This window comes from Paenibacillus aceris (assembly GCF_017874035.1).
Taxonomy (GTDB): domain Bacteria; phylum Bacillota; class Bacilli; order Paenibacillales; family NBRC-103111; genus Paenibacillus_E; species Paenibacillus_E aceris.
The window spans coordinates 1-230,686 of the sequence record NZ_JAGGKV010000001.1; the positions used below are offsets into that span (position 1 = coordinate 1).

Here is a 230,686-nt window from a genome sequence, read left to right on the forward strand (position 1 = left end):
AATTAAAGGGCTTTTGACCCGTAGCGTACTTCCATCGTACTGAGGCGCTCGTTTTTTTACAAAGCTGAAATTTATCCAACTACAGGAATCTAACGGTGAACGCTAGTTCAATACAACAGATTAAAACCTCTCATTAGAAGAAAACCTAGATCTAATAGGACTAATGGGAGGTTTTATTATGAATATAAGTCAATTGTAGAAGCTGTATGAAGCCGATAAGCGCATCCAGGGATTCAGTATAAACACACTAAAAGCCTACGCCCTGCAGCTAAAAATGCTGGTTAATGAACTTGGCGATATCCATATTTCAGATGTTACCCTACAGCTGTTAAAGGAATACTTAGCGAAACAATCTGATCGACTGAAGCCAAGTAGTTTAGGGCATCGAATCCGCTTTGTTAGATCTTTTTTTCGCTTTGCATATGAAGAAACCTACCTAGCATCAAACCCTTCTCTAAAATTAAGAGAACCTAAGATGGAGAAACGTATTCCGAAGTATTTAATCGAGGAAGATGTGATCCATTTGAAGATCTCTTGTCTATCCATGAGGGAACGAGCTCTTCTAGAGTTCCTGTATACTACCGGTTGCCGAGTTGGAGAAGTACAAAAGATAAACGTTGAAGATTTGAACTGGGAGAATTGCTCTGCAATCGTTAATGGTAAGGGATCTAAGCAGAGAGAAGTTTATTTCACTACCGAATGCAAGGTCTGGTTGAAAAAGTATCTGGCAAGTCGAAAGGATTCCTGTAAAGCTTTGTTTGTAACCGACACTCATCCTACTCGCCGAATGGCCATTCCCACGATCAGGTGGTCATTAAAACGGCTTGCAGATCGGGGAGAAGTCGCAGCCAACGTGTACCCTCATCGGTTTCGCCATACTTATGCGTGTCAGTTGCTGGACAACGGTGCACCTTTGGATTTCATTCAAGGCATGCTAGGGCATGAGAAGGCATCGACCACTCAAATATATGCCCAGCTACGCGGCGAGCGCCGAAGAGAACTTTATCGACGATTCTTTTAGACTTTCTCTGCCCTTCAATAATGATGATTTGGATCAATAATAGCGCCATTACTAAACTAAAGGGCAGATTTGCGGAAATGATTGTCAAATCGGGCCGACTTAAGCATTTATCAAATCATTTTTATTTTATTTCCCTCACAAAAATTTCCTGACTTTCGAAGTTATCTATTGATCAAATATCATTCATAATTGAGGTGCTAAATGGAAAAAGAAGACTGGCTTGAATCATTGGATAAAGACAACAGGGAAAAAGCAGATAATTTAATAATCGCTTTCGAAAAATTAGGGCACCCCAATCCTTTATATGGCACATTCATGGAGATGACTGACAAAAATTCAGCTGAGTTGGCACGATTTAGATTCCTATATGGCCTAAAAAGGAGTTTGAACTCAGATTTTGATGATCCCGAGAAATATGTTAATGATTTAATTAAACATGGATACCCAGATACTAAAGAAGTTATAAAAAAGATGGTTGATGCAGATATAAGCGTCAATGAGATTATTTCAGTTGTTAAGTCATTTTTTTGGGATGGGATGTATTGGACAGTACAGCAGATCGGAGATCCTGATTTTGATAATTTAGACAGAGATAAAAATATAAGATTTCCTAAATGGTCACTTCAAGAAGTTGATGAAAAAGGTAAATTAACAGGTCGAGGAGTTTACAACCTAAATGATGATATGAGCTGGGTTAAAAAATAAACATTTGTATTAAAGTCACTTCCTGATGGAGTGAAAAAGTGAAACACAGGTTAAGAATAATCATCGATTCGTTCATTGTGCTAACGAGGAGCGATAGTACAATGACAGACAGGGAGCAGCTTGCCGCAGCAGCTCCCTGTATTCATTTAACGGGCAGATTAGTGAAATAGCTTGTGTGATAGTTAATAAAATGGAAACTTTTTACTTGTCCCCTTCGTCTGATTGCTTAGAACTAAACAAAGGGAGTGATGAGTTTTGAAAAAGTTTGTTTTAGGTCTAATTTGCGGAATTGGTTTAACCGCGACAACTGCTGTCTATGCCGTAGACACAATCCAAGCGTACTTATTTCCTGCCAAATTCGAATTTAATGGTGTCACCAAAGAAATGAACAATAAGGAATATGTAGTGTTGAATCATAACGGTCATGCATATGTTCCGATTCGTTTCGTAGCTGAAAATATGGGGGCATTGGTCAAATATGAAGATACTACCAAAACAATTTCCATTGAACAAACTAATTTAAGTAAAAAATTACCGTTGGATAAAGATTTTTTTTCGTATGCGTCAGAAGGCAAAATCAAAGGAATTGAGTTTGGAATCGGGTCAAATAAAAATGATATTATTCAAAAATGGGGAGAGCCCCAAAAAACAGGAAGTTGGCAAACGCAATATTTTTCATGGTTTGATTATTATTATTTCTTTGGTAATCCCGATGAAAGTGTCAGCGCAATTCGAGTAGGTGGAGATACAGTCAAATATACAGTTGATGAATTAAAAAAAGTAATCGGTGAGCCAAAAGATGAAGGATTAAACGACGTTGAAAGCGGATGGTATCTGTATTATGAGGCGGGGGATTACCAAGTATTCTTTAATGCGGATACAAAAAATGGCGTAATTAAGTATCTGACATTAAAAAAGAGATGAAACGATAACTTAAAATGCATGTTTAATGCTACCTGCTGCAGTAACGGACACGATAAGTTGAGGGGTTTCCTTCGCGGCAGCTCCTCTTTACTTTTTGGTAAGGCTAACGGGCAGATTAACGTAATTTGCAACTTAAACCTTGTACATTTCGTCTCCTTATAAGAAGAAAGTGATGAGTATAATCTCAGTGATACCGTCTGTTAAAAAAAGACAATTGCGAATATATATAAGAACGCAAAAATGTGGTTTTCAAAACAGCTATCAGGTGCGTAGATTACGGAAATGAAAAGGAGCTTTTAATTAATGGAAATGAAGTTGAAAATTATTTTAACATTGGCGGTAATACTTGTCGCACTTACTGGTTGCTTAAACAAGGAAAGCAAGATTGCTGACCCAACACCACTTCCGACTACAGCTCCAATCTCAACATCTGATTTTAAGTTATCATCCAAAGAACAAGAGGTGTATAACAACTTTCAAAAAGATTTAAATGAACAGCATTTAAAAGGATTAGAACCAATTAGTATAGCTAAGATATACGTTCAAGCCTCACTGGATAATAAAAGAGATGTCATTTATGCTCTGTACACGGATAGAAAAGGGCATGTTCTATGGACAAAAGAAGAGTTTGAAAAATTTCCAGTTTCAGACAGAGGGACAAAAGAAGAGATTCTTAAACCATATAAAAATATTGAAACAGGCAAGTTCATACAAACAAGCGATTTTGAAGGATTTATTGAGTATCAATCAAGAAAAGACGCAGAAGCTAAGTCGGGTTTCCAAATGATTAAAGACGAAGATGGTATTTGGAACGTTGCATTTCAACCTATTCAATAACTAAATCGTTCAACTAACGGCGAACGTTAGCTGAATAAATGTAACAAAAATGAAATCTTATTTTGATATGGTTTTAATGAAGCAAGCCTATAATAAAACTGACCCCCTTTAAAATATAAATTATTATGACGCACAGCCCGTTACTGTGGGTCACTTTTTTGTTCATTGAAGTAACAGGATAATGTCAATGAAATTATTTTTAACACTGACACATTGTTGTCAGTAATCGACCTGTAAGATAAAACTTGCAAACCGTTGCAAGTAAAAATTTATGGGGAGAGGGGTCAGATTTTCATGATTGCTTTTTTGTGGACATTATTAATGGTTATACTAATTGCGGGATCAGTAATCTTGGTTGGCAAATTGAGGGCTACCAGATTAGATGCAAAACGGAAAAAATGGTGGGTAATCTTCCATGTTCTCTTTGTGATTATGTATTTTACAGGGGTGTTAGGTAATTTCGTCTTAACACTATTTACATTCTATTTAAAAGATCGCGAACTTATTTATGCTGCTCATTATTTCATCAAATATTTTGACTATTACTTAATTGTTCCAGGGGCTTTAGGGAGTTTGGCAACTGGTATTTGGCTAGCTGTCGGAGCGTGGGGGATCACCACACATTACTGGATTATCGCGAAGTGGGTCGGCAATTTGATGACGATTTTCTTTGGTAGTATTTTTATTGGTACGTGGATTGAAAAGGCAATAAATGCGCTTTCTCTAAAAGAGCTTGAACCCATATACAATCCCGAATACCTTCATAGTCAAAAAATGATACTGACTGGAAGCGTATTAGTGTTAGCAATATTAGTCTTTTTAACCGCGATCTCATATCTAAAACCGTGGGGGAAGAGAAAGGTAAGTCAACGACGATAATACTGCTTACGAGGGTTTGAAGATTGATATGTAGCTTTTGAATATTGCTCACTAGACAGAGCACGAGAACTCAATTAAATTAAAATTTCTCATTATTATGGAGCATGATCGGAAGAGAGATTAAGCTAAAGGATACGATAGCGTAATAAGCAGGGAGCAACTCGCCACGAGGCAACTGCTCCCTGGTTTCGTTAAAGTAACGGGCAGGTTACTTCCAATATGTGTTAAAATGCGACAACATCATTTAAGGATTCATTTTTTTGATTGAAGGATCTAAAATGCAAAAGTTAAGCCATTCTTTCAGTGGAGCGTTACGAACATTTTCCTTTTGGATAGCAAACGGTACTGTGGGATTGCCATTACTTGAAGGTATTGATTATTCTTGTATATTTGAGGAGCCAAGCGCATTAGAGAGAGCATATGCGATTTTTGCAAATGTGATAGAGATGGACGACAAAGGAAAGGTTCTAAATGCTAAATATGCAGAAAGGAGAGCTGCATCGACTTAAATTATTTCTATTTCCCCTTTCATTGTGATAAATAAAGATAAGAGATATATTTTAGATGAAATGGGTAGTGTAGATATAATGGAATAAATAAAGAAGCCCGAGGATGCTCTCACTCGGGCTTTCTTTCAGTAACCCTCAGGCACTCTCAGAACCGGACGTGAACCTCTCGACTCATCCGGCTCCCATAATCCAGCCGCAGGAAGTATTCCCATTTCCTTCTGCCAAGTGGATGAGCGCTCGTTCATATGGCTATTATGATTACGTCTGGGGAAGCGATCAAAGTATGGCTCCATAGCGTAGGGTTTATTTTCACATAAATTCACTAGGTAAGTAGCCTGAGGAAATCACTGTTCACCATTATTCAACAGCTCTCTGTTGGTCAACAGCCTTTGGTGTGGGTACATGTAACGCTTCAGCATTCCATCGCTGCGTGCAATCCTTATTTATGCTGTGTGTATAGGCATTATTTTGTATTTCTTTGGTATCCTGCTAGCCATTGTTGTCCTACGACGCTCTAATATCCAGGGAATTGCACAGTCGAGAAATTCATAATCTTACCCAAGCAAATGGCTCTTGTTCAGAAAAACTGGAAAAGGGTCTATTCAGGCTAAGCATATTTGGCTGCCATGGAATGAGGCTGTTTGTGTTGACAATTACGTTAAATGGATGTTAAATTTAATAAAACCAAGTAAAAAAGTAGGAATAAAATATAAATGTTGACCGGATCACCGGAGACGTAACTCATGATAACTCATGTTTGGCGTCTCTTTTTTTTGCCGAAATATAGGGGGAGTTAGATGAACCGTATTATTTTGCGTTTTTTAATCCCATATTTGGTCGTATTGGCGATTCCTATTATTTTGGGTGGGGTTATATTTGCCCAATCAATACGTATGTCCGTGCAGGAAGTCACTTCTGCTAACTTGAAATTATTGGATCAGAGTATGCGTATTATCGAAGGCAGATTGTCGGAAATGAAAATGATCAGCCATCAAATCGTTTCAAATTCCAAAATCGTTCATTTTCAACAAATGTACGACCCGTTTTACGGGTCTAATGTAAACCGAATTTTGGAAACGCGTAGTGAACTAAGGTCCTACCCGTTAAACAGTGACTTTTTATTTACGTACTTTGTGTTGTACAAAAATAGCGATCTCATATTGTCTGGGGAATCTACTTATACTTCAAAAGCATTTTACGAGGATGTTATGTCTTTCCACAATATCCCGTACCAGAAATGGTATGATCAGATGCTTGGAAAGTATCACCAATCCGTCTTCTTTCCCGCTCAGGAAGCGACATATCTAGGGAAATCGTATTCGTTTGTGACATTTGCTCAAAGCTTGGGGTACCCTGGTTTCTCGCAAGGGGTCGTCATTGGTGTTATCGATAATAGGAAAATTGAGGAATTTTTAAAGGAATTCGATTTTTCGCAAGGAGGATGGGCCTATATTGCGGATGACAAAGGCAATATTATCAGCTCCTATAATTCTGGGTCCCCAAAAGGGGTGAAGATGCAGAACATTTCCCTTCAGGGTTTGAGAGGAATATCGGAGGAAAGGATCGATTCTAAACGGATGATGGTTACACATACGACTTCCAGGACTAACGGTTGGTCCTATGTTGTTGCGCAGCCTTCGGATATTGTACTTGGCAAGGTAAATTATATTCGAAAGTGGACCGGATACGTTACGGCGGTTATCCTGTTGTTGGGTATATTGTTTGCCTATTTGTTGGCTTATAAAAGCAGTCGACCGATTAAGGCATTGATTGGGACGATTCAAAGGCTTGATTTTGAGATACGCCCAAAAGATGTGTTTAAACTGATTCAGGCGGCTTTTATCCAACTAGCCCGCAAAAATGATGAATTAAAGGATGCTGTCAACACGCAGCTCCCTATACTAAGATCCGTCTATTTAAGCCGGTTGTTCCAAGGCGAGCTTCGCCATGAGAGTGAAATGGATATGCTTTTTTCGGAAAAGAATCTTGTTATAACGGGAAATATATTCACTGTCGGTTTGATTCAGATAGAAGAGCAGAGCGATGCTTCTCCAAGCTTGGCTCCACCCAAAGCGAACTTTAGTAGAGCGAAGGTTCAGAAAACATTGGAAGACCTTATTGCAAGTAACGGCTTTGTGCATGCAATATCTGAAAAGCGGATTGCCGTGCTTTTTGTTTTACCTGAGGCATCCCCCCCTATTATCGCAGAAAGAATCACGGCACTGATTGAGGATATGAAAGCGGAAATGGGCAAGAGCTTGAAATGCAGCTCCTACTGGGGAATTGGCGGCAGCTATACGCGTCTCATTGATGTTACTCGCTCAAATGAAGAAGCAAAGTTTGCATTGCAGCATGCAACCTTTAGCAAGGAGCGGAGGGCAGCCTGGTACGGCGAGCATCCTCAGGATTCCAACATGCACTTTTATCCAGGCGATTGGGAGGTCAGGTTGATCCATGTTACTCAGTCCGGTAGTGCGGATGATGCTAGACGTATTTTGGATCAAATTTATTTGGCGAATTTCGTCGACAGGCAATTGTCTCAAGTAATGCTGAGAGTACTTTACTATGATATGTTGGGGACTGTAGCAAAGTTAAGTGAAACTGATTTACTTGCTGAATCAGGGGTTCGGCAGCAATGGGTTTCGCTGCTTGACTCCGGGCCTCCTGAAAGTTATGACGATTACGAGAAAATGTATGGAGTCCTGCGGGAATTGTTCATTGATTTATGCCTATTTGTTGACCAGCGTAAAAAAAGTCGTAACAACACGCTAAAGCAGGATATCTTGTCTTATGTGGATAAGCATTATAACCAGCCGGATATGTGCTTAAATATGGTTGCTGATGCCTTTGAAATGTCCGAAATGTATGTTTCTCAATTTTTCAAAGAACAATCTGGAAGCAATTTTTCTGATTATTTGGAGGATAAACGGATGGAGGAGACCAGAAAGCTATTAGCTGGTACTGCCTTGTCGATAAATGATATTGCCGCACAGACGGGATATGCTTCATTCAATACATTTTGCCGAGCTTTCAAAAGAATTCACGGATTAAGCGCGACCTCGTACCGTAAAACCGTTAAAGACACGATTGTTCCACATTAGAAGACAAATGCAAATTTAAAAGCGGCAGCTAATGCCGTTTTTTTTGCTCTCATTTTTCTCTAAATGTCGGTTGATTCTAAACTAATGCATATCATTAAGTAAATGAATAATGCGGTTTCTGGGTATATGCATACTCATAAAGCTATTTCCACTATTCGAATGGATGTCTTATTGGTTAATATACAACTAATTCATACAAAACCTATCAGGATAAAAGAAATTTTTCTGATAACAAATCTGATAACAGAAGGAGGGTGTTGCTCTTGAGGACTGAGCCAGGTATATCGGCACAAGCAATTCGTGCGAGGCCGAAGTCGGCATCCCGCCTGCGGAGTCGTTTACTCCGTAACTGGCAGTTATATGTATTGCTTGGATTGCCCATTCTTTATTTAATCTTATTCAAGTACACCCCCATGTACGGCGTTCAGATCGCATTTAAAAATTTTATTGCGACCAAAGGAATTTCAGGTAGTGAGTGGGTGGGAGTCAAACAGTTCGTTCGGTTTTTCAATTCTTATGAGTTTACGCGTTTAATGACGAATACGCTCGTACTGAGTGTATATTCACTGGTAGCCAGCTTCCCGTTTCCAATTATTCTGGCTTTAAGCCTGAACTATGTGAAGGGGAAAAGATTTAAAAGCTTTGCGCAAATGGTAACCTATGCACCGCATTTTATATCCGTAGTCGTTATGGTCGGTTTGATCGTAACCCTGCTCGATTCGAGAACAGGATTGATCGGAAACGGGTTAAGTAAAGTAGTAGGAGAATCCGTCAACATAATGGGAAAACCGGAATGGTTTAAATCAATTTATGTGTGGTCGGGCATTTGGCAAAATGTCGGCTTTTCTTGCATCGTCTATTTAGCGGCTCTATCCGCTATCGATCCTGCTCTCCACGAAGCTGCCGTAGTGGATGGAGCCAGCAAGCTGCGGAGAATATGGCATATTGATCTCCCAGGCATCCTGCCTGTGGCAATCATCATGCTGATCTTGAATACAGGACATGTACTGGACGTAGGTTTTGAGAAAGTGTTGCTGCTGCAAAACCCGCTCAATTTACGCACTTCTGAAGTGATTGATACTTATGTGTATAAGGTCGGTCTTGCCTCTCAGGCGGTAAATTATTCGTATTCCACCGCCATCGGACTTTTCAAATCGGCAATTAATCTAGTTCTTCTTGTAGCTGTCAATCAAATTGCACGAAAAACGAAGCAGGTAAGCTTATGGTAAGGGGGACGACAACATGAATGATACGGTCATTAAAGAATCGAAAGGCGACGTAAGATTTATTTTAGTGAATTATACATTATTAGGTTTGTTTGTCATTACGATTCTTTACCCGTTGATTTATATCATAAGCGCCTCCTTCAGCAGCTACCACGCCTTAATATCAGGCAAAGTGTGGTTGTGGCCGGTTGAACCGAATCTGGAAGGTTATATTGCCGTGTTCAAATATAAACTGATTTGGACTGGATTCCGGAACTCTTTGTTGTATACCATAGCTGGGACTTTGATCAATGTCGTGATGACTTTGCTTGCCGCATACCCGCTCTCCCGAAAAGATTTGGACGGACGGAATGCCTTGATGTTTTTGTTTGTGTTCACGACGATGTTCTCCGGAGGATTGATTCCTACTTATTTGCTGGTTAAAGACATAGGCATATTGAATACGCCGTGGGCGATGCTGCTGCCGGGGGCATTAAATGTATGGAATATGGTAGTCACTCGGACATACTTTCAAACCGCGATACCCGAAGAAATGCTAGAGGCCGCCAAAATTGATGGATGCAGCGACTTCCGGTTTCTTTGGAAGATCGTTTTGCCTCTATCCGGACCGATCATTGCCGTGATTGCGTTATTTTATGCGGTTGGTCACTGGAACCAGTTTTTCAATGCATTGATCTATTTAAAGCAGCAAAGCTTATATCCGCTGCAGATCGTATTGAGAGATATTTTGGTGCAAAACGAGGTAGACGTGTCCATGCTCGATACGGAAGATGCGGCCAAAAGGGAGGGACTGAGGGAACTGCTCAAATACGCATTGATTGTCGTATCCTCGGTTCCTATGCTAGTTGTTTATCCGTTTGTGCAGATGCATTTTGTCAAAGGCGTTATGGTTGGATCCCTTAAGGGATAATTAGATCAGTCTTCAGGTGGAAAATAAAAGATGATAGGGGAACAACAATGAATCAGGTAACTAGAAGAATGAAATTATTGCTGGGCACGACTATTTTAATGGTCGCTCTTGCGGGCTGTACGAGTAACGATAAGCCTGCTGCAGCACCATCGGCCACAGGAAATGAACCGGCACCCATCGTAGAGCCGACGGGCACTTTCCCAATCACTAAGGAAAAAACGACTCTTAAGGTAATGGTAAAGTCAAGTGCCTCCGTGGAGGATTTCACCACCAACGAATTCACGAAATGGTATGAGGATAAAACAAATGTTCATATCGAGTGGGATATTGTGCCTGAAAAATCAGCTCAGGAGAAGCTGAGCTTGATGCTGGCTAGCAAGGACTATCCCGATGTCATTATGGACATGGGCGTGTCTTCAGCCCAGCAAATGATGTACGGCAGCGAAGGCGTTTTTCTTCCGCTGAATAAGCTGATTGATAAGTATGGAGTGGAAACGAAAAAAATGTTCGAGGCAATCCCTCTGGTGAAAGACAGCATTACCGCACCAGACGGCAATATATACGCTCTGCCCCAAGTGGCGGAATGCTCGCACTGCGTGTTGAACCAAAAAATGTGGATCAATCAGACCTGGCTGGATAAGCTTGGGTTAAAAATGCCCGAGACGACGGACGAATTCTACAACGTACTGAAAGCATTCAAGGAGCAGGATCCGAATGGAAACGGCAAAGCAGATGAAATTCCTATGGCCGGCTCCATCGGAGGCTCGAATACAAACGTCGACGGCTTCCTGTTGAATGCTTTCATTATTAATAGCCCCTATAACAACGCGATTTCAATGATGGTCAGTAACGGGAAGGTCGATACAGCCTTTAACAAGCCAGAGTGGAAGGAAGGGCTTGCTTATTTGCATAATCTTTATGCGGAGGGGTTGATCGCTCCTGAATCGTTCACACAGGATACCAGCCAATTGAAAAAGCTTGGCGAAAATCCCGACATAGCCCTTGTAGGTGTGGTTCCTGCCACGTCACTGGGGAATTTCACGAACATTGCTGGCAAAGGCACAAGATGGCTGGAGTATACGGCTGTCCCGCCTTTGAAAGGACCGCAAGGATTGCAACAGACGCCTTATAATCCGTACGATGTGGCAAGAAGCGGAAACTACGTCATTACCAGCGTAAGCAAGCATCCAGATGTCGCATTCCGTTGGGCGGATGCGATGTACAACGAGGAAATTACGATGCGCAAGGGTTACGGTCGACCGGATCAAGAGTGGAGATGGGCCAAACCGGGCGAAATCGGGATCAACGGAAAACCGGCAAAATGGTTTACAACGTTCGACGTTGGCAATTTGCAAAATATATCTTGGGCTACGACAGGCCCCCATTACCGGACAAGCGATTTGCGGGACCTGCGAGCACTTACCCCGCCAAGTAACGAAATCACGCTTTTCAACGAAACCAAGAATAAATACGAGCCTTATAAACAGAATACGGCAACAATAGTACCGCCGCTTTATTTTACAAGTGAGCAGCTTGGCGAATTGAACGATTTGTCGAAAACGATCAACGATTATCTGAAGGAAATGACAGCCCGCTTTATTACCGGTGATGTCAATTTGGATAAGGAATGGAATACCTATTTGCAAAAGCTCAAAGGAATGAACATTGATCGGTACCTGCAAATTTATCAAGACGCTTATAATGCCAAATTGAATAAGAAATAAGAAATAAGCAGGAGGAAACCCATGACAAAGCCGAATATTTTATTTTTATTCCCCGACCAGCATCGAGGCGACTGGCTGCCATTTGGCCAAGAGGTATGGAACGAACCTGGCATTGAATCTTTGCCGATTCAAATGCCAAATCTGCAAAAGCTGATGCAAAGAGGTACGACCTTCACCAAAGCGATCACTCCATCGCCTCTTTGCGCTCCGGCGCGGGCGTGCCTGGCTTCTGGATTACGCTATCATCGGTGCGGCGTAGAGGGAAACCATGACAATTATCCGCTAGAGCAAAGGACATTTTATTCCGTTTTGAAAGAGCAGGGCTATAACGTCGGAGGAGTAGGAAAATTCGACCTTCATAAAGCATCGCATTGGTGGGGGCTAGACGGATGGATCGACGAGCTGGGAACGCTCGGATTTACCCATGGGGTAGATAATGCTGGAAAGATCGATGCTATTGTTTCAGGTCGCGAGGAACCCAAAGATCCTTATATGCAATTTTTGTATGAACGCGGATTGGCGGATATCCATTTGAAGGATATGACAGGAAGGGGGAACAGCACCCTGCAGACAGAACTACCGGACGATGCTTACTGTGACAACTGGCTGTCGCAAAACGGAGTTCGTTTGCTGCGGGAATTTCAGCAAGACCAGCCGTGGTTCATGGTCGTCAATTTTACTGGACCGCACAATCCGTGGGATGTCACTCAGAGCATGAAGGAACGCTGGAAGGATATCCCGTTCCCGCTGCCCGTTGGCAGCGAGCTGGATCCAGCTGAAATAACGGAAATCCGCCAAAACTATGCAGCTATGCTGGAAAATATCGACCGGAATGTCGGTATGCTGTTGGCTGAAGTGGAAGCACGCGGAGAGATCGACCGGACGGTTATCATTTACGCTTCCGATCACGGTGAAATGCTCGGCGATTACAACAAGTTCGGCAAAACACGTCCTGAACGGGCTTCAGTCCATATACCGCTTGTAATCTCCGGACCTGGGATCCTGGAGCATGTGCATTCTGAGGCGCTTGTGGAACTGCAGGATTTAGCGGGCACGATTGTGGAATTAGCTGGGGGCACGATGGAGGAAGCAAAAGATTCGGCTTCCCTGGTTCCGATTTTAATGGGTAAACATGTAGCTCATAGGCCCTATCAAATTTCAGCTTTAAGCAAAATCAAGAATAACGGAAGCACATGGATTTCCATTTCGGATGGGCAATACAAATTGATCGTTTCGGGCGAACAGGATAAAAGACTATACAGTGTGATCTCCGATCCTTGGGAAACTGAAAATATCGCCTCCGTTGAGGAAGAAACGGTTACCCGGCTCGAAAATGCGTTGCGGGACGAAATCCGCTGACAGAAAAGGAGCATGAGACGATGTCAACTAGCAAACCCAATATCTTGTTTTTATTCAGCGATCAGCATAATGCGCGATGCCTGTCTTGTGTAGGACATCCCGATGTCAAGACACCGCATTTGGATAATTTGGCTCGGGAAGGCGTCAGATTCGGGAATGCATACGCCAACAATCCGATTTGCACGCCAAGCCGGGTCAGCTACTTATCCGGGTTGATGCCTTCCACGCATGGTTACTACGGCTTGTACGGCCCGGAACCCGCAGCTCCGATGACCAGCATGTTCGCTTATTTCCGCCAGCATGGATACCGGACTGGTGCTCTAGGCAAGTTGCATACGCCAAGGTACTGGATAGAGCGTGATTGTCAATTTGTATATGACGAATTCCTCGAATACCCGAAATATCTGGAAGGGGCCGGGCTTTACGAGAAGAACGACAACCGTCCGTTTACGGGTAAACGTGACGGAGAGAAGTCGGAGATCCCTTATGAGCATTCCTGTGAGATGGCCGCTTGCAAAACAGACGATCCGATTCGTTAATAACGAAGGGGAGCCCAAAGACCGTGGGAACGATCAGGATCCATGGCTTGCATGGATCAGCTTTTCGCGACCGCACCAGCCTTATACTCCCTCCGAACCCTTTGCAAGCATGTACCCTGCTGAGAGTATTACGCTTCCGCCTGTGAGCGACGGGGAAAAGTCGGCGGTTTTGGAAAAACGCGAAGGGATTTCCGAGTACAAGCTACGGCGGATGGTCAGCGCTTATCTTGGCCTGGTTAGTCAGGTGGATGATGCTGTCGGCAAGATTATCAGCCATCTGGAAAAACAAGGAGTTTTGGAGAATACGATCGTGATATATGCTTCGGATCATGGTGACTATGCCGGGGAGCACGGTTTGTTTGAGAAAAAGGGTGGCATCAGCTACAGAGCGATTACACGGGTTCCCTTGATCGTCCGGCTTCCGCGAGGTTTACCGCAAGCAGATCAAGGATCAGTGTTTGAGGAAATGATTGAATCCGTCGATTTGTTTCCAACACTTTGCGAGCTTGCGGGGATCGAACCTCCGAATACGGTGCAGGGGCGAAGCTTTGCCGGACTTGTAGCAGGAGAAGAGTCATATCGACACGAGCATCAATCGGCCTTAACTGAAAATACTTATAACAAATCACTGGCTACAAATGCCTACCGGTATGTGGCTAATCTCCCTGGTACGCAGGAGGATGAGCTTTATAACCTAGAGGAGGATCCGTGGGAATTAAAAAATCTAATCAACGAACCGGCTTATTCGGAGATCGCGAACCGCATGCTGCGCGAATTGTTGGATAGGGTTGTCAAAGCTAGTAAACCGATCATTTCCACTGGTGGAGGCTGGCACGACCACGCCTACGATCTAGACGGCCGGATCGACTTGACGCGAAGCGGAATAAATCCAAACTAATAAACAACACTGTCCGGTTATTTGCAGATGATACTTGAGGAGGGGAACTTTTTGAAAAAGAAACCGAATATTTTATTTATGATCGCCGATGATCATCGTTTTGACGCTATCCGGTCATTTGGGGATACAACCGTTCAAACGCCCGTGCTCGATGGGCTTGCTGCGCAAGGAGTATCGTTCTCCCGCAATCATATGATGGGCGGACTTTCCGGTGCTGTCTGTGTACCGGCCCGCAGCTGTGTGCATACCGGGGTGAATGTACTCCGTGCGTGCAAAAATCCGGATATGAACGATATGCCCGGTATGATGACGCTGAATCCGGAAGTAGCCCATTTGCCCGAAACTTTCAAACATGCGGGGTATCATACGTATGCCACTGGAAAATGGCACAATGACAAGAAGAGCTTTGCGAATGGCTTCTGCGGTGGCGCCAACATCTTCTTCGGCGGGATGAGCGATCATAACCGCGTTCCGGTGCAAGATTTTGATCCGAACGGAGTTTATCCCAAGGAGGCTGAATATTTTGGTGAATCATTTTCCACCGAGTTATTCAGTAATTCTGCAATCCGTTTTTTGGAAACATATGATCGGGAGGAACCGTTCTTCTTATACCTGGCCTATACCGCACCACATGATCCACGGACGGCGCCGGAAGCTTACGCCGACATGTATCATCCGGCCGATATTCCGCTTCCCGTCAATTACATGGAGCAGCATCCATTCGATAATGGGGAGCTGCATGTACGAGACGAGAAGCTGGAACAATCGCCTCGCACACCGGACGCCATACGACAGCATATCGCCGATTATTACGCTATGATCACCCATTTGGACCACAACATCGGCAAGGTGCTGGAAACCCTGAGCAGCAGCGGATATGCCGAGGATACGATTATCGTATACACGGCGGACCACGGCCTGGCCCTTGGACAGCATGGTTTACTCGGCAAGCAGAATCTGTACGATCACAGCATTCGGATTCCACTTATCATAAGCGGCCCGGGTTTGCCAGCCGGTAAACAAGTGCAGGCGTTGACCTATACGTATGATTTGTTTCCGACCCTATGCAACTTGACGGGGATAGATGTTCCTCTCACGGTGGAAAGCAGGAGTCTCGCGCCCTTAATTTATGGGGAAACAGAAAAACACCGGGAATTTGTTTGTGCCATTTATAAAGATTTGCAGCGAACGGTCAGCAATGGCGAATGGAAGTTGATTCGTTATTACCGTTCGGGGGGAGGCGGAGCAGGGAGCGACAAGATGCAACTGTTCAATTTGACGGAAGATCCGTGGGAACTACGTGATTTATCGGGTCAGTCCGAATACAGCGGAAAAGTCGGCGACCTGAGCCGCGTTCTGAACGAATGGCAGACAAGCATCGGCGATTCGCTTGCCAATGCACTCGACATCAAACCGTAATGGTTAATTGGCGATGGCATCAGCCATTCGATTTGTGAATAACAATTTAGTATTATTGTGTTGTTTACCGGACAGCCGGAGATGCATTTCCTTATTTGATGGGGAAAATGCGTCTCTTTTATTAAAAGACGCCTTTCTAAATGGTAAGATCCACCTGGTCTTTTGGCATCTAAAGTTGAAAAAACAAGGGAGGAAAAGAATCAACAGGGGATTTGAACTGAAGCCTTCTTGCTGCAACGTCAACTCAGAATGGTAAATACCAATTTCGAACAAAACGAACCAAATGAACTTTTCGTTCAAGCGAATAGCGTTGACGCATCCATGCTGACGGATGTGGAGGATGCGGCCAGGAGGGAGGGACTGCGGGAACAGCTTAAATATTCACTAATTGTCGTACCGTACCCGTTCTGATCATCTGTCCTATGACTGGGTCGTTAAAAAGAGTAGACTATAAGATCCTTTGGAGGGATAACATGAACTCAAGAAATCGTATTTTAACTACGCTCGTTGCTTTTTTTTCGTTAGCTGTAGCGGGTTGCTCCGGAACTGAAGTCAGTCCTGGCGATACCAAGAAGTCAGAAAGCACCGACATCTCGACGGCGGGAACGTTTCCTATCGTCAAGGAGCCTATCACCATTAAAGTGATGGTAAAAGCTAATGCGCTTGTGGAGGACTTTGCGACAAATCGGTTCAGTAAGTGGATGGAAGAAAAAACGAATATAAACGTACAATGGGAGGTTATTCCCGAGAAGGCAGCGCAGGAGAAGTTAAACCTGGCATTGGCCAGTGGGGATTACCCTGATGTCATTATGGGCTTTGGCGTGTCCCCAGCGCAGCAGCTCATTTATGGAGATCAGGGCGTGTTTCTGTCGCTTAATAATTACATAGATAAATTTGGAGTCGAAACGAAAAAAATGATCCAGGAAAACCCGTATGTGCGTGACTTAATCAGCACCCCTAACGGGAAAATATATAGTCTCCCCCAGGTCAATCAATGTTTTCATTGTTCATATCCGCAAAAAATGTGGATTTACAAGCCTTGGCTCGACAAGCTTGGACTGAAAATGCCGACGACCACAGAGGAGTTCTACACGGTACTGAAGGCGTTTAAGGAAAACGACCCTAACGGCAATGGTAAACCGGATGAGATTCCGCTTGCAGGAGCCATTAACGCAAAAGTGGATGAATTTCTAATGAATTCATTTCTATATAACGACAAATCTCATCTTTTTTTAAATAATGGCAAGGTGGAGGTGACATTTAATAAACCAGAGTGGAAGGAGGGACTCACATATCTTCAGCGACTGTATGCAGAGAAGCTGTTATCTCCGCAAACGTTCACGCAGGACAACAATCAGTTGAAACAGATGGGCGAGAATCCCGATGTACCGATCCTGGGTGCGGCAACGGCACAGAATATGGGCGTGCTGACGCAGTTTTTTGGAAAAAGCGGTAGATGGCTTGAATACGTCGCAGTGCAGCCTCTTAAGGGACCAGGTGGACGGCAGATCGCCGCTCTCAATCCATGGGGACTTGTCGGGGGCACGTTTATCATAACCAATAAAAGCAAAAACCCGGAGGCGGTGTTCCGCTGGGCTGATACTATGTTTAATCGCGAAGTGACACTTAATTCCGTATTCGGAAGACCTGAACAGGAATGGCGTTGGGCAAATCAGGACGAGATTGGCATTAACGGCAAAACCGCCATTTGGAAACGATTGGCCAATTTCGGGCAAATTCAGAATATTCACTGGGCACAGACCGGACCTTCTTACCGACCGAACGATTTACGGCTTGGGGAAGCGGTAGAAAAAGACATGGTCAGTCAAGAAACCATTCTGTACAAGGAATCCAAGGAGAAATATGAGCCCTACCAAATAAAGGCCGAAAACATCGTTCCCCCATTATTCTTCACAAGCGAGCAGGCTTCCGAAATCGCAGATTTAGAAAAAACGATTGGGGATTACGTGAATGAAATGCTTACCCGTTTCGTAACCGGAGATGCCAATATTTCTACTGAGTGGGACAGCTATTTGAAAACACTGGATGGTATGAATGTCAAACGTTATATTCAGGTTTACCAAGACGCTTACGACGCTAAATACAAGAAGAAGTAGAAGACCGAGGAACTTAAGGAGGAGCCTCATGAATCGAATGACTTTTTATTTACCTACTTTGTGTTGTACAAAAAAAGCGATATAGTACAACTGCCCTGACTAGTTAATTCCTAATTGCCACGAGAAAATCAAGAAGCAACTAAATGATTGTTAACCCTGAGCAAAAAGAGAAAGTTCATAACAGGGAATACATTCCTGATAAAAGTAAATATTCACCTAGATTTTCCGAAAGTAATTCAGATTTGGCTACAACACTATTACACTTAGGTCAAGAAGGTGATAAATTTACAAAAAAGAGTTATCAACCATTCGAACTATTGTATTATTCGGTTGGAGCTGTTACAAAATTTAAGATATCTCTTAAAGACATTTTTAGAGAATTAAAATATTGGAGTCTCTCTATAGAGCAATTTTACTCTACAAATGCTCATCAAAGTTTTACTGAAAGCATAAAACATTATCTCGACAAGCGAGTCGAATTGAAGAATCGAAGATTAGGTGAGTGTCTAGCCCCTTGGGCAAAGCTTGCGGAGAAGGTACATGACAAGACGATTCTGATGCTGATCCGCAAGTTTCTGCAAAGCGGGGTCATGGAGGACGGGCTAGTGAAGCCGACAAAAGAAGGAGTGCCGCAAGGCGGTCCTTCTAAAAGCAGAAAACTTAGACAAGCCAATCAATCGGCAGGGGAGGGGAGGCTGCCTTCCACCAAGCACAAGGTAACTAAGGGGTATTTAAGAGATACATATATCGGTTATGTTTTGTCTGGACCTTTACCCCAAAAAGTTGTAAATGCCATCCACCACTCAATTGCAATCATAGAAAACGGAGATTTGTCTGATGTAAGAACTTTTATCACTGCCGCCGTAATAACTGGATATGTTTTTAATGAAATGCCATTCCTTATAAAAGACATGCGCCCATTAGATGATTACGATATATTAAGATTTTGGTTAATGTTATTAACAATAAACCATTATGGAATTAACATGAAGTCGATTAATACTGTGCGGAGCGACAGAAAGAACCATATTACATTTTGCAACGTTGATTTGTATTTACCGGCTGTTAACGACTTGTCGCTCAATACAGATGAAGTGAAAATGTTGATGCATAAAACGCCGTTATCGCCTCGACCAGCCGTACTATTAGAATTAGTGGATGATTGAATCTTCTTACGTCTTCCACGCTTCGTTCAGTAAGGTTCATTACGCTAACGAGGAACGTTAGTTGAATAAATGTAACAAGAATGAAATCTTATTTTCATATGACTTTAATGAATCAAGCCTATAATAAAACTGACCCCCTTTAAAATATAAATAGTTATGACCCACAGCCCGTTGCTGTGGGTCACTTTTTTGTTCATTAAAGTAACGGGCAGGGTACGCGATAAAACATCAACATAAAGTATGACTAGTTGCTTCCGTCATAAAAATTGACGAATCGAGCTCCGACATTTGACTATGCCAAAACCCTCCTTCTCGGAATAGTAATGAAAATAAGCAAAAGCTCGATAAATCGATTGGGAGGTTATCTTATGGGAATAAGAGGAAAGGTAATAAAGGTGACTATTACCCACAGAGATGAAATTGTAAGACTCGGACCGGATCAACTAGGCCTTTTAAGTGAGGAGACAGTTTTTAAAAGTTTCTCTGAGCACCCGCGTATCGCGCTTTGCGGATTTTTACCAAAAGACAGAACCCTCGTAATTAAAGGTTTAAGTCGAGGAAATACGAGATGCATCCTTTTTGTTTCTGCGCCCCACCGTTTTTCTAGGATTATCGTTGAAGTGACCTCTCTGGCAATTTAAAGGCTTGTGATTCCAATGTCGGCATTTAGAGAACCCCAACGAGTCCAAAAAGAGAAAGTTGACTAAGCTAACGAGGAACGAGAGCTTAAAGAAACATTGAGCAGCCAGAGAAAGGACGATGACATGAGTAACGTTATTCGGTTTATTAACGAAGCCAAGACGCTTTCAAACTGTGAAGTTTATCCTGCTGTATTGACTTTACCAAAACTTCGTTCTTCTCACATATTGCCATCCGATCTTGAAGAGTTTTATAAAGAGTGCGGTGGTATGCAGCTTTTCAATGATTCTGATTTTCCTTATCGTGTGATTCCACCAATAGAGATTAATTTGGCTAATTTAGAGATCCTTGGTGAAGAAGTGGAGGATGACATCACCAAGGATTGGTACACTATCGTTGATTGTGGGAATGGTGATTTTATAACGATCGATTTGCACCCTGAACGCCTTGGAAGGTGTTATGATAGTTTTCATGAAACGCATGGTTTAGTGGGAGAAACACCGATTATTGCGTTGTCATTCGCAGAATTGTTAGACCAGCTTTTTCAATTTAAAGGGAATCGAATTTTTTGGTTAGAAGACAATTTTATTGCTTTAGGAGACGCATACGATAAACAGTGAAGATCATCCGAGCCACATTTCATTGCACTAACGGAGAACGTTAGCTCAGAAATCAAAAAAGTGAGGCTGTCGAGAATTATTTCGGGCAGCCTTATAAGCTAAAGGACACTTTAACATGGTAAAGGTTGTAATTTCCCTATTGTATCAGGGAACATTCGTTTGGTAATATTAAACAAGTGGGAACCTTACTTGGAGGAGAGTGTTAAATGGAAATCGCCATAGAGTTGATTGAAAGCATGTTGGGTAAGTTCACGTCGGAAAAGAAATGGACTCTCCAAGCGATTGAACAATTGTCTGAAGATGATATTATTTCTTCCCCGTCACCAGAAAGTAACAGCATCGCTAACTTAGTTGCTCATATTAGGGGTGCGGTACACTCACGAATAGAAACGATTCTTCTAGATATTCCTGACACAAGAGATAGAAATAAGGAATTTGAAAAAGGACTAAAAATGTCTAAAGAACAAGCGGTTACAAAGACCAGAGATTCTTTTGATATTATCATACAATATCTTGAACATCTCAAATCCACCCCAGAGTTATTAATGTCTCAACCCTTCCTAAATCTTCCTCCCCTTACATACAGCCAGGTAAATAACGAGACGACTGCTTTGAATCTTATGATGGCTATTTTTAGAGAGGTTCATTTCCATACAGGCCAAATCATCTACGCTGCTAAAATAAGAAAAGGGCAGCTAGTTTGGAACTACGATTAAACATTTGCCGTATCCATTAAGCTATCGGTGAACAATAGTTTAACAATAAACCTGCTGCATGAACCGCAAATTTTGTTCGATAACAGATAGGATAAATGTATAGATGAATAGAAATTAAATACGAGGGAGGTGTTAAATGACTGATCAAAAAAACAAATTATACATGGATATTGTTAATTATGTACACTCTAATTCTTTGTCCAACAATATTAAAGTTGATAAAATGGCTAGTGGAAGAGTAGTATACGAGTACATTGGAGAAATGTCAGATATTCATAAGAATGAGTTAAAGAACTTACAAGACATTCACAATTCAATTAAGTAAGGTTAACTTTAAACTAACAGATAACATTTACTCAATATACAACAAAATGGGAGGCTGCCGACATAATCGGCAGCCTTTCGCTCACCTAACGGGCAGTTTAGTTGAACGCAGTATGATATAATCCTTCTGTGGGGAGATGATACTATGTCTAGTACAGAATGGATTACAGAACTTTTGGAGAATGAGAATCCTTCATACATAAAACAAGCAATCAGTCGTATTGAAAACCCAGAATTATTACATGCCATCGCACTGAATTATTATTGGGATAACGGTTTTGAAGTGCCTAATTGGATAGTAGAGAATGGAAACTGCGAGTTTGGAACAGCACTGTTGTTGTTCTACAGGGCTGACGGTTACGTACTCTTAAAGAATAATAAGGATATGACAACAGGACAAACAGAATGGGTTGCATTCGTAAGTAACCTTTTAAATAAATTAATAAAAAATCATTTTAGTATATCGAAAGTTCCTTACGAACCAGAGTTGACTAAAGTACAAAAATACAAATTAAAAAAAGCTAATCCAAACATACCCGAAATCATTTTTGATGGGGTCTAACCCCTGTTAACCATTAAACTAACGAGAGAACAATAGTTGAACATTCAACAAGAACAAGGCTGCCGGCAATGTGCGGCAGCCTTTCGTTCACCTAACGGGAGTTTAGCGTTAGATAGAAACATCTAATATAATGTGCTTATCCACTTGAATGGAGGGTCTAACCTTGGGCATTAGGAATTATCTGATTGGAGGCGTTTCCGGCGCTGGCAAAACTACGGTCTGCAACGAATTGCAGCGGCGCGGCTACCATGCCATTCATGGTGATCGTGAATTGGCTTATCAAGGCGATCCGGAAACTGGTACCCCAACGGATGGCTTTAAACCCGAACACCACATTTGGCATGTAGATAAAGTAAAAGCTTTGGTCGCCAATCAGGATGAGGCGGTAACATTCTTCTGCGGTGGTTCGCGGAATTTCCCCAAATTCATCGATCTCTTCGACGACGTGTTTGTCCTTGAAGTCGACTTGGAAACCAGTCTCCGGCGGATTGATGAGCGAGTAGCACTGGACCCAACTGACTGGGGTGGCAGACCAGAGGAACGGGAAATCAGTGCGCGAATTTATCAAACGAAAGAAGGCGTTCCCAAAAACGGGATTATAATCGACGCCACCGCACCGATCGCGCACGTCGTTGACGAAATCCTCCATCAAATTGAAGCAAATAAACGCCAATGACAGTAACTTATGGTCACTCACGGACAGCACCTGGATACGACCACTGCGCTAACGTGTAACGATAGTTTAACAAAAACATGAAGGCTGCCAGCCAACGATGGCTGCCTTTTGTGCAACTAACAAGCAGGATTCTAAGCAGGTCATCAAATACACAATAAAATAAATGATGGCCAAATTAAAGGAGCTTAAAATGTTTAATGAACAAAGGGTGATAGTTCCAACCATAGAAAGCCTGATGAGTCTTATTAGCAATTTTAAAGAATATAAGATTGATTTAAATTTAGATCCGGAAATAGAATTCGGGGTAGTTAGCAACAACGAACAAAGTGGTTTTCATTGTATGATGACTCAAGACTATTCCCTTTTTAGTATTGATATATTAAATGCTAAAGATGAGATTCTCATTAGAATTTTAGCAGAGATGTTAGACAGATATAACCTCGAAACGGACAGACTGACTGAAGATATTCGCGATTGTTACAATAACAGGATTGCTGAAATGCAAACAGATTACGAAAGATACTGGGTTATTTATAGGTTTGATGAGGAAGATGATATGGTACTAGTTAGATATAGAGCGTTTATTACTGAGTAAATGATTCATTTCGCGCTACAGTTTGACATCCCTGTCAGATCACTAGGTGGTAAAAACCAAGGTTAATAGGGGGAGCTCATTACGCTAACGTAAGAACTATAGTTCAATCACTACATACGGCAGTGGACTCGATTGGCTGCCGTTTTTCGTTGAAGTAAGGTGCAGGATAACGTAGTCCTCGTATGACTACATAAACTCTTACTTATGAATAAAAGTACGGGAGATACCCTATGTGGTTAGAACTTAATAAACAAACTACCAGGAAAATAGGCATAATGCTGAAATCAAGGCTTATCTGGTATAAGCATTATTTTTTGTTCTGTGACGAAATTATTGAGAACATGGATAGACCTCCATACTGGATTATCGAACTTGCCGAAAAAAAATATATCGGAGACGCAGTGAAAATTGTAAACACTTATGCTTTTTCTGAACCGTTCGAAACATACCCTGATTCATTACCTGACCTTTATGTAGGTTGTCTATTTATAAGGTATGAAAGAAAAGAAATATCCTGGGCTTCTTTTTTAAAAGAATCTGGTGACTATGCTGATGGTGAAGGCTACTTTGCTTTAAAACATGATTGTGAATACTTTTATCACATGCTCAATGAGTATGAAGACAACGAATTTTCAATCCAATTGGAACAAAAACAAGCAGAGGACATCAAAGAAGCGTTTAGAAATGAGATTCAAGAGGTACGTATTATATATAATCCATTCGTTGAATATTTTCGAAAGTACGTATCATTACAAAATAGCACACCAAACTAAACATTCTAGTGAGAAGTCATCAAAATCAATGAACTAACTTGAACTATGTTAGTTCAATGAGCCACCGCGGCAGCCGGCCACTCGATTGGCTGCCGCTCGTCGTTAAACTAAAGGGCAAGATAACGTGGCGATTAGGACAATGTGTGGTCTATTTTGTGTAGTGTTTGTAGATAAACCGGTTTAGGATAGGTGTGTTATATACATGAAAAGGTTGGAGTTAATACAGAAGACACAATATGATTTTGATGCAGCCTTAGAGGATAGGGAAATAGAAGCACTTAAAATCTGGAATTGCAAAATTAAAGATTACTCAAAACTTAATTCTTTAACGAAATTAACCGAGCTAGAAATCTTTAGCTTTGATGGAACGTTAGATGATATGTGCAATCTTAGGAACCTATCAAGGTTGAGGTTGATACATATGCCAAAAGTAAATAAATTGGATAAATTGGAGCTATTAACCAACTTGCAGGAGTTATCTCTAGAATCTTTACCAAGTTGGGATTCCTCAGGGAAAACGTTGGTTTTTGATAATCTGAATCCAATAGGTAAGCTATCGAACCTTAAGAATTTAGTAATAATGAAAGGCATAGCAGAGGAATTCGGATTAAAGCCATTAGGTCACTTGAAACAATTGCAAAAGTTTGAAACAGAGAATACATTTTCGACCTATGACTTTGCATGGTTATCGGCTCAATTAAGAAATACAGAATGTGTTTATTTTAAACCTTATCATGAAGTGAGATACTCCCAATGTAAGAAATGTGGTTCTAACAAAGTTAAACTAACTGGTATCAAACGAAATAACTTGCTCTGCCCGAATTGCAATAAAAACAAAATAAACGAACATGAAAATATCTTTTATAAGATTGTTACTGAGAGTAGTGGAACTTCTTGAAAACCTTTAAAACCATTACGATAACGGGGAACGTTAGTGGTACGTCACAGGAGCAGAGCAGACTCATGGTTTTAAAGGGGAGATTTATGTGGAATTCAAACTAATCGCTGCCATGGACAAAAACAGGGTAATAGGAAAAAACAACGACATTCCTTGGAGGATACCTAATGATTGGCGGCACGTTAACAAAACGACAAAAGGGCATACAATCGTGATGGGGAGAAGAAATTATGAATCTATTGGAAGGGCTCTTCCTGATCGTCGTAATATTATCCTAAGCCGTGAAAAAGAACTGAGGATAGAAGACTGCGAAATTGCCCATTCCATTAATGACGTTTTTAATATTTGTCAAAGTGAGGAAGAAGTCTTCATTTTTGGAGGAGAACAGATCTATAAGATGTTTATGCCATATGTTACAAAGATGTATATTACAAAGATATACCATGAATTTGAAGGGGATACCTATTTTCCGGATATCGATTTTGGTGAATGGAAAGAAGTATCTGTTACAGCAGGGATTACTGATTTGAAAAATCCATACACTTATTACTTTCAAAGTCATTGAAGTAACGAATAACGTTAGTGAAATAGTGGTTGCTTCGGCAGCCGTTTTTGTTTTCTCAGCTAACGGGCTGAATAACGCAATACGTGTTCGTAAAAGTATGGTAAAATTTTACTAAGAAAACATCGATTTTTAGGAGGGACATGCTGTAAAAAGGCTATTAGAGTTGTTTGTTGCTCCATTGATTCATAGTATTTTTTCTGTAATTTTCATAAGTATTTTAGTCAAAGGGACTTTTATTTCGGGAGTAATTACTACTGTCTTTATTACTTTAGTCGTTACTCTTATAACTACATTTGCGGCTAACGGCAAGTGGTATGTGCTGTTTACAAATGTGTTATTCTTTTTTATATTCTTTGTGTTGCTTAATATTATTTTGAATCTTGGCAATCAGAGAGCTTCAGATGACGATAATAATGGGGTTGGCATATTGATTCTTGGAGTCGGAATCCCTGCTATATTGTTCTCTCTGCTGATAGGAACAATTATCGGTATAGTATGCTCGATATTATTACATGGGCAAGTGCAAACAATTAAGAAAAAAATATATAGGTCGTTAAACTAACGGAGAACGATAGCGTGGCGTTAGAAATCCCTCACTCGTGGATTGTATCTTACATTGTTAGTTGAGCGTTAATTGAAAACGAGGTACAGGATACGGAACAAGTCCAAATGCCTAGCGATAAGCAAATGATACAAGGGCTCCGTAGTATCTTGGAAGAGATTTCTGAGGGGAACCTTACGAAGTGCCGTACAGATATAATTAACGCCTATTTAAGCGAACACCTCGGAATAATGTAAAGGAGATACAGAATTATGCCAGTAAAACCTAAATTCGAAATCGAAGATCTACGCAAGCGAACTTTCACTGACAGAAGAACTCCGGTCAACTTATTTTTAAAAGCTCTTGATGATAAAAAGTTAGACCTTAATAAGCAAATAGTCTTAAACTTCTATGGTGTTGGTGGTATGGGTAAAACTAGTCTAAATAAACATTTACGCGACTTAATGAAAAACTTGTACGAAAAATCAATAATTGCCTCATTAAACTTTGAGCATAAGGATCCTTGGGATCCTATAGCGGCTCTCGACAAGCTAAGATGGGACTTTTCTCAAACATATGGAATGAACACATTTCACTATGACACAGCAAGGCATATCTACGAACGAGCTTTCTCCCCACATAGACCGATGAAGGTGGAGGATCTCCCTTTTTTCGAGGAAAATTCAGTAATTGCAACTATTTTCGAGTATGGTTCAATATTACCTGATGCTGAAAAGTACCTTAAGTTTATTCAGGAAGCTATAAAAAGAGGTAAACAGATTGGGGATAGGCTATCTCGTAAAAATCTATCATATTTAGAAGATTACTCAAAACTGGACGCAAGAAAAATGATTAGTTATTTACCTCAGTTTTTTGCTATGGATGTTCATAATTTACTTAGTAAAAATCAGATCCCTGTAACTATATTTATTGATACTCATGAAGCCATTTGGTCTTCTAATAGAACACAAGGGAATATGCTTATAAAAGATGATTGGCTGCAAGAATTAGTAACGCATTTACCTGAAGCCACATACATAATTTGTGGTCGAGATCCTCTTAGGTGGATGGAGTTGGATAAGGGATGGAACGATGTGATCATACCATTCAAACTTGAGGCATTTAAGGATCGTGATTCAAAGGAATTTTTGAGATATTGCGACATTCAAGACGAAAATATAAATGAGTTTATTTTAAATATTTGCGATGGTTTACCATATTTATTAGATAAGTACGTCATTGAGTACGAAAAATTGTCTAAATCGAGAAATGTAACCATCGAAGCGTTTACTGATCGTTTATCCAAAATTGATCTTAAAGCGAAGGCAATTGATCGATTTTATTTATACTTAAATGACGAAGAAAAACACGCATTTAACATTCTCTCGATTCCTGACCAGTGGGATCAGGAATTATTCGCTGAGCTAATGAAAAGGTTTAATCATGGATTCCCTACGGCTCAATACGATAATCTAAATCGTTATTCAATTGTAATGAATGGAGAGATGCCAGGTTACTATTCAATCGATCGAGTAATGAGATCCTTTATCCTAGAAAAATTAAATCAATCAAAGCCAGGACTAATTACAGAGATAAGACAATTCTTATTCCAATATTATGAAAAAAGGATTATGAATCCTAGTGGAGATATTCAAGACAAGACACCAATTTTAAGAGAAATATCCAACATCTTAACCACTTATGAATATCAACAATGGATTAATAAAATTAACACTTTACAAACGCCCTTTGTTGGAAGAATACAGGAACTTTCGGTTATTGATCACTACCTTGGATTGCCTATATATAAAGGAATCTATGTTAAAGGAGTACCTGGAGTAGGAAAGACAACTCTCCTTCATATGGTAATGAATCAGATCAAACAAAAAGAGATTAATTGGATTCCCATTTTTATTCATGCTCACGATATACAAGGCCCGGAGCATCTCCTGCGTTGGATTACCAAAATAGTTATTCACGAAGTGAAGGATGAATTTGACTCACTATTAGAAATAAAAAGCATAGGTTATTGGGTTTCGAAATTGAGCGAAATTTTGAATGACTCTGAAATAACATTTGTATTTATTATAGATGGATTAGATGAAATCGACCCTAAATCCAATCAAGCGATCCTTCAGTTATTAAGCGAACTCTTCTCACTCACCGAATCACATCAAGTTAGATGGGTGATTTCAGCAAGAGAATTCAGCTCTCATTGGTCTCCTCAAGATTTTAAAATCATGAACCTTGATGTTTTGAATAATGATGAATTGGTATTATTGATTACAAATCAACTTAAATCTTCAGGTATATACCTATCTAAAGACGAAATCGAAGAAGTGGTAATGCGTAGCGGCGGTTCACCATTTGCAGCAAGAATGGCTGCTTATTATGAGTGGAATAGACAGTCTAAAATCTACACGGACGAATACCTTTGAGACAATGAATATACATACTGAACGAATTATAAGAAATTATGCTTATCATTGAGATGTATGCAATATTATGTACCCAATAAAACATCTAGCTTCTAAAAAGCACAACGAGAATAATTCAGTAAAATAGTTTGTTCGCTCGCGCATCTCGTTGAACTAACGGAGACGTTAGTTCAATAAGGAGGGAGCAGATCGCCAGATGGCGGCTGCTCCCTCGTTTCGAAGATGTAAAAGGCAGGAAAATTGAATCAATTCACGAATAGCTCAGTTAGAAATAATTAGTAATTCTGAGGTGTTATATGAAATTAATGTGGTGCTGGAGATGTAAACAGGAAATGCCAATGCTCGATGAAGTTGAATACCAACGGATAAACCAACTTTATTTGGAATGCATTAAAAGTGCACAAAAATTTAGAATAAGAAATAATGTTTCATCGCCAGTGAATGAATTATTCAAACCATTAGTGCAAGAATACGAGAGGATTACTGGGTTTAAAGATTTGCATCACAACGCTATTATGCATCATAGAATTTCTCAATACGGAGATCCATGTAAGAAATATGGAAAGCCACTAAGAACACCACAAGCCAAAATGTGTGGTGCATGTGGGGAAAAGGTTATAAAAAAGGTGAATTGATAAGTTGACCATTCCGCTAATGGATAACGTTAGTGAAGAAGTGGAGCGCGTGTACGCTAGTAATTGATATAAAACAAACAGAGGTGCGTAATGGAACCAATTGACTGGATCCCATTAATTAATATAAGCGATGATGAGAAAATATGGGCAGGTACAAAATTAAGACTTTATAATATTGGATTAAATGTGAGAAATAAGCAGAATGACTACTATGACTATCTTGTATCTTTTATCTATGATAATGAAGAATATTTGCAATTAACTAATCTGTCTATTGGCAAAGCAGGGAATATTCTCTGTGTAATAAGAAAAGATATTCCCAATCACTACTCACTCGGGAAATCATTGAAAGAAATGGTAGGACTAGAAAATACTTGCGTGAAATTTGAGTAGATTAGTGAGCTAAGAGGATTGAACTAACGGATAACGATAGCGCGGCGATGGAACCGATCTATCGCTTTTTTTAGTTTATTTGCACCTCACTTAACTAAAGGGCAGGATTCATTCAGCATCGCGGGAATTAGGTAGAAGACGAAATTGGAGTTGAAAGAGGAAAAATAGGAGAAACTCGCCCGCCGACTTGGACTATCGATGGAGAACAGGGACTTAACGTTCAATCGTCAGTACCCTGTTCTTTGTCTATGTCAAAATTTCTCTTGAATCATGGAACTCAGACAAGTACTTTGGTGTCCTTGAACGAACCACGAAGCTCTTGAATATCCAACATCGGTGGTCGGCCATACATACGTGCATATTCCCGACTGAACTGGGACGGACTCTCGTAGCCGACGCGGAATGCCGCATCAGAGGCTTGCATGGATTCCGTCAACATTAACCGCCGGGCTTCTTGCAAACGCACCGTTTTCTGGTATTGCAACGGACTCATTGCCGTGACGCGTTTGAAATGCTTATGAAATGCCGATATGCTCATGTTCACTGACTTTGCGAGATGCTCAACAGTAAGCGGACGTTCATATTGCCGATTTATCAACCGGATTGCTTGAGCGATGTTGTAAGCATGGCTGCCGCTGATCACAAATTGATAAAGGTGCTCGGCTTGTTCACCCTTAAGCATTCGATACAGAACTTCACGGATGACAAGCGGCGCCAGAACTGGAATATCCTCAGGCACGTCGAGTAGCTGCATGAGCCGCACGATGGCTTGAAGCAAAGCGGGAGACGTTTGGTTCACAGATATACCTCTGCCGGCTTCCGGGTGGACGGAAGCAGGGCGATTCGTTTTTTCCACAATCTCCAGGATGACGTCGGTGTCGAAGCTCAGTTTCAAACTTAAATAGGGAATCTCGGGTGAAGCTTCGACAATTCTGCCCATGATCGGCAATTCGACGGAAGTGACCAAGAAAGTAGAAGGGTCGTATCGATAGGTTTCATTAGCCAGCGTGGCTATCTTAGCTCCTTGCGCCACGACGCAAATGGACGGCTTGTAGACGGATTCCAGCGGTTCCGACAAGTGAGTGGCATGCATTAGCGATAAAGAAGGAACGGCCGTCTGATGCGTTCCGCTAGCCGAGGCATGGCGACGTATTAAAAATGCCAATTGCAGCAAGGCTTGTTCCATGCGCTGCGATTCATCCATTATATCCACGTAGGGCTCCTTTCCAGGAAGGATGTCTTTTTACTTTTATTATATGGAGATGGAAGAGAATTAGGCAAGGATTGGACAGTAATGGTCTAACGGCACGATGCTAGTAATTACTATAATGAATTTGTAAGGTCGAACTTGGCGAATGACCGATAGGCCCACAACATGATATGAAGGGGAGGAAAGGAAATGAATTTGAATGGTAAAGTCACAATCGTCACCGGGGCGTCGCAGGGTATTGGACGGCAAGTGGCTATCCAATTAGCGCAATCCGGAGCGATGGTAGCTGTTAATTATTCCTCGAGTAAGGGGAAAGCGGACGCGGTTGTAAAGACGATTGAGCAATTAGGCGGCCAAGCGGTGGCAATCCAAGCCGACGTGAGCAAGGTGAGCGAAGTCGAAGCACTGTTCTCGGAGACGCTCCAGCGATTCGGCCATGTGGACATTCTAGTTAATAATGCCAGCATCATGGAAAACAATGCAATCGCGGACGTGACGGAAGAAATATTCGATCGGCATTTCGCGATCAACGTGAAAGGGATGTATTTTGCTTGCCAACAAGCAATGAAGCATATGGAAAAAGGCGGGACAATCGTTAACTTGTCGACCTCCGTTTCTGGTGCGATGCTCCCAACGTACAGCGTTTACGCCGCAACGAAAGGTGCGGTCGAGCAACTGACACGCCAATTGGCCAAAGAATTCGGTCCCAAGGACATCGTCATCAATTGCATCGCGCCCGGGCAAGTGGCTACCGAGTTGTTCCTGAAGGGCAAATCGCCGGAGTTGGTCGATTCATTTCGTCGAATGAATGCATTCGGACGGCTTGGCGAACCGGAGGACATCGCGAATGCTCTCGAGTTGCTCGTCAGCGACAAAGCCCGTTGGATAACGGGTCAAACAATTCGAGTAAACGGCGGGTTTAATTGAATATTGTGGAAAGCGGTTCCTAGTAAGGAGAAGGGAAGTTTGTGTCATTAATGTAGGGAGATTTGTGTCATTAGACAACAATTGAATTGTCGAGTGACAAGAATATAGTCCGATTAATATCCGCCAAAACGGCGGCTTTTTTATTTTATCGGAACATATTCTTGTCATTTCTCAATGTCAAGAATATGTTCCGATTGCCGATCTAGGCCAAGAATATCGTCCGATTGCCGATAAGACCAAAATAAGTATCCTTTTGGCATTCAGCTAACGGGAGGATAGTTTGGTGACTTCCTTGAATAAAGAAAGGTAAAGTTAATTAATAAATTGGCCGTATCCGCTTTTGGTTCGGCAACTTCAGAAAGTAGGCCGGGTATGAAGCTCAAAGGGACAATGACCGAACAGGCATATAGGAAAACATTAATAGCCTCGAAATTTCATTTGTTCAATGATATATCCATGCGAAGGTTCTTAAACATTATTAAAAAGACATTTCCCGCAATGAAGACAGCACACGTTTTATCTTGGACACCCGAACAAGGTGAGGATATAATTAGCTTTCTTGTGGATACCCAGACAGTTATTAAGATTGAACTGGACCGTTATGATGATACTATTGCTCCGATAGTTGATGTGTATCCAATTGAAAAGTGGATGAAGGGACTCAGTAAAATGTATCAGATTAAAATCGCAGTAGCATTGGATCTAGCTAAGAGCGATATATCACAAGGCAGTTAAATTAGGGTAGAGCATTCCGCTAACGAAGAACTATAGCTTAAGAAAGACACCGCGGCAGCCGGTCATGATCGGCTGCTGTTTATCATTGAAGTAACATGCAGGTTAGTCCAATCATTTACCATATTGAAAATGTTATAAAATATAGAGTTGGATCACGTCCACTGTGAATATTTGTTCCGTAGAAGTTGGACAATAATGGGAACTATTCCACAATGCAGGGGTGTTTGGCGTGAGCTCTAATTCGTATTGGTATTTAGGTCTGAGCTTCATTTGTATCATTTTGCAGGTCATTGTGTTTTATAGAAAACGAAGCGTCCACACCTATATGCAATTCTTTATTGGAGTTGAACTCTTATATATCGTCGAGGCCGTCATCTATATCTTCAACGGGAGCTACGAGTACCACCCCAAACTGCTTAGCAATCGTTATTACGACAGCCATCTCGGAGCTTTAACATCTAATTTAATCTAGCTAACTGGCTTACTTTGGAGTTTTGGAGTCAGGAAAGTGATTACTTTAAGTTACGCACACATGTTTGTTGTCGCGAAAGCACACATGTTTGTGTCGCCGAACACCAGAAACGGTAACCGACCATTGTGCGGTTGCGAAAATAGCCGACATATGTATAAAATACAATGTAATATTAATTTATAAGAAATGTTGATGAACCCGCGATTTTACTGTATTTTCATTTAGTGTCACACACCATATATGGACATCCGTTATCTAGAAACGGTATGTCCATTATTTTTTGTTTTTAAAGGTAGGGAGGAGAGGAAATGTCTACGTTTTTCCATGTATTTCGTCCGGAAGGAGTGAACAGCAAATACCAACTTATTGTTTTCGACGATTCGAAGGAGGCATTTATTCCACTTACAGAGTTTTACCACGACCAGGTTAACAGGATCAGTGAAAGCTCCGTACTCGCTTATTTAAATACCCTTGAACCGTTCTTTTATTGGTTAAAGTACAAAAGTCACTATAAGGCTAGCAAGGTCTGTTGGGATAATGAGCCGGAAGCCGTTAAGGAAGCAGTCAGGCAGTACTTGTTAGATAAAATGCATTGTAAGATCCGAGGAAGAGACGGGCATGAAGGCGTGTATTTGACGAGTAAAAGCTCCAAAACGATTCAACTGTTCCTGTCCGCCATAAAAGGGTTCTATAAGACCATGATTCGCTTAAAGAAGTATTCCCATGCCAATCCTCTCATCGATTTGGAATTCAAAGATAGTCTTTCTGAGCAGCCGGGGGAAAGGGGAAACCGACCAAGAATGCCAAAGGCAGCCGGTACTGAGGAACCGATCTCTTTTAGAAAGCAAACGGATTCTTACTTTAAGATCATTAACGAAGAATGGGTTCCTGAGATCATAGGTGATTGGGATCTGCCTTATCGTATTTATCAAGCTGGTGACACCCAAGGATGGCGATTACGAGATGAAGTGATAACCCGTTTTATGTTCGAAACAGGGGCGAGAATATCCGAGATATTAGAACTTACTGTTGGAGACTACCGAAAGCGATCAGATATCCATGAATTAGCCGCAACGAACAAAGGCAGCTATAAACGGCGAATCAAGTTCATTCGAATTTCTCCGGAGACATTGAAGCTCTTAATTAAGTATGTAAACTCTGAGCGGCGTCAATCTGCAAACACACAAGTAAAGTTCAACGACTTACCTGACCAAGAATCATTGTTCTTATCAACTAGGGGTACTCCATACACATACTCAGCGTTTTACTCAAATTGGGCCACGATCACCAAGCACGCTGGAATTAAACTAAATCCGCATAAAGCAAGGCACTGGTTTGTGACCTCTATGCTGCGCGGCATTTATGAACAATCGGAAACAACTGCCCAAATTGATGACAAGAAAAAGCAGCTTATTGAGTATATGAAGTGGCGAGACCCAGATACATTAACCGTGTATGAGCATTATTACGATGAGGAGAAGTTCCGAGACCTACATGAAAGGCTCCAGGAGAGCTATATGAAGCGTGAAAAGGAATACTTCAAATCGGCCAAGTCGCGGTCACAGATCGCAAAGCCGGTACTTCATATCGCATTTGAGTTGGAGAACTCCGAGGACAAACAAGACTGGTTAAATGAGTTTTATGAGGGGATGGAATTGTAGTGTCAACAGCTGTGCATTTACTTGAAGAATTACAAGACAAACCATGGGGATCCCTTCTTTATGGTAAAATACCGGAGGAACTTTTACTGCTTACTGATCCGAACGGAGATTATTACTGGGAAAAAGTTGAAGAAAAGAATATTAAGTATTTTGTCCGACAATGTGCACGACATCCGTGGGCAAACCACTTTGCGTTAGCGTTGCTTTGCTTATCTGACCGAAATTTGACACCGCAATCGATCATGAATATCACCAGTGTGTTGAATGCTCGATTTCGGGATTTGTTTAACCATTTTAACCTCACGGCCATGGGGGAGTTCTTACCATCGCACGTGGAACAATATGTAACGGGACAAATTCTTCCCGATCATTCTGACAGACAACGGCAATCAATTTTGACTGGCTACAACACCTTTATGTTTAACTTGAAAAAATGGTTAGGTACTAAGTTTAGTGATGAGAAACAGTCTGCACTCTCCGCATATATGCTCCCTAGTATTCCTTACGACAATCGAGATTTTAATGCTCGCACAAAGGCTATCACAAATGCAAAAACAAAACGAAAAGAAGACACTTCGGCTGTAACGCCTTTATTGCCTGAAATTAGGGCAGAAGGGCATCTGAGATGGAATCAAGTTAGCCGGCTGCGCGAGGCTTTCCGTAAGGCATTAGCAGACGTTAGAGAGCTGCGACGGTCACTTCCAATAGAATTTCATTATGATGAATCCGAATATGTAGGTGAACGATGGCATTTCATCCTAAGAGACCTAAAAAGTTTCAGACAGCTACAAGAAGAAAAGAAGAGTTACAGAGACTTCAAAGATGAAGAATGCGTTCTCGAGTTCATCAGAGCAGAAAAGTTGGAGGACGGATCGGAAGGAGACGGACCTTGGTTTCTAGATCTTCTAAGGCTGAGATTGCTGGGTCATTGGGCAACTGATTATATCTCAGAAGAGCATCGAGAAAAAGCAATGAAATATCTTAATCATTGGGGCTATGAGATAGATGACGGAGGAAAGAATGCACCTTTTTTTCCCCGCAATCCTGGCTTATTAATACAGGGTTTTGAAACCACACGAACGGCCAGGTTAACGAACAAACTCTTGATCAACATCGAACCAATTTACACGGCATGCATGTTCGCAAGATTTGCACTTGATGTAATCTCATCATCTGGCGCTAGAATAAATGAACTGCTGCAGATTAGTTACGATAAAGACTGCTGTGTGGTGACGGTTGATAAGAGTGTTTGTCCGCCGAGAAAAAATTACATTTTCCGTCTGATCCCTAAAGGTAGAGAAGATGCGGAGAACTATTATATGCCGGAAGAAGTATTTAAGTTTATGATGGAAATACTGAGGTTCCTAAAAGATTCCTATAAGTCTGATGTGATCCCAGAGGTACAATACGATGTGGAAAGCAGAAAACATTTGATGCCGAAAAAGAGATACATCTTTCAATATCAGTCAAGACACATCAATGTGTTTTCAATTAATGCGATTCTCCGCTTTCTTTTGCATGGGATTGTGATTCAATCTGCGGAAGGCAATCCAGTTGTTTTAAAAGCTCATCTTTTGAGACATGCTTTTGCTACACATGCTGTTCAGACCGAGAAGCTTCCGATCGACATTGTAAAGACATTGCTTCATCAGAAGGATATAGAAATAACATCTTACTATTCCGCTCCAACTGCAAAACAAGTGTCCGAGTCAATAAACTCTCTGCATGAAAATTGGATTTCTTATGTCGATATTCAAAAAGGTATTCTGAGGGGCCCAGAAGAGCTTAAGGAGCTTTATGATGACTACCGTAAAACGGTCGGTACTATGTCAAAGGTAGTGGGGGGGATATGTACAATTGACTCAATATGCCCGACTAGAATGGCCTGTGTTGGATGTGGGGCGAAAGTCCCTCAGCCGGAGTTTAAAGAAGAAATTACAGCCTATTATAAATGGGCTGATGAAAGTGAAAAACGATTTGAGCAACTCGGATTACTCCTTGAAGCAAAGAAGATGAAGATTGCAAAAAACAGAGCCAAAAACGAACTCAAGGAGATTCAGTTGATTGAGAAATCTCAAAAGGATGAGACATATGCGCCAAAAATCCGTATTTCCTCAGACAAATGAAGTGGAATGGCTTCAGGAGTCATATGAAAAGAGAAAGGCTCGTTCGCTTGAACTTGGAATAAGAGCAATCAATGAGCTAAATAAAGAAGAAAAGCAAATTTCGTATCGGACAGTTTCCGACAAATCAAAAGAAATTGATCCATACGGAATGGGCATTCATCAAAATACCATTCGGAAGAACCAAGAGCTTCTTAAATATTTTCGCAGTCACAGTACTACAAAAGCAAAAACTTCTGAGACTCGCAAAAAGTCCCAAAAGCCATTAAATGATGAGTTAGATGCATTCAGGCACATAAAGCAAGATCGTGATGTAGATAGAGTTAGACAACGATATATGCAGCTTACAAAACAAGAACTAATCGATTTGCTAATCCGAATGGAACAATATGTTGCGCATCAGAATCAGCACTGGTTGAAAAATGAATTTGAGAAATTTCAGTAAAAACAATCTGCCGCCAAATGGCGGCGCTTTTTTCAATATATTTAGTGTATGACACTAAATACAGAACCCTGACACGTAAAACAAAAAGGCGCAAACTTATTAAACTTATTAATTTTTGTAAAAAATTAATGGAGTATAGTGTGTGACACTAAATACAAAACCTTGGTACATAAGGGATTTTTCAACTTTATAGACATATGTATAAAATACGGGTTTTGTGAATATGTAACCGACAAGCTCCGCCGCATATTTTCGTTATTTACAATTTTCTTTACATTTGACCGAATAACCCTCACCATTTTGGTAAGGGCTTTTGTTTATGCTCGCTCTGTTTTTTTCAGAAAACGCTTCTTCTAAACATGCAAACCTCCAACTAATCGAGGGCAATGACGATATGGCCCAACCGGGACCTGGATCAGGCTGGTTACACCTTCCATCTTGTAGATCTCATCACACAATCTGGCATCAAATCCAAGGAGCGGATGTCCCCCCATCCCGATAGCGGATGCCGCCAACAGTAAACGCTGCACGAGCATCCCCGCTTCCATCTGTTGAATGCGATATCCCCTATACCCCAAGGCTGTTGCGAGATGACCTTTGTCTCCTGCCACATGAAAGCATAGCGGAACTTGGGACAGATTCACGTTGTTGGAAGGCATTCCCTGCTGCAGTTTGAGTCGATGATCCCCCTGACGTACCCGCCGCAATGTATGAGCAGCGCTGTCATAATGGTAAGCGCCGTCCGGAATGCCTTCAACGTTATACAAACAGCCGTACAGTGAGACGCGAGAAACGGGATTCTCATGGGCTCCATCCAAATCATTCCGATACCTGAAGGAGGCCGTTGCCTCCTGCAACAGATAAGCCAACTGCTCTTGGCTTATCTTGACCATAACAAAATCACCATCCGGCGAAAATCTCTTTCGGCTTATTGTCGCCAGATCATACGACAACCGTTTCACTCGGGGCAGAGCCACTGCTTGATCCTCGCAGTCTACGATCTTCTCTTCGCCAATTTGCCGTATTATCGGCCGAAGCCACTCCAACAGGGATGCTTCATTCATCTTGATTAGCAGAGGAAACTCCTTGACTCTCCGGGACCGGATGTAGTAATCATGCTTAACCGTTGGCAACTCCCGGCATAATTCGGTGGCGGAGCACTCCCGCTCTCCCTCATTCCTATCCGCAAACCATTGAATCGCAGGCTCCGTTGTCAGCGGAATCACCGCATACACACTCTCCTCTCGTTCCGATATCCCAAGGAGATCATTCACTGCCCGATCAAGGAACTGGAAATATACGCCAGACGCGAAGCCGAACCGTTTCGCAACTTCCAAGAGCTGCCCGATTAACGTACCCGCATCCAGTCCTTGCAGGCGATAGGAAAAGTTATTGTATTTAAAAAAGTTTTTCCAAAACAGGGTCGATACAAAAACAGCACCAAAACAAGCCGACACGTCACAGCGATTGCCAAGAGCCCGGGCTACATATGCATCGAAGTTACCTTTGCGCAGTAGCACCAAACGGTGGTGTGCCACATCATAATGATATACCCCCTCGGGCAAATCCTCCAGCTTCAGATACACATATAATTCATTAGGATATAACGCTCCCCCGGAGGGAACAAACCGCCGGTACAACTGCAGTAAACCCATGTTCTGTACCATGGAATTCGAAGCAGGGACGGACTGGGAAAATTGAGTGAGCCCGAATATGTACCAGAGAAAATGACCCATATGGCGAAGGTCAGGCTTCACTAGCGCTTCACCGCCATCGAGTGTCAGCGGTACTTCCGAAGATAACGGAACCACTTGCAATCCGCGGTAGAGCTTATATGCAAGCGGTCCGTCTTCCCAATCCACCACCAAGTCCGGCGGTTTGGTTTTGTCAATGTCATAATGCAGATTGTGCAGAAATGCCTCCAGATCCATGCTTCTCCCTCCTGCTTTGAACGAGGATGTGAACTGCTCCACGTTTCACTGCTCGATACCGCCTATGGAAAAGGATGCGGGTATGGATTGAGAAGTTCAATCCTCAGCGGCTGCTTCGCATACCCGAGTTCCACCGGTACGTTCAATACCCGCTCCAACCCTGCAACGCGGGTAAAGTGATGACCGAATGTCATCGGCAGCATCCCCGGGATCAGCACTTTCACGCAATGTAGTCCATTTCGAATGATTTCCGGCGCTGACTGATCAACCACGATCACATCAAGATTCAATCGGCGGAACGCCTGAAGAACATCTTTCAGATCGTCCGTTAAATCAGCATGCCTGGCCTCACGCTTGAATTCCTCTTCGAACGTTCGCATCGGGCGATTTTCATCCAGCAGAAATTGCAGGCGCTCCTCCGCTTGCGGCAAACCGTATAACAATGAGTGATCCTCCATCTGCCGCACCTGGGAGGAATCGTGAAGCATCCGAACATACGCCTCGCGGTTCTCCTCAAATTTCTTATCAAGATTTAGTACCATGCCGGCCAACTCGTGAACCGCACCTTTCACCGCCCGTACCGGATCAGGATGAGCTCCGGCCGCACAGATGAGATTCACTCCTTTTTGTTTCCTGTTTTTTGCTATCCCCCAAACGCTTGGAATCCCGTTCTCCATCGTAGAGTTGTAGAAATATACATCAAACCCCGCCACAGCTTGTAAACGATCGATCATCAACTGCAATTCGCGGTCGTTTGCGGAATAGGGGTCAATGCGTGAGAGAGGCAACTGCGCATACCAAGTCATCAAAAACGAATCTCGCTCCACAATTTCCAGTATTCCGTAAAAAATAGCCTCCTCCAGGCTTCCTCCTAATGCGCATCCGTTGGAAGATTCGGACACGAAACCATGCCCGCAGCCCATGCCGTAATAAGCGAGCTGTTCTGGAACCAGAATCGGACGCTCTTGCAAAAACGAATAGCCCCACACCCAATCGATGTGGCGGTCAGGATCGAACGTGGTGAACGGAAATCCCGGCTGTGCATACTGTTCCTTCGCGTGCACCCCTACCTTGACTGGGTCGAGCGCTTGATCTTCCAGTTCGCGGAAGCTGCCATGGACTACCGTCCGTTTGCCTCGAGGTGCCAGACCGCAGTACCGCTCCAATCCCTCCAAAATGGCGGTCAACTCGCTCACCGCATAGGAATGAGTTCGACCTGCCGTCCCCACGTCCTCAGCGATCAACGGTAGATTTACGCTTACATCGGCAAATGGCGATGCAAGGTCAGTCATTTTCTCATTCATAAAGCCGGTCCTGTTGTCCAAATAGTCTTTGGTCAGGACTTTTTTCAAATCATCCATCGGGCGGGAACGGTAACTATCCAAGCTGATCTTAGGACTTGGCTGCAACGAAATGCGGGCTGATGCCGATGAATCTTCAGGCAATCGACTGCAAGCCGGGCATAGCGGGTCAGGGAGAAAGAAGTGAAGTGTACTCTCCAGCGTTTTCAAGTTGATCATAAGCACTCTCTCTGCCAAGTGAACCGGTTTGTCTTGCAACACCCTCCGTGCCTCCGCCACCAGAAGATGAGCTACTTGGAAGAGTCCCGTACGCGAAGCCCATGCATCACGATGTATTCCCCCGTGCGCCGTAAGCCTCCGCTGCAGCGCCCTCATCTCCCTGCGATCGCGCCCCGCCATGAGCCGTCGCGTATCCGCACACTGGGAACACCCTTGTGAACCCGGAGTAACCAGTGGTCCGATCACACCCTCGCCAAATGAAACGAAGCCGCGCAACCAAGGGATGCCGGCTGGCTGCAACAGCTCTTCAGCCTTTTGATGAACATTAGGATGCCAAGCATCGTGCAGCACCAGAGCTAAATCCACCGCTTCCGGCACTCCTGCTTCGAAATCAATTTGACGAACGATCTTGAATTGGGCTGATAGTTCTTCGTACACGCAGTCCGCCAACACCCCGTCTCCCACAATCATAACGATGGTGCTCACCGGGATCCCTCCTTTCGCAGCAACACGCCAAACACTCCTGCCATTTCCTCTTTCAAAAATGGTTCTACTGCCAGATCGAAGACCAAGAGCCGCTTATGGTTCCGTTTCAAGACCTGCAAGGCGGACTGCAGAACATCCGCTTCTACCGTCGCTTCACAGGATGGGATCTCAAGGCTTAGCGGCAACTGTTCTGCCAGATGCACGGACGAAACCTCCAACACTTGCGATGTGAAACTAGCCGGTTGGTTTTGTGCCTTCAACAGAGCCTGTTGCAAAGCATCCCGCAACGCAAAAGTTACATTCAAGCCTACACCGCCATACCAACGGTCATCCGTACCGACCCACACCACAGGGAATCCGGAAACTGCCTCTCCCAAGCCAATCATCGGCTCTCCCTTCATCGTCGTCAAAGCTTGGAAATAAAACTGGCAGCGTTTATCCTCTATGGCAGACAAATGTACTCGAGAGACAGACGGCAGCTGACACGCCAGTTGCTTGCCCATCTCCTCAGCCAAACACCTTAGCAACCCCCGACCCAGGCCTTCAGCAACCGTTTCTCCCGCTCCGATGCCGATAAATTCCTGCGGTTCTATCCTGCTGCCCTCTACTTCCTGATGGGAGGAAAGCGTTGAGACGAGAAGGCCTGCCATTCGCGACACATACGTTTCAATTCCGGCCAACCCTGCTTCCCGCCGAGCTCCCTCATGCGTCAGATCAATACATACAATGTCCGACAGCAGCGTAGCTGGCCCTTCCGATAATGGATCGATTGCCTGAACTCGACACTGAGAGAGCGGCAGTTGCTTTAAGTCCCCCTCCTCCCAAACATGAAAAATTCCTGATTCCGCCGATGTCAACCGGCCAAAGTAAGGAAGCAATCCGCTCTCACTTTTGCTTGATCTCCGCTCGAGCTGCAGTTCGAAATCGTGAATCCGTTCAACAGCGGTACGCCCGGTCACAAGCGGATGGGGTACGAACGAATGCCATTTTCCTTCCAAAGTCTCTAGATTAAGCAGATAGAACGGATAACTTTGTTCCGAATCGTTCACTCCCGTAATCTTTTTTAATAATTCAAACACGATCACGTTCGCTAACAGCGCTCCCGCTGTGGAAGAAAAGGTGTGCAGCTCCGGGTCTTTACAAATCGCAGATTCGTGTATGCTTCGCCACGCTGACTCCCAGCAGCTCTCAGAGTCCGGATGAACTAAAGGTCCCGCCATACCCACCTGCTTCAGACAAACAGCGGGAAGAAACACCTTCTTCTCCTCCCTGCACACCGCATGAAGAACCCGCAGTGCCTCGATATCTCCCTCCTGTGACACAAATAAAATCGAATCAAACAGCCTTACAGCTTCCCGCCATTTACGATTCCCCTCCTTTTGCAGAGTAACCTCCTCGATGACTACCTCGGGGTCCGTTTTACGGGCATGTTCCGCCAGTTCTAGAATCCGTTGCCGATCGGTCGGTTCAGAGCCCGTGACCACCACGTGTAAATTGGGCAATCCGGATTCAAGCAGCGCGGAAATGACCGAGATCAAAAATGGGCCAGAACCGACTGTCAATACTTTGGACTGCCGATAGGACTGAAACCGGTACGCACCCGAATCACCGAAATGGTCCAAAAATTCAATTTGAGAAGCATACTTTTGGAGTATCTCTTCAGACAATTGATGTGGAGTGTCTTGGCTCGCATCCCGAACAAACCCATTACGATACAACATTTCTGCAATTCCATATACCTGTTTCCGGTGTTGGTCCGGCAATCCGTCTGTCAAATCCTTCAACCTATGCTCCCCATTGAATATCGGTATCAATTTCTCAATCCACCGATCTATCCCTACGCCTTCCAAGCGGAACGAGCTTACGTTGTTTCGAAAATACACACTACCATTCGGATCAGGGAGAAAAAACGTATCCCTTTTCATCTTAAGTCGCATCGAAGGGTTCAAATTTGCCATGCTACTCCTCCTCCGGAAGCTGTTCTCAATCTGCCCAAACTCTTCACATGTAATCTTATGTACAGCTAATTGTCCCTCATGTCTTATTCTTCAAGAAAGCCCCTACAGCAATGAAGTGGCCTCGTTTGCTGGAGGGGCTTTTCTCTATTGGCAAGAACCAATTCAATATCCTTAACGGTGGCAGTTATGACAGTTGTGGCAGTTGTGGCATCGGAAACAGCTGGAGCAATTGGAGCAATTGAAGCAATTGGTACAGTTAAAACAATTGGTACAGTTAAAGCAATTGGAACAGTTAAAGCAATTGGTGCAGTTAGTGCAAAAGAAGAAGCATAATCGAGCATCTTGCTGGCTTTGTGCGTTCCAAGGTGTCACCTCGCTCGCCGTGAACTCGGAAACCGTCAAATTCTGTAGATCATTTGTGAATTCATTCATTTTCGAAAACCTCCGTTTAATAAATAGTTGTGCCGGCATCATACTCTGGCACTGGTAAGAAGAAAACAAACAAGATAATCAGGAAACAACTTCTCTTTTGTGAATTCCGACAAATATTCGACTACTCCATGACAACATATGAACTCAGCTCCGCACTTGTTACTGATCAAAATGCCTATTTAATTGTTCTTCCTAACCTAACTTTCGGCAACGCATTTTCAGGCAGCCTCCATGTCTTGCATCACCCTAAAATACAAAAAGGAGCCTAGCCAAGTTCAATTGGGCTGAGCTCCTTTTTGCTTTTCGTTTTTGTTGATTGAACTTCGGTTACTGTTTAGTTTCATTGGTTCTGCTTTTGCAGCCTCAAAAACAAAGACTGCAAAAATAGTGTAACCTCATGGAACAAGTTATTGTCTCGTACTAGTTGTTAATACATACATTCCGTACTAAATGCTATCACTGGCAATAATTTGATTTACAGCTCGTAACGCAGAAGAAATCGCACCTTCAATCCAACCGGGAAAAAGACTTGTATTATCGCCAGCAAAGTATATTCTACCTTGTTTGGCAGACAGTGTTGGGAGCATTCGAATCATCTGTTTCGGCTTATACCAAGCATATGCACCTCGGGAGAAAGGATTATGATCCCAAGAAAAGACCGTCCCACCTTCATAGTTATACGACAATTCAGGAAGCACCTGTTTGATTTCTGATACAGCTGAATTAAGGTTACCATCTCTAAATATTTCTCGCGCCGATTCACCCGAGGAATACGAACAAATTAACCCCCTCCTTGATGTCGTTTGAGTGAATGTAGCATCAAGCAACCATCCAATTTTCAGATCCGTATTTACTGTAGTAAAGGAACTTAAGTTGTTCCAAAATCTAGTTTTGCTTTGTATGACGGTACGCGTAACGGAAGTAGAAAGTTGGTTTTGAATGACATCATTTTTTTCTTTGCTAAGTGGCGGGGAAAAATGAATTGTACGCAGGACAGTAGAGGGAATAGCCACAATGACCCGATCACAGCAGATAGTGAAAACTTCGCCGGAATTATTAAATTGGATAGATACTCCTTTATTACTATGTTCAATATGCGTCACAACACATCCATAACTGATATTAGAGCCGATTGTAAGGGCAAGCTTTTTCGGCAATTGATCCATTCCACCTACTATAGTCTGTGTACTTCTTTCGGAACTGGCCATTTTTAGGTCAAGCAGTCGCTGTAATGCAGATACTTTGCGAATACCATCACCTAACAACTGCATATATCCGATTTCAAACAGCTTAATCGCACCTGAAGATGCTCCTTGACCTTTAAGATATTCTTCCATTGTCATTGAATCGAGCTGTGCTGCTTGTTTTGTAGGCCAGCCCGGAAAAAAAGGATTACCCGTCGCTTTAAGCCCCGGCGTGAGATACTTTTCGAGCATTCCCGCATATCCTAAAATTCTTTCTTCGGCTGTGAGTGAAACAGGCCATTGTGCAGGTTCAGTCGGAGAATCTATTATTAATCTCCCATCGATATATGACAAACTTCTATTGGAGACTGGTAAATTTATCAATTGAACCCCGGCTTGCTGGGCATAACTTAATGTGAGAAAATGATGCGCTCCAATGAAGGCAGCCCCGATTTCGCAAAACAAACCGTCGGCAAATTGATCCCGCATCGTGTATATGCGACCACCCGGTTGACTATTTGCCTCTAATAAACGCACGTCATATCCTTTTTTCATAAGCTCCAAAGTGCATACCAAACCCGCCATCCCTGCCCCAATAACTACAATACGCTCAGGAAAACGACCTATCACCATAAAATCCGACTCCTCCAAATATTACTTATATATATCATGTGTGTTTATAATCCTTTAGTTCCTAGATACTTTTTAATATTCTATGCTGTCCGTTACTTCAATAAAACAATAGAGGAGCTGCCTGAAGCAAGCTCCCCCACTATCGATTCCAGTTAGCGTAATCCATCAATGTTAAACGAAGAAAAGAACCAAGAATTAGTTATCTTCTCGGCCCTTAATTGTGGAGTAAATTCTTGGCTGTAAATTTCATTTTACTCATTATAATAAGAAGTATTCTATAGTTGCCCGGTCAACGTGTTTAACCCTGTTAGTAGATTAACTATTAATAAATATCTATAAAGTACGTAGGAGTTTTATTTTTTAAGTTAGAGGGTTGATGCATAATCCATATAGAATGAGCTTCCGTCAAAATCCATATACGCTTGATAACGAGTTTGTATATCTGGAGCTTTGACCATATCAAGCACTTTATCTTTTTCAAGCCAGAGACTAAATGATGTTTCCTCAGAAGATAACATTTCTCCACCCACAGGCGTACACATAAAGTTGAAAGTTACTTTGGTTGAAATTGCGGTTAAATTGTAATGGGAATTATGAATTCCTGTATTCGAATAAACTCCAATCAAGTAAGAAACAATTACGTCTATTCCACTTTCTTCTTTTATTCCTCTAATTAAAACATCCATTACGTTTTCACCTTCTGCTACTTGCCCTCCAGGCAATACCCAACCGCCATGTTGTGTCTTTACTAACAGGATATGTCCATTTTTGTCCTCTACGATACCGCTTACTTCTACAATTTGGGTTAGCATTCTCCTCATCCTGATTACCTCCAAGTGATTAGAGCATCGTTGCTAAAACAGAGTCTGCACACTCCTTTTACAAGTGCCAATGATACTCTTCACCATTTGAGAGTGCTCTTAATGCAGTATTGTACATAGTTGCTGAGCTATTTTCTGGTCGAACTACATTACCTAAGTAATATCATCAAAATGTTAATTTCATCTGTAACCGACCTTAAAATTAGATAAAGAATTTGACTCCCCCGTCCCTTAGATGACTCGCTGGATGCGAGTTTCAGTTTTCGGATACCGAGCTGCTGCAGAGACTATCCGAATTGTTTTTTACGAATGCCGGTCATTCTAACACTCAATTTAGTTCATACGTCCAATCAATCACTAATCAACGAACATATTTTATACCGTAGTGACAAATCACCAGAGGGGAATGAGTAAACATGGGCGCAGTAGGTTATGGTGGAAGTTGTGCAGGTTACGGCACAAGCGCAGCAGCTATTTTGGTTCTTTTTATTCTTTTGGTTATCATCACATCAGCTTTTGTATGGTAATTCCTTAATCTAACACAAAGATACAACGAAAAAAAACGGCCGCGAATTAAAATACGGGCCGTTTTTTTCGTTGTTCTTATCATAAAAAATCAAGGTAAAACTAATTCTCAGTTTCTGTTCGATTTAATTGCTCGGCTATTTTGAAAAATGCAGAACGAATGCCGGCTATTCCAACACTCAATTTAGTTCATACGTCCAATCAATCACTTTTCAAAAAACATACTTTATACCGTAGTGACAAAACACCAGAAGGGAATGAGTAAACATGGGCGCAGTAGGTTATGGTGCAAGTTGTGCAGGTTACGGTTCAAGTGCAGCAGCTATTTTGGTTCTTTTTATTCTTTTGGTTATCATCACATCAGCTTTTGTATGGTAATTCCTTAATCCAACACAACGAACGAAGAGAAAGAGTCACCCTTAATCTCAGGGTGACTTTTTTTGTTAAATGAAGGGTGAAATATGAGATGATTCAACATATTCATGCTGGTACTAACGCTCACTGGGAATCCCCTTTCGCAACAACACGCCAAACACTCCTGCCATTTCCTCTTTCAAAAACGGTTCTACTGCTAGATCCAAGACCAAAAGTCGGTTACGGTTCCGTTATTGAAAAATTTTAAGACCTTGTCCAATACGTGCATATACTAGTCATCACTAATATATAATGAAATCATCTTATAAGAAGGTTGATATTAGGATAAATATGATAGCAATTATAAGGGCTGCCGACCGGCAGTTCCTTCTCTTCTGTCTCGGGGGGATAAGCAGAGAAACCCGCCGAAATGAGCGGGGCAAATTGCTGCGAGATGAGGTGAACTGCGTGAATGCTATCATATCAGTTGTCGGAGATGGTTTATTGGCCGACTACGTATGCGGAGAGCTATTGGTCCATTATCAAGTCGTTCGACAGACAGATTTCACTTCAGACATACCGAAAGCGGCGAAATTGGTTGTGGTGCTGCACGATGACTGCCCTTCCTCCGGATACTTCGATGCTGAAGAAACTCTGCAGCAGGCCGGCATCCCGTGGTTGCGGGGATTTATTTCAATGGATGAGGGCATAATCGGGCCTTTGGTTCGTCCGGGCACGCCGGGATGCTCCCAATGTGCGGATAACAGGCGTTTCACGGCGTCGCCAGGGGACATAGAAAGCGGAAGATCTTCGCCTTTAGGACTTTGGCATGTAGCGCACTTGCTGATTGCCGAGACGCAGCGAGTGTTGCAGGGCATCCGAGCTCATACGGAGGAGCATATGTATATCGTTAATATGAACACTCTGAATAGCTCGCTCCATTTCATTCTGCCGGACCCTCTCTGTCAGGTGTGTGGCCGTTTGCCCGAGGATTCATCAGGGGCAGCCAACATTTCGCTCAAGCCGAGACCGAAGATAAGCGCCGACAGTTACCGCTACCGTCCGATAGACGACCTGAAACATCATTTGGCCAAAGACTATATGGATTCACGGACCGGTGTTTTTAATGCCAAGATGCTTGACCTCGTATCGCCGTTTGCCGGAGTGGGGGTCAACCTGCCGTTGTTTCTGATGGGAGCTGAGGTAACGGGAGGCCACAGCCTTTCTTATGCGGAAAGCGAATTGACCGCGATCTTGGAAGGATTGGAGCGTCACTGCGGTGTAACCCCCCGTGGCAAACGGACCGTAATTTATGACAGTTTCAACCGTGTTGCGAATCAAGCGCTCGACCCCTCCAAGGTTGGATTATATTCAAAGAAACAGTACGCGCAGCCTGATTTCTCCTACGAACCGTTTGATCCAGACCTCCCGATCGATTGGATATGGGGCTATTCGCTAGTCCAAGAGAGTCCGATCCTTGTTCCGGAGAGTCTCGCTTATTACAGTTCGGGATTCGGTGGCGGGTTTGTTCAGGAAGGCTCCAACGGGTGTGCGTTAGGCGGAAGCTTGGAGGAAGCCATCTTGTATGGGATTTTAGAAGTGGCGGAGCGTGACTCGTTCCTGATGACTTGGTACGCGCAGTTGCCTATTCCGCGCCTGGACCACAATTCCGCTAACGATCAGGAATTGCGGCTCATGGTCGAAAGGCTGCGCGCAGTTGCTGGATATGATGTACATTTGTTTAACATGACGATGGAGAATGGAATTCCGAGCATTTGGGCCCTCGCGAAAAGTATCAATCCCGGGAAGATGAATCTAATCTGTGCGGCGGGAGCTCATTTGGATCCGGTACGGGCCGCGAAAAGCGCTATTCACGAATTGGCCGGCAGGTTGATTTTCCTGCAAGAGAAATTTGAGGCAGGCCTTGAACATTTTAAGCAAATGCTCGATGATCCGTTTCTCGTATTGCAAATGGAGGATCATGCCATGCCTTACGGTTTGCCGCAAGCAGAGAAACGGCTGCAATTTTTGCTGGATGGACAGAATCCGCTCAGAACGTTTGACGAGGAGTTCAAACGTAAGGCAAGTCATGCGGATCTGACCGATGATCTGAAGGACACGATCGAGGTGTTTCGCCGCTTGAACCTCGATGTGATCGTGGTGGATCAGTCGTCACTGGAAACACTGCGAAACGGGCTGCATTGCGTAAAAGTTCTGATTCCGGGAATGCTGCCGATGACGTTCGGACATCATTTGCAACGCTTGACGGGGCTGAAGAGAGTGTTTCGAGTGCCTGTGGAGCTTGGATATGCGAAAAAGCCGCTGACGGCCGGGCAACTTAATCCGCATCCACATCCGTTTCTATAAGACTCGATGGGTCTCAACACAACGCGAATTTCGCAGGCTAAGCCATTTTTTACACAAATAAATCAGATTCTTGTACCTCAAAAACAAACAAGCAAGACGCTTCGCGCTTGCTTGTTTGTTTTTTTGAAACTATCGGTAACAATAAGTGAGCAACTGATGTGATCTCTAGCTTAGTACACTAGAAATAGAAAACTCTATCATATTGCAAATGTCATAGTAATAATAACCAATAAAATAAATAGAACCAATACCGCTGCTGAACTAGTACCAATCCCTGCTGCATATCCCATATTTGTCACTCCTTTAGTTAGAAACTCACCCCTTTTTTAAAAGAAAAACGGGTTCCTTTGGAAGAAAAATGGGGACTCCTCAATGGCCAACAAATCAAAAAGAACAAGTGGAGTAAATGGGTTGAAGAATGGACTGAATGGTGTAAATGCACTTGTGCTCACGGGTTTGGCATTTGAACGAAGATAGATTTTGTCATGAGTGCTCTTATGCAAAATGCCATCTAAAACTTGCCCTTGTTGTGTCATCACGTAAACATGTTTACCCATGAGGGATTTTAGTCGATTCTTGTCGATGGACATACCTATCACCCCTTAGTGTTGTATTATCTTACAAAACTTGAGATGAGTTATTAATTACCATACAAATGCACTAGTAATTATAACCAAAAGGATAAAGAGAACCAAGACAACAGCCGTACTTGTACCCACACCACCACTATAACAGCCTCCTGCAGTATAACCCATTCTGATTTGCTCCCTTCTTTATCAGATAGACTATTGTATTTCAATGGTATTTAAATGTATTGGACAAATGTAGGTTATCAAATGCCTGTTTTGCGATTAGGATCAAACATCATCCAGTAAATTAAGTCAGTAATTGATTTTCATTTCTGTAGGATGAAACCATATTGGTGTCTAAATCAGAATATTTATCGATATTTGTCTGTCAAATCAATTTTGAATCTTTCAATATCTAACGCACCTATTCTTTCCAAAGCTTTGAAATAAAAAATCCCCGAATGACGGGGATCTAAACGCACTCATGTTTGTGTTGCCGGAATGCAAATGCACTTTTGAGGATGTTTGCATACTCACCTTCTTTAAGATATCGTTCTACTAACATCGTAATACGATTTAAACCTTGATCCTAATGTTGAATATCTTCTGTTTATCTATTGAAAGTCTTAGCAATGATAGAAATTTATGCTACTCTCACGACTTTTAAAAGTTGTATTGATCCTCACTCACTTGTTCCATCCACTCGACGGCCTTTCCGTCAAGCCGTTCTTGAATGGCTGTATGCGTCATTGCTGTGGTAGGCGAAGCGCCATGCCAGTGTTTCTCACCGGGCGGAAACCAAACCACGTCACCGGGACTAACTTCCTCGATTTGGCCTCCCCAGCGTTGAACTCGCCCTTTGCCCGCCGTTACGATTAGCGTTTGCCCTAGTGGATGCGTATGCCATGCTGTCCGTGCACCTGGCTCGAAAGTTACGCTGGCTCCAGCTACGCGTGCAGGATCGGCTGCTTCAAACAGTGGATCGATGCGAACAGTACCTGTAAAATAGTCCGATGGTCCTTTGCCTGAAGGTTGAGACCCGACTCTTCTGATTTCCATTTTCTAAATCCCTCCATTAGTTATGCATTTGTTTTAGCTTTTTTGATGCCTTCGCTTTGAGTCCCTATCTTCCTAATAAGGACGATATAGGAAACGATGGCCAGTAAACTGGTTGTAAAAATAACGATTCCGAATGGGACGGCTGAATGCTCTCCCGCAATTCCCACAAGTGGGGATGTAACTGCGCCTAACGCATATTTAAAGGTGCCGAGCACGGCAGACGCGCTTCCCGCAATCTTTCCATGCGATTCCATCGCTAAGGTAAAAGAAACTGGTCCTATTATACCAATGGATACAGCAAATAAGAAGGTTGATACAAATATCGCCGACAATGACCCCTTCGAGAGAACTGCAATAAGGATAGCGGAACTAGAAACGAAAGATAGACATAATCCAAACCGAAATATACTGCCTTCCGTTAACCGACCTGTGACTCGTTTGACAACTTGCGATCCAATCATAATAGCAAGACCATTCATGGCAAACAGGATCGAGAACATTTGCGGTGACAAGTCAAAAATGTTTTGATAGATAAACGGAGTACCAGCAACAAAGGCAAATACACCGGCGAACAAAATACCATTTACTAGGGCATATCCCATAAATATTCGATCCCGAAACAGACGATTGTAATTTTTCATGAATGTTATGAAATTGCCAGTGACCCGATGTTTCACAGGTAAGCTTTCTTCTAATCCCCATGTTATGATCCCCGTTAATAGTATTCCTAAAAGCCCCAGAAAAACAAACACGCCAACCCAGGAACTGAACGAAGTGACTGCACTTCCGGCATTTGGGGAAACTAATGGAGCGACATTGCTGATCATCGTAAGCAGAGAGATAAATTTCGTCATTTCGAGTCCGCTATATTTGTCGCGAGCAATCGCACACGAAATCACGATTCCTGCTGACGCGGCAACCCCCTGGATAAATCGTAAAACGATGAAAGATTCAACATTTGGTACAAAAGCACAAGCGATTGATGAAACGATATAAAGGATCATGGAGATCAGTAATGGCGTCCGTCTTCCATATTTATCGCTTAAAGGCCCCATGACCATCTGGCCTAAGCCTAATCCTAATAAGCTGGCAGTTAAACTCGCTTGAATCATAGATGCATTGCTTTTGAAAACAACCATTATCTGAGGAAGCGATGCAAGATACATATCGACCGTAAATGGACCCAATGCGGAAAACGCAGCTAGAATTAGGGCTAATCGAAGAGAATGATTTTTAAGTTTATCGTTCATTCGTCTATAAAGTGGAGATGTCGATAACGAATCGGTAACGTACGTCACTCCGTAGGATTCGTTCGTACGCTTCGTCAACCTGATCGGCACGAATGACCTCAATTTGAGGCTTAATGTCATGCGCGGCAGCATAATCAAGCATCTCTTGCGTTTCCAGAAGTCCGCCAACTAAGGAACCCGCTATACTACGGCGGCTCATGATTAGCGAGAAAACGTTATATTGACTTGGTTCCGCCGGTGCTCCGACATTAATGAGTGTACCATCTACTCGAAGCAGCGATAAGTACGCATCGACGTCAATTGGTGCGGATACGGTGTTTAGAATCAGGTCAAAACGGCCTGCTAACATGTTAAAAGTTTCAGGGGCAATTGTTGAAAAATAATGATCAGCGCCAAAACTGAGCGCTTCATTCTCCTTTTCTATTGCCCGGCTTAAGACGGTAACTTCCGCGCCCATCGCATGCGCAAACTGAATCGCAACGTGGCCAAGGCCGCCCATCCCTAGGATAGCTACCTTTTTTCCCGGACCTGCTTTCCAGCGCTTTAAAGGGGAATACGTCGTAATGCCGGCACATAATAGCGGACTGGCTACATCTAACTCCATACGATCCGGAATATGCACAACGAATCTTTCTGTAACAACAATGTTTTGGCCGTAACCACCATAGGTTGGATTCCCGTCATAGTCCAAGGAGTTGTATGTGGCTACAAAACCTTTTGAACAATGCTGCTCTTCTCCTCGGAGGCAGTACTCACACTCACCGCAAGAGTCCACATAGCAGCCTACGCCAACGCGGTCACCTACAGCAAATTTTGTTACCTTCTCCCCTACTGCCTTTACAATCCCGGCAATTTCATGACCAGGCACCATTGGAAAAATTCCGCCTGCCCAGTCCCCGTGGGCACTATGAATATCGGAATGGCAAATGCCGCTAAACTTAATATCGATCGACACGTCATCCGGTCGTAATTGCCGTCTTTCAATCGTAGTCTTTTCAAATGGCGCTTTGGCTGCTGAAACACTTAATACGTTAGTTTTGCACATGGGCGTTGTCTCCTTTTCCATTAATCAAAATATGTTAACTAATCAAAATAATTTGATTAGTCAACTCCTGTCTATTATTATATAAATAAGTAAGTAAATTCAATGGTTAAAAAAACGTGATCTGTTGAGATCTCAACAGATCAGCTGAAGTTGTTAAGTATCTTAGAAAGTTTGGTGGGTGTACGATGGCTAAAGTGGATCGTAGAATTCTTAAAACACAGGAAGCTTTGAAAAATGCGGTTATTGGACTGATGACTGAAAAAAATTTCGATGATATCACCATTCAGGATATTGCAGACCGAGCAAACTTAAATCGCGGAACCATTTATCTTCATTATCAAGACAAATTTGATTTATTGGATAAACTCATAGAAACTCATCTTAATGAATTAGGAGAAATGGATGAATGGGCCTGTAAGATGGATTGGAACGAGGCTCTTGTCCCTTATTTTGAATATTTTGAGAAAAACTATTTGTTTTTTTCAACGATGTTAGCCAGTACAGGGGTTCCGTCAGCTTTTAGAACTCGACTTCTTGCTTCTTTTATTGAAGGCTTCAAAGGTGAGATTGACAGAGAAAGCGGAAGAAATACAGATTTAATCGACGATGTCATGCTGCAATATTCAGGTACTGCTTATGTAGGTGTAATTGAATGGTGGATCAGAAACGGGATGCCCTATCCACCTCAAGTAATGGCTAAACAAGTTGGTACCTTGTTAGGAAGGAGCCTGTAGTACTTACATCGAGCCATTATTCTCATAACAAGCCGCTTGTTAAAAATAAGGAAAATGCTTCATGTACTCGTTGAAGCGTAAATAGGAAAAAGCCCTAAACCAGCTTGGCCAAAGCGGTTTAGGGCTTTTCAACATTAGTTTGCAGGTGCCGACGTTGCCTGTCCGGCCGATTCACTTCCCTGCTCCGTCGCAGTTTGGTTGCCGCCATTCATCCCGTTCGGGAATCGACCTTGCCCGTCTCCGAAGCCGTCTTTGTCGAGGCCACCCTTGCCCATCCCGTTGCCCAGCTTAGACAGATCCACTAGACCCAGTTCCTAAAAGGTACAAGGTCTAGTTTTTTTTTGGACAACTGCAACCTATTCGAACTGACCTCCGTCTGATGGATTGTCAACAAGATTGACGCAATTTTAAATATTGGAAGGAGTTTTATGATATGAAGAAAAAACTAACTGTACTATTAACTTTGGCTGGGATACTCGGCACAACGGCCGCAGTCGGAGCTGAGGATTTGGTAGAAAAAGTTACAGGTTACTTACAAAAAGATGTAAAGGTTCTTGTTAACGGACAAGACAGCACGCTTACGCCTGTCTACATAGATGGAAAAGCATACATCCCAGTACGCGACGCTGCGACTAAGCTTGGATATACGGTAAAATACGATGAAGCGAACAAAGAGATAGAGCTGGACGAAGCGGCTGACCTGATGCGTGCATCCGGTGTGATCGTAAGCGTACAGACCAAGGAAGACGGTAATACTCGCATCGAGTTGCTCGGTAGCACATGGGTCATTTTGAACGTAGACAAATCGACTGCCATCAAGAACTTAGACGGTAAAACGTTAACTGCAGCCGACCTGAAGGCTGGTACTCAAATCGACGCCGAGTTCGGACCAGCCATGGCGATGAGCTACCCTGGCCAAGCGCAAGCTGTAAGCATTAACGTTCACGCTGACCGCTCGGTCAAAGAAGATACAATCAAAGAAGTGAAACATACGGATGATGGCTGGCAAGTTCAATTAGGCGACAATTTGGTACTTAACGGCGGTAAAGAAACTCGTGTGATGACGTCTCAAGGCGAATCCGTGAACTGGGAGGATCTGAAAGCCGGCACGAAAGTAAAAGCCTACTACGGTCCATTTGAAACGAAAAGCCTACCTCCGCAAAGCCCTGTGTTCCTCCTCGTTGTTCAGGCTCAAGCGCCTGTAACAGGCACACCGAAAATGTCGCCAGAGACAGCGCAGGAATACCGCAACTTGGCATGGGCGCAAGTGAAAGAGCAAACGTCCCATATTACAACTAAGCAAGACGAAGCAGCCGTTCAAATCGTCTCCTCTAAAGAAGTAGGCGTATTGGCTTCCACAGACGAGCAGAAGAAGTTGCTCGCAGACGTTCAAGCTGCGAACGGCAATTTCGTAACGGTCACTTACAACACAGACCAGGATCAGCTGCTTGGACCGTTAACAGTCGTGTTCGATTTCAACACAAAAGCTTTTATCGGCTTCAACGCTAGAAGATAAACAAATTCAAAAAAGCCATGAAATTCAAGCTCCATTGAATTTTCATGGCTTTTTTTATTTTTTAGGTTACACGTGGTTCAAGTTCATTCATCTTTCTTCAAAATTTCACGTTATTATTCAAGTAAATGCAATAACAAACTTTTTTGAACATGCATCCTATTCTCAGCTTGTTGATAGATAATGGAGTTCTCTGATTCAATCAAGTCCTCCTCTATCTCATAGTCAGGATGAATTGGCATATCGTGCATGATGTATGGGCCATATCCATCCAGATTTTTCTTGTTAATCTGAAAAGGCATCATGACTTGAATCCTTCTATTTTTCTCCTCGTTATACTCAACATTTTGGAAATATTCCATATCAACCCAAGTGTCCGTATAAATAAAATCAGTCCTCCTAACAGCATCGGACAAACTTTCCAGAATTTCAATATGTCCAGTTTGATAAGCATTCTGCATAAGTTCTTCATCCCAAGAAGCTTGATTAATTATCGGGGTTACCAACAATAGCGTAATGCCCAATGTGATACACCCTGCTATTAGTGAATTTGCAACATTATCATGAATTCCTACATACGTTACTGTCACACCTGAGAAAGTTCCTTTTACTTCATATATTGTCATCAAATCAGCTAGTGCTTGACATGGGTGGTACTTATCACAACATCCATTTATGACTGGTACACTGGCGTTATTTGCTAATTCAAGTAAATCAGTATGCTTTTTTAGCCTAGCCATAATAACATCGCAGTTTCTTGATGCGTAACGAACTTCATACTTGATTGGTGAGAGACTAAAATTACTTGAATCCCAATCCATGGTTACTGCATAACCGCCCATTTGATTAATGCCAGACTGAAAAGACAAATTGGTTCTGGTCGAAGTTTTTTGGAAAAGCATGAATAAACCTTTTCTCTCACATGCTTGGTAAAAATCTTTAGGATTGTTTTTTATCTCAATTCCTTTTTTAATTATTGACATCAAGGTATCCTTGTCGAGTTCTTTTAAAGATAACAAATGATGAGTCAATGTTTTCACCACTCTCGTATTTTTATTCACTATATTGCATATAAATACATTCTATTGCGAAGGCAACCTTATGTCAACGGTTATGGTCACCTGCCCTTTGCTTGAAAAGAGGCAGCCGATCATTGACCGGCTGCCTCCTGTATTTCGATGATATTGTATTACTTTTTCTCTGTAGCATAATAAATCATCGCAATGACGGGTAAAGCTATTCCAATCAACAATGCTGCATGCCAACCGCCCATGGCGTATGCCCATCCTCCTGTCGCTGAGCCTATAGCCCCGCCAACAAAAAAAATTGCCATGTATAAACCATTAAGCCGGCTTCGAAACTCTGCTTCCAATGAGAAGATAGCACGTTGCCCAAGGACCAAATTTGCCGAAACTCCCATGTCCAAAAGAATGGCCGCAACTACCAGAGAAACCAATGCGAACGTCGAACCTGTTTGGAACATGAGGGGCAGACATACAGACACGATAACTAATGCTAGTGCTAATCCCGTGGCAGGACGAATCATCCCTTTATCCGCAAGACGGCCTGCCACTGGCGCAGCAACCGCTCCGGATACCCCTACCAATGCAAACAGGGCAACTTCTTTTTGGGAAAAATGAAACGTCGGACTGGTCAATAACAAAGGAACCGTTGTCCAAAACAAACTAAAAGTCCCGAACACACAGGCATGATAGATTGCCCTACGCCGCAAGATTGGGGTCGTTCTGAGTAGATGTAACATTGAAGCCAGAAGTTTTGGATATTGAACGGTTGTCAACGGCTGTCTTACTGGAAGCGCCTTGGCTAATACAAGAGCCAACACAAAGATCGTTGCACCTGATAGAACAAATACGGCACGCCACCCCATATACTCCGCCACAATACTTGAAATGGGACGTGCAAGCATGATCCCCAACAGCAAACCCCTCATAACATTACCCACATTCCGGCCACGTGTGGCATCTGGCGAAAGATGAGCTGCGTACGGTACTAGTACCTGTGCTGCGACTGAGCCTAACCCGATAAACAGGGAAGCTGTGAGAAATAGGGAGGCGGTTTTGACAACTGCAGCAATCGTCAAAACTATAGCAGTGAATAGTAATGACGCAACGACAAGTTTGCGGTTTTCAAGTATATCTCCCATGGGTACGATAAATAACAACCCGATTCCGTATCCAATTTGAGTCAGTGTGACGATAAGGCCAGCTGCCCCAGGAGATAATCCAAGCGCTGAACTAATTGGTCCTACTAAAGGCTGAGCATAATAGAGATTAGCGACGATAACTCCACAAGCGGCAGCCAAAATGAGAATGATCCATGCCGAAATAGGTTTTTCAACACTTTGATGTTCGATTGAACTCATAGTAAACTCTCCTTTACATGACTTTACTGGAACGTTCGTTCCGATAATATTAAAAAAATATGTTTATAACATCTCAATTACTGTGTTCATCATGTTATAAAGAATGTTTTTGTCGCTTTTCACCTTTGAAACTACATTAATACTATGATTAAGGTTAAGCAACAGGTGCGCTAGTACCTTGATATCTTTGTTGGGGTCGATTTCTCCATTCTGTTGTCCCTTGTTTAAAAGCTCAAAGAAAGACTGTTCCAATTCTTCAAAACCGTCTCGTATCAACTTATGAAGTTGTGTATCAGGCGAATCTAAGCCAATGGTTGCGTTTGTTATCAAGCATCCTTTTGGCAATTCTTCATCAAATGCAGAAGCAATATGCTGATCAAAATACTGCCGGATCCCAACTTTCGCAGACGGCGCATTTATCAAGAGATTTCGTTTATAGTGCCGATTTTTTTTGTAATAATGTATGGCCTCAACATAAAGCGTCTGTTTATCTACAAATGTTTCGTACAAACTTGATCTGCTTAATCCCATTGCTTCTAACAACTCCGGTATGCTTGCCGCTTCATAACCTTTTTCCCAGAAAACTAACATTGCTTTATGAAGTACGCGCTCCTTGTCAAACTCTTTAGAACGTCCCATGTTAAACACTCCTTTTCTGTAGGAACAGTATACTATTTCTGGAATGATTGGTCCAGTATTTCATTAAAGAAATTTCACTTGAGATGCCATGGATTACGTGAACAGAATCGGCTATGGTAACCGCGACATATCCGGAGGAATCGATGACGAACAGGACGAGTATACGATTAATGGGAAAACCGGTACGAGGCTGTCGGACATGGGACTTGGTTGGTATGTCGGTTATGTTGAAACGGAGAAGGAAACCTGGGTCGAACAAAATTTCGGTGGGACCTTCTCGGCCAATGTGTGAAGGCGCAGTTCGGTTTTCTTCAACGAAAAAGCGGCAGCCTGGACCATAAGTGATAAGTCTAGACTGCCGTTTTTTATTGAACGAATGTTTTCATCGTAAAAACTGAATAGCACCACCATTTCGGCTTGCTTACTCCTTATGCTCAAATGTAGGGCTTCGTTTATTCCTCAATTTCCAATGCACTTGGATAATCCAGGGTAAAATACCCTTTCCCAATTCGTTCAATATCGTCGCTAGTTGCCGGCCTTACCACAAAAGCTCTGTCCTTAATCCAAATAACCTCTTCATCATTAGTATCAAGTAAATAGTCCTCAAATGGAACATGAACGATTTTCATAAACTCAACTCCTAATACCAAATTGGCTTGGAACCTCATTATAATCCACGCTCCTTAATTCCAGATGAATTAATAATAATGTTTTATTAAAAGCGTCAGTGGATGTAACCATTTAGGGGGTAATCGCACGCTCTTTGGTCGGACCGATCGTTCTGATAATGATGTCAGGAATGACCAGCAGCAGCAAAATAGAGCCGTAAACGCCAATCGTATAGCTGGCAACGTAAATGAGACCGAATCCATGATGAAAAAGGACGGTGATGAGACGAATCAACATATTCGTAAAGCAAGAGGCTTAACTTCGGATCATCCAGTTTCGGTGCCTGTCGATCCGTTTCTTTTTGATTTGTACGAGCGCCATAATGGTTATAAGTCAGCCCCGCCACCATGGCGATGCAGGCAAATGCAACATGAACGTGCATAACGTTTAACCAGACCAAGAGATTAAGCTCTCGCTTGAGTCCGATTTTATGGTTTGAAAATCCTTCGGCTCTGGGATCGATAAAATAATTATCTACCAAGGCGTAAAGAACAAATAGAATACTGACACAGGCCAATAATCCAGATAATGCTTTCCTTTTCTTCATTTGATCACAAACCCCCATGGCTCCATATTTATTACCCATACACAAATTCTGAGTTAGCCAACCCGCATGCCTGTAGCAATGATAAACGACTTCGCCGTCCTTTTAGGACGAGCGCGTTTTTCAAGGTAGATGCGAAGTACAAGTATAAAATTTATACTTTCATATCTACTAAAAAAGACTGTAGTCACCTCCTCGGTGATTGACAGTCTTTTTTCATTTCTGCATTAACTTGTTGCTCTTAGCACGTCGAAGGTTGCAACGGAAAGACTCGGTCGTTATTTGCATGCGGATTGGGCAAGCAGAGCTCCAATCCGTTCTATTCCTCTCGCAATATCCTCCTCGTTTACGTTAGTTGCGTTTAGTTTCAATATATTTTCCCTCTCGAAATTCATCAAATAATTTCTGTCCAAAGATTCCAGAAGGATCGATTCCTTCTTTAACTTTGCGATAAGCCGCGGAGCGGAAATTGCTTTGTCCAGCAAAATATGTGTATGAATGAACGGATTCTTCGAGGGCTCATACATGAAGGCACCGCCGCTGCGGGCAGCCCCCTTCGCAAGCGCTGCATCGAGCAGCTTCGCCCTAGCCGCATATCTGCTGCGGATTTTGGCAAGGTGGCGGTCGAACATGCCGCTTCGCAAATAGATTTCAAGAGCAGCCTGCGACAGCATGGAGCTATCGATATCGTTTTGCTTCTTATACAGCCGGAACGCTTCCGCAAGTGGAACGGGAATGACCGCAATGCCGATGCGCAAGCCGGGAAAAATAATTTTGGAATAGCTTTTTAAATAAATCACATGTGACGAGTCGTCATGTGCGAATATCGGATCGGCCTTGCTGTCCTGCTCGAAATCGGCGAGGTAATCATCCTCAACAATGTAGACATCATATTTGGCGGCAAGCCTGGCCAGCCTCTTCTTTTCTCTGCTCGTATAGGAGCAGCCCAGCGGATTGTGGAAACGCGGCATCGTATAAAAAAACTTGATGTCCTCCGTACGAAAGATTTCCTCCAGCCTGTTAAAATCAATACCCGCAAAGTTGCGCTCAATGCCGATGACTGGCATACGGCGTGTTTCCAAATATTCGATAAACAGATGGTAGCCAGGCTGTTCAATCAGCACCTTCTGCTTGCCATTTGGGAAAGGCATTACGGCAAGCAGCGACAGCGCCTGCTGAACCCCGGATACTACAAATATATTCCGCTCCTCAGTAAATACCTGATAGCCCATTAATTGTTTCCGTACGATCTCGATCAGGGATGCCATTCCTTTGGCAGTGCCGTAAACAAATAAATCCTTCTGGTAAGTGTCAATCGCTTTATTGATACAATGCTGAAAATCCAAATAAGGAAACACATCTGGATCAGGAGCAGCATCCGAAAAATTCAAAATAGTTGACGTTTCACCTTGAGCGGAATTTGTTCCTTTGACAACATAATAACCGCTCTTTGGCATCGCATAGATGAGATGGCGTTTCACCAGCTCATCCAAAGCTTTAATGATCGTACTCTTGCTGCAGCCGTACTGCTCCGAAAGCGTGCGGATTGAAGGAAGCTTCTGTCCATCCTTATACGGCTGCTTCAGAATCAGTTCCTCCAGCTCATTCATCAGCTTCAAATACATGTACATCGGACAAGCTCCTTGCTTGCGATCTGTAACGGTACAGATGGCATTTTTCCTTATTGTAGCATGCATGGCTGAGAGATACGATATACCTAACAAGAACAGTCACTAGGAGGAACATTATGACACCAGCACAAATCGATTTCAAGACAAAGCGCTTCGCATACTCAGCCATCATTATTTACTCAACCATTGTAGGCCTCTCTTTTCTTTTCGGAAAATTTGCTTTAACGGTTGCAACACCGCTTGATAGTCTCGCTCACCGCTTTACCGTCTCTCTTATCGCTGCGACCATTCCTGTTTTATTTGGATGGATGAAGCTTCAGATTAAACCGCGGGATGTGTTGGCTATTCTACCGCTTGCCGTTTTATATCCGTCAATGTTTTTTGCTTTTCAAGCGTTTGGCTTGCAATTCACATCCTCCGCAGAAGCGGGAATTATTCACGCGACGGTGCCGATCTTCACGATGGTTGCGGCATCTTATTTTCTAAAGGAACGTACCACGAGGCTGCAGCAGCTTTCAACGCTTCTTTCCGTAGCTGGTGTCATCTTCATCTTTGTCATGAAAGGTACGACGATTGATCTAACTAATATGAAAGGCACGCTACTCATTCTCTTGTCAGCACTCGCAATAGCCGGATATAGCGTGCTTGCAAGGAAGCTTACTTTGCGCATGGAGGTTATTGCCATGACCTATGTAATGACAGTGATTGGCTTCTTAGTCTTCAACCTGATGGCGGTAGGCCAGCACTTGGCAGAAGGAACGCTATCCCATTATTTTGAGCCTTTTGCAAGCCCGGTGTTCCTGATGGCGATTCTCTATTTAGGCGTACTCTCCTCGCTCATTTCCAGCTTGCTTAGCAATTACGCTTTATCGAAGTTGGAGGCATCGAAGGTGAGCGTATTCAATCATCTTGCTACATTGGTTTCAATTGTTGGGGGCTTTGTTTTCTTGAATGAGCAGCTTGCGTACTATCACATGATCGGCGCAGCTGTCATCATCGTGGGAGTATTGGGTGCGAATGCCGAGACATGGGGAGCGAGAAAAACAGCGCTTCCTCCCAAGGTATCAAATCATGGTTAGGAATCAGCTTGTTGCTTTATTGGATGGCGGAAAATGGTCAAGCTTAAATTCAAGTGGTCCCTCCCTTAATTCAAAATAACCAATAGGTTCAACAACACCTACTTGACAAGCTGGGCAAATCTTACTGCTCATACTGACTTCATCCCTTTCTGTTCTGTATTGTTCAAACGCCAGATACCTGGCGTTGACTTAAACACCCAGTAAAGCGTGGTGAACTTCTTCAACAATAGACAGACGATATTTCGAGCACAAAAAAAGCCGCAATTGCGCGGATTTTTTTGTGGTCAGGGTTACATTGCGTGGGCATCGGCCGCACGTTTGGCCGCCGTTCTGCCGAGACCAAAGCCAAACAAAGAAGCCATAATTTGCTGAAAAAGCATGCCAGCAATGACCGGAAGCACGACCGGCGGCGGAAAGAACGTGATCGCAAGTACCGCTCCCGCGCTCAAATTGCGCATTCCGGAGTTGAACGTCAAGGCAACGGTGTCGCGGTGATCCCAGTGCAGCAGCAATGTCGCAGCCCAGCCAAGCGCGTAGCCGAAGGTCACGGCTACGATTACGGCGAAGACGAGCGCAATTAAACTGCTACCTGCGTCTTTTATATACGGCGCCACGACTGAAGCGTTAATCGCGACAACTACAAACAGGCCCAACTTGGAAAACGGTGAAAGCTTCGGTCCCCAGACCGTCTTTACCCGTCCTTTCGTAGATTGATTAAGCGCCATTCCCAATATCGAAGGGATAACGACCATCCACAAAAGCCCTTTCATCATGCCCCAAATATCCATATTCACATGCGCACCCACAAAAAGAGATAATGTATACGGCACGACAAACGGTGAAATGATTGTATCGAGCAAAATCAGCGCCAGTGTAAGCGCCACGTTGCCTTTATAGATCGTAACCCATACAAGGCTGACAACTCCTGTCGGAATGGCGAACAATAAAATAAAACCGATTTCGGTCATTAAATCGCCCGGAAATACAAGTTTCGCCGTAATCCACCCTACGAGCGGCATAATCACATGCAGAATGATAAGATTGACTAAAATCGGCTGCGGATGCTGTAAAATTTTTTTCAAATCGGCGAAGCTGGAGCCGAGGCTTCCGGCGAACGTCATTCCTGCAAAAATCCAAGCGACCAAAAACCGGTAGTCATGAAGCCACGCGGAAAACAATAAGCCAGTCACCACCGCAGCTGGTGTTAAGACTGGCATTAATTTTTCCAACGACTTGTTCAAGCGGGTTAGCATCGTATAGTCCCCCCAATATGTAGAACGCCATGTTCTTGCACACGTTAACATTTTCAACACCATTATACAACAGATGAATCCGGTTTGTAACTGATTTCCGTTTAGGTATGCCCCCCTATCCTCAAGAATGCATGACTTATCCATATGTTACCACACGAATTTTAAAAACGGCTATCTCCGGGTAAGAAGTTTGCAGCAAGAGCTGTGACGCTTTCAAAAAGCCTTGCTTTTTCCCCTTGTTTGTTATTGCATCAATGGTAAAATTCATGCTACTGTGAGAAAGGTTCCATCAAAATTATGATTTTGACACAGAACAATCCCACTACACGATTACGATAAGGTATATTGAAATGAATGAACTTTTCATGGACTTCTTAACGATTCTACTCCCTACTTATTTCTTTTTCTACATGGCAATAACCTTAATTTATCGAAATATGAAGAGTATGTTGAATCTAATTGCTGCTCTTCTCATGCTTGCTTTTCAGTTTTATTTTTTAGGGGAATACATTAAAACGTCTTTGCTCCCCCAGTATCAAATGCAGATTGTTCTATATGGTAATAGCCCGATGCTTCTGCTAGTCATATGCTGCTTGGTTCATCTTAGCATACTCATCGGAAGCCCTACTACTTCATCTTTAAAGCAATTTTTGCCTTTCATTTATGCAGCACCGTATGTGTTGTGGATTGTATTTTTAATTACCAAAGATCATCGGGTATTGTTCAATGCTGCTGTGACGGATGGACGAAGTCCTCTTGATCCACAATTTCTGCTTATTACCGTTCTCTTTATAGCAGGGTATATCCTGCTTTCGGTTGTTATTCTCGCTGTTTCCTGGTATCGCGCTCGGGAAGTCAAACATCGACAGGTTCTAAGTTCCCTGCTGCTCAGTTTATTTCTGTTGTTTGCCTGGTTTGTTTTTGTCACTTCACTTTTACAATTAAAGTTTTTAACGTCGCGAAATGCAATGATTCTATTTTTTATCGGCTATTTGCTATGGGCTGTTGCACTTCGTCATTTGATTGGTAAATATGATATTATGCCGGATTATCGCAAGCTATTTCATATTCTGTTCAAATCCGCGCCGACAGCCATTCTGCTTCTGGACCAAAAGGGAGCAATTAAAGAAATGAATCCCAGAGCGAAGCAATGGTTCGAAGGAATGCCTATTCATGAGATTATGAGCTATTTCCAGTTTGAAGATAAACTGCGTTTAGCCGAGATGTTGGCTTTGGTTCAGCAAGAAAATGAAGCCCAGTGGGAGGCTCGACTGCATAATCCGAATAAAAGCGATTTGGATTTGGTTATGGCCTTTGAATTGATCGAAGAAACCGATGAGAAGCTGTTTGTGATGCACCTTACTGACGTTACTTCTCTAAAGGTTACGGAACGTAAATTATTGGAATCAGAGCAAAATTACAAGTATATAGCGTATCATGATTCACTAACGAATTTATATAATCGTGCGGCCCTCCACGAGCAATTGCTAGAAAAGATCGCCCGTCGTGAACGCTTTGCCCTAACATTAATCGACCTTGATAATTTCAAACCGATTAACGATATATACGGGCATTTCGTTGGAGATCTTTATCTGAAGCATATGGCATATATTTTGCAAAACGGCTCCCAACCTGGTGATATGATAGGACGGATCGGAGGAGACGAATTCGTTTGGATCATTTCCTCAATGGATGAAAATAGCGAATTAGACAATCTAGTCAATATTCGGTTGTCTCTCTTACAGAAGACCCCTTTTGAGTATAAGGGGATTGAAATTCCGATTTCGTTTAGTGCCGGAGTCAGTCTGTACCCTAGAGATGCGGCAGATGTCACCACATTAATGAAGAACGCAGATGAAGCCATGTATACAATGAAACGTAAAAGGAAACAAGATTTTGCCACCTTGAAGTAGATGGCGAGTAACATCAAGTTCTTGTAACCCGGCATGAAGACTCCTGGTATATGAACAGCGGCAGCCTTGGACTGGAAAAAATAGTCCTAGGCTGCCGCTGTTTATTTAGTTATCGGTTCGCGTTAAAACAATGAATTACACCGTTTTAGACAGCCTTGTCAACTTGTTTATAAACCGATTTCGGCAGCTTGCAGACTACGCTGTAAGCGGGGTTAAACATGTTGGCAATTTCATATTCCACTGCTTGTCCCAGCAACAAGCTGGCTTCCGATGCCGTTAAGCCGAGATCTTCCTGTAGCAGTCGAAACATTTCGGTCGTTGCATGTTGAAGCGCCTGGTCAAGCGGCCGTGCATTGCCAATACAAAACCAATGCGTGTCGGTTTCCCCCCGCGGCCAACTTATCTTTTTGCCTTTTTGAACGCTAACTGTAAACCTAACATCCATCGATATCTCGAGACCTGTACCGATAATTTCTCCATCACCTTGCAAGGCGTGACCATCACCCAAATAGAACAGTGCACCTTCAGCCGACACCGGAAAATAGACTGTAGTGCCTTCGACCAGCCCTTTATAGTCCATGTTGCCGCCGTACTCGCCGCTCGTTGCAGTTGAGATGAACTGCCCGTTGGAAGGCGCAACACCAAAACAACCTAGAAAAGGTCGCAAAGGCAGCATTAATTCAGCCAGTCCCGGCGTTGGCTCCTTAAGAAAAGCGACCCCCTGTTGTATATCCACCGTCCAGTGTACAATGTCCGATGCCGGCAATGAAGCGGCAACAGATGGATCGATGACGGTTGGGGCAAGCATGTTGGTTGTCCAAGCCCAATCGCGGTTCGGAGTTATTGATTCGAATCTAACTGCTAGCGTATCACCGGGCATCGACCCTTCTACATAGAAAGGTCCTGTCATCGGATTCCCGCGAGCAGCTGCACTTTCGCCGTTTTTGTCCCAGCCTCTCGCATCGACTGTTGTCGTAATGACCGTATCCCCATCTTGAACCTTCATAATAGGTGGATGCTTGCCTATCGTATTAAAATAAAACTGAGGGATGAACTGATGAATCATCGTTACTCCTCCTTGTCGATTGGATATTCTATAGATTTCGACAACTGTTATATATTTCCTACCAGGTTTATGTGAACAAAAGATTGATTCAGCCTAATAACTTGATTGAAAGCGCTTATATTTCTTTTGCAGATATAACTATAATCGTTATCGTAAGCTTGTATGTATCATGAGAAAGGGGCGGATAGGATACTGCACTAAGAACGACATGGTTAAGTTGATCGTTATGCAATCGAATTGAAAATAAGGGATAAGAAGGTGTGCGTGAATGAAGTGGCTGTCATCATTATTGTCTTTAGTCCTCATTGGCTTAACTTTAATCCCGGTTGTTCATGCGGAGAATGCTGCCGTTCATGTAAACCGAAGTTCAATGGTACAACAGTCAGAGAAATTTAATGATTTGATCGATTTGCCGCAGGATGTAAAGGACAAATTTGACTCACTGATTCAGGATGGTGTGTTCGATGGAGTCTCGGACCAACTGTTCGGACTGAACGACAAAATGAATCGCGCTCAATTTGCCAAGGTAGCCGCGATTATCTTTGCACTGCCAATTCAAACATCGGCTATCAAGTCGTCGTTTGCCGATGTGCACGCCGATGACCCGGCTAACGGCTATGCCCTCCCTTATATCGAGGCGTTAAAAGCGGCCGGTCTTACGAACGGCATCGACGCGGATGGCACACTGTACAACCCGTCAGGTCAGGTCACCCGGCAAGAACTTGCTGCGTTCTTGATCCGCGGGCTGAAGTGGAAAGAAACCGGAGTTACCCCCACTTTAGACAGCACGGTTGACGACTGGGCGAAAGGCTATGTCACGTTGGCTCTTCAGAATAAGCTCATGACGGACGTAGCCGTCGGAAGCTTTGGTGGCAAAGCCCCCTCCAACCGTAAGGTGCTGGCCCTTGCCAGCTTTGAAGCGAGACACTCTTTCCAGACCCATGCGACCCCTGCCTCCGGTCAATCCACTGTAGAGAGCTTACCTGCCGGGATAACCGTACTGCCCACAAGTATTGAACTCGATGAATCCGTTAAGCTAAGCGTCGGGGATAAATATTATGATACCGATGGAAGAATTTCGACAACGGGGCAGCCGCCAGTGATTGGCCTGAAAGTGATGGGGCCGGACAAATACGAGTTTACCCTGAGTCAAATTGAAACCCTTTACAGCAGCGGTTATTTGGATATATCCGCTTCAGGTGGCATTGTACTCGATAACCCGGCCGTCGGTCAAAGCTATGCCGGACTAGGCAAAATTGTGATCAAGGAGGTCACGTCTGAAGGAGACGCTTCAATCACTGCCAGCCTTACTCATGTGGGCGATGCAGTTGCGAGTTCGACATTTAAAGTCGCACCAATGCGCATTCCCACGAGCATTGATGTCAATACCAAAGAAATGGTTGTACTCGCGGAGAACGAACAGCCTCAAGGTTTCGTTTTTACAGTTAAAGACCAATATGGTAAAGCATTTAATGCTGCGTCTTCTCTAGATTCCAATCATTACATGATCGAGTATAAGCTTGAAAGAATTGCAGGTGATCCCAGTCTGCAGAGCGCCGGAGGGATTTTTGAAACTCCATGGGATGAGACTAGTTCCGACGACTCGGATAAACACATCCTAACTTGGCAGCTACCTGTAGACAAAAGCGGAGATCTGAATAAATTTATGTTCAAGCCAAGCCAGAAAGCGGTATTACCGGAAGGCTCGCATTATAAAATTACAGCTTCCGTGGTCAATACAGACACCGCTGAATCGATCACCTCAGTCACGTCTACCTTAGATATTTACAACTGGAAGGATTACGATTCCTTCATGAAGTACGAGTTGGATATGCTTGATGATCATTTTGCCTCAGGTAAATATTTGTTCGAACGCAATTTACTCGGCGCTCCGGATGATATCGCCACGTTGAATACGAAATATTCTTACTATGGGAAAGAAATCAACATTATCGCTTCTGATGACAAGAATAGAAGAATCGATATAACAAAGGTGTTCAAAGATGATACAGGCAAGCCGATTTCAGTCGTTCAGCAAGTTACAGCAGATACAAACAATTCGATCCTGGCAGCCCCAAGCGTTAATACATCCGGAATTCCCGTGTATAGGGCGTATGGCATCCAACCGACGGAGTTATTCAATGTTAACGTAACGTATTACACGCCAAGCGGACTAAAAACATTAACCAAACATCAAGTGACAGTTGACTTTGGCGAGCCGGTAGCGAAAGCGGTAGCATTGAAAAGCACGACACTTAATTTCAACTTAAATACCGTTTATACAATTCTTAAGTCGGGCGGAAAATCGATGCAAATAAAAGGCTCCGACTATCTCGAAAGCACCCCGTATGTTTGGGAGTTTCTAAAATTCAGCGACAATAATGGTCAGAATGTGAAAAACGAAAGTGGCTTCTTTAAATACTTTGTCCAGTCAACCGACCAATTCGGCTACAAATATCAGAACACCAGCGATGGCCAAATCACGGATTTCATGGATAATCTCGATATGCTGAAAGTTCAAGTTACCATTGATAAGGATAACAAATATCCGCCTAAGTGGAGCGTGGAAGACGAGTCATTAAAGGATAAAATCTGGATTGATGACCAGTTTAGGCTTCATTATGAGCCTGCTGCCCGAAAGGCCGATGGCTCCTTCGATTATTCGAAGAAAAATCTGCAAAGTTTCAGCATCGAGCTCATTACACCTTCCATGCAGCGGGCATGGTGCAACGTTACATTAAGTTATTAAAGGATACTCGAATGATGAAAGACGCCCTCTCCAATCGCGGAAGGGCGTCTTGACTTCATTTGTCATGAAAACCTGTGGAAGGGTTTGTTATGAAGAAACCTTCATCAGACACATAAAAATATTGAATCCAAACCCCATCTAAAAGGGTTTCGCGTTTATCTAATACAATTTCTATATCTTTGTCTGTTTTGACAATTTCATCATGTTCAGTAGGTATATCCAGCTTGATATCATAATGAGCATGGTCTCCATGATTCTGCGTAATAAAAACCCGAATCATCTTCCCCTCTGCTTCTTTACTATTCAACATATTTTTCAAAACGTTTGCTGCATTTCGATTGATTTTACATTTCATATGATGTGTCCTCTATTCTTTTTTATATACTGTAATAATATTAGTTACAGTATGATTTGTCAAGAGGACGCTCTAACTATGAATTTTCTGAACCGTGACAAACTTTCTGGATTTCAACTATTAACTAAGAACCTCGACGGTAAATCCACCGGGGGCTTTGACATAGAACGTCCAAGCATGTGACCTTTGTGGTAGCTCCACCTCAAACCCATCATCCTTCAAACGTTGATTGATCTCGTTAACCCGCTCCTCGCTTTCCTGAATGAAGCCGATATGAAACGTGTTGGGATAAGTGACTTGACTACCTTTCATCAAGGTTAGCACTAACCCGCTGTCATCAATGAGTACAGCGAATGAATTTCCACGCGTATTCCGAACTTGTAAATCGAAATATTTCTCCAAGAACTCGCTAGACGCTTTAACATCGTCGACCGTGAGATTGAGATGGTTTAGTTTCATAAGCGACACATCCTCTTCTTAGTGATTTTGATTTTAATATCCATATTTTAACACAAAGTTATTTGACATTTGACAAATTAAAAACCACTCCTGTACTCATGAAATTTGAATCTCCACGAGCATCCACAGGAGTGGCTTCATTATAGTTCGATGAGTTCGGCTTTTTGCGCTTCAAATGACTCTCCTTTTGTTGCATCGTTAATCGATACGTTTTTGGCATCGAACCACCAATGGAATCCGTCTATTTCAAGCAATTTATCGGATTCACTGGGTCCATAGGTGCCTGCTGGGTAGATATGAAGCGGGAGAAGATTTTCTCGATAAGCGTCTAATATAGGTTGTACCCATTCCCACGACAGTTCCACTTCATCCCAATGTGCAAAATAAGTTTTATCACCTATTAAAGCATCGTGGATGAGTATCTCATAAGCATCTTTTACAACTTCTTTCATGAAGCTATGTTGGCTCCTAATGGGAATCTCGACATCTGAATTCTCCATACCCGACTGGCTTCTTTGAAAGAAAATTCTTTCGTTGGGACCAATCTCTATGATCAAGAGATCCTTTAGAGGACCCTCAGAATTAAATTCGATAACGATTCTCGTCGCTTTCTCTTTCAATCTCTTTCCTGTTCGAATGTAAATGGGTGTGTCCTTCCAGAATGGATCATTGATTTGCAGTCTTGCTGCAATAAAAGTATCATTGTGAGAGCCCAACTCTATTCCCGGTTCATCTGTATAGCCGACAACCTGCTCCCCTTGTATCTCCCCTGCACCATATTGACCACGAATAATATGGTGAGTAACATCCGTTTTGTTAAGTGGCTTTAACGCCTTCATTACGTTCCTTTTAAGCTTCCCAACCTCTTCTACCGAACTTCGATTCGGCAACTCGATCGTTAACATCATAAGTAATTGCAGCATATGATTCTGAAACATATCGCGGATGGCACCTGCATGATCGTAGTATCCAGCTCTTTCCTCGACACCCAATACTTCATTTGCCGTTATTTGAACGCTAGCAATTTTTCGTGTCCTATACTCTTGCTCCGAAAGAGCTGAGTGAAGAAGATGACCTATTTGCTGTACCATTGGTTTGCCTAAGTAGTGATCAATTCGATAAATTTCAGTCTCATTGAATGCCTGGTTTAACTTAGTATTCAATTGTCTCGCAGACGACAAATCGTGGCCGAATGGCTTCTCGATCACTAGACGCTTCCAGCCGTTCGCTGAATCAAGTCCGCTTTCATGAATGTTTGCTGCGATCGTTTCAAAAAATTCAGGCCCAACAGACAAATAAAACATGCGATTCGGTGTTATGTTAAGCTCATTCTCACGCTCTTCAACCAACCGCAGTAGCTTCGTGTAATCTTCTTTGCGGTCAATATCCAGAACATGATAACGGAATGCGCGCAAGAATTTTTTCATTACATCAGCATCTTTCACTTCACTTCGGGAAAAAGTAATAAGAGATTGCTCTACATTTGCCTGAAATGATTCATGAGATAGTCCTCTTCTTCCAAGCCCAATCAAGGAGAAAGATGGAGGTAGTTTCTGATCGACGAACAATTGAAATAAGGCTGGGTAAATCTTTCTTTTGGCTAAATCACCTGTAGCTCCAAACAATACAAAAGTTGCTGGCTCCAATTTACTCACTCCTTCACTGGTTTCTTTTTCGTAGCTCTACTATAATGGTTCATATATCCATTAAATCAATCTAGGAGCTAGCCCAAATTTTATGAACAATAATTACGAATTGTACAAAGTCTTTTATTGGGCTGCGAAGACCGGCAGCTTAACACAAGCTGCTAAAGTCTTGTATCTCACCCAACCGAGCGTTAGCCACGCCATCAAACAACTGGAAGACAGCTTTGGTATTACATTGTTCTACCGTAATTCCAAAGGCGTTATACTCACTCAAGAGGGTGAAGTCCTGTATTCCTATATAGAGAAGTCTCAGATCTTAATATCACTGGCTGAAAAACAAATGGCCGCACTTAAAAATCTAGACAGTGGCGAGCTGCGGATCGGAGGAAGCGATTCGCTGTTCAAGCATTACATACTGCAACACTTGGAAAACTTTCATAAGCAGTATCCCGGCATCAGACTTCATCTTAACCACGGAACAACCCCGGAGATCATTGCTCTTTTAAAAGAAGGGGAAATTGATCTGGGCGTCGTTCGTATGCCGATTTCCGATCCTCAGCTTGAAGTAAGGGAAAGTTTCCAGCTTCAGGATTGCTTTGTAGCAGGACCACTTTATTCCGAGCTTCAAGATGTGGTTCTATCTCTGGATATGTTGCTCCAATACCCAATCATCCTATTCTCGCGAAATAGCCGGGCTCGAATGGCCATTACGGAATTATTCCAAAGCTATGGTCATCACCTCAAACCTGAAATCGAGGTTGGAAGTGTAGATCTTCTCATTGAGCTAGCGCGGAAAGGACTCGGAATCTCTTACGTGACCAGAGAATTCGTATCGAAAGAACTGGAAGAGGGAACTCTCTTCGAGATTCAATTAGATGTGCTCATCCCACCCTCACACGTAGGGATTATGATTATGCGCAACATGCCGATTTCCAACGCAGTAAACAAGTTCATTGAGCTGGTTCAATAGATGGATTAACACATTAGGCGGATATTCCAGATAACCAACCCACTGCATTGTGTATATCTTCGAAATCATGATAGCGTAATTTAGTTGTATCTTTTCCGACAGCCGCTCTCATGTCGATATTAGCCATTGTATTCTCTGGAGTAACGGTAGCCGTATATTGAATGCCCGCATTTAGGAGTTTAGGAAGCCACTCTTCGGATAACCATTTAGCGTCTTCTGCTAAAACCAAACTAGGACTTTTATCCAACAAGGCTTTTTTTGCTTTTTTTATAACGGCCAGTTCAATTAATTTATTTAGTGGCACTCGGAAATCTTCCTCCTGAGCCAAAGAATTCCAACGAATCACAACGGCTTCAATCACATCATCCCAAAAAATATGAGCTTTATCCGAGAAGTAATAGTGCATCATGTTCGATTCCTCCTAGATTTTCTTTTCTTAGTTTCACTATAATATGAATATCATCTATACATGTAATTAATATATTTCAGAGTTGACATAGACCACATATATGGGTGACACCCGCAGCACAAGATCTTTATTTATAAAATAATGTTCGTTTTTCTCGTGCTAAAACGAAAAAACCGCCAATGTCAATGGCGGCAGTTCAGTGTTCAATGTATTTAAGTTCACCGTTAACTCAACTCAATATCAAAATCCATCAATTGGTTGTTCCTTATGTATGTAATTATTTTTTTGCACTCTCCCCTGGCTCTTGCCGTTCCTCTTTCATTCATAAACCAAGTGTCTCTTCTTGTAACGCCATCATTGACTGGACAAAATGTATAAGAAATTGAATCGGGCAGTAATGTCATCAAAGTTAGATGGCAACGCCGCATATGATAAGCAGTTGTAACAATCAATATTCTTTGAACATTAGCTAATCCGATACTGCTCTCCAGTACTTTTGAGGAAAATAAAACATTTTGTTTTGTATATTTAGATAATGGTTCGATCAAAATGTCCTCTTTACGAACGCCTTGTTTTAATGCTTCTTCTCTCATCAAATTTGCCTCAACATCATTTTGGCCCTCCCACTGCACCCCACCGGACAACAAGATTCTTGGAGCACGTTTCTGTTTGTACAACTTAATTGCTTCAGGAGCTCGATACATGTAAGATTTTTGGCTTCCAAACACAAAAATAACATCGCCTTTAGAACCATCGTCGACCAGGTTATTAAATAATATCGAGTCGATATGATTTTGAAGAAGGTTCTCAGGATCGAACTGCGAGATCAGCAATTTAATCCCTCCCTTCATATTTTTCTTTTATTGTAACAAAGACTAGCACCTGATTCACGCTGCGTTTCTTCAAGATATGCTTCAAAGTCGTATGTAATTCGCGACGATTGGATTGAAAAGTGTTGCTGAGCTGCGTATATTTCCTTCTAAGAAAATGGAGTACGAGATCAGCCCCATTTATTAAAACCTTGCGAGCATCGTAATATTTTCTTTTATACGAGTCATTTTTGATACTTACAATTGGAGTCAATATAAGCAATCATTTGCCCAAATTTTGCAAAGAAAACGGTTTCACCTTACCCCAAGATAAAGAGGAGGTCCATATCGAGTAGTATTGAAGGAGTTCTTACCCATGACGAATCCTAAGAAACTAGGTCTGTTTGCCATTACATGGCCTTTATTTATTGAATCCTCACTGCAGGTGTTTATGCGAACCTCGGATACGTTCATCGTGAGTCATGTGTCGGATGAAGCCGTTGCAGCGGTGGGCGTCAGCAATCAGCTCATTATTTTTCTATTCTTGCTGTTGCAGGTGATTTCAACCGGTTCGGCCATCGTCATTTCCCAATACTTAGGTGCGAATAAAATCAGAGATGTCAAGAAGTTTGCTGCTGGAGCAATCTCGCTTAATTGCTTATTCGGCGTATTGATAAGCATGTGTATCGTGTGCTTCAGCAAACAGCTACTACAGCCCTTCGGCTTAGAACCTGGGACACTGGAGCAGGCGCGCCTATTCCTAACTATCGTTGGCGGCTCTTTATTTATTCAAGCAGTCAATTTGACCATTGGGGCCATAACGCAGGTGCATGGTTATACTAGATATACAATGACGGTCAGCATGGGAATCAATCTCGTAAATTTGACCGGCAGTATTTTATGTATTTTCGGTCCTCTCGGCTTTCCAAAGCTCGGCGTTCCGGGAGTCGCCATATCGGCAGTATTCAGTCAATTACTTGGACTGGTTGTCTATAGCTTGATTTTAAGAAAAATCGTTCGATTGAACTTATCCTTCAGCGACTTTTACAAAGCGAGATTCGCAGATCTGAAAAAAATATTAACAATCGGTATTCCGACAGCCGGGAGCTCGCTGGTATATTCGGTAAGCCAACTGATGACGACTTATTTTATCACTCAGCTGGGCGCTGAAATGCTTTCCACCCGGATTTATACACAAAATATCATGACGTTCATTATCGTGCTGGCCGTTTCCTTGGGACGGGGGACTCAAATCATCATTGGTCGACTGGTGGGCGCTGGCGAAAAGGAGGAGGCTTACAGGCAGTTGTTTCGCAGTTTGCTACTTAGCTTATTGCTCTCACTTGCCGCGGTCACTTTGACCGTTTTGTTTAGAAAACAATTGATCGGTATGTTTACGGACAACGCCGAGATCATTACATTGGGGGCTTTATTACTGACATTTGGATTCCTTCTAGAGCCAGTTCGCTGTTTGAACATTGTTATAGGAGAAGCGCTTCGAGCAGCGGGTGACGCGCGTTTTATTCTACTTGTTGGCGTGTGTTTCATATTGGGTCTTTGCGTCCCCCTGACTTACTGGCTAGGAGTCCATATGGGGTACGGGTTAGTAGGTATGTGGGGCGTGTTCATCATGGATGAGGGGTTGAGGGGGCTTCTACTACTATTCCGTTGGAGAAGCAGAGCATGGGAGAAAAAAGTATTGGTGAGCAGTGAGGAAATGTCCTAGTTTTGCTGGCTGATTCTCACAATATCAAAAAGTAAGTTATCCTCCGCCTCAAGACGGAGCTTCATTTCATCCGTCAGATGGTTCAGACACACTGATCGATCACATATAATGAAATCGATATGATGCCGAAAGAATAGATTTCATTTTAAAGGAGATATATTTGATGAAAAACATACGAAAAAAAAAGGATGTCGGTATTTATGGCTTAACTGCAAGGTGGTATGATAAGAATTCTCGCAAAAGTCGAATGACTCAAATGCAAGAATATGCGAATGAAGTTGCATCCTTGGTCAGCACAAGTGCAAATATTTTGGAAGTTGCACCTGGGCCGGGTTATTTGTCGATAGAACTTGCAAAGAAAGGGTTTAACGTTACTGGAGTCGAGATAAGCCCGGACTTTGTGGAAATTGAAACATATAATGCAAAAGAATCAAATGTTACGGTCGACTTTAAAGAAGGTAACGCTTCCAACCTGCCATGTGAAGATAACGTTTTTGATTTTATAATATGCAGTGCTGCATTCAAGAACTTTAAGGATCCTGTAAAGGCTTTGTGTGAAATGTATCGAGTATTGAAAGAAGGCGGAACATCCCTAATCATCGACATGAATTATGAGGCAACATCTGAAGAAATTAACAATGAGATTAGACAGACAGGAATGCAGGGGTTTGACAAGCATTTTGTGAAATTTGCATTTAAAACCTTCCTAAAACAAGGTGCTTATACCAAAAAAGATTTTGAGTCACTTTTAGAAGAAACTCCTTTTAAAAACTACAATATCAAAAAAGAAGGTATTAGTCTATTTGTCTATCTTTATAAATAGTAGGTTCCATCTTAAGGACAAATACCCTCTCTGAAGTAAAATCAAAAAGAAAAAAGACAACTATTGAACTGATGGTTGTCTTTTCGCTTTTATTGATTCAACATGATAACTTTTGCACTATCCTCCAGTTAACGGAGAAGATTTTCTATTTAATATCGACGGAGCCTACTCGCCGCGGACATAAGGGATTGTAAGCGGACCCAATGGTAATACGGCAACCGTCATCTTTTCACCGTATTTCGATTTCAACTGCTCCAATGTCGCCTGAATGTCCCGTACCGGTTTGAGCATAGCTTGTTCGATTAGCGAATCGGGTAGCGATGAATAAACGCAGACGTCCGCCCACACCTGAATTACAGCTTGCTTCTGCACCTGCCACTGGTCGAAATGTGAGAAAGCGGGATCGTTGATAAGCTCCAAAATCTCTTGTGGCGTCTTGCGCATCTGCAAAATGCTCGCATAATTGCCATGATTCGGTATGCCATCCGAGCACTCAGAGGCACATATAATCGTGCCCCCCTCCCGTACAATCTTATGTGCGGCACTCATGCCTTTGACGGCCTGGTACAAATTCTGGTCAAGCGGATAACCGGAATTGGACGTAATTACAACATCGAACCGCTTCTCAACCGGGATCATCGCGTGCACCTTGACGAATTCGCAGCCTTGTTTATGAGCTTCAAACAATTCGCCTGCGAAAACCTGTGTAATTTCCTTGTCTTTATTCAATGTGACGTTCAGCATGAAATCTGGCTTGCACATCCGATTAATTTCCCCGGCCATTTCCTGCAGTGGATTGTGTTCCATCTGGCCCCAAGTGGCAAGTGGGTCGCCAATCATTTTGGCATTATGAAACGTCAATATCGTCTCTATGCCGGCGATTCCAGGCATAATTCCTTTCGGACCGCCCGAAAATCCGGCAAAAAAATGAGGCTCGATAAAGCCCGTAACGATCTTGAAATCAGCTTCGACATACTCTTTATTCAAATATGCATCGCAACCAAACGAGCTTCGGCCCACCTTCACTAGTTCATCCATGCGATGGCAGTGATGATTTATGATCCGAACACGATCGACGACATCTTTACCCAACATTTGCTCGAACTCTTCTCTCGTCTGATCACGGTGGGTCCCTGTCCCGTTAATGATGACAAAACGCTCCGGCGGCACGTGTTTCAGCTCTTCAAGCAGCCACGGTATCAGCTTATGGTTTGGCGTCGGTCGCGTAATGTCGCTAATCACGATAGCGATTTTATCCGTTGATTTCACCATACTACGAAGCGGAGGCAGGCCGATTGGATGCTGCAAAGCTGCCAAAACAGCATTTTTTTCATCCGCTAAGCCTTCATGATGAGCAGGCTCAATGACCGTCGAATGATCCGGCACTGTGATGTTCAATACATCTTTCCCATATTGCAAGAACGTCTCCATTCAATCACATCCATTCTCATTTCTTCAACTTTTTCCCCTAGCTGCTAGTAGAGCAATAATGGCCGATAAAAGCTACCAGCTTATTCTTCCTATTCCATATACTATAGGATTTCTTAGCTTAAGAAAACAGCCACTTTTTATTCCTTCAATCCACTGGATATACTGTGAGTGTAAAATTTCAATTTTTCCTGGAGCCGCAAAAGCTCTTTATGTTTCCCCTGGAGAGTATGTTAAAATAAGGATAGGCAGATTAATACTCTGCGAATGCTAGCGCATAGAGTTTCCAAAATTTTAATTTGGGAGGTTATTCAATGGATGATTATTTTTTGGTTAAGGACGGTAGGATTGTACGTTGGGACGGCCTAACACTAGGGGGAAGCAAAATCCGAGCCGATGAGCTAATTGAGTCGTTTGGACGTAAAGCACTTGATGAAATCGAACAATTTGGGTTTTATGCCATAAAGAAATCTTAACGAACCTATCCATTAATGTAATGGAGGCTGCCGTTTATGCCGGCTGCCTCGTTTCGTTCGTAAATAAGAAGCCGGTATTCTTAGTTACCGGCTTCTTATTTACGTATACAATTGGATTAGCCTGTTATCCAGACACACGACTTACAATTTTTAAAACCGCGTCTCTCGTTAATTTGTTTCCACCAACAGCGATGAGATTTACCGTAGCATGAGCTAACGCTAACGGTATCTTACAAAATTTCAATGCAGGACCTTCCTTCAGGTCTGCGATATAAGAATCGGCGAGTTGTAAATTGCGACGCGTGTACTGTTGCATTTCCTTGAATCCCCAACCGTCAGGAAAGAAGTCAACGCCACGTTTAAGATCTTCCTCTCTATTTCGTAGGATATTTACCGCCTGCAGTCCTCTCCCGAAGGCCACCGCCTTTGTTAGATCAGATTGCGTCCCGTCATGCCACATCCATAGTTCTGATAGCATTTCACCAACCATACCAGCCACACTATAGGTATAGCGATCCAAATCCTCTTCCGTATGGATGCTCCACCCGTTCTGGACCCAGTCAGCCATTTGCAACGACATCTTTGCTATGTAATGATATACGATTGAAGTGGCGGAGGATGGACAAAGAAGTGCCCACTCATCAAGTTGCATGCTAACTTCCGGTAAAACTCCCCCATACGGTGATAATAATTTTTGTGTTGCTTCAATAATATGCGGGGATTGAAATGCCTCGTGTACTCCGAGCAATAATTCCACTTTCAATTGATTTGTTAGTTCATCATGATCCTCAATTTCATCTATAGCTCGCATACACAAATAGGCTGATGTTACAGCCTCCCTCAATCCTAAATCCAAGCTACTTATTGGTATATAAAAAGTACGGCTTGTTTTCTTCAACATGGTCATAGCATCATTCAGGACGACGTTAATAATGGATTCTCCTTCCAACTAATAGCTTAGCTTTTAACTTATTCATAGCTTGTTACCATAATAACATATATTGATATTGTCAAGCCAAATATTAAAAACGTTTTCTCCCTAATATAAGTACATCAGTAACCGTTATGGACGAGCAGCATGTGATCAACTGACTTATTTATCCGCTTAGGCATATGTACAGTCAAATAGTTATTAACCCACATAGCATGCAATACGATTTAATCTCTTTAAAAGGAAGTGGAATTCAATGTTTTATATCCCACAAGTGCAGGTGTACATGAGACAACCGCAGCCGCAATTACCTCCACCTGCATTCATCCCCCAGAAACCTGAGGTATCCTATGTAGTTGACTGTTTATATGAGTACACATATATCTGGCTGCTGAATGGTGACAATTTCTGGTTTTATCCGACTCGTGTAGAGTACGGTGAAGTTTCAGGGTACAGGTGGAATGGAGCATTTTGGATGTTTTATGGCATTGATCCAAGAATAATTGATGCCGTTGCGTGCCCTCCCATTCCTACCCTTTACTGAAAAATGATTCATAACTCCCTGCCTGATCGCAGGAAAAGGCAGCCGTTCAATCTGCGTCGGCTGCCTTGACACTAACCGTTTTGGTCTTGTTCAATCAGATATATAAACGTTCTGGCCAACATGAATTTGCCCTGGCTTTGTAACAGAGGCATATACGCCAAAGCATAAATTCATGTGCTCATTGACTTTCTTCAACAGAGAAGTGTCCCGTTCAAGTGTATCAGGGTCAATCGTAATCATAGAACAACGCTCACAGTTAGATTCAATTATTAATTCTACATCTCCAACTGATAAATGTTTTCCTATCCAATCGTTTTCGTTGAATGTGTTTTCGACTATTGAAACAATTATGTTTGCTCTAAACCGTTGTTTATCTAAGCTCTTTCCCCATAGGGCCTCAAGCTTGCGTAACGAAGAATTTGTAATTATAAGGACACTAGCTTGGTCAACAGACATAAGGTCAGGGTTCTCAGGGTTCGGCGCTTTATAGTCCGTCATTGAGATTTTCCTTTTGGAGTATCTTTGAATTTCTTCTAATAGTTCTTCATTCCAGCTAAAGGTTACTCCATGAGGTGATGTAACACTTACTCCCTTATCGACGAGTTTAGCCTTATAAGCGAGCATGTCAGGGATAACTCTAGCAGTGATAAAGCTATTCCAACCTTTCTTTGTTTCATCGACAAAGGCGCAAAAACGATCGCCATATAACCCATATGTATGAATTGTGCAAGTCTCCAAACTCTCTCCTGCAAACGATTTTACAGGATATCGGTTTATTTCACTGATATGACCAACAAGTGTTGTCAAAGTTACTACCCCTCCGAAACATAAAAATATGACCTTATTATAGTTCATATTACCACTATTGAACATTCCTCTCACTAGCTTAATAAAGCTGCCCAAACAATTTTTATCGATCTGACAAAGGACTACAGGCACTAGATAGGCATATGACAAGCCAGCAATCAAATAGTGTAAAACAAGAATGTGATGCCACTCAAAAGGGAGCAGTAGAACATGACGAAAATGGGCTTTGAGGACGGCGCGCTCTTTGAGCTCCGTTTTTGGCTGCCAGTCTTGGGTGATCATGCAAGGTTTATCAAGGATGGGATGGCGCCTGGAGAGGTTGCGGAAATTTCCAGAGCGGAGCAATTCATTCAAGCCTTTGATAAATTCTCGGACTCAGTGAAGGTGAACTTGGACGCTGGGAGCATCGCTGCCTTGCTTCAAACTGTCAATCCTTGGACCTCACAATTGCGTGGCTTTAAACTTCATTTGCTGCAACGGTCCTTAATTGGGAATATCGTCATTCACTTGTATCCGACGTTTTTAAATCATATGGTTGATGAGCTCGAAGAAGGGATGCGCGTTTTTTCGGCACTGACAAGCGGGCAATTGCCTCCAGCAGGACCGGCTATTCACCAGCACTTAGTATGGCTTCTAGATGCAGTCGGCCACTGTAACATCTTGTCAGACCAATTTGATCTGGTAGAGAGGAACTTAAGAAACAAAAGTGGGGAATTTGAGCATTATTTTCAGACCTATTATCTCAAAGCGATCGAGCTTGCGGGTTATATGCGTACTGGATTACCGGACTTCCCTGCTTTGCGCCGGTTTAATCAAGAAGCTAATACCGTCATGCTCCTCTTCATGAAATTTCTGTCCGAAGTGCAGGAGCTTACGGCCGGCAAAGAATTGCTGAGCACGTTAACAGAGCTAATGCCCGATCATATGTACCGGGAAGAGTGCTATTATTTGTATAAACTCTCTCAAGCGGCCTCAGGCGTGCCCTGCCCTGATTGCGATCCTGCCAAGCAGAGAGCCGGGAACTAATGCTCCTTTTTATTCTTCTGAATTATGTAAAAACCTGGAGAAAGCCTTTGATCAAGATTCCCATACAAAATAAGCAGGCTGCCGCAGCACCTGCTCATTGATAAATGGAAGTAAGTAACAGGTCGAAAGCCCTTTAATTCCATCATTCAGTATGAAGTACATCCGATTTTCTTGATAGGCCGATCACTTTAGGACGTAAACCACTTGGCTTGGCAGCTCTAAACAATTCAATTGTCCTCCGTAAACGGCGCCACCATCGATGCCGATAATGCGATTCACACCAAAGTAGACATTGTAGTTGTCGGAGTCGCCATGCAACGTATCCGTGGAAGAGTGGCCGAAGACCACGATCTTTTTACCGGTATATCCTGAATGAAAATCGCCCCGAATCCACATCAGCGTATAAGGATCTGTTTCGGAAACAGGAATTCCTGGCTGTACACCGGCATGAACAAATATATAGTCATCCGTTTCGATGTAGTGCTCCAGATTCGATATAAATGCCAAGTGCTGCATTAAGATATCCGACTGCAGTTCTGGTTTAATGAACGTTTCCGCGCTCTCATCAACTGCAAAATCAGCTTCGGTAAACCCATAGCTTTTTAAAGTCATATCGCCGCCGTTAATTTGCGCCCAGCGTTTCCAAGCGCGTTCTTCCTGCGTCGTCAATGCTTTAATCATTAAGTCCTCGTGGTTACCCTTTAATACGAGCGCTCCGGCTTCTTTTAAAGCTATGACCCTTTCAATGACACCCTTGGCATTCGGGCCGCGATCCACGTAATCGCCAAGTAAGATCAATTGATCCCGCTCGGGATTGTATTGAGCAGCTGCTAGTAAGCCTTCAAACTTCTCAAGTTCGCCGTGAATATCGCTAATTACAAGCATCCTTTTCATCTAAATTCCCCTTTGTTAATTTGATCCAATAAAACAAAAAAGCCGCCAACTAGGCGGATATTTTTCGGACTATTTTGTTGTCACCCGACGAAACCCGATCCATTAATTCGCTCTTCGAATAAACCTACTAATCATTTAATCCCTTTCCATTGAGAATTTGCGGCATATATTTTTCAACCCTTGACTCTCGCGTTTTGGATTGCTTAGGTTCGGAAAAATAAAGAAGGTATGCTCTTTGCCGTCCCGGCGTCAACGCTTCAAAAGCAGTTTTCAAAGCAGGGATTTCATCGAGCTTATTTTGAAATTCTTCAGGGATGGTGTATTCTGTATTCTTTTTAAAATTCACTTCCAAGCCTGCTTTTTCAACTTCGATGGCTTCATAAATATAGGCTTTCAAGATGGTCTCCATGGCAGTTATCTCTTGAACATTGGTGAACCGAATCTGCCGCGCCGCCTGTACATTCTCCGTTTGTTGGATTAGGATACCATGGGCATCTTGTAACAAAGCACCTTTGTGAAACAGAAGCGCACAGTATTCTTTAAATCCATGTATTAATACAATGTTTTTATTCTGGAACGTGTAACAAGGATGCATCCACTTAAATTCTTCGGTCAATTCACAGTCAAGAACGATACTTCTCAGCTTCTCAGATTCTTCCTTCCACTTTTTGGCTTTACTTAAATATTCATCAACCTTAGGATTCATTACACTATTTAGCACCAAGGTACACTCCTTTGCATTTTTTCGGTCAGCAATCTATGTCATTTTAACTTTATTCACTAGCCTTGTCTAATGCTGGACGAGGGTAAAGACGAATTTACCCCCGTCTACTGACTTAGTCACTTTACCTGCTCCATGCTTTTTCCTTCGTAATCAATCCGCGTTGTTTATCCTAATTTCCGTCGCATAACCCTGGACATCCGATTGCAACTCCACAACGTAAATTCCGGTACTGGCGGCCTTGAAGGAAATAGTTCCCGTCAGCTTCTCGTCCACTAGCACCTCTTTGCCATCAGGCCCGAACACCGTCATTTTTCTTTTGGCATCAGCGGGGATAACAGCATCAGCAATCGTTTGGGGTGGATGAACGAACATTGTTTCTTTCAATTCTTCTTGGGTCCAGCTTATTTTTTCTTTCAACTTCAATTGTTTTTTCGATAGTTCTGTCAATTGTTCGTTTAATACAAACGTATAGTCTTTCCCTTTCTCCAACGTCAATTGATAGAAAACTCCCACAACCGAGTTACTCTTATATCCAGTCTTCCATTCTCTTCTCACCCATTCGATTGCATAAGCATTTTCTTTGGAACTTCCATCCATTACGTTTAACGATAGGTTCGAGCTCGCTGGGGCCGATAATTTTACCACACATGTACAGTTGAGTGTATAAGGCTCCCCATTTAGCGTGGATGTGGAGGAATCGATATTCGTCACATAGTGTCCCGGCACCGGTACATCCTTTGTAAGACCTCCATAACTATCAAGATAGTAGCCAATTGATTCCTTCGGAGGAACCCACTCGTTGCTCACCTTCACAAGTTGATAGCTAACCGCCCCTTTGGCTTGAACCATTAAAGGATTGTCCGGGCTCGCCGCGGCTTTATAGTAGAGGCTTCCTTCATTAGGGGATATTTGATCGGAGTGACCTACCCTTAGGTTGATCGGATGCTCCATATCCAACCCAACCTCAAGTAAGCTGAGCGTAATCGCTCCCCCCTGCCGATCCGGTCGTACCTTTCCATAAAAGATCCCATCTGATTCTGTCGTTACTTGCATTGTACTGACATGTCCTTGATTCAAGACAATTCCTTCCGAATTCAACATCTCCATGTCAAACACGGCCTGATTTTCTCCATGCGCCTTCAGTTCATATGTCTTGTGCTTCTTCAACTCTGCCTGGACAAACAGGGTCTCACCTGCATTAACATTGACTGTGACTTCTTTCGTATGAGCCGGGTCAAGACTTAGGGCGTGCTCTTGCAAGCTACCATTGGAACCCGTCAAGATGGCTCCGGGTTGAAGATCGGTTACATGAACGACATAACGGCCTGCATCTTTTGCCTTAAATACAGCCGAGTTTCCTTTCTGTACGGGAACGGGAGAACCATTAGGACTTTGAATGTCGACAATAATACCATGATTCATCTGTAACTGAACATATTGCTCCTGTTTTAGCTCAAGGGAAAACCAATTGTCCTTATGGTACGAAACTGCTTGCCCCGGGAACGGCATTGGCTTCGGCTTGGCCGATGAGCTCCCTTGTTCCCTAGCCTGCAAGGTAAGACTAAGCAATGCGGCTGCCTCCCCTCGACTTAGAGGAGCCTGCACGTCAACCAACATCGACTGCAACGGGACGGGGAGTACTTCATTGCGAATGAGGGTCAGCGCCCCTCCGGCCCAATCCTGTTCATTCTTCTGTACAGCGTCTGTCGGAAACAACCTGCTTAGCATAACTGCTGCTTCCTGCTTTCTCACATACTGCTTTGGCGAGAAACTTTCCTCACTCGTCCCTTGGATAATTCCAGCTTTGTATGCTGACAAAATATAAGGCATCGACCAAGCCTCCGTACAGTCCTGAAAAGGGATACCACCGTCTACGGTAGGCAAACCAAATACCATCACGACCAGCTTGGCGAATTGCTCCCTGGTCAGTGGCGAATCGGGGGAAAATTGTCCGTCTGCTGTTCCTTCGACCAACTTCTGAGCAGACAACTCCTCGATGTATTTTTTATACACATATCCATCTGGTACGTCCTGATACTTACCGGTATCTGCCAATACCGAATTTCCAAACAGCAGCCCGCAACAAACAACCATACCTACCATTCCAATGAGCCTTTGTTTTCGGATCATTTTTCATTCTCCTTATTCCAATAAGTAAAATTCTCGCTCAGCCAACTTATGAAGCTTAATAGATTTTGCGAACTTCATTTTTCCATAGATGATCTATTCGTTGAAATGTTTGATCTATCCTGCACATTAATGTAAAAAAGTGACCGATCGTCTAGCGGGCTGATCCTAAAGTAAATGCGCTTGATTTGCAAAGTCAACTAATTTGAATTTGCCTTTACATCGATTCCACAAATCAACAAACTCCTCAAATGTCTGTCCAGGTATATCCCCCCAGTTGGCACGCTCTCGCAACCGAATATCCTCTGTAATAGTTATCTTGGTTTCGTTAGCAATGACTTGAGCTGTTTGTTTAGCCCTTTTTAGCGGACTACTGATGATTTTTTGTATTGGCATTTTACTACAATGTCTTGCTGTGGCCTGAGCTTGCATCATGCCTACGGACGAAATAGAGACATCTTCAATTCCCTTAACCTTTTTAGCATGTCTGACAAGGTAAAAATTTGTGCTCATAGCACCAACTCCTTCTTTGTAATCATTCAGATTCGATTACAATTATTTGACATCCATCTAATTTAATAAACATCTAATTAGAAGTATATACTCTTTCCTTGTCGCAAGTAAATACATTCAAAAAACCAAAAAAGCCGCGATTTTCGCGGCTTTTACTGAGACCATAATGATACTCTTTACACCGACATGCGTACATCGATTACAATTCCATCAATGTTGGCCTTTTCGTCTACCTCAGAAGGCAAGGACGTTTGTGATCAAATTTCCAATTTGGAATATAAAATTGCATGGCGATCGCATCATCGCGTGATCCCAAACCTTCCACATTATAAAGCTGATGCGCCTTTTCAATTGCATCCATGTCAATTTCTATTCCCAGACCCGGCTTGCTCGGAACATCCACCATGCCTCCGACAATCCGAAACGGCTCTTTGGTCAACTGTTGACCATCCTGCCATATCCAGTGCGTATCAATAGCAGTTATATGACCTGGCGCTGCCGCTGCTACATGGGTAAACATAGCAAGCGAGATATCAAAATGGTTGTTCGAGTGAGATCCCCACGTCAGCCCCCATTCATGACACATCTGCGCGACTCTGACGGAGCCTTGCATCGTCCAGAAGTGTGGATCGGCAAGCGGGATATCGACAGATTGCAGTTGAATCGTATGTCCCATCTGGCGCCAATCGGTTGCGATCATGTTTGTTGCCGTAGGAAGACCAGTCTCACGACGGAATTCGGCCATTACTTCTCGGCCTGAATATCCGTTCTCAGCTCCGCATGGGTCTTCTGCATAGGCCAGTACATGATGCTGATCACGACATAAGCGAATCGCCTCAGCTAAAGACCACGCCCCATTAGGGTCAAGTGTAATTCTTGCTTGAGGGAAACGTTCCGCCAGCGCAGTGACGGCTTCAATCTCCTCCTCACCGTGCAGGACGCCTCCTTTTAACTTAAAATCATTAAAGCCATATCGTTTGTGAGCCGCTTCGGCGAGCTTAACAATCGACTTTGTAGAAAGCGCTTCCTCGTGACGAAGTCGCAACCAATCATCGTCGGCATCCGGAACGCCCAGGTACGGAAGATTTGTTCTATTACGATCGCCAATATAGAACAAGTAGCCCAACATCTCTACTTTATCGCGCTGTTGGCCTTCTCCTAACAGTGCAGCAACAGGAACACCGAGGAATTTACCTAATAGATCAAGCAGTGCAGCTTCCAAAGCCGTAACGGCGTGTATCGTGATGCGAAGATCGAAAGTCTGCAAACCGCGCCCCCCTGTATCCCGATCAGCGAATTGCTTGCGCACCTTATTAAGAATGTTATTGTATTGACCGATTGATTGACCAATAACCAAATGGCTTGCGTCTTCCAGCGTTTGGCGGATTTTCTCGCCACCAGGTACTTCACCCACGCCTGTATGACCTGCATTATCTTTGAGAATGACAATGTTACGTGTAAAGAAAGGAGCATGGGCTCCACTGAGATTGAAGAGCATACTATCGAACCCTGCAACTGGAATAACTTGCAATTCTGTAATGATTGGCGTACCGGAATTCAATTCTTGATTCATGGGCGGCTTTCTCCCTTTCTTTTTATTGAAGAACTTCTGCCAGTCCAACATTATATATGAACGTGCCGTTCTTTTCATGCTTACTTATTTCTTCATTTTTGCATCATAAGCCGCTTGATAAATGTCCAAATATTTTTTCAGATTCATATCATTCAGCTTCTTCACATAACTGTCCCATTCTTTATCCAAATTCGCGTCTCCCGTTGTGAAACGAGCGATCATCTGATTGATATAGTCCGTCAATGTCTTCTCCAGATCAGCAAGCTCTGTAGCTTGTTCATTCGAGAAGAACAACGCTGGAAGCACAGACTCTGGTTTTTGTTTGTATGGCTCATAGTTATTTTTCGTCTCAGTAAATAGCTTAACTTCCAAAGGATTCTTCGGATCTGCCATCTGCCCAAGCCGGAAATCATTGGAACGAAGAGACGGTGCGGATTGTCCACTCCAATTGATATTATTCACTGCATTCGTCGGAACCGCATTCGGCAAGCTTTTCCAAATGGCTTGTTTTCCATTGATTCCTATTTCTCCATTTGCCGCATAGTCCCATTCAGTTCCAGGACGTCCAATCGTCTGACGCAAAGTCATCTCGGTATTATAAAGCAGATCACCTAGCCGGAATGCTGCATCTGGGTTTTTGGCTGTACGTGTTACGACATAATATCCTTGAAGCACACTTGACTTCCATGGTGTTGTTTGTACACCTGCCGGCCCTTTTAACGAAGGAACTGATTGAACTTGCAGCCATCTGCCGCTTGGACCGCTGAATGTCGTGAATATGCCATTGTGTTGCGAAACTTCGGAACCTAGAATGTTGATATCCGGGTTCTCCCCCATCGCTTTCGCTTGATCCCGATCTTGTGTAAACGATTGCGGAGCAATCAGGCCTTCGGCGTATAGTTTATGAAGATAGGCCAGACCCTCTTTCCAGCCTTGTGTATTGACTGATGTCGTGATCTTACCATTGTCAACATATAACCGCGTTGTAATTCCGGAGTCAAGAACAAATGAGTTCATGATAAATGAATCAATATTAACGGCTGGACCAACAGCTGCTCCCGCCAATGGAATCTCATCTGCTTTTCCGTTTCCATTCGGATCCTTCGTCTTAAAAGCTTTCAATACGTTATACAAATCATCTGTTGTTTTGGGCATCTGAAGACCTAATTTATCGAGCCATGGCTGGTAAATCCACATCTTTTGGGACATTGAGCAGTGATAGCACTCGTTCACTTGAGGCAAAGCATAAATTTTGCCTCCGGGTGCTGTTATCTCGTCCTTCACACCTTGAACGATATCGAACATTTTCTTCGTTTCAACGCCGTATTTATTGATATATGGCGCTAGATCTAAGAAATCGCCTTGCGTGCCATAGATCAGCTGTTGTGTTGGTGAAATCCCGAAACCCATAATGACGTCGGGAAGATCGCCACTTCCAAGAACAAGATTCAATTTTTCTACAGCTGACTTTTCAGGAGCAACGGTCCATTCAATATGTATGTTTGTTTTCTCTTCCAAATATTTCGTGAATTCATTGTTTGCATAATCGCTTACACCAGGGAAACCTTTGACTAATACTTTCAAAGTCGTTTTCTCTTTAGTTATCGGCAGTTCACCTGCTGCTGTGACATTACTTGCTGTCACCGCTTCCTTCGCCGTTTCCGCAGGTGCGTCTGCCTGTTTATCTCCGCAACCCCCAAGAACAACCCCACTTGCTACAAGCATACTTAGTCCCATACCCCATATTTTTTTCATTTCTGAAATAACCTCCCTTTTTTATCCTTTTAAAGAGCCAATCATAACACCTTTAATGAAGTACTTTTGGACAAATGGATAAACGAGCAGTAAGGGTAGTGATGAAACGACAATTAGCGAATATTTCAAAAGTGAACGCAATCCTTCTTGAGCTGCTATTTCTTTCATGTCAAGCATGGAAGCATCTACTTCGTTCTGTACGAGTATCTCCCTTAAGACTAATTGCAGTGGATATAACTTCTGATTATCGAGGTACAATAGACCATTAAAATATTGATTCCAATAGCCTACCGCGGAGTAAAGCGCAACAACGGCGATTATGGGACCCGACAGCTGCAGCACGATAGAAAAAACATATCGAAAATCGTTACAGCCATCGATCTGTGCTGCTTCAAGCATTTCATCCGGTAGCGTCGTTTTGAAGTAAGTTCGTGTGATAATAATGTTAAAAACACTCATAGCACTTGGAATAATCATGGCCCAAGCTGTGTTCAGCATGCCAAGATCTTTTACCAATAGATAAGAAGGAATTAGCCCTCCAGAGAACATCGTCGTGAAAACAAAAAGCAGCATAATCCAATTTTTACCGAATAGATCCCGTCTAGAAAGCGGATAAGCGGCAGCGATCGTTAGAACTACACTGAAACACGTACCAGCAACCGTATAAATGACAGAATTTCGAAATGAACTCCAAATCAACTTGTGCTTAAAAACAGCTGCATATCCTTCCAAAGTTGGATGTACGGGCCATAGCCAAACTTTACCCGAGATTACAGCGTCTGGCGAGCTGATGGAAGCGCTAACAACAAAGATCAATGGGTACAAGATAACTACTAGAAATAGTGATATCAGTAACACATTGGTCCAATTAAACCATTTGTCACCTCGTGATTCGAGAATATGTGATTCTTTCATAAATGCACCTCCCCCGCTACAGCTTTACCATAAGCTTTCTTGCTTTGCACGTTTCGCAATTTGGTTGACAATAATAAGCATGGCAAGACCAACAACCGATTTGAATAAGTTAATTGCTGTTGAGTAAGAGTAATTCATTGCTTGAGAAGCTAGTCCTACTTTATATACATAAGTATCAATGACCTCTGATGACCTAAGGTTCAATTGATTTTGTAAAAGCAATACTTTTTCAAAGCCAGAATCCATAATATGACCTGTGTTCAAAATAAGTAAAATGATCACTACAGGCATAATGCCAGGAATATCGATATGTAAAATCCGCTTAAACTTACTGGCACCATCAATAACCGCAGCTTCATGCTGAGACGGGTCAATCCCTGAAAGCGCTGCCAAGTATATGATGCAAGAGAAACCTACATTTTGCCAAATACCCGACCAGACAAAGACGGAACTGAAATAGCTTGGTTTTGCCATGAAATGAATAGGCTCAACACCAAACACCCCAAGCAGTAGATTGACAATCCCCTTTTCTGGATCCAGAAGTACGAGAACAATCCCAGCCATAACGACAACAGAGATAAAATGTGGAGCATAAGTGATCATCTGCACCGATTTCTTAAACCACTTGTTTTGAATGTTATTGATTGCCAATGCCAAAATGATTGGGAAAGGAATACCTGCGAGCAAGCTGTAGAAATTAAGGACCAATGTGTTTTTTAAAAGGGTACCAAATTCATACGAATTGAAAAATCGGATAAAGTGCTTGAAACCCACCCAATCACTGCCCGTGATCCCTTTAGAAGCAATAAAATTTTTGAATGCTATTTGCGCTCCATACATGGGATAATACTTGAACACTAAAATGTAAAAAACAGGAAGAGCTAGTAGAACGTAAAGCTGCCAACTGCGATGCAGCTTCTTTAAGAAGGGCATTCGTTTAATCTCAGTCTTAGCCTTTGTCAATGTATTTACGCTTGCCACCGTTTTCATTTGGGTAACCTCCCTTCGTCGTTGTATAACCTTAATGTAAGGGCACCCATAGTTGAATGTATATATGAAAACGTGTAACTCCTGTGCAATTCTTAGGATTTGAGCATGTGCAAACGCTTTATTCATGTGCAATTGTTAATTTTCCGCTATACATTTACTTCTACAGACCTTTGATACACCGTTGCACTAACCCCATGCAGCCGCTTGAATGCCCGGCAGAATGTATTGGATGAAGCGTAACCCACTTGGTCCGCAATTTCCTGAATAGCGAAATCCGAATTTTTTAGTAAATGCTTCGCTCGCTCCATGCGCAATTGCTCCAAATAATCGGAAAAATTGATACCTGTTTGATCTTTGAAAAACTGTGACAAGTACACTTTGGATACACGAAGCCGATCCGCTGCATCGTCCAAACATAATGCTTTGTTTGAAAAGTCTTTCTGAAGCATCATTCGAATATGATCGAGCAATTCGATGTTACGGTTTGATCGCTGCTCCATTACATGCTGACAAATTTTCGAATAGGAAAGGCAAATCGCTGCAAAATGCTGTTGCAAGCTCTCATAGGAATGCTCTGCTCCATCTATGCGCTGAATTTGCGTGTAAACATCCTCAGCCTGCATCCCTAACTGTCGAAGAAGCTTGACGTGATTACCCCATAGCTCGCTAATGAATAATCGAATAACAGTTTGTGAAAGGTGCCGTTTTTCAAAGTTTTCAATATATAACGCCTGTAAGATACGAGTGACCTCTTCTTGCTCTCCTGCCATGGCTACATTCATTAATCGGCCTTCAATGTCCTGCGGGTAATGGTAATCATTGAGCGCTGCTGGGAGCTCATCGAACCATTGCAATCCATCCTTCTGAGATCGAACTAAGGCAAACAAGACTTCTCTGGCCTGCTCATAGGAACGTGAGATGGTCGTTACTCGATCACAAAAACCTCCAATGCCACAATCGGATACAATCTGAAACCGCTGGTTAATCGTATGACATACATTTTCCATTAATTTCGATACGTTCTCACGATGTTTATTGGCGTCATGCGAATATACACTCAGTAAAACTGCAATTTGATCCTGAGCCACATCATATGCAAATCCATCGGAGCCAACAAGCTCCCTTATAAGCTCAGCTGATGCGAAGCGAACGCGATCCAAATCTTTGAGTAGCCGATCATTGTAACCGTTGTCATAACCCTGAATTCGAATGAGAGCGACAACATATTTTCTATCTTCGTCCTCCATCCCCAAGCTCAGATGCTTCATCAGAATATCCGCATCCCGCGTAGATAGAAATTGTCCTTGCATAAGCCTTCTGAAATATGATGCCCGTAATAAAGGCACCTGCTGCTCCAATTCGGATTGTAGCTTATGGTTGGAAAGAGCCAGTCCCGACACAGCTTCACTTATAAAACCGTATACATCATGCTGTTTCACTCCGCCTCCAACCAGATCTCTTAGCGACTGAGCAAGGTTGCGAAGCGGCTTACTATTCCGATAAGCAAGAAAATAGGCCATGGAAACACCAATCACCAAAAAAAGAAGGGTTAGAGAGAAAATAATCTTTTGAATATAATGAACTTTACCTAGCAAAGTTTCTTTCGGTTGGCCAACAATGTACGTCCATCCATTACTATTTGATTTCGTATATGTAATAATCATCGATTGATTATTCAGCTTTTGCTCGACAATACCATGCTCTTCCTTCAAATCAGCCAAATGGATTGGAAGTCCGGTATCTTCCCCAGATAAAGTGCTCATGATGCGCCCCTGATCATCCAGAATATACGCCCATCCGCCTTCCGATAAGTTTAGCCCCTTAAATAGCTTACGAATCTCAGCTTGATCAATCATTACCGCGATAACTGCCTGCGGATTACCAGGGAGTCCTAGCGATTGCAAATACGTCATCATCTGGTAGGCGTTATTTCCAATACTCACGTGTTCAGAGGGGAGAAATGAACGGGAATGGTAGGACAGCAACCAATTCTTCCGCATTGACTCCGAATTGCTCCCATCATAAATAGCTATTCGACTAAAAAACTCGTCCGTTGTATAGCTAGAACCCGGTGTTAGAACAAGGTCACTTTTCTTAAAAAGGATATAGTAATTAAAAACGAAGTTATTTGAAAGTTTGAAATCATATAAGCTCTTATTTGTATCGACGACCGAGTACGTATTGGCTCCTTTAAAAGGATCGGTTACTGTCATAAATTGAATGACTTTCGTATTGGCGGCTACTTGACGTCCAATCGATGAAATCTCATCCAATCTTCGTTCAAGAATATCTCTGCTTTGATCCAGTACAACCCTATGATTCTCGGTGGCATTCTTCTCCATAACATTAATCGTCTCTTTATAGACGATGTAGCCAATACCAAGCAGCATACAAATAAATAGAAGGTAAGGGATCAGCATATGAATAAAAACCTTATGTCTGACATTCGTATCCGGTACAAGCCATTTACGCATTGGTATTTTCCTCCTTCATATTAATTGTATAAATTTACTATAAGTATATCAAAGTATTGCGAGTACAAGCATAAAAAAGATTGAAGAAAGTCGCAGCTGAAATCAGCAAGCAAAAAATCCTAACCGTTGTGTTAGGATTCTTCGCTTCGCTCAAATGGCGGTTTAAATGGTGCTATTTGACCTCGCAGTCAATCATGACGTGAATGGTATCTCCTTTATGTTCATTCCTCAATTGGAATGCTCTAGCGACTTCCGCGAGTGGGACGACGTGAGTAATCATTTCCTCGGTGTTAACTAATCCGTCAAGGACCAACCGCAGTCCTTCATCGAAGTAACGACGGTTGTCGATGTCACGCTTAGGTTCCGTTGAAAGGATATCCAACCGTTTTTTGTGTACCTTGAAGAAATCAACCGGCTTGTGACAAGTGCCGATGCACCCGTACATCACAATACGTCCATTTTGCGCTGCTGCGTTAATAGCATCTACCATACCTGCTCCTTCTAGGAGACAAGGGATGACGACATCAAAGCCGTCTGGGAAATCTGCTCCCACGATATCCATTGTATCCGCATGTTCATGAGGAATTTTATACGTATGGGTGGCACCATATTTACGTGCAAGTTCCAGTTTTTCGTCAAACAGATCTGTGACGACCAAATTTCTAGGACTAAACATATTGATAACTTGCGTCATCACGAGACCGCTGACGCCTTGCCCCGTAATCAATACGTTCTTATTCGGGGAAATATCCCCGAGTTCTGCTGCATGGATAATACCCGGAAGCACTTCAATCAGCGAACCCTCGATTAACGGCAGGTCTTTGGGCAACACCTTTAGAGAAAAAGGGGTGCAGCATACATATTCGGCAAACGCTCCCCAAACATACCGCAAAGCAACATGATCGCCAACCTTGACACCAATCACATTAGGGCCGACTTTATCAATTACACCTGCAACTTCATGTCCCAGCCTGGTAGGGTACGAAATAAATTCAGGCTCGCGCGCGCCACGGAATACCTCCACATCACTACCGCATATACCGACCCACTTGACCTTAACCCGTACTTCCCCTTCCTTGGGCTCCGGAATCAAGGCACGTCTAACGCTAATCTCGCCGATGGCGTCCATAACCGCACACAGCTGTGTTCCGGGACCATCATAATCTACCAACTCCATCGGAGGAACGGACATTTTTCTAACCATTTGCTAATTTCTCCTTCCAAAAAAGAATTCTGCTTCTACATCCTGTTAGGCCATAACTTCCCACATTCTCTCATTTACTTCATACGTCGTCTTCTCTTCCCTCAGGCTTCTGATGATGTCTTCGACTACTTCCTCCATCAATGCAAGATGACCCTGTACAGTGGCTCCGGCGATATGAGGTGAAAGAAGTACATTCGGGAGCGACCGAATCGGATGATCGACAGCAAGAGGCTCCTTCTCAAACACATCTAGTGCGGCAATAAATCGTCCGCTTTGAAGCTCCTCCATGAAAGCCAGCTCATCCACCACAGGACCTCTAGAAGAGTTAATGAAGACAGCACCGTCCGGAATTAGCGCAAGCAATTCACGGGTCAACATTCTTTCCGTAGCGGGAAGCTTGGGTGCGTGAACCGAAATTATGGGGCAGCTCATTACTTCCTCTAGGTTAGCCTTCTTCGCGTTTAGCCGTGCTGCCGCTTCTTCCGTCAAATAAGGATCATAAATAAGAACTTTGACTTGAAACGGCGCAAGCAGCTTGATAAAAGCCCGAGCCGTAGAGCTTGCCGAAATGATGCCAACCGTGTTGCCAGTAAGCTCTTTTCCCTTCAATCCTGCAATCTTCCATTTCCCATCCCGTATTGCGGAATCAAAAGCAGGCAAATACCGGAGAGAGGTTAGGAGCGTCGCTAAACAATATTCCCCTACACTTAACGCGATCCTCGGGGCTGCAGAGAAGACTTTGACTCCTTGTGAAAAAATTTGCTTCGGAACAAGGTTCTTCACAGTTCCGGCCGCATGGCCAACGGCACGAAGCTTGACGGCTTTCTCAAGCATTTCGTCTGTCAAGCTGGGGGAACCCCAACTGGAAATGATCACTTCCGCATCGGAAATCAGTGCCAATAGCTCTTCCTGTGTGTAATCGCGTCCTGTTTCATTCCACAGGGGTTCGAAATAGTCATTTATACGCGAACGGCACGCCTCCGAACATACTTCATCCAAACGAGATTGCGGTGAAAGCACCAAAACTTTTAACTTTTGCATAAGTCCTCCTTCGTTTTCCTTCAAGGATTATAGCTGTACAACTTGACCTGTCCTCATCGACTCAAAGCATCCATCAATGACTCTCATCACCTGGATGATTTCCCTTCCTGAAGCCAGAGGTTGACGTCCCTCTTGTATGGCTTGGGCAAACTCCTCAAGCTGCCATTTGAAATTAGAAAATGTGGTTTCACAGGTTTCCAGCTTCTCTCCGTTCAAGCTAAGCTCATATTCGTCTTTCAAATGCAGCATACCATTCGTTCCAATTAAATATCGATCATAAATACTGTTCTGCGTAGACCATATACGCTTTCCTGTAAGACCTGCTTCATCCGTTGGACGGCAGCCAGCGTTAAAGGACATCCACACATTCGCCATTCGGCCTTCGCCAAAATTCATGGAAATGGCAACTTCATCTTCTCCCGTCCAATTCGGGTTGTTGGAATGGCCTTGCGCATAGACCGACTGGGGGGCTCTGCCATATGCCCATTGAATATAGTCAAGAATGTGGCTTCCCCAAAGCGGAATAATAAAACCGCCAATCTTTGATTCGTCCTTCCACCAATCTGCTGCCGGCTTATCCATATGCGCCAAAAGCAGGGCGTTAATGTTGATCAAATCGCCAATAGCTTTCTCTCTCACCTGACGGATCGATTCCATCACCGGTTTATAGAACCGGCGGCTTTGCCCTATCATTAAGGTGACATTATTGGCTTCGGCCGCCTCCGCCATCTCCTCTGCTTCCTGTACATTCATCGCCATAGGCTTCTCAACCAGCACATGCTTGCCGGCGCGAAGCGCCTTCATCGAATATTCCGCGTGAATATCATGCGGCAGGAGCAGCAGGAAAGCGTCGATATTCGGATCTTTGACCGCATCATCATACGAAGTATAGGTCTTCACCCCTTCCCACTTTTCGGCTTCCTGCCGCAGTTTACCTTCATCTCGAGATATAAGGGCAACCAATTCAATTTGATCTGCTAGCTCCCGGATTGCCGGAAGATGGGATTTCGATACGCGTCCCAATCCGACAACGGCCAATCGCATTTTTCGCTGCATGAATTCTCGACTCCTTCCTCTATTTATTTACCTTTTTTTCTATCTTGATAGGCTTGGTTGAACTCGTCGGTCATTTTCATGTAATTGGCATCTGCTTTGAACGACTTTACCATCGCATCCCATGACTCGACCGGTTCTTTACCCATGATCACTTTAACTTTCATATCGTCCATCTTCTTCTTATAGTCCGGTCCCATTTTCAAATCAATATCGGACATGAGACCGATCGATACATCGGATACGCCGTAATTTGAGCGATCATCGACAATTTTCTTGTTACGTTCGAAGGTTGTTTTCGGCATGCCTACGCGGTATGCCCATAAGTACGGATCGAATCTTTCGAAGATTTTACCGAATGAGCTTTGCGATACACTGTCTTTTACAGCTTGCTCTGTAGCCGTTTTGAAGCCGTCTACCACCTTAAAGTGGACATCCTTAAGTCCGTAACAAGCCAATTCGAAACCTTCCTCGGATGCGCCATAATCCATCAAAGCCAAGATTTTCTTCATTTTAGCTTCAGGGACTTTTTTCGGAATCACATATAGTCCGGCAAATCCGGAACCCGTATGAACCATTTTACCGGCTGGGCTTTCCAGATAAGTCATAGCTACAAAATCAGCTTTCGGATCAAGCTTTTGCGCTCCTTCCGTAGCCCGGAAAACACCTTCTGTGGTGTCCACTTGGACACCGACTTTGCCCGCTTTTGCCATATTTTCATAGTCGGTTGTTTTCATAGCAATGAAATCTTCTGGCAATATTTTATCCTTGTACATCTTGTTAAGATAAATAAGTCCGTCTCTAGTTCCCTGTTCCAGATCAGTGTCAACCAGCTTGCCGCCTTCTTCTTTCCATTTCCCATTGCTTTTATTAAAAATATCAATCACTTTTTCCCAGTTCTTTCCGTTATAACCATATGTGTCAGCTTTGCCGTTCTTGTCCGGGTCTTTATCAACGAATGCTTTTAATACGGTGTAGAACTCATCCATGGAATGCGGCATCTTCAGCCCCACGTTCTCGAGCCAATCTTGACGAATATTAAAGAAACTGCTTCCATGAAGCGGACGTACCGACGGAAGGATAAATTGTTTGCCATTTACTTTGACACTGTCCATAATTTCTTTCGGATAAGCCGATAAATTTTTATAATCCTTCAAATAGGGCGTCAGATCCCAAAAAGCGCCTTGTTTGATCATGGTGATCGCCTGCGTTTGCTTCATGTCTTTGATTTTCATCAAATCAGGCATATCGCCTGAAGCCAGCATGACGTTTTGCTTCTCTTCCCATGCATTTGGAGATGCCCAAGTAATATTCAACTTGGTATTCGTGCGTTTCTCGAATTCCTTGGTAACCGGATTATCTGCTGCCGGCGGTTCTGGTGTACTAAACTCCGTAAAAATGCTAATTTCTGTTGGTGGACCGCTGTCAGCAGCAGTTCCTATTCCTGTTGTTGAAGCTGGTGCTGCTCCGCCTGAGCAAGCCGACAGGACCGATGATACCATAATGAATGTTAGAGACACAGGCACCGCTTTCCTCGTAATTGACCTCTCATTTTCTTTCATACTTACCCTCCTCATTCATTTTAAAAAGATTATCCTTTCACCGAACCCAGCATGACGCCTTTGGCAAAATGCTTTTGCAGGAACGGATAAACACACAGGATGGGAAACGTCGCGATAACGACGGCTGCCATTTTTAAAGTTTCGGTAGGGATACTTTGTTCGGCCATCATCTCTGCAGCTGCCGATCCCCCTGCTTGCGTCGATGAGTCGATTAACATATTGCGGAGTACGAGCTGGAGCGGCCACTTGGCATGATCATTGATGTATAATACCGCACTAAAGAAAGTGTTCCAGTAAGCAACTGCGTAAAACAAACCAAATGCGGCAAGTGCGGGAAGGGATAGAGGAAGAACGATCCGGAAGAAAACGCCGATATCGGTTGATCCGTCGATGATAGCGGATTCCTCCAATTCAACCGGAATACTGTCGAAGAAGCTTTTCATTAGGATGACATACCACCCGCTTGTCAGAACAGGTAAAATCAATGACCAGACGCTGTTAATTAACCCCAAATCACGAACCAGCAAGTAAGGCGGGATCAATCCCGGACTAAACAAAAGCGTAATAAGAATTAATAGCATGATCAGTCTTCTGCCTTGCAACCGCTTACGGGATAAACCGTAAGCAAGCGCAGCTGTTACCACCAAGCTGAGTGCTGTACCGACAGTAGCTAGAAAACCACTGATGATTGACGCGTTTTGAAATGCTGACGTAGATAGCAAATATTTGTAAGAATCCAATGTCCATTTGTGCGGAAATAAGATATATCCCTGCTTCTCGATGTACTCCGCCGGATCCGTAAAAGAAACGACAAATACATAATAAAGCGGAAAAAGCGTAATGATTGCAACGATGCTCAGCACAATCATATTCACTGCATCAAACAGGCGGTCGCCTGTGCTTCGTTTCATTATTCTCACCCCGTTTCCGGTATTTGCGGAGATTAATACACGCCTTCTTCGCCAAATCGTTTAGCCAGCTTATTGGCTGCAATAACCAGAATGAATCCGACCACAGATTTGAACAAACCGACAGCGGTACTGAAACTGAATTGTCCCTGCTGAATTCCCAGACGATAAACATATGTTTCAAAAACATCTGCAACATTGGACACGGCACCGTTCATCATCAGAAAGACTTGCTCAAAACCAACGTCCATAATATGTCCGAGCTTTAATATGAACAAAACGACAATGACACTTCGGATTGCGGGCAGCGTTACGTGCCAGGCTTGCCGAACCCGGCCCGCTCCATCCATTTTAGCTGCTTCATAGAGCCCAGGATCGACGCCTGCGATAGCGGCAAGGAAAATGATCGTTCCCCAACCGGCCTCTTTCCAGACGTTCTGAATGGTAAGCAGCACCCAAAAATTGTTTTCATTCGTTAAAAAGTCGTATTTGGCAGCCCCTAAACTGACTAGCATTTTATTGATAATCCCTGACGACTGCGACAACAACAAAAAAGTAATCCCTGCAATAATTACCCACGATAGAAAGTGCGGCATATATACGATCGATTGGATCCATTTTTTGTAGACCTCATTGCGCAGTTCGTTCAATAAAAGTGAAAGTAAGATCGGCAGCGGGAAAAAAAACATCAGATTCAATAAACTGATAGCCATCGTATTTCGAAATAAAAGATAAAAGTCTTGGTTTGAAAAAAAGCGAATAAAATGGTCAAAGCCCACCCACTCACTTCCTGTTACCCCCATGTATGGCGAGTAATCTTGGAAGGCGATGACGACTCCCCACATAGGCACATATTTGAATATCAGAAAAAACAACAAGCCTGGAGTAATCAACAAATACAGAAATTTGTCTCGTCTAAGACCGTGCATCACATGCTTCCATCTGCTTTGCGGTGCGGTTTCTGCTAGATTACCCAAATGCAATTCACTCTGAGCTGCCACTGCACTGCACCTCCTTTTACTTAAAAAGTGACTTCGCATAAGCTAAATCTTCGGCGATGTAACGGTCTTTATTGGCCAGATCCGTGTACTCCGCTGTCAAACAGATAACCCCGGAATAGTTTCGTTCTTTCACATAGTTCGCAATTCTCGGCCAGTGGGCCATTCCGTGCCGTCCGGTCGTAAAATGACGCTTCCACTCAGCTATTTCGGCTTCGGGTCCGTTACTGCGAACAAAATAACCATTTTTCAAGTTCACCATAGCCAGGTGGGACCAGACGATGTCCAATCCGTATTCGGGCTGCTGACCCGCGAATGCATCATGCGCAGCATCCCAGACTACACCGATATCGTCGGGGCTAAGTTTATCCATCAACTGCATAATTCCATTGGAATCGATGATATAGTTTCCGTAATGCTGCTGGATGCCCACCTTTACTCCGTACTTTTCGCATAGCGGTACAAGTTCTTCCAACCTTCGCTTGGTCCGTTCTTCTGTCGCCTTATAGCCATCTTGGTCGATGTCAACCATGATCCGGATCAGCGGCACTCCTGCCTCCGAACAGGCGGCGAAAATGGTTTCATCGGTTGAAGCCGCAACGCTGAATATTTTGACACCTTGTTCGCCTAACTGCCTAGCAAATTCCGGAAGCGTTTTTCCTACACTTTCTGGCTCTACCTGAAACCCCGCACGAACAGGAAGCTCGATGCCGTCAAATCCGATACCACTTACAAAGCTGGCTAGCTCGGGGGCCTTTTTATCTTTCCAATGCTTGACAAAGAGTGAAAATGAATATGGTTTTTCCGGATTTTCCACAGCAGCACTACACTCCCTCAACGATTTATTAAACCTTAACGTTAGACTTTGTGATTTTAAGCAATTGCTGCACATCATTGTAACATTGCTGAGCTAACACGGTATGTACAGGAAGATCGGAGCCAGGCTTGCTAACACTTTCAACAGTGAGGTATCCGCTATACCCGATTTGCTCCAGCCCACGGAACACTTCGTACCAATCTATCCCACCCTGATTAATGAGCCGGTGACAAAAATATTGTTCTTCATGTTTGACCTGCTTAGGTATGACACGGTGGTAACGGCCGATATGCGGCACATAGTCGCTATATTCGAAAGCCCAGGGATATTGGTTTCCTTTCAATGCCACAATGTCTTTGATATGAACATTAAAGAGGTATTGCTTTAAGCGTTTAATGGTTTCTATCCCATAATCGGTCGGTACCTGATACATATTGACCGGGTCCATTATCAGCCCTACATTACTGCGGCCTACCGCTTCAACAAAGGCGATCGACGAATCCGCATGATCACATAGGGTGCCGTGGTGCATCTCAATTACCGCCCGGATATTCCGTTTGTTTGCAGCATCCGCGCATCGTTGAAACCACTTCACTGCTTTCGCATAATCGTCCTTGGAAACCTCATCGGAATGCTGAAATCCTGGATTCAATCTCATCATGCCGCATCCGATCGCAGCCGCAAAATTCAGATAGCGCTCCCATTTAAGAAATTCAGCCTGATTTTCCTCCTCTGTATTACAGGAGAAATTCCCCACAAACAAAGACAAATTAATAGGAGTCAGACGATATCCATCGAGCAAGCCTTTAATTTGTTCCGCCCGTTCCTGCGAAATATGACCGTCTTTCAGCTCCCCAACACCACGAATCTCGACTCCCTCATAGCCAATAGCAGCTGCATCTTTCAAAAAATGCTCAATGGTAGAATCGTCATACATATTACCGCCTAATACGATCATCATTGCATCCCACCTTCTTAGTTATAGCGCTTACATGAATATGGGGATATCATAATTCACACAAGGTACTTATGTCAATATTTAAATTAAGTTTTTGTTTTAAATAAAATAAATGAAAAAATACTGCTATTTTCGCTCTATAAACACTTGAACTTTGTTTTATTTTTTATTAAAGTAAGTTCATTACCACTATAACTTTAGGTTCAGGTATAATCATTTTAATTACATAATGATATAGCGACGGTGAAACTCATGATAAGTCCTAACAAAAGCGACCAAAAGGGCAGCAAAACCAGTATCATTCAGGCCCTGCGCATGCACGGGTCCATGCCTCGGATTAAATTGACCAAAGTTACGGAACTGAGCAGGGCTACAATCTCTTCAACGATTTCTGAGCTGATGGATTGGAATCTTGTAAAAGAAACGGAAAAAGCCCCCTCAACAGGGGGACGTCCTGCTATTTCACTAGAGCTTGTCCCAGGATCCCATGGTATTATGGGCGCCGATTTAGATAATCAAGTATGGACGCTCGGCGTGTTTGATTTGCTTGGCAATGTCATACATCTTAAGAAAATACCTGTAGGCTCTCCCCACCCCGAGACAGCCATTCAAGAGTTGACGGATCAAACCTCCAAGTTTGTTAAGGAATTGGACATAGGGGTGATCAAATTGTTCGGACTGGGTGTGCCCGGTCTTGTCGATACGAGACGAGGTATTATTAAAAGCGCATCAGATTTGGGCTGGTCTAACGTGGACATTGAGGAAATGGTAAGTAAAAAGCTTGGTTGGCCCACAGTAGCCATAAACAGGCACCGCGCACGCGGGCTTGCCGAATGCCGATTCGGTTCAGGAAGCGGCTACAAGCATATGATTTATGTCGGGGTCGGCTCCGGAATCGCTGCTGGAATCTTTCATGATCGGCAGTTGGTGTCAGGTTCGTTCGGCGGGGCTGGTGAACTCGGGCATACGACAGTTGAACCGGACGGCCCTGTATGTCCATGTGGAAATAATGGATGTTTGCACCTCTATGCTACGGCTTCGGCCATCGAACAGGAGGCTCGCAGACAGCTGCGGTCGGGACAAGAGGAAAGTATACTTCATCGTGTATTACCTGGAAACGACCTCCAACTTCTCCAGGCAAAAGACGTTTGCTTAGCCGCTGATCAGGGCGATGAACTTGCGATACGCATCGTTAATCACGCCGCCACTTATCTCGGCATTGCTTTGGCTAATCTCGTCAATTTGCTGAATCCCGAAGCTATCATACTTGGGGGATCCATACCCAGCATGTGCAGTACCTATGTACAAACCGCCACGAAAGTAATGAAACAGCGGTCCATGTCGGCCCTCTCTGCTGGAATAGCGGTAGACACTGCCGTATTGCCCGAAATCGGCGGAGCACTTGGTGCGATCAATTTTGCGCTTGATCAACATTTTTCTTTTACTATGATTCAGTAAAAACTCAGTAAATACAACGAAAAAGCCCCCAGCTCCACTTCTTAAGTGGTGCTGAAGGCTTATTCTAGCTGAACAAATATCCAACTCTTATAATTGCTGCTTCAGTAGATGAATGATTTCTCCATATTCTTCTTCTGTTAGCTGCTTATTGTCGGGCGGATTCATCTCGAACATCTTCCCCCATGTATATCCATCCTTATACTTCGGTACAACATGGAAATGCACATGTGGCATCGTATCCCCAAATGCACCATAATTAATTTTGTCAGGTTTAAAAGCTCGTTCAATCGCAGAAGCTACTTGAGCGATGTCCCGCATGTACGCGTCCTGCATTTCTTGAGATAAATGGAAAAATTCAGAATGATGTTCATTTAACGCGACAATACATCTCCCCTTATACGTCTGTTCTCTAAATAAGAACAATGTCGAAACCCTCAACTGTCCTATTTCAATCATCAAATTGTTCAAAGCCTCGTTCTTGCTGCAATAATTGCATGTTTGACTCATTTGTGATTCTCCTGTTCTGTTGTTTATTGGGGGTCTACTAAAATAGTGTTCTTGTTTTCGCTAATTTCTAATATTTCCTAACTAGTATTCCCTATAATTATTTGAAATCCTTTTTCTATTGAACTACAGCTAGCTCTACTATTACGAAGTTAATTTTTCAGCGGCTTTCACTGTGTGTTTGAGCAATGTTGCAATTGTTACTGGACCGACTCCAGCTGGTACAGGAGTAATCGCCGAGGCATTTGTTATACAAGCATCATAGTCAACGTCCCCAATGTTACCATCGTTGTAACCGGCATCTACTACAATTGCACCTGGCTTAATCCAATCACCCTGAACAAATTTGGGTTTACCAACCGCCGCCACGACAATATCTCCTAAACGAACCACGTCTTCTAAACTCGTTGTTTTGGAATGGCATGTCGTTACAGTTGCATTTCTGTTTAAAAGCATCAGAGATACAGGTTTCCCAAGGATAGGACTTCTCCCAATTACAACAGCGTGCTTCCCTTCAATTGGAATATTGTAATAGTCTAAAATAGTAACTATTGCTGCCGGTGTGCAAGAAGGAAAATCGGCTAAACCAAAAGCATTTTGGGCAAAACCCAGTGTTGTTACGCCATCTACATCCTTATTAATACTTATTGCTTCAAATGCTGCTCTTTCATCTATTTGATGTGGAACAGGGTGTTGTAACAGTATTCCGTGAACATTGGGATCATCATTTAGTTGATTAATAGCTGCAATTAATTCATGCGTCGAGGTATCCTTAGGTAGATGAACACGAATAGATTGGATGCCAAGTCGCTTACATGCATTACCTTTCATCCGTACATAAGTTGCTGATGACGGATCGTCACCAACTAAAATAGTCGCCAAACATGGAACAATACCTTTTTCAGACAGGCGATGAATTTTCCCCACCAATGTTTCCTTAATGTCAGCTGCAACTCGATTTCCATCCAAGATTAACTTTTCTGCTTTCATTGTATCATCCCTTTCTAGTTGGATCGAAACACAAAGAGGTAAGGGGATATCCCCTTACCTCTGCCCAGGCGTACGGCTTGTTATCTATGTGCTCCCTCATGGTTACCCATGTTCCGCCAGTCACACACAGTCAATTTATATCCTAATCATAACAACTAAGCACAAAAAGTTCAATCCATCTACGCAGGTTATACCTTGGTGGAGCGTTGTCTATCCCTACCCCACACTTACATGCCAGTATTGAACTCCTTTTCAAAAGTATGAATACACTTGCCGTCTTTCGAAGTGTCCAATACCGCAAACTGTATTTCCGAAAACAATACGCCTAAACCTTCGTCCTCCAAAAGCTCACGCCACCACCCGGACACCTTCACCGGATCATTCCGGAAAACGCCGCAGCCATAGGCACCCAAGATTAGGTTCTTATCTCCCTTATGGGCGAATATCGCCAAGGCCAGCCGCATTCGGTCTTTCATCACGCATTCCGCTTTCCGGGGGTCCTCTCCCTTAAGATGAACTTGCCCATAGTTCACGGCGGGCAGCGTCAGAACCGAAGCGGTTACCGGACACTCTATAAGGCCGAACCGCGGGTCACGGAAAAACACCACGTCGGGCGAATAGATGGCGTGATCCGTGTACATCATCGATTGGCAAGCCCGATTGTATATCATCGGTATTCCTCCAAATTTCTCCGATACAAACGGGAAGGACGGTGTCCCGCGTTTTCGGTGTACTGATCGGTCTCTGTCACGAGATCGCCAACTTTACGCCGGAAGGCGGCCTTCAGCAGTTCTTTGTCCAAAATGATCTCATAAACTTGTTGCAATTCCGTCAATGTAAAAAATTTCGGCATTAGGTGCAGCGCAATGTCTGTATAGTTGACTTTCCCCCGCAGCCGATCGATGGCGCAGGCTATAAGCTTCGCATGATCGAAAGCCAAGCCTTCATTCCTTACTAACGAATAAACGGTTGACGTCGAGGTCGGCTTTGCCGTCACTGTCCGATTCACGACCGCTGTAAACTCCTTTCCTTCGCTGCTTAGCTTGAGCTCGTATTCCATCGTTTTGACGTATCCGTCCCCGATCAACTCTTTCCGCTCCCGCAGAAGCCGATAGGTTACCTTAAACCAGGCGGCATCGGCAGCGTCGTCTCCCGCCTTCAGCTGAACTTGGTCGCTATTGATCAATGCCATATAGCTGCAGCTCATCACCCAGGTACGCGGGTCCCGCCCAATATCGCTGAAGGTGTACAACTGCTCCAAATAAACGTCATCCACACCGGTTTCCTCGCGTAATTCCCTTGCCGCGGCCTGCTCCGTCGTCTCGTTCGGACGGACGAAGCCGCCTGGAAGCGCCCATTTGCCCAGGAACGGATGTCCTCCACGGCGAATGAGCAGGATTCGCAGCTCCTTTTCCGGCAGCTTGCGGTAGCTGTCCGCTTCCGCATTCGTGACAGTGAAAATGACCATGTCCGCTGCCACCGAAGGCCGCTCATAATCCCCTGCCCGGTACTGCTCCAAAAATTCGCGTTCTGTAAGTCCATCGCGATCCAACAAATCCAAATGTCTCGTCTCCTTGATCATTTAATTTTTTATTCTAGCCGTTCATCTCTCCGAAATAGTTCCGATAGGGCTCGAACTTCGCCAATACATCATCTACCTTGCGCATTCGTTCCTCCAGACTTCCCCGCAGTGTGATAAATTGAATCCGCCGCTCCTTCAAATCCGCAATGATTTGCTTATGGAAAATATGACGCTTCTGAGCTCCGCTTCGGTCCCATGTATCGTCGTAAGGAATATCGTCATCGCAGAGGAAAAACAGATCGTAACGCTGCGCGTTTTCCAGAGCGATCCGGGTTAAAAGCTCCGGAGCACGGCCATGGTAATCCATGGCGAACATATAAGTGGTAATCGCATTGGTATCGACAAAAAGATACCGGTTCGCTTTCAGCAGAGCCTGCTCCTCCCGCTTGATATGCCCATCAGCGATTTCATCGAACGCTTCCAGACCGATTCTGCGGTCCACCTGGTGCTCAGTCCAATAATCACGCCCGAATTCGCTCGCAAAAGTTGTGCGATACCGCTGAGCCAGCGCTTCCGTTATCGTGGATTTGCCGGTCGACATCGCTCCTACAAAAACCACTTTCGTAATTAAATCCCGATATACGATGTCACTTACAAATTCCCGGTACTTGTAAGGATCTGAACGAACCACTGTGGCCGAAATCGGTACCCGTTCGCGGGCTTCATCTACCCGTCGATCCGCCGCGCTTAGAGCAATGCTCATATGCTCGCCGTAAAACTCGCTGGAATAAAAATGCGTCACTTGCTCGCCATTCAGCAGCCCTAAAATATACTGCTCTTCCCGGATCTCATGCTCCCGGTCGTTCGAATAACCATCCGGACCGTCCCAGGCTTCGATCACCCGGACCGTAGAATACAGCTTGCGAATCCAATTCGCCCGGATATGAAGCGGTATCGAAGTGACTGTAGTCTCATAAATCACCACAATCAATTCGTCGACTTCTTGCAGCGCCGTCTCGATCATGAACTGATGCCCTTTATGCAGCGGGGCAAACTTCCCCAGCGTTAATCCAAGCTTTTTCATGCCAACACCTCCTTTGCCCCTTTGTTCCAATTGTAATAACCGTATACTGCGTTAACTAAATACGCGCTCCACATGGCAATCATCAGCGAACCTTCACCGCTACCCTCCATCATGCGGATTACCCACAGCAGCACCGTGAACATATTGAGAACGATATAGATCAACCATTGTTCCTTGAATCTTTTTACCATTAAAAGGGTAGCTACGATGGATAAAACCGTTGTAGTGGCATCGATATAAGGTGAGTTCTGCCCCGGGATGAACGATAGCCCGATCCCTAGAAGCAGGCTACCTAATACGCACACCACCCCCGTGAGTAGCAGACCCTTAAGTTCCATCTGACGCATGGACAGCTTGCCGCCTTGACGGTTATTTCTCCACATATAGAAGCCGACGACATTCATCGGAACAAAGAAAAGCAGATTCAGCATAACCTCTCCGAACAAACCGTTGACATAAGCCAAATATGCGTAGCCTACGGTATTGTACATTCCGAAAACATAGCTCATAAGGTTTCCTTTCGCAGCGAGCACCACACACAGCACTCCAGTAATAAATACGGTAAATCCGAATAAAGAATCATTAGAAATAACCGTAAACCCGACAGCAATTGAAGTAAACAAAACCAGCCAGGCTATTTCAAACAAGTTCCAATAACCCCATGATTTATTCACTTTCATCCCCTCAGCTTTCATCCAATTTCTGCACCGGACAGTCCAGCTTCTACTTAGTATTTGTTTGATATTATCAACTTGTTACTATCAAAGATAACAGAAAATTATGGATGAGGCAAGTAAATTGTAAAGATGAATCCCCATCCATCACTTTACGGAAACTGCTTAATTATAATATCCATAATCAAGCTCATGGTTCACGTTAGTTCAATCAAGAACGCCAAGAATTTGTTTTTTATGATGACCATCATGCTCAATAAATTCTTGAATGATGTACAGTAGTGAGTATGGTTCGCCTGTATTAGGGCAGTGTTTTACACCGTTTGCTGTTGTCTCTAGCAATAATTCTTCAGATTTCATGTTACTTAATAGATGAATCAGTTTCATTCTATCGCTTGTGAATTCTTGAAGTAGTTGATCTTTAGTTACGCCTGAATTTGCATATTCAAATGCTTTGGCATTATAAGAGTTGAAATCGGGAAACTCCATCCCTTCGCCTCTCCTAATCGAAGGTATGACCACATGGATCAAATGTAGATCCCAGTTTCTAAGATGTGCAATAATTTCAGCTATTGATGCCTTTCCTTCTTTCACGGGCCTATACCAATCACTATCATTTAATTGATGTAATATATTTGTCCACTTGCAAAATTGTTCGTACTCACTGATCGTTTTTTGTATATTCATAAGACATCCTCCTATTCATACTGAATAGATCATAGCACAATTTTTTCCGCAAGAACATATGTTTCTATTCTGTATTTTCGTCTGCCTAATTACTTATATTTCACCCTACTATTCTTCAATTAATGATTACATACTTGATATTTTCTATGAGATTTAGGAGCTTGTCTTGAAATTTTCAAATGGAAGCTGAGTTATTCGCAATAGGAAAACTCGGCTCTTTTTCTATGCATGGTAATGAAAAAGAAAGAGTAGGTAATTATATGAGTACCAATAGTGGAAAAATATAGAAATAGGATTATCGGCTAGTCCCCCCTATGTCCTTTATTCATATAATGCAAATGTAACTATAAGACATTTAAAAGGGGAGGAGATATAACTATGAAATCATAACTATCAAACGGTTCCCACAGTTTCTAAAGAAATAATAGAGCTAGTCATTTACTTTATCGAAAAGAGGTTGAATTAAAATGCTGCAAGACTTGATGATTCCAATCACCATTATGTCGTTTTTATTCACCATTACTTTTATATTTTTGCGTCCTAATGTAAATGAAGCTATTCCGGCAACGGTTGGCGCCCTATTTGTCCTCCTTAGCGGCAGTGTTACCTTATCTGATTTGGGTAAAATAACTGAAACGATAGGCGGCGCTGCCATCACGATCATGGCAACCATTGTCATGGCAATCGTTCTAGAAAGCTTTGGTTTTTTTCATTGGGCAGCCGAAATAATCGTAGAAAAAGCAAAAGGATCAGGCATACGCCTTTTCTGGCTCGTTAATCTTTTTTGTTTCCTTATGACTTTGTTCGTCAATAATGATGGAAGTATCTTAATTACCACACCGATCTTGCTAATGTTATTGCATCATATGGGTCTGAAAAATCACCAAAAAATCCCTTATCTGCTATCCGGCGCCTTGATCGCAACCGCCTCTAGCGCACCCATAGGGGTTAGTAATATCGTAAATTTAATTGCTTTAAAAATTGTAAACATGACTCTTTACATGCACACGGCGATGATGTTCGTTCCCGCTACTATAGGACTCCTTCTCATGGTGACGCTATTGTACTTCCACTTTCGCAAAATCTTGCCACACAACGTCCCTATCAACATATCCGGATTATGGAACTATGATACTTCCAAAGGAAACCACCCATTAAAACCCAAACCTTTAACCACCCCATCGGAAAATCGCGGTAAAACGATGCGCAATATCCTGATCTTTGTGTTTGTTGTACGTGTTGGTTTATTCGTCGCTTCTTACTTGGGAATTCCGGTTGCGTTCGCTGCTATTTTCGGTTCCCTTATCCTGCTGGGATGGCGTTGGTATCGGTTAAAAATCTCTCCTTTAGATATGGTAAAAAAAACACCGTGGTATATCATCGTGTTTGCCTTCAGCATGTACGTAATTATCTATGGCTTGCATAACATTGGATTAACTGAGCTGCTAGTCCAGTTCCTCCAACCTATTGCTCACGGAAGTATGTTAAAAGCTAGTTTCATGATGGGGATTCTTGTATCTGTACTTTCTGATATTTTCAACAATCACCCTGCCTTGATGGTCGGAACTATTACTTTAACGAGTATGGGTCTTGATCCACTCACACTTAAAGTCTCCTATCTTGCAAGCATTATCGGCAGCGACATAGGCTCCCTATTCTTACCTATTGGAACGCTGGCTTCCATCATGTGGATGCATATCGTCAAAAAAGGCAAAGTGAAGATCACTTGGGGCGATTATCTTAAAGCAACTTGGTATATTATCCCCATCACGGTTATGTTTACGTTAGTTATTCTAGCATTTTGGGTAACCTGGATTTTTTAATTCAAAATCATTCATCCTAATCTGGAGGTCATTCGTATGCGAGTGCTTCAACCATTTGTTGGTCAACAAGTGATTGTCGAGATTTCAGGAAATAATATTTGTAAAGGTACGTTGATCGATTTAGGTTTGGATATTATGGTCATGGTCAATGAACAACAGTTCTACTATATCCCCTTGGTCCACGTGCAAAATGTAAAGTTGAATTTAGAGTCCAGTACAGGGACAGACACTCTATCTAGTGAAACGCCAATCGATTATCTTGCAGATGGTCTCTCATTTCGGAAAATATTAAATACGGCAAAAGGTCGATTTGTAGAGATTTATGTAACTGGCAATAAAACGATTCACGGCTATTTAACCAGTATTATGAATGATTATTTCGTCTTCTACTCTCCTGTCTATAAAACCATGTATGTGTCTATGAACCACTTAAAATGGTTAATTCCTTACCGCTCAAACGTTACTCCCTATTCGCTTGATAACCATTTTCTTCCTATGAATGCGATCAATATTACTTTATCAAGAACTTTTGAAGAACAGTGCAAAAAACTTGAAGGAAAAATAGTTGTTTTTGATCTTGGAGATCACACGAATAAAATAGGCTTGCTTCAGAAAGCGGATAGTGATTTCATACAACTAATAAATGCCTCTGGAGATAATGTATTATGGCATCTACAGCATCTAAAAACGGTATTTACGCCATGATTATTAAAGGATCTTTCATAAAACAAATAAAAAAACGACCCTCAACATAGAAGGTCGATCGAAAAAAGGTTAATTAATGCATGTTTGCACTACACATTTTATGTGAAAGGTGTTTAAAACGTTTGGGCGACTAACTAATAGCAAAAAAAAGGCGGCTTATGCCTCCTTTTTATTTTGGGTCTAACCGATGCGGCTTCGTTGCCATGCACTATCTAGGAAAACTGCTCCGGTAACGCTTTAATTATCTCTTCATATTTTAGAGCGATAGTAATTTCCAAAATATGAACTGGATTTTGGTGAGCGTAGGCTAGCAGAAGTTCTTTATTAAACTCTTCATCGTTCATTTTCGAGCTTTTTCGGATCAGCTCCATCATTGCTTTTTGGCTTCTCGTATTCAATTGTTCGATTTTTTCTACGGCTAATTCAACTTCATTCTCCATAACTACGCTCCTAAATCAGAATCGTTTGAGTTCTAAAAAAAGCCGCGAATTACGCGACTTTTTTTGTTAGAACTGACTACTCTTAAAGAGTAAAAACATGATTACCAATGGTAATCTTGGCTAATCTTTTTTTGCTCCAAGCTGCCTGTGCAATATCAGGATTATAAAAGTAAAGGGCGCCAGTTGTTGGATCCAAACCATTCAAAGCAGCTTTTGCCGCTCGGTAGGCTGACTCATTTGGTTTAAGGTTAAACTGGCCATCATCAATGGATGAAAATTGACCTGGTTGATGAATAACCTCCGTGATGGAGTCAGGGAATTTTTCGGATTGCACGCGATTAAGAACGACAGCTCCCACGGCAACTTGTCCTAAAAAGGACTCTCCTCGTGCTTCGGCATGAATGATTCGCGCCATTTCGTCCAGCACCGACTGTTTTGGCGAAATCGCACTTTTTAGTTTTGACAGAGTTAAGGAATCGGCTTCACCATCTGCTGACAAACCATAGCTGGTTTGAAATTTCTTTACCGCATTCTTGGTCTGGTTACCGTAATATCCGGTAATTCCTGTGTTAAAGTAACCGAGTGCGTTTAACCGTTCTTGCAAATCCAATACTTGGTCACTTTGTGTGCCCTGAACTAATGATTGAGCGCTGACCGGTGCGGCCATCCCCATTACACCAAGGGAACAGACACAGATAAGTGCTTGTAGTTTCTTCTTCATGTTTCAAGATAACCTCCTCTTCCTTTTACGCGCCGCACATGGCAACCAATGCAGCATTACAAATTTAGGGGCGTTGATCCGATTCAAGATGTCTCCTTACATACTTGAAAATAGGGAACAGCACCAAGCTGTCCCTATAAACTTCGGTTGAAACACGAATTTAAGGTCGCAAACAAGGATAAACGACTTCGTCGCCTTTTAGGACGAGCGCGTTTTTCAAGGTAGATGCGAAGCTAAAGTATAAACTTATACTTACTTATCTACTCGTAAAGAGGAGCTCTGCCGATTTGCAAGCTCCTCTTTATAACCTGCATCACACTTGGTCTGAATGAAATCCGTAAAGCCGCCAAGGCTTGTGTCCCCCATAATATCGTGCTACCTTACCCGCTCCTTCTACAGGGCAGATACGCAAATCCGGTAACCCATCGCCTGGATAGAGAACGACTTCTTCGCCTATATTCATATCAAGTAATATTTCATCGTCTATGTCCTCTTCGCCGTGCACGCGTACCTCGCCGTGGGCGTCGATGATGTTCCAACGGATGCGTCCGCTCCATCCCGTTTTGATCAGACAAGGCTCTCCAGCCAAACTCTTCACTCTGATCCACTGCGTGGCTGTATCTTTGCGGACAGCGCTGACCAGGAAGGCGCCTTCCGCCCGCAGATCATGATACGCCAGCTCCGTCCACGCCTTGGGCACTGCCGGAAACACACGCAGCTTGCCGCCCCAGCTCTGAAGCAGCATATCATGAATCGATTCCGCACCGGCCAGCGGCGTCTCGATCACCGGTCCCGCTTCCTTGTACATCGTATTCGGCTTGATGATAAGCAGAAGCGACTGGAGCAGCCGCAGCGCCTCATCTCCCCAACCGAGAACAGCCGCAATCGAAGCACTACCCGTCATACTAAAACCGCGCAGGTCGCCTTCTTTCGCCAACCAATGACGCAGGGAAGTTGCGATTAATGCCCGCTCCTCCTCCGTTTCTCCGCCAATAAGATGCAGCGGAAAAATCGCCAGCAGGTGACTGAAATGTCGGTGCCCGTAGGCAAGCGGCATATCGCGTCCAATCATAAAGCCCGTCTCGTCGACGGGCAGCGGAGCCAACCTCGCCAGTATGTCTTCCCACTTCGGGATGAGCGGATCGGGAGCCGCCAGTCTTCCGCAAATCGCAAGCAATGTCTCGCATCCCCAGCGCAGCAGAGACAGATCATAATGGCAATCCGGGACTGTAGTCCGCATGAACGAGCCATACTCCGGAGAAATCGTCGGAGGCAGATGCAACAATTCGTCATTTCCCTCTTCCAGGAGATGCATATAATAGCTCACACTCCGCTTTAATATCGGAAACAAAACGTCTCCCAGCATGGCATCGTCCATCGCATATCGGTAATGCCGCCAAACGTTATGACAGATCCACGTTAAATTCCCAACCTCGTCCTCCACTTTGGCCGATAGATCGAAGCTGCAGCTGCGCCCTAATCCGGCAGAATCGTGCCGACAATCTTCGGGTACGTTCAGAATCAGATTATCCCTGTTCTCAGACAACGAACGAACAAGTGATTCGCCAATTTCCAAGCGATTGGCCGTATAAACCGGCGAATAACTCATTTGTACGTTCATATTGAACCAGACACCAGGCCAAGGTGTAGACGTGAGCCAAGGCCCTTGATTATCGATCAGTGGGCTGTCCGCTCTCGTAGCCGATGCCAGTTTGTACATCTGGATCCAGTAAAAGCTTTCCAAACGGCCATCCGGCAGCGAGACGAAGCTTTGACGGTAATACCGATGCCACCATGCTCTGTGAGCTTGCACCCATTCTTCAAAATTCGCAGCCGAAGCTTGAGCTACCGCCTTTACAGCTTCGGCCTTTGCCGATTCACCATGCCCACGGGCAACGGACAGCCAGCAAATTCGGCGATTCGGCGACACTTGCACTTCCTTCCAGGCGGTTACGCAGCCGTCTTCGACCGAATACTTCTGCGTACAAACGCGAATGCCGTCCTCTCCTTCCGTTTGTTCCACATCAGTAACCGGAATATATTGATTCAAATTCAAGCCGTCCGCGTTTTTCAGCACAGGATCGACTTCCGGATAGGCATACCACGCACAGCGGGCTCCGCTTTCACCTGTTGTTGTCTCGATCTCTACGGCTATCACCGGATAGAGACTGTGTACCAGCGAACGAAGCTTGACCTCCCCGCTCGTTGTCGTTAGCGTAGCCTGCAGTTCAGCGTTCCACAAGCTGATTCGCATATGCGTTGGATGATAGATCTTCCCTTCCAATTCCAGATCCAGCTCACCGACCGGAACACGTGGTGGGAATCCGGCTCTGTCCATCCGGCTTGCCGTCACATCGGTGCGCCCGGTCACCATGCGAAGCACATGCCGTTTACTCGCATGTTCCTCCCCGTACACCATCGAACCGAGCAAACCGTTGCCGAGGAATGCCCCTTCATCCCAGCTAACGGGCTTGACTACCCACTCCATATCATTAGCTGCCAAGAAACGTTCCCAATCCATATCAAGACGAACCGCCAAGCTGCTGCTTTCATTCACGCCAATTTTCCTCCCCTATCCTTTGATGGCTCCGATAAGAGCTCCTTTGACAAAATATTTCTGCAAAAATGGATACACGAACAAAATCGGAACCGTAGCGACGATAATCGTTGCATACTTCAACGTAGCGGCAAGCATGGCAGCATCGCCGTCGGAAACGCCAGAATTGGCGTTGGCTTCTCCTTGCAGCAGTATTTCACGCAGTACCAATTGCAGCGGGTAGAGCGAACGTTCCTGCAGAAATATCATCGCATTGAACCAGGAATTCCAATGGCTCACGCCATAATACAGCAGCATTACGGCGATTACAGGCATCGAGAGCGGCAGTACAATGCGGAATAGAATCACGAAATCGTTCGCCCCGTCCATTTTGGCCGACTCCTCCAGCGCATCGGGGATGGCTTCGAATGCCGTCTTCATCAGAATCAAGTTAAACGTATTAATGGCCTGCGGAATAATAAGCGACCATAGGGAGTCAATTAACCCTACCCCTTTGACCGTCAAGTAGAGCGGAATCAACCCTCCGCTAAAGAACATGGTAAAGATGATGAAGAGCATGAGCGGCTTGCGATACTGTAAGCTCTTACGCGAGAGCGCATAAGCTCCGAATGCGGTCAGAGTAATATTAATTGCCAAGCCGATTAGGACGACAAACAGTGTGTTTCCATAGCCTTTTAAAATCATCGGATTGCGAAATACATTCGTATAGGCATCAAGCGAGAAGCCGATGGGCCGCCATAATATGCCTTTATGCCCCATCAAGCTTCCTGCGTCACTGACTGAAGCAAACACCACATAAATTAGAGGATATATGGTAAAGATCATCAACAGGACCATCAGTATCGTATTGATATAATCGAAGCATCTCTCTGAAAAGCTTGCCTTGTTCAGCATGATAACTCTCTCTCTCCTTTACCACAAGCTTGTATCGTTATATTTGCGGCTCAGCCAGTTGGAAGAAATGAGCAGGACAAAATTGATGACCGAGTTAAACAAGCCCACCGCAGAACTGAAGCTATAATTGAAATCTTGCAGACCCACACGATACACATAGGAGGAAATAACGTCAGCCGTTTCAAATGTGCCCGGATTGTAAAGCAAAATGATTTTCTCGAACCCAACATTCATCATCCGCCCGATATCGAGAATAAGCAGAATAACGATAGTTGGCATAAGCCCCGGCAGCGTAACGTGTGTCATCTGTTTCCAACGGCCTGCGCCGTCGATTTTGGCTGCCTCGTACTGCTCTTGATCGATCCCGGTTAAAGCCGCTAGAAAAATGATCGTCCCCCAACCGATATTTTGCCAGATGCCGGATGAGACATAGACGGTGCGGAACAAACTGGGTTCGAGCAGAAAGGTCAACCGCTCCCCGCCGAAGAATGCGATGATGTCGTTAATGACGCCTTCACTGGACGTGAAGTCTTTCAGAATCCCGCAAATGACAATCAACGAAATAAAGTGCGGCATGTAGGTCACGGTCTGCACCGTTCTTTTAAACAAAGCATGCTTCAATTCGTTCAGCAGAAGCGCCAGGACGATAGGCGCCGGGAATCCGAATAACAGCTGGTAGAAGCTGATCAGAACCGTATTCTTAATCGTTCGCCAGAAATAAGGGCCTGTAAAAAATTCGCGAAAATGCTCAAACCCGACCCAATCGCTCCCCCATATACCGAGTCTTGGTGAGAAATCCTTGAATGCAATCACGGCACCGTACATGGGCGCATAGTGAAACACAACATAATACAGCAGAACCGGAAGCAGCATGACGTAAAGCAGTTTATTTTTGCGGATATCCAGCAATATCCCAAAACGGAATTTCCGTTTTTCTCCAAGGGTTGTAATCGACTTCGTTTTGGTAATCATGGTGCTCATAGTATCACCCTCTCCAGCCACGGGGCTCTGCGGAAGGTCGGAACGGATCGTCCTCTCCCCCGCCAGATTCGCCGTAGACTAATTATCGCTTATTGTATCGATCAAGTGCACCCTGATAAATCTGAGTTACTTTGTCGATTCCCATCTCTTTAATCCGTTTCACATAGTCATCGAACTTGTCAATCGGCTCTTTGCCCATCACAAATTTAACGAACATTTCTTCTTTATAGCTGGCAATGGCCGTATTTAATTTGGCCAGTTCTTTGCTTTCTTCGACCGTTGGCGTCAAGAATAGCGGCATAACATGCTTGGCGGCGTCTGTTTGTTCCCAAATTTTGATCGCCTCATCCTGCTCTTTGAACGTATTGAAACTTTTTCGACTATCGCCTAGGAACGGACCGTTAGGTTTCGTATACTGGGAAACCATTTGCTGCAAGTTATACTTCGGATCTTTCGTAATTTTATCGGAAAACTTAGGTACGCCATCAAGCATGGTATAGCTCTCTCCTTCGATACCGAAGTTGAAGAGTAAGCTGCCTTTCTCGCTATACGCATAATCCATCCACTTAACTGCCAGCTCTGCATGCTTGGAATCCCCTGAAACGGCTTTACTAGCAGCCGGGTTGTACTTGAAGTCGCGTTGTCCGATGAAAGCGCGTTCTCCTTTGTTCAAAGTAGGATATGGAGCGGCAACCAACTGGAATTTCGGATTTTTCTTCTTGCCTGTATCCATCCATCTGCCCATACCGCCGCTTAACAAGCCAACTGTCGCACCCGAGGCATCGCTCATTAACTTCGTATCCAGCGACTTGGAATCCGTGTTAAGCGCGAAGTCTTTATCCAGCAAGCCTTCGGCATACCATTTGTGGAGTAAATTCAGTGCATCCTTGAATTGAGGGTCCGTAGGCCCGTATTTTACTTTGCCCTGATCGTCGATATAGAAGCGGTTTGCTGTTTTAAAGGCGCCAATGAAAGCATCTTGGATATTCAATTCATTGCTGTACTGAGCCGAAAATGGCGCGGTTGCCCCTTTCTTCTCCTTGAAAGCCTTTAGGACTGTATACCATTCATCGATCGTTGTAGGCACCTGAAGATTCAATTCATCCAACCAGTCTTTGCGAATCATCGGTCCCCGGAAAACCAAGCCGTTGTCCGGACGAATCATCGGAAAAGCGTAGTAAGTACCGTTGTCCGTTTTGATCATTTTGTCCAGTTCTTTATCCTGCTGCAGCAGTTTCTTTAAATTTGGCGCACTTTTATCGATTAAATCGTTTAAAGGAAGAATGACCTTGTCCGCGATGGCTTTCTCCGGTCCACCCGGATACGCTGCCGATCCGCCGCCGCCCCAGTTGTATTCAATCACATCTGGTAAGTTGTTCGAAGCAATCAGCAGGTTGAATTGATCCTTCGATTGACCGTCGGCAGGGTGCGTATACTTGACCTTAACTCCGGTTTCACTTTCTAAGCGCTTACCGAATGGTGACTCGGCCAGATTAGGAACGAAAGACGCCAGATTCGTGTCGATCTGTTCCCAAGATGTTAATGTTTCTTGCGTACTAATGGGATATTGGCCTGCTGCTGCCATCGGCGTTGCCGTCGTTTTCGCAGCTCCGGTTTCGCTTGGACTTCCCGTAGGAACTTTGGAACATGCAACGATCAGGCTTGATGCCGCCACAACGCTTAGAGCCAGGCTAATCGACTTTCTTTTGGAATGTTTCCTCATGTAAATCCCCCTCATCATGATCTAGTGCAAACTTCTTCGCTACAGCACTATGGCTTTAGTATGGATGGAAAACCACCTTTTTGAATATCGTCAAAACCGCAAATCACTCTTTAAAATCCGAAAAAAGCAATAATCAGAATCCAAAACAGCTATGCAAAAAATGAAAAGCCGCCCAAGCAAGCTTGCACGACTTTAACCAATCCGTAAAGTTCATTTAAGTTCTTTGTATTTCCCTGGCGTAATGCCCTCGAACTTCTTGAAAGTCCGGTTAAACGTATTGATATCCGCATATCCGACCCTTCGCGCAATCTCCATGATGGAGAGAGGTTGTTCGGTCAGCAGCTTTTTTGCCTCCTCCAAACGTGTCCGGCTTATGAAATCAAGCAGTGCGTCACCGGTTTGTGCTTTAAATTGTTTGGATAAATAGGAAGGGGTGATCCCGAATTTCTCACCGATCATCGAGATGTTCAGACTTTCTTCAGCATAGTTGGCTTTAACGTAAGCACTAACCAGCTCGCCAAGCGGACTATACTCCTGTTTGCGGTCAGCTTGAACGGACAGGCAGACCTGTTCGAGAATCGCGAGAATCTCCCTTTTCATTTCTTTTATCGTTTCACATCCAGATAACCGTTCTACAGGTTTAAATTGTTCCATGAAGGACTTTTTATTGCCTTGCGAGCCGATTTCATTCATTGTTTTCAGCATTGTACTAGCAAGATCGAACATGAGGCATTTGCCCAGCGGCACCGACAAAACGGCATTGGATACGTTGGTATCAATAATTTGCTCAATAATCGAGCTTGATTTCTCATAATCGCCAGTCTTGACGAAATTAATCAATTGCTGCTCCACATGCAAAGGATAATAATAATTTCCAGCTTGGCGGACAGCCTCGGAACTAGGTAATTCGTCGTAACGAATAATAGCTCCGCTCCCCTTGACAAGACGATAAGCCATCGCCGACAGAGCTTCTTGATACGCCTCGGCAATGCCGAACAACTCGGAATGGATACCGCTGAGGGACACCGTCAAATGTACATGGAAATGGTCAAGGAGGAACAATTTCGTCTGCTCGGCAATTCGCCATAGCTCCTCCGGGTCCTGTTCTGCACCAAAATTAAAAATACATGCCTGCATATCGTCAATTTCGGTCGTAAAGCCCTGGTTATGGCTCCCGATCACCTCTTCCACCACATTCATCAGAATGAACTGCATCAACTTCACTTTCTGCGGATCCACGGTGACATCTTCCTGAAATTTACCAAAATGATCGATATGAAACAAAAGTACGGCAAAATGAGGGGAAGCTAGACGTATATCGTGAGCCGAGAGAGATTCGTGCACGGGTATGTCCTGCTCCAGGTTCCCCTTAAGAAGCCCCTGCAGGAAATGCGAGCGGATCGCGTCACGGTGCTGGTGCAGGCGGCGGTCAACCTGCTCTTTCTCAGCGAATGTATTGTTGAGCGCCTCTTGCAAAAAGCCGTACTCATTCGTTCCCTCTGCAAACGAAATCCCTGCTTTCATCGAGAAACTCCGAATGAGCAGATGAATCGGATTGTAGTTTTTGCGAAGGAACAGGAAGGTGACTACCCCTCCCAGAAGAAGGCTAAGCAAAATGCTGGCATACACCAGCCTTTTCATGTATCTCATCTTGTCATCAAAGCGCTCGGCGGGAATCATCGACATGTATTTCCAGCCTGTCCTAGCCGATGTCGTGTACGATACAGCAACTTGCTTGCCCGCCACATCCCCATAAAAAAGCCCGTTTTCGCCAGAGAACTTGTCATAGGTGAGAAAATCGGGACTTTGCCCGAGTCCGCTGGAGGCAACCAGTCGGTTTTCTTTATCAAGCACCGCAACGGATGTCGCTTCGGACGGCGGGATATTGGCGAGCAGCTTGGAATCTTTCATGACAAAGAGGAGCACCGCTCCCGGCTGATCCCGATTCGCCAAAGTAACGGATTTGGCAAACAGAACGGCTTTATACGGATTGCCATCCTCTGTCATCGTCACCGGCGTATACTCCTGAATGTAGCGTTTATCCAAAAACGTCTTCCACGCCTCGTAGCCCTTAAGGTTTTGTCCGTCCAACATCTGAAACAACTGTCGGCTGTCCGTCCGGTTGCGCGTAGATATGACCGTATCGCTATTTTTGTAATACAGATAGATTTGTTCAATAAACTCATTAGCTGTCTGGTAAACCCGCAAGTCATTGGAAATCGTGACTAAATCGTAATAATCGTTATCCGAAAGAGGCAGATCCGTATTGATAAAAGCGTTCACCTGTTTATTAAGGGAGATTTCCAGACTCAACCGCTCAATGCCGCCCAGGCTGTTATCAATCGCCATTTCCATCTGCTTTAATGCGTTATTGTTGGCACGATTCACTTCCGACTCAACCACATGCCAGGAAGCCGCATATAAAATTCCGCTAATGATAATCGGAACGAGCAGCACCGAAATATAGGAGGTGAGCCAAGTTACCATTACGCTGCGTTTGTTGAACAGGATCCGATTAAACTTCATTAGTACTAACCCCTTATCGCCATGTTGTAACTGCTTTCATTTATTATAACGAAAATATAAGAATGCGTCTCGTCTATCCGTCTGCCTTATATCCAGAGCAGCGGTTGCCGGATCGCCATATTCCGCCGGACTTCCGCTTCCTGCGGTTTTTGATCGAGCTTGCGCCACAGGGCAAGGAGCTTTTCAGAACCGTAAGCCAGCCCTGCAAGCAATAAGAAAGACATTCCTGCAGGCCAATGCGCATCATATTCTACATCACGCCCATATGGCCATGTTTGTTTATTTTCCATATATGGCAAAAGAAATTCGATTCCCTTCCTTAGGCCTCTGCCGTCCGAAAGCTGAAATTCCCACAAATTCTCGTTCGGCGTAGAGAGAATATGAGTAAGCGTTACGAGGTTATCCAGGGTGAAAAGCGAATAGGCATACGGCTTCGTACGTGACAATTCCCGGGGAAAACTGCCATCCGTGTCCATCTGTTCTTCAAACAGCCTGCTCTTGTATTGTTCTCTGCACCAATCCAGCAAGGCATGATGACCGGTCAGCCGTGCGAACGCTGCAGCCTGTACGAACCAGCAGATCCCGTGATTGTTTGGTTCGTTTCTTTCTTCCACCCCTTGCGGATGCTCGTTCATCCATTGCAAATACTCCGAGAACCATGATGAAACCTCATGTAGAACTTGAGTATCCGTCATGGTTGCAGGCTCACTTTGCAGAACATGAACGGCTGCCGCCGCATCAATCAGGTGCAGCGTATCGATCACGCCAATCCCCCGTCCGTCGCATACACCTGGAACCGCCTGAGCATAGAGCAAATGCGGATTCATTCGCGTGTTCTCGTTCAGGAAAAAAGCGTCTAACAGCTGCACGGCCTTCGCTGCGTACTGCTTCTCTCCTGTTATGCGATAGGCAGCAGCCAGACAGGCGACCCGGGACCGCATCCGTCTGAGTAGGATCCGATGCGCATGGAAATTATCCGGATTGCTCTCTCCGTCTCGGCGAACGTATGGCAGTCCATCCGGCGTATTCGGATTCGGCCACCAATAATCTCCGTTTGAATAATAATCATGCACGCTTCCGGGGCTTTGCGGGGCGCTAGCATCGGTAATATGTACATTTGGAGCCGTTAGGGTGGCATCTGCCTGTCGGATAATCGCATTCAGATCCAGATACCTCCCCCAACTTTCTCTATTTTCTTGGCAAATACTTTGCATCATTACAAACTCCTTTCATCTATACGAATAAAGCACTAAATGCAGCAGGTCTGCCCCCGAACGCCGGGAAGCCAAACCTACTGCATAACATATGCCTTTAAATTTACGATTGCGAATTGGATCAGCAAAAAACGCTAAAGATCCAACATACGCATAATGACCGTTACGGCTTCCGCCCTCGTGGCTACAGCGAACGGCTCAAAAACATCTTTCTCCCGGCCGTTTACAAGCCCCAAGGAAACTGCTTGCGAAATTGCCGGCAATGCCCAAGTTGGGATCTGGGGACTATCGCTAAACGAAGCTGTGAATGGCATTCTCTCTTCATGGGAATAGGCCCTTATTAGCATCGTAACCATTTCCGCCCGGTCAATGGGTTTATTAGGCCGCAATGACTGGTCTTCATACCCCTGGAGAATGCCCGCTTCCAGCGCTGCGCCCAGTTCTCCCGCTGCCCATGGGGGAATATCCGCCTCATCGGCGAAATTTTGCGCAGGCGGTTCAGCCTTCAAGCCCAGAGCACGTACTAGCATGGCTGCGAATTGCAATCTCGTCATTGGCTCGTCAGGCTTGAAACTGCCATCCGAGAAGCCGGTTACGATGCCTTTGGCAGCAGCACGGGAAATGGCCTCCGATGCCCAATGATTCGGCACATCTGTAAAGGATTCCTGCACCGGTGCCGATGTTGACGGATCTGCCGGTTTCGAAGGAAGCGGGATGTTCGGTTCCGGATTCGGCTTCGGCGCAGGTATTGGTGCAGGCGCCGGAGTATAACCGGATGAAGAATCCGATGTAGACACACGGCTTGTAGGTGGACGCTGTGCCAGAATGGTATACGTTTGATGCACACCGGAAGGCAGCGATACATCGAGTAGTACAACACTACCGCTTTCGGCAATGGCGAGTGCTCCGCTCTCGCTGCCACTGCGAACAGTTTGCGGCGCAGCTCCGTCTACGCTCAATTGAATGGAAGCTTCCTGACTTACGGAAACAGGCGTAATTTTCAAGCTATTTGTGCCAATGGGGACCATCGCTGTGTAATAGGTGATTTCAGAATTGAAGGCTGGCGAGAGTGCCAGATTCGGGCTGATCTGAAGGCTGCTTAAGAGCGGCTTCGCATCTTCTTCGGAGCTGTTCCGTCCGGCAGCAGGCCCGACATCAGCAGCTGTAAGCGGCCGATGCACCAGATCATTGGCCGGATCGTACTCATCGCTACCTGCGTCGGCGGTATGCGTCCGTCTTTGACCATCCATATCGTCCGAGGGTACGTATGGACCTTGAGCCGCATCGACGGCTGGACTAAGCGGTGATAAACGGATCAGTCCGTCGCTGCCCCGGATCAGCTTCAGATCACCCTTGTACGTGGCGCTCACAACGGTCGCATTAGCGGCCACGGCTGCGAGACCATCGGCCATGTTGCCGACATAGGCCGGCCGCCCGGCGGATGTAATATCTTTCGTTTCATTGAATATTGTCCCTGCGTTGCTGAAAATAACATTATTAGAAATCTGCGTTCCCACCGGCTGGAACGTGCGTTGGGCGATTTTTACCGCAGAGGCTTTATTACTTAAGTTGACGATTGTGTTATTAAAAATCTGCACATCATATTGCCTCCAATGCCCGCGCAGCAGCTCCTGCTGCCTCTCTGCCGAAAGGCTCTTCAGTTCCGCGAAATCATCCGGACCGGTGCCCCAGCGGATAATCGGATTCGTGCCTCCGTCCGGCCCGGCGTCTTCCGTTCCGCCGTCCAACTGAACGGCATCGTCGGTAAGCCCTTCCATGTAATTATTATAAATCTTGTGATCATTTCCATAAATGCGGAAGCCGCTCGTTCCAGGCTTCTTGCCATCCGCGATGATGAAATTGCCGTAAAAGCTGTTGCGATGACCGTGCCGGGCAACCATCCCTCCGTAAGAATTAAGAACGGTGTTGTACCGGATTATATTATCGCTGCTCTTCACCGAAACGATCTCATCCTCGCCGTTTAGTCCGTCGAACAAATTGTATTGAATCGTCACATGGCCAGGCGCCAAAGATAGTCCGGAAAGTCCGAGGCGGATCGCTTCCAATCCATTGCTCACTCGTGGACCGATGTCATGAAAGTGATTGTATTCAATGATATCGTACTGTGAAACCGCGTCCTTGCCGTCATACGTCATCACAGCGCCAAAGCCGGTCTTCGGTCCGATATCATTGTAAGCGATCCGGTTGTGACTGCTGGTGCCCTCTACTTGAATATAATGCCTGTCAGTCCCGCCATCCGTCAGCAGCGTTGAGTTCGGCGTATGTGACGTTTCTCCCGTGTAAACGGCTCCATTAGGGTCATAATTGGCACCATAACGGCAGCTGTTCTCCACACCAATGACACACCAGATTATCTTACTGACGCCGCTTTCTACCTTTGTAAAACGGTATTTCTGACCCGTTTCATCCAAGGCAAATGTATTGCGCATAATGGAGATATTGCTGGAATCGTACAGTTCCACACCCGGATGCAGCCCCTTTAATAAAGCCAGCCTGTCTTCCGGAACCGCTCTGCTCCGCAGTGTATCTTCACCTTGGTCCGATCCTCCGCCCGAGTGGAACGTAAGCCCCTCGACTTCGACGTAGTCGGAGTTGTCAATATGCATGTAGCTGTCGCCAGCGATAACCGCCTTCCCTTGTTCCGCAGCCGCAATCCGAATCGGAAGCGCGTCCGTACCCGTCTTATCCTTGATCACGAACGGGCCCTTTTGCTGGTACGTTCCATTTTGCAGTTCGATCGTCGTTCCTTTAGCGGCATGATCCAGAGCAGCCTGTAATTCACCCGCGGAGCTGACCTTCACCACCTGAACAGGTGGAAGCGGGTCCACCGCTTTATCGCCTGCCTGCGGGGGGCCACTCGGCTCAGCCGGTTCCTCCACTACAGGGGGTGTACCCGTATAAAGCTCAACTTCCGTAATGCTATTCCAGCTGCCCGAGCTGCCCGAAGCTGTGTTTCCATATCCCACCAGCCGTAAATAACGAACAGCTGCTGAACTGCTCATCACATAGGGCTGCATGATGTCATCGCCGGCCTTGAGGACCCGGCTTTTCCGTTTGGGCAGCAGCACCGTCGAATTCTGGAAATCCGCTTGATTCGAACCTACAATTTCAAAGCTGGTTTGACGGTCGACCGCACTTAGAAAAGCAATATTCAAATAGGTAACCTGCTCAGGCTGCCCCAAATCGAACTGCAGCCACTCTCCTTGTCCCGAAGCCGACCAACGGACATCGTTGTTCCATATACCGTCCACCACATTGGCGGGAATATTGGTCGTGTTTGGCTGATAGGAGCTGGCGGTAACGGTCGTTGCGTTCAACGGGATTTGACCGTTCGTTCCTTTGGGCGATAACCGGTAGGCTTGCAGCGTATAGGTATTAGTTGAATCGCCGCTCGATAGCCGGATCATGATTTTATTCATGCCTGGCGCCAGAGTCATCCTGGTAACATCGCTCACCGGTTGATTCAAGCCCTCGTTATTCATCAAGGTCACTGTCGCTGTAATATTGGCGCCTGCCTGCATCTCTAACCGAATAGGACCTGCTTCCTGCGGGACTATCACTTCATACCCGTTTATCTGGGAAGGCGCGAAGGGTGTATTCATCTCCAGTTTTTGACTGCCCACCCAAGCTTCGAGAGCGGATAGTTGGACGGCAGGCATTTTCTCCGCAAAGGTGAAAAAGGATCCGTCTGCCAGCTCAGCATCGGCTGCATAGTAAACTCCCCCATGCAGCTCCACCTTGGTCAAAGGGTGAGGAACCGCATCGCTGAATTCGCCGCTTCTGCTCGTTAACAGCAATCCGCCTAACGGGAGCATCCCCTCCGGGAAAGCGACTTGCACGATCCCGACATTGCCGGTATTCTGGACCTTCCATATCCGTGACAACTGCTTGAAGCCCGCTCCGTAAGGCACTGATGAAGCGGTGCTTCCGTTGTCTCCCCAAAGAAGGTACTGCTTATCGGACAAAGCTTGTTTAGCGCTAATGATGACCTGCGATGATGTTTGTCCTTCACTGCTTCGGCTTGTGTCCTGAGCCAACGCCCCTTCAATATCCCGCACGATTCCCGCTATGTTATTGCTATATGCCGCATTTGCCGCCGCTGGCCATACGATCTGGGAGGATGGGCCAGCCGACATATACTCCTTCCCTTTCAACGGCGTTCCAAACTTGAGGGCCATGTACGTCTGCACTTGATTTTGCTGCATCTCGGTAAGCGCATTGCCGAACACGATCATCTCACCGATTTGTCCATCGTAACCGGATCCCCCGGCGAAGGCCGAACCGAGGGACATCGGACTGCTCCCGTTTCCAGTCATAGCGAGGCGAGTCTGCGTTGATTTGGCTATCGTTTGTCCATCTAACGTAATAGCTTGATACACAGCACTCGAAACTGCCGGCTGCGATTCATATTGAAAACCCCAACTGTTGAATTGAAGTGGAGGAACTTGATACCCTGTCGTGAGTCGCGGATTACCGGATGTGACTGCTCCCGAATCCCATAGAACTTGCGAGGTACTGGAAAAGAACGGGATATACGCCCCGAACTTTCCGGTCCCTTGTAAATTTTCATAAAAAATTTGTGACGTCTGATTCGATACCGATAACCCGCCCGTCATCACATAAACACTCGCACGTTTAACCGATTCATTCTGATCAAACAATCCGTCCTTGTCCAATAAAAGACTACCGTTGCCTGAACGGATGAATTGCACCGTAGGCTGGTAATTAAGCAGCGGATTGGATGGAACATACTTCGGCTTCGTCCTCGGGCTCTTGTCTCCAACCGTGCCGTCATTGATGAAATCATTACCTTGCGGACTGCTGTCTCTCCATGCCGTAACTTCGCCATTCCCGTTAAGGATCACGCTGGTTGGATCCGCTTTCAGCCACAATTTCAGTAAGTTAGCATCCACACCACCTGGCGTCCCGCCCGCCGCACCAACCGCATCTGCTTTGGAGTAACCTGCAGGCAGTCCCGCGAAAGTTAGAGCGGCTGCGAGCATCATGCTGATCATCCGCTTCGAACATACTCTTGACACCTTTTTCAAACAAACATCACCTCTTCTTTATCATGGCGCTCTTCTGCAATTGTGCAGACAAGCGCAAAAGCAATTACGCTCATCATATGAAAACCCTTACAAACATGAAATCATCAAAACCCAAACTCATCATCAAAATCTTGAATTCCACTGATCATTATCTAAAATAAACCTTTAATTTACATAAACGAGCACATAAATGTCCTTTTGTAATGAACATGACCTTTCCAGTACAAATAAAAAACCTAGCCTGCGGCTAGGTCCTTATTTTGTTCGAGCAAATGGGGAGGGAATTGGATATGGGGCTACACACACGGTCGATTCGCTTTTCCACCCCATATCCATTCCCTTTTTGTTCTACTTTGTGCTACCTTCGACTTCTCTTACCCCGATTCGGTTCTCAATCCGGTATTCTCTTATCCCAAACATGGATGCACCGCCATAAATAGGGAAACTCCGTTCCCTTATTCATGCAAATAGTGTAATTTCGTAGGTTGGAGGGGAACTACAGGCTCTTATTCAACCTCCATCGCCCAACTATGTGTCAAAATAGCGAAATAGCAGACCCTAGTTCCCTCTCCCTCACGCAAAGGGATCTTTTTGGCAAAATAGCGGCCTGAAGTTCCCCTATGAACATAGATCAAATAAAAAATGGCTGCCTAAGCAGCCATTCGCGTTTCTAAACAAGTTCCTTTGTTGAATCAGACAAAACCTAATAAACATTAATCCGTCGAAGAATATGGTTCAAGCTGTCATAAATAACAATGTTCCCATTATTATCGATCGTGAATAAGGGAAAGCCCCCTACATTTAATGAGCTGGGACCCTTGACCTGATAGACTACGGATTCTCCGTCTTCGATTTTATTATAAACCGCAGGCTGCTCATATGTTTGTGTTTTGGGATCGAATAAGCCAACGTTATAGGTTAAACCCTCAATACGAACATAATCTTCTAATTTTCCGGAAACGTCGACTCGGTATATTTTTTTAGCGTCGGATACGTAGAAATAGCCATCGCGAGAAGAAGCTCCTGTAATTAGATCCAAATGAACCTTGGCCACCTCACTAACAGTACCATCCAGGTTAATCTTGCTAATGTTTCTGTTCTCTTTATCCAGCACATAGATGCTGCCATCCAAGTTTGTAGAAACATAACTCGCATGCTTATCGGGTATGCTTCCAATTACTTTCGTTTCATTTGGTGCCTGGAAGTCGTACACCCTCCCCTTAAACGTATTGCTGTAGTAAAAATGTCCTTGGTCCATAAACAAGAGAAAGTTATTCTCTTCATTCATGGAGCTGTCTAAATTGTACGTCACCATCTTCACTTCTGGCAGGACCTCATAAATGACTGTTGCTTCTTCGACATAGGTTTGCGCTGCATGCGCCATCAAATACAATTTGTTGTTTGAACTATTGTAAAATAGCTTTTTGGGAGTAATGTTCATAGAAGGTATACGCTGCATAGTGCCCTTTGAATCTTTATATTGGATATCAAATTTACTATCAATAAATGTCATGTGTTTGATATATTTTCCATCCCCGGTGATTTGATCATACGACAAAATTCCATACGGGTTACTCCAGCTTTTCGCATTATAATCTATCATATACACATTGCTATTTGAATCCGAAATGATATCTTTAATTTTAAAATCATTGGTATCTGAACTGGGCAGCTCAAAGGTTAAATTATCTACGGTAGGTTTATCCCGCTTTGTCTGAACTGCTACTGATGGAATGGTTTTACTAGCGATCGTAATGGCAAGCGTGGCATTGTCGAACGAGACCGTCTGATCCATATTTTCAGAAATAAACCGCAGGGGCACCATTGTCGTGTTATTCAGTATGGTTGCAGGCTGCTCCAATGTAGCAGAGACTCCGTTTATCCTCGCATCCTTACTGTCAATCGTCAGTGTTATCGTGGTTTTGGCCGTAGACAATGTAATTGTCCGTGTAAGTTCCTCCCAATTCACCGCAATCCCCAGCGACTCTGCAACAAAGCGAAGCGGCACCATCGTCACGTTGTTCATTAAAGTCGGCGGAACCGGAAGCGTCTGGTTTTGACCATTTACTGTCACTACTTGCTCATTTAATTTTAGCTTCATTTCATGGTGATCCGCAGCAGCTGCAGAAGCTATTGAGCCCGCTGCAAATGCAGGTTGAATGGATAGGATAAAGCAGCTGGCACCAAGCACGATAAGCTTACCGAAGTTATTAAGGGGCACGGGTTTCTTCCTCATTTTCTATCATTATTCGGGCAAATATCAATTCCCAAATTCAGTATATTCTACACCTCATTCCAAATTCCTTTTATCGATATCGCCCATCCATTTAGATCGGTCTTTATTTTCCCGTTCTATTGGCATATTCAGAACCTGCCGGATAGCGATCTCCCAAGACTTCAATGCTAGACAGCGCGTCGTTTAGATCAGTTAGCTCTTTTGCAGTCAACTCGACGTCTACTGCGCCAAGATTTTCTTCCAAACGCTCCAATTTGCGTGTGCCGGGAATCGGCACAATCCAAGGCTTCTGCGCAAGCACCCATGCGAGTGCAATTTGAGCTGGCGTTGCCTTCTTCTCTGCAGCGACCTGCTTGATCAGATCAACTAAAACCTGATTTACTTCAAGATTCTCGGATTGGAAGCGAGGCTGTTTGCTGCGGAAATCGTCGGTTCCGAATGTAGTATTCTTATCAATGGTTCCCGTAAGGAAACCCTTGCCCAGTGGGGCAAATGGAACAAAACCGATTCCCAGTTCTTCAATGGCAGGCAGCAGTTCTTTTTCAGGGCTTCTCCACATCATGGAATATTCACTTTCAATTGCTGTAAGCGGCTGTACCGCGTGTGCGCGACGGATCGTTTCCACCCCTGCTTCAGAAAGCCCCCAATGTCTGATCTTTCCTTCCCTGATTAGATCTTGCATGACCCCGGCCACTTCTTCGATTGGCACATTTGGGTCAACACGATGTTGATAGATGAGGTCGATCGTTTCAATTTTAAGTCGTTTGAGCGAGCCATCAACTGATTGTCTAATAACGTCAGGCTTGCTATCAAGCACCTGCTTGCCCCCTATTACTTTGATTCCAAATTTAGTAGCGATGAGCACCTTTCCCTTGAACGGAGCAAGTGCTTCACCTACTAACTCCTCATTGTGGTGTGATTGCCCATAAACTTCAGCCGTGTCGAAGAAATTAACACCGCGGTCAACGGCCGCATGGATGAAAGAAATGGCATCTTTCTTTTCTGGCAGCGGACCAAAACTTTGGCTCATTCCCATGCAGCCTAAACCAATTGCAGAAACTTCTATTTCACTTTTACCCAATTTACGCTTTTTCATCATTCATCTTCCTCTCCTCTTGCTTATGTCACGATAAGTTTATCCTTATTATGCAACACATTAAAAAAAGACCGATATCCCATTCGTACCATATGATTGCCTAATCCTCTTACAACCACTTTCGAACCGAAGAATGTTGTTTTATAATGGAGCCATATAGGTTGAAGGAACAAGGAGGATCTTATGTCTGAAAGCATATATGAACAGCAGAATGAGCTCAGCCAACTCATTGAGCGACATTCGGGTCAGGACGGAGTTTACGAGTCCGCTATCCCATCTTTATTTTTGATTCGCCGCTCACAAGTAACCGAGCCGGTTTATAGAGTTTACAAGCCCTCTTTATGTTTCATAGCTCAAGGTTTGAAAGAGATATTGCTGGCTCAGGAGCGTTACGAATATGGTCCTGCCGACTACCTGATTTCATCCATGGACTTGCCGGTGATCGGTCAGATCATCAAAGCTTCTCCCAACGCTCCGTATTTGAGTTTAAAACTTGAATTTACGCAGAGTCATATTTTAGAGGTTATCCATGACTCTGATATTCAAATCACCCCGAAAGAAAATACGAAACGAGCAATGTTTGTCGGCCAGATAGAATTATCTATACTGGATGCCATACTTAGATTAGTTCGTTTGCTGGATAACCCCAAAGATATTCCGTTCCTTGCGCCTATCTACACAAAAGAAATTCTATACAGGCTTCTGCAAGGGCAGTATGGAGTTTCACTGGCACAAATCGCAATGGAAGGAAGCAATACCTATCGAATCCGGGAGGCTATTGAACAAATTATTACTAATTGTGATAAGCCCTTGCGAATTGAGGTGCTTGCAGAAATAGCCAGTATGAGTATTTCTTCGTTTCACAGATACTTCAAAGAAGTAACCGCTATGAGCCCTATTCAGTTTCAAAAACAGCTGCGATTGCAGGAAGCACGCCGCCTTTTATTAGCTGAGTCAGCGGATGCCGCTGATGTGGCATTCCGGGTTGGCTACGAAAGTGCATCCCAATTCAGCCGCGAATATTCTCGTATGTTTGGTTCACCTCCCCGGGCAGACATTAAACGCCTGAAGGAAAAATATGTTTAAAGCCTTACATGCAAAGGGCTGCCACACGGCAGCCCTATGGTATGATCTATAATTTTGTAACGCATGATAGTGACGTGGCGCTAAGACAGCTGTTTTTTTATAAATCGTTAAATTGTGCAATCGGTAGACACAACCTATACTCCGAAGTATGATGAGGAGCAGGCTTCTTTGTTGAACATGAATTCGGAGGTACTTAAGGATGAACGTAGCAAATTCTTTTCTAGTCTCATTATTTGTATGGCTAGCCATATTGATAAACGGGTTGGTGGTTTTTCGATTTAAGCCGTTAACTTTTTGGAAAGAGATCTTGATGGTTTCCGTTTTCTGCTCAAGCATCTCTACCCTAATTCAATATTTTGATGTGGTAATATTAATGACATTTGCGCCCCCTGCATTAGCCATTTCATGTTTCGCCTTTCTTACAGGGATACGTTGGGTCTATATGATGATTATGATAACTGTAGGCGTAACGGTCAGCGGACTTTTAGAGTTTGGAACTACCTATGTATTCCATCACTTCGATATTGAACTCACTTTAGATATGCTCGAAAAGGATTATTCCTTGGCATCATGGTATTTTGTTGGAATTCATTTCGTCATCGTCCTTACTCTTTATCAAAAGAGACTTGGATTCACTTCACTGGAAATTTATCGAACCCCGCGACTGAGTGACACATCCGTCATTTTCACCTTGTTATTCCTAGCGGCAAATTCAATGGCTGGGATTTTCATCGTTTTTAAGCAAACATCCATCTTATACCTACTACTATTTGTATTCATTGGATTTATCGTCTTTGTGATTTCTAATTTTATCAGAGAGCTCCGATTGTCATAATTAGAGTTTGAAGTTTAGCGTTCTTAATATTTACATAAGATGAATGCCAAAATGTAATAACAATGCTGCATTATACGCGTCATCTGTCTCCGGTGTGAAGGTTCTTACACCTTCAGAGCTAAAAATGCGGAACTCGCGATCAGCGATTGTATTCCGTCCCTCGGCAGTTCGTATCGCAACAATCGGGTATTTGTTGAAAATCGAATCAGGAGCATTTTCACACCAAAAACTCGCAAATAGGTAGTCTTTCGGCAGCTGTGGTTCCTCTGTGAAGGAGTAAATGCGATTCCATCCTCCGGCTTTCTGCTCACAAAGCGCCCAGCCATAATAAGGATCTTTTTCGAGGCGGTAACACTCTTCACCTTGCTGTTGTGCAAGACCCTCGATGAAAGAGATCGGTCTGCACGGTACGATCCCGCCTACACCGACATCGCACAGGTAGTTAACGCCTTCGGCTTCTACCTTCAGGACGTGATGGCGTCTTTTTGGCGGGAGATTCGGCTCGTCGCGCCAAAAACGGGCAACCAAGTCAGTAACCGTGTAACCAAGCTCACGCAGCAGCCAGCCGAATAAGGCATTTAATTCGAAACAGTACCCACCGCGCTGGCGTATTACAATCTTTTGATACAAGTCCTGCGGATCTAAGGATAAAGCTCTGCGTTCCAGAATATCCAAATTCTCATATGGAACCGTGTGTAGATGTCGCTCCTGCAGGTCAGCCAGCGTCTTTGCGCTGCCATTAAGCGATCCTTTGAAACCGATGCGATCTAGATAGCTCTGAATTTGATTGTTTTTACTTATCAATCTTCAAACACCTTCCTTATCAGAGTTACTTCATCCATTCCAATCCCTAGGCATTTATATCCAGTTTATCACAAATGACGAATAGCCGGATAGGCAGTTCATCTTGATGTTTAGAGGATAAACTATGCTCTCGGTCATTAAAACAAAAATACCGCGATATACGCGGTATCTTAATGAAATGAAGTTCTTATCGACACTGTTTTACTCCGTATTTCCGACCTTACATTGCTTTTCTTGCTTCTTTTAATCGCTCTAGTTCATGCCTTACATCTTCTTTGAAAGCTATATCCGGTGCGCTCAACGTAGAGGAGCTAACGATTTGGTTCACCCTAAGCGTTGCCGCGGCCTTAGCTTCTAACTGCCAGATTTGTTCCTCCATTCTATTGAAGTTATTCCGGATATTCTCGCTATTAACCGAGTAAATCGTATTGTTCACATTTTGAATTGCATGAGCTGTATGGACTCTAGATAAGTAGTATAGCTTTTTGTTTTGCAACTCGTTATAAAGCTCCATCAACTTTTTCAACTGGTCCGCTAAAGCCAAAGTTTGCTGCTTTATAGCCTCATATTGCTCTAGATACGTCTTAAGCTTTCTCTCAGAGGTTAGCTTCTCCTCCACTGCCATCTGCGCAATTTCTTCCTCATTCCGGTCAATCGCGATATTCGCTTGGCGGATGCGCTTCTGTACAGTTTGATCCAGCTCGGTGATTATGCTTTCATACTTCCGCTCGGCAATCAGTTGATTTGATAAGGCAAGCTTCGCTTCGGCGATCGTCCCTTCCAATTCCCGAATATATTGTTTAATCATACTAAGCGGATTCTCCATTTTATCAAGTACCTCGTTGATGCCAGCCATAGCGATATCGTTCACACGTTTAAAGATGCCCATTGATATTGTCCTCCTTAAGTAAGTTTCGTTCCCATTGATCCAAGGCAGCCGCACGCTGCGCGGATTGCGCATCATACATGACGGAATGCTTGTCCGAAATGAAGGCTGGCTGAACCAATTGGTTTATGTCCGTTCTTCTTTTTTTGATTTTCTTCCAAAATACCCATGCAAGGATAATCAGTAGGAGTCCGATTGCAATAAAAAGAATAGGTCCACCATGGAATCCGTGGTGATAATGACCTTCTGCTGAGAACTGGCTGTCAGGGTTAAACCTGCCTATCGGATTTTCATGCCTCATGCTCTCCTCCACCTTTCTTCTCGATTTTTTTCTTACAAGTTGAAGTATAGACCTGGTTTCTTAAGAAACGGTTAAATCCAACTGAGAGTCGGTTGAACATTGACTGAATGTCTACTGAAAACTAACAGGAATTAATTGTTAACACCGGGGCAAATTAACCTTTAGTTTGAATTTGGAGAGGAGTTTACTAGAACAGACATGAACAAATCCGAACGGTACGCCAATATTATTCCAATGGCAGAATTGAACACGAAGGAAAAACGGCTTCTTCCTTTTCCAGTCTTTAACCAACTTCGCCAAACGACACCTGTTCGTTATGATGAAAGCAGAGGTTGCTGGGATGTATTTCGCTATGAGGACATTCACCGTATTCTTAAAGATCCCGTCACCTTCTCTTCCAAGCGCGGATTGGCTGTGAAAGACAGAGAAACCATCCTTACGATGGATCCTCCCCGTCATACCCAACTGAGAGGTTTGGTGAACAAGGCGTTTACACCCAAGGTAATCTCGGATTTGGCATCACGTATCTCCTCCATCACCGACGAATTGCTGGATGATGTGCAAATCAAAGAGACTATGGATATAGTGTCCGATCTGGCTGTTCCCCTGCCGGTGATTATGATTGCGGAACTTCTCGGCGTTCCCCCAGAGGATCGCAACTTGTTCAAGGAATGGTCGGACATTCTTGTCAAGGGACCGGATCAAAACACGGACGAGGCGTTCAAGCAGATCATCGCAGAGAAAGAACAAGCCACCGACGAGCTGAGTGATTATTTCGCCCGGATTGCTGAGCAGCGGCGTGTGGAGCCCAAAGAAGATCTGATTTCCCTTTTGCTGCAAGCCGAAGTTGAAGGAGAAAAGCTGAGCGACAAAGAAATACTTGGCTTTTCAATCCTGCTCCTCGCTGCTGGGAATGAAACGACGACCAACTTAATTACAAACGCTGTCCGCCGCTTGACGGAAGATATAACGCTCCAACAGCAGCTTCGCGATTCGCCAGAACTTATTCCTGGTTTTCTTGAGGAAGTCCTGCGTTTCTATCCCCCCATTCAAGCCATAGGAAGAGTAGCGACACAGGACGTGGAAATCGGAGATTTCCTAATAACAAAAGGTCAGCAAGTTGTCTCTTGGGTGGCATCAGCTAATCGCGATGAGGCAAAATTTGCCGATCCGGATACGTTTATTGTGGACCGCAAACCAAATGCCCACCTTTCGTTTGGCTTCGGCATACATTTCTGCCTAGGTGCACCTTTAGCCCGGCTTGAAGGGCAAATCGTGATGGAGACGCTCCTGAAACGGTTCAGAGATATTCAATTTGTCACCGGTTCAGAGATGACCTATATTCAAAGTCCGTTTGTTTATGGCGTCAAACAGTATAAAGTCAGCTTCGCTAGACTCTGACACAAATAAAAAGACAGCTGCAGTCTAGAACTCGTAGAAATCGTTCTAGACTTGCAGCTGTCTTTTATTTAAGTAGCGTTTCCTGCTAGAAATTTTATAAAGGGATAATAGCAAGTCCGGATGCTGCATTTCCTACAGTTATCGTGTCAATAACCTTATTATCCTTGATTCTTATTACAGAAACTGTATTTTCTCCAAAATTAGCAACATAAGCAAACTTGCTGTCTGGAGTAATGGCTACAATACCCGGTTTGATCCCAACGGGAATGGTAGCTATCACCTTATTATTAGCAATTTTAATGACGGAAACGGTGTTATCGCCTTCATTGCCTACGTAAGCAAATTTGTTGTTAGGGGTTATAGCTACACCAATCGGTATAAGTCCAACTCGAATCTTTTTTATAATCCTTCGGCTATGAGTTCCTATTACCAGAACATTAGTATCCGTGGTGACATAAGTAAATTTACGGTCCATTGTGAAAGCAATTTGATCAGGGCCGACGCCAGCTGGTATCGTGTCAATAACCTTATTATGTTTCGCGTCGAAAATAGAAATCGTGTTGCTGGTGTTATTACTTACAAAGCCTAAAGTTCTTTTGCCCGACTTCTTAGGCGTAGTTGTTACTCCTACCGGGTTAATTCCAACCTTTATCGTATGCACGACTTTTTGTTTTTTCATACATATGACCGAAACGGTACGATCAGCTGAATTCGTCACATAGACGAACTTTCGTGATGTCCCTACATCAGAGGGACTTTTTCCAACCTGGATAGTGCGAATAATGGTATTTGTTGATCGTTTGATTACTTGTGCGGTGTTATCCCGTTTATTGACAACATAAGCATATTTTCCATCGGGTGTAACGGCAATCTCAAATGGTCCTCTACCAGTTTTAATAGTTGCCTTAACCTCTCTTGTACGAGTATCAATCACCGACACGGTATCATCGTTGAAATTCGTGACATAAGCGAAATGAAAGGATGGCGAAGGTTTACGCGTAGTCATTTGGAATAACCCTCCTTCTTTATATGGCATAATCTAACCTATTAATTTGCCTGAAGGAACGGCACGGCAATTTGGTATCTCACAGCTGGGTTAATAATCCAGCGCACATAAAGTCAATTTTTCACATAAAAATAGAGGAGTCACTCTTACTGATCTTTTAAAATGAGGAGAAGTCCATGATCGTAATCGAAGGTACCAGTAAAGTAGCCTTTGGAGAAGGTACGCTGTCCGAGTTAGAACGAACCATTTATCAAAAGAAACAGATCAGCCCTTTCGAGTATCGGTACGATTCAGTTGATACCCTGTTGTTTGAATTGTACATGCGAACCCAAATCATGGAGTCCTCAAGAGCATTGAGTAAAAGCGGTGTCTATTTTGCTGATTTCAAACACTCTATGTGCAATCCCGCGTATTGGGACATTACAGATCAGGGCAGGTTTCAGTTGAAAAGTGGTGTTGCTCCACAAGATGCGATACGGGATATATTCACGAATGGAACATCTTACGCGTTCGAATGTTCAATGGCTGTCGTCGTTGTTTTATACAAAGCCATATTAGAGTCCATAGATCCTGAGAAATTCGATATTATGAATTCGGACCTTTTATTATTTGATTATGATTCTAACAGCAATTTGCACCTTATCAATCGAACAGTTCATGAGGAAGCCGTCACCGGTGATGTACTCTACTTCCTGAACCCCGAGTTTGAACCTAAGATACCTTGGGGAAAAGGAGAAAACGTCATCCTGATGGAAAATGATCTCGTCTATGGTCATGGATATGGTTTTGGGATCGCATCGAAGGAAGTTGTTATAAAGGTTCTGAATAACCACAGAATCCCAGGCAGCACACAATCTGCCTATCTGACGGAACAGTATGTTCATCCGGACTTCTCCTACTTTGCGCTCTTTCAATGCCGGAGTCGGAATAAGCCCATTATTGCGAAAGTTGGCGAATGGATCTATGTTCGAAAAAGATGATTGTATCCATTTAACAATTGAGCTAAGCCCAATTTAGTAAGACATGTGCCCAACTTTCTAATCCCTGCATAGGATGACGTATGCCTATACCGAAAGGGGAAAGAACATGACACAACGTAATTCTTCAACAGAGGTTATCCTCCCTGATTATCAGACTGCAACTAGAACGGAGACTCAACTTCCTGCAGGGCACGCTCCGACTTGGACGGGTGACAATCTTCCTATTTATCAACAACCTTCAATGACACCCGGAACGCACTATCCTGCTCATCCACATCACCAACAGGCTCACCATGCCCAACACCATGCTTATCATCCTATGCATCATGCTTATCATCCCATGCATCACCATGCCTACTTTCCAATGCATCACCAAGCTTACCATCCTATCCATCACTTTGCGTACCATCCTATGCATCATCATGCCCACCACCCTATGCATCACCATGCCTATCATCCTATGCATCACCATACCTACCATCCTCAACACCACCATGTTCAGCATACTCAGCATCATGCTCAGCATCATGCCCACCATACTCAGCAACAACAGCAGCATCCTACATCATCGAACTGATAAGTCACGTCTCTTAACAAAGAGCAAGCAATTATTTTCAAAAAAAAAAGAGACCTGGATACACATATGTGTCCAGGTCTTCATATCTTCTGTGATACATGTTACATGTAACGGCTCAATCCACATAGACTCGTATTTTTTGAATCGCATTATAGCCGTACCCGTTTAAGTTCCAATCGGCCAATTCTGGCTGCACATTCCCAGCAGCATCTGTTGCTCGAACGCAGATGTCATATGTTCCTGGTTTCGTTAGATCCCACTTTAGGCACCAACGTCTCCAAGAATATGACTCCTGCGGGTCTAACCAAGAAGCACGCTGCCATGTCATTCCGTTATCTGCGCTGATTTCAACAAGAACGACAGGATACTCGCCTGAAATCGCCGTACCGACTAGCTTGTGTTCTCCTCTCGCCAACACTGCCTGATCGGAAGGTTGTGCAATCGTTGAGTTAAGACGGATCGTCGTGACTGGTGTCGCATGAGTCGAAGAGGAGGATTTGTTTTTATATACATAATCAATAGCTTGAAAAGGTCCTATGAATGGCTGGTTAATAGCCTTGATTCGGTGCAGCCATTTAACAGAAGCCATCCCATACCATCCTGGAACAATGAGCCTCGCGGGATAACCATGGCGAAATGGCAAAGGCTTTCCATTCATGTATAAAGCAATCAGAATATCGGGATTCAGTGCTTCTTTGACCGGTAAACTTCTGGTAAAAGTAAAAACCCCTGGCATATCCGTCCTGGTTCCTTTATCCATCCCTTCAAAAGTCACTTCAATCGCATTCATTTGAATGCCAGCTGCAAACAGGACATCAACAAGTCGGACCCCTGTCCAAATAGCGTGACTGCTTGCACCTAATTCCCACTGCTCACCGCGAACTTTCGGTTGAAACATGGCTCTCTTCTCCCCAGCGCATTCAAGCGTTACAGGAATAGAAACCTGATTCATGTGCAAAAGATCTTGATAACGCAAACAAATGGGTCTGTTTACACAACCCTCAATCCTCAGTCCCCATGTTTCCATATCCACGATTAGGTATGGAAAATGATTTCGGATATAAAACAGATGCTCCGGGGTGATTCGGCTTGATAACGATAGCATCGGAAATTCCTGAACTTCAGGAATGATTTTTCGTGTAATCAAATGCGGCCGATACAACAAGGAAAATCATCCTTTCGTAAGAAAAGTCCTTACTAAAGTATGGTTCTCCCGTTGAATTAAGACACCTTTCTTTGCTGCATGGAAGCAAACTTCCGATTACGGATCGTCTGGCACTAAGCTTTTGCCCCTAATTTGGCAAGATTGGCAAAGCTGATCTCCAAACTCTCAAACGGATTGCGGTCATAACAATCGTCTTGCTCAACCGCGGCCCACTCCACGCCAATTTCTTCACATGCTTGAATAATACCTTTAAAATTCATATTGCCTTCACCGACCTCTGAGAAACGCTGTTTCCGATCCGGTGTCACAATCATATCCTTGAAATGGACAACCTTCATGCGTCCGTCCATCTTACGAATCCACTCGATTGGATCGGCCCCGCCTGCTTGTACCCAATAGACATCCAGCTCAAAATCCACGCAATCCGGGTCCGACAGCTCAAACAAAATGTCCATGCCTGTCTTCCCCTCGTATTTGGCAAACTCAAAATCATGATTGTGGTAGATGAACTGCAGCCCAGCACTTTTCAGTTGTCTTCCAAACTCTGAGGCTTGCTTCGCGAAAGCGGCGTAGCCTTGGCTGTTTTCACGGAATTCCGGAGGAAGGCCGCCTAAACCGACATATTTGCAATTCCATGCCTGATGCTTCTCGATGACGGCATCCATATCATTCAGCAAATCATTGTACCCAATATGCGTGGCGCAGATCGTTAACCCTTCCTGGTCTGCAAGCGCTTTAAATTCTTGGTTGTCAATCGGTCCTACTCCGGAAGCTTGTACAGCCCGGTACCCCATCTCCTTTACTTTTTTCAAACTCTCGCTAATGTCTCCAGGGGTTTTCAGAAAATTACGAAGCGTATACAGTTGCGCGGCGATTCTCATTCATCTCACTCCATTCGTCAAGTATGAGTCACTTCATATATATCATGGAATAGGGCTGCAGAGCCACAAAAAAATCCTTTTTTTGTCACCCAGTTACATGACAGCCTGATGAATAAACTGTTCCTTACCCGTTTCTGCCGACAAGTAAACAGCTTCGAGTGCTGCAATAACCCCTCGGGCATACTCTGGCGGACAGCTTGTTTCGCTATGAGCTCGAATGGCCGTAAGCAAATCTGCGTACTGCAGTTCGAAAGGTTTTGCCAGGCTGAGCGAATCCAGTTTCTCATAGCTGCCGCCTCGGCTCATCCATAGGCTATTGCCGGTTACAAGTTTTAGCATCCCCTTAGTAAAAATAATCTCCGTTTCATTTCGGGATGCGCCTAAATAACCGGATTGGACGATTGTCGCAGGAATTCCATCCGACAACTCCAGATAAATCATGCCGCTGCCTTCTACATCTCCCCTAGCTCCATAATGGCTGACAGATGAATTCACTTTCCGGACAGTGCTGTCTGTCAACCACTGAATTTTGTCAATGGAATGCGTGCCCAAGTTTGCTAAAATGCCGCCGCCTGATTTCTCTTTTTCAAGAAACCATTGCGGACGCGAGGCTTGAAAATAGTTCAAATGCCTAACATCATGGATCATCACCAGTTTCCCAAGCTCACCGCTTTGGATCATACGTTTGGCCTGTATATTCTCTGCTATGTAATGCTGGGTATGTCCCACCAAGATGCGGATATCCGCTCTCCGGCCGGCCTTAATAATCTCATCACACTCGGCAACGGTCAATGCCATAGGTTTTTCAATCATCAAATGACAGCCATGCTCGGCAGCAAAAATGGCCGTCTCTTTATGCAAAAAATGAGGCAAAGCGATGGCTACCACATCTGGTTTTTCTTCAATTATCATTTTACGGTAATCGGTAAAGGCCGCTATGTTAAAGAGTTTGGCAAATTGACTCGCTTTTTCTGGTTGAACATCTACCACTGCACACGCCGTCAATCCTTGTGTCGATTGAATGGCTTCCAAATGTGCATTGGCAATTGTGCCAGCACCAAGTACCGCTACTCTTAAATCTGTTTCTTGCATGGGTAATCGCCTCCTTCCCGAATATCTACCTATATACAGCTAAACCGTTGCGTTCTTCATGCTCTCTTCCAAAAAAATAAACTGAAAAATTTGCCTTGGGCGGCCCTTCGGCATTTTTTCCATATGACTAGTCCGAACTAGGCCAGAATCCGACCATTCAATCAGCAATCGATGTGTACTCCTTACGGTAATGTCAAATAATAAAGCTAATTCTTGAACGTTATAGTCTTTCTTCCCTGTACGGGCATAAGCAACAAGCAACCTGCTCAAATAGGAGGAGGTCATATTGGCGTTCTCCGCTTTTTTTATAAAATCAGGATTCACCACTTCCAGATCTTTCACAAAAGCATCCGCCATCTCTAAAGGACCAAGTATTCCCTTGTCCTCTCTGACAATAAAACAGGAATTCCCGCTCGCTTCTTTGGATTTCCGTAAAGCCGTTCTTGCATTCGAACCAGCTTCATTCGCTGTTCGGCCGAAGCCAACTCCGATACTAAGTGTTAACTGATACGTTTTATAAATTTCTGAGGCTAGAGGAACCCTTTTGTATCCGGCTGTTTCTTGTTCGAATATCCCTCTGGTTGTAAAAAATAAATATTCATCGCCCCCCAAATGCGTAAGATGTCCTCTTAAGGAATCCACGTAATCAAGCAAAATCCGGTGAATGTCGAGCTTCAATTTTTGGATCTCGTGCTCGGAGTTATGGCGATCAATGATTTTCCCGAAACCATCGACATTGATAAGACCAACGACGATCTGTGATTCTTTGCTTTTCCTCGCATCTGTCGATAGCAGTGCTCTTTCCAATGCAACAACAATGTCTTGTGTGGTTGGGACGATCCATTCATTCGGAATACGGCACTCAGTTAATTCAGTAGAGATCGAATGTAAGCCGGTGAGGGCGCCCGAGGCTAATCCCCTAGTAAAACAGTCTTTATGGAAATCCGCCAACTGCTCTCTTGTGGGACTGTTTACCTCGTCATAGCAAATTATTTTCAGGTCTTGTTCATCGATTTCTTCCATAAAACGTTTGACCATCATTGGTGTCACGGTATCTACACTGATTGCTTTTACGGCGGCATTTTGATTTACGATCTTTTTTTGGATATTGTAAAAAGCTTTATATAGTCCCGTCTCGTTATATCGAACATAATGTACGGGAATCATCGATTCCACTTTTTCCAGCACTTTACGGTAAGGGACGGGTCCGCACAATAACAAGACTTCGACTTCGTGTTTGATTTCGTCGGATAAACCCGGTGTTTCCGATTCATGTTTTGAAAAGCGGACGACAGGCTCAAGCGTCGGAAATTTTTTGGCAACCTGGACGATTCTGGTTACCATGGATTTTGGGCCGATGATGCCAATCTTAATCCCGGCACTTTCCTTGCTGTGGGTACTTAATTTCTGAAAAGAGTCCATGGTGATTGTCTATCCCTTCATCCAAAGGTTGAGTCCTGAAGCAACGAATTCATCGTCGTTTAAGTGTGGATAAGCGCGGTAAACGCGATCGATTTCCTCCGCTTGCCCTTCGGACAACTCTTCCTTCGGATTCAGACACCAGCGGCCCTCCAGCAACCCTTGACGGCGGAGTACCTCGTGGATACCGGGAATACAGCCATGGAAGTTATGCGCCGGATCAAAGAATGCTGCATTGCAATCAGTGACTTCTACGTTCCGGGTCAGCCATGCGGTCGAAATCTCGCGGTTCACTCTAACTTGTTTAATTTCATCCAGCAATTCCACCGCCTTCTGAGTCCACACAGCCCAATGGCCGAGCAAACCGCCGACGATTCTTTTCTCTACGCTCTGTCCTTCAATCGTGAAACGGTACGCCGTTAACAGATCATTCACGATGTTGTCGTCATTGCCCGTGTACAAGGCGATTTCATCTCTGCGGCTGGAATGGCATACAGCCCTGACAACATCGATCGTCTGGTAACGATTGAACGGGGCTATTTTGATACCGACAACGCCTGGAATTTCAGAAAACGCTCTCCAGAATTCATAACTAAACGTTCTGCCTCCTACGGACGGCTGCAAATAAAAACCAAATACAGGCAGCACGTCTGCCACTGCGCGGATCCTCGCCAAGTGCTCCTCCTCCGTCAAGCCAGGAAGTCCCCCCATACTTACCAAACCGATATCATATCCTAGTCCAGCTGCAATCTCTGCCTCACCTAGAGCTTGAGACTGCGGACCGCAGATTCCAGCGATCTTGAGAAACGGACGCTGTATATTCGCCCGTTCCACTTCCTCGGAAGCAAGACGGAGAACCGTTTCGAAGAGTCCAATCTTCGGATCACGAATTTCAAACTGCGTAGAGTGTACCGCAACCGCGATACCACCCGCGCCACTAGCTATATAGTAGCGAGTCAGTGCTCTCTGCCTCTGTACATCCAATTGCCGCTGCGCCGTAAGCGCGAGCGGATGGGCGGGAATAACCAGACCGTCATGCAATGCCGCATACTGCTCGGAGGTCAACGATTTTCGTTCTACCATGGGCTAGTAGTTCCCCTTTCGCTCTTGGAAGTGAGTCGGCTTGTTCCAAGTCGCTCCCCCTTCTGCCACCCAGTCTGCAATCCAATCGATCATGTCGCGCAGGGATACGCTAGGATAGCCGAACAGTTGATGACTTTTGCCTGCATTGCTCAGCAGGGCTGTCGTAGATTCTTCGCCGACAAATGATGGCTTAACGCCAAGCCGCTCACCAAAAGCTTCCGCCGCCCAGCGAATGGACACTGTTTCCGGCCCTGTCACATTCAACACGGTTGGCGGGGTAGAACATACCGTCAACGCTCTAAGCGCGATTTCGTTGGCATCTCCCTGCCAAATGACATTAACATGCCCCATTGTAATGTCGATCGGGTTCCCAGCTTTGACAGCTTTGGCGATCTCCAGAAGCACGCCATACCGCAAGTCAATGGCATAGTTCAGTCGATAGATCGCCATGGGGATCTGATATTTGCGGGCAAAGTGTTCAAAGACTCGCTCCCGTCCCAAACACGATTGTCCATATTCGCCGATGGGACCTGTTGGATGCTCCTCCGTAGCGCCGCCGTGATTTAAAGACGTAAGCGGATACACGTTGCCCGTGGAAAACGCCACAATGCGGGAATTGCGGAACTTCTCGGCAACCCGGCCGGGCAAATAAGCATTCATAGCCCAGGTGAAATGCTCGTTGCCTGCCGTTCCGAATTTATTCCCTGCCATATACAAGACATTTCGAACATCTGGCAGTTTCTGCAGTTCCGAGTCGTTCAATAAATCGACGGCGATCGTTTCAATGCCGGCTTGTTCCAGCTCTTCTCGCAAACTGGAATTCGAGAAACGGGAAGCGCCAATAATACGCTTCTTGACCCCTGCTTCTTTTGCCGCGTTAACTGCCAGCCTCCCCAGTGTCGGCCCCATCTTCCCTCCGATGCCAAGCAACAGGATGTCGCCATCCAACCCCTTCATATCCTCGATCAGCTTAGCCGAAGGATACGTCATGCGCGCTTCTACCTCTTCAATCGTCTTCATCCAACCAACCTCCCTTTTCCATTCAAATTGTTCAACTAGGTCTATCATAACTATGCTCTCGATTAAAAGACAAGGACTATAAATAGTCTTTAAATGCAGCTTATACGATATTTCCATACTAATCTATTTAATCAGCCCTCGCAGACAAGATCTCCCTGCATATCTTATATTATCAAAGCAGAAAGGAATGATAGAAATGACATTGTTGCTTAATCACTTCTATGGAATTGTTTATCGAAATACTAATGGAACTACTACCGTTTTTAACGGTCGTGTTGTTAGCCGTGGACTCACTTTCATCTTTCTCCGTTTTATGAACAACAGAGGAATTGTTGTGGTTAGAAGACTCTTCCTTCGTCAAATTATTAGATTTGTCGCCATTTAATTGACGTGCATTTGAACTAGAAAGCCTGAACGGGATTAAGAGAAAGCTTCATATAGTCTCCTTGGTTTAGTTTATTGGATCCGTTCGCTGGACAGCAGCTGGGATCCATGAACCTCCTACCATGGAGACTTTTTATATTGTTCACGGCACCTCTACCAAGATCGTTTATTGCCCAAGCGTATTTTTTTCTAAAAAAAGAAAAAGATAACAAAGCATTTCATCTGATGGGAGGTTGACAGATATGTTATTGGAAACAGTTATTAGGACAGTGTTAGCTTTCTGTCTTATTATGCTAATTACGCGGATTCTAGGAAAGCACACGATTGCGCGTATGACTTACAATGATTTTGTCGCTTCAATTACACTTGGTGCCATTATCGGAAATTTAGCCTTTAATACTCATTTGAAAACATGGAACATCATTGCTTCATTCTTGATCTTCAGTGGCATTGCCTATCTCATCTCAGTTATATCATTGAAAAACCGCAAAATGAGGAAATGGTTTGCAGGAAAACCGACGGTAGTGATCGAAGACGGCAAAATTATGGAACAAAACTTAAGAAAAATTCAATTTACTCTCGACACTTTAAATCAAGAATTGAGAGAAAAGGACATTTTCGATATCGAAGAAGTGCAATACGCCATCTTAGAGCTTAACGGCAAACTATCTGTCCTGAAAAAGCCTGAATTTCGTCCTCTTATACAAAAGGACTTGCATTTGAAAAACAACACAAAGATCCAGTTTCCTGTTGAACTAATCATGGACGGAAAGATTATGTCAGATAATTTACAGCAAATTGGTTTATCCAACGAATGGCTCTCAAAGCAGCTAAAGCAGCGGGGTGTTACCGCAGAAGAAGTCTGCTACGCGATCAAAGGGACGCAGGGCAAACTATTTTTTGATCTGTATCAAGACCAAATCCAGCATCCAATTGATCAGGAGTAATAAAACTAGCAAGAAAATAGTGGGATTCTTTTAAAAAAATAAAAAAACTCACACTGATTCCAGTATGAGTTTTCTCGTATAACGTTATTTATTTTTGCACATCTTTCTATTGCTCACGTTTCGGAGCCAATTCAATCGCTTGTTTTAAAGCTTCTTTCAAGCTTTGCTCATCGGCAATTCCTTTACCGGCAATATCAAATGCCGTACCATGATCTACGCTGGTGCGAATAATCGGAAGCCCAACTGTAATATTTACACCGGCTTCTAGGCCTAATACTTTGATTGGACCATGACCTTGATCATGATACATAGCCACTACGATATCGAAGTCTCCCCGCGTAGCGCGGAAGAAGAGTGTATCCGCAGGTAAAGGTCCAACAGCTTGAATGCCCTCTTCTTGCGCTCTCTTTACACCTGGAACGACTTTTTCATCTTCTTCCCCATACCCAAACAATCCGTTCTCTCCCGCATGGGGGTTGATTCCGCAGACAGCAATTTTAGGCGTCGCATAGCCGGCCTTCTGTAACGTTTCATGTGCCATACGGATCACTTTATACACGCGGTCTGGATTGATCATACGGACAGCATCCAGAATACCGACATGTGTCGTTACATGAATAACCTTCAGCTTTGGAGCGGAAAGCATCATGGAAAAGTCTTCTGTGCCTGTCAGATCCGCTAAAATTTCGGTATGCCCCGGATAAATATGTCCGCCCTTATGAAGAGCTTCTTTGTTTAATGGCGCTGTACAAATCGCGTCAATAGCTCCCTCGTTAGCAAGTTCAATCGCCTGTTTCAAGTACATAAAAGCAGCATGACCGGCTTCTTTGGACACTTGACCAATCGGAAGATCCGCTGCCAGTAAATTCAAATCAAAGCAATCCACAGTGCCGTGTTCGAACTGAGCTTCCGTAACAGAAGCAATTTTACGGACACGAAGTCCCGTATGGACGAACTGATCTGCTCTTTCCAATATTTTGGCGTCGCCAATGACAAAAGGACGGCATGTCTCATAGATCTGGGCATCTTTCAATGATTTCATGATGATTTCAGGACCTACACCGGCTCCATCGCCCATTGTAATACCTATTATCGGTCTATTCATTCGTATGTTTCCCCCTTTAATGCTTTTTTAGCGTTTGACAAGCTATATTCATTTCCGAAAGCACCGGCTTTCGTTACAGCCCATACGGGCATTTCTCGTACGAGGAGGCCGAGCGGGATACCAGGTTCAATTTCTTTCACCAATTGAATACTTGATACGCCCAAATGCTTGCAGACCGCTTTTGCAGTATCTCCTCCAGTTAAAATAACGCCTTGCAATTCCTCGGTTTTCATTATTTCGGAGGCTATCGCTCCCAAAATCATTGAAATCTCATTGGATACTGCGGTAGAATCATAACCTCTTCGGGAACCTGCTTCCTTCGTCATAACAACTTGCTCAGGCGAAGAGCTTGCGCAGAGAGAAACATCGGAGCCTCTCTTTAATGCAGCTTGGAGTTCCCCTCTGCAGCGGTCAATCTCGACTTGTGCTCCCTTTTCGGAAGCTATCGCTTGAACAGTATCTAATTCAACGGCAGTGACCTGCGGTTCCTCGTTATAAGCAGACACTTGCCGGCGTGTGACCTGTGAAATGCTTCCTGCGACCAACAGAACAGGCTTCGCGCCTGATGGCAGTTGAGCAGACTCGCTCGTATGACTAGGAAGGGATAACGCTTTTGGCAGAAAGTCGGCTAAACCCGCGGACCCTGCCCACAGCGTCTTATAGTTGCTCTCGGCTAGCCAATCCGCAATATGCTGTACATCTTCTTGGGTTAAAGCATCGAATATGATGAGTTCAGTATTCGTTTCCAGAAGTGATTGTATGTTCAAAAACACCTGTTCTTTTCCTGCACGTAAAATGTCGAATGGAATAAGTCCAACTTTGCGCTTGGATTGTGAAGAAAACAACTTCACGAGATCTGATTCCTTCACTGGACACTTCGGGTCATTAGCTATCTCGGTTTGACTGACAGGAATCCCGTTCAGATAATGCATTCCCTGTGAGGTGGTTCGGCCAATCTTAGGAAAAGCCGGGGCAACCACCGCAAAATCAAATGGAATGACATCCATCACAGCGTCAATTTCAACGCCTAGATTCCCGCGAAGCGTAGAATCCATTTTCTTATAAACATGTGTAAAGCCAGCTTGTTTAATTTGAAGCGCTGCTTCTTTTACGTTTGCGTATGCGATCTCCGGAGCCACTGATCGGCTGTCTGTATCGATGACGACAGCCTCCATCGTCTGTTTTTGTTTAGAAACTTGCTCAATATCAAAAATGACTTGCGTTTGCAGTCCATTTCTTGCAAATTGAACACCTGAATCGGACGCACCGGTCAAATCATCTGCAATGATGGCAATATGTTTCATGGTGTTGTTCCTCCCATGTAAATCTCTGTCTTTCTAATTGATTTGACTTTTAACTCCAATTTTTTTGGCGTACCAAGCCGTTACGATCGGTACAAGGATTGCAGTTACAATTACGCAAGAAGCAACCAACGCAGTAGCGGAAGGCACAAGCGGAGCATAGACTGCATTCGCGGCGGCAACTGCTGCCGGTACACCCGCGGCATTTCCAGCCGTTGAAGCTGCTGACAAACCTGCAATACCGTTTCCGCCGATGAAGCGGTCTGTAATGGTCAAGGTAAGACCCGTAACAGCCACAACGCCAATACCTAGCAATACGCCAAGGAAACCGGCTTTCCACACCGTTTGAAGATTCAAACCGGCACCTAAAGCGAAAGCAAAGAACGGAACTAAAACAGGTACGGCTTTAGATAAGAATTCACGCATGTCTTTATCTAAATTTCCTAGAATCATACCAACGATTAATGGCAAAATCGCACCTACAAAAGTCTGCCAAGGGAATGCGGCCAAACCTGCTACACCTAATGAAATCATGGTAAAGAACGGCCCTGATTCCAAGCTCATAACCGAGTAAGCGCCAACGTCTTCCTTCTTACCGAATTGCCCCATTAATGCCATGTACAATCCGCCATTGGTATCATTCATAGCTGCTACGATAGCCAATACCGAGATGCCGGCAAAGAAACCTTCTGTGATCATTCCATTGCCCAGAAATTTAGCAGCTACAAATCCTACAATGATTGCTGTCAAAATTTTAGTGCCTAAAAGCGTACCACCCTTTTTCAAAATGTATGGAGTGGCCTTGAAGTTGATCGTAGATCCCATACAAACATAGAACACGGCCAAAATGGGTAGAGATCCTGTCATCAATGCACCTGTGAAGGAGCCAAATGTTTTACCCATAGTAGGGAATAATGTTGTTAAGATAGCCCCTAGAATAAGCGGAACAATCATCATACCTCCAGGAATCCGATCAATAGTTGCCTTAATTCTCATGGTTTACTTCCTCCTAAGAAGTGTAATTGAGGAAATTATAAGAGTTGCAATTTGCAACATAATATTTCAATTTCGCTCATGTGATGATTATATGATAGGAATCCCCTCATAACAACGGGGGAAATCGTTTAAATTTGCAACACATCTTTCAATTTACGCCATAGGGTAGATCGGTTTATCCCTAATCGTTTCGCTGCTTTGGACTGATTCATTCCTTCTTTTTCCAATATCTCCAGTAGTATTCTCTGTTCAATTTCATCCCATGATCCTGACAAATTGACGGTTGCGAGCTGACTGGTTGCTTCCGTTTGCAACGATTCCCTCACTTTCTGCCAACCCTCTTTTGCTTCCTTCGTACCAATATAGTGACTGTTTGTGCAAGCAAGCATGCTCTCTAGAACAACTCTCAGTTGGTGAATATTACCTGGCCACAGCTTGTTCATCAGGTCGTCTTCCAAAACCTCTTGCCGAATACCAACGATTTGCTTGCCATGACGAGAGTTATAATTGGCAATTAATACACGGGCGATCTCTTCAATATCCTCCAACCGTTCCCGAAGCGGCGGTAAACTCACGTACATGTCCATAAATGCCAGGACAAACGCTTGATCCATCTCTTCTTTTTTGAGCATCAGCTTTATCGGGTGAGAGGTGGTCACGATGAGACGGGCATGCGTACCCGTAGTCATGGCAGAGAGAAGCTTGCGCTGCAGCTGTAGACTTACATGTTGGATGTTTTCCAGACATATCGTTCCGACCGATTCTTTGAAAAGTAGTCCCGGAAAATCATCTGTGCCGAGTAAAACCGATTCTTGCTCCTCATCCGATAATTGGTCGCATGGAAGTATGTACAACGCATCCCCTGAGCTTTGGCTTGCGGCATGGATCGCTTGACAGAACAACTGCTTGCCGCTTCCCTCTTCCCCGCTTATCCAAATCGGATTACGCGTTTGTGCGAGTGCTTTGGCACGTTTGATAGCCTGCAAAATAACGGTGCTTGAACCCATAATTTGCGCAAAAGTTGCAATCCGGTCCGTTATTTGAAAATTGTACGAGGCTGGACTATTTATTTTATCTGCTGAAGGATATAAGTAAACAAAGTAGCTGTAACTCGGGCTGCTTAACTTGGGAGGCGGGACAACGATTTCAATGCTTACCTGCCTTTTTTGGAACCACTTCGTTTGCTTGGTTACGCCGATTGCGCTGCTTTTGCCGGCTTCCTCCAAATAGCGGCCCCACATCGGATCTATGCCTGCCAAATTCATCCCGCGGATAACCGAGCTGTTGTATCCGAGCAATGACGCGGCGGCTTCATTCGCATATAGGATTCCTCCCGAATCGTTTATTGCCATGACCCCGGTTCGGTGATGTTCCAGAATATGCTCAAATAAATGCTCGTTTTCTTGCGCTTTCCAAAGGACATCGTAAATCCGCTTTACCTCTTCAAGCGCTTCAAGAACAGACTCTCGTCCACTTGTAATAAGAATGCCGTTATAGCCCATTTCTTCTGCCGTATTCACGGTTACTACGTCGCCAAGGATGATTTGAGCGTCATGCTCAAAAGCGGTCTGTAGGGCTTGTGGAACGTCAGCAGCCCGATCTACCGAATACATGGGAAAATCGTAATCCAGCAAACTGGACACTTCCGCCACACCGCGGCAAATATTTGGAAAACCAATAATAGCCACTTTGCTGTTAGAGTTTTTAACCAAGGTGAGCACGCGCAAAATATCATAACCGGATACGGGTATATCGACGACAGGTGTTGTTACATGGCTTCGAATTAGCGTTGATGTTCCCCCCCGGCTCAAAATAACGTCATAGTTTCCCTTGGCAGCATGTACGATAGGGAGAGCGTTGTGGAGATCCGCAACCTCAATATCGATTTTAATCCGAGCATCATCTTTAGCGATGTCTTCCATTAAACCCTTCAATCCTGGGTATGGGGCAATGGCCAGTACTTTAATTTGCATAGGTATCCCCTTCACATAACATTTTGAGATATAAGTGTTGCATAATATAACATATAATTGCCATTATAAGCTTTTCCATGTTATTATCGCCACTTTCACAATTGAATATTTGATTATGCAACATCCGGTTAGTGGCAGCATATTTCCGTATATGTGAAAGAGCCATCTTCCGTGATCGATAATCACATGAGGATGACTCCTTCGGTATATCCTGCTTCTCTTGTACTTTACAAGCCGCTCCACCAAGATTTGTTTACATAACTTTTGTTATGTATATAAATTAAAGGGACAACTAGTTTCCTTTTGCCCGCGATTGTGCCGACATATTGATTAACTTAAATGCGTTCAAATTTAACGGGTCTCATAAATAACTTGATAAGCTGCTCTCTCGCATCTTGAGCCTCCCATATAACGGAATTCACAGCCTGACAGATCGGCAGCTCCACATCATATTGGGCAGATAACTGCAATAAAGCTTTTACGGTGGCCGCGCCTTCTGCCAATTTCTCAAACGGCTCATTTTTTACAAATGCTTCCCCAAAACGCCGATTATGGCTGTGCTTTGAAAACACGGTAGCTTCATAATCACCGAGATGCCCAAGACCGTAAACGGTCATCTCGTCCCCTCCCATAGCTTTGACTAATCTGGCGATTTCTTTGGTTCCTCTAGACATTAATGCGCCCTTCAAACTTGAGTAACCTAATCCATCCAACATGCCTGCTGCAATGCCGATGACATTTTTCGCGGCCGCTCCGATTTCATTGCCTAGCAAATCCTCTCCATAATAGAATCGGATCGTCTCGCTTCCTAAATTGTCAACAATCAGCTTCGTGATGTTAATGTTATCCGAATCAATCACCATACAGTTCGGAATATCCTGTACAAAATCTTGTACATGCCCAGGGCCAACCCAAATGGCAACATCGACCGGCTGTTGAATTTCTTCCATAAAAACTCGTGTCAGTCTCTCGCCTGACGACATTTCAAGTCCTTTCATGCACAGAACAAAGGTCTTGTTGGCAATTTTCATCGAATTAAGCTGCTTAGCAAAGCTTCTAAGCTCTTGAGCGCTAATCGCAATAAAAACAAGCTCAGCCAAAGCAATAGCTTCATCCAGGTTATTCGTTAATTGAATACTAAGGGGTAAATCCAAATAATCATTTTTTCGCGTTTGCAGCAGCTTTTCATAATTTTGGGATGCGTCTCTTCCCCATAACAGGACTTCATGACCTTGTTTATTGGCATACCAAGATAAAAAGGATCCCCATCTCCCGCAGCCTAATATCGAAATCTTCATTCCGTGCACTTCCTTTACGACTCTTTTGGATACCTGTTTTGCATATAATTGCCTTTTAGGACTATTCGCGAAAATATGGAACTATCCTTCAACCACATGAATTCAAAAAACAAAAAGGCCGCACTATTCGCGACCTTTTACTGTTTCATGCTGCATTTCATATTCCATGTCTTTTTTTATTTTATCCGGCATGACATCCGGCTTACTTCCAAACCACTTCGTATACATGGTTTCATAGGTTCCGTCTTTGCTGACAGCTTCGATGCCTTTATTCACTTTGCCGATATAATCATTGCGCTTTTTCCCGACGACAGCGTATCTCTCTTTATTAAACGCTTGTCCAACCATTTTCACTTGTCCTTGCGCTTTATCCTGCAGAAAATCATGCGCGTTGCGCTCGTCGAAAATCGCGGCATCCACCGTATTGTTTTTTAATTCGTTGTAGATATCGGCTATGTTGGAATAGCTGCGTATTTTAGCCCCTTGAATCTCACCGGCGTAGTTAAATGCCGTCGATCCGTTCTTGGTCGCCACCACTTTTTGGGTTAAATCATCTTTACCTTTGATGACACCATTGTCTGTGGATGTGAGAACCACTAACCCTGTTTGAAAGTAAGGACTGGAGTAATCAAGGTTGTTCTTGCGGGCATTGCTGACCGTCATGCCGGCTAACGCTAGATCAACCCCGCCGGATTTTAAGCTTTTGAGCAATTCCCCATGTTCCATAGGAACGAGCTCATATTGAATGCCCGCCTTTTGTGCAATCGCTTGCCACAAATCGACCTCGAAGCCTTTTTTCTCCCCATCCTCCATATACGTGAACGGACGGAAGTTTTGCTCGATGCCGACCTTAATTGTTTCCTTTTTCCCGCACCCTGAGGCAGTCGGCATAACCAACAGGACGGCCAACAGCGCGATGCTCCATTTGCTTCGATTTCCAACCCTCATTGCTTGTATACCCTCCTTCTCGTAACAACGGTATTATTTGTTAATCGATAGAAGGTTATACAGTTGTTAAGCCAGAGTCAGCTTGCCGTTTACTTCATACAGCTCCAAAAACACGGGCCGCTCGTGGGGCGTTTGATTTGGCGTATGAATCGCAAGCATCCAAGTATCTCGGAAGGACCGAAAGATCATAGCATGCCCGCCATCGTTTCGGTAAAGGGCTTCCGGTTCATGTTCCCACGGTCCCAAGATGCTGCCGCTCTGCGATTTCGCAATGCCAAGCGCATATCGGTTGTCGATGAAGCTTGCCCACAGCAGCAGCAATTCCCCGCCTGCCGCATGAAACAAATAAGGTCCATCCGTCACATAGTTTTCCTGATCTTTATATTTCGCAGCCTTGAACGAGGTCGTCCACGGCGCTTCCGAAGCCCGGAACAGTACAACAGGATCGCCGATCGCACTACTCAAATCGTTTGTTAAACGAACCGCACACACCTCGCCGTCTGCAACTTGCTGCCATTCGTGGCAGAATATCATCCACGGGTCGCCTGCATGATCTATGAATAAAGTTCCATCCAGCGAACTCCAGTCTTCCGGCGTCACTGGGCCTTCGCTGTGTGGCTTAAAAGGACCTAGCAAATGGTCGGCGACGAGAACGGCCGTACCTAACAGATGATTGTCCTTCCGTCTAAAAGTAGCAAACATATAATAACGATCTTTATACGAATAAACTTCCGGAGCCCAGAAATTCGTATCGGAGTAGAAGTCCTCCTGGGGCCGAAATACCGGATAAGGCCCCTCCCAGTTCTCTAAATCCTCTCCGACATAGGCATCAAATCCTGTGCCTTTCCCCCATATATTCGCATCTGTGCTGCCAAATAAATAATATTTACCTTCGCCAGGCACCGGAACGACGAACGGATCACGAATCTGTAAATCTTTATTCGAAACCATATTGATTTCCCCCTCACTTTCTAACCATCAAACTACCGATAGGTTGGCGCTATAACACCCATATCGACGTCTACCTTTTTCAGCTCCAGCCCGTTAACCACATTGATTCGCTCATTTCCTTTAACAGCTACTTGCCACTCTTGGCCTGCATATGTGACGATTCCTTCTACCGTTCGAACACTCATCCCTATGAGCGACTTCAGATTTCCTTGACGGTCCGTTACAGCTCTTAACCCATTAGGAAACTGGAGACTAGCTTTGCCATCGCGATAAACAATGGATTCATCCGTCGTATTTACTAGTTCAAAAGAAACCCCATCGACAATGCGGCTATAAGCCGTAGCATCGGCAATTTCTTCCCCATGATCGACCGCATAAGGCAACAAGCCTGTAAACCACAGTTCGTTACCCGGTCTAGGCATAATCCCGCACAGGCGTTCAACGTAATCCAGCATGCACAAGATGGCTGGCGAGTATGTCTGCGTAAAACCCTCTTCCCCCGTCCAAGGGCTTAGCGCTTGGGAGAAGCGTGTCATTTTATGAAAAGCCGCCATAATCGGATAAAGCACATAGGTTAATTCCACATAGCGTCCATGATGCTCAAACGCATGCGGAGCCCGAATCAGGCTGAGAAAGTTAGAAGGCCCCGCCCAACTGTTATAGCTGGAAAAAGGATCAAATCTTGGATCATCCATCGCGATAGAGGTGAAAGGATACTTAGCAAAAAACTTGCGCGTATTGAGCAAATATTTGTTCAGTGCTTGATCAAAGAAAGCTCGATCTCCTACTTCGCAAGCTAGTACGCGCAGTAGAACATCGGACTGAACGCGAACAAGCTCCTCATTTTTATCCCGATCGTAGAAAAATTGGTCCTCCGCGTCGAAGCAGTATTCGAATAAGCTGTTCAAGCTGATTTCCGCCTTTACAAGCCATGGCTCCCCGCTTTCCCCCAATTCTTCCGCAATTTTTGCCAAATACAGTCTCTGGCAGTACACATTTGCCGTTAAATCCGGTGCAATGAACGGCAGGATTGGGGAATCCGGATTATAGGTTCTTGCATCATTCCTATGTGGCGTATCCGGCACATGCCAGAAACGCGGCGATAAGTCATGGCCGGTATCAAACGTGCAGAACGCTTCGACAGCATTGGAACCTCGCGTATTGCGATAGGTCTGCAGCCACTCATCATAGCGCTCCATCGCCGCATACATTTTCCGCAAAAAAGCCTTATCCTGCCCATTCATTTGATAGTGATTCCAGACGCTTCGCGCAAGCGGTGTCACTAACTGAATTTGCCTGTACGACGGGCCAGCTTCGGTCAATTTATAGGGCATTAAACCATCTTCACGCTGAAAATCGGCAAATAATTCATATGTGGTTTGTGAGACGGACGGAATAAACCGCGAAAGCAGTTCTGCATTTATCGTTCCGGTGCTTTCCAGCCAACAGCCTAAATAAATGCCCCCTTCATGCAAAATAGGCTTATCGCCGCCGGTTGGCACCACACAATCCAGCAATTTACGGAGTGCCTCATAATAAACACGCTCAAATTTTTCGGAAGAAGCCGCAAATTTTACGCCATGATGCATCCATTCCTTAAGAACTGGACCATCGGACGCTTTTTTGAGTTCACCAAGACGTTCCTCTATTTGAATGGCACGCAGCTTATTTAGTAAATCTAGGCTCATAGAAATACCTCTTTTCTTTAAAATGGAATTCAAGCAATTTCATTCTGCTAATGTGAAAAAGACTGCCAGTGGCAGTCTTTTTCTCCCGGCAAAGCGGTTTTTCTTATTTGTTATTATTGAAAATTTTCACAGCGCCGGTGTAGAAATCTGCCACGCCTTTTTTCACATCTTTTTTGCCGAAGCCGATTTCTTGTACCGTCGTTTCAATCAATTTTGTATACTCTGTGAAGCCTGGAGGATTGTAACTGATCGCAAATGGCTCTTTGTTCGTTGCAGCCGAAACGCGGCTGGTGTAATCATAGATGACTTGATCAACCGGACTCGCATCCTTTTTCAGCAAATCGCGCATTTTGGATGTAACGGGAACGCCACGATCATTGCCCAAAATTTTGGCTGCATCCGGATCATTGATCCAGTAGTTCATCAGCATCGCCACTTCTTTCGGATGCTTCGTTTTGGCATAACCGGACAAGCCTTGGCTGGATTCGAATACGACACCTGTCCCTTTCGGTCCGCGAGGCAGTTGAACCAGCTCCAACTTATCTTGGATCAAGTTCTGATGAGCGCCAAGCTGATTGGAGGCTAGCAAACTCATAGCTACTTTACCGGTAACAACGAGGGATTTGCTCGTATCAGACGGTGGATTGGACACCTGTAACGCTGGTGTGACTACGCCGCCGGCTTTTGTCATCGTATCCCATAATCCGAACCATTCTTCGGCATCTTTTTGCTCAAATCCGAGCTTCGCGTTATCCATATCATAGAGCATTTTGCCACGCTGCTTCATGTAAATATCCATGCCATCGACAGTGAAATTGTACGTACCAAATACGTCTTTACCTAGCTTATCGGAAATTTCCTTACTGATTCTTCCGTAATCCTCCCAAGTCCAGCCATCCTGTGGAACCGGAATACCGGCTTTTTTGAACAGCTCCGTATTGACCACGATCCCCCGTGCGTTGGCTCCGGCAGAAACATGAAGCAGCTTGCCTTTGAATGTGCCATATTGGATCATCGATTTGTCCATATCGCTTAGGTTAAGCTCCTTGCCTACATAGGGGTCCATCTCAAGCAGGACGTTTTTATTGGCATAATCTACAACGTTGCCGCCAAGGAAGAATGCATCAGGCGCTGTACCCGAAGCCAGTTGTGTGTTGAGCTTATCGAAATAACCGGAGCTTGGCGCAAATTCACCGACGATTTTGATATTAGGATTTTTCTCTTCAAACTTGCGAAGCGCTTCATTCGTGCGATCTGCACGCTTCTGGTCGCCCCACCACATTAATCTTAGTTCAACCGGCTCGGCCTTTGCTGCTGCGGTAGCTGAACTTGTTGCTGCTGCGTTAGGTGCGCTGCTGCTTCCGCTGCTGCCCGTCCCCGTACCTGAGGAACATGCCGTTGTAACCGCCATCAGCACTGCCATTGTTGTCATGACCAAACTTTTTTTCATAGGTAAATTCCCCCTGCTTCTGGTGTAATGATCGACTATAACCTGATCGTAAAGCATTTTCAAACCACTTAGAATGTCATTTCTTCGGGTGTTGACTCTTCATTTTTTCGGGTTATTTCAAACCTGTGGTCGCAATGCCATCCAGAAAATATTTCTGAAAGGATAGAAATATCGTCATGATCGGCACAAGTGAAAGGACGGACATCGCAAGCAGCGCGCCCCAATCCGACTCCCCTGAAGGATCAAATAAGGAGCGAATGCCGAGTTGAACCGTAAATAATTTGATGTTGTTCAAATAAATCATTTGCGAGAAAAAGTCGTCCCAGGTCCAAATAAAAGTGAAAATAGCCGTTGTAATTAAAGCAGGCACAAGTAGCGGCATAATAATGCGAAAATAGATTTGACCTTGCCCGCAGCCGTCGATAGTTGCACTTTCGTCCAATTCCTTCGGAATTCCCCGAATGAACTGTACCATGAGCAAAATGAAGAAGGAATCATGTGCAAGCCATTTAGGTACGATGAGCGGTAAATACGTGTTAATCCACTCAAATTTGTTATAAATAATGTACTGCGGAACCAATGTAACATGGTAGGGGAGCATAATGGTCACCAGCATAAGGCTAAACCAAAGCTTCTTATATCTAAATTCCAGCCGGGCAAATGCGTATGCAGCAAAAGAACACGTAATGATGTTCCCAAGAACGGAAAGCACCGAAATTTGAGCGGAATTTAAGAAAAATCGTCCGAAGGTAGTGCCCTGCAGCCCTTTCCACCCGTTGACATAGTTCTCGAACGTGAACTTTGACGGCCAAAGACTCGTATCTGAGAAGATCAGTTGATTCGGTTTAAAAGACGAGCTTAACAGCCACAAGACCGGATACAGCATCAGCAAACCAAAGGCGATAATCAACAAATGTTTAAGCAGTTTCGTGTAGTTCCTATTCACAGTCATTGGATCATCCCCTCTCATCCTTGCCGTCTCCGTAAAATACCCAATATTTCGATGTCAGGAACACAACAGCCGTCAATACGCCGATCACAACAAGCATGATCCAGGCAAGTGCTGCGGCATAGCCCATATCGAAGAAAGAAAACCCTTTCAGATACAAATACAGCGTATAAAATAAAGTCGAATTTACCGGTCCTCCGCGTCCGTCACCAATGACATAGCCGGGTGTAAACACTTGGAACGAATTGATAATACTCATAACCAAGTTGAAAAAAATGACCGGCGACAAGAGCGGCAGCGTAATTTGAAAAAATTGTCTGACTTTACCTGCTCCGTCCACTTGCGAGGCCTCGTACAGATCGGCAGGCACCTGCTTCAGACCGGCCAAAAAGATGACCATTGCAGAGCCAAACTGCCACACGGACAACGTAATAATCGTGGACAAAATATAGTCCGGATGCGCGACCCAAGCCGGTCCTTCAATGCCAAACCAGCTCAGAAATTGGTTGAACAATCCGTCTCCGTCGAATATTTTGCGCCATACGATCGCAATCGCAACGCTTCCTCCCAACAGGGATGGGATGTAATAAACAGTCCGATACAAGCCGAGCGCCCGGATTCCCTTATTTAGCGCCAATGCCACCAGTAAGGCGAAAATCAGTCGCAGAGGCACGGACAACAAAGCGTATTGGAACGTTAGTCCCATGGAGTGCACAAAGGAGTCATCTTCCTTAAAAATTTGCACATAGTTGTCCAATCCTAGCCAGCGGGGAGTATTCAGCAAATTAAACTTCGTGAATGACAAATACAGCGAACCCAGCATTGGCCCCAGCGTTAAACAGAAAAAACCGACTAACCAAGGCAATAAAAATAAATAGGCCGTACGATTTTGCCGCGAAAGGGCGGTTTTACGTAGAGATGACATGAGCGCCCTCCTCCTTCGTGATCGTTTCCGGTGACTTTGCATCACCAATAGGATCATCATAAGGATTTGCGGCGCTCCTTTGAATGCTATTTCTTCGGCTCTTGATTATCAAATTTTTCAGGTACTTTAAGACGAATCCGGTAGTCGGATGGCGATATCCCATACATGCGTTTGAATTTGGAACTGAAATAACTCGCATTGGAGAAGCCGGTCAATTCCGCGATATCCCAGAGGCTAAGCATCGTTTCGTCCAGCAATTGCACAGCCTTCGCCATTCTCACGTCCGTAATGTATTGGATGAATGTTTTGCCGGCTTTAGCTTTAAACATTTCGGAAAAATACGAAGAATTATAATTAAAACGTTCGGCTAACATCGTTAAATTAAGATCATACATATAATTATCTTGAATGAATTGTTCAGCAGCCTGAATCATCGAGTGCTCGGCATGAACCGGATCCTTTTCCGGTCCGCGGATGATTTTATCCGCCAGCTTTTTCAGGAATTGCTGCGCTTTAGCTGTCGTATCGAACCCCCATACCTGCTCGGGACGAATCCACAGCTGCTCATTGCTTTCCAAGATGATGCCGGCCGTAAAGGCCATCGCATCCAGCATGAGGTAAAGCTGAAAAATAAGTTTCACAAATCGGGCTTGTGAAGCCGCAAAAGCGGCACTCAGCTCCTTCTGAACCGCTTGCTCAAAAGAAGCCAGATCGCCTCGCGTTACATATCGCTGCAGTACTTTCGACATCTCTTCCGAGAGATCTGCTTCCATCGCGGATTGCTGCTGAATTCCTTGTGGGACTTGATTACCATTCAAATTCCAAGCTAATAGCGCAGATAAATAGCCATCCTTCCACTGCCTTAGGCCCATCACCGGCTGTCCCATGACAATGGCAGGTTCGAATCCCAAATGGTCCGTTACCGCAACGCGAAGGTTATGCGCAAATTCCTTCAACTCCTCCTCACCAGCCACGGTAACGAAATGCATTAAACCCGTGTAATTAGCATCCCGAAATACATGGAACAGCCCATTCGTCGTCTCTGCAGCTTCTCTGCAAAACATTTCGAAAGGAAGCCGCATTTTGTCAGGCGAACGCTCACCTTGACCCTCCGCATGCAAACGCTCCATAGACCCTGCGGTGACGAAGCGCGCTTTGGAAGTTTCCCATGAATCCAGTTGAAACCACTTTGCTCTTTCCCGCAGCGTGGACTCCCTTTCCACCTCTTCTTTGACAAGATGGACGATAAAATGCTCTTTCATCTCTTTGTAATATTGCGAAAGCCGCCATTGTATCATAGCTTGCTGATCACGTTCATTACGCAGGTCTTCCAGCTCTTGAACGATTTTGCCCAAAGTTTCCGTCAATTCATCCTGTGTCACAGGCTTTAGCAAATAATCTCTAGCCTGATTGCGAATTGCCGCTTTAGCATAGTGAAAATCTTCATACCCGGTAATTACGATCAAGCGCAAAGTGGGATACAGCTCATAACACGATTCCAGTAAGGATACGCCATTCATGACAGGCATGTTCATATCCGTAATCACAATATCGACGGGATGCTGCGTCAACCAATCCATGGCTTCAGCCCCATTGCCCGCTTCGCCTGCGATGGTTAAGCCTAAACGTTCCCAGTCGACCTTGAGCTTTAAACCAAGCCGAATTTCCGGTTCGTCATCGACAATAAGTACGTTATACATCAATAGTTCCTCCTTGAATTGGCAGTATCAGGGAAATACTTGCCCCTTCCAACTCACCCGAAGTTATTTCAAATTCGAACAAATTCCCGTAATAGAGCTGGCACCTAGCTAACACATTACGCAAGCCGATCTGCTCAGACCGCGTTTTCAAAATATGCTCAAAATGGGTTGTCAACGATTCTGCCCGCAGCTCCTGCGACAACTCCTTCGTGATCCCGGATCCGTTATCGGCAACAGTGAGAATTAACCTCGCCTCTTCTCTCCGTACGCGGATCATCACTTTCGCTTCAGCTTGTTCCTTGAAGCTGTATTTTACAGCATTTTCAATCAATGGCTGTAAAATGAATTTGGGAATCACGCAGTCGCGCAAATTCTCTTCTTCCTCCAACGTGAGATGAAGCCTGTCCGCAAAACGGATTTGAAGGATGGACGTATAATGGCGGACATATTTCAGTTCTTCTCCCAGAGGAGTCAAATCATTGCTGATTCTCAAAGAAAAACGCATCATTTTCCCCAAAGCTTCTATAACTCTCACCGTATCTTGGGTACGCTGCTGCATCGCCAGACTGCTTAGCAATTCCAAGGTATTAAATAAAAAATGCGGATTAATCTGCATCAACAACGCTTTATATTCCGCCTGCTGCCTCAACAGCTTCAGTTCGAATTCCGTTTTGATATGAAACCGGAGTTGACTCACCATGTTTCGGAACGTGGTCGTGACATAACTGACCTCATTACGCCCCTTTTCCTCGGCGGGTATCCGCTTCTCTGCCCCGTCGAAATCGCCCATCTGCACATAGCGCATCCCGGATGCCAGCCTTGAGAGCGGTTTCGAAATCCCGTGCGAAAGCCAAATTGCCGCAGCTATTGCTCCTACCAGTAATAAGGAACCGAAAATCAGCATGCTTGTGCGCAGCTTGTACAGCTTGCCGTATAGATCGACCTCCGGCACTATGCCCACCAACAGCCAATTGTTTAATTTCAACTTTTTATATACCAAAATATCCTTAACGCCATCTTCATTTTCTAGATAAATGACGCCGTTCTGCTGAGCATTATTGCGAATTGTCTCCATTTTCTTGGCCGCCTCGGGGTGAGAGGCAAATTCATGCTGTCCCAGAACCGATTGTCCATTGCCATCCAATAGGAAAATCGTTCCTTTTTCACCAAGATGGATACGATTTAACGGCTCAAGGAAAAATTCAGCCCTGACATTAATTTTCATCATATTTTTAGACTGGGAAGGCTCGAAAGTACCGATTGGCAGCAATAAACTGAGAACGTCGAAAGGCTTCAAACGCCTCACTTCAAGTGGATCTTGATGGGCGGATACCCACTGAATGCCTTTCGTTTTAAATTGATCATACCACGGCTCATTCTTGAACGAGGAATCATCCGTGATCTGATTATCCGCAGAGATCCACATTCCCTCTTGCCGATACACCGTAATGGACGACACAATCGAGTAATTGTTCGTGGTTTGCGTCAAAAATTGGCTCAAATTAATGTTCGCAAGCATCTTTTCACCCGCCGGCAAAGCCGGATCTGACAAGGTGTTATCCCAACTTTTCGTCATTGAGCTGTTAAAGACAATCGAGGAAACATCATAAATTTGCACCAATGCCATATTAACAAAAGACGCGTACTCGTCCATTTTTTCGTAGGCAGACGATTCGATATAAGAGCGAATGATTGAGCGTGACTCCGTAAAAAAAAGATACGACATCGTCCCGAAAGAGACGAACAATAAGACGACGAAAAAGACGATCAATCGATTTTTGAGCGAGTAGAACATTCAAAGCCCCCTCTGACTGGATATCATGTCTATAGTAATTACATCCATATAACGCTTTGAGGCAGCGTTTTGTCAACTGAGAAAAACTAATGCATACTTTCTGCGGACTGCTTTTTCTCGTGAATAAGCCTCCTTCAAAACAAAAAAAGCCGCAAATAATTGCGGCTTTTCCAGTGCTGTTGATATTGTCATTCATCGCCAACTTCAAACTCGCCATTCAATTGGTTTGCATAGGCTCGTATCAAATCATATGCATGCTCAGATTCCGTATCCTTCATCTGCACGTCATCTTGCATCTCTAACACGTCGTCATCCTCTTCGTTATGCATATGCATGCTGCCAACCCCTTACAATTGTTACGTTTAAGGTTTCCTTTTTCAACATACTTATTCATATATCATTTTAACCGTCATCCCGCCATCGATTGTCAGATTCTGACCTGTTATGAACCCCGCCTTGTCACTGGCTAAATAAAGACAAGCCGCGGCAATATCTTCAGGCTTGCCAACTCTGCCTATTGGATGCTGCATTTTATCCGCTTCGGTATGAACAAAACTAGACTCATTGGCAGGATATTGCCAATCTCTAACCTCAATCCATCCCGGTGAAATCGCGTTGACGCGAATTCCATAGCTGCCTAAGCTAATGGCCATCGCATGTGTAAGCGCGGAGATACCTCCTTTAGAAGCAGAATATGCCTCAGTATTGGGCTCCGACATAAATGCACGTGTAGACGACATGTTAATAATCGCACCGCCTCCAGCCTTATTCCTCATCAAACGCGCCGCCGCTTGTGAACATAGAAAAGCTCCACCTAAATTAACGGAAATAACCCGCTGGAACTGTTCGCTCGTCAGATCAAGTACATCCGTGTTATGCATGATCCCTGCATTGTTCACAAGCACATCAATTCCGCCTAATTCTGCGTCAGTCCGCTGCACCCATTGCCGAACTTCCTCTTCTTCGGAAACATCCACCTTCATGAAAATGACGTCCTCCGTATATGGATGCAGGAGCTTGATCGTTTCCAGTCCGGCATCTTCATTCATATCCGCTATGGAAATGCCATATCCTTCTTGGGCAAAGGCGAGAGCAATAGCACGACCTATGCCTTGACCTCCGCCTGTTATCGCTGCAACTTTTCGCGTATTCATCACCTTCATCACCTCATCATGATTTTCACTCATTTTATCATACCCCTGCATGGAAACATATGTAATGGAACTCAGAAATGTTTAAGCTCAGAAGGAAGTTGAACTTTAGGCATGGAATATCTTTCTTGATCAATCAAATCCTTCATTTGGAGTGCTGCTCATTTATGACGACATATTCAACCGATTTCAAAACATTTACCGCCCGGGACGGGGCACAACTGCCTTTCCGATACTTCGAAGGCCCTTCGGATACCGTACTCATCTTTTTGCATGGCATAACGGAACCAAGCCTTTATTTACGGGAATTAGGCAAGTATATATCCAATCAGAGCTTGGCAACTGTTTATTTGCCGGATTTACGCGGTTATGGAGATTCTCCGATTCGCCGAGGTGACATTGATTATATAGGGCAATTGGACGATGATATCGAGGACTTATTCCGCTTTGTGCAATCACGTCACCCGAAGGCAACCATTCTTTTTGGCGGACATTCCGCAGGAGGAGCTACTGCACTGCGACAAACGATTCGCCCGATTCATGCGGATGTACACGCTTATTTGCTGATCTCACCCGCACTCAGCCCTAATTCGCCGCTCACTCGCAAAGATGGCAACAGCAATGAATCCAAAGTGAGTATTCCCAAATTTGCGTTATTAATGGGACTTAACGCAATAGGCATTCAGCGATTTAACAATACCGTCGTATACCGCCGGCTCACACCTTCGGAGAACCTCCACGGAACTGAATCCTGTCATCTAAGCTACCGCCTCGCCTTGTCACGTATGGTAGACAATCAATTCGAGAAATATTTGCAACGCTTGAACCCGTCTACATTCGTATTTGTCGGCGAAGACGATGAAGTATTCAATGCCCACGCCTATGAGCCGTTGTATAGCAAACATTGCTCTGCCAAGGTGCGTGTACTTGCCGGTCACAATCATGACGGAATCGTCAAGACGCACGAAGCCCATGCAATCGTAGGAGAATGGCTGAAATCCATTCGGACAAAAAGGCTTAAATCTTAAAAGTTGTCTTGTCCGCTAAAGGCTCATTCGCTCCGTCCTCCCGACGGAGACGGCCTTTTTCGTCCTCTCAGGCACCGAACACTAACAAAAAAATGACTTGAAGATTCCCATAGGAACTCAAGTCATTTAAGATTTACCCAACAGACAGCGAATTAAACTTATAGCTGAAGCTTAGTTGTACGTAATTTTCAAACCTAATTCTGCTGCACGGTTTAGTGCGCCTTCCGAGAACTTAGGCTTTTTATATATCTTTTCAAATTCTTCCTTATCCAGCGGCATCCATTTGAAATCTTTGTTTTGATAGATCCACGTTTTGGGTCCCCAATCGACATGAATAGTCCGATTCGTTACTTTTTTGATGACCCCGATTTCAACAATAAAACCGGTTTTACCGAACAATTTAGCACAGTATTTATTAAGCATTTCGCTCACCATGACACCCCATTTCTCTTTACCTTCGCTCTATTCTCTTACAAAAAACAGGTTATTGCAACCGTTACAGGTTTCACCGTATACAAAAAAGACACCAAACATGGTGTCTAACTTGCTAAATCAATTAACCGACAATGTGATTCGAACGGAGTGAATCCAGGATTGCGGCTGCGACTGTCATTGAGCCATCCTGATCATCATACTCTTCACCGAAAGATGCACGAAACAATTGATCGATCTTCTTACTAAGTCCAAGTGACTCCAAATCCTGTAGATGTTTAGTCAAATAAATCGTTATCGTACGCGTTTCGCCTTCATACTCATCATCCGGGCAACCCAGCGCCAGCAGTTTGACAGGATCCCATGCATCGATATGCGTTTTGACCGTCTCCATGATAGGTGTTGGATCATAGGGGAGTGAGTTCAAATACATATTCTCTTTGATAATTTCCTTTTTGATACTCCAAAGCATATAATTCATCTTCGTTTGTTCGGATACAGCTCTAAACTTCAACGGAAAAGCCTCCTTTATTGGACGCTCTCTTGATTCTCTGTCATCAACTTGGTAGACTCTGTCATCAATTTGGCAGATCGTTCAATTATCGCCCCATTGAAGTTTAGCATTTTCCCTGTCCCTTGGGCAATACATGCCATCGGTTGTTCAGCAAGAAAAACAGGAACGCCTAATTCTTGTTGAAGACGCTTGTCCAACCCTTCAAGCAAGGCGCCGCCACCACATAACAGAATTCCCTGTTCCATTACATCGCCAGCCAGTTCAGGAGGACATTTCTCCATTGCGAGCCGAATACACTCGACGATCGAGATCATAAAATCATCGAAAATTTCATAAATCTCCGTTGAAGAAATGGAAATGCTTCGCGGCAATCCTTCCATTAAATCACGCCCTCGAATGTTCATCGTGATTTCCTTCACAGGCTTCACGACGGTTGCTACATTCTTCTTGATCTCCTCAGCCGTTCTTTCGCCAATAACCATATTGTACGTTCGTTTCACATATTCAATGATGTCCTGATCGATCGACATGCCGCCACGTCGAATGGCCTCGCTAACAACAATACCGCCAAGAGAAATAATGGCTACTTGGCTCGTACCGCCGCCGATATCAAGAACCATGCTGCCTATCGGCTCTTCGACGGGAAGCCCGGCGCCCATAGCTGCTGCTAACGGTTCTTCCACAGTAGTTGACCGTCTTGCACCTTTATGAACGATCATTTCTTCAACGGCCCGCTTCTGAACATTGGTGATACCGCACGGCACTGAAATCAAAACATGAAAGCTGCGAAACCAATTATAGCCTTTTCTAATTTTGCCAATAAAATATTTAAGCATCGCTAAGGTCATATCAAAATTAGCAATAACGCCATCCTTTAACGGATAGATGACCTCAACATTAGCAGGTGTTCTCCCAATCATGTCATAGGCTTCTTGACCAATCGCTTTGATTTCCCCTGTATCCGTTTGAATGGCAACAACTGATGGTTCTTGCAGTACAATCCCCTTTTTTTGCTGATAAATCAGTGTATTGCAGGTGCCCAAGTCCACACCGAACAGTTCTTCCAATCTCTTTAACATGACTCGCTCCTTCTCGCTGTTTTTTAGACGATGCCCCTAGTAGCGTGTTTTATTTAAAATGATTATGACTAACTGCATCTGTATACTTGTTCGCACTGCAAGACCATTCTGCGGGGGTATACCACAAATACCCTCCCTTACATAGATATGGAGTCATACTGCCAAAAGCTCATCGACGGGCACTTTTACCCATAGTGACCCCCTTATCATGTCATACAAACTATCTTGTTTCTTTCCAACTATTTTAGAACTAAGCAATGAGTTACTTTATCATCGTTCTTAACTTCTTCAAACCCTAATGTTACATAGAATCTACTTGCAACAGGATTATCCGTGTACAAAACAAGCTTTTCAAAAGACTGGCCAGCCCTTTTAATTACTGCATTTATCATTTCTCTTCCTACACCATATCTTCTGAATTCCGGCAAAATATAAAGTCTCCTGACTCTGCCAGTGCCTTCTCCAATATTTGGATCTTGATTTAGACCGCATATTCCAATAATCCTATGATGCATACGGCACTCAAATAACGCTTCACCCTCTAGATTGAACACATTGATGCCAGTATTATATTCGTGTACGAATCTTTGAATATGTCTAAAGCCCTCCGAAGTGCTCTCCCATAATAGATCGGAAAGATGTTCCGTGTTAAGAACCTTTACTTCACTAATCTCATAGTTATTCATCATTTTCCTTTCCCAGAAACAAACAGACTTGTTTATTCTCAATTCATCCAATTCCAAGGATTTAAGTCACCTCATCCATGCTCTCAAAAGCCAACTCGTCCCATTTCACTCCATCCCACCAGTTTGGAATTTATATCCATATAATAACAAACGTATGTTCCCCTGTAAACCACTTTCCAAATATAAATTAACTTAGAACCACAATCTCCACAACAAAGAGGAACTACAGGGTCATATCTGCCCAAACTTCACATTTCAGCTACAAACGGCATAATAGCGGCCCTTAGTTCCCTCTCATGGTCATCATGTTCCCTCAAATTTAGTAAGTGTAAAATCCTTGCCCCGATTTGCGCCCCAATCGACCGGCTTTCACATACTTGCGCAGCAGCGGACACGGCCGGTACTTCGAGTCTTTAAAGCCATCAAATAAAATCTCCATAATCGAAAGACACGTATCTAATCCAATAAAATCCGCTAATTCGAGCGGTCCCATCGGATGATTCATGCCTAGCTTCATGACTTTATCCACAGATTCAACCGATGCTACGCCTTCGTATACGGTAAAAATGGCTTCGTTAATCATCGGCATCAGGATACGATTGGAGACAAACCCCGGAAAATCATTCACTTCAACCGGTGTCTTCCCCAGCCGCTCACTCAGCCCGCACACAACCTCAAACACTTCTTGAGACGTTTCCAGCCCCCTGATCACTTCAACCAAAGGCATGACCGGCACCGGATTCATAAAGTGCATTCCGATAATTTGAGCGGGCCTGCCCGTCACAGCTGCAATTTCAGAAATGGGCAGTGATGACGTGTTCGTGGCCATAATCGTATGAGGCGGGCATATCCCGTCCAGTCTGTGAAACAACAAAACTTTGAGCGCCATGTTTTCCGAAATGGCTTCGATGACTAAATCTGCCTGCTCCGCCTGTTCTACCGACTCAGCTGGCTGTATGCGGCTATAAATCTCATCCATTCCTTCGAGCGTAAGCTTTCCTTTCTCGACACTTCTGTTTAGCTGTTTGTTGATCGCCAGCATGCCTCTGTTCAGAAATTCCGGGGAAGTATCGTGCAGCAGCACACGCAGGCCTGATACCGCTGCCACCTGAGCGATCCCGCTCCCCATTTGTCCTGCGCCAACGACCATGATGGTTTGTATGTTCATAGTCTCGCTCCCCTCGACCTTAGTCCACCCGAATGAGAATCGCATCGCCTTGCGCAGCCCCGCTGCAAATAGCGGCTATGCCATAGCCACCGCCGCTTCTGCGCAGCTCATGGATTAACGTGAGCATAATCCGGGCACCGCTTGCTCCGATGGGATGCCCGAGCGCTATGGCTCCGCCTCCCACGTTGACGAGCTCCGAATTCCAACCGAGCAAGTTTCCACTGGTCAGCAAGACTGCGGCGAACGCTTCATTTACTTCAAACCTGTTGATTTGCTCCAGTTTCAAACCCGTTTGACGCAGTAGCTTTTGAATAGCCAACGCAGGCGTTATCGCAATGTACGGCGCTCTTTCCCCTACGTTCGCATGCCCCACAATCGTTGCAAGTGGACTAATGCCTTGGGCCAACGCTTTCTCCTTGGACATGACCACCATCGCCGCCGCACCATCGTTGACACTGGGAGCATTACCTGCCGTAATCGTTCCGCCCTTCACAAGCGCGGGTAATGCGGCGAGCTTTTCTAAGTTCGTGTCCGCACGCGGACCTTCGTCTTGATCCACGCTCACGATCCCATTTTTGGTTTGCACCTGAATGGGCACAATTTCCTCCGCCCGATTGCTCTTATTCCTCGCCTCAATGGCTAATGCATGACTGCGTAGTGCCCATTCATCCTGCCCCTGGCGGCTTATGCCGAACTCCTCGGCTACTTGACTGCCGTGCACGAACATTTGCACATGGTCAAATGGACACGTCAGCCCGTCATGAATCATCAAGTCAATGGTCGTCTGATTCCCCATACGCGCTCCCCAGCGGGTGCTTGGCAGTAAAAAGGGGGCGCTGCTCATACTCTCCATCCCCCCGGCAACAATCGCTTCTGCATCGCCGGACCGGATCATTTGATCGGCAAGTGTCACGCTCCGGAGTCCCGATGCGCACACTTTATTGATCGTTTCAGCAGTCACGCTCCAATCAAGCCCTGCCCAACGTGCGGCCTGACGCGCGGGATTTTGTCCTGCTCCTCCTTGCAGAACCATGCCCATGATCACTTCTTCAATGATCGATGGTTCTAACGAAGAACGCTGAATCGCCTCCCGAATAGCGCTCCCGCCAAGTGCAACAGCGGGGACATCCTTCAATGCGCCTCCAAATTTACCAAAAGGTGTGCGTGCACCTCCGACAATGACACTTTCCTTCATAAATTAGCCCTCCAAAGGTGAGTAGCCTCAGTAAATCACAGTATCTTGATTATATTTTTCCAAATAATGTTTCACTTAGTTATCGTCTCAAAAGTGAGCATGCCGCCTCCTTTACATTTCCGCTAACTGGCGCATCGCTTCTTTCACTGTATCCACATTTGGCAAGTAATACTTCTCTAACGTCGGAGCCATGCCTACAGCGGGAATATCCGGAGGACAGCATCGCATAATAGGGGCATCCAATTCATACAGCAGTTGTTCCGCCAGCATTGCCGAAATCTCCGCCCCGATACCCCCTGTCTTATTATCCTCGTGGACGATTAAGATTTTGCCGGTTTTTGCTGCCGCCTCAAAAATAGCCGGCTTATCAAGCGGATGAAGCGTCCGCAGATCAAGCAGATGTGTGCTGACACCTTCTAAGTCCAGTTCAGCCGCCGCTTTCAAGGCATAGTGAACAGACAGCCCATAGGCTATGACTGTAATATCCGTACCCTCGCGCCGTGTAACCGCCTTGCCGATCGGTACACAATAATCTTCCGCAGGTACTTCATCCGAAACAGAAAGATAACATTTCTTATGCTCGAAAAAGAGAACCGGATCATCGTCTCTAATCGCTGCTTTCAAAAGTCCCTTCGCGTCGTAGGCCGTAGACGGCGCTACAATTTTAAGCCCCGGCGTGCCAAAAAACACCGATTCGGGGCACTGCGAATGATACAATCCGCCGCCGCCCGTTGCGCCGTAAGGTGCGCGAATGACGATTGGGCAATGCCAGTCGTTATTGGAGCGATAACGGATTTTTGCAGCTTCGCTTATAATTTGATTAGTCGCCGGAAAAATGAAATCGGCGAATTGAATCTCCGCGATTGGTCTCATGCCGACCATGGCCGCTCCAATCGCAGCCCCTACGATGGCCGACTCGGATAGCGGTGTATCGAGCACCCGCAGCTCGCCGAACTTGTCTCGCATGCCCTTTGTTGCGTTCAGCACACCGCCTTTTCCGATATCTTCGCCAAGCACAAATACGCAGTCATCCCGCTCCATTTCCTCCACCATTGCCGAACGAATCGCTTCCAAGTAGGTTATGATTGGCATATCAAAGATCACCCCCATCTTCCCCGTACACATGCAGCAGCACGTCCTCCGGTGCCGGATATGGCGATTTTTCAGCATATTTTGTAGCATCATTCACTTCTTTCGCAATATTCTCGTGAAGTGCGCGATCCAGCTCATCACTGAGCACATCGCATTCCATCAAATAACGCCGAAACCGCAAGACGCCATCCTGTTCCTTATGGTACTCCACTTCTTCCTTCGTCCTATACAGCATATCGTCATCGGCCGTGGAGTGAGGAGGGATTCGATACATCATGGCTTCAATCAATGTCGGTCCATATCCGCGAACAGCGCGCTCTCTCGCTTCTTTGACTGCTCGATACACGTCAAGCGCATCATTGCCGTCTACACGTTGACCCGGGAAGCCGTACCCTGCGGCACGATCAACGACACGTCCGGCTACCTGCCGATGAGCAGGAATGGAAATCGCATATTGATTGTTTTCACACAGGAAGATCACGGGGAGCTTGAATACACCGGCGAAATTGAATGCTTCGTGCACATCGCCTTGATTGCTTGAGCCTTCGCCGAAGGTCACGAATGCGACATGCTCCTCCTTCCTCATCAAAGCGGTCAGTGCGATGCCAACGGCATGCAGAACCTGCGTGGCAACAGGACTTGACCCGGATACGATATGGAGCTTTTTATACCCGAAGTGCCCCGGCATTTGCCTGCCTCCGTTAATATCCTCCGCTTTAAACAGCGCAGCCAGCAGCAGCTCCTGAACCGTCATGCCAATTGTTAGAACAAAGGCATAGTCTCTATAATAGGGAAGAAAATAGTCCTGCTGCTTATCTAAAGCAAACGCAGCCGCCACCTGAGCCGCTTCTTGGCCGATACTGGAGATGTGAAACGCGGTCTTACCTGACCTCTGCAGCAATGTTGCGCGTTCATCAAATTTTCTCGCTTTCAGCATGTAGGTATACATCTTCAGCACGTCGTCGTCCGTTAAGCCTAGCTGTTGATGCTTGAGATTGTGCTGAGAAGACATCGCCATTCCTCCTCTTCCCTTTTACATGTTTCTGCGATACTGCCCGCCGACCTGATACAGCGCGTGTGTAATTTGTCCTAGACTTGCAACTTTGACCGTTTCCATCAACTCAGCAAAAATGTTGCCGCCCGCGAGTGCTTCCGTTTGAAGCTTCGCTAAAGCTGCTGGCGCATCCGATTGATTACGTACAAGGAATTCCCGGAGATGACTAATTTGTTGGTCTTTTTCTGACGTCGAAGCACGTGCCAGCGGAATATTCATATCCCCCTCAGGCGGATGAGGATTCAGGAACGTATTGACACCAATGATCGGCAAGTCGCCTTGATGTTTTTTCATTTCGTACAGCATCGATTCATTCTGAATCTTACCCCTCTGATACTGCGATTCCATAGCACCGAGCACACCGCCCCGATCGCTAATGCGTTCAAGTTCTTGCAGTACCGCCTCCTCAACCAAGTCCGTCAATTCCTCGATAAGGAAAGAGCCTTGAAGCATGTTTTCATTTTTGACAAAACCAAGCTCCTTCGTAATGATTAACTGAATCGCCATCGCTCGGCGAACCGATTCTTCCGTAGGCGTCGTGACCGCCTCGTCATAAGAATTCGTGTGCAGCGAGTTGCAGTTGTCCAGCAGCGCCATCAGTGCTTGAAGTGTTGTTCGGATGTCATTGAAATCCATTTCCTGCGCATGCAGAGAACGTCCTGAGGTTTGAATATGATATTTCAGCTTTTGACTGCGTTCGTTTCCGCCATATTTACATTTCATTGCCACTGCCCAAATTCTGCGCGCTACACGCCCAATAACTGTATATTCAGGATCTAGTCCATTGCTGAAAAAGAAGGAAAGATTCGGGGCGAAATCGTCGATCGACATCCCTCGGGACAAATAATATTCCACATAAGTAAACCCGTTTGCCAGTGTAAAAGCGAGCTGCGAAATCGGGTTCGCCCCGGCTTCCGCGATATGATAACCCGATATGGAAACCGAATAGTAATTGCGCACCTCCTGGTCGATAAAATACTGCTGAATGTCACCCATCATCCGCAGCGCAAATTCCGTAGAAAAAATGCAGGTGTTCTGCCCCTGATCCTCCTTCAAAATATCGGCTTGCACCGTCCCCCTTACGGATTTCAATGTGTTCCTGCGAATTTCAGCTGCCTCGAGGCTTGTTGGTTCTCTTCCGCTTTTCTGTGCGAAGCGCTCCATTTGATCATCAATTGCCGTATTCATGTACATGGCCAAAATGATCGGAGCAGGGCCGTTAATTGTCATCGAAACGGACGTCATCGGATCGCACAGATCGAAGCCGGCATACAGCTTCTTCATATCGTCCAACGTGCAAATACTAACGCCGCTTTCGCCGATTTTCCCATAAATATCCTGCCGTTCATCGGGATCCTCGCCGTACAGAGTGACAGAGTCGAAGGCCGTGCTGAGACGTTTTGCTTGATCATTTTCGGACAAATAATGGAATCTCAGATTCGTGCGCTCCGGTGTCCCTTCGCCTGCGAACTGACGTTTGGGGTCCTCTGCCGTTCGTTTAAAAGGAAATACGCCTGCTGTATACGGAAATTCACCTGGCACATTTTCTCGGTACAGCCATCGTACAATGTCGCCGGCATCCTTGAATTTGGGCAAGCTGATCTTTGGGATATCCAGTCCTGACAAGCTTGTCGTTGTGAGCTCCGTAACGATTTCCTTATCCCGGATACGAGTGATCAACGTTTTGCCAGCGTATTGTTTTTGACGTTCGGGCCATTGCTCGATCATTCGCAGCGTATCTTTGTGCATCCGCTTCTCGTAGTTCATCTTTATAGCTTGAAGTTCAGCTAAGCTTCCATCCGAGGCCATCTCTTGCCTTAGGGCAGCGATGGCGCCATCAAGCCGGTAACAGTCACTCGCAAGCTCCGCTTCATGATCTGAAAAAGCATGATACGACCGCACCGTATGTGCAATTTCACCTAAATAACGCGTACGATCAACCGGAATGATAACGTGAGTTTTCGTTTGAGCTGCGGACGAAATACAATTCACCGGCCATTGCAGCGCACATTTGCTATTCACTGTATGGATAAGCGCCGTGAATAGCGTATCAACGCCGATATCGTTAAATTGACTGGCCATCGTGCCATAGACCGGCATCGTTTCGTAAGGCTCATCGAATTTGCCGTGATTTCGCTGCACTTGCTTCTTCACATCCCGAAGAGCATCCTCCGAGCCTCTCCGGTCGAATTTATTAATTGCCACCAAATCCGCGTAATCGAGCATATCAATCTTCTCTAATTGCGAAGGGGCGCCAAATTCGCTTGTCATGACATAGAGGGACACATCGGCAAGTTTCGTAATCTGGTGATCTCCCTGACCAATCCCGCTCGTTTCAACGAGCACCAAGTCAAAACCGGCCTCCTGCAGGACTCGAATGGCAGGGCCTAGCGCAGCGGATAGCTCATTGCCCGACTCCCGTGTTGCCATGCTGCGCATATACACCCGCTCAGAATGGACAGCATTCATACGAATTCGATCCCCAAGCAGAGCTCCCCCGCTTCGCTGTTTGGTCGGATCGACCGATAGAATCGCGATCGTTTTATTCGGGTATTGCCGAAGGAATCGCTGTACGATTTCGTCCGTTAAGGAGCTTTTGCCAGCGCCTCCCGTACCTGTAATCCCGACAACCGGACAGGCGGACATCTTAGCCTGTAAGTTATTTTTGGAGTCGTGCTGAGTTTCACATGCTAATTCAGCCGCTGTGATGCGCCGGGCAAGCGACCTGTGATCCTTTCCAGCTTCGGCAACCGCACCTCCCTGTTTGACATCCGTAATTGTACAGAAATCACATTCCTTCATCATGAAGGTAATCATGCCTTGAAGTCCCATTTCCCTGCCATCGTCTGGCGAAAAAAGGCGCGTAACGCCATAATCATGAAGCCGCTTGATCTCGGAAGGCAGGATAACGCCGCCTCCACCTCCAAAAACTTTGATGCCCGAGGCACCTTTTTCCCGCAGTAAATCAATCATATACATGAAAAATTCAACATGCCCGCCTTGGTAGGAAGATACGGCAATGCCCTGTACATCCTCCTGAATGGCTGCTTGCACAATTTCCTGTACCGACCGGTTATGTCCAAGATGGATGACTTCCGCTCCGCTTGCTTGAAGAATTCGCCGCATAATCGTAATGGACACATCATGGCCGTCGAATAAAGCGGAGGCGGTGACAAATCTTATTTTATGCTTGCCAGATGACACCGCAGCACCTCCTTTCCTCGGATGACTGGTGTGCACAAAGACCCCACCGACATTAGAATATCAGTGAGGCCTAATCCCTTTCAGGCAAAACGGTTTTAGCGATTTTTTCATCCAAATTTTCATACTCATAATAACGAATTGTTTCGTACAACTCACTGCGGGTTTGCATCTTGCCTATAGATTCCTTCTGCGATCCTGTTTGCTGAATCTCCTCAAACACTTTCTCTATCGCCTTGGCCGCTACACGCAGCGAAGTCACCGGATAAATTACCATGCGAAATCCCCAGCTTTCAAACTGCTGCGCCGAATAATACGGTGTTTTGCCAAATTCCGTCATATTCGCCAGCAGCGGACAACTTACTTCTTGGCTGAATCTTTCGAATTCCTCCTCCTTCTCGAGCGCTTCCGGGAAAATAGCATCCGCTCCGGCAGCGAGATATTGCTTCGCCCGGTGGATTGCTGCGTCCATTCCCTCCACACTTTTAGCATCGGTACGTGCAATCAGGTATAACGTTGGGGCAACGGATTTGATCGTCTGAATTTTTTGCATCATTTCTTCCACGGAAACAAGCTTCTTCCCGTTCAAGTGTCCGCATTTCTTCGGCATTTCCTGGTCTTCAATCTGAACTGCCGCAACTTTGGCTTCTACCATCTCCTTCGCGGTTCGTGCCGCATTCAGTACACCTCCGAAACCGGTGTCGATGTCCACCAACAGCGGCAGACGCGCTGCGCGAACCAGTTCACGGGCACGCTCCGCCACTTCGTTCGAGTATATGAGCCCTAAATCCGGTAACCCTCTGCTAGCAGTATACGCTGCACCAGAGAGATAAATGGCTTGAAATTGTGCTTGCTTGGCAATAAGCGCCGACATCCCGTCATGCGTTCCGGGAATTTTGACAATCGGACCCGCCTCGGCAAGTTGACGAAAACAGGCCGCTAGCTGCCTCTGATCCGGTTCTTCTTCAATCAGCCACGCCATAGAAACCTCCTGCTGCCAGCTATCATAACCGGTGGTCAAATAACGAAAAGCGCAATGAACTCGTGACATGGCGTCTGGATGAAGCGCTCATAATCAAGAGTAAGATTCAGAATGTCAGATGCTTTTTTTCGAGGGAAGCGGGTTAACAAGTTGTTCTCAAATTTCTCTATCACCTTGGGGAGTCCTTCCACTCGCCTTCTGCGGTGACCGATCGGATATTCACAGACGATTTTCTCCGTTGAGACGCCATCCTGAAAATGGATTTGGACGGCGTTGGCGATCGAACGTTTGTTCGTATCCAAATAATCTTTACTGTACTGCTCATCCTCGACAACGACCATCTTCTCCCTTAATGCATCGATCCGCGAATCTTTCGCGATGTATTCTTCATAATGCTCCGCCGTCAGTGTCCCAAACAGCAATCCGATGGCAACCATATACTGCAAGCAATGATCCCGATCAGCCGGATTGTGCAATGGTCCTTTTTTATCGATAATTCGGATCGCGGATTGATGGGTTGTAAGAGTGATCGACTTAATTTCGGCAATCCGGTCCCGTATCAACGGATGCAGCTCCATTGCACATTCCACGGCAGTCTGCGCATGAAATTCAGCGGGGAATGAGATTTTAAATAAAATATGTTCCATGACATAGGAACCGAGTGCCCTCCCTAACGTTAACTCCTTTCCTCGGAACAAAACATCTTGGAAGCCCCATGTTTTGGCCGAAAGCGCTGTGGCATAGCCCATCTCGCCACCCACAGCCATTAAGGCCAGGCGTACCGCGCGGCTTGTTGCATCACCGGCAGCCCAAGACTTGCGGGAGCCTGTGTTCGGAGCATGCCTGTAAGTCCTAAGGCTGGCCCCATCAATCCATGCATTGGATAAAGCGCTGCATACCTCCTCTTTGCTTCCGCCTAACATAGCCGTCGCCACGGCCGTTGATGCGATTTTAACAAGATGTACATGATCAAGTCCTACGCGGTTTAAGCTGTTCTCTAGTGCCAGCACGCCTTGAATCTCATGCGCCTTAATGGACATCGCAAGAATATCTTTCACATAGAGCGGCGTTTTGCCCTCTGCCACTCTACTGCGGCTGATATAATCGGAAAGCGCCAGAATACATCCCAAATTATCGGAAGGATGCCCCCATTCGGCTGCTAGCCACGTATCGTTATAATCGAGCCAGCGGATCATACACCCGATATTGAAAGCGGCATGCACAGGGTCTAACTCATAGCGAGTACCCGGCACCCGGGCACCGCCAGGCAAAGACGCCCCGGGTACAATCGGGCCTAGATGCTTGGCGCACTCCGGAAATCGCAGAGCGAGCAAGCCGGTGCCAAGGGAATCCAGCAAAACATGCTGCGCGATGAGGAAAGCTTCCTCACTTTCAATATTGGCGTTTAACGTATAATCGGCAATCTCTTCTATTAAAGGGTCAAAGGTCATCTCCTTACTTGGCAAGTTCTCAATTCCGCTCATGCCCATTTCGTCCTTTCTGCCAATTACTTTCCAGCACTTAAGGATGCAAATTGCGCGGTCCCGTGTAATGCACGCGAGGCCGGAAAAGTCGATTATTCGCGTGCTGTTCCATCACATGGCTGCTGACGCCAATCGTGCGGGCAGCAAGAAATACCGGCGTGAACAGATCAATCGGGATGCCCAGCAAGTAATAAACGGGAGCCGCATAATAATCCAGGTTCGGGTGCAAACTTTTTTCCCGCTTCATGACCTCTTCACCGGCCACGCACATTGCGTAGAGCTCCGGCTGATTCTTCTCTAAGGCAAGCGCGGCGAGCGCGTCTTTCATCAACAATGCGCGCGGATCGGCTTTTTTCATATAAACCCGATGACCAAAGCCCATAATGCGCTCCTTTTGTGCGAGCTTGCTCAGCATCAAAGTTTCAAGGCCCGCTTCCGAGCCTGCCGCAAGCAGCATCTCCATAACTGCCTCATTGGCACCGCCGTGCAGCGTTCCTTTTAAGGAGGCTACTGCTCCGGTGAGAGCGCCGTACAAATCAGACTGCGTAGAGGCGATGACCCGTGCCGCGAATGTCGAATTCGGCATTTCATGCTCACTGTAGACGATCAGGGATTGATCAAAAATATCCTCTTCCATCTTCGTAGGCACCCGACCTGTGATCATATACAAAAAATTAGCTGTATACGAGAGGTCTTCGCGCGGATTAACGAACACACGTTTGGTTTTGGCTTGATACCCATTAGCTACGATTTGCGGTACTTTTGCCAATAATCGAATCGCTTTTCGCGTGTTCGCCTCCTTCGAGCGATCTTCAAGCTCTTCATCGTAGCTGGCTAAGGCTGAAATCCCCGTTCGCAAAACATCCATTAGATCGGCTTGCTCCGGCAAAAGACGAAGTATCGAACAAATGTTCCGTGGTAACCCATATTCGGATTTAATTCTCTCTTCAAGCGTATTTCGTTCATCTTCAGTAGGCAGCGTTCCTTCAATCAAGAGCCCTGCAACATCCAGATATGTGGCATTTTGCGCAAGTTCGATGAGGTCATACCCGCGAACAACGATTTCTTCCTTTTCAACGTCTAGATAGGAAATCGCCGTCTCGCTAGCAATTACATTTTCAAGTCCAGGGTGATAGCTGTTACTCATCTCATCGCTCTCCCTTCCTCCATTCCTACCGCTACTAGTCGGCAAGCAGCATGCGGGATATCACAATGCGCTGAATTTCATTCGTCCCTTCATAGATTTGTGTCACTTTGGCATCGCGCATATAACGTTCAACGGGATAATCCTTCGTGTAGCCGTAGCCTCCGAAAATTTGTACAGCTTCTAAACTGACGCCAACTGCGGTATCACTGGCAAAAAGCTTCGCTATAGCGGCCTCCTTCCCATACGGCAAGCCTTGGCTTTCCTTCCATGCTGCCTGATAGGTCAGCAGTCTGGCCGCTTCAATCTTCGTCGCCATGTCGGCAAGCTTGAAGGCAATTGCCTGCTGCTCACCGATTGGCTTTCCAAATTGCTTGCGCTGTTTGGCATAAGCAACGGATGCATCCAAAGCCGCTTGAGCGATACCAAGCGCCTGCGCTGCAATGCCGATTCGCCCGCCGTCTAGGCTTTTCATGGCAATTCGGAAACCTTCTCCCTCCTCTCCCAGCAGATTTTCCGCAGGCACGCGGCAGTTCTCAAATCGCAATTCGAGCGTCGGGGAAGAGCGAATGCCAAGCTTTTTCTCTTTGCGCCCGAAAATAAAACCGGATGCCCCTTTCTCAACGATGAACGCACTGCAGCCGCGCTTCTTGTTTTGAGCATCTGTCATCGCAAACACAATATAAACGTCCGCTTCCCCTCCATTCGTGACAAACAGCTTGGAGCCGTTTAATACATAACTGTCTCCGTCTTTGAATGCCGTTGTTTTCATCGCTCCAGCATCAGAGCCAGAACCGCTTTCCGTCAAGCTGTAAGCACCCAGCTTCTTGCCTTGGGCTAATGGATGCAAAAACTTAAGCTTCTGCGCTTCCGTTCCATACTTATACATCGCCCAACTAACCAAAGACGTATGGACGGAGAGCATAACGCCAGTCGAAGCACATGCCTTCGAAAGCTCTTCCACAACGATCGCATACGTCACAAAATCAGAACCAATCCCCCCATACGCGTCAGGCCACGGAATTCCCGTCAGACCGAGCTCTCCCATTTTATCGAACAACGCACGATCAAATCGCTCTTCTTCATCCCGCTCAGCAGCTGTAGGCTCTATTTCATTTTTCGCAAAATCCCGCACCATAGCACGAATCATAATCTGTTCATCCGTAAAGGACAGTTCCATATGACCGCCTCCTTCGACATGATGGCTATTCCTGCATGTTTTGGCCGAGGATAAGTACGATGGTTTGCTCCGTAATGGGACAAGTTGTAAACGCTTCCGACAACATGTTTTATATATACACGCTACGCTAAAGGCTTATACCTGACAGGCTTTGAAATTATGCCCCAATGAAAAAAACACCGCTCTTCAGCGATGTTTGTTCTTATCATTAACCTATTTTAACGGGCAACCCGCTCTTGGACGACTCCAAAGCCGCGAGTGTAATTTGCAGCGTGACTGCCGCGTCAGCGTAATCCGTCAAAATGCGTGACCGATCCCCGGTTTTAATCGCATGCAAGAAAGCATCGGTTTCCAGCTCATATGGATTCAATAGGTTCTTATACTCCGTTTTTTGGGATCCTTCGTGATTGATGAGAAACCGGTTTTGTTGAATTTCCAAAACGCCCTGATCTGTAAACAATTCCAATCCAGACCGGTGGCCGAATGGAAGCATACACGTATTCGTGATCGAGGCGATCGCACCGCCCGCTAACTTGAGAGTTACCGCGCCGACATCCGCGACCTCGGCACCGTCATGCTTCGTATGGATGTGGCGCTGCGCATAAGCTGCATACACTTCTTCCACCTCGCCGACCAAGTAACGAACCAAATCTACAATGTGCGTCGTTTGTTCAACGAATTGACCACCGGAGCCATTTTGTTTGCGCCACCAATGAACCCCCGGCATATCTCCCAACCAACTGCCCACCGCCATTCCCACCTTGCGGGTTGCCAGCAGCTCTTTGGCCCTTTGCACCGTATCCGTATATCGGATATGATAACCAACAGAAGTAATCAAATCCTTGCTTGCGACTTTCGCTTGAATCCGGTTCACCACAGCCATATCGAGACCGATCGGTTTTTCCACCAGAAACGGAATATGCCGATCGATGATGGCACCTTCAATTTCACCGTGTGCCAGAGGCGGAACACTGATATATACAGCATCTGGTTTACAAGTGTCCAGCATCTGCTCGATGCTGTCAAAAGCTTGTGCACCTGCAAATTGCTGCGCAATCTTCTCCGCCTTTGGCAGTGAAGAACCAAGAAAAGCAACAACTTGCGCATCCTCCCTAGCAGCAAGCAAGCTTGCATGCTTTTCTGCGAACCAGCCCGTGCCGGCAATTGCAATTTTCAACATGTTGATTGACTCCCCTCAGTGGTTCAAATTAGCATAGATTCCCATGAGACAAGTATATACCCTGAAGCTTATCTTTTCTTCCATTATTTTTTTGTGATAAAATTTGTTGTGAAAGTGTTAGTAATCACAAAGATTTGGGTATATGATAATGAAGTCTCTGTGGTTTATGGAAAGATCTTTCAAAGCCATTTAGATGAAAGTATGGTTTAATGGATGTATTACGTTTTGAAAAAATCCGTGAAAGGTAATAAATGACTATGAAAACTGCCGCATTTCTTTTTCCGAAAGACAAAGTTGCCTTTATCCGATCATCCTCTTCCATGAAAGAAGCGATGGAACAATTAGAGCAACACTATTATACAGCACTTCCCATCGTTGATGACGCAGGAAAATATGTAGGAACCCTATCCGAAGGCGATCTGTTATGGACGCTCAAAAATACACCGGGTGTAAGTTTCGATAATATGGATGAGATTCCGGTTAGCGCCATTAAAAAGCATATTCGCAATGAATGTGTATCTATAGATGCCTTTATGGAGGATATGCTGGCCAAAGCAGCTGATCAAAATTTTGTTCCTGTCGTCGATGATAAGCAAATTTTTCTGGGCATTATTCGCCGAAAAGATATTATAGCCTACTATATGCATAACATTACGGACTAAAAAGAAAAGGAACAGAGGCAGCGCCTCGGTTCCTTTTTCTTTTGCACTTTTAGAAATCACTTGGCACCCATTTCGGCTATTGTTGCCCTTTCAAGCTTGGCAGCTTGCTTATGGATACGGCTAATGCGAAAGGATTGCCAGAATGAGACAGCATAAACCAGCATAGCCGCAGAAAACCAACCTTGAATTCCGAAACGCGCCATGATAACACCGCCTAATAACGGCCCTAGCAAACACCCAAGAAACATCCAAGCATTAACCATCGCAAACGTCTGGCCTTCCAGCCCGTGGCGAATCAATTTTCTTACCTGTGTTTGAATGTTCGGCATCATACAGGCTACACACAAGCCCAGTAGAAAACGGCAGCCGAGAATAACCGGATACAGCTGAGTAACAGCTTGCACGAGGCATAGGAAGAACGCCGTCGATGTTGCTAGTTTGAACAGCACTAAAGGACCCATACGGTCCGAAAGCCTGCCGAGAAAAGGCGAAAATATAATTACAGAGAATGAGGTCGCTGATAAAGCAATCCCTAAAAGCCATTGTTCGTTTAAAAAAGTAAACACATGAGTCGACTGCTGCACATAGTAAGGCATGATGGGATTCGTCCCTACAAATGCAAAATTCACACATAATGCACTGATCAGCAGAGATGGCAGTGGTTTAGTATGCCAGATTTGTTTCCAGTCAGCTAACAGCGTCCGCTTTTCCATAATGTCTGCGGCGGCTTTCCGCGGCTTATCTTTGACGAACAGCCATACGCAAACTGTCGCGAGTAAAATAAACACACTCATGGCGGGATAAGCGCTTCTTACGGATAGAAACGAAAGCAAAGATGAAGCAATCAGCGGTCCGATCAACGATCCCGTCTCCCCCATCATTTGCATGGTGCCGGCGGACGCACCGATTTTTTCTTCTGGCGAGCCAATCATGACGAGCACCATCGTGAATGGAAGTATGCCAGTAAAGCAACCTTGCAATAGGCGGAGCAAAGCTAACTGCCATGGCTCTGTGGCTAGCGGCATGCACGCTGTGATGATCGCCATCCCAAAACCGGACCAAAGCATAACCGGCTTGCGCCCGTACCGGTCTCCGATACGGCCCAGAAAAGGGATCGCGATCATCATCGCAGTAAAATTGGCGGAAAATATGACGCCTGACCATATGTACAGCGAATCACCGTTAACATGACCGATATTACGCAAAAAACCGGGAAGCAGCGGGATAAACATTCCATGAGCTGTTGTTACAAGCAGTTGAACGGTTAATAATGCGGCAAACTGCCTTTTCCACCGCTCCATTCAACTAGAAAGAGCCTTCAATGATACTGTCGTTGAGCGCGCGGCGGCTATTCGGCAGCTCGCGCTCTTGCAGATCACTTGGCAAACTTTCAAGAGAACCTCGATAACCAAGCGCGATAACAGCATGCAGCTCATACTCATCCGGAACGCCAAGTTCCTTACGGGCGATGTCTTTGTCATATCCGCCTACAGCACGTGTCGCAAGGCCAAGCAAATGCGCTTGAAAAGCGATTGAAGCCCAAGCAGCACCCGCGTCGAACGCGTGGGCGCCATTCGGTGCTCCGTCTTGACGGAGCTTGTGGGAAAGAATAAGTACGAGAATTGGAGCATGATCCGTCCATAAGCGGTTATTCGGCTTAATAAACGATTGAAATTTCTGCTTCTGCGGTTCAGATTTGGCAACAATAAATCGCCAAGGCTGCAAATTGCTGGAGGACGGCGCCCAACGAGCAGCTTCAAGTACAGTAAGTAACGTTTCGTCTGAAACTTCTCTTGGCTCAAAGGCACGGGAGGACCAACGGTTCAGAAAAAGCGAATGAACCGGATAATCCGCTTTTCGGTTCTCTTCTACTTCCGGTAATCGTGCTGTTTGCGCTGCAGTTGTTGTCATGTTCATCATTTCCTTTCCTCTTGTACATAATTGGATAAAAAAAAGAGACACGTTTCTCTGGGAAGAGAAAGTGTCTCCGTTCGAACGGTAGTCCTTGTGTTCTACAGTATCATTGATTACTAACTGCGTCAACGTTATTTTAATATATTCCAATAAGCATTGTCGGATATGACCTAACCTGTTTTTGATTAACAAACGGGTATAACTTCTCTCCATCATTTCAACGTGAAGTGAAATACGGAGCAGCAAGCTTCCGCACACGCTCAATTCCTTCCCACATGTCGCCGGGACCGTCATAAACAAGGGTGAACGGGCCTTCATAACCCGCTTGCTTGGCAATCTCCATGCAGCGAATGAACTCTTCCTCATCCGGTATTCCGTCCGCATTTGTTTGCGCTTTGGCATGAATGGATTCGCTGAAAGGAATCGTTTTCTCTAGCGCGTCGTATTTGTCGCTGCCTTTAAAGTTGCCATAATCCGAAGTAAACCCAAGTTCATCTCCGCAAGACTTCAGCAGCGCAAGACAATTGTCCGCTACAGAGGTCAGCGAGTGGAAATTTTCCGTAACTACTCGAACCCCCCGAGAGGCACCATAGCGCCCTAACTCCCGCAATGCCTCAGCAGAGCGTGCTAACGCTTGTTCATCCGAAGGATCGGCATCGCCAGCAATCACACGAACCCTCTCCGCTCCGGCAAGTGCGGCGACATCGATCCACGCTTTGATCCATGCGATGTCTAAAGTTCTGCGCTCTGTGTCACTGTTTGAAATATCCCCATACTCGAGAAGCAGCGTATAGAAGCGGAGTCCGGCATCCGTAAACGATTGTTTCAATGAGTGCAAATAATCCGGGCTTGTCTCCGGGAAATGAAAATGACAAACCTCCAACGATGTAAACCCTTTCGCGGCAAGCACTTCAGGCAGCTCGATCAGCGAAATATGTTCCGGTTGATCCTGTGCAACTGTTATTTGCGTGCGAGTTGCTTCATCCCAGCGTGTCCAACGCAATGGACCGAGAAGTCGATGCAAGCTCCAGCTCGTCAGCGATAAAAATGGCATACCTTCAACCCTTTCTTCATTCAGTTTGGTTGTATTTTACCAATCCGTTTCGGTTAACACCATATGCCATCTCGCAGCATCATCTCTTATCCTGCTGTTTTGTCTTGCACGAATGGTTTTTCTACCTGTTCGCCCGATAACTGGACAAATTCCAGGATGGCCACGTGTTGTCTTTTTGCTCACCAAGAATACGATCTATGATTAACTGGACGGAACTTAGTTCTGGATGCTTCGCTTGCAGTTCCTTTAACGCAGGAATAACATCGGTTGAGAGTTGACCTAAATAATCTAGATCGATAATACCTGTTTTTTCGTAGCGTTCCATGTTATTTATCGCAATCCGGTGGTCGATATTCATGTAATTCATCACCAAATAGGCAAGTATAGCCGTTGTTATGTAAGCTCTGGACATCGACATCTTTTCCATCCAAATCCGAAAAAATGCAAGGATGAATAAGATGCCCAGGAAAATCATGAAGCCATGCACGAGCAGTCTGGTTTGCGTGAAGCCATACGCTTCTTCGTACAACGACAGCCTTCCATAAGCAGATATGAGCATTACAAGTGTGCAGGCGACTAACATCGTGAGCAATGTTCTGCGAATGGACTCACTGAAACGACCGCTTCGACGAATCCAATGCAAGCCCGGAAACAAAAGCGTCACATTGATTAAAGCGACAGCAACTAGCTCTGCAAAACCCCTGCGAGCATATTCCGCATAGGCCACACCTTCTGGCAATAAGCCTTCTGCTGCTCCGAATAAATAGGAAAATTGGATAATCGCGAACATTACATACACAACATTCACACAAACAAGCAGCGTTCCCGCAGTAATCGGATCTAGCCGTGTCTTGTTGCGGGCCACTTCAGCAACTTCATCTTTTGGCTGATCAAAAGGGTGTGCGGCTTCGACGACTTTCGGAAACAACAACCCCCACATGTAGCAGAAGCTGTATATCGTAACGGAGACTGCAAGAATGATACGCACGCCCCCGTCCCCCATGGACACGCCGCTGAACCAGCCGGGAATTTCTGTTAACCAAGATAAAAAAATTCGGTCGGCTGAAGCTAATAAACCGATCACAATGAACAGGATAGGCGCTGCTAGCAAGAGTCCTGCCAAGACCTTACCGACTCTCCCCCAAGTCGACTCTTTTCCGCTTTCACGGCTAGGCAACCATGCTCTGATCATGCCGAAAGGTACGGGGAGATGAGCAATAGGCCTGCTGATGACATGCCTTGCCATATCCTGCAGGAAAGTAGCATGATACCAGGCATGCTTGCTGTTCCTCGATAAGACGATTGTTTGCATCACGATGCAGATCGGTAAAGCTAGCACATTTAGCATATGAAACAAGTTGTTCGCAAACAAGGCATAGGTCAAAGACAGTAATGCAACTGGCACCATCAGCAGCCAACCGGCTGTGCTCTGCCCTTTCCAAGGCTCAAACCCGCCTAATCTTCCTTTTATCGAATAAAAGTATAACCCATAGAAGCCACCCACGCTTAGTACAACCGAAATGCCCGCCGGCCGGCCAACAAATAAATATTGCACCAACAAACCGAATAAACAAGCATACGTCAGCATGAAGCTATATTTTTTTTGCCATGGAGCTGGGTCTCTCATTGAATTTCTCTCCTTTGATAAGCCATTTGCAACAGCTGCAAGGAATTGATATTTCCTTCCTTTTATTGTAACCTCTAAAACAAGAACAAAAAGTGTAAGTTTAATTTTGATAATTTCATATTTTAGTCGGAGGCTTTAGGTGAAAATTCGCAAGCATTATTTGACACTTCGAAACGCTTTTCCTCATGTCCACGAAGAGTCTCCACTTGAGACGACGCTCGAGGAGCTCGCGGCACATTTGGACTGTACGCACCGGAATATGGTACTTCTTCTAAAGCGGATGCAGCACGAGGAGTGGCTCACTTGGCAGCCCAAAAAAGGCCGCGGCAATCGCTCGACCCTCCTGTTTCTCATGCGCAAAGAGCATATGCTTTTGGAAGAAGCAAAGGAATTTGTGGCGAAGCAAGATTTAAGATCAGCTTTGGAGCTGCTGCAAGCACCGGAGCATCCCGCACAACTGCGAGAGCAATTTCAAGAATGGCTGTCGGGTCAATTCGGATTTCGTTCCGAGCTGCAAGGCCAGCGAAGAACCGATGTCCTGCGCTTTCCTCTGACACAAACCATCCATTCGTTAGACCCTGCGGCTATCCATTATGCCGGGGAATCGCATTTAGTTAACCAGCTTTTTGACGGTCTCGTGAGGATGGATTCAAAAGGCGAACACACCATTCCTCATTTGGCACATGCATGGGATGTGGATGAGTCGCGAACGGTATGGACTTTTTATCTCCGCAAAGGAGTTCGCTTTCATCATGGCCGTGAAATGCTTGCAGACGATGTTAAGTATTCGCTGCAGCGTCTCCAGCGATTAGCTCCTCGAGGGTTGTACAGCTGGGCTTATGCGGGAATCCAAAGTATCCATTGCCTCGATGAAACAACGGTTGTCATCCAACTGTCAGAGCGCAATGAATTGTTTTTGGGCTTTTTGAGCACGAATCGAGCCGTCATTGTTCCGGAAGATGCGTGTGAAGCGTGCGGAGGATGGATGGGCACTGCGCCTGTCGGAACAGGCCCTTTTCGGTTAGCCGGGCACGAGCATGGGATCTGGAATTTGGAAGCATTTCCAGCTTATTTTCAAGGCAGGGGGTTCTTGGATCGCGTTGAAGTGTGGACGCTGCCAGCGAACGAACAAATTCATGTATCCGACCATCAGCAGCCTTTTCAAGTCATGCACAATGTACGAATTTCGGATATGGAGGCCGAGCGCTGGCAGCAGGTTCGACAATCGGGGATGACAACCAAATTCATGACCGTGAATGAAATAAAAGAAGGCTCGTTAAGGAACCCGCAAATGCGAGAAGCCCTTTCCGCAGCCTTGGATCAAGCCTATTTGCTAGAACAGCTATCCGGCGATGTAATTGAAAGGGCCAACTCCTTCTTCCCGCTGTCAGCATCCGACGTGAAGCCGCCTGCTTCCTTCCCGGATCAAACCGCTTTACAACAGCTTATCCAATCTGCCGGATACCATGGGGAACCTTTGATACTCGCAACAATCCCGCAGTATGAACAAGATGCGCTGCTGCTTCAGAGCATGTATGCCTTATCCGGCATTGCACTTGAAATCATGCTCATCCCTGCGGAACAATTCAAAGGTGAGCTGCGGATGTCGGCAGATCTCGTTCTGTTCGCCATCATGATTGATGAGCACCGCGAACTACGGCTTTACGATATGTACAAAAGCATGCAGCAGCATGCGTCACCCGAAGTGCAGCGGCTGCTCGAAGACAGCTTGCAGCATTTGCGACATGAAATCGACCCTCATCGCAGAAAAACGCTGCTCGAGCAGTTAGAATCACAGCTCAAGCAGCGCTATAGCTTGCATTTTCTATATCGGAAGCATCTCAAAACCGCCTATCACCCGTCGATCCGCGGCATATCGTTCGATTCTCTCGGATGGGTACAATTTCGCGACATTTGGTTCACATAAACCTACAAATTACAGAGTATCCTTTAGCGTTACTCCCGAAGGCAGCACAGCGGCAATATGCTCTCTAAGCCCCTCATTAGTATGCATCTCCTCGCTAAAGATAGCGATGATCCCGCTATCTTCCCGCGTGCGGATTAAGCGGCCAATCCCTTGTCTAAGCCTTAACAGCATGTAAGGAATATCCACTTCCTCATAAGGATTAGCGGCCGCTTGCCGTTTTGCCATAAACACAGGATCTTGCGGAGGGAACGGCAGCGCCCAAACAATAACGTTCGACAATGACGGACCCGGTACGTCAAGTCCTTCCCAGAGGCTTACAGCTGCAAGCACACTATGTTCATCTCCCTGGAAAGATGCGATGAGATGGCTGATTTCTTGATCTCCTTCAAATAAAAACCGCAGCTGCGCACAATCCGTCCGCTGCTGAATCTCCCGCTTAAACTGCCGAAGTTCCTCATGCGTCGGGAACAGAATCAGAGCGCGGCCTTCCGTTCGTTGCAGCAGTTTAATGGCCGTTTCCAGCTTCTCTTGGAAATTCCCGTTCATAGACCATTTCGGGGCGACCACTTCCATCCGCTCTGCATAGTCATAAGGCGAGTCCACAGAGAACGACAAATACTTGTCCAGCCCCAGGCTGTCAGCCACATAATCAAAGGTTCCCTCGACCGATAAAGTAGCTGAGGAGAAAACGATTGGCATTTTCGCGGAGAATACTTGCTCTCTGAGCACTTCCTTCACCGTTCTTGGCATAATCACCAGACTAAGACCCGTTATACTTTCCGTCGCCCAACAGATGAAGGCTTGATCGTGGCGGAACAATGCCAGCGCCTTCTGCATCATTTCCAAATGCTCTTCTACAATCTTGAGCTGGTAGTCATTCAAAGTGAACATTTCACTCTCAAAGACAAGCTCCTCTTCAATTTGTGATAAGATATCACACAACCGGTGGATTTCACGGAGCAGCCGATCATTCATCACAATTTGCTTGCGGTCCGAGCCCACGATCGGTTGGCAGCAGCCTTCGAGCACTTCAAACATCAATTCGCTTTGCTCGATTGCCTGATCGATACAGACAGCTAACGTCTCGCGCACTTCCCCTTTTAACAAACGTACCACTAATTCTTCAAAAACGGTATGCTTCAGCTTGTAGGTTAACGCTTTTTGTGCAGCTGACTCCATTAAATGTCCTTCGTCAAAAACAACCGCACAGTGCTCAGGCAGCAGTGGAAGCTGGCCTTCCCGTTTGCGACCTTCATATGTCCACACATGCTCCATGTAAAAATCGTGCGAGCAGATGATGAGATCCGCTGATTTCCGGTAGGATTCCCGGGACAGCGTTTGTCCGCAGCGGTGCCGTTTATCGCAGACAAAACAATCCTGATACGCATCCCAGCTTACGCGATACCACTGCTCATCATTCAGGTTTGGATAGTCTTTACGATCTCCATAGGCATAAAAGGATTGCAAAGCTTCTCTCGTATGCACGAAGCCAGGAAGACCAGCGTACAAATCGCGGTATAGGCCGATATCCTCGTGCCCGAATCGGGCTTCATCCAGCTTCTGAAGACAGACATACTGGTCCGGGGATTTGGCGAGCCGCGCATCAATCACGAGATCCAAGTGACGCATCAATTTATCAATATCGCCACCGGGCTTGACCAATTGCTCGATCAACGATTCATCTGCACATGCGATAATGGCCGGTTTCTTCGTCAAACGCGAATAACAAATCGCATACAGCAAATAGACAAGCGTCTTTCCGGTTCCAACGCCAGCTTCCGCAAAAATCGTTTGTTTCTCTGCAAAAGCCCGCTCCAACTGAAACGCCATGTAGATCTGCTCATCGCGTACCTCAAAGCCTGCTTCCGGTAAAACTTCATAAAATAAATCAGCAATCCAGTCAGAAACCTGCTGCATGAATGGCTGTGAGTGATCATAATCAAATGGATACCGTCCCACGTTTCGAGCCCCCAACAATAAGAATCAAAATTAAACTTCTATTATCTCATTAACCGGATGTAAAAGCAAAAACAGATAATAAAAAGCTTCGTTCACCCCGCTGAGTCAGCAGAAATGAAGAAGCCTTCCATCCTTCAATATCTTACTTTTACATGCTAAAACGTTCCCGGTATCCGCATTTGCGGCACAGTTCTTCAACAACTTCCCTTCTGGAGAAGCCTTCAAACAAACGGTTCGCCCGTTCCCCCTCGACAATTTCAGAGAATGGCGTTTGGTTAATATTCCCCAAATTAATGATGCCTTCGCCATCGAGACAACAAGGAATTACCGTTCCGTCCACCAGAATTCCTGCTTGATTCCGCAAGGCGTGACAGAAGCCGGGACCTTCAATTTCCTGAGCTTTCAAATCCGGCCATTGAAACTCATGATCCTGATTCAGATAGACGCGCTCCGCCAGCTTCACGCCGCTTCCACGCACAAACTCCTCATCGATTTTGTAGTCAAGCTCGAATTCTTTCTCCAGCATAGTCAATACTTCGCGGTTTCTCTGCCGTTCTTGATTCGTTTGATTGTCCATTGTAAGGTTCCATAGCCGGAAAGAGATAATAACATTAGACTTTGCTACGATTTCCTTGGCGAACCTTAAAATACTCATCACATAGCCCTCTTTGTCCTCAGAGCCTTCGTGACCGTCAAAACTGTGCAGGGAGAAATTCATTTGCCGAAGCGCCGGCTTGTCCAAAAGCTTATGTCGATTTTTGTTAATCAACGTCCCGTTGGTTGTAATATTGACCTTAAAGCCTTTTTCATGGCTCAAATCGAGGAGCTCGTCAATCTTCGGATGCAGCAAAGGCTCTCCTTTGACATGCAAATAGATATGGTCCGTATGGGGCTTGATTTGATCAAGGATATTCGTAAACGTATCTATTTTAATAAAATTGGCTTGCCTCTTCGTTTGCGGACAAAAGGTACAGGCCAGGTTGCACACGCTTGTAATTTCAATATAAAACTTTTTAAACTTCTTCATGCCATGGCTCCGTTTCTAGCTGCGCTACTATGATAATAGCTATTATAACAAGCTACTCACATGAAAGAAAGGAATTGAAAGATTTAGAAAATCCATTTGACGATCCAGCCGATAAAATGCGCCGAAGGGATTAGAAAAACCTGCGCCAACAAGGTACCCAGAAAACGCGAGGTCATGAGCAGCGCATAAATTTTCCCCAGCTGCCTGCGCTGCGATTCGTCCTGAAGCGCTTTGTCGGTAATAAGACCAAGCTGCGGATCTATGAAAATGGTGAGCAAAATAGTAGCGATACCGTTGATAAGTCCGGATGCCTGCGATGCCGTGGTCGCATACTTAGGGAGCAAATGAGCCGCGTAAAGAGATGACAGTACTCCTACAGAGTAAAAAGCTGTTACCAAAATATTGATAACTAAAAAACGTTTGGAAACCCCTAAATAGCGAAATTGACTCAGCTTGAACTTCGGTTTTTTCAAGTATTTTTTGGTGTTTTTCAGCTGCGACACCGTTACGCTCGATATGAGTTTCGGAATGGAACCTGCCACTTCCAAGCGGGCGATGACACGTACACTTAGATTGATAAAAGAAGGAAATAAGGCAATGGCGATCAGCGTTCCGATGGACGATGCGAATAAACAAATCCGGAAATATCTTTCTAGATCAAAAGTCGGCTCGACTTTGGCAAAATCCACGAATTTAGCCGTCATTGGCGCTTGAATTAAATTGGCTGTGCGCGAAACAAGCACGACGATGCCTACAAGCGAAAGTGCCACAGCCAGCTTGTTCACCTGCACACCGGCAAAGCGAATGGAGTAGGATAATGTTTCAGCGGTGTGAATAATCATCGTCAAGAAAAACACCAGAATGAGTGTATTCGTCATCGTCATTTTTGTGCAAGCTCCAGCAGCCCGTTAATGACGGCTTCCCAGCGCGCCTTCATCTCTTCTCTGCGCGGCATAGTGTCCAGCTTCTCTTGGTGAAAGCTGATCGTCGTTTTGCCGGGAGATGCGGCAGGCAGCAGACGAATTTGCAGGGTTGATGCTTCTGGCCAACCAGCGGGCTGCCAGGTGAGACGGAGCTGCTCGTCTGGTTTCACCACACGAAGAACTCCGGTAATCCCTTCCTTCGTGCAAAATGCCTCCCCTTTTTCGAAAGTGAAGTCAGCAATCTCCCCTAACCACAGTTTACGGCCTTTCTGCGAAGTCAACAGCTCCCATGCCTTCCCTTGGCTTAAGCTCACCGTCCTTCTTACACCGATCTGAAAACCGACTGAAGCGGTCAGTCCTACGATTTTCTCGGAATTCATAAGCTCTCCTCCTTTGCTAGTCCAATCCAATTTCAAGCTGCTCCAAATAATGCTTAAGCTCCATTAAATCTTGAATCGTATAATCTCTCTCAAAATCACCTTCAAAATGGGCGTCTACCTTCCAAATCCCCTTCATGCCCACTCTCCGGCTGGCCAAAACATCATTTTCCGGATGATCCCCGACATAAGCAGCTTCATTGGGCTGAACACCTAAGTTATTTAAGGCTCTTAGAAAAATCTCAGGATCAGGCTTTCTCAGACCCTCAATTTCTGAAACTAACATTGTATCAAAATAGGGAGAGATTCCTAATGCCTCAATATTTTTCAGTTGAAATGCTCCCATCCCGTTAGTTATGAGTCCAAGCCGCATACCGCCCTGTTTCAAATGCGTCAAAATCTCATGCAGATTTGGAAATCCTATACAATGCAGGTTGAAATTCTGCACATAATCTTCTAATAAGTCTTCCCATGCCAGAGCTGTCTCGTATTCTCGGGTGAGTTGTTGATACACCCTGTCTTTCCATACATAACCTCTCTGATCCAATGCAATAAACCTGTTCACATACGTGATTTTATCAATACTTTGAAGCTCAGCCATGCGTTGATGTTGATTTTCCACAAAAACTTTCAAGGATGCCTGCCGATCGAGCAGTGTTCCATCCAAATCAAAAATAATTGCTTTTAACACGGGAGCAATCTCTCCTTTTTGACAGAACTTTAACAGGCAGCCTTATGAATTAGGATTCAGCTAAAAAAAGAATCGGGATATTGAAGCTCGCCTTTCATATTCTGCAATTGCCCTTTTACGACCTCGCAGACCATAAATACTTCATCCGGTACTTGGAATTGTTTCAGTTCATAACCATACGATCTTGCGGGCTTGAACCCAAACTTGGGGTAATAGGTCGGGTGGCCAATCAGGAAAACAGCACCGTATCCGATGTCTTTGGTTCTGCGTATTCCTTCTAGGATTAATTGAGAGCCTACGCCTTGTTTTTGATAGTCAGGATTCACAGCAATTGGGGCTAGGACAATGACCTCATGTTCTTTTGCGGCGTCTACAACTTTGGCTTTACTTAATAAAATGTGCCCAACCAGCTTGTGATCGATTTCAGCCACAATGGACAGTTTCGGTATGAAACCTTCCGAAGATCGGATGCGCTCGACTAATTGGGCTTCATCCTCTCTATTTCCAAAAGCCGCCACATTCAGGTGATGCACAGCTTCATCATCTTTTATTTCTTCCGTTCTGATTCTCATAAAACGTCCCTTTCATTTTTCTTCAAAATTAATGGAATGTACTCTCCAAATAAGGCCCAGGCACCTGATTCAAATAATTCGCGATGACAGTTCTCACTGGATAAGGTTGAAGGTTATGTGTTTCCATCTCATTTAGCGGTATCCAAAAGAATTCCAGGTGCTTTTCCTTCGATTCAGGATTTTGTAGATGGTTTATGGCAGGAATATCGGCAATAAATAAGTGGTTCATCTCCTGATGATACACCTCTTCCTGATCAAATTCTGCCTCAACAGCACCAAGGTATACCTTCACTTCGCTTTCTAAACCGAGCTCTTCTTTGATTTCTCTTGCCAGAGATGTACGTATCCCTTCTCGAAACTCAATGTGCCCGCCTGGAAGGAACGTGTTATCCATTCCTATGCAATGAGCAACTAAGATACAGTCTCCGGACAAAATAATGCCTCTTGCCAGGACATGATATTTATGCTCTTTGTTTGATGGCATATCTAATATTCCTCCTCACACTACTTCCCACCACTAAAATCAAGTATTCGTTTATCTACCAGTAATTCCCTCTAAATGTACAAAAATATCCGAAAATGAGATACGTATAGTGACAGCTCCTCTTTTGGTACGGGCTAAAAACGTCAAAAAAGCCTTCTCAAGCCCAACAGTGGTGTAAAAGCGTGCTGAGACAGCCGAAATGGCTTTCTCACCGAAAATTCTGCATGCCAGAGGCCGAATCTTGATACGAGACGACCGAAAAAGCTTTCTCAGCAGCAGGATGAGGTGTAGCGTCGCCCTGAGGCATCCAAAATGGACGTCTCACTTAAAATCTCCGTACTTCGCCAGCAGTTCATCGCCGCCGACTCTCCGTAACGCTGTTTTTCAGCGTTAACTTTGGCGAGATGGACGTTCTGGCGGCGAAAGCGTTCTAGAACATTCTTAACTCCAGTGAAGATGCATGCTTAAACAACAAAAAAGAGGAAGCCTAATGGCTCCCTCTTCGACAATTACTCCGACTGCCGCTCATCGCCGTACCAAAGTTCACGGAACGTCGCGCTTTGCTGCAGCAGCTCCTCTGACGTACCCTCGGCTTCGATGCGACCATCCTTCATCACAATGATGTGATCCGCCCGGGTCAGCGCCGTTTTGCGGTGCGAGACGACCAAGCAGGTCGCATCGCTTCGACGCTGGAACATCCGCTCCCAGAGCTTCTGTTCCGTCTCCACGTCGAGCGCGCTCGACAGGTCGTCAAAAACGTATAGCTCGGCGTCGCGCACGAGCATGCGCGCTGCCGCCGTCCGCTGCGCCTGGCCGCCGGAGAGTTTCACCCCGCGCGGGCCAATGACGGTGTCCAGCCCGCCGGGCAGCTGCGCGACGTCGTACTCCAGCACCGCCGCGTGCAGCGCCTGCTGCAAGCTATCGCTTTGCTCCGCTTGCCCGAGCAAAATATTGTTGCGCAGCGTATCGCTGTACAACCGCGGCACCTGCGCGGTGTAAGCGCTCCGCGGCGGAGTAAAGAACGTGCCCGGATCTTCGACGGGCACTCCGTTCCACGCGATCGTTCCCTCCTCTTTGGGCAGCAGCCCAAGGAGTGAGCGAACAAGCGTGGTCTTTCCAGAACCGATCGTTCCCGTTACGACGGTGAACGATCCTCTCTGCAAGCTGAAGTGAATGTTGGAGATGCCTCTGCCCGAATCCGCATAGGCATAGCTCAGCCCATTCACATCAAGCCGCCGCAGCGCAGCCTCACTGCCTATCGTTGCACGCTCGGTCTGCTCTGCACCACTCTTTTGCGCCACACTCTCATTTTGCTCGCCAACACTTCGTTTAGAAGCTTTCTGCGTCAAGTGCAGCGAATTAACCATTGTTAAAACCTTGGCCGAAGCTCCCTGCAACAGGAATGTTAACCGCTCCAACGATACGCTCATTTGCTTAAAATACGTAATAAATTTACCGACATTCGTAATAAATTGCGTGACAAAAGTCAAATAGTAGACGAAAAGCGCGAAGTCCCCGACGGTAAACGCGCCGGCTCTCATTTTCGTACCTGCCAGCAATAGAATGAGTCCGGTTCCCAAGTTGACGGAGTTGGAAAATACCGAATCAAGCAGTTCCGTCATTAAACGATCCTTCAGCATCGCTTTCCTGCGGTCATCGCCAAAACTGCGGAATCGATCAATTACGCGTTTCTCCGCTCCAGCCACTTGGATGGCCTGCACATTGCCGAACATTTCGCTGATTTCCCCCGTTACTCTGGAGGTTGCTTCTCTGCTTGCAGCGCGATACTTTTGTAAACGAACCGTCGCTAGCTGTGCAGCCGTAATGACAAGCACAATCGGCAGAAAAACGAGCAGCGTCATCTGAGCATCAATGCGAATCAAAATAAACCCGGATACGATTGCAAAACAAGTCAAGCCAAACACATCGACAGACCAGCTTGCCGCCTCTTCGGATTGATCCACATCATCGCGGAAATGGCTGATGGCTTCCCCAGGCGAGACCGGAATGGCTTGTGCTCCAGGTTGTTTTAGGACATGCTCAAGCAAGTTTCTTCGCAGCAGCATCCCCATTCGGAACCGGAAATGAACATCCGTAATAAATCCGATGATGATGAGGCAAATTCTCCCTAATGCGGCAGCGATGAGCAGTGCGATTAATCCCCACACCCCATAGCCCAGGCTGGAATTCCCCGTCAAGGAATCAAAAAACTGTTTCGTAATTAAACCAGGCAAGATCGGTGCCAAATAAATAACCGTCCATGCAAGTGCATTAACAAAATAACGCAAAGGACGGTACATAATAAGCCGCCACAAATATTGGAACGTACTCATACCAATACCTCCTCAAGTCCAGTAGCAAGTAATTGGCTGAATCTAGAATTTGGATCTGCGGCCAGCTGTTCTCTTCTCCCTGTTTCCATCACATGTCCGTTATCCAAAATAAGGATGTGATCCGCCCGCTGCACCGTAGCTAACCGGTGTGCAATCATGATGCAGGATCGATCCGTCAGCAGCTTGGAGACCGCTTTCTCAATCCGCTGCTCGGTCAGCGGGTCAAGCCGCGAAGAGGCTTCATCCATAATGACGAGATCGGGTTTTGTTAAAAACACCCTAGCGAACGCTAGCAATTGAGCTTCGCCTGCCGACAAGCTGCCTCCTCCGGAAGCCAGCACCGTATCCAAACCTTCCGGCATTGACTCATACCAAGAGCCAAGTCCAAGCTCAGTTATAACATCTACGATTTCTGTATCCGTGATCGCATCATCGTAGAAGGTCAAGTTATCGCGAATGGTTCCCTGCATTATCTCAATATTTTGTGTCACCAGTGCTACACGTTTGCGAAGCTCCGCAAGCTTGCAGCTGCGGATATCTGTTCCTCCGAGCGCGATCGTCCCGCTTTGCGGATCATAGAACCGCAGCAAAAGCCTCGCCATCGTAGATTTTCCGCTACCAGTTCGGCCAAGTAAACCTAGGACCTCTCCTGGCTTCAAGCTTAGCTCTACGCCATTAAGCGTAGGTTGATCCCCATCGTAACTAAACGTCACATCGCGGAATTCAACGCTAAGCGGCCCTTTCGGCAGCGTCGCGCCAGGCCCATCCTTAATCTGGGATTGTGTGGCGAAAAGTTCGCGAATACGCGAAATACTAGCGTCTGCTTTCTGCAAATCTTCCATCTGCGTACGAATTTTCTCAATCGGCTTTGCCAGCAATTCCGTGTAAAAGAAAATTAAATACACCGTACCGAGCGAAATGTTCTGGCTATACCACAGATATGCACTGATTCCAAATGCTAGGGCATTGCCCAGCGCAAAAACGAAAATCGACATATTCCACATCGCGCAAAAGCCAAGAAACGCTTTAACCCGGAGCGGCAGCATTTTTCTAAGCATGGTATAGAAGCGATTCATGACGAAACCTACCGCACCATTGGCGCGAATATCTTCCGTTCCTTCCAAATGCTCTCCGATAAAACCGTAAAACTCTGCATTCGCCTGCCGCCAGCCCGCCCAGACAGGGACAGCGAACTTACGGATCCATTGGATCATAAAAACGGCAAAAACAACGAAAAAAGCCATCCCTACGCCAATGATCCAATTCTCCCGGAATAATAGAACAATAATGCCTGCCATTAGCAGCAGATTACCGAATAGATGAATAATCATACTGGAGAAGAAATTGGCCAGAGCATTCACATCGCCATCAACACGCTCAATGAGTGAGCCCGACGTGTGCGATTTATGAAAGGACATATCGAGCGACAAGCAGTGCGCCGCCAAATCAACGCGCAGCTTATTCGTCGTTTTCCAACCGACATTCTCACTGTAATAAGTGGCAATGACTGAGACAAGCTGCTGTACTAGCGAGAACCCAATGAATAAGATCGCTGCTGTGATCAACGGCTGCATTGCGCTCCCGGCTTGCGCCTGATCGATAAAATAGCGAATAATCTGCGGATTAATCAGCTGCAAACCAATAGAAGCGAATAAGAGCAGCGCTAATAAAGCGAGTGTGCCTTTCTGAGGAAACAAATACCGGCTTAACAGCTCCGCATACTGTCCCATCGTGTTATTTTTCTTTTGTTTTGCTTTCATTATGTAGGGTCCTCCAGCGATTATTAATGACATTAATCATTCATATCGTTAAGTATTGTCCTCCTCTGCCAATCGTACATTCAATCATACTAAATTGAGCTACAACCGACAACGCACGTTTTCATACTAAACAACAACCAAAAAAAAACCGCAATCTCTCGCGGCCCTTTCCTTTTTATGTTCATTAACATCCACTTCAGCCGAGCTCACCTTGTGCTGTTAACAAAATTTCTCCACAAGTTCATGGACACATTGTATAATAAATAAAAATTACCATATCGAGCTCTTATGTGAACTTCTTTAACACAAAGGCGGTGGATGGAAATGGTTCAGACACTATTGCTATTAACCGTGAGAGACATTTTGCAGCGCCCTTTGTTTCAAAACGCCGAAGCGATCGCCACTGAAGAAGCCTTAAACCGCACAGTTCGTTGGGTTCATATTATGGAAGTGCCTCAGGTGGGTGATTTATTGAATGGCAATGAACTGATCCTCAACACGGGGATTGGCTGGTATAATAATGAAGAACTAAGCCTATCCTTCCTCCAACAATTAATCAATAGCGGCGCATCCGGACTCTGTATTGAGCTGGGGACGTATACGAAGCATCCCCTCGAACGGATGAAAGAGCTTGCCTTGCGCGAACATTTTCCACTCATCTTTTTTCATGAACAAGTCCGTTATATTGATATCACTCAAGATTTGCATGCTTACTTCATTCATCAGCATTACAACATGGTGTCTGAGCTGGAAGCCCTCTCCAAGCAATTGAATCAACTGCTCCTTTCCGGGAGAGGTTTACAACCGCTCTTAAAGCTTCTACAACAAACAACGCAAGTGCAAGTCGCCTTTTTCCCATTCGGAGAGGAAGCTCGATTTATCCCGGAAATGCCGAAGGCAGAAGCAGACGCCTTTTATGAGAAATGGATATTCGGAGAAATCTTTCGCCAGCCTGATAGGAAAAGCAAGCTTGCACATCGCCCCATCTTAGCGTTAGAGCGCCTGTTTGCTGACCTGCTTTTATACGGAGAACAGGAATTAAGCGAATTCCAAATTCTTGCCTTGGACCGATTTGCAACCGCCATTGCGCAAGAAATGATGCGTACCGCCTACATGGAAGAGAAAAAACGGTACAAGCAAGATCTTTGGGTAACCGGCTGGCTCAGCGGAAAGCATACGCATCAAGATATCCGAGACTATATGCTTGCCCTAAAACCAGCCATTAAGCTCGACCGAGCCGTCGCATGTGTGTTTGACAACACTTCTGCCTTGCAAGGCGTGAACGATCATGAAACACATCTCCGACAAACACAAATGTTAGCTCGCTCCATTTTCGAAGGTGAAGGCTTCTATTCAGTTCCTGCTTTTTACGATTCTCATATCGTATTCGTCCTGCTCGATCAGTTGGGATCTGTGCCAATTCAAGATCGTATTTTAAAGGCCATCCAGCGCTTAAGGAAGACGGAGGTCATTCATGAATCGGGTCATTATCCCCCTATTTGGGGAATTGGCACAATCATACGTGATCCCTCGCTCCTTAAGGAAAGCTATGAAACCGCCTTGGATACGATTGAGATTCAGAAAGATAGCGGGATACGGGAGATGCCCTTCTATCACGAGCTGCATGTCAACAAAATCATGCTCACTATGAAGCAAAGCGGACGGCTAGCTGCTTTTATTGACGAATACCTCGGGAGCTTAGTCACATATGACATTGAGAAAAACGGCCAGCTTTTGAAGACATTGAAAATGTACTTAGCCTTAAGCGGATCCAAACAGGAAACAGCCAAAGAATTGTTTATCGTGAGGCAAACTTTATATCATCGTCTGGATAAAATAACACGGCTCTTAGGCGAAGATTTCATGCGCTCAGATAAAAGGATGGCCATCGAGCTGGCGCTTCACGGCTATGAATACTTGCATGGTGCCATCGGCTAGTTTTGCTCTTGCCCCTGCTTTATGAGCAGCGTGGCATAATACTTCCTCGCATTTGCTGTCGTCAGATGCAAGGTAGCCGTTTCACCGCCGGGGTGCTCGAGTTGAAGCCACGCGCCGCTCAAGTCTTCCTTCACTCCAACAATGTTGAACTTCTGAGCGACAAAACCATCCAACTTTTGCTTCTCTAGCATAAATTGTGCATGTTCAGACATGCGTCGCCCCCCTTTGATCTGCGGCAGATTGCTTTGAGTTTACTTGAACGGAAGAGGATGGGTACGTATTCCGCTTCACAAAACGACCACTGCCCGGTGCACCAACGAATTGTTTATCCCGGATCACGAACTCACCCCTTGACAGCACGGTGACTGGCTCGCCGGTAATTACAATCCCTTCAAACGGATTGTAATCAACATTCATATGATGTGTTTCCGCAGAAATGACGCGAGTTGCCTGTGGATCAAAAATAACGATATCCGCATCGCAGCCTACTGCAATCGTTCCTTTTTTAGGAAACAAACCAAACAATTTGGCGCTACGGGTAGACACGATATCTACGAACTGATTTAACGTAATTCGCCCCTTCAGGACGCCTTCCGAGAAAAGAATAGAGAATCGATCTTCAATGCAAGGGCCGCCATTCGGAATTTTGCTAAAATCACCTAGCCCCAATTCCTTCTGACCTTTGAAGTTAAAGGAACAGTGGTCGGAGCCTAAAGTCTGTAGCTGTCCGTTTTTAAGAGCCGTCCACAGCGCATCTTGATGAACCTGAGGACGCAAAGGAGGCGACCATACATATTTAGCCCCTTCAAAATTCGGCTTTTCTAGATAAGTCTGATCCAGCAATAAATACTGCGGACATGTTTCTCCCCAAACATCGATTCCTTGGTTTCGCGCTTCGGCAATTTGCTGAACCGCTTCTTCACAAGTCACATGAACGACATAGAGCTGCGAATTTGCCAAAGCGGTAAGCTTGGCTGCACGTCCCGTCGCTTCCCCTTCAATCAAGGAGGGGCGCGTCAGCGCGTGATAAATTGGCTCCGTGTTCCCCGCTTCTAGCGCTTCCTTGATCAAATACTCAATGACGTCGCCGTTTTCAGCATGAACCATTACGAGCGCACCGTGTCGCTTGGCTTCTAGTAATGTACGGTACAGCGTACCGTCGTCGGCTTGAAAAACATTTTTGTAGGCCATAAATACTTTGAGCGAGGTTATTCCCTCTTCGTGTATCATTTTGGGCAGCTCAGCCAACACATCATCGTTGATTTCAGCGATCATTAAGTGAAAACTGTAGTCAATTACAGCCTTGCCCTCCGCTTTGTTATGCCAGGTTTGAACGGACTGACTTAGTGGAACACCTTTATTCGTCAAACAAAAATCAATGATCGTCGTCGTCCCTCCGAACGCTGCTGCCTTCGTCCCCGTTTCGAAATCGTCAGCTGTGACCGTCCCGCCAAAAGGCATCTCCAGATGCGTATGGGGATCAATTCCACCTGGGAAAACATAATGCCCCTGCGCATCGATGATATCAGCGCCTTCGACCTCAAGATTTAGACCAATTTGCACGATGATTCCGTTCTCAATCCGTATGTCCGCCTGATATTGATCTGAGGCCGTCACGATTGTACCGTTCCTAATGAGTTTGGCCATAGTTATACAGCCTCCTTTTTGTTGGAATTACCTTCCGACAACTTGGCAATTGCCTCTTGCCTTTCATTCCAGGTCATCGGCGGTTCGGTAGCTGCAAGCTCAACCATAGAGATCGCTCCTTCTACCGGACATACAATGGCGCATAAATTGCAGCCCACGCAATCTTCTTCACGCACTTGTAAATATGACTGTCCATTCTCGCCGGTCAGCATCTCAATACACTGGTGGGACGTATCCTCGCAGGCGATATGACACTTATTGCAGTTAATGCAAGTGTCGTTGTCAATTCGGGCTACGACGGCATAGTTTAAATCCAAATTGCCCCAATCCGAATAGCGGGGAACGGATTTCCCGATCAGCTCCGTGACGCTGGCAAGCCCTTTTTCATCCAAATAGTTGTTTAAGCCGTCGATCATATCCTCGACAATTCGAAAGCCATGATGCATGGCGGCTGTACACACTTGCACGCCCGTAGCGCCCATCAACATAAATTCAACGGCATCGCGCCAATTGGATATACCGCCAATCCCGGAAATTGGAATACCAACCTCCGGATTTCGCGCACAATCCGCAACCATATGCAAGGCAATCGGCTTCACGGCCGGGCCGCAGTAGCCGCCATGAGAGCCCTTCCCGCCCACATGAGGGATCGTATTCCACGTATCGATATCGACGCCAGCCAGCGAATTGATTGTATTGATCAAAGAGATCGCATCGGCCCCGCCTCGAACGGCCGCCTTCGCCGTGCTCGTGATGTCCGTAATATTTGGCGTAAGCTTCACGATAACCGGCGTCTTCGCCGCTTCCTTCGCCCACATCGTTTGTGCCTCGACAAGATCGGGCTGCTGCCCTGAGGCTGAGCCCATACCGCGCTCGGCCATCCCATGCGGGCAGCCAAAGTTTAGTTCAAGTCCGTCCACACCGACGGCCTCGACCTTTTTGACAATTTCATGCCACTTTTCACGTTTGGGCTCGACCATAAGGGAGACAACGAGCGCATGATTCGGAAAGCGCTTCTTGGTATCATAAATCTCTTTTAGATTGACCTCAAGCGGACGGTCCGTTATCAATTCAATATTGTTGAATCCGGCAACGCGCTGTCCATTAAAATGAACGGCTGCAAACCGTGAGGATGTATTAATAATCGGATCGCCAAGCGTTTTCCATACCGCTCCGCCCCACCCGGCTTCGAAAGCGCGCTGGACTTGGTAGCCTGTATTGGTCGGAGGTGCCGATGCCAACCAAAAAGGGTTTGGTGACGAAATGCCTGCTAGATTGATGCGTAAATCTGCCATGCTGTATCCCTCCATTGTGATTAACTATTACTAACCTGTTATTAGGCAGACTCATTTTGTACGTTAACCAAATGTTGGTAAATGGCGTAAGCCGCTTGCTTCCCCTGCTGTGCCGCCGAGACAACCATTGCCTCACCCTGTCCCTCTCCGAAAATGACATCGCCTGCTGCAAACACTTTGGGATTCGAGGTTTGACCTGTTTGAGGATTCACCGTCACTGTCCCGCGGACATGAGCTAGTTCAAATTGATCAATCAGAGATTCATATCGCGTTTGCCCGATCGCTTTGATCACTGCATCAATGTGTATGACAAATTCAGAGCCAGCTATGGGAACAGGCCGCCTGCGCCCAGCTTCAACATCAATAAGCTCCATCCGCAGGCATTCTAAAGCCATAACATTGCCTTTCTCATTGCCAATGATCCGTTTCGGAGCGGTAAGCCACTTGAATTCGACGCCATCCTGCTTGGCGAAATCAAACTCAAAATCGTATGCCGTCATTTCTTCTTGTGTTCGCCGGTAAACGATTTGCACTTGTTCAGCGCCAAGCCTTACCGAGCAAGTTGCTGCATCAATCGCTGTATTCCCCGCGCCGATAACCGCGACGCGCTTGCCGATCAGGTTAGTATCGAGATCCGAACCGGTTTTCGTTGCTTCTACGAAATCAATAGCATCAAAGACACCTGATAATCCTTCACCTTCAATACCGAGCATCGGCACTTTCGACATGCCAACCGCAAGTACAACTGCGTCATAATTCTGCAGGAGCTCCTCTGCTTTTATATCCACGCCGACTCGCGTGTTCATCCGGAAGTCCACGCCTAGCTGGCGAATCTGCTCCACTTCCCAGAGTGAAATGTCCTGCGGCAAGCGAAAAGAGACGATGCCATACGTATCCAGACCTCCCGCTTGTGCCTTCGCCTCGAATACCGTCACTTTGAATCCAAAGCGGGCAAGCTCTCGGGCTGCCGATAGGCCGGCAGGCCCGCTACCAATGACGGCTGCGGATTTCCCATTGTCTGCTCCCGCCTTGAATAGCAGCTGCTCATTCTTCATCGCCCAGTCTGTCGCATAACGCTGCAGCTGTCCGATCAGAATAGGCTTGGACGAATGATTAAGCACGCAAGCCCCTTCGCAGAGCTCCTCCGTCGGGCATACCCTCGAGCACGTGGCACCAACCGGATTTGCTTCCATAATGGTGCGCGCAGCTCCCTTGAGGTTACCGGAGGCAATTTTTTTGATAAACGAAGGAGTTTCAATGCCTGTCGGACACGCGCGTATGCATGGAGCATCATAACAAAACAAACATCGATTCGATTCCTCGATCGCTTCTTTCGGCTTCATACCCGCTTTAACTTCAGCGAAATTGCGCTTCAAATCCGTTAGCGAAATAAATGATGTCCCCATTTGCCACACCTCCGCATGTATGTATAGGCTTTAATCAAGCCTGCGATCCCGTCTTCTCCAAGGCAATGCGACGCGCTGTCCGGTACAAAAGCTCGGTACCCAATGTGATATCTTCCGGAGTCGCATATTCCTTTGGATTGTGGCTGATTCCCTCCAGGCATCGAACGAAAATCATCCCGTAATCGCACACATAGGACATTGCTAGCGAATCATGAAAGGGACCGCTCATAAGCTCTGGCGGAGAAATTCCCATTGCACCTGCTTCCTCGCGCAAGCTTTCCATGATCCAACCTGCGCAATAGCGAGGCTCACTGTTCGTATCCTCACGAATGGTATAGGTAAGGCCATGTTCCCTTGAAACATTCTCGATGACACTTAATAATTCGGTTTCGAGCGCATTACGACGCGATAAGTCAATATCACGTAAGTCAATCGTGAAAGATACTTTTTCCGGGATGATGTTACGGGAATCGGGAAAAACAGTAAGAGATCCCACCGTTCCTACCGTTGGAGCTCCAGGCACCTGCTGAACAAGCTCATTGAGTGCGACGATGATTTTGGCGCTCCCGAGAAGCGCATCACGACGCATCGACATCGGCACCGAGCCGGCATGACCGGCGAAGCCAGTCATTTCAACCGTGAGCCATAACGGCCCTGAGATGCCCGTCACGATGCCAATTGGAGCATCCAGCGATTCGAGAATCGGTCCTTGCTCGATGTGTAGTTCCAGAAATGTTCCGATTCGTCCTTGTTGAAACACATAGTCCTCGAAATCAGCAGGGTTGCAGCCAAACTGCATTAATGCTTCACGGCGGGTAATGCCATTTTTATCTGTCCGTTCGAGCTCATTTGCTTCCAGCTTACCTGTCATACCGCGGACACCGAACAAACCTTTATTGAAACGGCACCCTTCCTCATCGCAGAACGCCACCACTTCGATATCGCACTCTGGCGTTATGCCTGAATCCACCAGACTTTGAACAACCTCTATCGCGCCTAATACGCCAATTGCGCCATCGAACCGCCCGCCATAAGGCTGCGAGTCAATATGTGAGCCTAGCATAAGGCCCGGGGCGTCCGGATTATTTCCTTTCAATCTCCCTATGAGATTGGCAAACGGATCGATGTGCGCTTCCATTCCAGCTTCTTCCATCCAGGCTTTCACAAGCTCCACGCCTTCTCGATCTTCTTTAGAAAGCGCCAACCGGCAAACGCCTGTTTCTCCGATTTTTCCAATTTGTGCGAGTTCTTGAATATGCTGATGCAAGCGTGCAGCGTTTATTTGTATCCGAGGTGGGGTAGACAAGATTCTTCATCCTTTCTCCTGATTGGCATCGAACACAGCTAGTAAAGTGTCTACGATAAATGTTATATCCTCATCTGTCGAGGAGAATGGCGGACTTAGCGTAAGTATGTTGGCGTAGCCAGGCACGGTATCGCCGTTTTTCCCGATCAATAGCCCTTTTTGCTTACAAGCAGCTATGATTTTCATCACGCGCTCTGCCGTTGCCGGCTGCTTTGTCTTCACATCTTCAACAAGCTCGATGCCCAGTGCCGAACCGAATATCCGGATCTCTCCAATATGCGGATGCTCCAGCAATGGCTTCAAGCCGTCCTTAAAAGCGTTTCCGATTTCAGATGAGCGTGCCACCAAATTTTCACTTTCCAGGATCTCAATATTTTTCAAAGCAACAACACACGAAACCGGATTACCTCCAAAGGTGTTAATATGCCGCAAATGGCTTGTCGGTTCCTGATTGTTTCTAAAGGATTCATACAATTCAGCCGAAACTGCCGTCGCCGATAACGGTGAGTACGCGCTAGTCATACCTTTGGCCATCGTGACAATATCTGGTCTCACACCATAATTGAGATGACCGAATTTCTCGCCGGAACGGCCAAACCCGCATATCACTTCATCCACAATGAGCAAAACCTCATACTTATCACATATGCGGCGAACTGTCTTCAAATACTCGTCCGGCGGAACAATCATGCCGCCTCCCGTAATTACAGGCTCCATAATGACGCCGGCAATGGAGTCTGCACCTTCCCAAACGATGGCATCTTCGATAGCCTTGGCGCATTGCAAGCTGCATTTCCCTTGCGTTTGACCGAAAGGACAGCGATAACAGTATGGCGGCGGAACATGCTGGAACCCGACGCCAAGGGGTTCGTATTTCAGCTTGCGCTGCGCTTGCCCCGTCGCCCCTAAAGCACCCATTGAATTGCCATGATAGGCGCGATGCCGTGAAATGAACTTATGCTTCGTCGGCTTGCCATTCTGATGGTAGTATTGCCTGGCAACTTTGAATGCTACTTCATTCGCATCCGACCCCGAGTTGGAGAAAAAGATTCGATAGTCGCCATCCAGCCATTCATTGATTTTAGCCGCTAGCTCGATAGCCGGGATATGGGATTGCACCATAGTCGAATATGCGAGTTTCATCATCTGTTCCGCGGCTGCTTCAGCAATTTCCTTTCTCCCATGCCCCACATTGACGCACCATAAGCCGGACATGCCGTCCAGATAACGATTGCCCCCCACATCCGTCACCCAACTTCCTTCACCGGAAGCAATAATCATAGGATTTTCGTTATGTGCCGACATATGGTGCCAGACATATTTGCGGTCTTTCTCCAGCAGCTCCTCGTAAGATGGCAAATCACCCATTTCTTCACTCCGCATAAACAGCCCTCCTCTCCTGGTACATTTGCAAAATTATCTCCTATATTATTTCTATGTGATTATAGAGGAAGACATCCCTTGGCACAGAGGTTAATTGTTCTTTTTCATACATCCTTGTGAGATTGCCCCTGGAACAAGCTGGTTTGTATAGCAGTGGAAATCAGATGAAATTGATCCGATTCCCGTGTATGTAAGGTTCGTTCCTCTCCAAGTCCAACGTGATGAATGGAATGAACGCGTCCGGGCTTTGCGGTTAATACAATGATTCGATCGGATAGAAATACAGCTTCAGATAAGTTATCGGTAACGAAAACAATCGTTTTATTCATTTTTTTCTTAATTTCAAACAGTTCGAATTGCAGCTTATCCTTCGTGAAATCATCCAATGCTGAGAAGGGTTCATCCATAAATAAAATAGGCGGATCCAACGATAACGCGCGTGCAATTGCGACTCTTTGCTGTATGCCGCCGCTTACTTGCCATGGGTAATAATCTTTAAACTTCGTTAGACCAACCGTTTCAAGCAGCTGATCTACTTTACTTCTATATTCAGAGCGATTTTGGCCCAATACCTCAAGCGGGAGCTCAACATTCTCTTGTACGGTTCTCCATTCAAATAATGTCGGATGTTGCAAGACAATTCCAAACTTCCTGCGCAAGCGCACTTCTCGCGGATGCTCCTTCTCGATTAGAATTTGACCGCTGGACGGCTGCAGCATGTCTGCCATTAACCGCAGCAGCGTTGATTTGCCGCAGTCTGCTGGACCTAGCAAGCATATGAATTCATTTCGGTGCACATCGAACGTGATGTCTTGTAGGACGGTTACTTGCTTCCCCTTTTTTCCGAACACCATGCTAACGCCATTCAATGATATTTCCACCTTTTGCTGGGAAAGTTCTGAATTCATCCTGCTCCTCCTCAACTTGCCCATATCAGCGCGTTACATTAGAGTCATTTAAAATTACTATATATGTTATATTATATAACGTATGAAAAGATTTACATTATACAAAGTGTTCCGATATTAGATGCCCCACTTGACAAAGTGTAAAATATTACTCTTGATATCAAATAACCCTGTCTCGCATGGGAGTCAGGGTTATCATGCATACATTACATAATTCATATTATGTAAACAAATTTTCATGCAGCAATTCGTATTTCTTCTCTGCATAATTTTTATTACACTTTAACTGTCGGTTCAAGTACAGTAAACGTGTTATTGTAAGTATCTAGATCTGCAACTGCACCGATCGGAACTGCTGCTTTGTAGTAACCATGAGCCGTATTTAAGTTAGTCATAAGCGGTTTACCTAGGGGATACAATAACCCGTTGATCAAATCATCATATGACGTCCCGTACGAAATAGAGCAATTCGTGCATTGGCCCATTACGATACCTTGGCAGTCTCGAAATTTCCCAGCCATGATCAATTGCGTCAAATACCGATAAATCGTGTTCGAAGGTTCATGTGTCTCTTCAATGACGATAATTTTTCCCGAAGTATTGATTTCATAAGGTGTGCCCAGCGAGCCCACGAATGAGGTGAGGTTCCCCCCCACTATCGGCCCCCGCACATGGCCGGGAATCAAACTTTTCAGCTGAATCCCCGGTGGATTCTGAATGGCTCTCGTTCTTGTTACAGTCGATGTAGCTGCAAAAAATTGATTAAAGCTATACGCGGGCGTGTTCGCGTTAAAATCAATTAAAAGCAAGCTTTGGAATGTAATTAAGTTTGAGAATTGATTGAGTATATTTAATAAAATAGTGATGTCGCTGTAACCTGATACAATCTTCGGATTTCTGTTAATCGCTTGATAATCTAGATAGGGTAAAATGTCTCTGACCCCTGTGCCTCCCCTTGTCGGAAGTATCATTTTCACGGTCGGATTATAAATCATCGTCATAAAATCTTCTGCGCGCTGTTGAGCGGAAGCAGCAACAATTCCATCGTAAGAATAAGCATATTTCCCCACTGTGACATTAAAACCCATATCCTCTAGCGTTCTAATTCTTTCGTCAATGATGGTCGCGTCAAGCGGACTTCCCAACGTAACAATGCCAATGGTGTCTCCGCCTTTTAAGATAGGGGGTTGTATGGCCATAAGGATGCCTCCTGCCAAGACCTTGTACTGCTAAGGTTTTATACTCTCTGTTGCCTTATATGCGCCGTCCGAGCAAAATATGACCTTAGTTAGATCCCCATTCCTACCGGAATAAACGCTGTCACCCGATTCATTGCCTCCTGCTTTTGTTTATCAGCGACATGTGTGTAGATTTGTGTTGTTTGGATGCTGGCATGTCCCAGTAATTCCTGTAAAGTGCGAATATCCGTCCCCGCCAAAACCTGCATGGTGGCAAACGTATGCCTCAACTTATGGCTTGAGATCGACTTTCCTTGGAGTTCAGCATAATGCTTCTTCAATTCTTCGAAATGTTTCTCCGCAATCGTTTGAATCATGCGAATGCTGATCCGACGCCCAAATTGAGATACGAAGAAAGGCTGCTCCCCCTTGCCACGCGATTCCAACCGCTCCGTCAGCGCCTTGTTCAGCACTTTTACCAATTCATCAGGCAATGGAATTAGCCGCCATTTCCTCCCCTTTCCATATACCAGTAGTGATCTGGTCGTTTGGTTAAAGTCGGAGGTATTTAGTCGATGCAGCTCACTTACCCGCAGTCCCGCGTAACTCATCAACAGAAACATAGCAACATTCCGAACTTGATATTTCCCTTCAATTGACTGTAGAAAAACCGACAGCAACTGCTCACTAAGGAACGTTGGAATGTGATTTTTTTCTACCTTCGATTTCTTAATGTTGAGAGATGGATTATTGTGTGCCAATTGAAGCTCGATCAAGGCTGAGAAAAAAGTGCGTATTGATGACAGATATCGATTACGAGCTGCATCGCCTGCCCCACCCTGCCGCATTCTTGTCAAAAACCGCATAATATCGATCGCTTCTATAGCGGATAAAGATTTTTCTACGGAAGAAAGAAATAAGCGAACATCACCTAAATAAGCTTGCTGAGTTCGTTTGGTGAAACCTTGATCCTTCATCCAGGTATCAAACAGCTCTAAATAGTCGTCATCATACTCCAGTACTTGTCCCACTTAAGATCTCTCCGTCCGTTACAATCTAAGTTGCGTTAAATATAGATTTAGTGCAATTTTTTTGGCAGAAAAAAACGGCACTTCAGCACATTTTCCTTGGTTGGAATCCGTGCCTGGCCGCCAGCCTTTAATCTCTTGGGTATTCGACTTTCATAATATCCATAAAGGGAACTTTATCTACTTCGCCGCTGCTTGTAGTGATATGTACACGTCCTGTGCGTGAGTCCATCGTTGTAATGAGTCCGCGTACATGTTCTTCACGCCCCCACACCGTAAGCACGATCTCTGAGTTTTCCATCTTTGCTTCGGATAATTGATTCCCGATCTCTTCCAAAACAAACTCATCTCGGGTCGGTCTTTTTGCTACTTTCGCCTTTGCCATTCTCGCTCCCCCTGCGTCCTCTTCACCTTGCCGGTGATAAAATTTCTTTAACCCTACCCACTTGTCCATCAGTTAATCTAACTTTTATACCATGAGGATGTGTCGGTGAATTCGTTAGCAAGTCTTTTACAATTCCACGCGTTAGTTTTCCGCTCCGCTGGTCCTGCTTTAACACGATATTGACTTCGATTCCCGGCACGACATCTTTACGATTTTGCCCATTCATGCTGTGTGAGTCGCCTGCTTTCTTAACAGATTGTGCTTTATTATACCATAATTTCTCCTCAATCCCCACTTATGTGCTAACAATGGCGAGCCCCTTTACAACTAGCTGGCTAACTCATACGATGATTGTTATAAATACTTCAATTAAAGGAGCTTCGACTATGAGTCGTCCATGGCCTCATCTTGCAAAACCCTGGATCATGCATCAAATTTGGAACGATCTGTTATTCGCTCACTGGTCTGTCCCCGTCAAAATAATAAGAGAACATGTCCCTGCTCACATTCCGATCGATACCTTTGAAGGGACCGCTTGGTTAGGCGTAGTTCCTTTTCATATGTCAGGCGTTACATTCAGAGGCATTCCTGCGTTGCCCTATTTCTCATCTTTTCCCGAAATCAATGTCCGAACCTATGTAACCATTGATGGTAAACCAGGCGTTTATTTTTTCAGCCTAGACGCCCACAACAAATTCGCTGTTGAAACAGCACGCTCTTTTTTTCATCTTCCGTATTTTTATACCAAAATAGAAGTTAAGGAACTACCAAAAGACACTATCCGCTACCATAGTGTTCGACAGGATCCTCGCGCTCGACAAGGTGAGTTTTTAGCTGAATACCTACCCACCTCCCCTACTCGGCTAGCTATGCCCGGAACTTTAGAATACTGGCTGACGGAGCGTTACTGCCTCTATTGTCAGGATCGCCGCGGAAACATTTATCGGGGAGAAATCGATCATGAGCCATGGCCGTTGCAATCTGCTGAGGCTAACATCATCATCAATACACTGCCTCATTCTTTTGGGATTAACCTTCCAGAACACTCTCCTGTTTTACATTTTGCCAAACAGTTAAAAGTAAAAATATGGGCACTTGAAAAGCTCGAGGGCACTTTCAACACCTAAAAGCATGCCGAATACACATCCGAATTTGATTAATGACATTAATAATTAACCGTATTAATTCATATGAACAATAAGAATCGCTAGCATCAACCTTACATGATTTGCTAGCGATATCGTCATCGTCGTCTCTACCTTCTAATTTATTCGACAACATGGTTTCCATGGATGTATTATTCAGATACAATAAAATTAATTAACATCATTAATTTCATGTTTGATCAACGATAACACGGAGTTATGACGGAGGGAATATACGAAATGCCAAAATTCATGGACTATATGATCAGTCCTTACCCGCTTCGGATCATCACGCTGCCGATCGAATCCAGCAAGCTAAAACTGCAATCATTAAATATTTTAAACGTTGGGCATCTGCCAGGACGTATATCCTTTCGACATCAATCAACCTTCTCCAAATGGGCTTTTATTTACCTTTCCGGAGGCAAAGGCTCCTATCAAGCAAACGATGGGCCAGTACAACTTGTGGAAAGCGGTAGTTTACTCTTCTTGCGGCCAGGAGTCGTTTATAATTACGGTCCGGACCAGGACGGCTATTGGGATGAATACTATTTCACTTTCGAAGGTACTCGAATCGAGGAATGGCTTGGCAGTTGGTTGACGAATGTCGATGAAGCGAAGCAAGTCGGAGATGAGGACGCCACACAACTCAACCGGATCGAGCGCATCTTCATGCTGATGGAAAGTGGTTTGCCCGATAATATCGATCGCGCCGCGCTGCTGATGGAAACCTTGCTCTTTGAATTTATGTTGAAAGCTCAGGCAACGGCCGAAACGACGAAAACGCAGCAGGTCATCGATATCATGGACGATCTCGGTGACTCCCTCTTCAAGCCTTTCGACGCGAAGAGTATCGCTAAACGCCACCATATCTCGATTTCGACTCTCCGCAGAGTTGTTAGCGAATATACAGGTTATCCGCTCAACGCTTATATCAACCGTTTGAAAATAGCCGAAGCAAAAAACATTTTGTTAAATACAGACGATACCGTTAAGGAAGTAGCGGATTCCTTGGGGTTTAAAGATGTGTTTTACTTTTCTCGATTATTCAAAAAATACGTCGGAATGTCTCCGCTTATTTACCGAAACAATATGCAGTTGTAATTTTGTTAACATAATATTATTTATGTTAACATTGTGCGATCTTTTTTTCAAAATGAGTGCTTCGTCCTAGTACGACTTGTCATCGAGCTACATATGATAAAGCAGTAGTAAATCTTCCCAATGGGGAGGTGAATCCAAATGACACTCGCACTTACAGGATGGATGCTCTACGCAATGTTTGCAGTTCTTGGTTTTATGGGCCTAAGCTTCTTATTCAACTTCTACAAATCCCTTAAAGCCGGTTCGTTCTCCAGTTCTTTATTTCTTCCTTTTTTGAAAGACTTACTGTATTATGTGTTCCCATTATTTATGCTTTCCAACATGATGTCCCTTGACCCTACAGGCTTCTTAATGCTAATTGGTTATTATCTTGGCGCACTCGGAGTCGTACTCAAATATTTGGAGAGCTTTAAAAAATGATTTGTAACCGCATTCAAATAATGCTAATATATGGCTCCTTCGAGAGCCAGAAGCTGCCATGCTTTCATGGCGGCTTTTTTTATGCTTCCTTTTCATGAAAAAGCAGCTTGCGCCAAGGCAAGCTGCTTGATCCTTCCTTTTAAAACCGCGGTAAATTGGATAAATTGTTGCTCGGGTCTCCATCCGGGTAAGACCTTAGCGTCTTTTCCCCTTCACGATTTCTTCCCGTATTCACATCTTCAATTAATCCAGCCTCGGTCATCTCAATTGCGTTTGCAATATCCACTACTCTGCCATCTTGGAATTGGACTGCACTGATGCCGCCATTTCCATAATGTACGGCTTGAATTATCGCCTTATTCGGATCAATGGTATGGGGACCAGCGCCATATTGGGTACCGTCTCTCATAAAAGTCCCGTACTGCGTGGGCTGACCGTTTGGACCATAGCCTGTAAATCCGCCTTGGAAACCTACATTTCGTGCATCGGCATGATTGATTCCTGTATTTCGCTGACCATATGGAGCATTCATGTTCCCGGAAGAACCTGCAACAGGCATTCCGCCCTGGTAGGTCTGGTATTGATTTTGATCGTTACGAGCTTGCGGCATAAAAGTTTGTTGACTGGTTGGTTGATACGTCTGTTGACTGGTTGGTTGATACGTTTGTTGATACATCTGTTGATACGTCTGTTGTTGCGTTGGTTGATACGTCGGTTGTTGCGTTGACTGATATGTTGGTTGCATCATACCGAAAGATTGGCTTTGCATATTCGGATTCGGTTCTTGACCACGTCGGCGTCTCGACATTACTATTGACTCCTTTGTTTTCGTAATATGGCTGCCACCTAACTAGCATGCGCCACACGAACGTATCCTATGCCTTTAACGACGCAGTCCCATCATATTCCCGGAGGCATATCTTCGAAGGCCTCCATAAAACAGGCTTATTCCACCGATGCAAAGAAAAAGTGTCACGCCAATGGCGCCTAAGATAAACGGTATGTTCGCTTCACGTATTAATCCGATCGGCAAGTAACTTATAAAGCCTGCTGGCAGTACGGTAAATAGAACAATTTTGCCTAGACCACGGAAAATGCTGGTTGGGTAAGTTGTAAATGTAAGGAGTGCATTAAACAATTGAAAACTAAGCCCTTCCGTGCTGCCCAACCAAAAAGCAAGACAGTTCACAATAACGGTGAAAAATAAAAAAATCAGCGTCGATAACACCATCGCCAGCCCATATTTAATAAAACCTAACCCCGATTTATCACCGAACGCGATATAGATCAAGAATGCGAAGAGTACGTCGCCAATGGCACTAACAGACATTCTGCTTATAAGCACATGCAGTAAAACGGGTTTTGGCTGCGTTAAATAAATATCCAGCTGTCCTGTTGCAATTAGATTCGATATCCGCATCGCATTGCCAAAGAAAGTGGCCATCATACCGAATCCTCCGGCTGCTATCGCCCACAGCATCATCACATCCTGAAGCTCCCACCCATTTAAGACTTGGAACCGGCCAAAATAGATTCCCCAAAATACAATCCAAACCACATTATTAATGATCATCATGCCGGCAGTGAGGAAAAAGCTCATGCGAAACTCCATTGCCCCTGCCAGATTCAACTTCCAGCACTCCCAGACAAATCGAAGCAAGCGTTTGAACTTGCCCGGCTGACCGAATTCACTAATAGGTTCAATGCTGCTATCCGCCGTTAACATTGAGTTTTTTCACTCCTTTCCGATACACAAGTGAGACGAAAATGCCAATCACAAGCATCCAGATCAATTGCGTCGCAAGCACGCCTGCCAAGTTGGACATATCAAAAGCGACTGTTGTTTTAGCCGGTAGATACACAATAGCCTGAAATGGAAGCCAATGACCTATTCGCTGAAGAACGTCAGGGAATATCTCCAGTGGCATTAGCATCCCGCCGATGGTAAACAGAAATTTGTTGTACACGAATTCCAACCCCCTTGTCTCCTCCACCCAGAAAGCACAGAGCGCCAAAACCATATTTAACAAAAAATTGACAGTGAAGCCACACAGTGCAATGAGTGGAAGCCACATCAAACCATAGCCGAAATGCGGCGGACCTATGATTGTCAGTCCCAAGATCGTACCAAGGACTGCATTAACCATAAAACGAACTACAACTTCACTCATGTATTCTACATAGTGAAACACGACAAAATTAACAGGTCGAACAAATTTAAAAACGATATCTCCGCTTTTTACTTCTTCCTCGACGCGTGTGCATAAGCTGGGACAAGCGAGTATCATGGACTCCGTAATGACCAGATACCACATAATCTGCTTAAAGCTATATCCGGCAATCGTTTCTGTTCCTTCACCCTTAAACGTCGTCTGCCATAACTGAAGAAAAATATACAGAATCAAGAGCAGGAACAACGAGCGGATAAGGAAATCTGCTACGTATGCAAGTTGATTACGCAGTGTGATTTTGCTGATAAAAGCATATTTAACCGATTTGCTCAAGGAGTTCATGTTCCTTCCCTCCCTTGCCGTAGTCCCCGTACATGCGCGTAATGATCTCCTCCATCGGCGGGTCTTCTACGGTAACGTCGACAATCCGATGGGCTGCCATGATCTGGGACAGCGCCGCTTCAATCGTGGTGACCCCCGTATCAACCGATAGAGAAAGACTGGCTCCAGTCTTTTCCATCACAGCCACACCTTCGAGCTCCATCGCTCTTGGCTCCTCTTCAAGTACAAGGCGTACCGTCTTATGGGTCATGAAGCGCTGCTTCATCACATGAACGCGATCATCGAAGACGATGCGTCCATGATTAATGACAATGGCTCTGTCACAAAGCCGCTCAATATCGCCTGCATCATGAGAGGTGAGGAAGATCGTGGTGCCTTCTTCGCGTTTTAATTCTAAAATGAGCTCTCGAATGCGTTGTTTCACGACAACATCTAACCCAATGGTCGGTTCATCTAGAAATAACACTTGAGGACGGTGCAGCAAGGAGGCGGCAATTTCACAACGCATCCGCTCGCCTAGGGAAAGCTTCCGAACCGGCGTGTGCAAATAAGGGCCAAGCTCAAATCGCTCGATCAGATCGTCACGACGCCTGATATAGTCACTTCGCCGCAACTCATATATCCTGCTCATCAGCTCAAAGGTATCGGTTGGCGGCAGATGATACCACAACTGAGACTTTTGCCCGAAAACAGAGCCAATCCGATAACTGAGCTTGTTACGCTCTTTCCACGGACAACAACCAAGCACTTCCGCTTCGCCGGTTGAAGGATGTAGTATCCCCGTCAACATCTTGATCGTTGTTGATTTCCCTGCTCCATTCGGCCCTAGAAAGGCGAGTGTTTCCCCTTGCTCCGCAGAGAATGTGATGCCCTCAACGGCTGACTTTTCCGCATATTGAGGCCTCATCAGTGCTTTCACGCTGCCCAAAAATCCTTCCTCTTTTTTCTTAATACGAAATGATTTCCCTAACTGCTGAGCACGTATCGATATCATCCATGTCCACCGTCCTTTCATCCACTGCAGCAAAAAAGACCTCTCGGTCCGTTTCGCCTATGCAGGCGGAACTTTCCGAAGGTCTTTTATCCCTTACGGTGTAACACGACTTGATCCGTGTCGGCTTCGCTTGGTTCGCCATCCGCGTGGATTCGGATCCCTAGAAGCCCTTCCGTTTATTTTCCACATCTTAACACATCATGTCATGTACAGACAATACTTTTTTGCCATCAATTTTCAGACTGCTGCAGGGAGTTAAGCTCCTGTTTGAGCACAGCTGATTTCTGCTGAGCATCCTTAATTTGGGTTTGAAGCTGCTGAATTTCCTCCTCCGCTTCCGAAAGTGCGGCCGCAGTAGCCTGCGAGTGAAGCTCCTGAGCTACCTGCAAGGTCTGTTCAGCAGCTTGCTCCGCTTTTTGCGCAAACTGTTTAATTTGTTCAATGTTTTGCTTATTATCATCCTGACCTTGTTGTTGTTCTTGTTGTGGCATAAAGGAACCCCCTGCTCGAATTTTCCATACAGGATTAATTTTAGTAAAATGAGCCGATCTTATTCCTCAGATTAACATCGGCATGGCTTACCGGAGATATTCGTCTTTGTTGACCAATAGATCGGATAACACACTTGTCGGAATGATGAATTCCGGAACGCCCATGTAACCGGGAGCGACTTCGTACTTTTGGAACGAAATCACGAGCTGACCGCTGGCATTCAAATAAAAGTTTTGATCTTTTTTTATTTTCTCAAATAATTCGCTCATTTGCGTCGCGGCACCTTGGACCCAATAAATCTTTTGCGGATCTTTACTCATCTGATCCCTCATCTGTTCCTTGATGTTTTCGCTGATCACGTCGATATAACGTTCATCCTTGAACAAGCTTGGAAGAGTGATCAGGATTTCCTTCTTTTTATCAATCGTATCAAATTTGAATGTCGTTGAGGAGGATCCCACGGTGTTGACAACGTATCTTCCAACGGACAAAATGCGATCTGTATCGGTTTTCACCACATAGCCGCTGTTAACGCCTAAATGCCCTCCGGTGCCTTCCGCCTTCATCTTTTCCATATCGGACATGAAATCACTGTAAAGCTTTTTACTTTCTGCAAGGTATTTCTGATTCAACTCTTCTTCCAGGCTCTTATTCTGCATATCCGTAATCGCCGGCACTTCCAACTTTGCTTCATAGGTTTGACCTTCAAACTTATATTCCCTAAAGGTGAGCACTTTAATTAGGTTTCCAACCAGCGGTACCTCTGACAAAGCATGAGCAAAAACTGGACTTGTATTAACGCTTGCTACTAAAATAACTGCCGCAGCCGCTGCTGCTGTTAACCATTTAAGACTGCTTTTCTTTTTTGTATGTCGTTTGATCGCTTTTGTCACAATAAAATCAAGCTCTTTTGGGATCGGGATATCCCTATATTGTTGCTTCATCTCTTCTAATTTCCTATCCATCTTAGAGTACCTCCTCTAGATTATCATCGGTCATTCGAATTCGGAGCAGTCGCAGCGCCTGATAAATACGAGTTTTGATGGTTGAAATATTTTCGTTTAAAACTTCTGCGATTTCATCGATTTTAAGATCTTCAAAATATCTAAGTGTGATGACGCTCCGATACATGGCCGGCAGTTCATCGAGCGCCTTTTCCAGATCCATATTGGCATATACATCTTCAGTGCCAGGATCCATCGCTTCTAGCATCGTTTCATCCACGACCTGCATTTTCTTCTGTTTCCGTAAGAAATCTAGTGAGGTGTTCACGACAATTCGATAAAACCAACTTTTGATCGACGCCGTGCTTTTCAATGTTTCCACTGAAGCAAAAGCCTTATGGATGGCCTCCTGTACGATATCAAGCGCATCCTCCTGATTTTTCACATAGCTGTATGCCAAGCGGTAAACGTGTTCTTTATGTTCTGTTATACAGGAAATTACCAATTTCTCCAGATTCGCATTAATGGTCATGAGTATAAAGACGCTCCTTTTGTTACGCGCGTATTAAAATGTGTCTTCTATGAGGTAGGACGTACAAGTGCGCCGAAAAGTTTGGATCTAGTCATCATAACATATGGTGCAAGAGCTCAGAGTCATCCTTCTTCTACCAATTTCTTTCTCTCACTGCTATACTTACAGCATGCAGACGTAAAAGAGGTGACTAAAGCTATGAACATCATTAAAGTCAAAGACCGACATGAATTAGAAAAAAGAATTCCCTCCATGCCCTGGTATATAGAGAAATTTATCAATTACAAGCTGCCCGATCTTTCCCCTTCTTCGTTACTGGAGTACGTACGGGATTATGAAATATTCCTCTCTTGGCTGCTTGCCGAAGGACTTAGCACTGCAACGTCCATGAACCAAGTTCCATTGGAAGATTTAGAGAAGCTTCATATGGACAGCGTCGATAACTTCCGCATGTTCCTTGCTACACGGAAAGAACAAGCCAACGTTAAGACAACCATTAATCGAAAGTTATCTGCACTTCGTTCGCTGTTTCACTATTTAAGCCAAATCGCCGAAGATGAGAATTTCTACCCGTTACTGAAGCGTAATGTCATGGCCAAAGTGGAAATTAAGCGGTCTCACAGGCCAAAGGATAGTGCCGCCAAGCTGGAAGGGAAGTTGCTGCAGGAAGAGGAAATTTCCCAGTTCATCGACTATGTTCAGAACGGTTACGAGCATGATGTCGCTTCAAACAAACAAGCCATTTACTCCTATGAACGCAATAAAATTAGGGATATCTGCATCATTACGTTAATTCTGAATTCCGGGCTGCGCGTGTCCGAGGTTTTCAATTTAAATGTGGATGATATTGATCTCAAGAAAAAACTAACCCATGTGTATCGCAAGGGGAAAAACGATGATACGTTCAAAACCCCTGTATACTTCCGTCAAGATGCTATTCAAGCGCTAACAGACTATCTAGCCATTCGTCAAACGCAGTATAAACCGATCAAAAAAGAAAAAGCCCTCTTCCTTGCCATCGCAAATGGCAAAAAAGAAGGCGTTCGTATGACCAAGAGGGCCATACAAGAGCTTGTGATCAAATACGCGAAGCGATTCGGCAAGCCCTACTTGTCCGTTCACAAACTGCGGCACTCGTTCGCCACAGATTACTACTTACAGAACGATTTGTACAAAACGCAAGAGCAGCTTGGACATGCCTCACCAGAAACGACGCAAATCTATGCGCATCTTACGGATCGAACAATGTCCGAAGCGATTGATAAACGTTTGGAATCCTGAAGCTTACTTCAGGATTTTTTCGATTTGTTCCAACTCTTCCGGAGCGAACTCCAGATTTTTCAGAGCGGCTACGTTTTCCTCAATTTGCGACACACGGCTCGCACCGATCAGCGCTGAAGTGACGCGTCCGCCGCGAAGCACCCAAGCCAGAGCCATTTGCGCTAAGCTTTGACCACGGCTTGAAGCCAACTCGTTTAGCTGAATAATTTGGTTCAGCTTTTCTTCTGTGATGTCCTTTGTATTCAGGAATTGGCTTTTCCCGCCAGCACGTGAATCACTCGGAATACCACTCACATATTTGTTAGTCAACAAGCCTTGAGCAAGCGGACAAAACGCAATGCTACCCGCTCCGAATTCGTCCAGCACATCCTGCAGTCCACCCTCAATCCAGCGATTCAGCATGCTGTAGGAAGGTTGGTGAATCAGCAGTGGCGTCCCAAGACCTTTCAGAATTGTAGCCGCCTCTTTGGTCTGTTCTGCCGTATAATTGGAAAGACCAACATAAAGAGCTTTACCTTGACGAACAATTTGATCAAGCGCAGCCATTGTTTCTTCAAATGGCGTGTTTGGATCCGGTCTGTGCGAATAGAAAATATCCACGTACTCAAGTCCCATTCGTTTCAAGCTTTGATCCAAAGAGGACACTAAATATTTCTTGGAACCCCACTCCCCATAAGGACCTTCCCACATGTGGTAGCCCGCCTTCGTGGAAATGATCATTTCATCGCGGTAAGCGCCCAGGTCACTTTTCAGCACCTTACCGAACATTTCTTCAGCTGATCCCGGGGGAGGACCATAGTTATTCGCCAAATCAAAATGTGTAATCCCGAGGTCAAACGAGCGAAGCAGCATTGCCCGTCCATTTTCATGAATATCCAATCCGCCAAAATTGTGCCACAACCCTAACGAAATCGCTGGGAGCTTAAGTCCGGATTTACCGGAACGATTATATTTCATTTCTGCATAACGGGTTGGACTAGCTTGATAAACCATTGTGTTTCCTCCTTCAAATGTCCATAGAAAAACTTACCTTGTAAGCATCTATTCATATTTCACCAATTAATGGTTTCTTAGTACAGTATAGGCGAAGCTAGGCAACAAAAAAAGAGCTGAAAAAAACGTGTCTTACTCACCTAAAGGTTAGTATGCCTTCCATGGCGGCTTATCGCAAATAAAAAAACTGCCGAGTACCCCCCGGCAGCTTCAAGATTTACTTACATTTGCCACAGCCGCAATTACATTTGCGTTTTGGCTTATTAACTTCCTTTTTAGTAAGTAACGGTTTCGTTTTCGCATTCCCGCGTATTCCAGCACATCGTAAACAGTCCACAATACATTGATTACGGCCAACTACAAACAAACGTGTACATACATTCGTGCAAAAACGGGCACAATTCGGTATTGCGCGAAGATTTCCCGGATAAGCTCCTTTTGGCATACCACCAGCACCACCTTTTCCTTTGGTAGTATAGGGTATTCCCGTCGTGATACTTACGGTTGTACAGTTCAACTAGTCTAATTGCTTATTTTGTAAGCAGTGGACAAGTTCAAGGCTATGTTCCTGCAGCCATTTCGTTTTTTCAAATGTATTTTGAATGATATCAATCAGCACACCCTGCGGATCAACACCATCTGCATATCGTCCCAAGAAATGAATAAAGACATCCAGCCTCCGAAGTTCAATCAGCAAAGGCAGAACTTGAATCTCTGCATCTTTTAGCACAACCGACTGCTGGTATCCCTCAAAAAAAGCTGAGCAATTACGTTTTAACTCCGCTTTAGAAAGTGACGGATCAATCAGGTCCGACAAGCAGACCGCGATTTCCATAACGCGAAGATCCTTGGTTACGAACTCAAAATCAAGTACGGCAGTAACTCGTCCTTCCTCATCTACAAGCATGTTCGATCCGTTTATGTCCCCATGCACAAGTTGGTGAGGCAATTTTCGCAGTGACGGAATCGCTTGATATAACGCAGAAAATCGTTCAAAAATGTATTTTAGCTCCTCGCGCAGTGCAGCAAACGATTCCGGAGGGTACGTACAGAACTCATGAATCGCATCCGGTGTGCAGCGGGGATGAATATTCTCTATCTCATAGTACGGAGGATAAACAGGTTTTAGATCGACAGATACCGTTCCCAAAACGGCAGAAAGCTGACCGACAGCCGCTCCAAATTGTAACAATTGATGCGAATTCATCCACGTTGGATTCATACCATCTGTAAATGTAAACAAAGCCGCGAGCTTCCCTTGGCTGTCATCCAGCTGTACGACGGTTCCACCGTCCGGGAGCTCGACTGGCACTGGGATGCGATATGGCAATTGATTTTTGCGTTTATTTAGCGCCAAAAGAATGCGATGTTCAAAAATAATTTTGTCGATATCCCGATGTGTTTCATACAACCGCATGACGTAAGTGGTACCGGCCACCTCAACAAATCGCGTCGTATTATTCATTCCTCCCGTACCTATACGCATCGTCCAAGTTTGACCAGGAAACCAGTATGCAGGCAATAAGGCCAATTGCTCCTCAAGATCTTTTACACGCATAATTGTATTCATCCGCTCCCTTTCGCTAAACCTGATTGTCACCTTCTACCGCGAATTCGAAGTCCTCCACATCAAAGGCCTGAACAGGAATTTCTGCTTGGATCAACCTCTCAATAAATTCTAACTGATCCGTTAATAAAGCTGCTTGCTCCTTGATGGCAGTAAGAATTAACTCCGTCTCAATCGGGTCGAATTGCTCGCCATAGGCTTCGTTATCAATGGCAAACACAACCATTAAGGTCACATCTTCATTAATCGGAAGCGGAGGACTTTTCCGCCACGGAACGGCAAGCGCTTTTTCAATTTTTTTCTTATTAAAAGATTCCTCGAAAAATGCGATCAACTCACCAATCATTTGCTTAACGAAACCATCGTCTTCTTCCTCAAGCATGATGGGCTCGCTGCCAGCGTGAAGCTCATAAAGCTCTTGTATACTGGTATATGGGATAAGATACGTAACCGGCTGCCCCGGCAGCATCAACTGACCATGCACGGCGAGCATGACTGCCTCAATAATAAACGTTTTACTCATGTTCAATCATTCTCCTTTCTCTAAGGCTGCATCAGCATTTATTTCGCTAGTAAACGTTAGAAATCCTTTTTTCAAATGCAATTTGGATATAATACGCTCATTTAACAAAAAAACCGTCAGCTCTCGTGATCTCTGTGACCACGCTGAACAAACGGTTCAATCTCATCTTATAAACTGCCATCGATTACCTCACGATCCTCGTATAACGGAAGATAAGGTTTCTTTGAAAAACGATTCGCATAGGCCGATGCTACATAACAATCCGGTTTTATCACAGGAACCATGCCGACAGATTCTACTCGCCGCACCATCTCTTGGACGAATTTGGCCGTCCGGTTCTTAGTCTCATCATCACCAGCATCAATATGGATATACATATCGAAAGAGGCGCCTTGGTACAGATGAGGAAGAACAATATTCTCCATATCCTGTCGCTTAGCCTCGTCAAAGTACGTTGCGATCTCTTCACTGAGCGCAGTTTCCATCGAAAGCTTTTCTTTAATCGAATGTAATGCCCGATGGACAATCACTTGACGGTAGCACGCCCACGCTCCTTTTCCCATACGCTGGATAACTACACCTGTAATAAATTTAGTGTGGCCTGGGTGTACCTGACAATCCGTACCGATAATAAACTTGTAGATAGCTGCAGGGTCAAGTCGCATGAAATGCAAGATTCGCTCATGAACCGTATCCAAGTTTAGTCCTCTTTCCGTCGTGTTCCGAAATTCCAGTGGTTGGTTTGCCGTCGAAGGTTTCAAAGATAAGGTTCTTCCTTTCTCCTTAGAATCAGGAAGAAGCGGATGCTGGCCAACTGCATCCGCCCCTATCTATAGTATATGGCAAAAATCCTCTGATCGAACCATCACTTATCGTAAAACGCTTCCTCCATATAAAAAGCGATTTTCCCATTGCTTTCCATCAATCGTATCTACCCGAACACCACCGGATTCAATGGAGTACGTATGCAATATGCTTCCATTCCCCAAATAAAGCCCTACATGCGTGATCGGTTCCTTGAATACATTGATATTCGCATAATCTGAAGCTTTACTGCCTTTGTAGGAACTGAAGAACATCAAGTCGCCACGCTTTAATTTCGTCCAATCTGTGCTAACAGGTCCTAGGGAACGTACAAATTCACCTTGTGATGCTGAATCACTGGGTACCGAGAAACGTAAAGCGTCCCAGAACATCGTTTGCACGAAATCCGAGCAGTCGAAGGTGGTCGGGTCGTTTCGAGTGGAGCCAAACTCGTACGGTGTCCCTAAATAAACATTGCCTGCGGCAATCACCGCTTCGATCTCATCTGCAAGGGGTCTATTGGGAACCGACACCGAGAAATCCGTTACCATGTATTTGCTGCTTGTGCTTACGTAACCGCTTGTACCACTCGCGTCCTGAATTTTATACCAACTATCATTCACTTTATCTGTTACAAGAACTTCTTCTCCTTTACTCAGCATCCGAATCACTTTAGATCCGCTATCCGAAGATGGAAGTGTACGAAAGTTAACGCCATAAATGATTTCTGCATTGCTGATGACTTTTATGTATTTACTGTTCGTAGATACATAGCCGCTCACTCCTTGAGCATCCTTGACTTTGTACCAGTTCGTTGTGACATAATCCGTTACCGTGACAATTTCATTCGTTTTCAACATTCGGATGACATTGCTTGCCGTGTTCGGTTGATCTCTAAAACTTACCCCCGAAACGATCTGTGCCTTGGTCAAAACACTTTCGTCTGCTGAAATGGCCGCTGGTAAAACAAAAGTAAGCGCTAAAACAAGTATGCTAATAACCATCGCCCATTTTTTCATCGCCTCAAACACTCTCCAATGCTGTCATATTTTTCATTCATACCCTTATTATAGTTTCAGGGCGTGAATAGCGAATATAGGCGAAAGGTTGCGTTTTTTGTCGCTTACTCTATATGGCTGCATGGCTGCATACCTATTGACGACGCGGTTTAATTTTCCAATTTCCGGACCTCTGGTTTTCGTGTTGGAAGCCAAATTACAGAGAGGTTTACATCATTTTTCAGCTTCACGTTACAAAGCTTCATCTCCGATTCTTCTAACTCAATAACTTGCCAATCCTCAGCAACTGAACCTTCTATGGTGAGGATAAAAGCGTGCGAAAGCTCATTAGCCTCCTCCAGCTCAGACCAATATTTCACGCCATAATAAGCTAGCCCATAATGATTGACTAATGTGCAAGTGTAGAGTTGATCTGTTTTTTTGTTTTGCAAGACATAGGGCATTAGGGTATCCTCCATTAAAAAGGCACGTTCACCGCACAGGGTGAACGTGCCTCGTTCGTATAATTGCTATTACAAATAAGCGTTCTCGTGCTTCGCTTTTAACCGATTCCAACGTCGCTCAACTTCGACCTCGAATGATTTGAGAGAGCCCTCATATTCCGGCTTCGTCATATGCTTCGTTTTCCCCATCGTTTTCAGCCAATCGGATAAAGGAATCTTCTTGTTCTTATCCTCAGGGTTGTAGGTGATACTCGTTATCCCGTGTTCAACTTCATACAGCGGGAAGAAACAGGAGTCTACCGCAGCGCCTACAATGTTGGACCCTTCTTGGTCGTCAGACAGCCAGTTGAGCGGGCAGGCAATCAGAATCTTGCCGTACACCAAGCCCTCGTTCTGAGCATACCACTGCGCTTTCGCCGCCTTTTTCACGAGATCCTGTGGATACGCCTCAGATCCAGTAAAGACATATGGAATATGCGTAGCAGCCATAATTTGCGCTGTATCCTTGTGGTGGAACACTTTTCCGCCTTGATGCTTTCCGACGTTCGATGTTGACGTGCGGTGGCCCATCGGCGTTGAATAGGACAGCTGAGCGCCGGTATTCATGTAGCCCTCGTTATCATACTCAAGGATAATCATTTTATGGTTGCGCAGAGCAGCTCCAATGGCTGGCCCCATGCCGATATCCATACCGCCGTCGCCTGTAATCATGACGAAGGTGAAATCGTCCTTCAACCCCAGATGATCAAGCTCTCCACGGCGTTTACGCTCCCAGAACATCTCCACAACCCCTGAAAGCGTTGCAGCGCCGTTCTGGAACAAGTTATGAATATACGTCGCCTTGTGTGCTGAATACGGATACCCCGTCGTCACAACCATCGCACAGCCCGTATGGAAGATCGAGACAATATCGCCCTCTATGCCTTTGAAAAACATTTCCAGGCCCGAGAAGATCCCACAGCCTGGACATGCACCATGACCCGGAGCAATACGCTTCGGCTTTTTCGTCAGTGCGCGCAGCGGTGGGATCCGAACGTTCAGTTTGCCCGAGGCCTCATCCGGCGTTACTGTGATAAGTCCCGTCTTCAAATCCTCATACTTCATCGGCGTCAGCACCCGCTTCGGCGCTTTAGCCGGGTCACCCGGCGTGTGTCCGTAGTAGTCGAAGGGCACTTCCACCTTGCCGCTTTGCACAGCGTCAATGGCAAATTGGAACAGGTTATGCCCGTCTTCGGCATAAAAGTCCTTGCCACCTAAGCCGTAGATGCGGCTTATAACAAGCGTATCTCTGTTCCCGTGTGTGAACAGCGCCGCTTTAATTTCATTGACCATATTGCCGCCATGGCCGCCATACGAATCCGCGCGATCGCCAACGGTAATCGCCTTCACGTTCTGCAAAGCATCTGCAATCTGCTTGGCTGGGAAAGGTCGGATCATATTCGGCGCAATGGAGCCGGCTTTAATGCCCTTCGCGCGAAGTTGGTCGACGACGTCCTTGATGATTTCGGATGCCGAATTCATCAGGAACACCGCGACTTCCGCGTCCTCCATCCGATACAGCTCAAGAATCGGATAGTCACGGCCAGTTAATTCGGCATATTCCTGCCGAATACGATCGTACACGCCCTCGGCGTTGTACATAGCCATTGACTGCTGGTAACAGTTATTAATGTAATCCGGTTCATTCATATAGGGACCAACCGTGATCGGATTATTCCGATCTAACGTATCTGGGAAGCCTTTCGGCTGTTCGCCGATAAATGCATGTACATCTTCACGATTGGCGAACGTCTGGACTCTGCGTTTTTGGTGGGACGTGAAATAACCGTCAGAAGCAACCAAGACCGGCAAGCGCACCGCCGGATCTTCCGCCAGCTTTAAGGCGATAATATTCATATCGTAAACGGATTGCGGGTCACGGCACATCACGATCGGCCACCCTGTATTTAAGGCATAATACAAGTCCGAGTGATCCCCATGGATGTTCAAGGGGCCCGAGACAGACCGGCATACCAAGTTCATAACCATCGGAAAGCGTGTACCGGACTGTACCGGCATTTGTTCCAACATGTACAAATAACCGTTGGCGCTTGTCGCGTTGAATACGCGGCCGCCAGCAGTTGAAGCGCCATAGCATATACCTGCAGATCCATGCTCCCCGTCTGCGGGAATGAGCACGATATCATGTTGTCCGTTGGACTTCATAAGATCTAGGAACTGGGCTACTTCCGTGGATGGAGATATCGGGAAATATCCCATGACGTGGTAATTAATTTGATGTGCTGCATAAGCCGCCATCTCGTTGCCTGATTCGTATACAATGCGTTGCTCTACCTTGGCCTGCCCTAATTCCTTCTTGATATCAATGGACATACGAGTAGTTCCACCCTTCTCCCATAAATACTCTCTAAGAGTTCATAGCTAGATTGAAGCGATGTGGCATACGGTGATTATCGGCATAACCGTCTACTTCACGCTCATCCGTGAGCGCTTCGGTCGGACAAGCTTGTACACATTTGAGGCAACCTTTGCAGTATTGATAGTCAATGCCCTGCAAAAACATTTGCGGACGCCCTTTTTTGTCCGGGAGTTCGTCCCACACAAAGCAGAAGTCCGGACATACATTATCGCAAGAAGCACAGTGAATACATTTATCTTCATGGAAATGCGGCATCATCCCCGCACGAGAAATACTTAAATCCTTGAGAATACTGTTTCCTGGATTGGATATGACACCGCCGATCGTTTGCGTTTCGTACCCGAGTACAGGCGTATCGAAACGGACGAAATCAGGCATCTTCTCACCTTCTGGAAGCGCATACGACTGGAATTGAACTTCATTGTACCCGCGGTCGAATGTTCGTAAGGCTGGTGCAACAGCCAGCGGATATTTCTTCTCTAATGATTTGCGAATAACGCCTCTCATAACATCCGGATCGAGAAAATCACATAAACGGAACAGCGCACCGAGCATAGCCATGTTAACCCGGTTTTTCTCCTCCAACGAGATTCCGATGGCATCGATAACGGCAATTGTGCCGCCTCTTAGCTTCATCTTTTCCTTGAGTTCGTCAGGCGTTTTCGTTGAATTTACTAATACTGTACTATCTTCATAGATGCCACTGATAACGTTTACAGTTTTGGAAAGCGATTCGTGAAAAACACCAACAACATGCGGTCGTTCTACAGGTGAAGTATCCCGTA

The 230,686-nt window shown here is 44.9% G+C and carries 206 protein-coding genes, 2 pseudogenes and 1 riboswitch (1 of these 209 cut by a window edge); of the genes and pseudogenes, 65 read left to right on the forward strand and 143 right to left on the reverse strand.

Translation table 11 applies throughout. From position 1 onward, the window contains the following. Positions 1-274 precede the first annotated feature (274 nt). The 29 genes and pseudogenes from J2Z65_RS35085 to J2Z65_RS00140 form a co-directional block, all read left to right on the forward strand. Positions 275-370: pseudogene (locus J2Z65_RS35085) on the forward strand (integrase); the annotation flags it as partial. A 105-nt stretch (positions 371-475) separates the two neighbouring features. After that, the gene (locus J2Z65_RS35090) at positions 476-1,021 is read left to right on the forward strand and encodes a tyrosine-type recombinase/integrase (RefSeq protein WP_240159658.1); all 546 of its coding nucleotides are present in this window, start codon (positions 476-478) and stop codon (positions 1,019-1,021) included. 201 nt (positions 1,022-1,222) lie between these two features. Continuing rightward, positions 1,223-1,726 (forward strand): hypothetical protein, encoded by a 504-nt coding sequence (locus tag J2Z65_RS00010; RefSeq protein ID WP_167056861.1) that lies wholly within the window; start codon positions 1,223-1,225, stop codon positions 1,724-1,726. Positions 1,727-1,981: 255 nt separating this feature from the next. Then, positions 1,982-2,650, forward strand: coding sequence for a DUF4309 domain-containing protein (locus J2Z65_RS00015; protein ID WP_167056858.1), 669 nt, complete (start codon positions 1,982-1,984; stop codon positions 2,648-2,650). Positions 2,651-2,953: 303 nt separating this feature from the next. Then, positions 2,954-3,487: an RNA polymerase subunit sigma gene (locus J2Z65_RS00020; RefSeq protein WP_193580874.1), complete on the forward strand. Its 534-nt coding sequence runs from the start codon at positions 2,954-2,956 to the stop codon at positions 3,485-3,487. 294 nt (positions 3,488-3,781) lie between these two features. Continuing rightward, positions 3,782-4,366, forward strand: a complete 585-nt coding sequence (locus J2Z65_RS00025; protein ID WP_209855590.1) for a DUF2269 domain-containing protein — start codon at positions 3,782-3,784, stop codon at positions 4,364-4,366. Between the two features lie 260 nt (positions 4,367-4,626). Continuing rightward, positions 4,627-4,875, forward strand: coding sequence for a DUF7677 family protein (locus J2Z65_RS00030; protein ID WP_205300946.1), 249 nt, complete (start codon positions 4,627-4,629; stop codon positions 4,873-4,875). A gap of 797 nt (positions 4,876-5,672) precedes the next feature. Then, positions 5,673-7,976, forward strand: a complete 2,304-nt coding sequence (locus J2Z65_RS00035; protein ID WP_209855594.1) for an AraC family transcriptional regulator — start codon at positions 5,673-5,675, stop codon at positions 7,974-7,976. Positions 7,977-8,239: 263 nt separating this feature from the next. Beyond that, entirely contained in the window at positions 8,240-9,205 is a 966-nt protein-coding gene (locus J2Z65_RS00040; protein WP_240159643.1) for an ABC transporter permease, read from the forward strand. Positions 9,206-9,218: 13 nt separating this feature from the next. Then, on the forward strand, positions 9,219-10,112 hold the full coding sequence (locus tag J2Z65_RS00045; RefSeq protein ID WP_167056852.1) for a carbohydrate ABC transporter permease: 894 nt from the start codon (positions 9,219-9,221) through the stop codon (positions 10,110-10,112). Positions 10,113-10,159: 47 nt separating this feature from the next. Next, positions 10,160-11,836, forward strand: a complete 1,677-nt coding sequence (locus tag J2Z65_RS00050) for an ABC transporter substrate-binding protein (protein ID WP_209855598.1) — start codon at positions 10,160-10,162, stop codon at positions 11,834-11,836. A gap of 21 nt (positions 11,837-11,857) precedes the next feature. Further along, positions 11,858-13,195 carry a sulfatase family protein gene (locus J2Z65_RS00055; protein ID WP_167056849.1) on the forward strand — a complete coding sequence of 446 codons (1,338 nt, stop codon included), beginning with the start codon at positions 11,858-11,860 and terminating at the stop codon, positions 13,193-13,195. A 20-nt stretch (positions 13,196-13,215) separates the two neighbouring features. Then, the gene (locus J2Z65_RS35610) at positions 13,216-13,734 is read left to right on the forward strand and encodes a sulfatase-like hydrolase/transferase (RefSeq protein WP_167056846.1); all 519 of its coding nucleotides are present in this window, start codon (positions 13,216-13,218) and stop codon (positions 13,732-13,734) included. Continuing rightward, positions 13,682-14,632: a sulfatase family protein gene (locus tag J2Z65_RS35615; protein WP_167056843.1), complete on the forward strand. Its 951-nt coding sequence runs from the start codon at positions 13,682-13,684 to the stop codon at positions 14,630-14,632. The genes J2Z65_RS35610 and J2Z65_RS35615 overlap by 53 nt, the downstream gene beginning before the upstream one ends. A 51-nt stretch (positions 14,633-14,683) precedes the next feature. Then, positions 14,684-16,051 (forward strand): sulfatase family protein, encoded by a 1,368-nt coding sequence (locus tag J2Z65_RS00070; protein ID WP_167056840.1) that lies wholly within the window; start codon positions 14,684-14,686, stop codon positions 16,049-16,051. Between the two features lie 473 nt (positions 16,052-16,524). Next, the gene (locus tag J2Z65_RS00075) at positions 16,525-18,168 is read left to right on the forward strand and encodes an ABC transporter substrate-binding protein (protein ID WP_167056837.1); all 1,644 of its coding nucleotides are present in this window, start codon (positions 16,525-16,527) and stop codon (positions 18,166-18,168) included. 143 nt (positions 18,169-18,311) lie between these two features. Next, a complete protein-coding gene (locus J2Z65_RS00080) occupies positions 18,312-19,334 on the forward strand; it encodes a hypothetical protein (RefSeq protein ID WP_209855601.1) in 1,023 nt (340 codons plus the stop codon). A gap of 368 nt (positions 19,335-19,702) precedes the next feature. Further along, entirely contained in the window at positions 19,703-19,975 is a 273-nt protein-coding gene (locus J2Z65_RS00085; protein WP_167056831.1) for a hypothetical protein, read from the forward strand. Between the two features lie 123 nt (positions 19,976-20,098). Continuing rightward, positions 20,099-20,593 (forward strand): SMI1/KNR4 family protein, encoded by a 495-nt coding sequence (locus tag J2Z65_RS00090; RefSeq protein ID WP_209855604.1) that lies wholly within the window; start codon positions 20,099-20,101, stop codon positions 20,591-20,593. Positions 20,594-20,799: 206 nt separating this feature from the next. Then, a complete protein-coding gene (locus J2Z65_RS00095; protein ID WP_167056827.1) occupies positions 20,800-21,309 on the forward strand; it encodes a DUF1572 family protein in 510 nt (169 codons plus the stop codon). Positions 21,310-21,778: 469 nt separating this feature from the next. Next, the gene (locus J2Z65_RS00100) at positions 21,779-22,195 is read left to right on the forward strand and encodes a DUF4274 domain-containing protein (protein ID WP_167056824.1); all 417 of its coding nucleotides are present in this window, start codon (positions 21,779-21,781) and stop codon (positions 22,193-22,195) included. A 163-nt stretch (positions 22,196-22,358) separates the two neighbouring features. Next, positions 22,359-22,871, forward strand: a complete 513-nt coding sequence (locus tag J2Z65_RS00105; protein ID WP_167056821.1) for an AAA family ATPase — start codon at positions 22,359-22,361, stop codon at positions 22,869-22,871. Positions 22,872-23,061: 190 nt separating this feature from the next. Next, positions 23,062-23,466: a hypothetical protein gene (locus J2Z65_RS00110; protein WP_167056818.1), complete on the forward strand. Its 405-nt coding sequence runs from the start codon at positions 23,062-23,064 to the stop codon at positions 23,464-23,466. Between the two features lie 230 nt (positions 23,467-23,696). Further along, positions 23,697-24,239, forward strand: coding sequence for a hypothetical protein (locus tag J2Z65_RS00115; RefSeq protein ID WP_167056815.1), 543 nt, complete (start codon positions 23,697-23,699; stop codon positions 24,237-24,239). 202 nt (positions 24,240-24,441) lie between these two features. Beyond that, on the forward strand, positions 24,442-25,137 hold the full coding sequence (locus tag J2Z65_RS00120) for a hypothetical protein (RefSeq protein WP_167056813.1): 696 nt from the start codon (positions 24,442-24,444) through the stop codon (positions 25,135-25,137). An 88-nt stretch (positions 25,138-25,225) separates the two neighbouring features. Beyond that, positions 25,226-25,702, forward strand: a complete 477-nt coding sequence (locus J2Z65_RS00125) for a dihydrofolate reductase (RefSeq protein ID WP_167056810.1) — start codon at positions 25,226-25,228, stop codon at positions 25,700-25,702. 813 nt (positions 25,703-26,515) lie between these two features. Next, entirely contained in the window at positions 26,516-28,681 is a 2,166-nt protein-coding gene (locus J2Z65_RS00130) for a P-loop domain-containing protein (protein WP_167056807.1), read from the forward strand. 332 nt (positions 28,682-29,013) lie between these two features. Beyond that, the gene (locus tag J2Z65_RS00135) at positions 29,014-29,316 is read left to right on the forward strand and encodes a hypothetical protein (RefSeq protein WP_240159642.1); all 303 of its coding nucleotides are present in this window, start codon (positions 29,014-29,016) and stop codon (positions 29,314-29,316) included. Between the two features lie 90 nt (positions 29,317-29,406). Then, positions 29,407-29,709 carry a hypothetical protein gene (locus J2Z65_RS00140; protein WP_167056801.1) on the forward strand — a complete coding sequence of 101 codons (303 nt, stop codon included), beginning with the start codon at positions 29,407-29,409 and terminating at the stop codon, positions 29,707-29,709. A gap of 277 nt (positions 29,710-29,986) precedes the next feature. Here the strand turns inward: J2Z65_RS00140 and J2Z65_RS00145 are convergent, their stop codons facing one another. Then, positions 29,987-30,913 carry an AraC family transcriptional regulator gene (locus J2Z65_RS00145; RefSeq protein ID WP_167056947.1) on the reverse strand — a complete coding sequence of 309 codons (927 nt, stop codon included), beginning with the start codon at positions 30,911-30,913 and terminating at the stop codon, positions 29,987-29,989. A gap of 195 nt (positions 30,914-31,108) precedes the next feature. On the opposite strand from J2Z65_RS00145, the gene J2Z65_RS00150 reads away from it, so the two are divergent. From J2Z65_RS00150 to J2Z65_RS00175, 6 genes are all read left to right on the forward strand, one after another. Then, on the forward strand, positions 31,109-31,846 hold the full coding sequence (locus J2Z65_RS00150) for an SDR family oxidoreductase (protein WP_209855607.1): 738 nt from the start codon (positions 31,109-31,111) through the stop codon (positions 31,844-31,846). 372 nt (positions 31,847-32,218) lie between these two features. After that, a complete protein-coding gene (locus J2Z65_RS00155; RefSeq protein WP_209855610.1) occupies positions 32,219-32,581 on the forward strand; it encodes a hypothetical protein in 363 nt (120 codons plus the stop codon). Between the two features lie 229 nt (positions 32,582-32,810). Further along, entirely contained in the window at positions 32,811-33,053 is a 243-nt protein-coding gene (locus tag J2Z65_RS00160; protein ID WP_167056795.1) for a hypothetical protein, read from the forward strand. Positions 33,054-33,361: 308 nt separating this feature from the next. After that, the gene (locus tag J2Z65_RS00165; RefSeq protein WP_167056792.1) at positions 33,362-34,714 is read left to right on the forward strand and encodes a tyrosine-type recombinase/integrase; all 1,353 of its coding nucleotides are present in this window, start codon (positions 33,362-33,364) and stop codon (positions 34,712-34,714) included. Continuing rightward, positions 34,714-36,840: a site-specific integrase gene (locus tag J2Z65_RS00170; protein ID WP_167056789.1), complete on the forward strand. Its 2,127-nt coding sequence runs from the start codon at positions 34,714-34,716 to the stop codon at positions 36,838-36,840. The genes J2Z65_RS00165 and J2Z65_RS00170 overlap by 1 nt, the downstream gene beginning before the upstream one ends. Then, positions 36,806-37,282 carry a hypothetical protein gene (locus J2Z65_RS00175; protein ID WP_167056786.1) on the forward strand — a complete coding sequence of 159 codons (477 nt, stop codon included), beginning with the start codon at positions 36,806-36,808 and terminating at the stop codon, positions 37,280-37,282. The genes J2Z65_RS00170 and J2Z65_RS00175 overlap by 35 nt, the downstream gene beginning before the upstream one ends. A gap of 353 nt (positions 37,283-37,635) precedes the next feature. Here J2Z65_RS00175 and J2Z65_RS00180 read toward each other — a convergent pair whose 3' ends face one another. The 6 genes from J2Z65_RS00180 to J2Z65_RS00205 form a co-directional block, all read right to left on the reverse strand. After that, the gene (locus tag J2Z65_RS00180) at positions 37,636-39,213 is read right to left on the reverse strand and encodes a SagB family peptide dehydrogenase (RefSeq protein ID WP_167056783.1); all 1,578 of its coding nucleotides are present in this window, start codon (positions 39,211-39,213) and stop codon (positions 37,636-37,638) included. A 62-nt stretch (positions 39,214-39,275) separates the two neighbouring features. Next, positions 39,276-41,219, reverse strand: a complete 1,944-nt coding sequence (locus tag J2Z65_RS00185) for a TOMM precursor leader peptide-binding protein (RefSeq protein ID WP_167056781.1) — start codon at positions 41,217-41,219, stop codon at positions 39,276-39,278. Further along, the gene (locus J2Z65_RS00190) at positions 41,216-43,177 is read right to left on the reverse strand and encodes a putative thiazole-containing bacteriocin maturation protein (protein WP_167056778.1); all 1,962 of its coding nucleotides are present in this window, start codon (positions 43,175-43,177) and stop codon (positions 41,216-41,218) included. The genes J2Z65_RS00185 and J2Z65_RS00190 overlap by 4 nt, the downstream gene beginning before the upstream one ends. Before the next feature lie 171 nt (positions 43,178-43,348). Next, the gene (locus J2Z65_RS36030) at positions 43,349-43,651 is read right to left on the reverse strand and encodes a heterocycloanthracin/sonorensin family bacteriocin (RefSeq protein WP_425326201.1); all 303 of its coding nucleotides are present in this window, start codon (positions 43,649-43,651) and stop codon (positions 43,349-43,351) included. A gap of 404 nt (positions 43,652-44,055) precedes the next feature. Continuing rightward, entirely contained in the window at positions 44,056-45,426 is a 1,371-nt protein-coding gene (locus tag J2Z65_RS00200) for a flavin monoamine oxidase family protein (RefSeq protein ID WP_167056772.1), read from the reverse strand. Positions 45,427-45,791: 365 nt separating this feature from the next. Continuing rightward, on the reverse strand, positions 45,792-46,247 hold the full coding sequence (locus J2Z65_RS00205) for an NUDIX hydrolase (RefSeq protein WP_240159640.1): 456 nt from the start codon (positions 46,245-46,247) through the stop codon (positions 45,792-45,794). 416 nt (positions 46,248-46,663) lie between these two features. Here J2Z65_RS00205 and J2Z65_RS00210 point away from each other — a divergent pair, with 416 nt between their 5' ends. The 3 genes from J2Z65_RS00210 (at position 46,664) to J2Z65_RS00220 (ending at position 49,493) form a co-directional block, all read left to right on the forward strand. Beyond that, positions 46,664-46,774: a YjcZ family sporulation protein gene (locus tag J2Z65_RS00210; protein WP_082595659.1), complete on the forward strand. Its 111-nt coding sequence runs from the start codon at positions 46,664-46,666 to the stop codon at positions 46,772-46,774. A gap of 265 nt (positions 46,775-47,039) precedes the next feature. Next, positions 47,040-47,150 carry a YjcZ family sporulation protein gene (locus tag J2Z65_RS00215; protein ID WP_163954161.1) on the forward strand — a complete coding sequence of 37 codons (111 nt, stop codon included), beginning with the start codon at positions 47,040-47,042 and terminating at the stop codon, positions 47,148-47,150. Between the two features lie 444 nt (positions 47,151-47,594). Then, on the forward strand, positions 47,595-49,493 hold the full coding sequence (locus tag J2Z65_RS00220; protein ID WP_167056766.1) for a TOMM precursor leader peptide-binding protein: 1,899 nt from the start codon (positions 47,595-47,597) through the stop codon (positions 49,491-49,493). Positions 49,494-49,819: 326 nt separating this feature from the next. Here the strand turns inward: J2Z65_RS00220 and J2Z65_RS00225 are convergent, their stop codons facing one another. The 5 genes from J2Z65_RS00225 to J2Z65_RS00240 form a co-directional block, all read right to left on the reverse strand. Then, entirely contained in the window at positions 49,820-50,083 is a 264-nt protein-coding gene (locus J2Z65_RS00225; protein WP_167056763.1) for a hypothetical protein, read from the reverse strand. A 54-nt stretch (positions 50,084-50,137) separates the two neighbouring features. Next, positions 50,138-50,248 (reverse strand): sporulation protein YjcZ, encoded by a 111-nt coding sequence (locus J2Z65_RS35115; RefSeq protein ID WP_144028258.1) that lies wholly within the window; start codon positions 50,246-50,248, stop codon positions 50,138-50,140. 477 nt (positions 50,249-50,725) lie between these two features. Continuing rightward, the gene (locus tag J2Z65_RS00230; protein ID WP_167056760.1) at positions 50,726-51,121 is read right to left on the reverse strand and encodes a (R)-mandelonitrile lyase; all 396 of its coding nucleotides are present in this window, start codon (positions 51,119-51,121) and stop codon (positions 50,726-50,728) included. 20 nt (positions 51,122-51,141) lie between these two features. After that, positions 51,142-52,371 (reverse strand): multidrug effflux MFS transporter, encoded by a 1,230-nt coding sequence (locus J2Z65_RS00235; RefSeq protein ID WP_209855734.1) that lies wholly within the window; start codon positions 52,369-52,371, stop codon positions 51,142-51,144. A gap of 4 nt (positions 52,372-52,375) precedes the next feature. Next, a complete protein-coding gene (locus J2Z65_RS00240; RefSeq protein ID WP_167056757.1) occupies positions 52,376-53,416 on the reverse strand; it encodes an NAD(P)-dependent alcohol dehydrogenase in 1,041 nt (346 codons plus the stop codon). A gap of 185 nt (positions 53,417-53,601) precedes the next feature. Between J2Z65_RS00240 and J2Z65_RS00245 the strand changes: the two genes are divergently transcribed. After that, the gene (locus tag J2Z65_RS00245; RefSeq protein ID WP_167056754.1) at positions 53,602-54,150 is read left to right on the forward strand and encodes a TetR/AcrR family transcriptional regulator; all 549 of its coding nucleotides are present in this window, start codon (positions 53,602-53,604) and stop codon (positions 54,148-54,150) included. Positions 54,151-54,284: 134 nt separating this feature from the next. Here J2Z65_RS00245 and J2Z65_RS00250 read toward each other — a convergent pair whose 3' ends face one another. After that, positions 54,285-54,452 carry a hypothetical protein gene (locus J2Z65_RS00250; RefSeq protein ID WP_167056751.1) on the reverse strand — a complete coding sequence of 56 codons (168 nt, stop codon included), beginning with the start codon at positions 54,450-54,452 and terminating at the stop codon, positions 54,285-54,287. 131 nt (positions 54,453-54,583) lie between these two features. On the opposite strand from J2Z65_RS00250, the gene J2Z65_RS00255 reads away from it, so the two are divergent. Further along, positions 54,584-55,666, forward strand: a complete 1,083-nt coding sequence (locus J2Z65_RS00255) for a stalk domain-containing protein (protein WP_167056748.1) — start codon at positions 54,584-54,586, stop codon at positions 55,664-55,666. Between the two features lie 113 nt (positions 55,667-55,779). Here J2Z65_RS00255 and J2Z65_RS00260 read toward each other — a convergent pair whose 3' ends face one another. From J2Z65_RS00260 to J2Z65_RS00270, 3 genes are all read right to left on the reverse strand, one after another. Then, on the reverse strand, positions 55,780-56,694 hold the full coding sequence (locus tag J2Z65_RS00260) for an ornithine carbamoyltransferase (RefSeq protein ID WP_240159638.1): 915 nt from the start codon (positions 56,692-56,694) through the stop codon (positions 55,780-55,782). Positions 56,695-56,852: 158 nt separating this feature from the next. After that, a complete protein-coding gene (locus tag J2Z65_RS00265; RefSeq protein ID WP_167056745.1) occupies positions 56,853-58,046 on the reverse strand; it encodes an MFS transporter in 1,194 nt (397 codons plus the stop codon). Positions 58,047-58,109: 63 nt separating this feature from the next. Further along, positions 58,110-58,685, reverse strand: coding sequence for a TetR/AcrR family transcriptional regulator (locus J2Z65_RS00270; protein ID WP_167056742.1), 576 nt, complete (start codon positions 58,683-58,685; stop codon positions 58,110-58,112). Positions 58,686-58,773: 88 nt separating this feature from the next. Here J2Z65_RS00270 and J2Z65_RS00275 point away from each other — a divergent pair, with 88 nt between their 5' ends. Continuing rightward, positions 58,774-58,977 carry a hypothetical protein gene (locus tag J2Z65_RS00275; RefSeq protein WP_420850795.1) on the forward strand — a complete coding sequence of 68 codons (204 nt, stop codon included), beginning with the start codon at positions 58,774-58,776 and terminating at the stop codon, positions 58,975-58,977. Positions 58,978-59,137: 160 nt separating this feature from the next. On the opposite strand, the gene J2Z65_RS00280 is transcribed toward J2Z65_RS00275, so the two are convergent. The 3 genes and pseudogenes from J2Z65_RS00280 to J2Z65_RS00290 form a co-directional block, all read right to left on the reverse strand. Beyond that, a complete protein-coding gene (locus J2Z65_RS00280) occupies positions 59,138-59,314 on the reverse strand; it encodes a hypothetical protein (RefSeq protein WP_167056739.1) in 177 nt (58 codons plus the stop codon). A gap of 112 nt (positions 59,315-59,426) precedes the next feature. Continuing rightward, positions 59,427-59,901 (reverse strand): annotated as a pseudogene (locus J2Z65_RS00285) (DUF2306 domain-containing protein). A 275-nt stretch (positions 59,902-60,176) separates the two neighbouring features. Next, entirely contained in the window at positions 60,177-61,529 is a 1,353-nt protein-coding gene (locus J2Z65_RS00290) for an aminotransferase-like domain-containing protein (RefSeq protein WP_167056736.1), read from the reverse strand. A 116-nt stretch (positions 61,530-61,645) separates the two neighbouring features. Between J2Z65_RS00290 and J2Z65_RS00295 the strand changes: the two genes are divergently transcribed. Next, positions 61,646-62,608, forward strand: a complete 963-nt coding sequence (locus tag J2Z65_RS00295) for a DMT family transporter (RefSeq protein WP_167056733.1) — start codon at positions 61,646-61,648, stop codon at positions 62,606-62,608. A 290-nt stretch (positions 62,609-62,898) separates the two neighbouring features. On the opposite strand, the gene J2Z65_RS00300 is transcribed toward J2Z65_RS00295, so the two are convergent. After that, the gene (locus tag J2Z65_RS00300) at positions 62,899-63,861 is read right to left on the reverse strand and encodes a bile acid:sodium symporter family protein (protein ID WP_167056731.1); all 963 of its coding nucleotides are present in this window, start codon (positions 63,859-63,861) and stop codon (positions 62,899-62,901) included. Positions 63,862-64,211: 350 nt separating this feature from the next. Between J2Z65_RS00300 and J2Z65_RS00305 the strand changes: the two genes are divergently transcribed. Next, a complete protein-coding gene (locus tag J2Z65_RS00305) occupies positions 64,212-65,774 on the forward strand; it encodes a sensor domain-containing diguanylate cyclase (RefSeq protein ID WP_167056728.1) in 1,563 nt (520 codons plus the stop codon). A 145-nt stretch (positions 65,775-65,919) separates the two neighbouring features. On the opposite strand, the gene J2Z65_RS00310 is transcribed toward J2Z65_RS00305, so the two are convergent. Then, complete coding sequence (locus J2Z65_RS00310) at positions 65,920-66,840, reverse strand: acetamidase/formamidase family protein (protein WP_209855613.1); 921 nt, start codon at positions 66,838-66,840, stop codon at positions 65,920-65,922. Positions 66,841-67,108: 268 nt separating this feature from the next. Between J2Z65_RS00310 and J2Z65_RS00315 the strand changes: the two genes are divergently transcribed. Continuing rightward, positions 67,109-69,589 (forward strand): S-layer homology domain-containing protein, encoded by a 2,481-nt coding sequence (locus J2Z65_RS00315; RefSeq protein ID WP_167056726.1) that lies wholly within the window; start codon positions 67,109-67,111, stop codon positions 69,587-69,589. A gap of 55 nt (positions 69,590-69,644) precedes the next feature. Here the strand turns inward: J2Z65_RS00315 and J2Z65_RS00320 are convergent, their stop codons facing one another. The 3 genes from J2Z65_RS00320 to zwf all read right to left on the reverse strand — a co-directional run bounded on the left by J2Z65_RS00320 (position 69,645) and on the right by zwf (position 72,049). Beyond that, positions 69,645-69,944, reverse strand: coding sequence for an iron-sulfur cluster assembly accessory protein (locus J2Z65_RS00320; protein WP_167056723.1), 300 nt, complete (start codon positions 69,942-69,944; stop codon positions 69,645-69,647). 120 nt (positions 69,945-70,064) lie between these two features. Next, positions 70,065-70,403 (reverse strand): VOC family protein, encoded by a 339-nt coding sequence (locus J2Z65_RS00325; protein ID WP_167056720.1) that lies wholly within the window; start codon positions 70,401-70,403, stop codon positions 70,065-70,067. A 140-nt stretch (positions 70,404-70,543) separates the two neighbouring features. Continuing rightward, positions 70,544-72,049: a glucose-6-phosphate dehydrogenase gene (gene zwf / locus J2Z65_RS00330; protein ID WP_167056717.1), complete on the reverse strand. Its 1,506-nt coding sequence runs from the start codon at positions 72,047-72,049 to the stop codon at positions 70,544-70,546. 91 nt (positions 72,050-72,140) lie between these two features. On the opposite strand from zwf, the gene J2Z65_RS00335 reads away from it, so the two are divergent. After that, complete coding sequence (locus J2Z65_RS00335; protein ID WP_167056714.1) at positions 72,141-73,019, forward strand: LysR family transcriptional regulator; 879 nt, start codon at positions 72,141-72,143, stop codon at positions 73,017-73,019. Between the two features lie 13 nt (positions 73,020-73,032). Here J2Z65_RS00335 and J2Z65_RS00340 read toward each other — a convergent pair whose 3' ends face one another. Both J2Z65_RS00340 and J2Z65_RS00345 read right to left on the reverse strand, forming a co-directional pair. Then, complete coding sequence (locus J2Z65_RS00340) at positions 73,033-73,428, reverse strand: hypothetical protein (protein WP_167056711.1); 396 nt, start codon at positions 73,426-73,428, stop codon at positions 73,033-73,035. A 224-nt stretch (positions 73,429-73,652) separates the two neighbouring features. Further along, positions 73,653-74,261, reverse strand: coding sequence for a YdcF family protein (locus tag J2Z65_RS00345; RefSeq protein WP_167056708.1), 609 nt, complete (start codon positions 74,259-74,261; stop codon positions 73,653-73,655). A 352-nt stretch (positions 74,262-74,613) separates the two neighbouring features. On the opposite strand from J2Z65_RS00345, the gene J2Z65_RS00350 reads away from it, so the two are divergent. Beyond that, on the forward strand, positions 74,614-75,963 hold the full coding sequence (locus J2Z65_RS00350; protein WP_167056705.1) for an MATE family efflux transporter: 1,350 nt from the start codon (positions 74,614-74,616) through the stop codon (positions 75,961-75,963). A 163-nt stretch (positions 75,964-76,126) separates the two neighbouring features. Next, positions 76,127-76,786, forward strand: coding sequence for a class I SAM-dependent methyltransferase (locus J2Z65_RS00355; protein ID WP_244999129.1), 660 nt, complete (start codon positions 76,127-76,129; stop codon positions 76,784-76,786). Positions 76,787-76,951: 165 nt separating this feature from the next. Here the strand turns inward: J2Z65_RS00355 and larA are convergent, their stop codons facing one another. Further along, positions 76,952-78,217 carry a nickel-dependent lactate racemase gene (gene larA, locus J2Z65_RS00360; protein ID WP_167056700.1) on the reverse strand — a complete coding sequence of 422 codons (1,266 nt, stop codon included), beginning with the start codon at positions 78,215-78,217 and terminating at the stop codon, positions 76,952-76,954. Positions 78,218-78,528: 311 nt separating this feature from the next. Here larA and J2Z65_RS00365 point away from each other — a divergent pair, with 311 nt between their 5' ends. Next, positions 78,529-78,690 carry a hypothetical protein gene (locus J2Z65_RS00365; RefSeq protein WP_167056697.1) on the forward strand — a complete coding sequence of 54 codons (162 nt, stop codon included), beginning with the start codon at positions 78,529-78,531 and terminating at the stop codon, positions 78,688-78,690. A gap of 124 nt (positions 78,691-78,814) precedes the next feature. Here the strand turns inward: J2Z65_RS00365 and J2Z65_RS00370 are convergent, their stop codons facing one another. Both J2Z65_RS00370 and J2Z65_RS00375 read right to left on the reverse strand, forming a co-directional pair. Beyond that, positions 78,815-79,597, reverse strand: a complete 783-nt coding sequence (locus J2Z65_RS00370) for a squalene/phytoene synthase family protein (RefSeq protein ID WP_167056695.1) — start codon at positions 79,595-79,597, stop codon at positions 78,815-78,817. Positions 79,598-80,255: 658 nt separating this feature from the next. Then, a complete protein-coding gene (locus J2Z65_RS00375; protein WP_167056692.1) occupies positions 80,256-80,972 on the reverse strand; it encodes an MOSC domain-containing protein in 717 nt (238 codons plus the stop codon). A 210-nt stretch (positions 80,973-81,182) separates the two neighbouring features. On the opposite strand from J2Z65_RS00375, the gene J2Z65_RS00380 reads away from it, so the two are divergent. Next, positions 81,183-81,998 (forward strand): DUF2935 domain-containing protein, encoded by an 816-nt coding sequence (locus tag J2Z65_RS00380; RefSeq protein ID WP_240159635.1) that lies wholly within the window; start codon positions 81,183-81,185, stop codon positions 81,996-81,998. 183 nt (positions 81,999-82,181) lie between these two features. On the opposite strand, the gene J2Z65_RS00385 is transcribed toward J2Z65_RS00380, so the two are convergent. The 17 genes from J2Z65_RS00385 to J2Z65_RS00465 all read right to left on the reverse strand — a co-directional run bounded on the left by J2Z65_RS00385 (position 82,182) and on the right by J2Z65_RS00465 (position 102,507). Beyond that, positions 82,182-82,892, reverse strand: coding sequence for a metallophosphoesterase family protein (locus tag J2Z65_RS00385; protein ID WP_167056689.1), 711 nt, complete (start codon positions 82,890-82,892; stop codon positions 82,182-82,184). 127 nt (positions 82,893-83,019) lie between these two features. Next, positions 83,020-83,613: a DUF1801 domain-containing protein gene (locus tag J2Z65_RS00390; protein ID WP_167056687.1), complete on the reverse strand. Its 594-nt coding sequence runs from the start codon at positions 83,611-83,613 to the stop codon at positions 83,020-83,022. A 153-nt stretch (positions 83,614-83,766) separates the two neighbouring features. Further along, entirely contained in the window at positions 83,767-85,746 is a 1,980-nt protein-coding gene (locus J2Z65_RS00395) for an S-layer homology domain-containing protein (RefSeq protein ID WP_209855619.1), read from the reverse strand. A gap of 165 nt (positions 85,747-85,911) precedes the next feature. Continuing rightward, entirely contained in the window at positions 85,912-86,256 is a 345-nt protein-coding gene (locus tag J2Z65_RS00400; protein WP_167056679.1) for a histidine phosphatase family protein, read from the reverse strand. Positions 86,257-86,485: 229 nt separating this feature from the next. Continuing rightward, a complete protein-coding gene (gene gudD / locus J2Z65_RS00405) occupies positions 86,486-87,829 on the reverse strand; it encodes a glucarate dehydratase (protein ID WP_167056676.1) in 1,344 nt (447 codons plus the stop codon). A gap of 84 nt (positions 87,830-87,913) precedes the next feature. After that, a complete protein-coding gene (locus J2Z65_RS00410) occupies positions 87,914-89,584 on the reverse strand; it encodes an ABC transporter substrate-binding protein (protein WP_209855623.1) in 1,671 nt (556 codons plus the stop codon). A 21-nt stretch (positions 89,585-89,605) separates the two neighbouring features. Continuing rightward, complete coding sequence (locus J2Z65_RS00415) at positions 89,606-90,499, reverse strand: carbohydrate ABC transporter permease (RefSeq protein ID WP_167056669.1); 894 nt, start codon at positions 90,497-90,499, stop codon at positions 89,606-89,608. A 24-nt stretch (positions 90,500-90,523) separates the two neighbouring features. Then, positions 90,524-91,489, reverse strand: a complete 966-nt coding sequence (locus tag J2Z65_RS00420) for an ABC transporter permease (RefSeq protein ID WP_167056666.1) — start codon at positions 91,487-91,489, stop codon at positions 90,524-90,526. 146 nt (positions 91,490-91,635) lie between these two features. Then, positions 91,636-93,963, reverse strand: coding sequence for a helix-turn-helix domain-containing protein (locus J2Z65_RS00425; protein WP_209855626.1), 2,328 nt, complete (start codon positions 93,961-93,963; stop codon positions 91,636-91,638). Positions 93,964-94,135: 172 nt separating this feature from the next. Further along, a complete protein-coding gene (locus J2Z65_RS00430) occupies positions 94,136-95,167 on the reverse strand; it encodes a zinc-dependent alcohol dehydrogenase (protein WP_167056660.1) in 1,032 nt (343 codons plus the stop codon). Positions 95,168-95,212: 45 nt separating this feature from the next. Further along, complete coding sequence (locus J2Z65_RS00435; protein WP_167056657.1) at positions 95,213-96,208, reverse strand: hydroxyacid dehydrogenase; 996 nt, start codon at positions 96,206-96,208, stop codon at positions 95,213-95,215. A gap of 27 nt (positions 96,209-96,235) precedes the next feature. Then, positions 96,236-97,264 (reverse strand): Gfo/Idh/MocA family protein, encoded by a 1,029-nt coding sequence (locus tag J2Z65_RS00440; protein ID WP_209855629.1) that lies wholly within the window; start codon positions 97,262-97,264, stop codon positions 96,236-96,238. Positions 97,265-97,287: 23 nt separating this feature from the next. Further along, positions 97,288-98,823 carry a type 2 periplasmic-binding domain-containing protein gene (locus tag J2Z65_RS00445; RefSeq protein ID WP_209855632.1) on the reverse strand — a complete coding sequence of 512 codons (1,536 nt, stop codon included), beginning with the start codon at positions 98,821-98,823 and terminating at the stop codon, positions 97,288-97,290. A gap of 29 nt (positions 98,824-98,852) precedes the next feature. Next, positions 98,853-99,734 (reverse strand): carbohydrate ABC transporter permease, encoded by an 882-nt coding sequence (locus tag J2Z65_RS00450; RefSeq protein ID WP_167056645.1) that lies wholly within the window; start codon positions 99,732-99,734, stop codon positions 98,853-98,855. 32 nt (positions 99,735-99,766) lie between these two features. Beyond that, complete coding sequence (locus J2Z65_RS00455) at positions 99,767-100,660, reverse strand: ABC transporter permease (protein ID WP_338111661.1); 894 nt, start codon at positions 100,658-100,660, stop codon at positions 99,767-99,769. An 88-nt stretch (positions 100,661-100,748) separates the two neighbouring features. Next, positions 100,749-101,546: a TIM barrel protein gene (locus J2Z65_RS00460; RefSeq protein WP_167056639.1), complete on the reverse strand. Its 798-nt coding sequence runs from the start codon at positions 101,544-101,546 to the stop codon at positions 100,749-100,751. Positions 101,547-101,574: 28 nt separating this feature from the next. Beyond that, on the reverse strand, positions 101,575-102,507 hold the full coding sequence (locus tag J2Z65_RS00465; RefSeq protein WP_167056636.1) for a sugar phosphate isomerase/epimerase family protein: 933 nt from the start codon (positions 102,505-102,507) through the stop codon (positions 101,575-101,577). 249 nt (positions 102,508-102,756) lie between these two features. Here J2Z65_RS00465 and J2Z65_RS00470 point away from each other — a divergent pair, with 249 nt between their 5' ends. Then, entirely contained in the window at positions 102,757-103,962 is a 1,206-nt protein-coding gene (locus tag J2Z65_RS00470; RefSeq protein WP_167056931.1) for an ROK family protein, read from the forward strand. 87 nt (positions 103,963-104,049) lie between these two features. Here J2Z65_RS00470 and J2Z65_RS00475 read toward each other — a convergent pair whose 3' ends face one another. The 7 genes from J2Z65_RS00475 to J2Z65_RS00505 all read right to left on the reverse strand — a co-directional run bounded on the left by J2Z65_RS00475 (position 104,050) and on the right by J2Z65_RS00505 (position 109,423). Further along, positions 104,050-104,469, reverse strand: coding sequence for an HIT family protein (locus J2Z65_RS00475; protein WP_167056633.1), 420 nt, complete (start codon positions 104,467-104,469; stop codon positions 104,050-104,052). A gap of 141 nt (positions 104,470-104,610) precedes the next feature. After that, the gene (locus J2Z65_RS00480; protein ID WP_167056630.1) at positions 104,611-105,456 is read right to left on the reverse strand and encodes a bifunctional 5,10-methylenetetrahydrofolate dehydrogenase/5,10-methenyltetrahydrofolate cyclohydrolase; all 846 of its coding nucleotides are present in this window, start codon (positions 105,454-105,456) and stop codon (positions 104,611-104,613) included. 55 nt (positions 105,457-105,511) lie between these two features. Continuing rightward, a riboswitch (ZMP/ZTP riboswitch) is annotated at positions 105,512-105,590 on the reverse strand. Positions 105,591-105,683: 93 nt separating this feature from the next. Beyond that, positions 105,684-106,127, reverse strand: coding sequence for a TIGR02452 family protein (locus J2Z65_RS00485; protein WP_167056628.1), 444 nt, complete (start codon positions 106,125-106,127; stop codon positions 105,684-105,686). Continuing rightward, positions 106,124-107,017, reverse strand: coding sequence for an NUDIX hydrolase (locus J2Z65_RS00490; protein ID WP_167056625.1), 894 nt, complete (start codon positions 107,015-107,017; stop codon positions 106,124-106,126). The genes J2Z65_RS00485 and J2Z65_RS00490 overlap by 4 nt, the downstream gene beginning before the upstream one ends. Before the next feature lie 34 nt (positions 107,018-107,051). After that, positions 107,052-108,062, reverse strand: coding sequence for an AAA family ATPase (locus J2Z65_RS00495; RefSeq protein WP_167056622.1), 1,011 nt, complete (start codon positions 108,060-108,062; stop codon positions 107,052-107,054). After that, positions 108,059-108,736 carry a nicotinamide riboside transporter PnuC gene (gene pnuC, locus J2Z65_RS00500; protein WP_338111654.1) on the reverse strand — a complete coding sequence of 226 codons (678 nt, stop codon included), beginning with the start codon at positions 108,734-108,736 and terminating at the stop codon, positions 108,059-108,061. Before pnuC ends, J2Z65_RS00495 begins: the two co-directional genes overlap by 4 nt. A gap of 207 nt (positions 108,737-108,943) precedes the next feature. Further along, a complete protein-coding gene (locus J2Z65_RS00505; RefSeq protein WP_167056616.1) occupies positions 108,944-109,423 on the reverse strand; it encodes a DinB family protein in 480 nt (159 codons plus the stop codon). Positions 109,424-109,890: 467 nt separating this feature from the next. Here J2Z65_RS00505 and J2Z65_RS00510 point away from each other — a divergent pair, with 467 nt between their 5' ends. Continuing rightward, on the forward strand, positions 109,891-111,246 hold the full coding sequence (locus tag J2Z65_RS00510; protein ID WP_209855635.1) for an arsenic transporter: 1,356 nt from the start codon (positions 109,891-109,893) through the stop codon (positions 111,244-111,246). Positions 111,247-111,282: 36 nt separating this feature from the next. Further along, positions 111,283-111,951: a DUF2642 domain-containing protein gene (locus J2Z65_RS00515; protein ID WP_167056613.1), complete on the forward strand. Its 669-nt coding sequence runs from the start codon at positions 111,283-111,285 to the stop codon at positions 111,949-111,951. A gap of 212 nt (positions 111,952-112,163) precedes the next feature. On the opposite strand, the gene J2Z65_RS00520 is transcribed toward J2Z65_RS00515, so the two are convergent. The 11 genes from J2Z65_RS00520 to J2Z65_RS00570 all read right to left on the reverse strand — a co-directional run bounded on the left by J2Z65_RS00520 (position 112,164) and on the right by J2Z65_RS00570 (position 131,408). Continuing rightward, a complete protein-coding gene (locus J2Z65_RS00520) occupies positions 112,164-112,391 on the reverse strand; it encodes a hypothetical protein (RefSeq protein ID WP_167056610.1) in 228 nt (75 codons plus the stop codon). Between the two features lie 82 nt (positions 112,392-112,473). Continuing rightward, on the reverse strand, positions 112,474-113,112 hold the full coding sequence (locus tag J2Z65_RS00525; protein WP_167056608.1) for a cell wall hydrolase: 639 nt from the start codon (positions 113,110-113,112) through the stop codon (positions 112,474-112,476). Between the two features lie 313 nt (positions 113,113-113,425). Continuing rightward, on the reverse strand, positions 113,426-115,669 hold the full coding sequence (locus J2Z65_RS00530) for a glycosyl hydrolase family 95 catalytic domain-containing protein (RefSeq protein ID WP_338111653.1): 2,244 nt from the start codon (positions 115,667-115,669) through the stop codon (positions 113,426-113,428). Positions 115,670-115,684: 15 nt separating this feature from the next. Continuing rightward, positions 115,685-116,563, reverse strand: a complete 879-nt coding sequence (locus J2Z65_RS00535) for a carbohydrate ABC transporter permease (protein WP_193580872.1) — start codon at positions 116,561-116,563, stop codon at positions 115,685-115,687. 18 nt (positions 116,564-116,581) lie between these two features. Continuing rightward, entirely contained in the window at positions 116,582-117,544 is a 963-nt protein-coding gene (locus J2Z65_RS00540) for an ABC transporter permease (RefSeq protein ID WP_420850786.1), read from the reverse strand. A gap of 82 nt (positions 117,545-117,626) precedes the next feature. After that, the gene (locus tag J2Z65_RS00545; RefSeq protein ID WP_167056605.1) at positions 117,627-119,267 is read right to left on the reverse strand and encodes an extracellular solute-binding protein; all 1,641 of its coding nucleotides are present in this window, start codon (positions 119,265-119,267) and stop codon (positions 117,627-117,629) included. Positions 119,268-119,477: 210 nt separating this feature from the next. After that, positions 119,478-121,793, reverse strand: a complete 2,316-nt coding sequence (locus J2Z65_RS00550) for a helix-turn-helix domain-containing protein (protein ID WP_167056602.1) — start codon at positions 121,791-121,793, stop codon at positions 119,478-119,480. An 86-nt stretch (positions 121,794-121,879) separates the two neighbouring features. Beyond that, positions 121,880-123,010 carry an alginate lyase family protein gene (locus J2Z65_RS00555; protein ID WP_240159634.1) on the reverse strand — a complete coding sequence of 377 codons (1,131 nt, stop codon included), beginning with the start codon at positions 123,008-123,010 and terminating at the stop codon, positions 121,880-121,882. Positions 123,011-123,141: 131 nt separating this feature from the next. After that, complete coding sequence (locus tag J2Z65_RS00560; protein WP_338111660.1) at positions 123,142-128,067, reverse strand: S-layer homology domain-containing protein; 4,926 nt, start codon at positions 128,065-128,067, stop codon at positions 123,142-123,144. Positions 128,068-128,779: 712 nt separating this feature from the next. Continuing rightward, the gene (locus J2Z65_RS00565; protein ID WP_167056595.1) at positions 128,780-130,297 is read right to left on the reverse strand and encodes a stalk domain-containing protein; all 1,518 of its coding nucleotides are present in this window, start codon (positions 130,295-130,297) and stop codon (positions 128,780-128,782) included. 118 nt (positions 130,298-130,415) lie between these two features. Next, positions 130,416-131,408 carry an aldo/keto reductase gene (locus J2Z65_RS00570; protein ID WP_167056915.1) on the reverse strand — a complete coding sequence of 331 codons (993 nt, stop codon included), beginning with the start codon at positions 131,406-131,408 and terminating at the stop codon, positions 130,416-130,418. Between the two features lie 183 nt (positions 131,409-131,591). On the opposite strand from J2Z65_RS00570, the gene J2Z65_RS00575 reads away from it, so the two are divergent. Then, a complete protein-coding gene (locus tag J2Z65_RS00575) occupies positions 131,592-132,494 on the forward strand; it encodes an AraC family transcriptional regulator (RefSeq protein ID WP_209855638.1) in 903 nt (300 codons plus the stop codon). Positions 132,495-132,693: 199 nt separating this feature from the next. Then, a complete protein-coding gene (locus tag J2Z65_RS00580; protein WP_167056592.1) occupies positions 132,694-133,329 on the forward strand; it encodes a hypothetical protein in 636 nt (211 codons plus the stop codon). Between the two features lie 30 nt (positions 133,330-133,359). On the opposite strand, the gene J2Z65_RS00585 is transcribed toward J2Z65_RS00580, so the two are convergent. The 3 genes from J2Z65_RS00585 to J2Z65_RS00595 all read right to left on the reverse strand — a co-directional run bounded on the left by J2Z65_RS00585 (position 133,360) and on the right by J2Z65_RS00595 (position 135,320). Beyond that, positions 133,360-134,133, reverse strand: a complete 774-nt coding sequence (locus tag J2Z65_RS00585) for an arylamine N-acetyltransferase family protein (RefSeq protein ID WP_193580871.1) — start codon at positions 134,131-134,133, stop codon at positions 133,360-133,362. A gap of 220 nt (positions 134,134-134,353) precedes the next feature. Then, positions 134,354-135,022, reverse strand: a complete 669-nt coding sequence (locus J2Z65_RS00590; protein WP_167056589.1) for a PspA/IM30 family protein — start codon at positions 135,020-135,022, stop codon at positions 134,354-134,356. Beyond that, a complete protein-coding gene (locus J2Z65_RS00595; RefSeq protein WP_167056586.1) occupies positions 135,009-135,320 on the reverse strand; it encodes a hypothetical protein in 312 nt (103 codons plus the stop codon). The genes J2Z65_RS00590 and J2Z65_RS00595 overlap by 14 nt, the downstream gene beginning before the upstream one ends. Positions 135,321-135,518: 198 nt before the next feature. Between J2Z65_RS00595 and J2Z65_RS00600 the strand changes: the two genes are divergently transcribed. Further along, complete coding sequence (locus J2Z65_RS00600) at positions 135,519-136,721, forward strand: cytochrome P450 (protein ID WP_167056584.1); 1,203 nt, start codon at positions 135,519-135,521, stop codon at positions 136,719-136,721. A 94-nt stretch (positions 136,722-136,815) separates the two neighbouring features. Here J2Z65_RS00600 and J2Z65_RS00605 read toward each other — a convergent pair whose 3' ends face one another. After that, the gene (locus J2Z65_RS00605; RefSeq protein WP_167056581.1) at positions 136,816-137,727 is read right to left on the reverse strand and encodes a YVTN family beta-propeller repeat protein; all 912 of its coding nucleotides are present in this window, start codon (positions 137,725-137,727) and stop codon (positions 136,816-136,818) included. A 176-nt stretch (positions 137,728-137,903) separates the two neighbouring features. Here J2Z65_RS00605 and J2Z65_RS00610 point away from each other — a divergent pair, with 176 nt between their 5' ends. Beyond that, positions 137,904-138,707 (forward strand): protein-glutamine gamma-glutamyltransferase, encoded by an 804-nt coding sequence (locus tag J2Z65_RS00610; RefSeq protein WP_167056578.1) that lies wholly within the window; start codon positions 137,904-137,906, stop codon positions 138,705-138,707. A gap of 238 nt (positions 138,708-138,945) precedes the next feature. On the opposite strand, the gene J2Z65_RS00615 is transcribed toward J2Z65_RS00610, so the two are convergent. The 7 genes from J2Z65_RS00615 to J2Z65_RS00645 form a co-directional block, all read right to left on the reverse strand. Further along, positions 138,946-139,254, reverse strand: coding sequence for a hypothetical protein (locus J2Z65_RS00615; RefSeq protein ID WP_167056575.1), 309 nt, complete (start codon positions 139,252-139,254; stop codon positions 138,946-138,948). A 145-nt stretch (positions 139,255-139,399) separates the two neighbouring features. After that, a complete protein-coding gene (locus J2Z65_RS00620) occupies positions 139,400-140,389 on the reverse strand; it encodes a sulfite oxidase (protein WP_338111659.1) in 990 nt (329 codons plus the stop codon). Between the two features lie 173 nt (positions 140,390-140,562). After that, positions 140,563-141,330: a sugar phosphate isomerase/epimerase family protein gene (locus tag J2Z65_RS00625; RefSeq protein WP_193580870.1), complete on the reverse strand. Its 768-nt coding sequence runs from the start codon at positions 141,328-141,330 to the stop codon at positions 140,563-140,565. A 93-nt stretch (positions 141,331-141,423) separates the two neighbouring features. Further along, on the reverse strand, positions 141,424-142,422 hold the full coding sequence (locus J2Z65_RS00630) for a Gfo/Idh/MocA family protein (RefSeq protein WP_167056569.1): 999 nt from the start codon (positions 142,420-142,422) through the stop codon (positions 141,424-141,426). A gap of 39 nt (positions 142,423-142,461) precedes the next feature. After that, positions 142,462-143,844, reverse strand: a complete 1,383-nt coding sequence (locus tag J2Z65_RS00635; RefSeq protein WP_209855641.1) for a GTP cyclohydrolase IIa — start codon at positions 143,842-143,844, stop codon at positions 142,462-142,464. Positions 143,845-143,853: 9 nt separating this feature from the next. Next, positions 143,854-144,924 (reverse strand): dihydrodipicolinate synthase family protein, encoded by a 1,071-nt coding sequence (locus J2Z65_RS00640; protein WP_167056567.1) that lies wholly within the window; start codon positions 144,922-144,924, stop codon positions 143,854-143,856. 3 nt (positions 144,925-144,927) lie between these two features. Beyond that, positions 144,928-145,944, reverse strand: a complete 1,017-nt coding sequence (locus J2Z65_RS00645) for an NAD-dependent epimerase/dehydratase family protein (RefSeq protein ID WP_167056564.1) — start codon at positions 145,942-145,944, stop codon at positions 144,928-144,930. A gap of 626 nt (positions 145,945-146,570) precedes the next feature. Between J2Z65_RS00645 and J2Z65_RS00650 the strand changes: the two genes are divergently transcribed. Continuing rightward, positions 146,571-147,275, forward strand: coding sequence for a DUF421 domain-containing protein (locus tag J2Z65_RS00650; protein WP_167056561.1), 705 nt, complete (start codon positions 146,571-146,573; stop codon positions 147,273-147,275). A gap of 106 nt (positions 147,276-147,381) precedes the next feature. Here the strand turns inward: J2Z65_RS00650 and pdxA are convergent, their stop codons facing one another. From pdxA to J2Z65_RS00725, 15 genes are all read right to left on the reverse strand, one after another. Beyond that, the gene (gene pdxA / locus J2Z65_RS00655; protein ID WP_193580869.1) at positions 147,382-148,380 is read right to left on the reverse strand and encodes a 4-hydroxythreonine-4-phosphate dehydrogenase PdxA; all 999 of its coding nucleotides are present in this window, start codon (positions 148,378-148,380) and stop codon (positions 147,382-147,384) included. Further along, on the reverse strand, positions 148,377-149,684 hold the full coding sequence (locus J2Z65_RS00660) for a four-carbon acid sugar kinase family protein (RefSeq protein WP_167056559.1): 1,308 nt from the start codon (positions 149,682-149,684) through the stop codon (positions 148,377-148,379). The genes pdxA and J2Z65_RS00660 overlap by 4 nt, the downstream gene beginning before the upstream one ends. A gap of 33 nt (positions 149,685-149,717) precedes the next feature. After that, complete coding sequence (locus J2Z65_RS00665) at positions 149,718-150,677, reverse strand: 2-keto-3-deoxygluconate permease (RefSeq protein WP_167056557.1); 960 nt, start codon at positions 150,675-150,677, stop codon at positions 149,718-149,720. A 128-nt stretch (positions 150,678-150,805) separates the two neighbouring features. Further along, positions 150,806-152,650, reverse strand: coding sequence for a PrpR N-terminal domain-containing protein (locus tag J2Z65_RS00670; protein WP_167056554.1), 1,845 nt, complete (start codon positions 152,648-152,650; stop codon positions 150,806-150,808). 335 nt (positions 152,651-152,985) lie between these two features. Further along, positions 152,986-153,948, reverse strand: a complete 963-nt coding sequence (locus J2Z65_RS00675) for an NAD(P)H-dependent glycerol-3-phosphate dehydrogenase (RefSeq protein ID WP_167056551.1) — start codon at positions 153,946-153,948, stop codon at positions 152,986-152,988. Positions 153,949-154,071: 123 nt separating this feature from the next. Next, positions 154,072-154,896, reverse strand: coding sequence for a transporter substrate-binding domain-containing protein (locus tag J2Z65_RS00680; protein WP_167056548.1), 825 nt, complete (start codon positions 154,894-154,896; stop codon positions 154,072-154,074). A 66-nt stretch (positions 154,897-154,962) separates the two neighbouring features. Continuing rightward, a complete protein-coding gene (locus tag J2Z65_RS00685; RefSeq protein WP_167056545.1) occupies positions 154,963-155,847 on the reverse strand; it encodes a glycoside hydrolase family 43 protein in 885 nt (294 codons plus the stop codon). Positions 155,848-155,879: 32 nt separating this feature from the next. Further along, the gene (locus tag J2Z65_RS00690; protein ID WP_167056542.1) at positions 155,880-157,535 is read right to left on the reverse strand and encodes an MGH1-like glycoside hydrolase domain-containing protein; all 1,656 of its coding nucleotides are present in this window, start codon (positions 157,533-157,535) and stop codon (positions 155,880-155,882) included. Between the two features lie 103 nt (positions 157,536-157,638). Beyond that, positions 157,639-158,985 carry an ABC transporter substrate-binding protein gene (locus J2Z65_RS00695; RefSeq protein WP_167056539.1) on the reverse strand — a complete coding sequence of 449 codons (1,347 nt, stop codon included), beginning with the start codon at positions 158,983-158,985 and terminating at the stop codon, positions 157,639-157,641. A gap of 112 nt (positions 158,986-159,097) precedes the next feature. Next, on the reverse strand, positions 159,098-159,937 hold the full coding sequence (locus J2Z65_RS00700; RefSeq protein WP_167056536.1) for a carbohydrate ABC transporter permease: 840 nt from the start codon (positions 159,935-159,937) through the stop codon (positions 159,098-159,100). Positions 159,938-159,941: 4 nt separating this feature from the next. Further along, a complete protein-coding gene (locus J2Z65_RS00705) occupies positions 159,942-160,859 on the reverse strand; it encodes a carbohydrate ABC transporter permease (protein ID WP_167056535.1) in 918 nt (305 codons plus the stop codon). Between the two features lie 86 nt (positions 160,860-160,945). After that, positions 160,946-162,559 (reverse strand): response regulator transcription factor, encoded by a 1,614-nt coding sequence (locus J2Z65_RS00710; protein ID WP_240159633.1) that lies wholly within the window; start codon positions 162,557-162,559, stop codon positions 160,946-160,948. Beyond that, the gene (locus J2Z65_RS00715; RefSeq protein ID WP_167056529.1) at positions 162,552-164,354 is read right to left on the reverse strand and encodes a sensor histidine kinase; all 1,803 of its coding nucleotides are present in this window, start codon (positions 164,352-164,354) and stop codon (positions 162,552-162,554) included. The genes J2Z65_RS00710 and J2Z65_RS00715 overlap by 8 nt, the downstream gene beginning before the upstream one ends. A gap of 188 nt (positions 164,355-164,542) precedes the next feature. Then, positions 164,543-164,689 (reverse strand): hypothetical protein, encoded by a 147-nt coding sequence (locus J2Z65_RS00720; protein WP_167056527.1) that lies wholly within the window; start codon positions 164,687-164,689, stop codon positions 164,543-164,545. Positions 164,690-164,740: 51 nt separating this feature from the next. Then, positions 164,741-165,541 carry a glucose 1-dehydrogenase gene (locus J2Z65_RS00725; protein WP_240159632.1) on the reverse strand — a complete coding sequence of 267 codons (801 nt, stop codon included), beginning with the start codon at positions 165,539-165,541 and terminating at the stop codon, positions 164,741-164,743. Positions 165,542-165,672: 131 nt separating this feature from the next. On the opposite strand from J2Z65_RS00725, the gene J2Z65_RS00730 reads away from it, so the two are divergent. Then, positions 165,673-166,533, forward strand: coding sequence for an alpha/beta hydrolase (locus J2Z65_RS00730; RefSeq protein WP_167056524.1), 861 nt, complete (start codon positions 165,673-165,675; stop codon positions 166,531-166,533). A 171-nt stretch (positions 166,534-166,704) separates the two neighbouring features. Here the strand turns inward: J2Z65_RS00730 and J2Z65_RS00735 are convergent, their stop codons facing one another. The 14 genes from J2Z65_RS00735 to J2Z65_RS00800 all read right to left on the reverse strand — a co-directional run bounded on the left by J2Z65_RS00735 (position 166,705) and on the right by J2Z65_RS00800 (position 182,924). Next, the gene (locus J2Z65_RS00735) at positions 166,705-166,968 is read right to left on the reverse strand and encodes a hypothetical protein (RefSeq protein ID WP_167056522.1); all 264 of its coding nucleotides are present in this window, start codon (positions 166,966-166,968) and stop codon (positions 166,705-166,707) included. A 121-nt stretch (positions 166,969-167,089) separates the two neighbouring features. Continuing rightward, positions 167,090-167,479 (reverse strand): hypothetical protein, encoded by a 390-nt coding sequence (locus J2Z65_RS00740; protein ID WP_167056519.1) that lies wholly within the window; start codon positions 167,477-167,479, stop codon positions 167,090-167,092. Positions 167,480-167,493: 14 nt separating this feature from the next. Next, positions 167,494-168,558, reverse strand: coding sequence for a rod shape-determining protein (mreB, locus tag J2Z65_RS00745; protein WP_167056518.1), 1,065 nt, complete (start codon positions 168,556-168,558; stop codon positions 167,494-167,496). A 239-nt stretch (positions 168,559-168,797) separates the two neighbouring features. Beyond that, the gene (locus J2Z65_RS00750) at positions 168,798-169,301 is read right to left on the reverse strand and encodes a GNAT family N-acetyltransferase (RefSeq protein WP_240159631.1); all 504 of its coding nucleotides are present in this window, start codon (positions 169,299-169,301) and stop codon (positions 168,798-168,800) included. A gap of 262 nt (positions 169,302-169,563) precedes the next feature. Beyond that, positions 169,564-170,412 (reverse strand): 3-hydroxybutyryl-CoA dehydrogenase, encoded by an 849-nt coding sequence (locus J2Z65_RS00755; RefSeq protein ID WP_167056515.1) that lies wholly within the window; start codon positions 170,410-170,412, stop codon positions 169,564-169,566. A gap of 19 nt (positions 170,413-170,431) precedes the next feature. Beyond that, entirely contained in the window at positions 170,432-171,607 is a 1,176-nt protein-coding gene (locus tag J2Z65_RS00760) for an acetyl-CoA C-acetyltransferase (protein WP_167056513.1), read from the reverse strand. 111 nt (positions 171,608-171,718) lie between these two features. Further along, positions 171,719-172,699 (reverse strand): alpha-ketoacid dehydrogenase subunit beta, encoded by a 981-nt coding sequence (locus J2Z65_RS00765; RefSeq protein WP_167056510.1) that lies wholly within the window; start codon positions 172,697-172,699, stop codon positions 171,719-171,721. 1 nt (position 172,700) lies between these two features. Beyond that, positions 172,701-173,711, reverse strand: coding sequence for a thiamine pyrophosphate-dependent dehydrogenase E1 component subunit alpha (locus J2Z65_RS00770; protein WP_167056507.1), 1,011 nt, complete (start codon positions 173,709-173,711; stop codon positions 172,701-172,703). 21 nt (positions 173,712-173,732) lie between these two features. After that, the gene (gene icmF / locus J2Z65_RS00775; RefSeq protein WP_338111649.1) at positions 173,733-176,957 is read right to left on the reverse strand and encodes a fused isobutyryl-CoA mutase/GTPase IcmF; all 3,225 of its coding nucleotides are present in this window, start codon (positions 176,955-176,957) and stop codon (positions 173,733-173,735) included. Between the two features lie 70 nt (positions 176,958-177,027). Beyond that, on the reverse strand, positions 177,028-177,936 hold the full coding sequence (prpB, locus tag J2Z65_RS00780; RefSeq protein ID WP_167056504.1) for a methylisocitrate lyase: 909 nt from the start codon (positions 177,934-177,936) through the stop codon (positions 177,028-177,030). Positions 177,937-177,971: 35 nt separating this feature from the next. After that, positions 177,972-179,420, reverse strand: a complete 1,449-nt coding sequence (locus tag J2Z65_RS00785; protein ID WP_420850785.1) for a bifunctional 2-methylcitrate dehydratase/aconitate hydratase — start codon at positions 179,418-179,420, stop codon at positions 177,972-177,974. A 37-nt stretch (positions 179,421-179,457) separates the two neighbouring features. Further along, positions 179,458-180,567, reverse strand: a complete 1,110-nt coding sequence (mmgD, locus tag J2Z65_RS00790; protein ID WP_167056498.1) for a citrate synthase — start codon at positions 180,565-180,567, stop codon at positions 179,458-179,460. 34 nt (positions 180,568-180,601) lie between these two features. Beyond that, positions 180,602-181,744 (reverse strand): acyl-CoA dehydrogenase, encoded by a 1,143-nt coding sequence (locus J2Z65_RS00795; RefSeq protein ID WP_167056495.1) that lies wholly within the window; start codon positions 181,742-181,744, stop codon positions 180,602-180,604. A gap of 208 nt (positions 181,745-181,952) precedes the next feature. Then, the gene (locus J2Z65_RS00800) at positions 181,953-182,924 is read right to left on the reverse strand and encodes a Gfo/Idh/MocA family protein (RefSeq protein WP_167056493.1); all 972 of its coding nucleotides are present in this window, start codon (positions 182,922-182,924) and stop codon (positions 181,953-181,955) included. Between the two features lie 257 nt (positions 182,925-183,181). On the opposite strand from J2Z65_RS00800, the gene J2Z65_RS00805 reads away from it, so the two are divergent. Then, a complete protein-coding gene (locus J2Z65_RS00805; RefSeq protein ID WP_167056901.1) occupies positions 183,182-183,586 on the forward strand; it encodes a CBS domain-containing protein in 405 nt (134 codons plus the stop codon). 56 nt (positions 183,587-183,642) lie between these two features. On the opposite strand, the gene J2Z65_RS00810 is transcribed toward J2Z65_RS00805, so the two are convergent. The 4 genes from J2Z65_RS00810 to J2Z65_RS00825 all read right to left on the reverse strand — a co-directional run bounded on the left by J2Z65_RS00810 (position 183,643) and on the right by J2Z65_RS00825 (position 188,181). Beyond that, complete coding sequence (locus J2Z65_RS00810; RefSeq protein WP_167056490.1) at positions 183,643-184,887, reverse strand: MFS transporter; 1,245 nt, start codon at positions 184,885-184,887, stop codon at positions 183,643-183,645. 4 nt (positions 184,888-184,891) lie between these two features. After that, entirely contained in the window at positions 184,892-185,506 is a 615-nt protein-coding gene (locus J2Z65_RS00815) for a nitroreductase family protein (RefSeq protein ID WP_167056487.1), read from the reverse strand. A gap of 211 nt (positions 185,507-185,717) precedes the next feature. Continuing rightward, entirely contained in the window at positions 185,718-186,554 is an 837-nt protein-coding gene (locus tag J2Z65_RS00820) for a sugar phosphate isomerase/epimerase family protein (protein WP_209855644.1), read from the reverse strand. 121 nt (positions 186,555-186,675) lie between these two features. Beyond that, positions 186,676-188,181, reverse strand: a complete 1,506-nt coding sequence (locus J2Z65_RS00825) for a DUF4153 domain-containing protein (RefSeq protein WP_167056484.1) — start codon at positions 188,179-188,181, stop codon at positions 186,676-186,678. 139 nt (positions 188,182-188,320) lie between these two features. On the opposite strand from J2Z65_RS00825, the gene J2Z65_RS00830 reads away from it, so the two are divergent. Further along, positions 188,321-190,108 carry an ABC transporter substrate-binding protein gene (locus J2Z65_RS00830; RefSeq protein ID WP_167056481.1) on the forward strand — a complete coding sequence of 596 codons (1,788 nt, stop codon included), beginning with the start codon at positions 188,321-188,323 and terminating at the stop codon, positions 190,106-190,108. A 9-nt stretch (positions 190,109-190,117) separates the two neighbouring features. On the opposite strand, the gene J2Z65_RS00835 is transcribed toward J2Z65_RS00830, so the two are convergent. From J2Z65_RS00835 to J2Z65_RS00875, 9 genes are all read right to left on the reverse strand, one after another. Then, on the reverse strand, positions 190,118-192,067 hold the full coding sequence (locus J2Z65_RS00835; protein ID WP_167056478.1) for a helicase C-terminal domain-containing protein: 1,950 nt from the start codon (positions 192,065-192,067) through the stop codon (positions 190,118-190,120). Between the two features lie 148 nt (positions 192,068-192,215). Further along, entirely contained in the window at positions 192,216-193,094 is an 879-nt protein-coding gene (locus tag J2Z65_RS00840) for a radical SAM/SPASM domain-containing protein (protein WP_167056475.1), read from the reverse strand. A gap of 83 nt (positions 193,095-193,177) precedes the next feature. After that, a complete protein-coding gene (locus J2Z65_RS00845; protein ID WP_167056899.1) occupies positions 193,178-193,972 on the reverse strand; it encodes a lipid II flippase Amj family protein in 795 nt (264 codons plus the stop codon). Between the two features lie 2 nt (positions 193,973-193,974). Beyond that, on the reverse strand, positions 193,975-194,397 hold the full coding sequence (locus J2Z65_RS00850; RefSeq protein WP_167056473.1) for an SRPBCC family protein: 423 nt from the start codon (positions 194,395-194,397) through the stop codon (positions 193,975-193,977). Positions 194,398-194,413: 16 nt separating this feature from the next. Further along, a complete protein-coding gene (locus J2Z65_RS00855; protein WP_167056470.1) occupies positions 194,414-195,085 on the reverse strand; it encodes an HAD-IA family hydrolase in 672 nt (223 codons plus the stop codon). A 56-nt stretch (positions 195,086-195,141) separates the two neighbouring features. Then, positions 195,142-195,657 carry a GNAT family N-acetyltransferase gene (locus tag J2Z65_RS00860; protein WP_167056466.1) on the reverse strand — a complete coding sequence of 172 codons (516 nt, stop codon included), beginning with the start codon at positions 195,655-195,657 and terminating at the stop codon, positions 195,142-195,144. 28 nt (positions 195,658-195,685) lie between these two features. Beyond that, positions 195,686-196,141, reverse strand: coding sequence for an NUDIX domain-containing protein (locus J2Z65_RS00865; protein ID WP_167056463.1), 456 nt, complete (start codon positions 196,139-196,141; stop codon positions 195,686-195,688). 509 nt (positions 196,142-196,650) lie between these two features. Then, a complete protein-coding gene (locus tag J2Z65_RS00870; RefSeq protein WP_167056458.1) occupies positions 196,651-198,474 on the reverse strand; it encodes an ABC transporter ATP-binding protein in 1,824 nt (607 codons plus the stop codon). Then, positions 198,471-200,234, reverse strand: coding sequence for an ABC transporter ATP-binding protein (locus tag J2Z65_RS00875; RefSeq protein ID WP_209855645.1), 1,764 nt, complete (start codon positions 200,232-200,234; stop codon positions 198,471-198,473). The genes J2Z65_RS00870 and J2Z65_RS00875 overlap by 4 nt, the downstream gene beginning before the upstream one ends. Before the next feature lie 324 nt (positions 200,235-200,558). Between J2Z65_RS00875 and J2Z65_RS00880 the strand changes: the two genes are divergently transcribed. Beyond that, complete coding sequence (locus J2Z65_RS00880) at positions 200,559-202,172, forward strand: PucR family transcriptional regulator (protein ID WP_167056452.1); 1,614 nt, start codon at positions 200,559-200,561, stop codon at positions 202,170-202,172. On the opposite strand, the gene J2Z65_RS00885 is transcribed toward J2Z65_RS00880, so the two are convergent. The 11 genes from J2Z65_RS00885 to J2Z65_RS00935 all read right to left on the reverse strand — a co-directional run bounded on the left by J2Z65_RS00885 (position 202,169) and on the right by J2Z65_RS00935 (position 212,934). Beyond that, positions 202,169-202,384, reverse strand: coding sequence for a hypothetical protein (locus J2Z65_RS00885; protein WP_167056450.1), 216 nt, complete (start codon positions 202,382-202,384; stop codon positions 202,169-202,171). The genes J2Z65_RS00880 and J2Z65_RS00885 overlap by 4 nt on opposite strands. After that, positions 202,377-203,819 (reverse strand): dihydropyrimidinase, encoded by a 1,443-nt coding sequence (gene hydA, locus J2Z65_RS00890; protein ID WP_167056447.1) that lies wholly within the window; start codon positions 203,817-203,819, stop codon positions 202,377-202,379. The genes J2Z65_RS00885 and hydA overlap by 8 nt, the downstream gene beginning before the upstream one ends. Before the next feature lie 2 nt (positions 203,820-203,821). Next, positions 203,822-205,114, reverse strand: coding sequence for an NAD-dependent dihydropyrimidine dehydrogenase subunit PreA (gene preA, locus J2Z65_RS00895; RefSeq protein ID WP_167056444.1), 1,293 nt, complete (start codon positions 205,112-205,114; stop codon positions 203,822-203,824). A gap of 41 nt (positions 205,115-205,155) precedes the next feature. Further along, positions 205,156-206,520, reverse strand: coding sequence for an NAD(P)-dependent oxidoreductase (locus J2Z65_RS00900; protein WP_167056441.1), 1,365 nt, complete (start codon positions 206,518-206,520; stop codon positions 205,156-205,158). Positions 206,521-206,554: 34 nt separating this feature from the next. Then, a complete protein-coding gene (locus J2Z65_RS00905) occupies positions 206,555-207,829 on the reverse strand; it encodes a M20 family metallo-hydrolase (RefSeq protein WP_420850808.1) in 1,275 nt (424 codons plus the stop codon). A 3-nt stretch (positions 207,830-207,832) separates the two neighbouring features. Then, positions 207,833-209,209, reverse strand: a complete 1,377-nt coding sequence (locus J2Z65_RS00910) for an aspartate aminotransferase family protein (protein ID WP_240159629.1) — start codon at positions 209,207-209,209, stop codon at positions 207,833-207,835. 104 nt (positions 209,210-209,313) lie between these two features. Beyond that, entirely contained in the window at positions 209,314-210,117 is an 804-nt protein-coding gene (locus J2Z65_RS00915) for an ABC transporter ATP-binding protein (protein WP_167056434.1), read from the reverse strand. Between the two features lie 275 nt (positions 210,118-210,392). After that, on the reverse strand, positions 210,393-211,316 hold the full coding sequence (locus J2Z65_RS00920; RefSeq protein ID WP_167056431.1) for a S66 peptidase family protein: 924 nt from the start codon (positions 211,314-211,316) through the stop codon (positions 210,393-210,395). Positions 211,317-211,405: 89 nt separating this feature from the next. Next, positions 211,406-212,326, reverse strand: coding sequence for a tyrosine-type recombinase/integrase (locus tag J2Z65_RS00925; RefSeq protein WP_338111647.1), 921 nt, complete (start codon positions 212,324-212,326; stop codon positions 211,406-211,408). Positions 212,327-212,453: 127 nt separating this feature from the next. After that, positions 212,454-212,708: a YolD-like family protein gene (locus tag J2Z65_RS00930; protein ID WP_167056429.1), complete on the reverse strand. Its 255-nt coding sequence runs from the start codon at positions 212,706-212,708 to the stop codon at positions 212,454-212,456. 22 nt (positions 212,709-212,730) lie between these two features. After that, a complete protein-coding gene (locus tag J2Z65_RS00935) occupies positions 212,731-212,934 on the reverse strand; it encodes a YwbE family protein (RefSeq protein ID WP_167056426.1) in 204 nt (67 codons plus the stop codon). 160 nt (positions 212,935-213,094) lie between these two features. Here J2Z65_RS00935 and J2Z65_RS00940 point away from each other — a divergent pair, with 160 nt between their 5' ends. From J2Z65_RS00940 to J2Z65_RS00950, 3 genes are all read left to right on the forward strand, one after another. Further along, the gene (locus tag J2Z65_RS00940) at positions 213,095-213,835 is read left to right on the forward strand and encodes a YqjF family protein (protein WP_167056424.1); all 741 of its coding nucleotides are present in this window, start codon (positions 213,095-213,097) and stop codon (positions 213,833-213,835) included. A gap of 258 nt (positions 213,836-214,093) precedes the next feature. Beyond that, a complete protein-coding gene (locus J2Z65_RS00945) occupies positions 214,094-214,957 on the forward strand; it encodes an AraC family transcriptional regulator (RefSeq protein ID WP_167056421.1) in 864 nt (287 codons plus the stop codon). A 138-nt stretch (positions 214,958-215,095) separates the two neighbouring features. Then, the gene (locus J2Z65_RS00950; RefSeq protein WP_167056418.1) at positions 215,096-215,377 is read left to right on the forward strand and encodes a hypothetical protein; all 282 of its coding nucleotides are present in this window, start codon (positions 215,096-215,098) and stop codon (positions 215,375-215,377) included. Positions 215,378-215,516: 139 nt separating this feature from the next. Here the strand turns inward: J2Z65_RS00950 and J2Z65_RS00955 are convergent, their stop codons facing one another. The 7 genes from J2Z65_RS00955 to J2Z65_RS00985 all read right to left on the reverse strand — a co-directional run bounded on the left by J2Z65_RS00955 (position 215,517) and on the right by J2Z65_RS00985 (position 220,852). Further along, positions 215,517-216,185 carry a DUF3892 domain-containing protein gene (locus tag J2Z65_RS00955; protein WP_167056415.1) on the reverse strand — a complete coding sequence of 223 codons (669 nt, stop codon included), beginning with the start codon at positions 216,183-216,185 and terminating at the stop codon, positions 215,517-215,519. A gap of 75 nt (positions 216,186-216,260) precedes the next feature. Next, a complete protein-coding gene (locus J2Z65_RS00960; RefSeq protein WP_167056412.1) occupies positions 216,261-217,103 on the reverse strand; it encodes an ABC transporter permease in 843 nt (280 codons plus the stop codon). Then, positions 217,087-217,890 (reverse strand): ABC transporter permease, encoded by an 804-nt coding sequence (locus J2Z65_RS00965; RefSeq protein ID WP_167056409.1) that lies wholly within the window; start codon positions 217,888-217,890, stop codon positions 217,087-217,089. The genes J2Z65_RS00960 and J2Z65_RS00965 overlap by 17 nt, the downstream gene beginning before the upstream one ends. Continuing rightward, positions 217,865-218,884: an ABC transporter ATP-binding protein gene (locus tag J2Z65_RS00970; RefSeq protein WP_167056406.1), complete on the reverse strand. Its 1,020-nt coding sequence runs from the start codon at positions 218,882-218,884 to the stop codon at positions 217,865-217,867. The genes J2Z65_RS00965 and J2Z65_RS00970 overlap by 26 nt, the downstream gene beginning before the upstream one ends. 230 nt (positions 218,885-219,114) lie before the next feature. Further along, positions 219,115-219,375 (reverse strand): hypothetical protein, encoded by a 261-nt coding sequence (locus tag J2Z65_RS00975; RefSeq protein ID WP_167056403.1) that lies wholly within the window; start codon positions 219,373-219,375, stop codon positions 219,115-219,117. An 87-nt stretch (positions 219,376-219,462) separates the two neighbouring features. Further along, entirely contained in the window at positions 219,463-220,341 is an 879-nt protein-coding gene (gene rsiV, locus J2Z65_RS00980) for an anti-sigma-V factor RsiV (RefSeq protein ID WP_167056401.1), read from the reverse strand. Position 220,342: 1 nt separating this feature from the next. Beyond that, positions 220,343-220,852 carry an RNA polymerase sigma factor SigV gene (locus J2Z65_RS00985; protein WP_167056398.1) on the reverse strand — a complete coding sequence of 170 codons (510 nt, stop codon included), beginning with the start codon at positions 220,850-220,852 and terminating at the stop codon, positions 220,343-220,345. A 198-nt stretch (positions 220,853-221,050) separates the two neighbouring features. Here J2Z65_RS00985 and xerS point away from each other — a divergent pair, with 198 nt between their 5' ends. Next, entirely contained in the window at positions 221,051-222,133 is a 1,083-nt protein-coding gene (xerS, locus tag J2Z65_RS00990; protein WP_167056395.1) for a tyrosine recombinase XerS, read from the forward strand. Between the two features lie 3 nt (positions 222,134-222,136). On the opposite strand, the gene mgrA is transcribed toward xerS, so the two are convergent. From mgrA to J2Z65_RS01030, 8 genes are all read right to left on the reverse strand, one after another. Continuing rightward, positions 222,137-223,126 carry an L-glyceraldehyde 3-phosphate reductase gene (gene mgrA, locus J2Z65_RS00995; protein WP_167056392.1) on the reverse strand — a complete coding sequence of 330 codons (990 nt, stop codon included), beginning with the start codon at positions 223,124-223,126 and terminating at the stop codon, positions 222,137-222,139. A gap of 517 nt (positions 223,127-223,643) precedes the next feature. Further along, entirely contained in the window at positions 223,644-224,696 is a 1,053-nt protein-coding gene (locus tag J2Z65_RS01000) for a phosphotransferase (RefSeq protein WP_167056389.1), read from the reverse strand. A gap of 13 nt (positions 224,697-224,709) precedes the next feature. Next, on the reverse strand, positions 224,710-225,216 hold the full coding sequence (locus tag J2Z65_RS01005) for an ADP-heptose synthase (RefSeq protein ID WP_167056386.1): 507 nt from the start codon (positions 225,214-225,216) through the stop codon (positions 224,710-224,712). A 167-nt stretch (positions 225,217-225,383) separates the two neighbouring features. Beyond that, a complete protein-coding gene (locus J2Z65_RS01010; RefSeq protein ID WP_244999130.1) occupies positions 225,384-225,977 on the reverse strand; it encodes a ribonuclease H-like YkuK family protein in 594 nt (197 codons plus the stop codon). A gap of 108 nt (positions 225,978-226,085) precedes the next feature. Then, a complete protein-coding gene (locus J2Z65_RS01015; protein WP_209855648.1) occupies positions 226,086-227,039 on the reverse strand; it encodes a C40 family peptidase in 954 nt (317 codons plus the stop codon). 149 nt (positions 227,040-227,188) lie between these two features. Next, positions 227,189-227,482 (reverse strand): hypothetical protein, encoded by a 294-nt coding sequence (locus J2Z65_RS01020; RefSeq protein WP_167056377.1) that lies wholly within the window; start codon positions 227,480-227,482, stop codon positions 227,189-227,191. Positions 227,483-227,551: 69 nt separating this feature from the next. After that, complete coding sequence (locus J2Z65_RS01025; RefSeq protein WP_167056374.1) at positions 227,552-229,855, reverse strand: thiamine pyrophosphate-dependent enzyme; 2,304 nt, start codon at positions 229,853-229,855, stop codon at positions 227,552-227,554. Positions 229,856-229,889: 34 nt separating this feature from the next. Beyond that, positions 229,890-230,686, reverse strand: the 3' portion of a protein-coding gene (locus J2Z65_RS01030) for a 2-oxoacid:acceptor oxidoreductase family protein (RefSeq protein ID WP_167056371.1). It continues 214 nt past the right edge of the window; 797 of the gene's 1,011 nt are visible here — the last part of the coding sequence; its start codon lies off the right edge, out of view; it ends in the stop codon at positions 229,890-229,892.

What these genes read in the sequence shown, in the direction of transcription:
- J2Z65_RS00235 (WP_209855734.1), bottom strand. Translation starts at nt 52,371, where the DNA reads ATGAACGATAAACTTAAAAATCATTCTCTTCGATTAGCCCTAATTCTA.
- J2Z65_RS00960 (WP_167056412.1), bottom strand. Translation starts at nt 217,103, where the DNA reads ATGTTAACGGCGGATAGCAGCATTGAACCTATTAGTGAATTCGGTCAG.
- xerS (WP_167056395.1), top strand. Translation starts at nt 221,051, where the DNA reads ATGAACATCATTAAAGTCAAAGACCGACATGAATTAGAAAAAAGAATT.
- J2Z65_RS00350 (WP_167056705.1), top strand. Translation starts at nt 74,614, where the DNA reads ATGACGAATCCTAAGAAACTAGGTCTGTTTGCCATTACATGGCCTTTA.
- J2Z65_RS00795 (WP_167056495.1), bottom strand. Translation starts at nt 181,744, where the DNA reads ATGGAACTGTCCTTTACGGATGAACAGATTATGATTCGTGCTATGGTG.
- J2Z65_RS00525 (WP_167056608.1), bottom strand. Translation starts at nt 113,112, where the DNA reads ATGAAGAAGAAACTACAAGCACTTATCTGTGTCTGTTCCCTTGGTGTA.
- J2Z65_RS01005 (WP_167056386.1), bottom strand. Translation starts at nt 225,216, where the DNA reads ATGAGTAAAACGTTTATTATTGAGGCAGTCATGCTCGCCGTGCATGGT.
- J2Z65_RS00135 (WP_240159642.1), top strand. Translation starts at nt 29,014, where the DNA reads ATGCCAATGCTCGATGAAGTTGAATACCAACGGATAAACCAACTTTAT.
- J2Z65_RS00475 (WP_167056633.1), bottom strand. Translation starts at nt 104,469, where the DNA reads ATGAGTCAAACATGCAATTATTGCAGCAAGAACGAGGCTTTGAACAAT.
- J2Z65_RS00575 (WP_209855638.1), top strand. Translation starts at nt 131,592, where the DNA reads ATGTCTGAAAGCATATATGAACAGCAGAATGAGCTCAGCCAACTCATT.
- J2Z65_RS00450 (WP_167056645.1), bottom strand. Translation starts at nt 99,734, where the DNA reads ATGAAACGAAGCACAGGCGACCGCCTGTTTGATGCAGTGAATATGATT.
- J2Z65_RS00970 (WP_167056406.1), bottom strand. Translation starts at nt 218,884, where the DNA reads ATGATATCGATACGTGCTCAGCAGTTAGGGAAATCATTTCGTATTAAG.
- J2Z65_RS35610 (WP_167056846.1), top strand. Translation starts at nt 13,216, where the DNA reads ATGTCAACTAGCAAACCCAATATCTTGTTTTTATTCAGCGATCAGCAT.
- J2Z65_RS00675 (WP_167056551.1), bottom strand. Translation starts at nt 153,948, where the DNA reads ATGAAGATTTCGATATTAGGCTGCGGGAGATGGGGATCCTTTTTATCT.
- J2Z65_RS00670 (WP_167056554.1), bottom strand. Translation starts at nt 152,650, where the DNA reads ATGCAAATTAAAGTACTGGCCATTGCCCCATACCCAGGATTGAAGGGT.
- larA (WP_167056700.1), bottom strand. Translation starts at nt 78,217, where the DNA reads ATGGAGACGTTCTTGCAATATGGGAAAGATGTATTGAACATCACAGTG.
- J2Z65_RS00700 (WP_167056536.1), bottom strand. Translation starts at nt 159,937, where the DNA reads ATGACTGTGAATAGGAACTACACGAAACTGCTTAAACATTTGTTGATT.
- J2Z65_RS00755 (WP_167056515.1), bottom strand. Translation starts at nt 170,412, where the DNA reads ATGAACATACAAACCATCATGGTCGTTGGCGCAGGACAAATGGGGAGC.
- J2Z65_RS00875 (WP_209855645.1), bottom strand. Translation starts at nt 200,234, where the DNA reads ATGAAAGCAAAACAAAAGAAAAATAACACGATGGGACAGTATGCGGAG.
- J2Z65_RS00600 (WP_167056584.1), top strand. Translation starts at nt 135,519, where the DNA reads ATGAACAAATCCGAACGGTACGCCAATATTATTCCAATGGCAGAATTG.
- J2Z65_RS00505 (WP_167056616.1), bottom strand. Translation starts at nt 109,423, where the DNA reads ATGAATATACAAAAAACGATCAGTGAGTACGAACAATTTTGCAAGTGG.
- J2Z65_RS00590 (WP_167056589.1), bottom strand. Translation starts at nt 135,022, where the DNA reads ATGGGCATCTTTAAACGTGTGAACGATATCGCTATGGCTGGCATCAAC.
- J2Z65_RS00935 (WP_167056426.1), bottom strand. Translation starts at nt 212,934, where the DNA reads ATGAATGGGCAAAATCGTAAAGATGTCGTGCCGGGAATCGAAGTCAAT.
- J2Z65_RS00625 (WP_193580870.1), bottom strand. Translation starts at nt 141,330, where the DNA reads ATGAGAATCGCCGCGCAACTGTATACGCTTCGTAATTTTCTGAAAACC.
- J2Z65_RS00715 (WP_167056529.1), bottom strand. Translation starts at nt 164,354, where the DNA reads ATGTTCTACTCGCTCAAAAATCGATTGATCGTCTTTTTCGTCGTCTTA.
- J2Z65_RS00145 (WP_167056947.1), bottom strand. Translation starts at nt 30,913, where the DNA reads ATGGATGAATCGCAGCGCATGGAACAAGCCTTGCTGCAATTGGCATTT.
- J2Z65_RS00785 (WP_420850785.1), bottom strand. Translation starts at nt 179,420, where the DNA reads ATGAGCGGAATTGAGAACTTGCCAAGTAAGGAGATGACCTTTGACCCT.
- J2Z65_RS00335 (WP_167056714.1), top strand. Translation starts at nt 72,141, where the DNA reads ATGAACAATAATTACGAATTGTACAAAGTCTTTTATTGGGCTGCGAAG.
- J2Z65_RS00205 (WP_240159640.1), bottom strand. Translation starts at nt 46,247, where the DNA reads ATGAGGAGAATGCTAACCCAAATTGTAGAAGTAAGCGGTATCGTAGAG.
- J2Z65_RS00865 (WP_167056463.1), bottom strand. Translation starts at nt 196,141, where the DNA reads ATGCCATCAAACAAAGAGCATAAATATCATGTCCTGGCAAGAGGCATT.
- mgrA (WP_167056392.1), bottom strand. Translation starts at nt 223,126, where the DNA reads ATGGTTTATCAAGCTAGTCCAACCCGTTATGCAGAAATGAAATATAAT.
- J2Z65_RS00370 (WP_167056695.1), bottom strand. Translation starts at nt 79,597, where the DNA reads ATGACCATGTTGAAGAAAACAAGCCGTACTTTTTATATACCAATAAGT.
- J2Z65_RS00100 (WP_167056824.1), top strand. Translation starts at nt 21,779, where the DNA reads ATGTCTAGTACAGAATGGATTACAGAACTTTTGGAGAATGAGAATCCT.
- J2Z65_RS00605 (WP_167056581.1), bottom strand. Translation starts at nt 137,727, where the DNA reads ATGACTACGCGTAAACCTTCGCCATCCTTTCATTTCGCTTATGTCACG.
- J2Z65_RS00230 (WP_167056760.1), bottom strand. Translation starts at nt 51,121, where the DNA reads ATGGAAATCAGAAGAGTCGGGTCTCAACCTTCAGGCAAAGGACCATCG.
- J2Z65_RS00175 (WP_167056786.1), top strand. Translation starts at nt 36,806, where the DNA reads ATGCGCCAAAAATCCGTATTTCCTCAGACAAATGAAGTGGAATGGCTT.
- J2Z65_RS00340 (WP_167056711.1), bottom strand. Translation starts at nt 73,428, where the DNA reads ATGATGCACTATTACTTCTCGGATAAAGCTCATATTTTTTGGGATGAT.
- J2Z65_RS00660 (WP_167056559.1), bottom strand. Translation starts at nt 149,684, where the DNA reads ATGAAACATATTGCCATCATTGCAGATGATTTGACCGGTGCGTCCGAT.
- J2Z65_RS00920 (WP_167056431.1), bottom strand. Translation starts at nt 211,316, where the DNA reads ATGGCCATACAACCCCCTATCTTAAAAGGCGGAGACACCATTGGCATT.
- J2Z65_RS00445 (WP_209855632.1), bottom strand. Translation starts at nt 98,823, where the DNA reads ATGAAAGAAAATGAGAGGTCAATTACGAGGAAAGCGGTGCCTGTGTCT.
- J2Z65_RS00620 (WP_338111659.1), bottom strand. Translation starts at nt 140,389, where the DNA reads ATGCTATCGTTATCAAGCCGAATCACCCCGGAGCATCTGTTTTATATC.
- J2Z65_RS36030 (WP_425326201.1), bottom strand. Translation starts at nt 43,651, where the DNA reads ATGATGCCGGCACAACTATTTATTAAACGGAGGTTTTCGAAAATGAAT.
- J2Z65_RS35090 (WP_240159658.1), top strand. Translation starts at nt 476, where the DNA reads ATGGAGAAACGTATTCCGAAGTATTTAATCGAGGAAGATGTGATCCAT.
- J2Z65_RS00640 (WP_167056567.1), bottom strand. Translation starts at nt 144,924, where the DNA reads ATGGTAGAACGAAAATCGTTGACCTCCGAGCAGTATGCGGCATTGCAT.
- J2Z65_RS00325 (WP_167056720.1), bottom strand. Translation starts at nt 70,403, where the DNA reads ATGAAACTAAACCATCTCAATCTCACGGTCGACGATGTTAAAGCGTCT.
- J2Z65_RS00150 (WP_209855607.1), top strand. Translation starts at nt 31,109, where the DNA reads ATGAATTTGAATGGTAAAGTCACAATCGTCACCGGGGCGTCGCAGGGT.
- J2Z65_RS00840 (WP_167056475.1), bottom strand. Translation starts at nt 193,094, where the DNA reads ATGAAGAAGTTTAAAAAGTTTTATATTGAAATTACAAGCGTGTGCAAC.
- J2Z65_RS00420 (WP_167056666.1), bottom strand. Translation starts at nt 91,489, where the DNA reads ATGAAAACGGTGGCAAGCGTAAATACATTGACAAAGGCTAAGACTGAG.
- J2Z65_RS00270 (WP_167056742.1), bottom strand. Translation starts at nt 58,685, where the DNA reads ATGGGACGTTCTAAAGAGTTTGACAAGGAGCGCGTACTTCATAAAGCA.
- J2Z65_RS00760 (WP_167056513.1), bottom strand. Translation starts at nt 171,607, where the DNA reads ATGAAGGAAAGTGTCATTGTCGGAGGTGCACGCACACCTTTTGGTAAA.
- J2Z65_RS00425 (WP_209855626.1), bottom strand. Translation starts at nt 93,963, where the DNA reads ATGCGTAAATGGCTTGTACCGGATACGAATGTCAGACATAAGGTTTTT.
- J2Z65_RS00915 (WP_167056434.1), bottom strand. Translation starts at nt 210,117, where the DNA reads ATGAATTCAGAACTTTCCCAGCAAAAGGTGGAAATATCATTGAATGGC.
- J2Z65_RS00295 (WP_167056733.1), top strand. Translation starts at nt 61,646, where the DNA reads ATGACACCAGCACAAATCGATTTCAAGACAAAGCGCTTCGCATACTCA.
- pdxA (WP_193580869.1), bottom strand. Translation starts at nt 148,380, where the DNA reads ATGAATAGACCGATAATAGGTATTACAATGGGCGATGGAGCCGGTGTA.
- J2Z65_RS00385 (WP_167056689.1), bottom strand. Translation starts at nt 82,892, where the DNA reads ATGAAAAGGATGCTTGTAATTAGCGATATTCACGGCGAACTTGAGAAG.
- J2Z65_RS00215 (WP_163954161.1), top strand. Translation starts at nt 47,040, where the DNA reads ATGGGCGCAGTAGGTTATGGTGCAAGTTGTGCAGGTTACGGTTCAAGT.
- J2Z65_RS00495 (WP_167056622.1), bottom strand. Translation starts at nt 108,062, where the DNA reads ATGAAAAAGCTTGGATTAACGCTGGGGAAGTTTGCCCCGCTGCATAAA.
- J2Z65_RS00280 (WP_167056739.1), bottom strand. Translation starts at nt 59,314, where the DNA reads ATGAAAATCGTTCATGTTCCATTTGAGGACTATTTACTTGATACTAAT.
- J2Z65_RS00315 (WP_167056726.1), top strand. Translation starts at nt 67,109, where the DNA reads ATGAAGTGGCTGTCATCATTATTGTCTTTAGTCCTCATTGGCTTAACT.
- J2Z65_RS00950 (WP_167056418.1), top strand. Translation starts at nt 215,096, where the DNA reads ATGACACTCGCACTTACAGGATGGATGCTCTACGCAATGTTTGCAGTT.
- J2Z65_RS01020 (WP_167056377.1), bottom strand. Translation starts at nt 227,482, where the DNA reads ATGCCCTATGTCTTGCAAAACAAAAAAACAGATCAACTCTACACTTGC.
- J2Z65_RS00290 (WP_167056736.1), bottom strand. Translation starts at nt 61,529, where the DNA reads ATGTACATGTATTTGAAGCTGATGAATGAGCTGGAGGAACTGATTCTG.
- J2Z65_RS00190 (WP_167056778.1), bottom strand. Translation starts at nt 43,177, where the DNA reads ATGGCAAATTTGAACCCTTCGATGCGACTTAAGATGAAAAGGGATACG.
- prpB (WP_167056504.1), bottom strand. Translation starts at nt 177,936, where the DNA reads ATGGCGTGGCTGATTGAAGAAGAACCGGATCAGAGGCAGCTAGCGGCC.
- J2Z65_RS00380 (WP_240159635.1), top strand. Translation starts at nt 81,183, where the DNA reads ATGACGAAAATGGGCTTTGAGGACGGCGCGCTCTTTGAGCTCCGTTTT.
- J2Z65_RS35115 (WP_144028258.1), bottom strand. Translation starts at nt 50,248, where the DNA reads ATGGGTTATACTGCAGGAGGCTGTTATAGTGGTGGTGTGGGTACAAGT.
- J2Z65_RS00650 (WP_167056561.1), top strand. Translation starts at nt 146,571, where the DNA reads ATGTTATTGGAAACAGTTATTAGGACAGTGTTAGCTTTCTGTCTTATT.
- J2Z65_RS00735 (WP_167056522.1), bottom strand. Translation starts at nt 166,968, where the DNA reads ATGGTGAGCGAAATGCTTAATAAATACTGTGCTAAATTGTTCGGTAAA.
- J2Z65_RS00515 (WP_167056613.1), top strand. Translation starts at nt 111,283, where the DNA reads ATGCGAGTGCTTCAACCATTTGTTGGTCAACAAGTGATTGTCGAGATT.
- J2Z65_RS00470 (WP_167056931.1), top strand. Translation starts at nt 102,757, where the DNA reads ATGATAAGTCCTAACAAAAGCGACCAAAAGGGCAGCAAAACCAGTATC.
- J2Z65_RS00545 (WP_167056605.1), bottom strand. Translation starts at nt 119,267, where the DNA reads ATGAGGAAACATTCCAAAAGAAAGTCGATTAGCCTGGCTCTAAGCGTT.
- J2Z65_RS00365 (WP_167056697.1), top strand. Translation starts at nt 78,529, where the DNA reads ATGGATGATTATTTTTTGGTTAAGGACGGTAGGATTGTACGTTGGGAC.
- J2Z65_RS00300 (WP_167056731.1), bottom strand. Translation starts at nt 63,861, where the DNA reads ATGCTAACCCGCTTGAACAAGTCGTTGGAAAAATTAATGCCAGTCTTA.
- J2Z65_RS00885 (WP_167056450.1), bottom strand. Translation starts at nt 202,384, where the DNA reads ATGTCTGAACATGCACAATTTATGCTAGAGAAGCAAAAGTTGGATGGT.
- J2Z65_RS00765 (WP_167056510.1), bottom strand. Translation starts at nt 172,699, where the DNA reads ATGCCAATCATAACCTACTTGGAAGCGATTCGTTCGGCAATGGTGGAG.
- hydA (WP_167056447.1), bottom strand. Translation starts at nt 203,819, where the DNA reads ATGGCCAAACTCATTAGGAACGGTACAATCGTGACGGCCTCAGATCAA.
- J2Z65_RS00320 (WP_167056723.1), bottom strand. Translation starts at nt 69,944, where the DNA reads ATGAAATGTAAAATCAATCGAAATGCAGCAAACGTTTTGAAAAATATG.
- J2Z65_RS00695 (WP_167056539.1), bottom strand. Translation starts at nt 158,985, where the DNA reads ATGAAAAAAAGTTTGGTCATGACAACAATGGCAGTGCTGATGGCGGTT.
- J2Z65_RS00595 (WP_167056586.1), bottom strand. Translation starts at nt 135,320, where the DNA reads ATGAGGCATGAAAATCCGATAGGCAGGTTTAACCCTGACAGCCAGTTC.
- J2Z65_RS00930 (WP_167056429.1), bottom strand. Translation starts at nt 212,708, where the DNA reads ATGGCAAAGGCGAAAGTAGCAAAAAGACCGACCCGAGATGAGTTTGTT.
- J2Z65_RS00770 (WP_167056507.1), bottom strand. Translation starts at nt 173,711, where the DNA reads ATGTCTTCTCAGCACAATCTCAAGCATCAACAGCTAGGCTTAACGGAC.
- J2Z65_RS00690 (WP_167056542.1), bottom strand. Translation starts at nt 157,535, where the DNA reads ATGAGCCTAGATTTACTAAATAAGCTGCGTGCCATTCAAATAGAGGAA.
- J2Z65_RS00200 (WP_167056772.1), bottom strand. Translation starts at nt 45,426, where the DNA reads ATGGTGATAGGTCGTTTTCCTGAGCGTATTGTAGTTATTGGGGCAGGG.
- J2Z65_RS00120 (WP_167056813.1), top strand. Translation starts at nt 24,442, where the DNA reads ATGAAAAGGTTGGAGTTAATACAGAAGACACAATATGATTTTGATGCA.
- J2Z65_RS00455 (WP_338111661.1), bottom strand. Translation starts at nt 100,660, where the DNA reads ATGCACGGTCTTAGACGAGACAAATTTCTGTATTTGTTGATTACTCCA.
- J2Z65_RS00870 (WP_167056458.1), bottom strand. Translation starts at nt 198,474, where the DNA reads ATGAGTACGTTCCAATATTTGTGGCGGCTTATTATGTACCGTCCTTTG.
- J2Z65_RS00665 (WP_167056557.1), bottom strand. Translation starts at nt 150,677, where the DNA reads ATGAGAATTAAGGCAACTATTGATCGGATTCCTGGAGGTATGATGATT.
- J2Z65_RS00550 (WP_167056602.1), bottom strand. Translation starts at nt 121,793, where the DNA reads ATGAAGTTTAATCGGATCCTGTTCAACAAACGCAGCGTAATGGTAACT.
- J2Z65_RS00570 (WP_167056915.1), bottom strand. Translation starts at nt 131,408, where the DNA reads ATGAAAAAGCGTAAATTGGGTAAAAGTGAAATAGAAGTTTCTGCAATT.
- rsiV (WP_167056401.1), bottom strand. Translation starts at nt 220,341, where the DNA reads ATGGATAGGAAATTAGAAGAGATGAAGCAACAATATAGGGATATCCCG.
- J2Z65_RS00955 (WP_167056415.1), bottom strand. Translation starts at nt 216,185, where the DNA reads ATGTCGAGACGCCGACGTGGTCAAGAACCGAATCCGAATATGCAAAGC.
- J2Z65_RS00415 (WP_167056669.1), bottom strand. Translation starts at nt 90,499, where the DNA reads ATGAAAGAATCACATATTCTCGAATCACGAGGTGACAAATGGTTTAAT.
- J2Z65_RS00720 (WP_167056527.1), bottom strand. Translation starts at nt 164,689, where the DNA reads ATGCATATGCATAACGAAGAGGATGACGACGTGTTAGAGATGCAAGAT.
- J2Z65_RS00050 (WP_209855598.1), top strand. Translation starts at nt 10,160, where the DNA reads ATGAATCAGGTAACTAGAAGAATGAAATTATTGCTGGGCACGACTATT.
- J2Z65_RS00645 (WP_167056564.1), bottom strand. Translation starts at nt 145,944, where the DNA reads ATGAAGACGATTGAAGAGGTAGAAGCGCGCATGACGTATCCTTCGGCT.
- J2Z65_RS00115 (WP_167056815.1), top strand. Translation starts at nt 23,697, where the DNA reads ATGTGGTTAGAACTTAATAAACAAACTACCAGGAAAATAGGCATAATG.
- J2Z65_RS00965 (WP_167056409.1), bottom strand. Translation starts at nt 217,890, where the DNA reads ATGAACTCCTTGAGCAAATCGGTTAAATATGCTTTTATCAGCAAAATC.
- J2Z65_RS00725 (WP_240159632.1), bottom strand. Translation starts at nt 165,541, where the DNA reads ATGAGTGAAAATCATGATGAGGTGATGAAGGTGATGAATACGCGAAAA.
- J2Z65_RS00940 (WP_167056424.1), top strand. Translation starts at nt 213,095, where the DNA reads ATGAGTCGTCCATGGCCTCATCTTGCAAAACCCTGGATCATGCATCAA.
- J2Z65_RS00095 (WP_167056827.1), top strand. Translation starts at nt 20,800, where the DNA reads ATGGAAATCGCCATAGAGTTGATTGAAAGCATGTTGGGTAAGTTCACG.
- J2Z65_RS00255 (WP_167056748.1), top strand. Translation starts at nt 54,584, where the DNA reads ATGAAGAAAAAACTAACTGTACTATTAACTTTGGCTGGGATACTCGGC.
- J2Z65_RS00555 (WP_240159634.1), bottom strand. Translation starts at nt 123,010, where the DNA reads ATGATGCAAAGTATTTGCCAAGAAAATAGAGAAAGTTGGGGGAGGTAT.
- J2Z65_RS00850 (WP_167056473.1), bottom strand. Translation starts at nt 194,397, where the DNA reads ATGAATTCCGAGAAAATCGTAGGACTGACCGCTTCAGTCGGTTTTCAG.
- J2Z65_RS00945 (WP_167056421.1), top strand. Translation starts at nt 214,094, where the DNA reads ATGCCAAAATTCATGGACTATATGATCAGTCCTTACCCGCTTCGGATC.
- J2Z65_RS01000 (WP_167056389.1), bottom strand. Translation starts at nt 224,696, where the DNA reads ATGAATACAATTATGCGTGTAAAAGATCTTGAGGAGCAATTGGCCTTA.
- J2Z65_RS00310 (WP_209855613.1), bottom strand. Translation starts at nt 66,840, where the DNA reads ATGATTCATCAGTTCATCCCTCAGTTTTATTTTAATACGATAGGCAAG.
- J2Z65_RS00680 (WP_167056548.1), bottom strand. Translation starts at nt 154,896, where the DNA reads ATGAGGGTTGGAAATCGAAGCAAATGGAGCATCGCGCTGTTGGCCGTC.
- J2Z65_RS00395 (WP_209855619.1), bottom strand. Translation starts at nt 85,746, where the DNA reads ATGATCCGAAAACAAAGGCTCATTGGAATGGTAGGTATGGTTGTTTGT.
- J2Z65_RS00540 (WP_420850786.1), bottom strand. Translation starts at nt 117,544, where the DNA reads ATGAGCACCATGATTACCAAAACGAAGTCGATTACAACCCTTGGAGAA.
- J2Z65_RS00085 (WP_167056831.1), top strand. Translation starts at nt 19,703, where the DNA reads ATGGGAATAAGAGGAAAGGTAATAAAGGTGACTATTACCCACAGAGAT.
- J2Z65_RS01025 (WP_167056374.1), bottom strand. Translation starts at nt 229,855, where the DNA reads ATGTCCATTGATATCAAGAAGGAATTAGGGCAGGCCAAGGTAGAGCAA.
- J2Z65_RS00075 (WP_167056837.1), top strand. Translation starts at nt 16,525, where the DNA reads ATGAACTCAAGAAATCGTATTTTAACTACGCTCGTTGCTTTTTTTTCG.
- J2Z65_RS00820 (WP_209855644.1), bottom strand. Translation starts at nt 186,554, where the DNA reads ATGCCATTTTTATCGCTGACGAGCTGGAGCTTGCATCGACTTCTCGGT.
- J2Z65_RS00580 (WP_167056592.1), top strand. Translation starts at nt 132,694, where the DNA reads ATGAACGTAGCAAATTCTTTTCTAGTCTCATTATTTGTATGGCTAGCC.
- J2Z65_RS00825 (WP_167056484.1), bottom strand. Translation starts at nt 188,181, where the DNA reads ATGAGAGACCCAGCTCCATGGCAAAAAAAATATAGCTTCATGCTGACG.
- preA (WP_167056444.1), bottom strand. Translation starts at nt 205,114, where the DNA reads ATGGCAGATTTACGCATCAATCTAGCAGGCATTTCGTCACCAAACCCT.
- J2Z65_RS00110 (WP_167056818.1), top strand. Translation starts at nt 23,062, where the DNA reads ATGTTTAATGAACAAAGGGTGATAGTTCCAACCATAGAAAGCCTGATG.
- J2Z65_RS00180 (WP_167056783.1), bottom strand. Translation starts at nt 39,213, where the DNA reads ATGGATCTGGAGGCATTTCTGCACAATCTGCATTATGACATTGACAAA.
- J2Z65_RS00435 (WP_167056657.1), bottom strand. Translation starts at nt 96,208, where the DNA reads ATGCAAAAGTTAAAAGTTTTGGTGCTTTCACCGCAATCTCGTTTGGAT.
- J2Z65_RS00815 (WP_167056487.1), bottom strand. Translation starts at nt 185,506, where the DNA reads ATGATGAACATGACAACAACTGCAGCGCAAACAGCACGATTACCGGAA.
- J2Z65_RS00165 (WP_167056792.1), top strand. Translation starts at nt 33,362, where the DNA reads ATGTCTACGTTTTTCCATGTATTTCGTCCGGAAGGAGTGAACAGCAAA.
- J2Z65_RS00225 (WP_167056763.1), bottom strand. Translation starts at nt 50,083, where the DNA reads ATGTCCATCGACAAGAATCGACTAAAATCCCTCATGGGTAAACATGTT.
- J2Z65_RS00010 (WP_167056861.1), top strand. Translation starts at nt 1,223, where the DNA reads ATGGAAAAAGAAGACTGGCTTGAATCATTGGATAAAGACAACAGGGAA.
- J2Z65_RS00705 (WP_167056535.1), bottom strand. Translation starts at nt 160,859, where the DNA reads ATGTCATCTCTACGTAAAACCGCCCTTTCGCGGCAAAATCGTACGGCC.
- J2Z65_RS00430 (WP_167056660.1), bottom strand. Translation starts at nt 95,167, where the DNA reads ATGGTTAGAAAAATGTCCGTTCCTCCGATGGAGTTGGTAGATTATGAT.
- mreB (WP_167056518.1), bottom strand. Translation starts at nt 168,558, where the DNA reads ATGTTAAAGAGATTGGAAGAACTGTTCGGTGTGGACTTGGGCACCTGC.
- J2Z65_RS00400 (WP_167056679.1), bottom strand. Translation starts at nt 86,256, where the DNA reads ATGAGCACAAATTTTTACCTTGTCAGACATGCTAAAAAGGTTAAGGGA.
- J2Z65_RS00985 (WP_167056398.1), bottom strand. Translation starts at nt 220,852, where the DNA reads ATGACCATTAATGCGAATCTGGAGAAATTGGTAATTTCCTGTATAACA.
- J2Z65_RS00975 (WP_167056403.1), bottom strand. Translation starts at nt 219,375, where the DNA reads ATGCCACAACAAGAACAACAACAAGGTCAGGATGATAATAAGCAAAAC.
- J2Z65_RS01015 (WP_209855648.1), bottom strand. Translation starts at nt 227,039, where the DNA reads ATGAAAAAATGGGCGATGGTTATTAGCATACTTGTTTTAGCGCTTACT.
- J2Z65_RS00900 (WP_167056441.1), bottom strand. Translation starts at nt 206,520, where the DNA reads ATGGGGACATCATTTATTTCGCTAACGGATTTGAAGCGCAATTTCGCT.
- J2Z65_RS00465 (WP_167056636.1), bottom strand. Translation starts at nt 102,507, where the DNA reads ATGATGATCGTATTAGGCGGTAATATGTATGACGATTCTACCATTGAG.
- J2Z65_RS00265 (WP_167056745.1), bottom strand. Translation starts at nt 58,046, where the DNA reads ATGAGTTCAATCGAACATCAAAGTGTTGAAAAACCTATTTCGGCATGG.
- J2Z65_RS00090 (WP_209855604.1), top strand. Translation starts at nt 20,099, where the DNA reads ATGAGTAACGTTATTCGGTTTATTAACGAAGCCAAGACGCTTTCAAAC.
- J2Z65_RS00080 (WP_209855601.1), top strand. Translation starts at nt 18,312, where the DNA reads ATGATTGTTAACCCTGAGCAAAAAGAGAAAGTTCATAACAGGGAATAC.
- J2Z65_RS00130 (WP_167056807.1), top strand. Translation starts at nt 26,516, where the DNA reads ATGCCAGTAAAACCTAAATTCGAAATCGAAGATCTACGCAAGCGAACT.
- J2Z65_RS00240 (WP_167056757.1), bottom strand. Translation starts at nt 53,416, where the DNA reads ATGTGCAAAACTAACGTATTAAGTGTTTCAGCAGCCAAAGCGCCATTT.
- J2Z65_RS00480 (WP_167056630.1), bottom strand. Translation starts at nt 105,456, where the DNA reads ATGAAAGCAGAAAAGTTAATCTTGGATGGAAATCGAGTTGCAGCTGAC.
- J2Z65_RS00730 (WP_167056524.1), top strand. Translation starts at nt 165,673, where the DNA reads ATGACGACATATTCAACCGATTTCAAAACATTTACCGCCCGGGACGGG.
- J2Z65_RS00210 (WP_082595659.1), top strand. Translation starts at nt 46,664, where the DNA reads ATGGGCGCAGTAGGTTATGGTGGAAGTTGTGCAGGTTACGGCACAAGC.
- J2Z65_RS00305 (WP_167056728.1), top strand. Translation starts at nt 64,212, where the DNA reads ATGAATGAACTTTTCATGGACTTCTTAACGATTCTACTCCCTACTTAT.
- J2Z65_RS00275 (WP_420850795.1), top strand. Translation starts at nt 58,774, where the DNA reads ATGGATTACGTGAACAGAATCGGCTATGGTAACCGCGACATATCCGGA.
- J2Z65_RS00055 (WP_167056849.1), top strand. Translation starts at nt 11,858, where the DNA reads ATGACAAAGCCGAATATTTTATTTTTATTCCCCGACCAGCATCGAGGC.
- J2Z65_RS00635 (WP_209855641.1), bottom strand. Translation starts at nt 143,844, where the DNA reads ATGGACTCTTTTCAGAAATTAAGTACCCACAGCAAGGAAAGTGCCGGG.
- J2Z65_RS35615 (WP_167056843.1), top strand. Translation starts at nt 13,682, where the DNA reads ATGAGCATTCCTGTGAGATGGCCGCTTGCAAAACAGACGATCCGATTC.
- J2Z65_RS00440 (WP_209855629.1), bottom strand. Translation starts at nt 97,264, where the DNA reads ATGCAGCGAAAAATGCGATTGGCCGTTGTCGGATTGGGACGCGTATCG.
- J2Z65_RS00520 (WP_167056610.1), bottom strand. Translation starts at nt 112,391, where the DNA reads ATGGAGAATGAAGTTGAATTAGCCGTAGAAAAAATCGAACAATTGAAT.
- J2Z65_RS00510 (WP_209855635.1), top strand. Translation starts at nt 109,891, where the DNA reads ATGCTGCAAGACTTGATGATTCCAATCACCATTATGTCGTTTTTATTC.
- J2Z65_RS00025 (WP_209855590.1), top strand. Translation starts at nt 3,782, where the DNA reads ATGATTGCTTTTTTGTGGACATTATTAATGGTTATACTAATTGCGGGA.
- J2Z65_RS00630 (WP_167056569.1), bottom strand. Translation starts at nt 142,422, where the DNA reads ATGCAAGAAACAGATTTAAGAGTAGCGGTACTTGGTGCTGGCACAATT.
- J2Z65_RS00845 (WP_167056899.1), bottom strand. Translation starts at nt 193,972, where the DNA reads ATGACGAATACACTCATTCTGGTGTTTTTCTTGACGATGATTATTCAC.
- gudD (WP_167056676.1), bottom strand. Translation starts at nt 87,829, where the DNA reads ATGAATCAAGAATTGAATTCCGGTACGCCAATCATTACAGAATTGCAA.
- J2Z65_RS00410 (WP_209855623.1), bottom strand. Translation starts at nt 89,584, where the DNA reads ATGAAAAAAATATGGGGTATGGGACTAAGTATGCTTGTAGCAAGTGGG.
- J2Z65_RS00805 (WP_167056901.1), top strand. Translation starts at nt 183,182, where the DNA reads ATGAAAACTGCCGCATTTCTTTTTCCGAAAGACAAAGTTGCCTTTATC.
- J2Z65_RS00140 (WP_167056801.1), top strand. Translation starts at nt 29,407, where the DNA reads ATGGAACCAATTGACTGGATCCCATTAATTAATATAAGCGATGATGAG.
- J2Z65_RS00880 (WP_167056452.1), top strand. Translation starts at nt 200,559, where the DNA reads ATGGTTCAGACACTATTGCTATTAACCGTGAGAGACATTTTGCAGCGC.
- J2Z65_RS00485 (WP_167056628.1), bottom strand. Translation starts at nt 106,127, where the DNA reads ATGATATACAATCGGGCTTGCCAATCGATGATGTACACGGATCACGCC.
- J2Z65_RS00910 (WP_240159629.1), bottom strand. Translation starts at nt 209,209, where the DNA reads ATGCGGAGTGAAGAAATGGGTGATTTGCCATCTTACGAGGAGCTGCTG.
- J2Z65_RS00245 (WP_167056754.1), top strand. Translation starts at nt 53,602, where the DNA reads ATGGCTAAAGTGGATCGTAGAATTCTTAAAACACAGGAAGCTTTGAAA.
- J2Z65_RS00800 (WP_167056493.1), bottom strand. Translation starts at nt 182,924, where the DNA reads ATGTTGAAAATTGCAATTGCCGGCACGGGCTGGTTCGCAGAAAAGCAT.
- J2Z65_RS00810 (WP_167056490.1), bottom strand. Translation starts at nt 184,887, where the DNA reads ATGGAGCGGTGGAAAAGGCAGTTTGCCGCATTATTAACCGTTCAACTG.
- J2Z65_RS00535 (WP_193580872.1), bottom strand. Translation starts at nt 116,563, where the DNA reads ATGCTGAACAAGGCAAGCTTTTCAGAGAGATGCTTCGATTATATCAAT.
- J2Z65_RS00860 (WP_167056466.1), bottom strand. Translation starts at nt 195,657, where the DNA reads ATGAGAATCAGAACGGAAGAAATAAAAGATGATGAAGCTGTGCATCAC.
- J2Z65_RS00020 (WP_193580874.1), top strand. Translation starts at nt 2,954, where the DNA reads ATGGAAATGAAGTTGAAAATTATTTTAACATTGGCGGTAATACTTGTC.
- J2Z65_RS00685 (WP_167056545.1), bottom strand. Translation starts at nt 155,847, where the DNA reads ATGGTTTCGAATAAAGATTTACAGATTCGTGATCCGTTCGTCGTTCCG.
- J2Z65_RS00355 (WP_244999129.1), top strand. Translation starts at nt 76,127, where the DNA reads ATGAAAAACATACGAAAAAAAAAGGATGTCGGTATTTATGGCTTAACT.
- J2Z65_RS00610 (WP_167056578.1), top strand. Translation starts at nt 137,904, where the DNA reads ATGATCGTAATCGAAGGTACCAGTAAAGTAGCCTTTGGAGAAGGTACG.
- J2Z65_RS00155 (WP_209855610.1), top strand. Translation starts at nt 32,219, where the DNA reads ATGAAGCTCAAAGGGACAATGACCGAACAGGCATATAGGAAAACATTA.
- mmgD (WP_167056498.1), bottom strand. Translation starts at nt 180,567, where the DNA reads ATGAGTAACAGCTATCACCCTGGACTTGAAAATGTAATTGCTAGCGAG.
- J2Z65_RS00045 (WP_167056852.1), top strand. Translation starts at nt 9,219, where the DNA reads ATGAATGATACGGTCATTAAAGAATCGAAAGGCGACGTAAGATTTATT.
- J2Z65_RS00035 (WP_209855594.1), top strand. Translation starts at nt 5,673, where the DNA reads ATGAACCGTATTATTTTGCGTTTTTTAATCCCATATTTGGTCGTATTG.
- J2Z65_RS00710 (WP_240159633.1), bottom strand. Translation starts at nt 162,559, where the DNA reads ATGTATAACGTACTTATTGTCGATGACGAACCGGAAATTCGGCTTGGT.